We start from the raw sequence: 225,746 nt of genomic DNA, 5'->3' as shown, positions 1-225,746 counted from the left end.
CCGCCATCGGCCATCCATGGCCGGGGGCGGCTAACCCGGCATCCATGCCGGGTTGCCCACTGCGCAGAACCTCCACTCGGCCTCTCGAGGGGGCGTGCACCGCAAAAGCACCGCGAGGCGGCCTACCGGCCTGTCTCTTCAAGTGTACGCATTCCCCTTTGGGAGCGAGCCTGCTCGCGAAAGACGTGAACGATAACGCGTGCTGTCTGAATGAACGCGGTGTCCGGACGTTTTTCGCGAGCAGGCTCGCACAGATACCGCGCTAGGCTTTGGCTTTGGCTTTGGCTTTGGCTTTGGCTTTGGCTTTGGCTTTGGCTTTGGCTTTTGATCTTGATCTGCCTGCCCCTTTCCCAGAGGCCGAACGCAGGCGTTGCGTAGGGGGCACCGCGGCAAGGATGCCGCGGTAGCCGCCCCCGGCCATGGATGGCCGATGGCGGCGGGCCCCCGGAGCAATGCCGGAGTGAGGGCATGCCGAGCCTAGGCGAGGCACCGAATGGAGGGGCAAAAGCGCTTTGGTTACTTTCGCGCTTTTCGAAAGTGACTCGCTGTAAAAGCGAAACCGTAATCAGCCATCACCGCAGAAACGGATATGTACCCACCAACCCAATCCCAACCTCAACCCCAATCCCAATCCCAATCCCAAACTTTCTCAGGCGAACAGCATTCCCATCGCCGTCCGCTTGTAAGAACCGCTTTACAGCGGCACTCTCTAACTCAAGAGCATGGACACCAAGTCACCCGGATTTTCGCTGGAGAACTGCTGATGACCGATATTGATGCACGCTTGCGCGAGGATGTTCACCTGTTGGGTGAACTGTTGGGCAACACCATTCGTGAACAGTACGGGGACGGTTTTCTCGACAAGATCGAGCAGATCCGCAAAGGAGCCAAGGCCGACCGTCGCGGTTCAATGGACGCTGAACTGAGCGCCAGCCTCAACCAATTGAGCGAAGCAGAGTTGCTGCCGGTGGCGCGGGCGTTCAACCAGTTTCTCAACCTGGCCAATATCGCCGAGCAATATCAGCTGATTCACCGTCGCGAAGAGTCACAGCCAGAGCCGTTCGAAGCGCGGGTGCTGCCGGAACTGCTCGCCCGCCTGAGTGCTGAAGGCCATGGCGCCGAATCCCTGGCCCGGCAACTGGGACGGCTGGAGATTGAGTTGGTCCTCACCGCGCACCCGACCGAAGTCGCGCGCCGCACGCTCATCCAGAAATACGACGCCATTGCTGCGCAACTGGCCGCCCAGGACCATCGCGACCTGACCACTGCCGAGCGCGAGCAGATCCAGACGAAGTTGCAGCGCCTGATCGCCGAAGCCTGGCACACCGAAGAAATCCGCCGTACTCGCCCGACGCCGGTGGATGAAGCCAAGTGGGGCTTTGCGGTGATCGAGCATTCGCTGTGGCAGGCGATTCCCAACTATTTGCGCAAGGCCGATAAAGCCCTGCATGACGCCACGGGCCTGCACCTCCCACTGGAAGCCGCGCCGATTCGCTTTGCCTCGTGGATGGGCGGTGACCGCGATGGCAACCCCAACGTGACCGCCGCCGTGACCCGTGAAGTCTTGCTGCTTGCGCGGTGGATGGCCGCGGACTTGTACTTGCGCGATGTCGATCACCTGGCGGCCGAGTTGTCGATGCAGCAGGCCAGCGATGACTTGAAGGCCAAGGCCGGGGACAGCGCCGAACCTTACCGTGCGGTGCTTAAACAGCTGCGTGAACGCCTGCGCGCGACGCGTAACTGGGCTCACGCCTCTTTAACGCAGACCACACCGGCACCCGCCGATGTTTTGCAAAACAACCGCGAGCTGCTTGATCCGCTGGAGCTGTGCTTCCACTCGCTGCATGAGTGCGGCATGGGCGTGATCGCTGATGGGCCGCTGCTCGATTGCCTGCGCCGGGCGGTGACGTTCGGGCTGTTCCTGGTACGGCTCGATGTGCGTCAGGACTCGACGCGACATACCGCGGCCATGACCGAGATCACCGATTACCTGGGCCTGGGACGCTACGAGGACTGGAGCGAGGAAGAGCGCATCGCTTTCCTGATGCGCGAACTGAACAACCGCCGGCCGTTGTTGCCGGCGTACTTCAAGCCATCGGCCGACACCGCTGAGGTGCTGGCGACCTGCCGGGAAATTGCTGCAGCGCCGGGTGCTTCGCTCGGTTCGTATGTGATCTCCATGGCCGGCGCCGCTTCCGACGTGTTAGCCGTGCAGCTGCTGCTCAAAGAGTCTGGTGTGTTGCGGCCGATGCGCGTGGTGCCGCTGTTCGAGACCCTGGCCGACCTCGACAACGCCGGCCCGGTGATCGAAAAACTGTTGCTGTTGCCCGGTTATCGCTCGCGCCTGCAAGGGCCGCAGGAAGTGATGATTGGCTACTCCGACTCGGCCAAGGACGCCGGCACGACAGCGGCTGCCTGGGCGCAGTATCGGGCGCAGGAGCGCTTGGTCGACATCTGCCGCGAGCAACAAGTGGAACTGCTGTTGTTCCACGGTCGCGGTGGCACTGTGGGGCGCGGCGGTGGCCCGGCACACGCGGCGATTCTGTCGCAGCCACCGGGTTCGGTGGCAGGGCGTTTCCGTACCACCGAGCAGGGGGAAATGATTCGTTTCAAATTCGGCCTGCCGGACATTGCCGAGCAGAACCTCAATCTGTACCTGGCAGCGGTACTGGAAGCGACCTTGCTGCCGCCACCGCCACCAGAGCCAGCCTGGCGCAATCTGATGGACGAATTGGCCGCTGACGGTGTCAGCGCTTATCGCGCCGTGGTGCGGGAAAATCCGCAGTTCGTTGAGTATTTCCGCCAGTCCACTCCAGAGCAGGAACTGGGACGCTTGCCGCTGGGCAGTCGCCCGGCCAAGCGCCGCGCCGGCGGGATTGAAAGCCTGCGGGCGATCCCGTGGATCTTCGGCTGGACCCAGACGCGTCTGATGTTGCCGGCGTGGCTCGGCTGGGAAGCGGCGTTGAGCAAGGCGCTGGAGCGCGGCGAAGGCGAGCTGCTGGGGCAGATGCGCGAGCAGTGGCCGTTCTTCCGCACGCGCATCGATATGCTGGAAATGGTGTTGGCCAAGGCCGATGCCGATATCGCCCGGTCCTACGATGAGCGCTTGGTCGAGCCGGATCTGCTCCCTTTGGGTGCGCATTTACGCGACCTATTGTCGCAGGCCTGCTCGGTGGTCCTGGGGCTGACCGGTCAGTCCCAGCTACTGGCACATAGCCCAGCCACGCTTGAATTCATCCGCTTGCGCAACACTTACCTCGACCCTCTTCATCTATTGCAGGCTGAGTTGTTGGCGCGTTCGCGACAACAGGAAGTGGCGCAGGGCAGCCCGGTAGAACAAGCGCTGCTGGTGTCTGTGGCGGGGATTGCCGCCGGTTTGCGTAATACCGGCTAAGGTTTTCGTCGTGGGTCAAGGCGCTCGGCGCGAGCGTCGAGTTGCCTGTGGGCGAGGGGTTGAAATGTGCTGCCAGGCGACAGTTAGTGATGGGGTTGCGACTAGGGTTACCCCGACGAAAGGCCACATCAGGCGCGGGTTTCTCCGACTTTCGGCGGCTTGTGTGGTCCGGGCCTGCTGTGTATCTTGATCAGCCTTTGACCGTTTGGGCGGTCACGACCCTTTTTTTGAGATTGGCCCCACGAGGCGAATCTGACGTTATCTATATAAAAAATTGAGGAGCACATCGATGCGCGTCATTCTGCTGGGAGCTCCCGGGGCCGGTAAAGGTACTCAGGCAAAGTTCATCACCGAAAAATTCGGCATTCCGCAAATCTCCACTGGCGACATGTTGCGTGCGGCGGTCAAGGCCGGCACCGAGCTGGGCCTGATCGCCAAGAGCGTCATGGACAGCGGTGGTCTGGTTTCCGATGACCTGATCATCAACCTGGTCAAGGAACGCATCAGCCAGTCTGATTGCGCCAACGGTTTCCTGTTCGACGGTTTCCCGCGCACCATTCCTCAGGCTGAAGCCCTGGTGAAAGCCGGCGTCGAGCTGGACCACGTGTTGGAAATCGACGTTAAAGACGAAGACATCGTTCAGCGAATCGCTGGCCGTCGTGTTCACGAGGCCAGCGGCCGCGTGTACCACATCGTCTACAACCCGCCAAAAATTGCCGGTAAAGACGACATCACCGGCGACGAGCTGGTGCAGCGCAAAGACGACACTGAAGAAACCGTGCGTCATCGCCTGTCGGTCTACCACGCCCAGACCGAGCCTCTGGTGAAGTTTTACCAGGAGCTGTCCGTCGCTCAAGGCAAACCGAAGTACAGCCACGTCGAAGGTGTTGGCTCGGTTGAAGCGATCACCGGCAAAGTGCTTGAAGCACTGAGCTAAAAAAACGCTTCATCTTCTACGGCCCGCTTGCGGGCCGTAGTTGTTTATACTGGCGCACTTTTTCTGACCTCTCTTACGGAAACATCGATGAGCACCTTGCTGGCCCTGGACACCGCGACTGAAGCTTGCTCCGTTGCCTTGCTGCATGACGGCAAAGTCACGAGCCATTACGAGGTGATCCCGCGCCTGCACGCCCAGAAGCTGCTGCCGATGATTCAGCAGTTGCTGGCGGAGGCCGGGACCACCCTGCAAGCGGTCGATGCAATTGCTTTCGGACGGGGTCCGGGGGCGTTCACCGGCGTGCGGATCGCCATCGGCGTGGTACAGGGGCTGGCGTTTGCGCTGGATCGCCCGGTGTTGCCGGTGTCGAACTTGGCCGTGCTGGCGCAGCGGGCCTATCGCGAACATGGCGTGAGCCAGGTCGCGGCCGCCATTGATGCGCGCATGGACGAAGTGTATTGGGGTTGCTACCGCGAAACGGCGGGGGAGATGCGGCTGGTCGGCAATGAAGCGGTGCTGCCGCCGGAAGTGGCCGCGTTGCCGGCTGACGCCAGTGGTGAGTGGTTTGGCGCTGGCACTGGCTGGGGTTATGCCGAGCGAATCGCCGTCAGCCTGACCGGGCAGGATGCGGGCATGTTGCCTCACGCTGAAGATCTGCTGACCCTGGCACGTTTTGCCTGGGCGCGGGGTGAGGCGATTGTGGCTGATGAGGCTCAGCCGGTGTACTTGCGCGATAAAGTGGCGACGCCGAAAGCACGTTAAATCTTGATACCGAGTTGCCCCCTTCGCGAGCAAGCCCGCTCCCACATGGTCTCCGCTGACCCCTGTGGGAGCGGGCTTGCTCGCGAAGGCAATTTACGAAACGCAGCCAATCGTCGTTTTATATCCCCAGCTTTTAAACCTTTTCCATTTTCTGTGTTCTAGTTATCACTCGGCGGTTTGCGAAGTGGGCTATGCGCCACTAAACTGCCATCATTGATACCGGACATGTACTCATGCGTATAGACGGCGTTCCTTCTCAGTCCTACCCCATCAAGCGCAAGCCTCGCAAAGGCCCTGTGGCGGATGACGACTACGTCGATATCGACGGTGAGCAGGAAATTCCATCCGAAGAGCAAATGGCCGCCCGCGCTGCCAAAGCCTCTGCGCAACGCTTGAGTAATCTCCCCGCCCGCCAACAAGACATGCTTTATCACCGCGCCATGAGCAGCAGTGTCGCGAAGGCCCTGGCCAGCTACCTGAGCACCGCCGGTTTTGTCGATTGGGATTCGGATGTGCTGGGCCTCGATCTGTACATCTGATGCCGTTGCCTTACTACCTGGGCTGTCCGTCCTGGAGTGAAAACGCCTGGCGCGACTACCTGTATCCGCAAGACGCAAAACCCACCGAATTTCTGAATCTCTATTCCCAAGTATTTAATGCTGTGGAAGGCAATACGACCTTCTACGCGAGCCCGGCTGCGACCACCGTGCAGCGTTGGGTCGAGACCATGCCCGAACACTTTCGCTTCACTGCCAAGTTCCCCGGCGACATCAGCCACAGCGGTGACCTGCGCGAACAATTGACCGCTGCCGACACCTTCCTGCAATTGCTCAGCCCCCTCGGTGAACGGGTTTCACCGCTGTGGCTGCAACTGTCCAAAAGTTTTACGCCGCAGCGACTGTCGGAGCTTGCCGGTTTTATTGATGCTGTGGACCGGCCTCTGGCGGTTGAAGTGCGGCATGACGAGTTCTTCGCCAAGGGCGATGCCGAGAGAATGCTCAATCGCCTGCTACTGGATCGCGGTGTCGAGCGTATCTGCCTCGATCCCCGCGCGCTGTTCAGCTGCACATCGACTGATCCTTCTGTCCTTCACGCCCAATCGAAAAAGCCCCGGGTGCCGCCCCGTCCGGCGGCCTTCACGCAATGTCCGCAGGTGCGCTTCATCGGCCATCCGCAGCTTGAGGCCAACGACCCGTTCCTGGTGCCATGGGTCGAGAAAATCGCCGTGTGGATCGAAGAGGGCCGTACGCCCTATATCTTCCTGCACACCGCCGATAACCTGCTGGCCGCCAAACTGGCGCAACGTTTTCACGCAAAACTGATGCTGCGTTTGCCTGGCCTGCCGCCGCTGCCTGAGCTATACAGAGAGCCCGCTGCCGAGCAACTTGACCTGCTCTGAAGCGGATTCCCTGCCCTTTTCAGGAGCCTGCCAAATGGATGCGCAAACCCTTCGAGCCCAAGCGTTCAAAGCACTGCACGAACGCGCGGGGGCTTTTGTCATTCCCAACCCGTGGGATGCCGGCTCGGCGAAGATGCTCGCCAGCCTTGGTTTCGAAGCGCTGGCGACCACCAGTGCCGGATACGCCTTTTCCAACGCCCGCCCCGATGGCGCACTGACGCTGGATGACACCCTGGCAAACGTTCGGGCGATTGTTGCGGCAACTGATCTGCCCGTCGCCGTCGATCTGGAAAACGGCTTCGCTGACGATCCAGCCGAATGCGCACAGAGTATTTTGCGTGCGGCAGAGGCCGGTGCGGTCGGCGGCTCTATCGAAGATGCCACCGGCCGTGAAGAAGCGCCGATCTACTGCTTCGAGCACGCCGTCGCGCGCATCGAGGCTGCCGTGGCAGCCGCTCGCAGCTTGCCGTTTCCCTTTATGTTGACCGCTCGCGCGGAGAACTTTCTGCACGGCAATCCTGATCTCGCCGATACCATTCGCCGCTTGCAGGCGTTTGCCGAGGCGGGTGCCGACGTGCTTTATGCGCCAGGGCTGCGCAGCGCTGAAGACGTGTTGGCGGTGGTCCGTGCCGTGGCGCCGAAACCGGTCAATGTGTTGATGTCCGGCGGACTGAAATTGACGGTCGAGCAGTTGAGCGAAATGGGCGTCAAACGCATCAGCGTCGGTTCGGCGCTGGCCTTGGCCGCCTATGGCGAGTTTTTCCGTGCTGCCGAAGAGATCAAGACGTCGGGCACCTTCGGATTCACGTCGCGTTCCATGCCGTACGCCCAGGCCAATCAAATGTTCAAAGGCTGACGATGCATTGAAGGTCAGGCGGCGATGCGCAGGTTTTGCAGGACGATCGGGCGAGCCCAGCCGTTATCGAAATCGAGTTGTTTCTGTTGCTCTACCAGCTCTTCGGGCGAGAACGGCGGGAAAGGCTTGTCCAGCAGATCGAGTTCGAATTCGGCGATTGGCAGGTGCAGCGGACGCGGTTGTGGCGCTGGGCCTGCTTGCGGTACAGGCTGACCTGCGGTGAGCACGATCGGGCGGACCCAACGGCTTTCGAAGTCCTGTTGCTTCTGTTGAGCGACGATTTCTTGTGGTGGGAACGGTGGGAAAGGTTTGTCGGCCAGCTCCATTTCGAACTCGGCAATCGGCAGGAACAGTGGCTCGGGCGGGCGGACCTCGGTTTCTTTCACATCGCATTCGCGCTGGGAAATGATGTGTGCCAGCAGTTCGCTGCCAACGGTGGGTTCGACCGGGCTGTCGAGATCGACCGGTGGAAAGTTGAGAGAAGCTGGTACGACATCGCCCGACTGATCGGCCAGGGCCTGGGCAAAGAAATCCTGCCACAGGTGACTGACGCCGCTCAGTGCTTGGGAGTTTCGTAGACCAAAATCGCCGTGTCGCGAAATGTAGCCTATCGATGTGCGTTGAATGTCTGACATTTCTCTCGGTCGACGCTCAGCTCTGGCAAAATGCTCGATAGTTTTGTTATCGGCCGTTTTTGCCGATCATTAATTTTTTGAGCGTGTTTTCTCATGATTGAGCAACCTGCGGCCTGCCGCATCCACGTCGAGGCCCTGGCCGCGACTTTTCAGCCACAGGCCGAGCAATGGGCCGAGCGCCTGGGTTTGCCGATGCAGGTGGATGACGGTGAGTTCGCCTTGCAGGTCGGCGACCAGGGTTTGCAGCTGCAGCAACTGGGCCCGGACGCACCGGGGCCGGTGCGGGTGGACTTTGTCGAGGGCGGTGCGGCCCATCGTCGCTTGTACGGCGGCGGCAGCGGTCAGATGATCGCCAAGGCTGTCGGGGTTGCCCAAGGCGTGCGTCCGCGCGTGTTGGATGCCACGGCGGGGCTGGGCAAAGATGCGTTCGTGCTGGCGAGCCTGGGCTGCGAAATGAGCCTGATCGAGCGTCAGCCGTTGATTGGCGCGTTGCTTGAAGATGGTCTGGCACGCGGCGCGGAAGACTTTGAGGTGGCGCCGATCGTGGCGCGGATGCGCTTGCTCAAGGGCAATTCGATCGAGGTGATGCGCAATTGGGAAGGCGAGCCGCCGCAGGTAATCTACCTCGACCCGATGTTTCCCCATCGTGAGAAAACGGCCTTGGTGAAGAAGGAAATGCGCCTGTTCCGGCCGCTGGTAGGCGATGACCCGGATGCGCCTGCACTGCTCGAAGCGGCGTTGGCGTTGGCCAGCCACCGGGTGGTGGTCAAGCGCCCGCGCAAGGCGCCCTGCATCGAAGGGCCGAAGCCGAGTCATGCGCTGGACGGTAAATCCAGCCGGTATGACATTTATCCGAAGAAAGCGCTGAAGCCTTAAGACCGCGTCGCGCCGTTCGCGAGCAAGCCCGCTCCCACATTTGACCGAGTCTTCTCAAGGGAACGCAGTCAAATGTGGGAGCGGGCTTGCTCGCGAAGGCGTCCGCCCAAACACTGCAAAATGATCAGGCTGACTCTGGCCGATACGCCCGCATAAACAACTCCACCACTTCCTGCACATGGCTCTCGGCCGCATCCCCGGTCAGTGGCTCGCCGCAGCCATAAAGCAGCCTGAAATTCCCCGCCCCCTTGAGCAGGCAGAAGAAATGCTCGGCCGCATTGCGCGGTTTGTCGATGCTCAACGCGCCGCTGTGATCAACCTTGGTCAGCAGCCGCTCCATGCCCTGCAGCATGCGCTCAGGCCCGGCCTCGAAGAAGATCAGCGAGAGTTTCGGGTCCTGGCTGCCCAGCGTCATCATCAGCCGGTGCAGGTTGACCGATTCGTCGCTGTTGATCAGCAGATGAAAACCGCGCGCGATGTTCAACAGCACCGTCTCTATGGCAATGCCGTCTGGCAATTCGAAAAACAGCGTCGGCAATTGCTCTTCGCACTTGGCCATCACGGCGGCGGAGAACAGTGTCTCCTTGTCGTTGAAATGGCTGTAGACCGTCAGCTTCGACACACCGGCCTCGGCCGCGACGGCGTCCATGCTGGTACTCGCATAACCCTTGCTCAAAAACAGAATTTTCGCCGCCTCGAGGATCGCCTGGCGCTTGGCCAGATCCTTGGGACGGCCAGGGCCGTTGGGTACTGAAAGATTGTTAGGCATATGCGCTTTTAATACTGGACTGGTGAGTTTGCTATTAATAACATACCGCCCAGTATAATTATTCCAAGCACCATTAGCGAAAGGTCCTTCACCATGTTCCGCTATGCCTTGCCCCTCGCGTTGCCAGTCAGTCTGGCGTTTTTATTGTCTGCGTGCGGTCACGAAGAGGCGCCCCAAGTCACCGTTCGCCCGGCCATGGTCGTGCAGCCAGAGCCTTCGGCCCAGGCGATAGAAAGTTTTCCCGGTGAAGTCCGCGCACGGTATGAGCCGGACCTGGCGTTTCGCATTGGCGGTAAAGTCAGTCGACGACTGGTCGAAGAGGGGCAGCGGGTCAAGGCCGACCAACCTTTGGCGGAGCTCGATCCTCAGGACGTGCGCCTGCAACTGGAAGCCACCCGTGCCCAGGTCGCTGCTGCCGAGGCCAACCTGAGCCTGGTCCGCGCCGAACGTGATCGCTACAAGACCCTGATGGACCGTCAGATGGTCAGCCGTTCGCAGTACGACAATGCCGAAAACCTTTACCGATCCGGTGAAGCACGCCTCAAGCAAATCAAAGCCGAATTCAACGTCTCGACCAATCAGGCCAGTTACGCCGTGCTGCGTGCGCCGCAGGATGGGGTGGTGGCTAAACGCGCGGTTGAAGTCGGGCAAGTGGTGGCGGCGGGGCAAACCGTATTTACCCTCGCCACCGATGGCGAACGCGAAGTGTTGATCAGCTTGCCGGAGCAAAGCTTTGGCCGCTTCAAGGTTGGTCAGCCAGTGTCGGTGGAACTCTGGACCCAACCCGACCAACGTTTCGCCGGGCGCATCCGTGAGCTGTCGCCCGCTGCCGATCCAAAATCGCGCACCTTTGCCGCCCGAATCGCCTTCACCGCCGGCAAGGTTCCCGCTGAACTCGGCCAGAGTGCCCGGGTGTTCGTTCAGACCTCCGATGTGGTGCCGCTGTCGGTGCCGCTTTCCGCGCTGACCGCGGAAAACGGCGCGACCTACGTCTGGGTCGTCAATGCCAACAACACCCTGAAGAAAACCCCGGTGCGGGTCGGTGCCTTCGGCGAGAAAACCGTACCGGTCCTCGAAGGACTGAACGCCAGCGATTGGGTGGTGGCCGCTGGCGTCCATGTGCTGCTTGAAGGGCAGCAGGTGCGTCCGGTGGATCGCTCCAATCGCGTGGTCAATCTGGCGGGCAAGGAGTAATCCCCGATGGGTTTCAATCTTTCCGAATGGGCGCTGCGTAATCGCCAGATCGTACTGTTCCTGATGCTCTTGCTGGCCATTGTCGGTGCACTGTCCTACACCAAGCTCGGCCAAAGTGAAGACCCGCCGTTCACCTTCAAGGCCATGGTGATTCGGACCAACTGGCCGGGGGCCACGGCGCAGGAAGTGTCGCGCCAGGTCACCGAGCGGATTGAAAAGAAACTGATGGAAACCGGCGAGTACGAACGCATCGTTTCGTTCTCCCGTCCGGGCGAATCCCAAGTGACGTTCGTTGCCCGTGATTCCATGCACTCGGTGGAAATCCCGGACCTCTGGTACCAGGTTCGCAAGAAGATCAGCGACATTCGTCAAACCCTGCCACCGGGTATCCAGGGGCCATTTTTCAATGATGAGTTCGGCACGACGTTTGGCAATATCTACGCCCTGACTGGCGAAGGTTTTGATTACGCGGTGCTCAAGGACTACGCCGACCGCGTGCAGATTCAGCTGCAACGGGTCAAGGATGTGGGCAAGGTCGATTTGCTCGGGTTACAGGACGAGAAGATCTGGATCGAACTCTCCAACGTCAAACTCGCCACCCTCGGCCTGCCTTTGTCGGCGGTGCAGCAGGCCCTTGAAGAGCAGAACGCGGTGTCCACCGCCGGGTTCTTCGAGACCTCCAGCGAGCGATTGCAGCTACGCGTCTCGGGGAATTTTCAGACGGTCGAAGAGATCAAGAACTTCCCGATCCGCGTCGGTGATCGCACCTTCCGGATCGCCGATGTGGCGGATGTGCGTCGGGGTTTCAACGATCCGCCAGCGCCGAGCATGCGCTTCATGGCAGAAAACGCCATCGGTCTGGCCGTGGCCATGAAGGACGGTGGCGACATTCTGGTGCTGGGCAAGGCGCTGGAAATCGAGTTCGACCGGATCCAGAAAAACCTTCCTGCCGGTATGCAGTTGCGCAAGGTCTCCGATCAGCCCGCCGCCGTGAAAAGCAGTGTCGGTGAATTTGTTCAGGTGCTGGTGGAAGCGCTGGCAATCGTCCTGCTGGTGAGTTTCTTCTCCCTCGGCGTGCGCACCGGCATGGTGGTCGCGCTGGCGATTCCTTTGGTATTGGCGATGACATTCGCCTGCATGTATTACCTGGGAATCGGCCTGCACAAGATTTCCCTCGGGGCATTGGTACTGGCGCTGGGTTTGTTGGTGGACGACGCAATCATCGCCGTGGAAATGATGGCGATCAAAATGGAGCAAGGCTTCGACCGGATCAAGGCGGCCAGTTTCGCCTGGACCAGCACCGCATTCCCGATGCTCACCGGCACGCTGATCACCGCTGCCGGCTTCCTGCCGATTGCCACTGCGCAATCGGGTACCGGCGAATACACGCGCTCGATCTTCCAGGTGGTGACCATCGCGTTGCTGGCCTCGTGGGTGGCCGCTGTGGTGTTTGTGCCTTATCTGGGGGAAAAACTCTTGCCGGATCTGGCGAAGATTCATGCCGCCAAACATGGCGCCGGCGGCGGCCAGCCCGACCCTTACGGCACGCCTTTCTATCAGCGCGTCAGACGCCTGGTGGAATGGTGCGTACGGAGACGCAAGACGGTCATTGTCCTGACGGTCGTGTTGTTTATCGGTTCTGTCATCCTGTTTCGCTTCGTGCCGCAACAGTTCTTCCCGGCATCGGGTCGTCTGGAATTGATGGTCGATCTGAAACTGGCCGAAGGCGCCTCGTTGAGCAACACCCGCGATGAGGTCAAACGCCTCGAAGCACTGCTCAAGGATCACGCCGGTATCGACAACTACGTCGCGTACGTCGGCACCGGTTCGCCACGTTTTTACCTGCCGCTGGATCAACAACTTCCTGCCGCGAGCTTCGCGCAGTTTGTCGTTCTGGCCAAAACCATCGAAGAGCGCGAAACCCTGCGCACCTGGCTGATCGAAGCCCTCAAGGAACAATTCCCGGCCCTGCGTGCGCGGGTGACACGTCTGGAGAACGGGCCACCGGTGGGTTATCCGATGCAGTTCCGGGTCACCGGTGAGCACATCGAGGAAGTCCGCGCGCTGGCCCGTAAAGTGGCCGCCAAGGTTCGCGAGAACCCGCACGTGGTCAACGTCCATCTGGATTGGGAAGAACCGAGCAAAGTCGTGTATCTGAACGTCGATCAGGACCGCGCCCGGGCGCTTGGCGTGAGCACTGCGAACCTGTCGAAGTTCCTGCAAAGCTCGCTGACCGGTTCGAGCGTCAGCCAGTACCGTGAAGACAACGAGTTGATTGAGATTCTGTTGCGCGGCACGTTGCACGAACGCACCGAACTGTCATTGCTGCCAAGCCTGGCGGTGCCGACTGACAACGGTCGCAGCGTAGCGTTGTCGCAAATCGCAACCCTGGAATACGGCTTCGAAGAAGGCATCATCTGGCACCGCAACCGCTTGCCGAACGTAACGGTCCGCGCTGACATCTACGGCAAGGAACAACCGGCGACACTGGTACAGCAGATCATGCCGACCCTCGATCCGATTCGCGCCGAACTGCCGGACGGGTATTTGCTGGAGGTCGGTGGCACGGTGGAAGACTCAGCTCGCGGGCAGAATTCGGTGAAGGCCGGTGTGCCGCTTTTCATCGTGGTGGTGCTGACGTTACTGATGCTGCAACTGCGCAGTTTCTCACGCACGGTGATGGTGTTTCTGACGGCGCCTTTGGGGTTGATCGGTGTGACCTTGTTTCTGATGGTGTTCCGTCAGCCGTTCGGCTTCGTCGCCATGCTCGGCACCATCGCGCTGTCCGGGATGATCATGCGTAACTCGGTAATTCTGGTGGACCAGATCGAGCAGGACATCGCCGCGGGGCTCAAGCCTTGGCAGGCGATTATTGAAGCCACGGTGCGGCGCTTCCGGCCGATTGTGTTGACCGCACTTGCGGCGGTGCTGGCAATGATTCCGCTATCACGCAGTGTGTTTTTCGGTCCGATGGCGGTGGCGATCATGGGCGGGTTGATTGTGGCGACGGCGTTGACGTTGCTGTTTTTGCCGGCGCTGTATGCGGCGTGGTTCCGAATCAAAAAGGACCCAGCCTGACCTCTGTAGGAGCAAAGCTTGCTCGCGATGCAGGCGCCTCGGTCCAAATGGCAGACCGAGGTGCAGCCATCGCGAGCAAGCTTTGCTCCTACGGAAGAATGTCAGAGGGTACCAAACACCTTCTTCGCCAAACTGGTAGCTGCCGCCGCAGGATTCTGGCGAATGGTTTCTTCCTGTTTACCAATCATTTCGAACAACCCGTTCAACGCCTGCTCGGTCACGTAGCTTTCGATGTTGGCGCTCTTCGCATCCACCACACCCATCGTCGCGGCTTGCCCGGCGAACGAGTTGTACTGTTTGGCCAGGCCGACCTGGTCGGTGGCTTGCTTGACGATTGGCAGGAACTTGACGCGGATCTGTTCGCGGCTGGTTTTGCTCAGGTACTGAGTGGCCGAGTCCTTGCCGCCGCTGAGAATACCCTTGGCGTCCTCCACGCTCATCTTCTTCACCGCGTCCACCAGGATCGGCTGGGCTTGCGTCACGGCGGTTTCAGCCGCTTTGTTCATGCTGGTTTCCAGCTGGTCGACCTGGTCGCCCATGCCGAACTGCTTCATCTTGCTGGCGACTTTGCCCAGTTTGCCCGGCAATTCGATTTTCATGTCCGGGTTGTTGCTGAAGCCGCCCGGCGTGCCCAGTTGTTTCACAGCCAGTTGCGCACTTTGAGTCAGGGCATCCTTGAGGCCGCCGGTGGCGTCATTTTGCGACAGGTCGTTGAGCGACAGCGCCAAAGCGTTGGCAGAGATCATCAAGCCTGCGCACAGGCTGGCGAAGCGAAGGGTAGGGCGGAACATGGCGGCTTCCTTGTTCAAAATAGAGAATTAGCGGGCGGCGTCGACGCGGATTTTCAGTGGCTGCGGATCGCTGCCATCCAGTTGCACGGCGTGATGTTCGGTGGTGATGAACATCAGTTCGCCATTCATTTCGATCCGTGCGCTGACCGAATAACGATGGCCCGGTTTGACCTGCGCTGGATCGTAACTCAGATGAAAGGGTAGCGGCACCTGGCCTTTGACCGGGCCTTTCTGTTCGTCGAGGATCACGGCGGGTGCGTCGGCGAGGGACACGTCCTGCAGGCTGACGCTCAATATGGCGCTTGGCGGCAGGGCGATGCGTTGCAGGTAGAAAACTTCGCCATTGAGGCTGGTTTTAGCGGTGGGTTGTATAGATTGGCATGCAGCGAGTAAAGCCGTAAGCCCTAGAAGCGAGAGTTTTTTCATGAGTTGAATCCCTGTCGTTGGCGCCCGAAGTAGACGAACGCCAACAGCAATTTAACGGATTTTTCCGGTGGTTTCTCCCTATGAATCTTTTGATGGGCGCTTTTTTCAGGTTCTACCAAAGGGTTTCAATACAACGGATCCTGGATATACCGTAATTGCATTGTGGTATTCATTTTCAGTGGCTGCCAGCGTATAGCGTTTACCAGGTACGACAGTGTCCGGATCGTATTCCAGGTAAAACGCCTCCGCCATTTTTTCGCTGATATGTATTTGCGTCAGTTGTGCAGCCGTATCGTCGTGCTCGTGGGCGACAACGGTTACAGCGTGTTCAGGTTGTACCGCCCGAGGCTCCTGTGCCTGGAGATAGAGGCGACCGATGGGGCTAAGGTGTAGGGTTTGCCGGTGCGGTGCACGGTGGACGATCACGAAGTAGTCCAGGTCAATCAGCAGTGGAACGCCGTTGTGGGTCATGCTGACGGTGACCAGGTATTTAACGCTGACATCGGAATAGTTGTGTGCAAAGTAAAAATTCCAGCGCCCACTGCGCAGTACGGGTTCACGGGATTGCGCCACTTTGATAGGGGTGGAAGAGTTTGCGGTATGAACGCTTATATAAGTTTCGCCTTCGCCACCGCTGGGCGGAAGATAGTCTTCAGGCAAACTAAAGGTGAGGGTGACGTATGGGGTGGTGTTTTCTAATGGGTTCATCGCGATATCCGTATCGGGATTAGTTGTAGAGGGCCTCTATTAATTCATAACTGGGTGATTATAAGAACATCCTTGTTCTTATAATCGTTGTCAGAAAGTTACCGCTAATCGCAACTAAACTTGATCCGCCGCATCTTCACTGCGATGCAACGCGACCTGACGGATCGACAAGCGAATCTCCGCCGGCAACACTCGCTTGGCCGCACCTTCGGCCAGTTCGCCGAGCAGTTCGTGATAGCTCAGCTTGCCGGCCTCGTCGCGCTTGAGCACGTCGAGGTCGAGCAGGGTCTGGATGAAGTGGCGGAACAGGCTCTTGTCGAAAAACTCCGGGGCGTTGAGGCCATGGAGGATCGACAGGCGCTGGGCCATGACCGTGCACAAGTCTTCCAGCTCCTCGGCGCTGATGCTGTTCTGACCGCTATTGAGCAGCAGCGAGACCGTCATGTAGAAACGTTGCAGGGTCTGGGCGATGCTCTTCGATAGCAGCGTCAGCAGTACGAAATGCCGCGAGCTCGGCGCTGGCCGCAGGTAGACGTCGTTCTCGAAACGCAGTAGACCTTGCTCGACGAAGGCTTCGAGCCATTGATCGATCACCGCATCCAGTTCGTCCAGCGACCAGCGAATGAACAGCTCCGATTGCAAGTACGGATAGAGCGCACGGGTGTAGCGCAGGATCTGTTCACGGCTCATGCGCGAGGCGCTCTGGAAGAAGCTCGCCAGCAGCGCCGGCAAGGCGAAGATGTGCAAAACGTTGTTGCGGTAGTAGGTCATCAGGACGGCGTTCTGCTCGTCCAGGTACAAAATCTTGCCCAGGGCATCGCTCTGCTCGGACAGCAGGTCCATGTCCTTCACATGCTCGATCAGCGCCCGGCCGTCACCTTCCGGCAACGTGGTGTGCGGCGAGTACGGGACCTTGCGCAACAGCGCCAGGTACAAATCGAGTACCCGCGCCATGGCGCGATCATCCAGCGCGAGACGGCTGGTGGACAGCAGCGCCAGCGCCACGAGGTTGACCGGGTTGATCGCCGCGGCTTCGTTCAGGTGCTGCGCGACTTTCTCGCCGAGGCGGTTGGTGGTTTCGTTGAGCCATGCCGGTTTGAACTGCGGACCGAGTTCCTGTTGACGCCAGTCCGGCTGCTCGCTGTCGAGGAATTCCGCCAGTTTGATCGGCTCGCCGAAGTTCACCGCGACCTGGCCAAAACGCTGCTTGAGGGCGCCGATGACTTTGAAGATGTCGAAGATCGATTCTTTCTTCTTGGTCGCCCCCCGCAGTTCGCCAAGGTAGGTCCGGCCTTCCAGCACACGCTCATAGCCGATGTAGACCGGGATGAAAACGATCGGCATCCGCGATGAACGCAAGAAGCTGCGCAGGGTGATCGCCAGCATCCCGGTTTTCGGTTGCAGCATGCGCCCGGTGCGCGAACGGCCACCCTCGACGAAGTACTCCACCGGGAAGCCTTTGGTGAACAGGGTGTGCAAGTACTCGTTGAACACCGAGGTGTAGAGCGGGTTGCCCTTGAAGGTGCGGCGCATGAAGAACGCACCGCCGCGTCGCAGCAGGCCGCCGATTCCCGGCATGTTGAGGTTGATCCCGGCGGCGATGTGCGGTGGGGTCAGGCCATTGCGGAACAGCAGATAGGACAGCAGCAGGTAGTCGATGTGGCTACGGTGGCACGGTACATAAATCACTTCGTAACCCGGTGCGACCTTTTGCACGCCTTCGATGTTGTTGACCTTGATACCGTCGTAGATCTTGTTCCAGAACCAGCTCAACACCACTTCCATGAAGCGGATTGCGGTGTAGGTGTAGTCGGAGGCGATCTCGTTGCCATAGCGCAGGGCCTGGGCCTTGGCTTTCTCCGGGGAGATGTTTTCACGCTCGGCTTCGTCGAGGATCGCTTGCTTGACCAAGGGCTGATTGAGCAGGCCTTTGACCAGGTTGCGACGGTGGGAAATGTCCGGGCCGATCACCGCGGCTTTCAAGTTGCGGAAGTGCACCCGCAGAATTCGCTGGGCCATGCGCACGGTGCGCTCGTGGCCCTTGTTGTGGTCGATCAGCTCGCGCAAATGGATCGGCGCGGAGAACTGAACGCGGGTTTTGCGCCCCAGCACAATGATGCTCAGCAACCGACGCAGGCGTCCGGTGACCGCCCAGCTGTCGGCGAAGAGCAGTTTCCACGGGCTCGACTCGCTGTCCGGCGACTGGCCCCAGAACACGCTGACCGGAATGATCTGCGCGTCTTCGGCGGCGCTCTGGCTCAAGGCGCTGACCAGGCGAGTCAGGGTCGGCGGCGCGCCGCGTTTGTCCTGGCGGCCAAGCCAATCGGGTTCTGGCGTCAGGTAAAAGAACGCGGCGGGTTCCTCAAGCGTACCTACCGAGACCGGCAACACCGGGCGCGGCAGGCCGGCCTTGCTGCATTCGGTATCGACCACGGCCAGGTCGGTCAGCGAAGGGTTTTGCAGGACGTAGAACACCGGGCGGCTGCGGTCGAGGTTGAGGGTGAACGACGACTGATTGATCGTCTCCGAGCGAACCCAGAGGTACAACAGTCGACGCAGGGTGCCAAACACAAGACGGCGGAACGGGGAGCGGGTCATACGGCTTCTGCATGAGTGGAAAAAACCGAGCAAATGCTCGGGCGGTCGTAGGGGGCGTTCTCAATGAGTTTTCACGCCGCGTTGTCGCCTTAAAGCGGGCCAGGCAAGGCGCAGGCCGCTGGGAATGGTTGTTCCCTTTCCAAGGCCTGCAACGCAGCCTGGCCCGCTTTAAGGCACAACCCGAAGGGCCGGGCCTGCTGTTGTGCAGGGCTGCGTTGCTCGAAGCTTATTTGGAATGACCAAACCACGCTTCTCGCGCCTTGCCCTGCACAACAGCAGACCCGGCGCGGCGTGAAAACTCATTGAGAACGCCCCCTAGTGTGCCGTATTCGCCGAAAATCGGCAAAAAAGCGGCTAAGTAAAGTGAGTTGAGAGTTTTGGCGGCTGTCATATACTCGGCCGTTCAAAATAAAAACAAGGGGGGGACTGACATGGCTACGCGCGAAACCGGCAATGTGAAGTGGTTCAACGACGCCAAAGGTTATGGCTTCATTCAGCGCGAGGACGGGGTGGACGTGTTCGTGCACTACCGCGCGATCCGCGGCGAGGGGCACCGCTCGCTGGCTGAAGGTCAGCAGGTGGAATACGGCGTGGTGACTGGCGAGAAGGGTTTGCAGGCTGAAGACGTTGTAGGTCTGTAAATCCAATTTTCAGATCACACAAAACCAATGTGGGAGCGGGCTTGCTCGCGAATGCGGTGTGTCAGTCAGCATAAATGTTGATTGTTACACCGCATTCGCGAGCAAGCCCGCTCCCACATTTGATCGGCATCGCTCACGGTTTTGTGATCGACTCCGTTCTGCTGTTAAACAGTTTTCCAGGTGATCTCTTCTTCACCATCCGCGCTGATGCGCATCCAGCGATCGGCGGTCTCCTCACCTTCTTCCTCGACCCAGCTACCCGGTGCGCAACGCACTTCGACATTCAGCGCGGCAAACGCTGCGCGGGCGCAGGCGATGTCGTCTTCCCACGGGGTCTGGTCGCTGTCCAGGAACAGGCTGTTCCATTTGCCCACGGCTTTCGGCAGCCAGGTGACCGACACGTTGCCGGCCTTGCACTTGTAGGTCTGGCCTTTCTGGACCCAGTCGGTGCATGGGCCCAAAGCAGTGCCGAGCCAGGCCGCGACGGCCTTGTAGTCGACGTCGGCGTCTTTCAGGTAAATCTCGATATCGGGTTGGCGCATGGATGTCCTCACTGCGGGTCTGAAAAATCCATTCGCGGATTTAGCCGGTCTACGGCAAATGCCGAAGACCAAAAAATTAAAAATTATTGAAGTACGAAGTAATCGTAGCGCATTGAAACAGTGACCTCGAACGGCTCGACCTGTTCGATGACCGCCGCCCGGCGTTCGGCACTGGCGCGCCAGCCGTGGGGTGTCATGGCCAACAGGTTTGCACGGTCCTGTCCCTTTTCCAGCGTCAGTTTGAATTCCAGGGTTTCACTGTGTTGCAGCGTCATGCCTTCAGGCACAAGGGCCAGATGCTTGTCGTCGGTGTATTCACGGACTTCGTCGTACAGACGCTCACGCAATTCCATCAGATGGCCGCTGGTCGGCCCGACTTTCATCAAGCCGCCGCCGGGGCTGAGCAGGCGCTTGGCTTCTTCCCAGTCCAGCGGGCTGAAGACGCTGGCGAGAAACTGGCAGCTGCCGGAAGCCAACGGCACCCGCGCCATGCTGGCGATCAACCAGGTCAGTTGCGGGTTGCGTTTGCAGGCGCGTTTGACGGCTTCCCGGGAGATGTCCAGCGCGTAACCGTCGGCGTTTGGCAAAGCCTCGGCGATTTGCGCGGTGTAGTAACCCTCGCCACAACCGATGTCCAGCCAGCGCTGCGGCGCGTACTGAGCGGCCAGTTCTGCCAGTCGCTTGGCCACCGGCGCGTAATGGCCGGCGTTCAAGAAATCGCGGCGGGCTTCGACCATCGCCAGGTTATCCCCAGGGTCGCGGCTGTTCTTGTGCTGCACCGGCAACAGGTTCAGGTAACCCTGACGCGCACGGTCGAAACGATGCCCGGCGGGGCAGGCCACGCCGTTGTCCACCGCGTTCAGCGGTTCACTGCAGATCGGGCAGGCGAGCATCAGGCGAGCAACTTGATCAGGGTCTGGTAGTAGATTTCGGTCAGCACATCGAGGTCGGCAGCCAGTACACGCTCGTTGACCTGGTGGATCGTTGCGTTGACCGGGCCCAGTTCAACCACCTGAGTCCCCATGGTCGCAATGAAGCGCCCGTCGGAGGTGCCGCCGCTGGTGGACGCTTTGGTTTCACGACCGGTGATGTCCTTGATGCTCGACGCAACGGCATCCAGCAATGCACCCGGTTCGGTGAGGAACGGCAGGCCGGACAGCGCCCAGTCGATGTGCCAGTCCAGGCCATGCTTGTCGAGGATGTCAGCGACGCGCTTTTGCAGGCCTTCCACGGTGGATTCGGTGGAGAAGCGGAAGTTGAACACCGCCACCAGATCACCCGGAATCACGTTGGTCGCGCCAGTGCCGGAGTTCACGTTGGAGATCTGGAAGCTGGTCGGCGGGAAGAAATCGTTGCCGTGGTCCCAGTGCTCGGCGGCCAGTTCGGCCAGTGCCGGGGCGGCGAGGTGGATCGGGTTTTTCGCCAGGTGCGGATACGCCACGTGGCCTTGCACGCCGCGCACGGTCAGTTTGGCACCGAGGGAGCCGCGACGGCCGTTCTTGACCACGTCGCCCACCAGGGTAGTGCTCGACGGTTCGCCGACGATGCACCAGTCCAGACGCTCCTTACGGGCGGCAAGGCGTTCGATCACAGCTTTGGTGCCGTGGTGCGCCGGGCCTTCTTCGTCGCTGGTGATCAGGAAAGCGACCTTGCCCTTGTGATCCGGGTAGTCGGCGACGAAACGCTCGGCCGCCACGGTCATGGAGGCGAGGCTGCCTTTCATGTCTGCCGCGCCACGGCCGCAGAGCATGCCGTGTTCATCGATCACCGCGTTGAACGGATCGATCTGCCAGGCGGTCACCGGGCCGGTCGGCACCACGTCGGTGTGGCCGGCGAAGCACAGTACCGGGCCGTCGTGTTTACCGTGGGTCGCCCAGAAGTTATCCACATCTTCGATGCGCATTGGCTCGAGCGCAAAACCGGCATCGCCCAGGCGCTGCATCATCTGCTTCTGGCAATCGGCGTCGACCGGCGTCACGGACGGACGGCGGATCAGGTCGATGGCGAGTTGAAGGGTCGGCGAAAGGTCGGCGTGGGCCGTCATGGGAAACTCCGAAAACATGAAATATGGGCGCGGGCTAAATGTGGGAGCGGGCTTGCTCGCGAAGGGGCCATCACTGACGCCAAAAGCTTCGCGAGCAAGCCCGCTCCCACAGGTATGGCGTTCGGCCGTTGATACGTGCCCGGCCAAGCCCTGCAAAATGGCGGTTATCTTAAAGCAAAACGGCGGCCATTGGCCGCCGTTTAGTGCATCTGGAACGATTTAGACCGCCGGAGCCGTCTCGCCCTCGACCGCCGGTTTCGGCAGCGAAGACAAGAACGCCATGATCAGCGCCGCCAGGTACGGCAGCGACTGCACGAGCAACATGGTCACCCAGAAGCGCATGTCGTTGCTCGGCATGCCGTTCACCACGAAAATCCCCAGCGCCGCGCTCCACAACAGCAGCATGATGAACATTTCTTCGCGAGCTTCCGAAATCGCCACCCAGAAGCCGTGGTTATCGGCGTTTTTCGGGGTGCGGAAGAACGGAATGCTGCTGGTGAAGAAACCGTACAGCACCGCTTTGGCGATGGTGTGCGACAACGCCAGACCGGCCAGTGCCGCGCAGAATGCATCCTTCAGGTTGACCCCGACCGCACGGCGGTACAGGAAGATGATCTTGCCAACCTTGAACACGAACAGTGCCAATGGCGGGATCGCGAAAATCAACAACGGTGGATCGACCCGTTGCGGCACGATGATCATCGCCGCCGACCACAACAGGGCGCCCACGGTGAAGAAGATGTTCATGCCATCCGCCACCCACGGCAACCAGCCCGCGAGGAAGTGGTAACGCTGGCCACGGGTCAGCTCAGTGTCCTTGCCGCGCAGCAAACTGGCGGTGTGACGCTTGATGATCTGAATCGCACCGTAAGCCCAGCGGAAACGCTGTTTCTTGAAGTCGATAAAGGTATCGGGCATCAGGCCTTTGCCGTAGCTGGTGTGGTAATACGCCGCTGACAAGCCTTTCTCGAACACGCGCAAACCCAACTCGGCGTCTTCACAGATGCACCAGTCGGCCCAGCCCAGTTCCTCGAGCACCGAGCGCCGGGTCATGGTCATGGTGCCGTGCTGAATGATCGCGTCACGGTCGTTACGGGTAACCATGCCGATGTGGAAGAAGCCTTTGTATTCCGCGTAGCAGAGCTTCTTGAAGGTGCTTTCGTTCTGGTCGCGGTAATCCTGTGGCGACTGCACCACGGCGATTTTCGGGTCGGCGAAGTGCGGCACCATGTGCTTGAGCCAATTCGGGTCGACGCAGTAGTCCGAGTCGATCACCGCAATGACTTCGGCATCCTTGGCGGTGTGCGGAATCAGGTAATTCAGCGCGCCACCCTTGAAGCCGGCCAATGGCGCGACGTGGAAGAACTTGAAGCGCGGGCCGAGGGTTTCGCAATAATCGCGCACCGGTTCCCAGACCGCCGGGTCCTTGGTGTTGTTGTCGATGATCAGGACTTCGAAGTCCGGATAGTCGAGGTTGGCCAGGGCGTTGAGGGTCTGTTTGACCATCTCCGGTGGCTCGTTGTAGCAAGGTACGTGAATCGAGACTTTCGGTCGGTAGTCCGAATCGCCCACCACCGGCAGGAATTCACGCCGGCGTTTGTGGGTCCAGACCGCTTCCGCCAGCTCATGCGCCTCGGTCAGCAACACGATAAACACCCCGAGTGCGCCGAGGGCAAGCAAGAAGCCCACCGTCAGGCTGAACCAGGTGCTGTATTGCTGACTGTAGTCGTAACCGATCCATACCAGCACCGAACCGCAGAGGAACGCGATGAAGGTCAGGAAGGTGCGGCCACGTTGACGCAAGGCCGAGCCGTCGATCATCAGCAGGGTCAGGGACAGCAGAGCCAACACCACCGAACCGATGGCCAGCACGCGCCATTGCGGGATCGCGACGACCGGGCCTTCAAAGTTGAATTTCTGCTGGCGCGCGGCGTTGAAAACGCCCCAGTAAGCGCCCACGGAACCTTCGTCACTGGCCTTCCACGGTTGGTCAAAGGCTTCGATCACGAAGTAGTTGAAGCCCTGGCGATTGAGCTTGTTGACCAAGGTCCGCAGATAAATCGCCTGGTCTGCCGGCGACGCGTCGGCGCCACCGCGCATACGGCCGTTGCTCGGCCAGCCGACTTCCGACAGCAGCAGCGGTTTTTTCGGGAACATCTTTTTCAGGTCACGGGCCCGGTCGAGTACGAACTGCCCGGACTGTTCCATCGGAACATGTTCCCAGTACGGCAGGATGTGGGCGGCGATCAGGTCGACGTGCTTGGCCAGGCTCGGGTTTTCTTCCCAGACGTGCCATTGCTCGGAGGTCGTCACCGGTACTTTCACTGCCGCGCGGACGCGATCAAGGATCACGCTCAGTTCGGCGGCGGTAATTTCCTTACGGAAGATCGCCTCGTTACCCACTACCACGCGAACCACGCTGCGGGAGGTATTGGCCAGGTCGATGGCGCGCAGGATTTCACGCTCGTTGCGCTCACGGTCCGGGCTGATCCAGATACCCAGCGTTACGCGCAGACCGAATTCTTCGGCGAGCCTGGGAATATCACCCAGGCTGCCATCGACCGAGTAAGTACGGATGTTGTCCGTCAGCTTGCTCATGATCTCCAGATCGCGACGCATTTCATCGTCGGTCGGGTATTGCTCTTTTTGTGGGTACTGCCCTTGCTGGAACGGCGAGTACGAAAAGCCGGAGATCTGTTCAGGCCAGTTGGGGGCGGTGACCGGGCGATTGATCAGCGCCCAGAAGCCGGTAAACAAGGCTGCGATGGCGAGCACCACGACCAGGTTGAGTCCAAATTTACGCGATGACATAGCTATTTCAGGTTCCAGGGGCTGCTGAACGAAGGAACGGTCGGCGGCCGATTGCCAAGAGGCTGGGGGCGCGCATCCTACACCGGGCGTTCACTGACCGTACAGCGGACAGGGAAATGCCGGACGTTGGGCACTCCAACTCGGTTTAAGTTCTTCAGTTGGACCTTGTAGGTTAAATCTTGGTTCTGTGTAGGCTGATTAAAGAGGTAAAGACGCCCGTTCATAGCCCAAAGATGCTCTTGGCCGCTGACGGCCCTATAATGCGCGCCGGTTTTTGGGGTAATGGTCATGAGTACAGAAGATCCGCGGTTTGCAGGCATCGCCCGTTTGTATGGCATCGACGGCCTGGAGCGTTTGCGCGCGGCCCACGTGGCGATCGTCGGCGTCGGTGGCGTCGGTTCCTGGGCGGCGGAAGCCGTCGCCCGTTGTGGCGTGGGCGAGATTTCGCTGTTTGACCTGGACGACGTCTGCGTCAGCAACGCCAACCGTCAGTTGCACGCGCTGGACAGCACCGTCGGCAAACCCAAGGTTGACGTGATGGCCGAGCGCCTGCGCGGGATCAACCCGGACTGCACCGTGCACGCGGTGGCGGACTTCGTCACCCGCGAGACCATGGCCGAATACATCACGCCGAACATCGACTGCGTCATTGATTGCATCGACAGCGTGAATGCCAAGGCGGCGCTGATTGCCTGGTGCAAGCGCCGCAAGATCCAGATCATCACCACCGGCGGTGCGGGCGGACAGATTGATCCGACGTTGATTCAGGTGTGCGATTTGAACCGGACCTTCAATGATCCGTTGGCTTCGAAAGTGCGCTCGACCTTGCGCCGGGATTACAACTTCTCACGCACCGTGACCCGCCATTACAGCGTGCCGTGCGTGTTTTCCACCGAACAACTGCGCTACCCGAAACCGGATGGCAGCATTTGCTTGCAGAAGAGTTTTGTCGGTGATGGTGTAAAGCTCGACTGCGCCGGAGGGTTTGGTGCGGTGATGATGGTGACGGCGACGTTTGGCATGGTCGCGGCGACCAAGGCTGTGGATAAGATTGTGGCCGGGGTGCGGCGACCGGCGGATCGGGTCAAGCCTGAGGTTTAAGTTGTTGCTGATGGCGCCTTCGCGAGCAAGCCCGCTCCCACATTCGACCGAGTTCTCTCAGGGGAACACAATTAAATGTGGGAGCGGGCTTGCTCGCGAAGGCGATTAACCAGCCAACTCATTCATCCGCTGGAGCACGGCATTGAGACCATTGCTGCGTGAAGGGGAGAGCTGACGACTCAGTCCAAGCTGATTAAACCAATCCGGCAAATCCACCTGCTGCAACTCAACCGCCGACAACCCGTTCACCCGCGCCAGCAACAACGCCACCAACCCGCGAATCAATCGTGCATCGCTGCTCGCGGCAAACTGCCAGTGACCGTCATCCAGCGCACCCACCAACCACACCTGGCTTTCACAGCCGTGCACCCGGTTGGCTTCGACTTTATCGACATCGCTCAAAGCAGGAAGACGGTCGCCCCATTGCATCAACAGCCGCGCCCGTTGTTCCCAACCGGCAGCATTCTGAAAAACCTCCAGCGCCGCAACCGCATCGGCAGGCAAGTTCATCGCAACAACTCCAGCGCCTGATCCAGCGCTTCAAAGAACCGTTCCAAATCTTCGGAATCGTTGTACAGCGCCAACGACACCCGAATCGCCCCGGCCAATTCAAAGCTTTTCAGCAACGGCATGGCGCAGTGATGACCGGCGCGCACCGCAATCCCTTGTTCGGTCAGCAAATGCGCCAAATCAGAGTTATGCACACCCTCGACGACAAAACTGGCCAGCGCCAGTTGCGGCTTGCCCAGCAACCGAATGCCGCTGCGCGCTTCAAGGCCTTTGAGCAAATAGTCATGCAACGCTGCTTCATGGGCGCAAACCGCGTCCTGATCGAGCCCCGCAAGATAATCCAGCGTCGCCCCCAGACCAATCACACCGGCAATCGGCGGCGTACCCGCCTCAAAACCCAGCGGCGCCGGGCGGAACCGTGCGCTGTGGTAATCCGCATCCAGCACCATTTCGCCGCCGAATTGCCAGTGGCGCAGTTGCTCAAGCGCTTCATTGCGACCGAACAGCACGCCCAGTCCATCGGGGCCGTAGAGCTTGTGGCTGGAAAACACATAGAAGTCGCAACCCAGCCCCTGCACGTCGTGCCGGCCATGCACCACGCCTTGGGCGCCATCGACCACGGTCAGCGCGTTATGCGCCTTGGCCATCGACAAGAGGGCGGGCAACGGCTGCCAGGCGCCGAGCACGTTGGACAGCTGACTGACCGCCAGCAAGCGGGTTCGCGGACCGATCAACTGCGTGGCAGCATCAAGGTCGATCAAACCGTCGGCGTCCAGTGGCAGGATCACCAGCTTCAGGTCGCGACGGTGGGCCAGTTGCTGCCATGGCAACAGGTTGGCGTGATGCTCCAGGGCGCTGATGACAACTTCATCGCCCGGATTGAAAAGATGTTCCAGGCCGTAAGCCAGGAGGTTCAGCGCAGATGTTGCGCCGTGGGTAAAGATGATCTGCCCGCAATCGCCGGCATTGAGCCAATGGGCGACTTTGCTGCGGCTGGCCTCGAACGCCTGGGTGGCGTGGGCGCCGGGCAGGTGTTGCGCCCGATGCACGTTAGCCGCGCCGTTGGCGTAGTAATGCGCCAGGGCATCCAGCAGGGCTTGAGGTTTTTGCGTGGTGGCGGCGTTGTCCAGATACGTCTGGTCTTGCCGTTGCAATGCGGCGATGGCCGGAAAATCGGCGCGCCAGGGAGAGGCAATCATCATGCTATCGAGCCCTGTTAAACATGGGCGGGTGTACGCCTGACCCTGTGGGAGCGAGCTTGCTCGCGAAGGCGTCCTTGAGGTCGCCAAAAGCTTCGCGAGCAAGCCCGCTCCCACAGTTGATCGGTTGGGTTGCTGCAACAATCAGTTGTGAGCGTGCAGCGCTTCGTTCAGTTCGATCGCCGATTTGTGGGTTTTGCATTCCACGGCACCGGTCTCCGAATTGCGACGGAACAGCAGGTCGGGTTGACCGGCCAGTTCACGGGCCTTCACAACTTTGACCAGTTTGTTGTTTTCGTCCAGCAGTGCCACTTTGGTACCCGCGGTCACGTACAGGCCCGACTCAACGGTGTTGCGATCGCCCAATGGAATGCCGATACCGGCGTTCGCGCCAATCAGGCAGCCTTCGCCAACCTTGATCACGATGTTGCCGCCGCCCGACAGGGTGCCCATGGTCGAGCAACCGCCGCCCAGGTCCGAACCCTTGCCGACGAATACGCCAGCGGAAACGCGGCCTTCGATCATGCCCGGGCCTTCGGTGCCAGCGTTGAAGTTGACGAAACCCTCGTGCATCACGGTGGTGCCTTCGCCGACGTAGGCGCCCAGACGAATACGTGCCGCGTCAGCGATACGCACGCCGGCCGGAACCACGTAGTCGGTCATTTTCGGGAACTTGTCCACCGAGAACACTTCCAGCAGCTCGCCACGCAGACGGGCTTCCAGTTGATGCTCGGCCAGTTCGGCCAGGTCGATTGCGCCCTGGCTGGTCCATGCCACGTTCGGCAGCAACGGGAATACACCCGCCAGGTTCAGGCCGTGCGGCTTGACCAGGCGATGGGACAGCAGGTGCAGCTTGAGGTAGGCCTCAGGGGTGGAGGTCAACTGAGCGTCTTCGGCCAGAATGGTCGCGACCAGCGGCTTGTGACTCTCGGCCAGACGGGTCAGCAAGGCAGCCTGGGCAGCGTCGACGCTTTTCAGGGCCTCAGCCAGTTGCGAGGCCTGAGCGGTAGTGAACGTGATGGCCTGATTGCCTTCGGTGTAGCCCAGAACCGGTGCGATGGTCGCGACGAGTTCGGCCGAAGGGTTGAGCAGCGGCTGAGCGTAAAACACTTCCAGCCATGCGCCTTGACGGTTTTGAGTGCCGACACCAAAGGCCAGGCTGAACAGGGTAGTGGACATGTTGATACCTCTAACAAAATGGAACGGGCTGCCTTACTTGAGCGCTGCCGCGTAGATATCTGGCTTGAAGCCAATCAGGGTTCGGTCACCGAGATCAAGCACCGGGCGCTTGATCATCGAGGGTTGTGCGAGCATCAGTTCGATGGCTTTCGGCTGGTCGAGATCGGTTTTGCGTTCGTCGTCGAGCTTGCGAAAGGTCGTGCCTGCACGGTTCAACACCACTTGCCAACCGTGCTCGTTGCACCATTGGGTCAGGTGTTCACGGTCGATTCCGACCGCTTTGTAATCATGGAAGTCATAGCTGACAGCGTGTTCATCGAGCCAGGTGCGCGCCTTTTTCATGGTGTCGCAGGCTTTGATGCCGAAAAGGTGCAACGTTTTGCTTGAAACGGTCAAGGAATTGCCCCCTTTGCAGGTGCTGAAAATAAAAGGTGACGGATTATGCCATGACCGGACGGTTTCGCGTCGGTCGTGGTCGGGTTTGTCTGTGGGTCATGGCGATCAGCTATTGCGTGCGACATTGGAGCAACGGCCCGCCCGCAGTCTAAGCGGCTAATGTGGCATTCAATGCTGTCGATTGTCTGGGAACCGCACTTTATGCAAATCGCCTGCATGGCCTTGCCGCAGTTGCTGCGCGGCATCGTCGGAGCCGTCTATAGACGCGGTCTTGAGGTGCGTCCGTTTGCCCACAGCCAATATAAGAGTGCCCGCACTGCGTTGCACAGTGCGGGCAGGGATATTTACTTGTTTCGGATAATAAATTCGCGAATTCTCTTGGCTGCTTCTACACATTCGGCCAGCGGCGCGACCAGTGCCAATCGCACGCGTCCGGCTCCCGGATTGAAGCCATCAACTTCGCGAGACAGATAAGATCCGGGCACCACGGTCACGTGTTCTTCAACGAACAGATCACGGCAGAACGCCTCATCATCGCCTTCAACATTCGGCCACAAATAGAAACCGCCGTCCGGACGCTGCACATCCATCACCGGGCTGAGGATTTCCAGCACCGCATCGTACTTCTCGCGATACAGCGCACGGTTGGCGCGCACGTGCACTTCGTCATCCCATGCAGCAACGCTGGCCAGTTGGGTCTGAACCGGCATCGCGCAGCCGTGGTAGGTGCGGTACAGCAGGAAGCCCTTGAGGATGTCGGCGTCACCGGCAACAAAACCGGAGCGCAGACCTGGCAGGTTGGAACGCTTGGACAGGCTATGGAACACCACGCAGCGCTTGAAGTCCTTGCGGCCCAGTTCCACGCAGGCGCTGAGCAGGCCGGCCGGCGGGGTTTGTTCGTCGAAGTACAGTTCGCTGTAGCACTCGTCGGCGGCGATCACGAAGTCGTATTCGTCGGCGAGGGCGATCAGTTTTTTCAGGGTTTCAACCGGGATCAATGCGCCGGTCGGGTTGCCTGGCGAGCACAGGAACAGGATCTGGCAGCGTTTCCAGATGTCTGGGGAAACCGCGTCGAAATCCGGGTTGAAGCCGTTTTCGTCCAGGCACGGCAGGTAATGCGGCTTGGCTCCGGCGAGGAACGCGGCGCCTTCGTAGATTTGATAGAACGGGTTTGGGCTGACCACCAGGGCATCGTCGCCACGATTGACCACGGTCTGGGTGAAGGCGAACAGCGCTTCACGAGTGCCGTTGACCGGCAGCACATTGCGCGCCGGGTCGAGCCAGCCGTGCGGAACGCTGAAACGACGTTCGCACCACGCGACGATGGCTTCACGCAGGGCCGGAATGCCGAGGGTGGTCGGGTACACGGCCATCTTATCCAGATTGCTTGCCAGGGCTTCGGCGACAAAGCTCGGCGAACGGTGTTTCGGCTCACCAATGGACAGCGCAATGGCGCGCTTGTCCGGGTTTGGCGTGACGCTGCCGAGCAGGGCGCGGAGCTTCTCGAACGGGTAGGGCTGCAACTGGTTCAGAGCGTTGTTCATGGGGGCCTCATCTAATGTGGGGGCGAGCCCGTGTGGCGAGGGGATTTATCCCCGTTCGGCTGCGAAGCAGTCGTAAACCTGCTTTAACTTTGAAATGCCGGGGCCGCTCCGCAGCCCAGCGGGGATAAATCCCCTCACCACATGGTTCGCTCCCACAGGGGGAAAATTTGTTAATTCAGATGCTGATGCGCGACAGTTTGATGTCGGGTTCGTTACTGACGGTCAGCTGTTCGACGATTGCATCCTGCAAGCGGCTGCACAGCAATGGGTCGGACAACGGCTGGTTGTTCGCGTCGGTGATGAAGAACACGTCTTCCACGCGCTCGCCCAAGGTGGCGATCTTGGCGTTCTGCAGCGACAAGTCGAACTCCAGGAAAATCGTGCCGATGCGTGCCAGCAGGCCCGGGCGATCGGGTGCGCTGAGCTCCAGCACCGTTACCGGTCGTTGGGCGTCGTTGTGGATCGTCACCTGTGGCGCAAACGCAAAATGCTTGAGCTGGCGCGGTACCCGACGCTGAATGATGGTCGGGTAGTCGTCCGGGTTGCGCAGGGCCTCGGTCAGGCCTTCGCGAATCTGTTTGACCCGCGCCGGGTTATCACCAATCGAGTCGCCGTCGGTGTCGAGCACGATGTAGGTGTCGAGGGTGAACTGGCTGCTGGAGGTGATGACCCGGGCGTCGTGAATGTTCAGGTTGAGCTGGTCCATCGCGGCCACGGTCACGGCGAAGAAGTCGTGCTGATCCGGCGCATAGATAAAGATCTGCGTGCCGCCTTCGAACTCGCGCTGGGTGGTTTCCTTGATCAGCACCAACGGCCCCCCGTCGGCCGGCTGCTGGAGGATCGCGTCGCTGTGCCAGGCCACGTCGCCGGCGGTGTGGCGCAGGAAGTAGTCATCACCCAATTGTGCCCACAATTGCTCGACATCGTCCGGATCGGTGCCGCCGCGTACCAGAATGTCCAGCGCTGCGCTCTGGGTCTGGCGAATCTGCTCTTCGCGGTCCACCGGGTTTTCCAGGCCGCGACGCAAGGCGCGCTTGGTCTCGGTGTAGAGCTGACGCAACAGGCTGGCGCGCCAGGAATTCCACAGCGTCGGGTTGGTGGCGTTGATGTCGGCGACCGTCAGCACGTACAGATAATCGAGGTGGGTTTCGTCGCCGACGATCTGCGCGAAATCGTGGATGACCTGCGGGTCGGACAAGTCCTTGCGCTGGGCGGTGGTGGACATCAGCAAGTGGTTCTGCACCAGCCAGACGATCAGGCGGCTGTCCCACACCGGCAATTGGTGGCGCTGGCAAAAGGCTTCGGCATCCACGGCGCCGATTTCCGAGTGATCGCCATGCCGGCCCTTGCCGATGTCGTGGTACAGGCCAGCCAGGTAGATCAGCTCGGGTTTGGGCAGCTTGCCCATGAGCTTGCTGGCCAGCGGGAATTTTTCCGACACCTGGGTGTACTGCAACTTACGCAGATGTTTGATCAGGTTCAGGGTGTGAGCATCGACCGTATAGATGTGAAACAGGTCGTGCTGCATCTGCCCGACGATGAAGCCGAACTCCGGCAAGTAGCGCCCGAGGATGCCGTAACGGTTCATCCGTCGCAGGTTTCGGTGGATGCCGATCTTGCACTTGAACAGCTCGATAAACAGGCTGGTATTGCGGATGTCGTTGCGGAAATCATCGTCGATCAGGTGACGGTTTTCTCGCAGCAGACGAATGGTGTCGGCGCGCACGCCTTTGATTTCCGGCTGCTGAGCCATCAGTACGAAGATTTCCAGCATGGCGAACGGTGTGCGGCGGAACACGTTGTCGTTGCGCGCCTCGATGTAACCGTCGTGCAGCTGGAAGCGCGAGTTGATCGGTTGCGGCGGTGCTTCGTCTTCCGGTGCGAGGATGACTTCCTCGAAGTGCTGGATGATCAGGTCGCTGAGCTGGGCAATGCTCATGACCACCCGGTAATACTGCTGCATGAAGTTTTCGATGGCTTGCTTGGCGTCATCGCCTTTGAAACCCAGCAGCCCGGCAATGGTGCGCTGGTGATCAAACAGCAAGCGGTCTTCGGAACGGCCGGCGAGCATGTGCAGGGCGTAACGAACCTTCCACAGGAATTCCTGGGAGGAGGCCAGCAGCGCGTTTTCGCTCTCGACCAGGAAACCTTCGCCGGCCAGGGCCCGCAGGTTCAGGGTGCCGTATTCACGACGGGCCACCCACAGAATTGTCTGAATATCCCGTAGGCCGCCGGGCGAGCCTTTGACGTTGGGTTCCAGGTTGTATTCGGTGTCGTTGTACTTGTGGTGACGGGCCTTCTGCTCGGCGCGTTTGGCCAGGAAGAAGTCCTTGCTCGGCCACATGTGCGCGGTGCTGGTGACGTCCAGCATGCGCTGGCGCAAGCGCTCGGGGCCGCAGATGGTACGGCTTTCCATCAGGTTGGTGACAACCGTCAGGTCGGCGCGGGCCTCTTGGACGCATTCGTCCACGGAGCGAACGCTCTGGCCCACTTCAAGGCCGATGTCCCACAACAGCGTCAGAAAACGCTCGATGGAATCTCGGAAAACTTCGTGATCGGCGCTGTCCAGCAGGATCAGCAAATCGATGTCGGAATAAGGGTGCAACTCCCCGCGACCGTAGCCGCCGACCGCGACCAGCGCGATGTCGGCGTCTTCGCTCCAATCGAACTGCTCCCAGGCCTTTTGCAGGATGTTATCGACGAACCAGGCGCGATCCTCGATCAACCGGCGAATGTCGCGGCCACTGCGAAAGCGCTCGTCGAGCACCTCGCGGGCCTGGCGAATTGCCTTCTTGAAGGCCGCGATCGGGCTTGCCTTCAGGGCCAGTTCAGCCTGGAACTGGCCACGGTCGAAGAGTTCGGGATCCACCTGCGGCATCGATTGGCTTTCCTGTCTATAAGGCTGAGGAGCTGCGCGCCCGGATCAGGCCGAAACGCGCGGGATGGTGTCGTCGGCGCGCAGGGTGAAGATCTCGTAACCGGTTTCGGTTACCAGAAGGGTGTGTTCCCACTGTGCCGACAGCTTGCGGTCCTTGGTGATTGCGGTCCAGCCGTCGCCCAAAACCTTGGTGTCGGCCTTGCCCTGGTTGATCATCGGCTCGATGGTGAACGTCATGCCGGCTTTCAGCTCCATGCCGGTGCCAGCGCGGCCGTAGTGCAGGATCTGCGGCTCTTCGTGAAATACCTTGCCGATGCCGTGACCGCAGAACTCGCGAACCACGGAAAAACCGTTCTTTTCAGCGTGCTTCTGGATCACTTCACCGATGTCGCCCAGGCGGCAGCCGGGTTTGACGATTTCGATGGCCTTGTACATGCATTCCTGGGTGACCTGCGACAGGCGCTCGGCCCAGACCGGCACGGTACCGACGTGGAACATGCGGCTGGTGTCGCCGTGGTAACCGTCCTTGATGACGGTGACGTCGATGTTCAGCGTGTCGCCATCTTTCAGCGGCTTCTCGTTCGGGATGCCGTGGCAGACCACATGGTTGATCGAGGTGCAGATCGACTTCGGGAAGCCCTTGTAGTTGAGCGGGGCAGGGATGGCTTTCTGCTCATTGACGATATAGTCGTGGCAGATGCGGTCCAGTTCTTCAGTGGTAATGCCCGGCTTGACATGTTCGGCAATCATTTCCAGCACATCGGCGGCCAGTTTACCGGCGATGCGCATTTTTGCGATGTCCTCTGGGGTTTTGAGGGTGACGGTCATACAGGCTCTCTCTGCGCTCGATGGCGCCTTCTAAAACGAAATGGGCGTTGCGCGATGGATCTTCGCGGCCCTTAAAAACGCGATTCTAACAGACGAGCAGCGCAAATCTGAGCCTCTGTGCATCGCTTCTCCTTATAGAATGGCGCATTCTTGGAGGATTCCAAGGGCTGGAACCAAAGTACGCGCCTGGATTTAACAATCCGGGTTCCGTTTTTTTCTGCCTTGTGATATAAAATGCGCCGCTTTCCGGGGATCCCCTGAAAAGCCTAAATCCACACACGTGTCGACACGATGACCTGGGTGCCTTCAGCTGATGCTGCTGGTTGGTCATTGGGATACGTGGAGGCCAAACCCGACTTATTAAGGAACTATCATGTCCCAAGTCAACATGCGCGATATGCTGAAGGCCGGTGTGCACTTCGGTCACCAGACCCGTTACTGGAACCCGAAAATGGGTAAGTACATTTTCGGCGCGCGTAACAAGATCCACATCATCAACCTTGAAAAAACCCTGCCAATGTTCAACGAAGCTCTGACTTTCGTAGAGCGTCTGGCCCAGGGCAAAAACAAGATTCTGTTCGTCGGCACCAAGCGTTCCGCTGGCAAGATCGTTGCTGAAGAAGCAGCACGTTGCGGTTCGCCGTACGTCGATCACCGCTGGTTGGGCGGCATGCTGACCAACTTCAAAACCATCCGTGCTTCCATCAAGCGTCTGCGTGACCTTGAAGTGCAAGCCGAAGACGGTACTTTCGCCAAGCTGACCAAGAAAGAAGCGCTGATGCGCACTCGCGATCTTGAGAAGCTCGATCGTTCCCTGGGTGGTATCAAGGACATGGGCGGTCTGCCAGACGCACTGTTCGTTATCGACGTTGATCACGAGCGCATCGCGATCACCGAAGCCAACAAGCTGGGCATCCCGGTTATCGGCGTAGTCGATACCAACAGCAGCCCGGAAGGCGTTGACTACATCATCCCAGGTAACGATGACGCAATCCGCGCTATCCAGCTGTACATGGGTTCGATGGCTGACGCTGTTATCCGCGGTCGCAACCACGTTGCTGGCGGCACCGAGCAGTTCGTTGAAGAAGCTCCGGTAGCAGCAGCTGAGTAATTGACGCCCAGGCGTTGACTCAGTAAGCAAAAAGGGGGCTTGGCCCCCTTTTTGCCACCTCGAAAACCGTTTGTCGGCAGCGCAGTTACAGCCTTTGTAACCTGCTGCAGCCAGCAAGGGTGGTTCGGGAAGAATTGATCGCCCGTTCGATCGGGTGGAATGGTTGAAAACCTATCCAAGAGGAATTTTGAAATGGCAGAGATTACTGCAGCGTTGGTCAAAGAACTGCGCGAGCGTACTGGCGAAGGCATGATGGACTGCAAAAAGGCCTTGACCAAGGCTGGCGGCGACATCGAAAAAGCCATTGATGACATGCGTGCTTCGGGCGCCATCAAGGCTGCCAAGAAAGCTGGCAACGTTGCCGCTGAAGGCGCGATCGCTCTGAAGGAAGACGGTAAAACCGCCGTTCTGCTGGAAGTGAACTCGCAGACCGACTTCCTGGCTCTGCAGGACGACTTCAAGGCATTTGTTGCTGGCAGCGTTGAAAAAGCGTTCGCTGACAAACTGACTGACGTCGCTCCGCTGATCGAAGCTCAAGAAGCTGATCGCCTGGTTCTGGTCGGCAAGGTTGGCGAAAACGTCAACATCCGTCGCCTGGCTCGCGTTGAAGGTGATGTTGTTGGTGGTTACCTGCACGGCAACAAGATCGGTGTTGCGGTTGTTCTCAAAGGCGGCACCGTTGAGCTGGCCAAAGACATCGCTATGCACGTAGCGGCCACCAACCCTGAATTCCTGCTGCCATCGGAAGTTTCCGCTGAAGCGGTCGAGCGCGAGAAAGGCGTGTTCCTGACCCTCAACGCTGACAAGATCGCTGGCAAGCCAGAAAACATCGTTGAAAACATGGTCAAAGGTCGTATCAGCAAGTTCCTGGCTGAAGCGAGCCTGGTTGAGCAGGCGTTCGTCAAGAACCCTGAAATCAAGGTTGGCGAACTGGCCAAGAAAGCCGGTGCTGAAATCGTTTCTTTCACCTACTTCAAAGTAGGCGAAGGCATCGAGAAGCCGGTCGACAACTTCGCTGAAGAAGTTGCTGCCCAGCTGGCTGCCGCCAAGCAATAAGACGGTTTTTTAACTGTCGCCCTGAAGAGGCTGCCCGCTCACGCGCGCAGCCTCTTTTCAGATGGGGCACCAATTTTTAATTGGTTTCCTTTTGGAACTGGCTTACAAAGCCATGTTCCGATGGCGCTGAAGCAGTGCCAAGTTAGAGTGAACGCCAGCTGTAAACAGCTCGCAAAGAATTTTTAAAATACGCCGCAGGAGAGATTCGCAATGGCTCAGCAGGGCAGTGGTTATCAGGCTCGCTATAAACGCATTCTACTCAAGCTTAGCGGCGAGGCCCTGATGGGCTCGGAAGAGTTCGGGATCGATCCGAAAGTTCTGGATCGCATGGCGCTGGAAGTCGGTCAACTGGTCGGCATCGGTGTTCAGGTCGGTCTGGTGATCGGCGGCGGCAACCTGTTTCGTGGTGCAGCGCTGAGCGCGGCCGGCATGGATCGGGTTACCGGCGACCACATGGGCATGCTGGCCACTGTGATGAACGCCCTGGCCATGCGCGATGCGCTGGAACGTGCCAATATCTCGGCCATCGTGATGTCGGCCATTTCCATGGTTGGCGTAACCGATCACTATGATCGCCGCAAAGCCATGCGCCACTTGAACGCCAAGGACGTCGTGATTTTCGCGGCCGGTACCGGCAATCCGTTCTTCACCACGGATTCGGCAGCGTGCTTGCGCGCAATCGAAATCGATGCCGATGTCGTGCTCAAGGCGACCAAGGTCGATGGCGTCTACACCGCTGACCCATTCAAAGACCCGCATGCCGAGAAGTTCGATCATCTGACGTACGATGAAGTGCTGGATCGCAAGCTGGGCGTGATGGATCTGACCGCTATTTGCCTGTGCCGCGACCACAAGATGCCGTTGCGCGTATTTAACATGAACAAGCCCGGCGCCCTGCTGAATATCGTGCACGGCGGCGCTGAAGGGACCCTGATCGAGGAAGGCCAACAATGATCAACGAAATCAAGAAAGACGCTAAAGAGCGTATGCAGAAATCCGTCGAGTCGCTGATGCACAACTTCGGCCGTATTCGTACTGGCCAGGCGCATCCAAGCATTCTTGAAGGCGTGATGGTGCCGTATTACGGTTCCGACACTCCGATCAAGCAGGTGGCGAACATCACCGTCAAAGACGCCCGTACCCTGCAAGTCGTTGCCTTTGAGCGCAACATGCTCGGTGCTGTCGACAAGGCCATCGGTAGCGCGGGTCTGAACCTCAACCCGACCAACCTGGGTGAGTTGCTGCTGATCTCCATGCCGGCCCTGACCGAAGAAACCCGTAAGGGCTTCACCAAGCAGGCTCGCGATGTCGCTGAAGATGCCCGTGTTGCAGTGCGCAACATCCGTCGTGATGCGAACAGCCAGCTGAAGGATCTGGTCAAGGAAAAAGAAATCAGTGAAGACGAAGAACGTCGCGCCACTGGCGAGATTGATGATCTGACCAAAAAATACGTGGCTGAAATCGACGCGAATTTGGCGCAGAAAGAAAAAGACCTGATGGCCGTATAAGGGTCACGTTTTAATGGATAAGACAAAGCAGACTGCACCGGCCGCGGTGCCGCGCCATGTCGCGATCATCATGGATGGTAATAATCGCTGGGCGAAAAAACGCTTTATGCCGGGTGTCGCCGGGCATAAAGCGGGCGTGGATGCAGTGCGGGCGGTGATTGAGGTGTGTGCCGAGGCCAAGGTCGAAGTACTGACCCTGTTCGCGTTCTCCAGCGAGAACTGGCAGCGCCCGGCCGATGAAGTCAGTGCCTTGATGGATCTGTTCTTCAAGGCGTTGCGTCGCGAGGCCAAACGCCTCAACGACAACAACATCAGTTTGCGCATCATTGGCGACCGTTCACGTTTTCATCCGGAGCTTCAGGCTGCCATGCGTGAAGCCGAGGCAATGACGGCGGGCACCAATCGCTTCATTCTGCAGATCGCTGCCAACTATGGCGGACAGTGGGATATCGCGCAGGCCGCACAGCGTCTGGCTCGGGAAGTCCAGGCCGGGCACCTGCGTCCGGAAGACATTACCCCGGAACTGTTGCAAACCTGTCTGGCGACCGGCGATTTGCCGTTGCCGGACTTGTGCATCCGTACCGGTGGCGAGCACCGCATCAGTAACTTCCTGCTGTGGCAACTGGCTTACGCCGAGTTGTACTTCTCCGACCTGTTCTGGCCGGACTTCAAACACGATGCCATGCGTACCGCGCTGGCCGATTTTGCTTCTCGGCAGCGCCGTTTCGGTAAAACGAGCGAGCAGGTCGAGGCTGGAGCCCGGGTTTAATGCTTAAACAACGAATCATCACTGCGCTGATCCTGCTGCCGATTGCCTTGTGCGGGTTTTTCCTGCTCGAGGGCACCGGTTTTGCGCTGTTCATCGGGCTGGTCGTGACTCTTGGTGCATGGGAGTGGGCTCGCCTGGCGGGCTTCACTGAGCAACCGATCCGCCTTGCCTATGCGGCTGTGGTCGCGCTGATGCTGTTTGTCATGCATATCGTGCCTGGGCTCGCGCCTTGGGTGTTGGGCGCTTCGGTGCTTTGGTGGGGTGTTGCAACCTATCTGGTGCTGACGTATCCGCGCTCCAGCGAACTTTGGTCCAGCGCTGCCTGCAAGCTGATGATCGGTCTGCTGATCCTGCTGCCTGCCTGGCAAGGTCTGATTCAGATCAAACAGGAGCCTTTGGGCAACTGGCTGATCATGGCGGTGATGGTGCTGGTCTGGGGCGCTGATATCGGTGCTTATTTCTCGGGCCGGGCTTTTGGCAAGCGCAAGCTGGCGCCACAGGTCAGTCCCGGCAAAAGCTGGGAGGGCGTCTACGGCGGCCTCGTGGCGAGTCTGGTCATTACTGTCATTGTCGGTCTGGTTCGAGACTGGACAGTGGCGCAGCTGTTCAAAGGTCTGATGGGTGCAGCCATCATCGTATTTATCTCGGTGGTAGGCGATCTCACCGAAAGCATGTTCAAGCGTCAGTCCGGGATCAAGGACAGCAGTAATCTGCTTCCGGGGCACGGCGGCGTGCTGGACCGTATCGACAGCCTGACGGCGGCGATTCCGGTGTTTGCCGTGCTCCTGTGGATGGCGGCACCGTGAGCCGCCCGCAGCAGATTACCGTCCTGGGGGCGACCGGTTCGATTGGTCTGAGCACGCTTGACGTCATCGCTCGCCATCCTGAGCGTTATCAGGTTTTCGCCTTGAGCGGTTTCACCCGTTTGAGCGAGCTGTTGGCGCTGTGCGTTCGTCATACGCCGCGCTTCGCCGTGGTACCCGAGGCGGTTGCTGCCCGAGGCTTGCAGGACGACTTGCGCGCCGCAGGTCTGTCGACTCGCGTGCTGGTGGGTGAGGAAGGCCTGTGTCAGGTTGCTTCCGATCCTGAGGTCGATGCGGTCATGGCGGCCATCGTTGGCGCTGCGGGCTTGCGACCAACTCTGGCGGCGGTCGAAGCCGGCAAGAAAATCCTCCTGGCCAACAAAGAAGCATTGGTGATGTCCGGTGCGCTGTTCATGCAGGCGGTGCACAAGAGTGGTTCGGTGTTGCTGCCCATCGACAGCGAACACAATGCGATTTTCCAGTGCATGCCACAGGATTTCGCTCGTGGACTGGGTGCCGTCGGGGTGCGTCGGATTTTACTCACGGCCTCTGGTGGTCCGTTCCGACAGACACCTATGGCTGAACTGGTGCATGTTTCCCCTGAGCAAGCGTGTGCCCATCCGAACTGGTCCATGGGACGCAAGATTTCGGTGGACTCGGCCAGCATGATGAACAAGGGGCTTGAGCTGATCGAAGCCTGCTGGCTGTTTAATGCCAAGCCGTCCCAGGTCGAAGTGGTGATTCATCCTCAAAGCGTGATTCATTCGCTGGTCGATTACATCGACGGTTCGGTATTGGCCCAGTTAGGTAACCCTGACATGCGCACGCCGATCGCCAACGCGCTGGCTTGGCCTGAGCGAATCGACTCGGGTGTTGCGCCGCTGGATCTGTTTGCAATTGCGCGGCTGGACTTCCAGGCGCCTGATGAAGAGCGATTCCCATGTCTGCGCCTCGCGCGTCAGGCGGCCGAATCCGGCAACAGTGCGCCGGCCATGCTCAATGCAGCGAATGAAGTGGCGGTCGCAGCCTTTCTCGACGGGCGGGTTCGCTACCCGGAAATCGCGAGTATCATCGAAGAAGTGTTGAATCTCGAGCCCGTGGTTGCGGTTGATGATCTCGAGGCAGTGTTTACGGCCGACGCGAAAGCGCGAGTACTGGCCGAACAATGGTTGAGTCGTCACGGGCGGTAAGTGCTGCAATGCGTTGACCCATGCGGCACTGGACAGGATTGCGGAGAAAGTAGATGAGCGCGCTCTATATGATTGTCGGCACCCTGGTGGCTTTGGGTGTGCTGGTCACCTTTCACGAATTCGGCCATTTTTGGGTCGCACGTCGCTGCGGGGTCAAAGTGCTGCGTTTCTCCGTGGGCTTCGGTATGCCGTTGCTGCGCTGGCACGACAAGAAGGGCACTGAGTTCGTCGTCGCCGCGATCCCGCTGGGCGGTTACGTGAAAATGCTCGATGAGCGCGAAGGCGAAGTGCCGGCTGATCAGCTCGATCAAACCTTCAATCGCAAATCCGTCCGCCAGCGTATCGCTATCGTATCGGCGGGTCCGATTGCCAACTTTTTATTGGCGATGATTTTTTTCTGGGTGCTCGCCATACTCGGCAGCGAGCAGGTGCGCCCGGTCATTGGTGCGGTCGAATCCGGCAGTATCGCTGCCAAGGCTGGTTTGAGCGCGGGCCAGGAAATCATTGCCATCGATGGCGAGCCAACTTCCGGCTGGGCTGCGGTGAACCTGCAGTTGGTTCGTCGTCTTGGAGAGAGCGGTTCCCTGCAGTTGCTGGTCCGTGATCAGGGTTCCACAGTGGATTCGCCTCGTGAACTGATGCTGGATAAATGGCTCAAGGGGGCCGATGAGCCGGATCCGATTCGTTCGCTGGGCTTGCGCCCTTGGCGTCCGGCGCTGCCACCGGTCCTGGCCGAACTTGACCCGAAAGGCCCGGCACAGGCTGCTGGCCTGAAGACCGGTGACCGACTGTTGGCTCTGGACGGCAAGTCGCTTGATGACTGGCAGCAGGTGGTGGACACGGTCCGTATGCACCCTGATACCAAAATCATGCTGCGCGTCGAGCGTGATGGTGCTCAAATCGACGTCCCTGTGACGCTGGCCGCTCGCGGCGAGAAGAAGGCACCCAGTGGTTATCTGGGGGCAGGGGTGAAGGCAGTTGATTGGCCGCCGGAGATGATCCGCGAAGTTAGTTATGGTCCTGTGGCAGCGATTGGGGAGGGTGCTCGACGCACCTGGACCATGAGCGTACTGACCCTCGATTCGCTCAAGAAAATGTTGTTCGGTGAGCTCTCGGTAAAAAACTTGAGTGGACCGATAACCATTGCTAAAGTGGCGGGCGCTTCTGCCCAGTCGGGTGTCGCTGATTTCCTGAATTTCCTTGCTTATCTGAGTATTAGCTTGGGGGTTCTGAATTTGTTGCCCATTCCTGTACTGGATGGGGGACATTTGTTGTTTTATCTGATCGAGTGGGCGCGTGGTCGCCCCTTGTCAGATCGGGTGCAGGGTTGGGGGATACAGATCGGTATCAGTTTGGTGATCGGGGTGATGTTGCTTGCTCTTGTCAATGATCTGGGTCGACTGTAACGCTTCGCTGAATTGCGAATCTGCCGCATTTTGCGGCAGTTTGTTTATTGCCAGTTGGAATAAGAAAGGACTTCATGAAACGTCTGCTGCTAACTGCGGTTCTCACCGTATTGATGATCGCCGAAGTTCACGCCGAGTCCTTCACTATCTCTGATATTCGCGTCAATGGCCTCCAGCGGGTCTCCGCGGGTAGCGTCTTTGGTGCTTTGCCGTTGAACGTGGGTGAACAGGCGGATGATCGTCGCCTGGTGGAATCCACTCGTGCGTTGTTCAAAACCGGTTTCTTTCAAGATATCCAGCTGGGCCGCGAAGGCAACGTCCTGGTCATCACTGTAGTCGAGCGCCCGTCGGTCGCCAGTATCGAGATCGAGGGTAACAAGGCGATCTCCACTGAAGACCTGATGAAAGGCCTCAAACAATCCGGTCTGGCCGAAGGCGAGATCTTCCAGCGCGCCACCCTCGAAGGTGTGCGTAACGAGCTGCAGCGTCAATACGTCGCTCAGGGTCGCTACTCGGCCACCGTCGACACCGAAGTGGTGCCGCAGCCACGCAACCGCGTTGCGTTGAAGGTCAACATCAACGAAGGCACCGTTGCTGCTATCCAGCACATCAACGTGGTGGGTAACACCGTCTTCCCTGAAGAAGACCTGACCGACCTGTTTGAACTCAAGACCACCAACTGGCTGTCGTTCTTCAAGAACGATGACAAGTACGCTCGTGAAAAACTGTCCGGTGACCTGGAGCGTCTGCGCTCCTACTACCTGGACCGTGGCTATATCAACATGGATATCGCTTCGACCCAGGTGTCCATCACCCCGGACAAGAAGCACGTCTATATCACCGTCAACGTCAATGAAGGCGAGAAGTACACCGTCCGTGACGTCAAGCTGAGCGGCGACCTGAAAGTCCCTGAAGACCAGGTCAAGTCTCTGCTGCTGGTCCAGAAAGGCCAGGTGTTCTCGCGCAAGCTGATGACCACCACGTCCGAACTGATCACCCGCCGTCTGGGTAACGAGGGTTACACCTTCGCCAACGTCAATGGCGTGCCTCAGCCTCACGATGAAGACCACACCGTCGATATCACGTTCGCCGTCGATCCGGGCAAGCGTGCTTACGTGAACCGCATCAACTTCCGTGGCAACACCAAGTCCGAAGACGAAGTGCTGCGCCGTGAAATGCGTCAGATGGAAGGTGGCTGGGCTTCGACTTACCTGATCGACCAATCCAAGACTCGTCTAGAACGTCTGGGCTTCTTCAAGGAAGTCAACGTCGAAACACCGGCCGTGCCGGGCGTCGACGACCAGGTAGACGTGAACTACAGCGTTGAAGAACAGGCTTCCGGTTCGATTACCGCCAGCGTTGGTTTTGCCCAGAGCGCCGGTCTGATCCTCGGTGGTTCGATCACCCAGAACAACTTCCTGGGTACAGGTAACAAGGTCAGCATCGGCTTGACCCGCAGTCAGTACCAGAGCCGCTATAACTTCGGTTATGTTGACCCGTACTGGACTGCTGATGGCGTGAGCCTGGGTTACAACGCGTTTTATCGCACCACCGACTATAAAGACCTCGATGTCAACGTAGCCAGCTACGCCGTCGACAGCCTGGGTGCAGGCGTCAGCGTCGGTTACCCGATCAGCGAGACTTCGCGCCTGACCTTCGGTCTGTCTGCACAGGAAGACAAGATCAAGACTGGTCAGTACACCGTTGACGAGATTTTCGCCTTCGTTAACAAGGAAGGCGATCAGTACCTCAACTTCAAGGCATCGGCTGGTTGGTCAGAGTCCACTTTGAACAAAGGTGTACTGGCAACCCGTGGTCACTCCCAGAGCTTGACCGCGGAAGCCACGACGCCGGGCAGCGACTTGTCGTTCTTCAAGCTCGATTACCGCGGTCAATTGTTCCAGCCGCTGTCTGAAAATTACACCATGCGCCTTCACACCGAGCTGGGTTATGGCGATGGTTATGGTTCGACCGATGGCTTGCCGTTCTATGAAAACTACTATGCTGGTGGTTTCAACTCGGTACGTGGCTTCAAGGACAGCACTCTGGGGCCTCGTAGTACTCCGAGCCGTGGCGTGAACCCTGGGACCACAGCCGACCCGGATCAGGATCCACTACCGTTTGGTGGTAACGTCCTGATTCAGGGTGGTGTAGAAGTTCTGTTCCCTCTGCCTTTCGTGAAAGATCAGCGTTCCTTGCGCACTTCAGTATTCTGGGACGTGGGTAATGTGTTCGATTCGACTTGCAAGCAGAGCACTAACGCCGATGGTTCGCAGTCCAACACTCAGTGTAACGATGTCAGCCTGAGCAATATGGCCAGTTCGGTAGGTGTCGGTGTGACATGGGTTACCGCCCTGGGTCCGTTGAGCTTCGCCTTGGCGATGCCAGTCAAAAAACCGGACAGCAATGCCGAGACTCAAGTGTTCCAATTCTCCCTCGGCCAGACGTTCTAAGCGTCTGACCCAAGATAACGACAATGGATTTTGTAGGAGTGCATCGTGCGTAAGTTGACTCAATTGGTTCTCCTGGCGACCGTACTGGTTGCAGGTCCGGCTTTTGCCGACATGAAAATCGCCGTGCTGAACTATCAGATGGCTCTGCTGGAATCGGATGCGGCCAAGAAGTACGCCGTTGATGCCGAGAAGAAGTTCGGCCCACAGCTGACCAAGCTCAAGACTCTGGAAAGCAGTGCCAAAGGTATCCAGGACCGTCTGATGGCTGGCGGCGACAAGATGCAGCAAGGTGAGCGTGAACGCCTGGAACTCGAGTTCAAGCAAAAGGCCCGCGACTTCCAGTTCCAGTCCAAGGAACTGAACGAAGCCAAAGCCGTTGCCGACCGTGAAATGCTGAAGCAGCTCAAGCCGAAACTGGACAGCGCTGTGGAAGAAGTCATCAAGAAAGGTGCTTTTGACCTGGTCTTCGAGCGTGGCGCAGTGATTGATGTCAAACCTCAGTACGACATCACTCGCCAGGTTATCGAGCGCATGAATCAGCTGAAGTAACCATGACAGCGACTATAAAGCTCGGCCAATTGGCCGAGTTCCTCGGCGCCACACTGCGTGGCGACCCGGAGAAAGAAATTACTGGGCTAGCCACTTTGCAAGAGGCTGGCCCAGCTCAGTTGAGCTTTCTCGCAAACCCCCAATACCGTAAATACCTGGCGGACAGCCGGGCCGCAGCGTTGTTGCTGAAGGCCGCTGATGCTGAAGGTTTTGCAGGTAATGCGTTGGTTGTGCCTGATCCGTATCTGGCCTACGCGCGGATTTCCCATCTGTTCGATCCCAAGCCAAAGGCCGCTGTCGGTATTCATCCGACAGCCGTTGTGGCAGTGGATGCAGTGGTCGATCCGGCGGCGAGCATTGGCGCCTTTGCGGTGATCGAAAGCTGCGCGCGTATTGCTGCGGGTGTGACCATCGGCGCGCACTGCTTCATCGGTGCTCGCTGCGAGATTGGCGAGGGCGGTTGGTTGGCCCCGCGAGTCACGCTGTATCACGACGTGCGCATCGGTAAGCGGGTGGTGATTCAATCCGGCGCGGTGCTCGGTGGCGAGGGCTTCGGTTTTGCCAACGAGAAAGGTGTCTGGCAGAAGATCGCCCAGATCGGTGGTGTGCTGGTCGGTGACGACGTGGAGATTGGCGTGAATACCGCTATCGATCGCGGTGCACTTGCCGATACCGTTCTGGGTAACGGTGTGAAGCTCGACAACCAGATTCAGATCGCCCACAACGTGCAGGTCGGTGATCACACCGCCATGGCAGCGTGTGTGGGAATCTCCGGCAGCACCAAAATCGGCAAGCATTGCATGCTCGCCGGTGGCGTAGGGCTGGTGGGGCATATCGAAATTTGCGACAACGTTTTCATCACCGGGATGACCATGGTGACCCATTCGATTACCGAAAAGGGTTCCTATTCTTCCGGTACAGCCATGCAACCGGCAGCCGAATGGCGCAAAAGCGCGGCACGCATCCGTCAGCTCGATGACATCGCGCGGCGGTTGCGACAGCTGGAAAAGCGAGTAGGGGACGTGACCCCTGACGGTAATGCTTCATCAGATGGCTGATACCATTTCCATATCAAGTGTGCACAGCCGCTAGACTGCCTCCTTGATTTGCTAGAGGGGTGCGCGTCAGTCGCGCCTCCCAATCTTTACATAGGCTTCCCCCCGAAATGATGGACATCAACGAGATTCGCGAATACCTGCCTCACCGTTACCCGTTCCTGCTGGTGGACCGGGTCGTGGATCTGGATGTGGAAGGCAAGCGCATTCGCGCCTACAAGAATGTCAGCATCAACGAACCGTTCTTCAATGGTCACTTCCCCGCGCATCCAATCATGCCGGGCGTATTGATCATCGAAGCGATGGCTCAGGCTGCCGGTATCCTTGGCTTCAAAATGCTTGACGTGAAGCCAGCTGACGGCACGCTCTACTACTTTGTTGGCTCCGACAAGCTGCGTTTTCGCCAGCCCGTCACCCCAGGCGATCAGTTGATCCTCGAAGCCCGCTTCATCAGCTGCAAGCGTCAGATCTGGAAGTTCGAGTGCCAGGCTTCGGTCGATGGCAAGCCTGTCTGCTCTGCTGAAATCATCTGCGCGGAACGCAAACTATGAGTTTGATTGACCCTCGCGCAATCATCGATCCGACGGCTATCCTGGCCGACGGCGTCGAGGTCGGCCCTTGGTCGATCATCGGTGCAGGTGTGGAAATCGGCGAGGGGACAGTGATCGGGCCGCATGTGATTCTCAAAGGCCCGACCCGAATCGGAAAGCACAACCGCATCTACCAGTTTTCTTCGGTAGGTGAGGACACGCCCGACCTGAAATACAAGGGTGAAGAAACTCGCCTGGTCATCGGTGACCACAACGTCATCCGTGAAGGCGTGACGATTCACCGTGGGACCGTTCAGGACCGTTCTGAAACGACCCTGGGCGATCACAATCTGATCATGGCCTATGCCCACATTGGCCACGACAGCGTCATCGGCAACCACTGCATCCTGGTCAACAACACCGCGTTGGCGGGCCATGTGCACGTTGAAGACTGGGCGATCCTGTCCGGTTTTACCCTGGTTCACCAGTATTGCCACATCGGCGCCCACAGCTTTTCCGGTATGGGCACCGCCATCGGCAAGGACGTTCCGGCCTACGTCACGGTGTTCGGCAACCCGGCAGAAGCCCGCAGCATGAACTTCGAAGGCATGCGCCGTCGCGGTTTCAGCGAAGATGCGATTCACGCGCTGCGGCGTGCCTACAAGGTGGTTTATCGCCAGGGACTGACGGTCGAACAGGCACTCGCCGAACTGGCCGAGCCTTCGGATCAGTTCCCGGAAGTCGCGGTATTCCGTGATTCCATCCAGTCTTCGAACCGCGGCATCACTCGTTAATCATGGCTAATCTGCGTATTGCGCTGGTGGCGGGTGAGGCTTCCGGCGACATTCTTGGCGCGGGTCTCATGCGCGCACTCAAGGCACAGCATCCGGCAGTCGAGTTCATCGGTGTCGGTGGTCCGCTGATGCAGGCCGAAGGCCTGACTTCGTATTTCCCGATGGAACGTCTTTCGGTCATGGGCCTGGTGGAAGTGCTGGGCCGCTTGCGCGAGTTGCTGGCACGCCGCAAGAAACTGGTTGCCGACCTGATCGCCGAGAAGCCGGACGTGTTCATCGGTATCGATGCCCCGGACTTCAACCTCAATATCGAACTCAAGCTGCGTCAGGCCGGGATCAAGACCGTGCATTACGTGAGCCCGTCGGTTTGGGCGTGGCGGCAGAAACGGGTGCTGAAGATTCGCGAAGGCTGCGATCTGATGCTGACGCTGTTCCCGTTCGAAGCGAAATTCTATGAAGAGAAGGGCGTGCCGGTGCGGTTTGTCGGGCACTCCCTGGCCGATGCGATTCCGCTTGAGGCTGATCGCGCCGCAGCGCGTGCCGAACTTGGCTTGCCGGATGGGCCGCTGGTTGCCCTGATGCCGGGCAGCCGTGGCGGTGAGGTTGGGCGTCTTGGTGCGCTGTTCCTCGATACCGCCCAGCGCTTGCGGGCCCTGCGTCCGGGCGTACGCTTCGTCATGCCATGCGCGAGCCCGCAGCGCCGGGCCCAGCTTGAAGAGCTGCTGGCCGGTCGCGATCTGCCGCTGACATTGCTTGATGGCAAATCCCATCTGGCCCTGGCGGCCTGCGACGCGGTACTGATTGCCTCCGGAACGGCGACGCTTGAAGCGTTGTTGTACAAACGGCCGATGGTGGTCGCATACCGCTTGGCACCGCTGACGTTCTGGATTCTCAAGCGCATGGTGAAAAGTCCCTACATCTCCTTGCCGAACTTGCTGGCCCAGCGCCTGTTGGTGCCCGAGTTGTTGCAGGACGATGCGACGGTTGAAGCCTTGGCCCAGACGCTGTCGCCACTGATCGAAGGCGGTGAAGAACAGACTCGCGGCTTCGACGAAATCCACCGGACCCTTCGTCTGGATGCCTCCAACCAGGCTGCAGATGCAGTGCTGAACCTGATCGGCCAAGTACAATGAGTAAAACAAGCATGCAAATGGGGCTGGATTTCACCTTGGTCGCTGAAGTTGAAGAATTGGTTGCCGGTGTTGACGAAGTCGGTCGCGGCCCACTCTGTGGCGCCGTGGTAACGGCTGCCGTGATCCTTGATCCGAGCCGTCCGATCCTGGGTCTGAACGACTCGAAGAAGCTCACCGAAGCCCGCCGCGAAAAACTCTATGACGAAATCTGCGAAAAGGCCCTGAGCTGGTGCATCGCCCGGGCTGAAGTCGAAGAAATCGACGAGCTGAACATCTTGCACGCCACCATGCTGGCCATGCAGCGCGCCATCGAAGGTCTGCACATTCAGCCGAAACTGGCGATGATCGACGGCAACCGCTGCCCGAAACTGTCCATGCGCGCCGAAGCGGTGGTGCAGGGCGACGGCAAGGTACCGGCCATCGCTGCAGCGTCGATTCTGGCCAAGGTCAGCCGCGACCGCGAGATGGCAGCGTTCGAATTGATTTACCCGGGTTACGGCATTGGCGGCCACAAAGGCTACCCGACGCCCGTTCACCTGGAGGCGCTGGCCCGCTTGGGGCCAACGCCGATTCACCGCCGCTCGTTCGCCCCGGTTCGCCTGGCGTACGAGGCGCGGGAAAACCTGATCGAGAGTTAGTCGCAAGGCTGATGTTTTTGCCAAGGCCCGGTACAATCCGGGCCTTGTTGTCTTCACGTTTCTAGACAGGATCACTATGCCGGCTTCATTCGTTCATCTACGCCTGCACACTGAGTATTCCCTGGTCGACGGTCTGGTGCGGATCAAACCGCTGGTCAAGACCCTGGTCGGCATGAACATGCCTGCCGTAGCGGTCACCGACCAGAACAACATGTGTTCCCTGGTCAAATTCTACAAAGCCGCCATGGGCGCCGGGATCAAGCCGATCTGTGGCGCCGACCTGTGGCTGTCGAACAAGGATCCGGATAACGCTCTGAGCCGGATCAGCCTGCTGGCGATGAACGCCGTGGGTTATCGCAACCTCACCGAACTGATTTCCCGCGGCTTCATCGACGGCCAGCGCAATGGCTCGGTCATCATCGAACGCGAATGGGTGGCCGAAGCCAGCGAAGGCTTGATCATGCTGTCGGCGGCGAAAGAAGGCGAGATCGGCCTGGCGATGCTCAGTGGCAACCCGGCCGAAGCGGAAAACCTGGCACGTGAATGGATGGCCGTGTTCCCGGATCGCTTCTACCTGGAAATCCAGCGCACCAACCGCCCCAACGACGAAGAACAGTTGCACGGTGCCGTGGCCCTGGCTGAAAAAATCGGTGCGCCGCTGGTCGCAACCAACGACGTGCGCTTCATCAAGCAGGAAGACTTCGCCGCCCACGAAACCCGCGTTTGCATCGGTGAGGGCCGTGCCCTCGACGATCCGCGGCGTTCGAAAAATTACAGCGATCAGCAATACCTCAAAAGCGCCGAGGAAATGGCCGAGCTGTTCAGCGACATTCCTGAAGCGCTGGAAAACACCGTCGAGATTGCCAAGCGCTGCAACATCGAAGTGAAGCTGGGCACTCACTTCCTGCCCAACTTCCCGATCCCCGATGGCATGACCATCGACGAGTATTTCCGCAAGGTTTCCTTCGACGGTCTGGAAGATCGCCTCAGCGTTCTGCTGCCCAGGGACACCACCGAAGACTACGAAACCAAGCGTCAGGTCTACGTCGACCGGCTGAATTTCGAGCTGGATATCATCATCCAGATGGGTTTCCCCGGTTACTTCCTGATCGTTATGGACTTTATCCAGTGGGCCAAGAGCAACGGTGTGCCGGTGGGGCCGGGCCGTGGATCGGGTGCCGGGTCGCTGGTGGCCTACGTGCAGAAGATCACCGACCTTGACCCGCTGGAATATGACCTGCTGTTCGAACGTTTCCTTAACCCGGAACGGGTATCGATGCCCGACTTCGACGTCGACTTCTGCATGGACGGTCGTGACCGTGTAATCGATTACGTGGCCGAAAAATACGGCCGCAACGCGGTAAGCCAGATCATCACTTTCGGTTCCATGGCGGCCAAGGCTGTGGTCCGTGACGTGGCGCGGGTGCAGGGCAAGTCTTACGGCCTGGCGGATCGCCTGTCGAAGATGATCCCGTTCGAAGTCGGCATGACCCTGGAAAAGGCCTACGAACAGGAAGAAATCCTGCGTGACTTCATCAAGGTTGATGAAGAGGCCGCGGAAATCTGGGAAATGGCCCGCAAGCTTGAAGGCATTGTGCGTAACGTCGGCAAGCACGCCGGTGGTGTGGTTATTGCCCCGACCAAACTGACTGACTTCTCGCCGATTTATTGCGATGAGGCCGGTGATGGCCTGGTCACCCAGTTCGACAAGGACGACGTTGAAGCTGCTGGCCTGGTGAAGTTCGACTTCCTCGGTCTGCGGACCCTGACGGTCATCGACTGGGCGCTGAAAACCATCAACCGCGATCGCGCCAAGGTTGATGAGCCGCCGCTGGATATCGCGTTCATCCCGCTGGATGACAAGCCGACTTACCAGTTGCTGCAAAAAGCTGAAACCACTGCGGTGTTCCAGCTCGAGTCGCGCGGCATGAAAGAGCTGATCAAAAAGCTCAAGCCCGACTGCCTGGAAGACTTGATCGCATTGGTGGCCCTGTTCCGTCCGGGCCCGTTGCAATCGGGCATGGTGGACGACTTTATCAACCGTAAGCACGGTCGCGCCGAACTCGCGTACCCGCACTCGGACTACCAGTACGAAGGCCTCAAACCGGTTCTGGCACCGACTTACGGCATCATCCTGTATCAGGAACAGGTGATGCAGATTGCTCAGGTCATGGCCGGTTACACCCTCGGCGGCGCGGACATGCTGCGTCGAGCCATGGGTAAGAAAAAACCCGAAGAAATGGCCAAGCAGCGCGGCGGTTTCATTGACGGTTGCAAGACCAACAATATCGACGCCGACCTGGCCGGTAACATTTTTGACCTGGTAGAGAAATTCGCCGGTTACGGCTTCAACAAATCCCACTCCGCCGCGTATGGCCTGGTGTCATACCAGACCGCCTGGCTGAAAACGCATTACCCGGCGCCATTTATGGCCGCGGTACTGTCGGCGGATATGCACAACACCGACAAGGTCGTGACCTTGATCGAAGAAATTCGCACCATGAAGCTGCGTCTCGACGCGCCGGATGTGAATACTTCGGAGTTCAAGTTCACGGTGAATGACGAAGGCCGGATTATTTACGGCCTCGGCGCGATCAAAGGTGTGGGCGAAGGTCCGGTGGAAGCCATCACCGAGGCGCGTCAGGAAGGTCCGTTCAAGGATCTGTTCGATTTCTGCGCCCGTGTCGATCTCAAACGTATCAACAAGCGCACCCTGGACGGTTTGATCCGCAGCGGTGCGCTGGATCGTCTGGGCCCTTACTTCCATGACGAGCAGAAAGCCTATCAGGCCAATATCGACCGCAACCGAGCGGTCTTGCTGAATGCCATGGAAGGGGCGATCAAGGCGGCCGAACAAACCGCGCGTACCCACGACAGCGGTCATGTCGACCTGTTTGGCGGTTTGTTCGTCGAAGAAGATGCCGACGTCTATGCCAATCACCGCAAAGCCAAGGAACTGACCCTCAAGGAACGCCTGAAAGGGGAGAAAGACACCCTGGGCCTGTACCTGACCGGTCACCCGATCGACGAATACGAAGGTGAGATCCGCCGTTTCGCCCGTCAGCGCATCATTGACCTGAAACCGGCCCGTGATACCCAGACCGTTGCGGGCATGATCATCGCCCTGCGAGTCATGAAGAACAAAAAGGGCGACAAGATGGGTTTTATCACCCTCGACGACCGCTCGGGCCGGATCGAAGCGTCGCTGTTCGCCGAAGCATTCCATTCGGCGCAGTCGCTGTTGCAGACCGACGCGATGGTGGTGGTCGAAGGCGAAGTCAGCAATGACGATTTCTCCGGTGGCTTGCGGCTGCGGGTCAAGCGGGTGATGAGCATGGAAGATGCACGCACCAACCTGGCCGAAAGCCTGCGCTTGAAGCTGCAGACCCAGGATTTGAAAGGCGATCAGCTACGCTGGCTCGGTGAGTTGTTCAAGCGTCACCGTGGCGCGTGCCCGATCACCATGGAGTACACCAGTCCCGATGCGAAGGCCTTGCTGCAGTTCGGCGAGACCTGGCGGATCGACCCGGCGGATGCCTTGATTCAAGCCCTGCGTGACCAGTTCGGGCGAGACAACGTCTTCCTCCAATACCGTTGACGGTCAGGTGCTATAGAAGCGCCTGATCTCGACCTGAATTTTTAATCTCGACCTGAACGCGCCTCTCCCTTAAGGTAGGGCGCGAATAGACAACCGGCCGGCCCAAGCTCTCTTGGATGTCGACCCAAGACGGACGCCTATGAACCCGAATTTTCTAGATTTCGAACAGCCGATCGCCGACCTGCAAGCCAAGATCGAAGAGTTGCGCTTGGTCGGTAATGACAATTCGCTGAATATCGGCGATGAGATCTCCCGCCTGCAGGACAAAAGCAGCACGCTGACCGAAGACATCTTCGGCAAGCTGACCAGCTGGCAGATCGCGCGTCTGGCGCGTCACCCGAAACGTCCGTACACCCTGGACTACATCGAACACATCTTCACCGAGTTCGACGAGCTGCACGGCGACCGTCACTTCTCCGACGACGCTGCGATCGTGGGCGGCATTGCCCGTCTGGACGACCAGCCGGTAATGATCATCGGTCACCAGAAAGGCCGTGAAGTGCGCGAGAAAGTTCGCCGCAACTTCGGCATGCCGCGTCCGGAAGGCTACCGCAAGGCGTGCCGCCTGATGGAAATGGCCGAACGTTTCAAAATGCCGATCCTGACCTTCATCGACACCCCGGGCGCCTACCCTGGTATCGACGCTGAAGAGCGCAACCAGAGCGAAGCGATTGCCTGGAACCTGCGCGTCATGGCACGCCTGAAAACCCCAATCATCGCCACCGTGATCGGTGAAGGTGGTTCCGGTGGTGCTTTGGCGATCGGCGTTTGCGATCAGCTGAACATGCTGCAGTACTCGACTTACGCGGTGATTTCGCCGGAAGGTTGCGCCTCGATTCTGTGGAAGACCGCCGAAAAAGCGCCGGACGCTGCAGAAGCCATGGGCATCACTGCCGAGCGCCTGAAACACCTGGGTATTGTGGATAAAGTAATCGGCGAGCCTTTGGGTGGCGCACACCGTAATCCGGCCGCTGCGGCTGCATCGATCCGTGCCGAGCTGAGCTCGCAGCTGGCGATGTTGAAGAAGTTCGATAACGAAGCGCTGTTGGCTCGTCGTTACGAGCGTCTGATGAGCTACGGTCTCTGATCTGACCTCGCTTTACCTATGTGGGAGCGAGCCTGCTCGCGATGGCGGTTTAACATTCAACTAATCTGTTGGCTGTTATGCCGCTATCGCGAGAAGGCTCGCTCCCACATTTGTTTTGTGTAAAGGGAACGCTATGAGTCGGCCAATGATTGATTTGCCTGCCAGGCTTTTGCTGAATCTGAAACCGTGGCGCAACGCTACGGCCTGGTGCATCGCCTTCTCCGGTGGTCTCGACTCCACCGTTCTGCTGCACCTTCTCGTACACCTCGCGAAAACCGAATCCTTGCCGGCGCTAAGCGCCATCCATGTTCATCACGGCCTTCAGGCTGTGGCTGATGCGTGGCCGGATCATTGTCAGTCGGTCTGTGATGCGCTGGGTGTGCCGCTGCAGGTTGTTCGTGTGCAGGTTCAACCCGGCGCCAGCCTTGAGCGTGCCGCCCGGGATGCGCGATATGCCGCGTTCATCGAGGCGACTCAGGCCAATGAGGTGTTGATGACCGCCCAGCACTGTGACGATCAGGCGGAAACGTTGTTGTTTCGGCTGTTGCGTGGGGCAGGGGTGAGGGGATTGTCGGGGATGCCACGCCAGCGCCCGCTCGGTAAAGGGCTGCTGCTGCGGCCATTGCTCGATGTCACGCGGGCTGAACTTGAAGCCTATGCGGCGGAGCATAGGCTGAGCTGGATCGAAGACCCATCGAACCAGGATCGGCAATTCTCGCGAAATTACCTGCGCCATCAGGTGTTCCCGGGATTGACCAAGCGCTGGCCGCAAGCGGTAACGACCATGGCGCGAAGCGCTGCGCACCTGAGCGAAGCGCAGGGATTGCTCGATGAGCTTGCGCAAATCGACCTGGCCGGTGCCAGCACGGCCAATGATTTTGATTGGCTGGGATTGCCGTCCCTTGAGCTGGGGCCATTGGCAACGCTGTCCGCTGCTCGTCAGCGTAATGCCTTAAGTCACTGGCTCGAACCGCTGACGCGACTGCCGGACAGTGACCATTGGTCGGGTTGGGAGAATTTACGTGATGCCACCGGCGATGCCTGCCCGATCTGGCGGCTGGCGGATGGCGAATTGCATCGGGCGGGTGGGCGTATCTGGTGGTTGTCCGGCAGTTGGTTGCGCCCGTCGCCCGCCGTCGGAAATTGGCCTGAACCCTCGCTATCGCTGGCGTTGCCGGATAACGGCGTGCTCACACTTACCGGCCAAATCCCCGATGGCTTGCTGCATATCCGCTATCGTGAGGGAGGTGAGGTGATGAATCTGCCCGGTCGCGGCCATCGCGATCTGAAGCGATTGCTCAATGAAAGCGGCGTGCCGGGTTTCGTCCGTGGCAGATTGCCGCTGCTCTACCGAGACGAGCAATTGCTGGCGGTGGCCAACCTGCGGGGCTTGGATGGCAGTGCAAAGGACCGTTGGAATTTGCATTGGCAGCCACCGCACGAAGATCTAGGTTTGAGCTGAAAGGGGCTTTCCGGTAGACTACGCTCCCTTCTTGATACAACTTCTGTGGATTCGCCTGAATTGCAGGAGTTGCCGATTACCAAGCAGTCTTTGCTGGGCGATTCCAAAAAATGTGTAGCGAGCAACGTACCGGTGTTTCATCTTCCGGTCTGTCCCAACGCGGCGGTTTTTTTGAAAGGTGCACTGTGATTAATGCAGGTGATCGGGGGCTTCGGCCTTCCTTCGCTTTCCCCGGCGGCTCGGACCGCTTTAACGCAGACTTCTAGGGTTTTTCATGACGCGCTACATATTCGTCACGGGCGGTGTTGTTTCTTCATTGGGGAAAGGCATTGCATCGGCTTCATTGGCGGCCATCCTGGAGGCGCGGGGACTTAAGGTCACCATGCTGAAGCTGGACCCGTACATCAACGTTGACCCGGGCACCATGAGCCCGTTCCAGCACGGTGAAGTGTTCGTCACCCACGACGGCGCCGAGACCGACCTGGACCTTGGCCACTACGAGCGGTTCATCCGCACGACCATGACCCAGAACAACAACTTCACCACCGGCCGTGTCTACGAACACGTCCTGCGCAAAGAGCGCCGTGGTGATTACCTGGGCGCCACCATTCAGGTGATCCCGCACATCACCGACGAAATCAAGCGCCGGATCATCAAGGGCGCCGGCGATGCCGACGTAGCCATGGTCGAGATCGGTGGCACCGTGGGTGACATCGAGTCCCAGCCGTTCCTCGAAGCGATCCGTCAATTGCGTTTCGAAGTCGGCGCCAAGCGCGCGATGCTGATGCACCTGACACTGGTGCCGTACATCGCCACTGCCGGCGAAACCAAAACCAAGCCAACCCAGCACTCGGTCAAGGAACTGCGTTCCATCGGCCTGCAGCCTGACGTGCTGGTCTGCCGTTCCGATCACCCGATCGACATCTCCTCGCGTCGCAAGATCGCTCAGTTCACTAACGTTGAAGAACGTGCGGTGATTGCGCTGGAAGACGCCGACACCATCTACAAGATCCCGGGCATTCTGCACTCCCAGGGCCTGGATGATTTCGTTGTCGAGCGTTTCGGCCTGCAATGTGGCGGCGCCGATCTGTCCGAGTGGGAAGCCGTGGTCGACGCCAAGCTCAACCCTGAGCATGAAGTCACCATCGCGATGGTCGGCAAGTACATGGAACTGCTGGACGCCTACAAGTCGCTGATCGAAGCGATGAGTCACGCCGGCATCAGCAACCGCACCAAGGTCAACCTGCGCTACATCGACTCCGAAGACATCGAAAACCAGGGCACTGCGCTGCTCGAAGGTGTCGACGCGATTCTGGTACCTGGTGGCTTCGGTCTGCGAGGCGTGGAAGGCAAGATCACTGCCGTTCAATTCGCTCGCGAAAACAAGGTTCCGTACCTGGGCATCTGCCTGGGCATGCAAGTGGCCGTGATCGAGTTCGCTCGTAACGTGCTGGGCTGGAAAGACGCCAACTCCACCGAGTTCGATCGTGCCAGCGGTCATCCGGTCGTGGGTCTGATCACCGAGTGGGAAGATGCCACCGGCGCCGTCGAAACCCGTACCGAATCGTCCGATCTGGGCGGCACCATGCGCCTTGGCGCTCAGGATTGCCTGCTGGAATCGGGTTCCCTGGTGCACGATTGCTACGCCAAGGACGTGATTGTCGAGCGTCACCGTCACCGCTACGAAGTGAACAACAACCTGCTGCCGCAAATCATGGAAGCCGGTCTGAAAGTCACTGGTCGTTCCGGTGATGGCGCCTTGGTAGAAGTGGTTGAAGCCCCGGATCATCCATGGTTCGTCGCTTGCCAGTTCCACCCTGAGTTCACCTCGACACCACGCGACGGTCACCCGTTGTTCAGCGGTTTCGTTAAAGCAGCTTTGGTTCAACACCAGAAGAAGGCGTAAATCCGATGGCCCAGAAGATCATCCGCGTAGGCGATATCGAGATTGCCAACGACAAGCCAATGGTGCTTTTCGGTGGCATGAACGTGCTGGAAAGCCGCGACATGGCGATGCAGGTCTGCGAAGAATACGTAAAGGTCACCCAGAAACTCGGTATCCCTTACGTGTTCAAGGCCAGCTTCGACAAGGCCAACCGTTCCTCCGTGACCTCTTACCGTGGCCCCGGCCTGGAAGAGGGCATGCGGATTTTCCAGGACATCAAGCAAGCGTTCGGCGTGCCGATCATCACCGACGTCCACGAGCCTGATCAGGCCGCGGTCGTCGCTGAAGTCTGCGATATCATCCAGCTGCCGGCCTTCTTGTCGCGCCAGACCGACCTGGTGGTCGCGATGGCCAAGACCGGTGCGGTGATCAACATCAAGAAAGCCCAGTTTCTCGCGCCTCAGGAAATGAAACATATCCTGAGCAAATGCGTGGAAGCGGGTAACGATCAGTTGATCCTCTGCGAACGCGGTTCGAGCTTCGGCTACAACAACCTGGTCGTCGACATGCTCGGCTTCGGCATCATGAAGCAGTTCGAATACCCGGTGTTCTTCGACGTGACCCACGCGCTGCAAATGCCCGGTGGTCGTTCCGATTCCGCTGGCGGTCGCCGTGCTCAGGTCCTCGATCTGGCCAAGGCTGGCATGAGCCAGTCGCTGGCCGGTCTGTTCCTCGAAGCGCATCCGGACCCGGACAACGCCAAATGCGACGGCCCTTGCGCCCTGCGTCTGGACAAACTGGAGCCATTCCTGGCCCAGCTCAAAGCTTTGGACGAACTGGTGAAGAGTTTTCCGACGGTAGAAACCGCGTAATCCTCATTTCTCCGGTAAAGTACCGCACGAATTAATGCTCAGGCCCTCGGGTCTGAGCCTTATCGTCCGCAAGTCTGCCCGCTGCACATTACTTGCCGGCGATACAAGATTTCCTTCAGCTGCGTCGTTTTCGTCAACTTTGGAGTGTTTACAACAATGGCAAAAATCGTCGACATCAAAGGTCGTGAAGTTCTCGACTCCCGTGGCAACCCCACCGTGGAAGCGGACGTGCTTCTCGATAACGGCATCATCGGCAGTGCTTGCGCGCCGTCCGGTGCTTCCACTGGCTCGCGTGAAGCGCTCGAGCTGCGTGATGGCGACAAGAGCCGTTACCTGGGCAAGGGCGTACTCAAAGCCGTCGCCAACATCAACGGTCCGATCCGCGACCTGTTGCTGGGTACAGACCCAAGCGACCAGAAAGCGCTGGATCACGCGATGATCAAGCTCGACGGTACTGAAAACAAAGGTTCCCTGGGCGCCAATGCGATCCTCGCCGTTTCCCTGGCAGCCGCCAAGGCCGCCGCGCAGGACCAGGACCTGCCGCTGTACGCTCACATCGCCAACCTGAACGGCACCCCGGGTATTTACTCGATGCCGGTTCCGATGATGAACATCATCAACGGTGGCGAGCACGCCGATAACAACGTCGACATCCAGGAGTTCATGGTTCAGCCAGTAGGCGCCAAGTCTTTCTCGGAAGGTCTGCGCATGGGCACCGAGATTTTCCATCACCTGAAAGCTGTGTTGAAGGCCCGTGGTCTGAGCACTGCAGTGGGTGATGAAGGTGGTTTCGCACCGAACCTGGCCTCCAACGAAGATGCTTTGAAAGTGATCTCCGAAGCCGTGGCCAACGCCGGTTACAAGCTGGGCACCGACGTGACCCTGGCGCTGGACTGCGCTGCCAGCGAATTCTACGAAGACGGTAAATACAACCTGTCCGGAGAAGGCCAGGTGTTCACCGCTGAAGGTTTCGCTGACTACCTGAAAGGCTTGACCGAGCGTTATCCGATCATCTCGATCGAAGACGGTCTGGACGAGTCCGACTGGGCTGGCTGGAAAATCCTCACCGACAAGATCGGCGAGAAAACTCAGCTGGTGGGCGACGACCTGTTCGTGACCAACACCAAGATCCTGAAAGAAGGCATCGATAAAAAGATCGCCAACTCGATCCTGATCAAGTTCAACCAGATCGGCACCCTGACCGAAACCCTGGAAGCCATCCAGATGGCCAAGGCCGCTGGTTACACCGCCGTGATCTCGCACCGCTCCGGCGAAACCGAAGATTCGACCATTGCCGACCTGGCTGTGGGCACCGCGGCTGGCCAGATCAAGACCGGCTCCCTGTGCCGTTCGGACCGTGTTTCCAAGTACAACCAACTGCTGCGTATCGAAGAGCAGTTGAATGGCAAAGCCAAGTACAACGGTCGCAGCGAATTCCGCGGTTAATCGTTAATTGGTAAAAAGACACCGGATTGTGTCGGAAAAATCGCTACAGCGATGGATTTGCCACTAATCTGATGCCTTATAAGCACAAGCCTGGGTCTTCCAGGCTTCGTGCTATCAGAAGCTTCAAAGTTTTGGCATGGCTGTCTTTTTTCACTGGATACCTGATATTCGATGCGCAGTCCCAATTGGTTGTTCCTCGTCTTGCTCCTGCTGCTGGCTGGCCTGCAGTACCGCCTGTGGGTGGGTAATGGCAGTCTGGCGCAAGTGGCCGAACTGACTCAGCAGATCGCAGATCAACACGCTGAGAACGAGGGGCTGCTTGAGCGTAATCGAGTGATGGACGCTGAAGTCAGTGAATTGAAAAAGGGCATGGAGACCGTTGAAGAGCGGGCTCGTCATGAGTTGGGCATGGTCAAGGACGGTGAAACCCTTTACCAGTTGGCTCAATGAACCCCTCGTTACCAGCCTTCTGGGCTGTAATTCCTGCCGCGGGCGTCGGTGCCCGTATGGCCGCGGACCGTCCCAAGCAATACTTGCAACTGGGCGGGCGCACTATTCTCGAACACAGCCTCGGCTGTTTCCTTGATCATCCTTCCCTGAAAGGGTTGGTGGTCAGTCTTGCTGTTGATGATCCTTATTGGCCGAACCTGGCGTGTGCTTGCGATCCGCGAATTCAGCGGGTTGAAGGTGGCTCCGAGCGTTCCGGGTCGGTACTCAATGCGTTACTGCATTTGCATGCGCAAGGCGCCGACGATGAGGATTGGGTGTTGGTTCACGATGCCGCGCGGCCGAATCTGAGCCGTGATGATCTGGACAAGTTGCTGGGTGAACTCGCAGATGATCCGGTTGGCGGACTGCTGGCGGTTCCGGCACGCGATACCCTCAAGCGGGTCGACAAGCACGGTCGCGTGGTCGAAACCGTGGATCGCAGTGTGATCTGGCAAGCCTATACGCCGCAGATGTTTCGCCTAGGGGCGTTGCATCGGGCGTTGGCCGACAGTCTGGTGGCCGATGCGGTCATCACTGACGAAGCTTCGGCGATGGAGTGGGCGGGTCTGGCGCCGCGCCTGATCGAAGGCCGGTCCGACAACCTCAAGGTTACGCGCCCCGAAGATCTGGAATGGTTGCGCCAGCGTTGGGCTAATCGCCGCTGATTGATTCGTTGACTGTTCTGCCGCCATCGCGAGCAGGCTCGCTCCCACAGTGTTTTGCGTTGCCCGGCTTTTCGGTGTTCGCCAGCGACCCCTGTGGGAGCGGGCTTGCTCGCGAAAGCGGTATCTCAGCCAATAAAACTGGCACTGAAAACATACTTTAGCTCCGATACTCCGGCCGCTCAGCCAATCCTTCCTTCAAATAATCCACCAGCTTGCGGACCTTCGGCGACAAATGTCGCTGCTGTGGATAAAGCGCCCACACGGCGGTGTTCGGCGGTTGGTGAGCTTCCAGCAGCGAAATCAATTCGCCGTTTTTCAGATGCTCCAGCACGTAGTAGTCCGGCAGCTGACACAAGCCCACTCCCTGTAACGCCGCATCCAGCACCGCTTGCCCACTGTTGCAGCGCCAGTTTCCCTGTACTCGCTGGGAAAATTCCCGCCCGTTCTGTTCCAGTTGCCAGATGTCCGAGCTACCGATGAGGCAGTTGTGGCGGCTCAGTTCCGACAAGCTATGCGGGCGGCCGTAGCGCTCCAGATAGGACGGCGATGCGCACAGGTACATGCGTCGTGGCGCCAGGCGTGTCGCTACCAGCCGCGAGTCCTGCAGGCGACCGAGACGGATCGCCAGGTCCAGCCCTTCGTGCACGAGGTCGAGTTGACGATTGCTCAGTTCGATGTCGATGCGCAGTTGCGGATAGAGCCCCATGAAACGGGTTACCAGCGGCACGATGAATCGTTCGCCGTACGCCACGGCGCAGGTCATGCGCAGCATGCCTTTGGGTTCACTGGTCAGGTCACCCACCGCTCGCAGTGCTTCTTCGCGTCCATCCTGCAGGCGCTGGCAATGTTGCAGAAAGGTTTGCCCTGCCTCGGTCAGAGTGACCCGGCGGGTGCTGCGATAAAGCAGTCGCGTCTGAAGGCGCTCTTCGAGGCGTACTATTTGTCGACTGATGTGGGAGGAAGAAACCCCGAGGCGTTCCGCGGCAGCCGTGAACTGACTGCACTCGGCCACGGCGACGAACTCGTCAATACCTTCCCAGCGGTTTTCGGACATCAAGGATTATCCCTGTATGGCAATAATGTTTTGCTTTTGTCCGGATTATTCACCGTCAGGCGGTGTATTACACTCACTGTCTCGTTTTAATTCACTGGAGAATCCACATGATCAAGTCGCGCGCTGCCGTTGCCTTCGAGGCCAAGAAACCCCTCGAGATCGTTGAAGTCGATGTCGCCATGCCCAAGGCCGGCGAAGTCCTGCTGCGTGTGGTTGCCTCCGGTGTCTGCCATACCGACGCCTACACGCTGTCGGGTGCGGACCCGGAAGGTATCTTCCCGTCGATTCTCGGTCACGAAGGTGGCGCGGTGGTCGAGGCTATCGGTGAGGGCGTGACCTCCGTCGCAGTCGGTGATCATGTGATCCCGCTGTACACCCCGGAATGTCGCCAGTGCAAATTCTGTCTGTCGGGTAAAACCAACCTGTGTCAGGCGATTCGCGCGACTCAGGGTAAAGGCCTGATGCCGGATGGCACTTCGCGTTTTTCCTACAAAGGCCAACCCATTTTCCACTACATGGGGACGTCGACGTTCTCCGAGTACACCGTGCTGCCGGAAATTTCCGTCGCCAAAATTCAAAAAGAAGCGCCACTGGAAAAAGTCTGCCTGCTGGGCTGCGGTGTCACCACCGGCATCGGTGCCGTTCTTAATACCGCCAAGGTAAAACCAGGTGATACCGTCGCCATTTTCGGCCTCGGCGGCATCGGTCTTTCGGCAGTCATCGGCGCCGTCAAAGCCAAGGCTGCGCGGATCATCGCCATCGACATCAACCCGGCCAAGTTCGAGATCGCCAAGCAGTTGGGTGCAACCGATTGTGTGAACCCGAAAGATTTCGATCGTCCGATCCAGGAAGTCATCGTCGACATGACCGATGGCGGCGTCGACTTTTCCTTTGAATGCATCGGTAATGTGCAATTGATGCGCGCTGCACTCGAGTGCTGCCACAAAGGTTGGGGCGAGTCGGTAATCATCGGTGTCGCCGGTGCAGGCCAGGAAATCTCCACGCGTCCATTCCAGCTGGTGACCGGTCGCGTCTGGCGCGGTTCGGCGTTCGGCGGTGTGCGTGGCCGTACCGAGTTGCCAAGCTATGTCGAGATGGCTGAAACCGGCGAAATCCCGCTGGATACGTTCATCACCCACACCATGGGCCTGGAAGATATCAACAAGGCGTTCGACCTGATGCATGAAGGCAAGAGCATCCGTTCCGTCATCCATTTCTGAGGTCGGTCATGAGCCTGGAAAATATCTCCTGTCAGAAAAGCTTCGGCGGCTGGCACAAACGCTATCGGCACCGCTCCGATGTGCTCGGCTGCGACATGGTGTTTGCCGTGTACCTGCCGCCGCAAGCGGAGCAGGGCGGCAAGCTGCCGGTGCTGTACTGGTTATCCGGCCTGACCTGCACCGACGAAAACTTCATGCAAAAGGCCGGCGCCATGCGCATGGCCGCCGAGCTGGGGCTGATCATCGTTGCCCCGGACACCAGCCCTCGCGGTCCTGATGTGCCGGGTGATCCGGATGGCGCCTGGGACTTCGGTCTCGGTGCCGGGTTTTATCTGAATGCCACGCAGGAACCCTGGTCGCGGCATTATCGGATGCATGACTATGTCGTGCAGGAATTGCCCGCATTGGTCGAAGCCCATTTCCCGGCCTCGGGCAAGCGCGGCATCAGCGGTCATTCCATGGGCGGCCACGGCGCGCTGGTCTGCGCGTTGCGTAATCCGGGACGCTATCAGTCGGTATCGGCGTTCTCGCCGATCAACAATCCGATGGACTGCCCTTGGGGGCAAAAAGCCTTTTCCCGCTACCTGGGGGAAGACCGATCGAAATGGCGCGAGTGGGATGCCTGCGTCCTGATTGCCGAGGCGAACGAGAAGCTGCAGCTGCTGGTTGACCAAGGTGATCGCGACGATTTCCTGGCCACCCAGCTCAAGCCTGAAGCCTTGCAACAGGCCGCCAAACTGGCCGGTCATCCGCTGACGTTGCGCCTGCAACCCGGCTACGACCACAGCTATTTCTTCATCGCCAGCTTCATAGACGATCACTTACAGCATCACGCGCGCGCCCTAGGCGTGTAATGCAGGTAGAATCACGCCCTGACAAAAATCGGGGCGTTTTTTTATGCGTATTGGCCACGGCTATGATGTGCACCGTTTCGCTGAAGGCGATTTCATTACTCTGGGCGGCGTGCGCATTGCACATGGCTTCGGGCTGCTCGCTCATTCCGACGGTGACGTCCTGCTGCACGCCTTGAGCGATGCCTTGCTCGGCGCCGCTGCGTTGGGTGATATCGGCAAACATTTTCCGGACACCGACCCGACATACAAGGGCGCCGACAGCCGAGTGCTGTTGCGTCACGTCGTTGCACTGATCCACGCCAAGGGTTGGAAAGTCGGCAACGTCGATAACACCATCGTCGCCCAAGCGCCGAAAATGGCCCCGCATATCGAATCGATGCGCGCGCTGATTGCCGCGGATCTTCAAGTTGAGTTGGATCAAGTGAACGTGAAAGCTACCACCACCGAAAAGCTCGGCTTTGTCGGTCGCGAAGAGGGCATAGCCGTGCACTCCGTTGCCTTGTTGCTGCGCGCATGAACGAACTGCAATTGCTCGGCCCGCGGGCCTATGGCGAAGCCCTCGGCACCGCAGTACTGAAAGCCACGGCGGAAGATTTTCAGGTCGATGAAGTCCTCAACATTCCCCTCAGTGGCGACGGCGAGCACTTGTGGATCTGGGTGGAAAAACGCGGTCTGAATACCGAAGAAGCGGCACGACGGATCGCCAAGGCGGCGGGCGTGCCATTGCGCACCGTCAGTTACGCGGGCCTCAAGGATCGTCAGGCGCTGACTCGCCAGTGGTTCAGCGTGCAGCTGCCGGGCAAGGCTGATCCTGATCTGTCGGCGGCGGAAAACGATACGCTGAAGATCCTCAAGACCGGCCGGCACAAACGCAAGCTGCAACGCGGTGCTCACTCGGCCAATGGCTTCACGTTGCGACTGACGCAATTCGCTGGCGACAAAGCGGCGATCGACGAGCGTCTACTACTGATCGCCAAGCAAGGTATTCCCAATTATTTCGGCGCCCAGCGTTTTGGGTTTGACGGCGGTAACGTGGTCGATGCCCGTGCCTGGGCGGCGCGTAAAGCGTTGCCGGAGCAGCGCAACGTGCGTTCGCGTCTGCTCTCTACGGCGCGCAGTTTTCTGTTTAATCAGGTGTTGGCGGCACGTGTCGCCGATGGCAGCTGGCAGCGTGCCCAGGTTGGCGATCTGCTGGCCTTCACCGACAGTCGCAGCTTCTTTCCGGCAGGTGAGGCCGAGTGCAGCGACCCGCGTCTGGCGATTCTCGATCTGCACCCGACCGGTCCGCAGTGGGGCGAAGGTGACTCGCCGACCACTGGCGCTGTCCATGAACTGGAGCAGGCAATCGCCACTCGCGAAGCGGACTTGCGTGATTGGTTGATTAACGCCGGTATGAGCCACGAACGTCGCATCCTGCGGCTGCCCATTAGTGGGTTGACGTGGCATTATCCCGAGCCTGACATTCTGCAACTGGAATTCGTCCTCCCGGCCGGATGCTTCGCCACCGTATTGGTGCGCGAGCTTGTTGATCTGGTGCCGGTGGGGCAGACGGACAGCCCATGCGTATTCTGATTTCTAACGACGATGGGGTAACCGCACCCGGTCTCGCCGCGCTTTATGCTGCGCTGGCGGATTACACCGAGTGCGTGGTTATCGCCCCGGACCAAGACAAAAGCGGCGCCAGCAGCTCGCTGACGCTCGACCGTCCGTTACACCCGCAAACCCTGGCCAACGGCTTTATCAGCCTCAATGGCACACCGACCGATTGCGTGCACCTGGGCCTCAATGGCTTGCTGGAACGCGAGGCGGACATGGTGGTTTCAGGCATCAACCTGGGCGCCAACCTGGGTGATGACGTGTTGTATTCCGGCACCGTGGCGGCGGCCCTTGAGGGACGTTTCCTGGCACGGCCTTCGTTTGCCTTTTCGTTGGTCTCACGGCAAGTGGAGAACCTTCCCACAGCCGCGTACTTTGCGCGCAAACTGGTAGAGGCTCACGCGGACCTTGAACTGCCACCGCGTACGGTACTGAACGTGAACATTCCCAATTTGCCGCTGGACCACATCCGCGGTATTCAACTGACCCGCCTCGGACATCGCGCACGTGCTGCGGCGCCGATGAAAGTGGTCGATCCGCGCGGTAAATCCGGTTACTGGATTGCGGCGGCGGGGGATGCCGAAGACGGCGGCCCGGGCACCGATTTTCATGCGGTGATGCAAGGCTATGTTTCAATCACCCCACTGCAACTGGATCGCACCTTTAATGATGCCTTCAGAAGTCTCGATGGCTGGCTGGAGGGGCTGAACTAATGGCTCGTGAACAAGACGATATTCTGCGTCGTGGCATCGGGATGACCTCACAACGGACCCGTGAGCGCCTTATTCAGCGCCTGTATGAAGAGGGAATTTGCAACGCCAAGGTGCTGGAAGTCATTCGCCGTACACCGCGACATCTGTTCGTCGACGAGGCGCTGGCTCACCGCGCCTACGAAGACACGGCGTTGCCGATCGGCAATAACCAGACCATCTCGCAGCCTTATATGGTGGCTCGCATGAGCGAGTTGCTGCTGGAGGCAGGTCCTCTCGACAAGGTGATGGAAATCGGCACCGGCTCGGGCTATCAGACGGCGGTGTTGTCGCAACTGGTCGAGCGGGTATTTTCCGTCGAACGCATCAAGGTTCTGCAAGACCGGGCCAAGGAACGCCTGGTGGAACTGAACCTGCGCAACGTGGTGTTCCGCTGGGGCGATGGTTGGGAAGGCTGGCCGGCGCTGGCACCTTACAACGGCATTATCGTGACCGCGGTGGCGACCGATGTACCTCAGGCGCTGCTTGATCAATTGGCACCGGGAGGGCGGCTGGTGATCCCGGTCGGATCGGGTGAGGTTCAACAATTGATGCTGATCATCCGGGAAGAGCAGGGCTTTTCCAGGCGTGTTCTGGGGGCTGTACGCTTCGTCCCGTTACTCAATGGGCCACTTGCCTGAGCATTTGTTTCAGGGCGCTGAATTCTCTTTGATCGCTCCTGTCTTACAGCGGCATCGATCAGTTAAACGGGATTCATCGTCAGGCAGCAAACGTGTGCGCGAAGCCGTTTCGCTTCATTAAAGGTAAAGGCTGCACGGCCCGTTATACTTGCGACATTTCATGCCGGAACACGGCAATCCACATTTTCAGCCACCACAAAGGGAGCGGCGGGTGAGTCTCACAGTCATTGCGCAGCGAATGGGTAAAACGAGCTTTCAGCGCCTGGTGACTGGCCTTGTCTTGAGCACCTTGCTGGTCGGTTGCTCCAGCAACAAGTCGAGTGATGCACGCGTCGTCGATCGCAGCAACGCCGTCGCCCAGCGTCCGGCAGTGACCACGGGTCAATACGTCGTCCGACCTAAAGACACCTTGTTTTCCATTGCCTTTCGCTACGGTTGGGACTACAAAGCCCTCGCGGCACGCAACAACATTCCTACGCCTTATACGATCCATCCGGGTCAGACGATTCGCTTTGACGGTCGCACCGGTTCAACGCCGACGCCGGTGGCCAGCACCACCGATTCAACGCCTTCTTCGTCGCTGAAAACCACGGTTATCCGGCGTCAGGCGAATGGCGCAACCACCAGCACAGCGGTGGTTACACCGTCCGTCGGCAGCAAGCCGACCCCTGCTCCGATGCCTCCTGCCGGTCCGGCCCCGACCGGCTGGGGGTGGCCATCTAATGGCATTCTTATTGGAAAATTCTCTTCAAACGGGAGTTTGAATAAAGGAATTGATATCGCCGGGGATTTGGGACAGCCTGTTTTAGCTGCGTCTGATGGGACGGTGGTATACGCCGGGAGTGGCTTAAGGGGCTACGGCGAATTAGTCATCATCAAACACAGCGATACCTACGTTAGCGCCTACGGACATAACCGCAGGCTGTTGGTTCGGGAGGGGCAGCAGGTCAAGGTCGGACAGACAATTGCCGAAATGGGGTCAACGGGTACAGACCGGGTGAAGCTGCATTTTGAGATTCGCCGACAAGGTAAACCAGTAGATCCGCTGCAATTCCTGCCGCGTCGTTGATCGCTTTCCAGCCTGTTCCGTCGCGTAGAGGGAACAGGTTCCAGCGTTGCCAAGGATAAAGGCGCCGCTTGAGCCTGAGGTCGAACTCACCAAAGGACTATAACAATGGCTCTCAGTAAAGAAGTGCCGGAGTTTGACATCGACGATGAGGTTCTCCTTATGGAGACCGGCATCGGTACGGATTCGATGTCGAATGATGAAGGGGCTGCTCCACCTTCCGTTCGTGCCAAATCCAAACACTCCGCCTCGTTAAAGCAACACAAGTACATTGACTACACGCGTGCGCTCGATGCCACGCAGCTGTACCTCAATGAGATTGGTTTTTCCCCTCTGCTATCCCCCGAAGAAGAAGTTCATTTTGCGCGCTTGTCGCAAAGTGGAGATCCGGCCGGGCGCAAACGCATGATTGAAAGTAACCTGCGGCTGGTGGTGAAAATCGCCCGGCGTTACGTCAATCGTGGTCTGTCGCTACTTGACCTGATCGAAGAGGGCAACCTCGGTCTTATCCGGGCGGTAGAGAAGTTCGACCCCGAACGCGGCTTCCGCTTTTCGACCTACGCGACCTGGTGGATTCGTCAGACCATCGAGCGCGCGATCATGAATCAGACCCGGACCATCCGGTTGCCGATTCATGTGGTCAAAGAGCTCAACGTGTACCTGCGGGCTGCACGGGAGCTGACGCAAAAACTCGATCACGAACCCTCACCCGAAGAAATTGCCAACCTGCTGGAAAAACCAGTAGGCGAGGTCAAGCGCATGCTCGGCCTGAACGAGCGGGTTTCTTCGGTCGACGTCTCGCTGGGTCCGGATTCGGATAAAACCCTGCTGGACACCCTTACCGATGACCGTCCAACCGATCCATGTGAACTGTTGCAGGATGACGACCTGTCCCAGAGCATCGATCAATGGCTCTCGGAGCTGACCGACAAGCAACGCGAAGTGGTGATACGCCGCTTCGGCCTGCGCGGTCACGAGAGCAGCACGCTTGAAGATGTAGGCCTGGAGATTGGCCTGACCCGGGAGCGGGTCAGACAGATTCAGGTTGAAGGCCTGAAGCGTCTTCGGGAAATTCTCGAGAAGAATGGCCTGTCGAGCGAGTCGCTGTTTCAATAAGTAATTTGCTGGCTGGCATAAAAACCCCCGACTGGTTCGGGGTTTTTTATTGCCCGGGAAACAGGCTGGGAGTTCCCTCCGTCATCCCTCTGGTTTGTAGTCTCTCGCTGTAAGTGTTTGCTTACTCTTTCGTAAGTGTTCGCTAATTGAATGGGTAGCAGTCGTACATATTCTTACGTGAGATATGGTTAACTAGTTGATTTATATGATTATTTTTTAAGATTAATAACTTGTGACAGGTCATTTCAGCTATCGGGGGCGATTGCTCTTGGTAAGGAATTCTCTAGTATCTGAACTGTGTCGACGGACAGACACACCCTTCAAGGATGAGGGGGAAGGACATCGCAGGAAGCGATTCATCAGGACGATGAAAAGGAACACAGGGAATAGGGAAAAATGTGGGCGGGTCAAACCGCCCCTTTTTTTGCCTGCAGAAAAGCAAAAAGGCCCGCGAGGGGCCTTTTTGAGAACGCGGGGTAATCAGCGTTCGAGGTCTTTGATCTTGCCTTTGACGCCATCCCACTCTTCGGCATCGGGCAACGATTCTTTCTTCTCGGTGATGTTGGGCCAGATTTCCGCCAGCTCAACGTTCAGCTGAATGAATTGCTGCATGTCTTCCGGGACTTCATCTTCGGAGAAGATGGCCACGGCAGGGCATTCTGGTTCGCACAGTGCGCAGTCGATGCACTCATCCGGGTGAATCACCAGGAAGTTCGGGCCTTCGTAAAAGCAGTCCACCGGACACACTTCTACGCAGTCGGTGTACTTGCACTTGATGCAGTTGTCGGTGACGACGAAGGTCATTTCTATTTTTCTCCTCAGGCGGCGGCAGCGGAGCCCCTTCACGTTGGGGTCGCCAGGTTTGGGAGCGATAGTCTGCTGGTCAGGCTATAAGCCAGCAGCATCCCAAACCGCGCGAGATTCTAACAGCTTGCAGGCAAGTGCGTTAGATCCGTGTCTTTAGTGTATAGAGCATTTCGAGCGCACGACGCGGTGTCATGTCGTCCAGATCAAGTTTTGCCAGATCATCCAACACCGGATGCGGCAGGCTGGCGAACATGTCGCTTTGCTGCGGCGCGGCCGGTTTGCCTTTGGCGGTCTTGGGAACTTCATGAGGCAGGGCGGTCGCTTCCAGCCGGCCCAGGTGTTCGCGAGCGCGCACGATCACTTCGCTCGGCACACCGGCCAACTGCGCAACCGCAAGGCCGTAGCTCTGGCTGGCAGGCCCTGGCAGCACGTGGTGCAGGAACACGATGCGTTCGTTGTGCTCGGTGGCGTTAAGGTGAACGTTGGCCACCAGCGGCTGGGCTTCCGGCAACACAGTCAGCTCAAAGTAGTGGGTGGCGAACAGCGTATAAGCCCGCAGATATGCCAGGCGTTCGGCCGCAGCCCACGCCAGGGACAGACCGTCAAAGGTGCTGGTGCCGCGACCGACTTCGTCCATCAGTACCAGGCTGCGCTCGGTGGCGTTGTGCAGAATATTCGCGGTTTCGCTCATTTCGACCATGAAGGTCGAACGCCCGCCGGCCAGGTCATCGCTGGAGCCGATCCGGGTAAAGATCCGGTCCACTAGAGACAACTCGCAACTGGCTGCCGGCACGAAGCTGCCGATGTGTGCCAGTAGCACGATCAGAGCGGTCTGACGCATGTAGGTGGATTTACCGCCCATGTTCGGACCGGTGATCACCAGCATGCGGGTGTTGTCGTCGAGGCTCAGGTCGTTGGCCACGAACGGCGTGGTCAGTACTTGCTCGACCACCGGGTGACGACCCTGGCTGATGCGCATGCACGGCTCACTGACGAAGCGCGGGCAGTTCAGATCGAGGTTCAGCGCGCGTTCGGCAAGGTTGCTCAGCACGTCCAGTTCGGCCAGTGCCGCGGCGGTGTCTTGCAGCGGTGGCAACTGGGAAATCAAATCTTCGAGCAGTGCTTCGTAGAGCATCTTCTCGCGCGCCAGGGCGCGGCTCTTCGCCGACAGGGCCTTGTCTTCGAACGCCTTCAGTTCCGGCGTAATGAAGCGCTCGGCACCTTTTAACGTCTGGCGACGGATATAGTCTGCCGGCGCCGATTCGGCCTGCTTGCTTGGCAACTCGATGAAGTAGCCATGAATGCGGTTGTAACCGACTTTCAGGTGCGACAGACCGGTACGGGCTTTCTCGCGTGCTTCGAGGTCGATCAGGAACTGCCCGGCGTTTTCGCTGAGCGATTGCAAATCGTCCAACTCGGCGTCGTAACCGGTTTTCAACACGCCGCCGTCACGGATCACGGCGGGCGGGTTGTCGATGATAGCTTTTGCCAGCAGCGCCGCCAGTTCCGGGTAGGTGCTGGTGGTCTTCGCCAGTTGAATGATGTGCGGAGCTTCCAGCTCAGTCATCGCCACTTGCAACTCAGGCAATGCACCAAGCGCATCGCGCAGGCGAGCCAGGTCACGAGGGCGGGCATTGCGCAGGCCGATCCGCGCCAGGATTCGCTCGATGTCGCCGATTTCCTTGAGTTGCGGTTGCAGCTTTTCGAAACGGTAACCGTCGAGCAGGCAGGTAATCGAGGTCTGGCGCGCCAGCAATACGGTCAGATCCCGCAGCGGACGGTTCAGCCAACGGGTCAGCAGGCGGCTGCCCATGGCGGTTTGGCAGCGATCGACCACTGATTGCAACGTGTTGTCGCGGCCGCCGGCCAGGTTGGTATCCAGTTCCAGGTTGCGACGGCTCGCGCCGTCCAGCACCACGGTGTCGTCCAGGCGTTCGTGGCGCAGGCTGCGCAAATGGGGCAGGGCGGTGCGCTGGGTTTCCTTGGCGTAGCTGAGCAGGCAACCGGCGGCGCCGATGGCCAGGGTCAGGTTCTCGCAGCCGAAACCTTTCAGGTCCTGGGTGGAAAACTGCTGGCAAAGACTTTTCAGCGCCGAATCACGTTCGAAATCCCACGGCGCACGGCGACGAACCCCACGACGTTTTTCCGCCGGCAGGTCTTTCGGCCAATCATCCGGGATCATCAGCTCCACCGGATTGACGCGCTCCAGTTCTGCCAGCAGGTTTTCCCAGCCCTTGATCTCCAGTACGGTGAAGTTGCCGCTGGTGATATCCAGCACCGCCAGGCCAAACAGACGTTCGTCACCCAGCACCGCTGCGATCAGGTTATCCCGGCGCTCATCCAGCAGCGCTTCATCGCTGACCGTACCCGGTGTGATGATCCGCACCACCTGACGATCCACCGGCCCTTTGCTGGTCGCCGGGTCGCCGACCTGCTCGCAGATCACCACCGACTCGCCGAGCTTGACCAGTTTCGCCAGGTAACCTTCCGCGGCGTGGTAAGGAATCCCACACATCGGAATCGCCTGACCCGCCGACTGCCCGCGGGCGGTCAGGGTGATGTCCAGCAATTTGGCGGCCTTCTTCGCGTCTTCATAGAAGATCTCGTAGAAGTCGCCCATGCGGTAGAACATCAGCTGGTCAGGGTGCTGGTTTTTCAGGCGCCAGTACTGCTGCATCATTGGCGTGTGGGAGGATAAATCTGAAATTGCTTTATTCATCAGTGGCTTATGGATAAATGTCAAAGTCTTTGGGTGAAATGGGGCATTCGATTCGAAAATCCCGAACCTATAGCCTCGCTTGATCAGCACATGCCAAGGTTAACATGCTTGGCCCCAGGCTTACTGACAGGCTGCACGACCATTGGCAGCGGCCATGCTCCGCGCGATGAATTCACCGTCGAGATCTAAAGATTCGGTCTCGTAAATCAACTTCTAATTGGGTGCTGAAAGCTTCTTGATCTTAGGTTGAAAGATATACTTGAGGCATGCGGAGGACGGTAGTTCAACGTACTTGTAGCTTACATAAGAGCAAAGCAGGACGGCAGCGCAAATCGTTACTAATGCCATCGTTGAGTCTAAATTGGTTTTTTTCTGGAAGGCGAGTACAAAAAATATAATTATCGGGTGTGATAAGTAGGTTGAGTAGGACCAATCCCCAAGCTTGTTTATTTTACTTTCCTTGGAAAAGCGGTGTTCTTGAGAGATCAGTGCAAGCATTATGGCAGCACAGGGCAATCCGATGCGTAGGGGGTTGTGGTCGACGAACCTCGACATAGCAATTACGATGGTCGATATTGCGAAAATCAATATTGCGATGGTTATGGATATCGAGCGGTGGTAGCCACGTTTATAGATTTCCGCAATAAAAACGCCAAACAAGAAATTGTAAATTATTGGTGTTTCGTAGAATGCGAATGAGCCTCCTAGCTTGGGTGCGAAAGTTTGTATGAGTACGATTCCAATAAAAAGCCCAGCAGTAAGTAGATACTTCGGAATGAGCAGGGATAAAGCAAAAATCAAATAGAAAACAGCTTCAAAATTTAACGTCCAACCTACAGATAACACTGGAAATAGGCCGAGCCCTGAGGGGTTCTGTGCTGGCAAAAACAACATGCTTTTTAAGAAGAAATCCAAGCTGATTCCAAGGGCTGGCATTATGCTTGGTGCCACAATTATTGTGAGCGCGGTGATCAGGGTGTATAGCCAGTAGGCTGGCACTATTCGAGCTATTCGGTGAATGGCAAATTCTTTTGGGGAGATTGTTTTTTTAGAGGTCGATGCGTAAATAACGAAGCCGCTGATGATAAAGAAAATATCTACGCCTATCGATCCATAGTTGTAGAGTAATGCAGTAATCATGTTGCTTTCTTTATTTCCAGAAAGTTGTACGTAGTGATGCAGTACCACGATCCATGCAGCGAAGGCCCTAAGAAACTGTATGGAATTCAGCATTTAGTTATGTCTTGAAATGTACAAGTGTACCAGTGTTGATAGGGGCGTGTAGCCCTATATCAGGTTTCAAGAGGTATGAAATCCGGCTTCAACGATTCTCATCTCTTCCCGCCATCGATTTTTTTGTCTGAAGGAGGATAATCGCCACCGCAAAGCCGAGTGACATCTTGCCCGTACAGTTTGGGGCGAGGCTCGCGGTGAAAATTTCATCAGTCAGGCCGCTGTGGCCTGGCAGCAGTGTGGGCGGTGACGGAATAAGGCTGGAGGAAGGGGTGTTGCGCCCGGGGAAATTGAAGTGACAGCCGCAGAATCTGCATGGCTAAGCGCGGAACCAGATACCGTGCGCGCAGGATGTTCCCACGGTGTTGATTTGATTTTTAACTTTAGGGACTCTGATACCTTAGAGCGCGGATGCTAGACGCTGGTTTTCTTGGCGTTTAGTCAATATAGAGGGAGTGGCAGTGATCAATGAAGAAGAAAATTCTGGTTTATGGGTCGACAGAGTTTGGAGCCGTCGTGCGCGAGCTGGTACGGCACTGCGGGGCGCATTTCGCCGGTTTCGTCGATGACTGGCACGCCGGCGAGGGTATTATTGGGACGCTGGCGGACGTTATCCAGACGTGTCCGCCTGAAGAGTATGACTTTGCCATTGCCATCGGGTACAAACACCTTGAGGCGCGTCGATGCAAGTTCGACGAGCTGCTAGCTCATGGGTACTGCCTGCCATCTTTCATTCATCCACAGGCATACGTGAGTGACAGCACCACGATTGGTGCTGGCGCCTTGGTTATGGCGCGTGCTGTTCTGGACATCAGAGCGCAGGTGGGGGATCTTGCCGTTGTATGGCCTGGGGCTGTGATCAATCACGACTGCGTGGTCGATGGAAACACCTTTATTTCCCCGAATGCCACTCTCTGCGGACACTCCAGGGTCGGCATCGATACTTTCATTGGTGCCGGTGGGGTGGTGGTAGATCATACGTCTGTGCCAAGTGGCTCATTCATAAAGGCCGGATCGGTCTTTGTTCGAAAGAAGGCCAGCAACTAGACATCCTGGGGCATCCAGGCAAAAAATAGTGTTGCCGGCAGATGGATTTAGTTGCAGTGCCGAGAGGTTCGCTGCAACGACGTGCTTCACCCTCCGGTCAGCTGATGTTAGCTTGCGCACCTCTTTTGTCTGTCGACTTGGCGTTTAACCATGAGTAATGCTTTACCAAAAAAAATCCTACTGCTGATACCCATGGTGCTGATCTGTGCACTGCTCAGCGGAGTGTTTCTTCCGGTCTATTCTGATGAGGTTGTGACGAAATTCAACAATGCACGCTTTTTCATGGAAAGCGGGCAGATGCTCTCGTTTTATCCGCAATGCACCACCACTGTCGGCCATTGGGTAGCTTGGGTTTTTTATCCTGCTGCGATATTGATTTCCTCGGTTTACGCCTATCTGGAACCTTTCGGCTTGCGGGTGAGTGGCGTTGTACTAGCGTCGGTTTGGTTCGGGTTGTTGGCTTACTGGTGCTATCGGCAAACAGCAGAGGGATGGGTGAGGCGTTTCACCTTACTGGCTGCCTTTGCATCCCTAGGTGTCATGCCATATCTCTGGGTACTGTCGCGCCCCGAGCAGTTCATGTTATTGCCGGTTCTGCTCATTTGCATTTTGGCACTGTTCGCCCCCGTATCGAGCAGCAGCAGACGTCAACTGATCTTAATGGGCGGGTTAGTGCTGTTGCTTTCGGTATTTTTCTACGCTCATCCCAAGAGTCTTTTTTTTACGCCGTTCTTTCTTGCTGCCGTATGGATAGCCACGCGAGGTTTCAGGTTGCTGATTCGCGCCGGCCTGTTGATGTATGTACTTGCTTTAAGTACGCAAGTGTTACGAGATGCCAGTTTCCTCGGTGGCTGTCTGGATGCACCTGCTATCCAAAGCTTACTGGCTGCGAACAGTCTGATGCCCGGAATGTTGTTGAGCGACCCTCTTGCGTTCTTTGGAGCGGCTTGGCAAAACCTCGGCCTGTTTTCCGAGCGGATGCTTGCTCACCTGACCTTTAACCCTACCTTTCAATCGGGTTGGTTGCCGCCCTTGACGGACAAACCCGGTCTGTTGCTCTGGCTGAACCCGCTTATTCATTACACCCTGCTAGTTTTGGTGGTGGGAAGCCATTTGTTGGCGGTAGGCGTGGCAGTCGTCTCCCTGGCAAGACGGCGGATGCCGGCGGCACTCTTCCTGGCGTCACTGCTGGCCGCAGGCGATTTGATCAATATCGCGCTGTATAACCTCCAGAACTTTTACGCCGGCATCCAGTACGTTCCCCTATCTATTGTTATCGTAGTCTTACTGTTCCAGTGCCTGCCGGTTGTCCGGCCATGGTTTGCGGCCAGGATTGCGGGGTATCTGACTCTAGCGTTTGTGGCCGGTCTCGCACTCATGTCGTTAGTTACACTGTTTTATCTGGTAACGCCGAATCTGCTGCGCAATGCTGACTATGCCAACGCCAGTATTCCTGGTCAGCCGCTGTCTGTACCGGTAATGGGCGTCAAGGCACACCTGGATTCGATCCGGGAGCTGGGCGAGTCCTGTCATATTCCGGCGGACAACGCTGAGCATGTAGTGGTCGATCACATGACCTATTTCGCCTACCTGAGAGATCGCAGTCCTATACACGTCCTGTATGTTTCGGAGTTCGGTTACGGCGGGGATCTGCTCAACGGCAAATTGCTACCTTTTCTGAAGGAAAGAAATAGCCCTGGCCTGATTACCCGGTGTGAGTGGGTGCCCAGCGAGTTTCGCGACATTCAGCGACAGAATGACCGTGGTTATTGCTGCGTCGATTTTGGTAGCAGGTAGGGAGGATACCCGCTCCTACCGCGAAGGCGCGTAGTGAGCGGGACTGCTGAGAGGGTTCAGCGAAGTGCTGTCTCGAGTACGGCGATGACGCGATCTTGTTGTTCATGCGTCAATCCGACCCACAGCGGTAGCCGGATCAGCCGTTCTGACTGCCGGTCGGTCACGGCCATTGATCCATGGACCCGGCCATAGCGTTGACCGGCTGGCGATGAGTGAAGTGGAACATAGTGGAACACTGAATTAACGCCCGCGCTTTTCAGCGCTTCGAGTACCATCTGGCGGTCAATCTGCGAGTCCAGAAGTACATAGTACATGTGGGCATTGTGGGTGCAGTAGGCGGGTATGATCGGTCGCCTGAGCAAACCTTTCTGCTCAAGGGGGCTCAAGGCATCATGATAGTGCTGCCAGCACGCCAACCGTTGCTCGGTAATGCCTGTGGCTTCCTCCAGTTGTGCCCACAGGAATGCCGCGATCAACTCCCCAGGCAGGAATGACGAACCCACTTCTTGCCAAGTGTACTTGTCCACTTCACCCCGGAAGAAGCTGCTGCGGTCCGTGCCTTTTTCACGAATGATCTCGGCGCGTCGGACCAGCGCCGGATCGTTGACCAGCAGCGCGCCCCCTTCTCCAGATATGACGTTCTTGGTTTCATGGAAGCTCAATGCACCAAGGCTACCAATGCTCCCCAGTGGACGACCCTTGTAGCAGGCCATGATGCCCTGTGCGGCATCTTCGACGACGTGCAAGCCGTGACGTTGGGCAATTGCCAGAATGTTGTCCATCTCACAGGCCACGCCCGCATAGTGCACGGGAACGATAGCCCGGGTGCGCGGGGTGATGGCTGCCTCGATCAAGCGTTCGTCGAGGTTAAGCGTGTCTTCGCGAATATCCACAAACACCGGCACGCCGCCACGCAGCACGAATGCGTTGGCGGTGGAGACAAAAGTGTAGGACGGCATGATGATCTCATCACCCGGCTGAATATCCAGCAACAAGGCCGCCATTTCCAGTGCTGCGGTGCAAGAATGAGTCAGCAAGGCCTTGTTGCAGCCACTGGCGTTCTCCAGCCACTGGTGACAGCGCTTGGAGAACGGCCCATCGCCCGCCAGCATATTGCCGAACTTGGCTTCGGCGATGTAATACAATTCCTTGCCGGTCATGTGAGGGCGATTAAATTGAATTTTTTCGCTAGTCATCGCAGTGTTCCGATTAGGGTTGAGTGGCAATCAGCAACAGTGAACCGCATCATTGAGCTGTTTTGAATACGAAGAATTTGAGGGTTACAAACAGATAGCCAGCTACCACAAAGATTGCCGCTGCCTGTATCCACTGGTGGGCGTATCCGAAGTGATCGACGAATAACGCCAGCAGGAAGAGGTTGATGCCATAACCACCCATGTGGGCAATGACAAAGCGAATACCTGAACCTAAAGTCCCTCCCTCGTAAGAAAAGGTCAGGTGCCGGTTTCCAAAGAAACTGATAAGTGCGCCGGCTACATAGAGAGCTGTCATGGTCTGCTTCGGTGGGCTTCCCAGTTCGGTCAAAAAAAGGTAAACGGCAAGGCCGCAGGCGTTGCTGAGTAAACCGATCAAGCCATACTTGATCAATTGCGCAGCAGGTATCCGTCGTTTCAGTCGAGCGGTCAGGCTGTTCATTCAGCTTCTACGTCCAGCAATTGTCGCACCTCGAGCCAGGCGTGTTTTTCCGTCATGAGCGGCCATAAATGTTCCTGACTATGGTGTAGGGGCGGCGCTTGCTTTCGGAGAATACTTTGGAAAGGTAGATGCCGATGATGCCCATGCATGAGAGGACCAGGCCGCCAAGCAACCAGATCGAGACCATCACTGAAGTCCAGCCCGCCATGATATATGAGAAGAACAGCCAGTTGATCAGCAGGTAAGCGGAATAGCAGCAGGCGAATGAGAAAATGATAAGGCCGATGTAGAAAATGGCGACCAGCGGTAGGACGCTGAAAGATGTGACGGAATTCACCACCAACGACAATTTGCGCCTGAAGGTGTAGGTTGATTGACTTGTGCTGAGTTTTTGAATGGTGACAGCCTTTTGTACGAAGCCGGTGATGTGAAACAAACCGGCCATGAACACCTCTCGTTCCTCATGGCACAGTAGCGCATCTACATAGCGCCGAGTCATCAAACGAGCCGTGACAACATTGGCGGGGAGCGACAAACCGGACAACCGGTTGATCAACGTCCAGAAGAGACCACCACTCAATCGTTCGAACCAACTGCCCTTACGCTGCTCTTGCACTCCGAAGACCACGTCACAGTTCTCGCCGTGCATCTGCTCGGAAAAAGTCAGCAGACACTCCGGCGGTTCCTCCAAGTCGCTGTCGATCAAGAACACCTCATCACCCCTGGCATGGGCGAGGCCGGTCATCATCGCCTTGTGATGACCGAAGTTCCGTGAAAGGTCGACCAGCACCACATGCGGGTCAGTTTCCGTCAGGCGAATGGCCCGTCCCAGGCTGTCATCAGGCGAGCCGTCGTTGACCAGAACGATCTCATAGTCATCACCTGCATGTGCTTGCGCAACACTGCTGCAGCGTGCATGAAACTCCTGGAGATGGTTTGCGGATTGATACAGGGTGGCGACGATCGACAGTCTCATAGCGTGACGTACTTCATGTATGTGTGAGATCCAGTGCCGCAGTTGAAAAGCAGGTCAAGAATACTGACCCCGTGGACGAACGAGCCCCACAGCTGTGGATATTCGCGGTAGTCACTGTAGTCGAACCAGTGCAAATCGATGCCTTGCGCCTGGAATTGTTCAGGCTGCAAGTAATCTTTGGCTGATGGTCCGGAAATATAATCACTGGCACCCGACTGTCGGCACAAGTCGACCAGACGCTCAGTCTTGCCTTCCCCCAGTTGGTAATCCCAAGAGCAGGATATCCGCGTATTGATACCCAAATAGGCGCAGATAACTTTTATCAGGGTGCTGTTCAATTGGGTCAGATGGCTATAGGACGCGTCTAAGTAAAGAGGGCGAAGCCAGCTAGCGATAGCATCGAAATGTGCTGCTCGTCGGTAATTGCTTTCCAAAGTTTTCCAGTGCTTTACCTGCCAGCCGTCGACCAGAGGCACATCACGGATGCGCCGACGAATATCCTGGCCCACCGGCACTGTCAGCCACTGCACACCTTGAGGTGTCTTGATCTGATTACGATTGCGCCAGTCGTTTTTAGTGAATTGCATATCATCGTAAAGGATGAATTCATCCACCGCCGCGATGAGGTCAAAGTAACCTTTCCAGGGGATATAGTTGGACTGCAGGATGGCAACTTTCTTCACATTGAAATCCGTTCGCGAGCAAGCGCACTGCCTATTTTGGAATCAGTGCTGTTGCCTGTGTATATTCTGAGGCTGTTCCATATGCTAACAGCAATAAGCGCAGCGAGTTACCCAAGGTATCTGCTAGCATCTTGGACTAGGGTGTATGCCCGGCGCAGATATGAATGCTCGGCAGTGCGTATATGATATTTATGCACGATCTATGCGAATCAGCATTTGTTTTTCGCGAAAAGATCAAGCACTATGCGCTTTATGCAAAAACGCAATGTTTCTACCGTCTTAAGAGCGCTGCTCGATCAGCACGGGATCTCCCCCACGGAGCTTCACCGTCGCACCGGCGTGCCTCAATCCACTCTCTCGCGGATCCTCAGCGGGAAGATCGTCGATCCCTCGGATAAACACATCTCGAAGATTGCCGAGTACTTCGCCGTGAGCACCGACCAGTTGCGGGGCCGCGCGGATGTCGCGCCGGCAGCCAGCACCGGGCGCGATCAATTGCATTCGGAACTCAAGGACATAAGTCTGTGGGACGACGATACGCCCGTCGATGACGACGAGGTATCGGTCCCCTTTCTTCGCGAGGTTGAATTGGCTGCAGGATCAGGCAGGTTCGTCATCGAAGAGAGCGAGCGCTCTAGCCTGCGCTTTGGCAAGCGGAGTCTGCGCCACAACGGCGTTCAGTTCGATCAGGCCAAATGCGTGACGGTGCGCGGCAACAGTATGTTGCCGGTACTGCGCGACGGCGCCACCGTCGGCGTTAATGCCGGCAAGTGCGGGATCGGCGATATCGTGGATGGCGACCTTTATGCCATCAACCATAACGGCCAGTTGCGAGTGAAACAGCTTTATCGCCTGCCTACCGGGATACGCCTGCGCAGCTTCAATCGCGATGAACATCCGGACGAGGACTACACCTTCCAGGAAATCCAGGAAGAGCAGATTGTCATCCTCGGTCACGTCTTCTGGTGGGGCATGTACGCCCGTTAACCTCACCGCTGTCAGATAAAACCCGCCATCGAGCGGGTTTTTTTTCGCCTGCCAAAAACCACCAGCGCCTTTGTCTGCGGCGCTTTCATGCGTCTGCGCATTTTAACGTACAAATAAATGCATCAATGCATTGACTGTATATGCATACATGCATATTCTTTGTCTCAAGCAGCTCAAAAGCAGCTCAAAAGCAGCTCGAAGCAAAGCTCTTTAGTTCCACCACAAAGGCAGCGATGAACCGGCCTCAACGGTTCAGAGGGTTGGCAACTGACCCGGGTGTGCAGCGTAAAGCACCACAAGCAGTTATCCGGCGGGCAGGGACCGCGGTCGGAAAAACAATTTGAATCGATCCGTACCGCGCCAGTAGCGCCGAAAGGTCAATGCGAAGGACCGCATTCTGAAAAGCCCGGTTAGCGCCGGGCTTTTTGGAATGCCTACCTACCGTCAGGCAACTCAAGAGACACCGTTTGAAAGACACACACACATCACTCATCAATCACCCGCAGGAGGCGTGACATGACAAACGAGCAACAAGCGTTGCTGGACATGCCGATCTGGCTCGTCATCGTCCTCGCCCTGGTGGGCGGGGTGTCCGGCGAAATGTGGCGCGCCGACAAGGAGGGCGCCCGCGGCTGGTCATTGCTGCGGCGCCTGGCCTTGCGATCCGGGGCCTGCATGGTCTGCGGGGTCTCGGCCATCATGCTGCTGTATGCCGCCGGCGTGTCGATCTGGACGGCATGCGCGTTCGGTTGCCTGACGGCGATGGCCGGGGCAGACGTTGCCATTGGCCTTTATGAGCGCTGGGCGGCCAAGCGGATTGGCGTTTGCGAAGTGCCTCCGCGAGATCCTCGCCAGGATGACTGATCACAAAGCCCAATGGAATGGCGAGCAGCGGTGCCGACCGGCATCCGACCCGCAAGGACGCGGGTTTTCCAAGGCCAGTACCTTTCACTCAAACCCGCCAACAAGCGGGTTTTTTATTGCCCGGTGAAAACACCATGAAGCTCACTCTACTGATCGACCAAGTGCGTGATCACTGCCCACGTCTTGTAGATCGAGTCGCCGCCGGCATTCTGGAGGCAATATGACCGTTACGCAGCAACAACTACAGATCGTTATGCCCAACGCCTGCTCCCAAGCAGGCGTTTTCATTTCTGCGCTCAACACCGCCATGACCCACCGCAACATCAATACCCCGAAACGCATCGCTGCGTTCCTTGCGCAAGTCGGTCACGAGTCGGGGCAGTTGCAGTACGTGCGTGAGTTGGGCAGCGCTCAATACTTGAGCAAGTACGACACTGGCGCATTGGCTGTGCGCCTGGGTAATACGCCAGAGTCCGACGGCGACGGTCAAAAATACCGTGGTCGAGGCCTGATTCAGATTACGGGTCGTGACAATTACCGTCAGTGCAGTCTCGGACTCTTCGGTGATGATCGTTTGCTATTTTTGCCAGGACTTCTGGAAAAGCCCCGGTGGGCAGCTGAATCGGCTGCCTGGTTCTGGGAGCAAAATGGCTTCAATGAACTGGCCGACCGCGACCAGTTCAACAGCATCACCCGTCGCATCAACGGCGGCCTGAACGGTTTGCAGGATCGCTTGCAACTCTGGGCTCGGGCGAGGGCGGTGTTATGCCAGCCTTCGGTTTGATCCCGGTGCCTTACCGCATCATTGGCGTTGTTGTGTTTCTGGCTGTGTTGGCCGGCGGCTCGGCGGCGCTGGCCTGGCGCTTTCAGGATTGGCGTTATGGCCGGCAACTGGCGGAACAGGCCACGCTGCACGCCGAGGTACTGAATCAACTGACTCTGGCAGCCGCAACGCAGCAACAGGCCGAACAGGACAAGCGTCTAGCACTGGAGCAGCGTCTTTCGATCAGCGAACAAACCCATTACCGAGCGCTTAGCGATGCCCAACGTGATCAAGGTCGCCTGCGCGATCGTCTTGCCACTGCTGATGTGCGCCTGTCAGTCCTCCTCGATGCCCGTGACGCGGCCTCTGTCTGTGCAGTGCCAACCGCCTCCGGAGCCAGCCGCGTGGATCATGGAATCGCGCGCGCCCGACTTGACCCTGCGCATGCTCAGCGAATTATCGCCATCACCGACGCCGGCGACCGCGGACTGATTGCCTTGCAGGCCTGTCAGGCTTATATCAGAGCCCTCGCTCGTTAACATTTTGATCGATCCTGCGCCTTGCAAGCGCGTTACGCTCGTGTACGGTAGTTCTCATTCCGCTTGCTCAGGAGATGACCGTGAAAGAAATCACCCAACTGGCCGCTGAACTTGGCAGGCGTTTGCAGGTTCTCAATGCCCACGTCACCGCCGCAGAGTCCTGCACCGGCGGCGGGATCAGCGAGGCGATCACCCGGGTTCCGGGGAGTTCGGCGTGGTTTGAGGCCGGTTATGTCACCTATTCCAATCGCCAGAAAACCGAGCAATTGAATGTCCCGGTCGAGTTGTTTTCGACGGTGGGGGCGGTCAGTCGCGAGGTGGTCGAGGCCATGGTCCGAGGCGCGCAGGAGAAAAGTCATGCGCGTTTTGCCGTCGCGGTCAGCGGTGTTGCGGGGCCGGACGGCGGTTCCGCGAGCAAACCGGTGGGCACCGTCTGGCTAGCCTGGGGCGTCGGGGAGGCGGTGTTCAGCGAGGTCCGGCACTTCCCCGGAAACCGCGACGAGGTCCGCCGACAAACGGTCAAGGCCGCGCTAGAGGGGCTGCTGCGCCATACCACTGGAGAAATCTCAAATCAGGGGTAGGCGATCCTGAAACGCTGTGGAATAATACTGGCTACTTATACAGGTGTTGGCCGTCAGGCCTTATTGATTACGTGAGGACTTTAATGGACGACAACAAGAAGAAAGCCTTGGCTGCGGCCCTGGGTCAGATCGAACGTCAATTCGGCAAGGGTGCCGTAATGCGTATGGGCGATCAGGACCGTCAGGCGATCCCGGCTATCTCCACTGGCTCTCTGGGTCTGGACATCGCGCTCGGCATTGGCGGTCTGCCAAAAGGTCGTATCGTTGAAATCTACGGTCCTGAATCCTCCGGTAAAACCACGCTGACACTGTCGGTGATCGCCCAGGCTCAAAAAGCCGGCGCGACCTGTGCCTTCGTCGATGCTGAACACGCCCTTGACCCTGAATACGCCGGCAAACTGGGCGTCAATGTCGACGACCTGCTGGTTTCGCAGCCGGACACCGGCGAGCAAGCCCTGGAAATCACCGACATGCTGGTGCGTTCCAACGCGGTTGACGTGATCATCGTCGACTCCGTGGCAGCTCTGGTTCCAAAGGCTGAAATCGAAGGCGAAATGGGTGACATGCACGTGGGCCTGCAAGCCCGTCTGATGTCCCAGGCGCTGCGTAAAATCACCGGTAACATCAAGAACGCCAACTGCCTGGTTATCTTCATCAACCAGATCCGTATGAAAATCGGTGTGATGTTCGGCAGCCCGGAAACCACCACCGGTGGTAACGCGTTGAAGTTCTACGCTTCGGTTCGTCTGGACATCCGCCGGACTGGCGCGGTGAAAGAAGGTGATGAAGTCGTCGGTAGCGAAACCCGCGTCAAAGTCGTTAAGAACAAGGTGGCTTCGCCGTTCCGTCAGGCTGAGTTCCAGATTCTTTACGGCAAGGGCATCTACCTCAACGGTGAGATGATCGACCTGGGCGTGCTGCACGGTTTCGTTGAGAAGTCCGGCGCCTGGTATGCCTATGAAGGCACCAAGATCGGTCAGGGCAAGGCTAACTCGGCCAAGTTCCTGGCAGACAATCCGGAAATTGCCGCCAAGCTCGAGAAGCAACTGCGCGACAAGTTGCTGACTCCAGCGCCGGACGTTAAAGCGTCGCCAGTCAAAGAGACTGCTGATGACCTGGCTGACGCTGATATCTGATTGATCCGATGACCGCCGTACTCGATACACTCGTCGCGGTGCGGCGAACCGCAATGGACCTGCTCGCGCGACGCGAGCACGGTCGAGTCGAGTTGACGCGTAAACTGCGTCAACGCGGCGCCCTCCCTGAAATGATCGACACGGCACTCGACCGCTTGACGGAAGAAGGCCTGCTGTCCGAATCCCGTTATCTCGAAAGCTTTGTTTCCTACCGTTCCCGTTCCGGTTATGGCCCTTTGCGTATTCGCGAAGAGTTGAGCCAGCGCGGCCTGCAACGTACCGACATCGAACTTGCTTTACGCGAGAGCGGTATCAACTGGCAGGAGCAACTGGAAGACACCTGGCGGCGAAAGTTTTCCGGGCATTTACCGATAGACGCCCGGGAACGTGCCAAACAAGGCAGGTTCCTGAGTTATCGGGGATATTCCATGGAAATGATCAGCCGCTTGTTCAGCGGTCGAGGGATGGACGATTGACTGAAACGGCTCGCTATTTCGATAGCGGGCCGTTTTTTTTTGCTTACGTAACCTTGGACGGTTCCCGCGAGCGCTGTTGCGCCTGGGGTTGGGATTGCGCCAGGTTTTCTGGCAGGTTGATGTAGTCCACCAGTTCCCGCAGGCGTCCATGATCACGGGCGTTGAAGGTGAAAGCGAGTCGCGCCAGGTGGCTGAACTGCGGTTCGTCGTGTTCCTCTCCGCTGTAAGCATGTTGATGGAAATGATCGCTCAGACACAGGTCGGCAAATGCCTCCTGCATGTGTTCGAGCGCCTGGTCGCTGAGCTTGTGATTCATGCGGATCACGAATTGATGCTTGAGCCAACGGCTGGAGTGGAAGTTGCTGTAGAACTGGTTGATCTGCTCCACAGCTTCTTCCACGCTGTAGACCAGACTGACGAGTTTCATATCGGTCGGCAGGATGTAGCGATTTTCCTCCAGTTGATGGTGGATGAAGTCCAATGCGCCTTGCCAGAACTTGCCGCCGGGAGCGTCCAGCAATATCACGGGCACCAGCGGGCTTTTGCCAGTCTGGATCAATGTCAGCACTTCCAGCGCTTCATCCAGGGTGCCGAAACCGCCAGGGCACAGGACCAGCGCATCGGCTTCCTTGACGAAGAACAGCTTGCGTGTGAAGAAGAAGTGGAAAGGCAGCAGGTTGGTGGTGCCATTCACGGTGGGATTGGCATGCTGCTCGAAGGGCAGGGTGATATTGAATCCCAAACTGTGTGCCAGGCCAGCACCTTCGTGGGCCGCCGCCATGATGCCACCACCGGCACCGGTGATGACCATCAGGTCTGAGCGCGCCAGCGCCGCGCCTAGCTCTCGGGCCAGACCGTACAGCGGATGTTCTATCGGCGTTCGGGCAGAGCCGAAAACGGTGACTTTGCGCCGCCCCTTGAACTGTTCCAGCACACGGAAAGCATGTTCCAGTTCGCGTAGGGTTTGCAGGGTGATCTTGGCATTCCAGCGGTTGTGATCTTCCTGGGCCATGCGTAGCACGGTCAGGATCATGTCGCGGTAGATCGGGATGTTCGGGCTGTTGGGTGAAACCAGGTTGAGTTGCTCTTCGACCTTGCTGATGAGGTCGTGGCCGCTTTCTTCAAAATGACGGCTCAGGAGGTCATTCGGTTGGTAAGGCATCAACTTCTCCTTCCATACAGGCTCTGTTTTTCCCTTGGATGAAGGAAACATTCGCACAACAAGACGCGCAATGGGCAGCCCCTTTCCTGCCCTGAAAAGTAAACGTGAACACTATGAATCTAGACCGTCATAGCGTTTTTCGCTGACTTGATCATTGCGCTGCAAAGTCTTTCCTGGCAACCGCTTATTGTCGATTTGCAAGGTGCTTTCACCGCTCGTCTGAACGCAAGGCGAGAGTCCGACAGTCTGATTTACTAAATTACAGGCACGACACGACAACTTTGCGTCAAAGGCAGGACGCACGTTACAAGCGGTTCAAGGAATTTATCGCTCAAGCAAGGGCGAGGTGCAGGGAGGCGGGAAGGTATGACCAGAGTTATTCTGGAGATCGATACGCAACTGTATCGATTATTGAAATCATCCGCCGAGGCCAATCATTTGAGTCTCGAAGAAGAGTGCTGCCGACGTTTGGAGGGTGCCGACCGACGCTCGCGTTATTTGCAAGCGCTGTTGGCAGAACTGCGCGCCGAGGATGAACAGCGGCGCGCCAATTCCCGTTGATTACTTCTTCTTGGTCGGAGCCGCTTTCGGGCAGTCCGATTCCTGATAACTGGCGGAGCCGACTGAGCGGTTGGTCTTCACCTCAGTGAAGTCGTAACGCATGACCGCGCCCTTGGCCATCAGTTTGCGGAACGATGGGTTGTTGCATACAGAGGCGCCAAGCTGGAAATACACGGCTTTCGGGTCGGCACGCATCTTGTTGGCGTGGCTGCTTTGCACGCTCAAATGGTTGATCAGCGTGTTGCCTTCGACGGTGTAGCCCTGATCAAGAATGTCTTCGTTGATCGCCCGTGGAGTACCAACACTGCTTTGTATGGCGACGTTTCGCAGCTCTCTGTTGAGATTCTGCTCACTCAAGGAAGCAGCCTGAGCGCTGAAGGACGACGCCAGCAAAATGGCAGCGGTGGGAACGATAAGGCGCAGCATGAAACTCTCCTGGTTCAGTGACTGGTGGTTCGACCCGTCACATGACTGTGCGTTCAGTGGCGGCGAATTATAGGGGACGAGGCCTGGACGGTACAGGCTTGCACCGCCTGCTCTGATAAACTGCCGCCACTTTCTGCCCTGCCGAGTGTTTTTCGTGTCGATTTTCTTCCCCTGCCGGCGTTGCCTGCGATGAACCCTGCAATCCCACGCTTTGCTGCAAACGCAGTAGCCCGCTTGCGCGATGAGCGAGAGGAAGAGGGCATCAAGCCGATTCAGGCCCGAGGCTGGAGGGCGCCGCGTTGCCGAGCCTGCCGTGTGATCGAGAGCCACTGCCTGTGCGCCTGGCGCCCGCAGGTGGAGGCCCGCTCTGGCGTGTGCCTGATCATGACCAACAAGGAAGTGTTCAAACCGAGCAACACCGGTTGGCTGATCGCCGATGTGGTGCGCGACAACCATGCGTTCATCTGGTCGCGTACGGAAGTTGATGAGCAACTGCTGGCGCTGCTGGCCGATCCGCAATGGCAGCCGTACCTGGTGTTTCCGGGTGAGTACGTCGAACCCGAGCGTGTCACAAACAGCGTCGATGCCGATAGTTCGAAGCGTCCGCTGTTCATTCTGCTGGATGCCACCTGGACAGAAGCCCGGAAGATTTTCCGCAAAAGCCCCTACTTTGACCGGCTGCCGATCCTGAGCCTGTTGCCCGAGAAATTGTCGCGGTACCGGTTGCGTCGATCGACCCGTAGCGAGCATTTATGCACAGCCGAAGTGGCGGCGCTGTGTCTCGATCTGGCGGGTGATACCGAGGCAGCGTCGGCACTGGACGCTTATTTTGACGTGTTCAGCCAACATTACCTTGATGCCAAACATCAGCTTGAAATGGATGTTTCAACACCGGCACACGCCGAACTGATGCCTTTTGTGTAAAACGGCGCACCTGTCACGCGCTGATTGTCGCCCATACTGCAAAGATCTGTACTGGCCATGCACCTTGACCACCCCGGCTTCGCTGGGCATGCTTGGCGCCGATTAGGGCGCGGCCAAAGTTTGATACGCCGTATTCTTTACGTGGATAGCCACGTGATTGGCGTTGAACGTGCCCTGTTGGTACAGCTCCGTGGCTGTACCTCGAGTTGTTTGAAAAACAGGATCATTTGAAAAATGGCCACATACGAAATCCTGATTGCCGATGACCACCCTCTTTTTCGTAGCGCCCTGCATCAAGCGTTGACCCTGGGCCTGGGCCCGGAAGTCCGTCTGGTGGAAGTGGCAAGCATTGCCGAGCTGGAAACCCGTCTGGACGAGAAGTCCGACTGGGATCTGGTGCTGCTGGACCTGAACATGCCGGGGGCCTACGGTTTTTCAGGGCTAGTGCTGTTGCGCGGTCAGTATCCGCAGATTCCGGTGGTCATGGTATCGGCCCAGGAAGAAGCCTCGATCATGGTGAAGTCCCGTGAATTCGGCGCCAGCGGCTTCATCCCAAAATCCAGTGATCTGAGCGTCATCCAGAAAGCCGTACGCGCGGTGCTCGATGGTGATGTGTTCTGGCCGCCCCAGGCGTTTGAGGCGGTCAGCGTTTCCGCCGAAGCCAAGGCCGCCAGCGAAGGCCTTGCGAGCCTGACACCGCAGCAGTTTCGTGTTCTGACCATGGTCTGTGAAGGCTTGTTGAACAAGCAGATTGCCTACGAGCTGAGCGTATCCGAAGCGACGATCAAGGCCCACGTGACGGCGATTTTTCGCAAGCTGAATGTGCGGACCCGGACCCAGGCGGCGTTGCTTCTGCAACAACTTGAGTCAATTTCGAACTAACCAGGCGCGACGCGTTCACGCTTTTTTGACTGTGCTTAATCTAGCTTTCCCACTTCCTTTTTGGTCAGTTGCCTACTTTATGTCACCTTTCAAAGGCCAAACCGGCCTCAAACGCATCCTCAACGCTTCCGGTTATTCGCTGGACGGTCTGCGCGCAGCCTTCACCGGCGAAGCGGCCTTTCGGCAACTGGTGCTGCTCAACGTCATATTGATCCCGCTGTCGTTCTTTCTGAACGTCAGTCGCGTCGAGCAGGCGTTGCTGATTGCAGTCTGCCTGTTGGCGTTGATTGTCGAATTGCTCAATTCGGCAGTGGAAGCGGCCATCGACCGTATTTCCCTTGAATTGCACCCATTGTCCAAGAACGCCAAGGACATGGGCAGCGCCGCTCAGCTCGTAGCCTTGAGCATGATCGCGCTGGTCTGGGCGGTCATCCTGCTCTAAGCGATGGTGGGCAGAACGATCTCGTCGCTGCGCTGAACCCCGGCGGTGAAAGCGCGGCACAGGTCGAGGAATTCACGCATCGCCGACGTCTGATATTTCTGTTTGTGCCAGATGAAATAGAACTGCCGCGCCAGGTCCAGATCTGGCGTCTCCACCGGCACCAGGCTGCCGCGCCGGAATGCATCGCGCAGTGCCAGGCGAGAAATGCAGCCAATCCCCAACCCGGACTCCACCGCACGCTTGATCGCTTCGGTGTGTTCCAGTTCCAGCCGGATATTCAGCGAGCTGCGATGGTGACGCATGGCCTGGTCAAAGGTCAGTCGCGTGCCGGAGCCCTGTTCCCGCAGAATCCAGGCCTCGTGGGTCAGCTCTTCCATGGTCGCCGTGCCGCGCTTGGCCAGTGGATGCTGGGGCGCACAGAACACCACCAATTCATCCTCGACCCAGCTCTGCACTTCGATGTCCGGATGACTGCAGTCGCCTTCGATTAGACCCAGATCAATTTCATAGTGAGCAACTTGCTGCACAATGTTGGCAGTGTTCTGTACGTGCAGCTTCACCTGGCTTTCCGGATGGCGCTGCATGAAGCTGCCGATCAGCAAGGTGGCCAGGTAATTGCCGATGGTCAGGGTCGCGCCGACCGCCAGAGAACCGAATCCCGACTTGCCATTGAGCAAGTCTTCGATTTCTTTGGATTGGTCAAGCAGCGCCACCGCTTGCGGCAACAGCTGTTTACCGAGGGCGTTGAGGCTCAGTCGTTTGCCGGCGCGGTCGAACAGCTGACAGCTGGACTGACGCTCTAGCTCGGTGATCGAGGTGCTCGCCGCCGATTGCGAGAGGTTGAGCAGACCCGCAGCACGGGATACGCTTTCCTGCTGGGCGACGGCGACGAATACTTGAAGTTGACGGAGAGTAAATCGCATATCGATATAACCGATAACCCTTATCTTAATAATCCAGTTAACAGATATTGTCGCTGCCATTAGAATGCGATGCAATTGCGCACAGCAGCTCATTTTTTGCAGAGCAGGCGCAGAGCACGCGCAGACCAAATCTCCAGGAGTCCCACGTACATGAGCAACATGAACCACGAGCGTGTCCTCAGTGTTCATCACTGGAACGACACTCTGTTCAGCTTCAAGTGCACCCGCGATCCGGGTCTGCGCTTCGAGAACGGTCAGTTCGTGATGATCGGCCTGCAACAGCCCAACGGCCGGCCGCTCATGCGCGCTTACTCGATTGCCAGCCCGAACTGGGAAGAGCATCTCGAGTTCTTCAGCATCAAGGTGCCTGATGGCCCGCTGACTTCCCAGCTGCAGCATCTGAAGGAAGGCGACGAGATCATCATCAGCAAGAAGCCTACCGGCACGCTGGTGCTGGATGACTTGAAGCCTGGCAAACATTTGTACCTGCTCAGCACCGGTACCGGTCTGGCGCCGTTCATGAGCGTCATCCAGGACCCGGAAACCTACGAGCGTTTCGAAAAAGTGATCCTGTGCCACGGCGTACGCTACGTCAACGAAGTCGCTTACCGCGAGTTCATTACCGAGCACTTGCCGCAGAACGAGTTCTTCGGCGAGGCCCTGCGTGACAAGTTGATCTACTACCCGACCGTGACCCGCGAGCCGTTCGAGAACGAAGGTCGCCTGACCGACCTGATGCGCAGCGGCAAGCTGTTCAGCGACATCGGTCTGCCACCGATCAACCCGCAAGACGACCGCGCCATGCTGTGCGGCAGCCCGAGCATGCTCGACGAGACCAGCGAAGTGTTGAACAGCTTCGGCCTGAAAGTGTCGCCGCGGATGCGCGAGCCGGGTGATTACCTGATCGAGCGAGCGTTCGTCGAGAAGTAATAAGCCGCTGCACTGCTCTGCCTGTGGGAGCGAGCCTGCTCGCGATAGCGGACCGTCAGTCAACGTCATCGTTGAATGTTACGCCGCCATTGCGAGCAGGCTCGCTCCCACATTGGTTTGGTGGTGACCAAAAAAAGCCCGCGTTGCCTGTAAAGGCAGCGCGGGCTTTTTCGTTTTTGGCGTTCAGACGTTCGCGGGAATGACTTCGAGAACGCGGATCAAGTCAGGCGTGGGGTAATGCCAGCGCACATCCAGATCCCAGAACTGCGCGCCGTATTCCCGTTCGGGTGTAGGAATCTGGTACGCCGGACGTGGGTCTTGTGCCAGACATTGCTCGATCAGCTCCACTAACGGTTCTTCCAGGCGCTGAGCATGGCCGTGAGCCTGTTGTAGCGCTGAATCCGTCCACTGCACGGGAATCAACTGCGGCGCGGCGCTGGCGATGCGGTTGGAGGCCGTATCGATGATGTCGGCGTAAGGCACGTAGGGTTTGATGTCGAGAATCGGCGTGCCGTCCAGCAGGTCAATGCCGGATATCCACAGGCGATTGGCTTCAACCTTGTCCAGCTTCACCACGGATTGGCCGATGCCATTGGGTCGATGCGTCGCGCGGGTGGCGAACACACCCATGGATTTGTTACCGCCGAGACGAGGAGGGCGCACTTTCAGTCGTGGCTTTTCTTCCAGGGCCTGGTGAAACAGGAACAGCAGCCACACGTGGCTGACCTGTTCCAGACCTTGCACCGCATCGCCCTGATCGAACGGCGCCACCAGTTCCAGCACGCCGCGAGCGGCCGGGGCCAGTTGTGGCTGGCGCGGGATGGCGAACTTCTCCTTGAAACAGGAGCGCACGAAGCCGATGGGGGAAACGCTGTAGGTCATGGTCTGGGGTCGAGGCGGGGTGAGGGTGGGCATGATACCCGATTGATCCTCGGGTCTGCGGTGACTGACAGGTCGCCTTCGCGAGCAAGCCCGCTCCCACACTGGATTGATGCTGGCCACAAATGGCGCGGCCACAGGAGATCCCGTGTGGGAGCGGGCTTGCTCGCGAAGGCCGCACCACGGATTAAAGGCTGAACCCACCATCCAAAGGAATAACATTCCCAGTCATATACGCCCCAGCCGTACTCGCCAGACTGATCGCCAGCGCCGCCATCTCTTCCTCCCGGCCCCAGCGTTTCATTGGAATCAACGCCGTGTCGTCGGCCAGCGCCTGCTCATCATTGCCGATGTGCTGAGTCATCTTGCTCGGAAAACGCCCCGGCGCGATGACGTTGACGTTGATGTGCTGGCTCACCAGCTCCCGCGCGAGAATCCGTGACAGTTGATGCAGGGCCGCTTTACTCGGCCCGTAGGCATAAGCCTGCTCGCCGAAGGACGAAATGCCCGCCACTGAACCGATATTGATAATTCGTGCCGGATTCGCTGCCGAACCGGCCTTGCGCAGCAGTGGCAAAAACTGCTGAATGCAGTTGAACACCGAGGTCACGTTGAGCTGCATGACCTTTTCCCAGCCCTTGACTGGGTAGCTCTCCAGCGGCGCGCCCCACGTGGTGCCGGCATTGTTCACCAGAATATCCAGATGAGTGATCTGCTCGCCCAGTCGCGTCGCCAGTTGAAGCACGCCTTCTTCGGTGGCCAGGTTGGCCGCCACTGCGTGGCAACGACCGAATGCGCTCAATTCATCAGCCGTTTGCTGACAGGCTTCGGCATCCCGGGCGCAGACGTATACGGTGGCGCCGGCCTCGACATAGGCCTTGGCGATCATTTTGCCGATACCACGGGTGCTGCCGGTCACCAGGGCGGTGCGGCCTTGCAGGGAAAAGTACGGGTGCATGGCGAATCCTGAGAGCTGAGGGTCAATACACCCTAGTCGTCAGCCGCCGGAAGCGGAGCCACTATTTTTGCGAGGAATGAAGCGCTATACAGCTTTGCGACGCCGTCCCTTGTAGGAGCACAGCTTGCTGGCGATGGCGATCTCGAAAACGCTATCGCGAGCAAGCTTTGCTCCTACAGAGGGTGGGGCGATTTACTGTGGACGAACGCGCAGGGTCAGGCCCTTGAGGAAGTTGCGCAGCAACTGGTCGCCGCACGGGCGATAGTTAGTGTGGCCGAACTTGCGAAACAGCGCGCTCAGCTCAGGCTTGGACACCGGGAACTCGGAGGCCTTGAGGATGGCGTGCATGTCGTCTTCTTTCAGTTCGAAAGCCACACGCAGTTTCTTCAGGATGATGTTGTTGGTCACCGGCACTTCGATCGGCTGTGGTGGACGGCTTTCGTCCTTGCCACGCTTGAAGATCACCAGGCCATCGAGGAAATGCGCAATGACTTCATCCGGGCAGCGTACGAAGCCTTCCTCGTCTTCCTCTTTCTTGTCGAGGTACGTCACCAGGTCTTCCAGGGCCACGTCCATGCCGCCGAGCTTGATGATCTCGATGACTTTCTTGTCGCTGATGTCGAGCATGTAGCGCACGCTGCGCAGTACGTCGTTATGAATCATGGTGTGCAGTCCTGATATTCAGCAGTGGGCGCCGCGTAAACAGCGGCGCCAAAATGTGTGGCGGCGTGAAAAGTCTTAGAACTTCTCTTTGCCGGACAGGTAACGCCATTGCCCCAACGGCACTTTGCCAATGGACACGCCGCCAATGCGGATGCGGCGGATGGCGACAACCTTCAGGCCGACGGCCTGGCAGAACAGGGCGATGACGCCCGGTTGTGGGTTCTTCATCGCAAAACGCAGGCGGTTTTCGTTCTGCCAGCTGGCTTTGACCGGCGGCAGTTCCTTGCCCTTGTAGGTCAGGCCGTGGTTCAGGCGGTTGAGGCCGTGAGCCACCATGTCGCCTTCAACTTCGACCACATACTCTTGCTCGATCTTGGCGGAGTCGGCAGTGAGTTTGCGCAGGATCTTCCAGTCCTGGGTGAACACCAAAAGACCGCTGGCGTTGGCCTGCAGGTCGGTGCTGGCGGTCAGGCGCAGGAAGTGGCCCTTGAGCGGACGTTTGCTGAAGCGGTGTTCTTCGCTCAAGGTCTCGGCGCTGATCGTTGCCATGGCCGTTTCCGCATCCATGCCCACGGGCACGTTCAGCAGGATGGTCACCGGTTCCGGCGCAGTGGCCTTGGCTTCGGGATCAAGCTCGACTTTCTGGTTCTCGACCTTGAACTGCGGCTCGTCGATGACTTCACCGTCCACGGTGACCCAGCCTCCCTCGATGAACAGCTCAGCCTCCCGACGGGAACAGCCGACGAGTTCGATGAGGCGTTTGGAGAGACGAATCGGGTCAGTCATGACAGGGCCGTAACAAAAAAGGGGTGGGCATTGTACCTGCCTGGCGCCGGTTAATCCCGGCTCCATTTGCCGCATGTGCTTTTAATGTGGGAGGGAGCCTGCTCGCGATAGCGGTAGTTCAGTCAATTGATCTGTTGAATGACACACCGCTATCGCGAGCAGGCTCACTCCCACAGTTGTTCTGTGCTGTGTCAGCCATGCCGCGAATGTTGCTGGTTTTGACGCAAGCGCATATGCAGCAACGGATAAGGCTGCCCCATGCCATCGACTTCCGACCGGCCAATCACCTCGAAGCCCTGTTTGAAATAAAAACCCAAGGCTTGCGGGTTCTGTTCGTTGACGTCCAGTTCATCGGCATTCAGGTGTTCCATCGCATAGCGTAGCAACTGCTTGCCCAGGCCCTGGCCGCGGTGAGCCGGGTCGATGAAGAGCATTTCGATCTTGCCCGCCGCAACCCCGGCGAACCCGGTGATGCGCTGGCGCGGGTCTTTGGTGCAGATCAGCATCACCGCATCGAGGTAGCGCGTCAGCACCAGGTTCTTCAACAATTCGATGTAGCTGTCCGGCAGAAAGTCATGGGTGGCGCGCACCGAGGCTTCCCAGACCTGAGTGAGCTCTTCGTAGTCGCTCTGTTTCGGCGTGTGGATGACCGAATGTTGGCGCATGGCCGGCTGCCCCTTTTCCTGTGAATGTCGAGAATCCTTTCCTCACAAAACGATAGACGTAAAAAAGCCCCGCATCTCGTCAAGAGAGCGGGGCTTTTCGTATTTTTTGCGTTTAGATCTGTTCAGCCCACAGGTCGTATTCGTCGGCGTCGGTCACTTTGCACCAGACTTTATCGCCTGGCTTGAGGTTGCTGCCGTTGTCGATGAACACGTTGCCGTCGATTTCCGGAGCATCGAAGAAGCAGCGGCCAACCGCGCCTTGCTCGTCGACTTCATCGACCAGCACTTCGATTTCACGGCCGACGCGCATTTGCAGGCGTGCCGAGCTGATGGCTTGCTGGTGCGCCATGAAGCGGTCCCAGCGGTCTTGCTTGACGTCGTCCGGCACGATGGCGGCGTCCAGCAGGTTGGCCGGTGCGCCTTCGACCGGCGAATACTGGAAGCAGCCGACGCGATCGAGCTGCGCTTCGGTCAGCCAGTTCAGCAGGTACTGGAAGTCTTCTTCGGTTTCGCCGGGGAAGCCGACGATGAAGGTCGAACGGATGATCAGGTCCGGGCAGATTTCGCGCCAGTTCTTGATGCGCGCCAGGGTCTTGTCTTCGAAGGCTGGGCGTTTCATCGCTTTCAGGATTTTCGGGCTGGCGTGCTGGAACGGGATGTCCAGGTACGGCAGGATTTTCCCGGCGGCCATCAGCGGAATCAGCTCGTCGACGTGCGGGTACGGGTAAACGTAGTGCAGACGAACCCAGACGCCGAGGGTGCTCAAGGCTTCACAGAGTTCGGTCATGCGGGTTTTCACCGGCGCGCCGTTCCAGAAACCGGTGCGGTATTTCACGTCGACGCCGTAAGCGCTGGTGTCTTGCGAAATCACCAGCAGCTCTTTGACGCCGGCCTTGACCAGGCGCTGAGCCTCGTCCAGTACATCACCGACCGGGCGGCTGACCAGTTTGCCGCGCATCGACGGGATGATGCAGAAGCTGCAGCTGTGGTTGCAGCCTTCGGAAATCTTCAGGTAGGCGTAGTGGCGCGGGGTCAGCTTGATGCCTTGCGGCGGCACCAGGTCGATCAGTGGGTTGTGATCCTGGCGCGGCGGCACGGCGTCGTGCACGGCGTTGACCACCTGCTCGTACTGCTGCGGACCGGTCACGGCCAACACGCTTGGGTGCACCTTGCGAATGTTGCCTTCTTCGACGCCCATGCAGCCGGTCACGATGACCTTGCCGTTTTCCTTGATGGCTTCGCCGATCACTTCCAAAGACTCAGCCTTGGCCGAGTCGATGAAGCCGCAGGTGTTGACCACCACGACATCGGCGTCCTCGTAAGTGGACACAACGTCATAGCCTTCCATGCGCAGCTGGGTAAGGATGCGCTCGGAGTCGACCAGTGCTTTGGGGCAACCCAGGGATACGAAGCCAACCTTTGGATTGGCCGGCGCAGGAGTGGTGGACATGTCTAACCTCGGTATTTGTGACGCCTCCAGCCGAAGACGGCAAGGCGACAGACGGGCGCTATGTCGCGCCTCTGGTCAAAAAGTGCGCAATTCTAGCGATGAGAGGCGCACTTGACCAGCTTTATGCAGGGAAATACGACGAGTGCTGCGCTATGCTTCGCGCCTTTACGCTTTACCGAATTTTTACAGTCAATGAAACGTCTGTAACCTTAAGTAAAACGGTGCATGCTGCACGGCAAAGCATAGTGCTTCTTATAAGAAGTCCGGATTTGGGTAGTAGGAGTTTTGGATGGGGCAGGCAAGTAGTCAGGCGGCGGGCGCTGAGCATTCGGCGGCAAAACCGATCGGCATGCTGGTCGCGGCGGTCGGGGTGGTTTATGGCGATATCGGCACGAGCCCGCTGTACACCCTCAAAGAAGTGTTCTCCGGTGGCTATGGCGTGCCGGTCAACCATGACGGCGTGTTGGGCATCCTGGCGCTTATCTTCTGGTCGCTGATCTGGGTCGTTTCGATCAAGTACATGATGTTCGTGCTGCGCGCCGACAACCAGGGCGAAGGCGGGATCATGGCCTTGACCGCTTTGGCTCGACGGGCCGCAGCGGGGTATCCGAAGTTGCGTAGTTTGCTGGTGGTCTGTGGGCTGATCGGCGCGGCGCTGTTTTATGGCGACAGCATGATCACTCCGGCGATCTCAGTGCTCTCGGCGATTGAAGGCCTGGGACTGGCTTTCGAGGGTATCGACCATTGGGTCGTCCCGTTGTCGTTGGTCGTGCTGGTGGCGCTGTTCCTGATTCAGAGTCACGGTACCGCGCGGATCGGCATCCTGTTCGGCCCAATCATGGTCACCTGGTTCTTGGTGCTGGGGGCGCTTGGCGCCTACGGCATCATGCAGCACCCGGAAGTGTTGAAAGCGATGAACCCGGTGTGGGGCGTGCGCTTCTTCATCGTGCACCCGGGCATGGGCGTGGCGATTCTCGGCGCGGTAGTGCTGGCATTGACCGGTGCCGAAGCGCTGTACGCCGACATGGGCCACTTCGGTCGCAAGCCGATCGCTCGCGCATGGTTCATCCTCGTGCTGCCGGCCCTGGTGCTGAACTACTTCGGCCAAGGCGCGTTGCTGCTCGGTGACCCGGAAGCCGCTCGTAACCCCTTCTACCTGTTGGCACCGAGCTGGGCGCTGATTCCATTGGTAGGATTGTCGACCCTTGCCACCGTGATCGCGTCCCAGGCGGTGATTTCCGGTGCGTTCTCCCTGACCCGTCAGGCGATCCAGCTCGGTTACATTCCACGTATGCACATTCGCCACACCTCCAGTGCCGAACAAGGCCAGATCTACATCGGCGCGGTGAACTGGGCGCTGATGGTCGGCGTCATCCTGTTGGTGCTGGGCTTCGAGTCCTCCGGCGCGCTGGCCTCGGCCTATGGTGTGGCGGTGACGGGCACGATGCTGATGACCACCATCCTGGTGTCGGCGGTGATATTGCTGCTGTGGAAATGGCCACCGGTCCTGGCGGTTCCGCTGTTGCTCGGATTCCTCTTGGTGGACGGTCTGTACTTCGCTGCCAACGTGCCGAAAATCATTCAGGGCGGGGCGTTCCCGGTGATTGCCGGTATCGTGCTGTTTGTGCTGATGACCACGTGGAAACGCGGCAAGCAACTGCTGGTCGATCGTCTCGATGAGGGTGGCTTGCCGCTGCCGATCTTCATCAGCAGCATCGCCGTGCAACCGCCGCATCGCGTTCAGGGCACCGCCGTGTTTCTGACCGCGCGCCCGGACGCTGTACCCCACGCGCTGTTGCACAACCTGCTGCATAACCAGGTGCTGCACGAGCAAGTGGTGCTGCTGACGGTGGTGTACGAAGACATCCCGCGGGTGCCGGCATCCCGGCGTTTCGAGGTCGATTCCTACGGCGAAGGTTTCTTCCGGGTGATCCTGCACTTTGGCTTCGTCGACGAGCCGGATGTGCCTCAAGCGTTGAAACTGTGTCATCTCGAAGACCTGGATTTCAGCCCGATGCGCACCACCTACTTCCTCAGCCGCGAGACGGTGATCGCTTCCAAACTCGAAGGCATGGCCCGCTGGCGTGAGGGGTTATTCGCCTTCATGTTGCAGAACGCCAACGGCAATTTGCGCTTCTTCAATCTGCCGCTGAACCGGGTGATTGAACTGGGGACGCAGGTAGAAATGTAAGCCACAACAAAAAGCCCCCGTTGCCTTTGCGGTAGCGGGGGCTTTTTTGTGGGCGGCGCATTTCCCTGAAGGCAATGAAGATCCCTTGTGGGAGCGGGCTTGCTCGCGAAGGCGGTCTGACATTCAACATTAATGTCGACTGACAGTCCGTCTTCGCGAGCAAGCCCGCTCCCACAGGGGATGTGCGGTCGTCTCTGCTCCTTTACTTTTGATCGGTTCGTGTTTTTTGCAGCTTGCTGTATGTCTAATTCGACGCAATACTCTGCGTAGAACTGTGTGTTCAAATTTGCATGATTGTGTAGAGAGGTGAGTATGACGGCATTACTAGAGCGTGCTGACCAAGCAATATCGGTGACTGCAATGGTCAGGGGGTTCAGCGCAAGGCTCAAAGAGATTTCCAGCCGAGCCACCGAGCGGCTGGTCATTTTCAAGGACAATCAGCCCGCAGCGGTCATTATCAATGTTGATGCGTATCAGGAAATGCTCGATGAGCTTGAAGATCTGAGGATTGAAGCAGCCGCTCGGGAGCGACTGATCGGTTTTGATCAGAGCAAGGCAGTTAGTCATGACGATATGCGGACGCGGTACGCCAGGAAAGACTAAAGGAGCTGTGGATGGTTTGGGGCGTTATCTATCATCCAGAGGTTCAGAAGGATCTGGATCTGCTGGGCGCTGTAGCGGCGAACCGCATTCTTGACGTTATCGAAGAGCGGATTATCAATGGTGAGCCGGACAAGAGCGGCAAGCCCCTAAGAGCCAGTCTTGCAGGCTGTAGACGGATCCGAACAGGCGACACGCGAATTGTTTATCGAGTCGATGGCAAGGCGATTCAGGTATTGATCGTTGCCGTTGGTGCTCGACGTGATGAAGAGGTCTACGGCGCGGCAGAGCGTCGTCTATAACCAAAAAGCCCCCGCAACTTTACGGCTGCGGGGGCTTTTTTGTGGACGCATTTCCCTGAAGGCAATGCGCGTTCAGGCCGCTATTTTTTAGATTCAGCTTTTGTCCGGGCAGGTGGCGGTGGCGGCGTCAGTACCTTCACCGCATCATCAATCACGGCCTTGCAATTGCCGTCAGGTAATGCGCGGCCCAGGCATGTCGGTCGGTGTCTCGGGCGTAGGCAGCATCTTTAGTCAGCTCCTTGGCAAGGAACAGAAAATCAGAGGCCATGGCTAGCGCATCGCCGAGGGGAACGCCGTGACTGACATGGAACAGCGCTTTGTTGGAGCAGTAGATGAGGGGGGTGAAGCCGATGGTTTTCAGTTCGTCAGGTTCTGACGGATTTGTTTTGGTCATGGTTTTTCTCCTGGGTTCGAGGAGCTGCCATTTTCGTTACCACACGAAAGGGAGGCAGCTGTACGCAGGGTGGTAAACCGGGAACCAAGGAAACCGGCACGCCCGAGGGCGTCCCACGCACAGCTGCCATAACTCGAAATCGCAGACATAAAAATGCCTGTGTTCGGGATGAAGGCGCTGTTGCGCTGGTTTCGCCGGGTTACCACACCCGATCGCTGAATGGTCAGCGACGTCCGGAGAGTATCCCGTCGAAGAAAAGCGCAACAAGGCATCAAAGTGCCCAAACGCGAGATTCGGAGTTTGCCTACAAGGTCCGCGGGCGTCATCTGATATTGCGAGATCTTTTAGTAAACGAAACTAAACATTGATCAGGCCAAGGCAGTTAGTCACGACGATATGCGGGCACGGTACGCCAGGAAAGACTAAGAGCTCGCGGGCGGTAGACGCATCCGCACAGGCGATACGTAGATCCTGTGGGAGCGGGCTTGCCCGCGATGACGGCGGCAGATCCAACATTGATGTGGCAGACATACCGCCATCGCGGGCAAGCCCGCTCCCACAGGGACCTGCGGTGCGGGTTAAATTGCGTACCTATGAAAAAGCCCCCGCAACCCTAAGGCTGCGGGGGCTTTTTCGTAGGCGGGGCTCAGATCACTCCTGAGCCGCCGTTTCCTTCGCTTGGCGCTTCTCAATGATGTCCACCAACCGCTGCGCCAGTTTCGGGTAGTTCTCGTCGAAGTGGTGACCGCCAGGCAGTTTCATCGCCTCTCCAACCGCAGTCTTGTCGGTACAGCCGCTCTCGTCGACTTCCTCTTCACCGTAGATGCACACCACTTTCTCCGGCGGCAGCTTGGCCATTTCCGGGCCGGTGGCGGCTTCTTTGCCGGCGTTGCCGAGCCAGCCTTCGACTTCGATTTCGAAGCTGCCGGTGCGGGCGAAGGCCAGCAGGATAATTGCGTCGACGCGTTGCTGCTCCGATGGCTCCAGGCGGTTGTAGATCGCCGGCAGGACGTCGGCGCCGAACGAGTAACCGGTCAGGATGAAGCGCTTGGTGCCCCATTTCTGCCGGTAGTGCTGCATCAGTTCGGCGAGGTCCAGGGCGCTTTGCTCCGGGCTCTTGTGTTGCCAGTAGTAGCGCAGGGTGTCGATGCCGACGACCGGGTAGCCGATCTTCGCCATCTCGCCCGCTACGTCGCGGTCAAGGTCGCGCCATCCGCCGTCACCGGACAGGAACAGGGTCACGGTGTCCTTGGCTTGGCCGGCGGGCACTTCGACTACCGGGATCTGCAGGCCGCCAGCGGCTTTATCGCCGCCAACGAGGATCTTGCGCAGTTCGTTGTTCAGCACTTGCGGCAGGTTGATGTCGTAGTCGCTGATGCTGGTTTCGGCGTTGGGTTGGTCGCGCACGAAGCCGGCGCTGGTGTCGTCCGGGTTGTCGTTCCAGGCCACCAGCCAGTGCCCGTGAGCGGCGCTTTTCGGTAGTAGGTGGGTGCAGCCTGGTTTTTCCAGGGCCAGGTCCACCGAGACGGCTTGAGCCTTGTCGTTCTTCTGCTCGGACAACCAGCGCCACGCCAGCACGGCGCCAGGGCCGATGCCGCTGACCAGGGTCGCCGGGCCTTTGAGTTCTCTGAGGGCCGATTGCAGGGCGCGACTTTGCAGCAGGCAGTCTTTGGGCAGGATCACCTGAACAATCTGCGCCGAACCGGTGCGGCTCAAGGTCATCAACTGTTTGTTGCTGAGCTTCTGGTCTTCATTGACCGCCACCAGCACCTGGGCGCGTGGCGTGTTGCCGGGGATGACACGGGTCATCGCGGCGCCATCGGCAGGCGTCAGCTGTTCGAGGGTCGGTTCGGGTGCCGGGCGTTTCAGGTACCAGTAACCGCCACCGAGAATCAGGGCCAGCACTACCAGTGTGGCCAGTACGTACCGCAAGGAGCGTTGAATCATCAGCGTTTCACCAATCCAGTCAAGCCGCCCGCAATCAGGGCAGCAGTGTCGGCCAGGGCAACCAGCGGATCGAGTCCGGCGGGCACGGCCATATAACGGGGTTCCCAGTCAGGCTGGAATTTGTCTTTGAAACGGCGCAAGCCTTGAAAGTTGTAAAGCTGCTCACCACGGCGGAAAACCATCGAACCCAGACGCTGGGTCAGTGGGGCGCCACGACGGGGTTGCAACCCCGACAACGGCACCATGCCCAGGCTAAAGCGCGCGTATCCATGATTTTTATAATGTTGAATCAGGCCGACCATCATGAACTCCATGGTCAGCTTGGGGGCCTCCGGGTGCGCGCGCATCAGGTCGAGGCTGGCCAGGTCATGACCATAAGTCTCGAGCAGGTTGGCGAACGCCACTGGGCGTCCTTCGAAACGAATCACCGCGACGCGGAAGTGTTTGAGGTAATCATCGCTGAAACGACCGAGGGAGAAGCCTTTCTCGCGCACGTTCTTGCCGGTCAGCCAGGCATCTGAAATTACCTTGAGTTCTTCCATCGGTGCTTGCCCTGGATCAAAGATCTCCAGCGACAGGCCATCGCGAGTGCCGCGGTTCCAGGTGTAGCGCAGGTCTTTCATCTCTTTGCCTTTGGCCTCGAGATCAAAGCGATGCAGATCGACCCGGGCTTCTTCGCCGAGTTTGATCGCGGTCAGGCCGATGTCCATGTAGTACGGCAGGTTCTCGGCGCGCACTTGATAGAACACAGGGCGGGCGTGGTGGATGTCGCAGAGGTCGCGGAACTGCCAGATCATTTCCGCCCGTTGCTGGGTCGGGCCGATCGGGTCATACAAGGCCACCAGGCTGCGACCACGGCGGGCGTACATCAGGAACGCCTCGTCATTGGGATGAAACAGCAACGCCTTGTCACCGGTCAGGGCGAGGCCTCCATCCGGTTGTGCGGAGGCCATCAGGATCTTTACCGCGCGGTCCAGCTCATCGGGCGTTGGCAGATGGATCACCGGGCGCGCGGTGCGCAGCAGCCAAGTCAGGGACACCACCACCAGCAGCACGGCGGCGCCGAGCAGCGAGCGCAAGCCACGCGGGGCATCGGCGTCGAGGGTGAATTGCCACCAGAGCTGATGACTGTACGGGACGTCCTGATAGGCGAACAGCAACAGCCAGATCGACGCACCGAGTACGCACAGGCTCGCCACCAGATACAGCGGCGAGAACGGCACCTCGGTCAGGCGGCTGGGGCGATAGAACGAGCTGCGGAAAACCCCCAGCAAGCTCGCAGTTAGCGTCAGCAAGCAGGCTTCTTCCCAATCGAAACCCTTGAGCAGAGAGAGCAGGGCAGCGACCAGCAACAAAATGGTGGTCAGCATCCAGGCGGCCGACAGTCGGCGGCGCAGCCCTTGAGCCAACAGCAAGCAAAGCACGCCGATCAGGCTGGCACCGAAGTGCGAAGCGTCGACCAGTCGATGCGGGATCAGAAAGCCGATGTGTTCCAGGCGTGTGTCGATTTCCGGGGTGGCGCCGGAGAACAGCAGCACCACGCCGGACAGAAACACCAGCACCGCCAGAATCGGCGCGGCCAGGCCGGATGCAACCCTTAAGGACTGACGCGATTGAAACAGGCGCTGCCCTTCGTTGATCAGCAGGAATACGCAGGCCACCAGCAATGGCAGCACCACGTAGATCAGGCGATAGAGCAGCAGGGCGGCAGCGAGTGGCGCAGCGCCTAGGGTGTTGGAGAAGGCGGCCAGCAGAATCGCTTCGAATACCCCGACGCCGCCGGGAACGTGACTGAGCACTCCGGCGGCCAGGGCCAGCAGGTACACCAGCAGGAATGCGCCGAAGGGTGGCGCTTCTGGCAGTAACAGATAGAGCACGGTTGCCGCGGCGGCAACGTCCAGGGCCGTGATGATCAGTTGCAGGAACGTCAGGCGTCGGCCCGGTAGGCGCAAGGTGCGGCGTCCGACCTTGACCAGCAGGTTGTCCGGGTAAGGTTGCTCTGGCAGGCGGCGTCGGTAGATGCCGATGGCCAGTACGCTGAAGAGCAGCAAAACGGCCAGGGCGATGACACCCAGCAACATCTCGGACAGACCCAGGGCGGCAGAGGCGCCAGGCAGGTTGCTGAGGGTGGCGAGGGCGGCCAGTGGGGGCAGGGCGCAGCCGAGCGAGAGGCTGGCGAACAGCGTCATGTGAGCGACTTCAGAAGCGCCCAGGCCATGGCGTGCATATAAACGGTAACGAACCGACCCCCCCGAGAGCATCGAGAGGCCGATGGCATTGCCGATGGCGAAGGCGGTGAACCCGCCGAGGGCCAGGATTCGTGGCGCCAGTGCCACGCCCGCGTAGCGGCTGGCCGACCATTCGTAGCCCAGCAGGATAATGAAGCCGACCACGGTCGCGCCCAGCGCACCCAATAATGCCGGTTTCGGAACGTCGAGAATCGAGTCGTGCAGAGCGTACAGATCGAGTTCGCTCAGCAGGTGGCGACAGGCAATCAGCGCGATAGCGAACAACAGCAAAGTGACGGCCAGGCCGATGGGCTGACGGTATTTGCTGATTCGATCAAGCAAGCGCAGACGCTCGGCCTTGATCGGTTGTGTCACTGTGACGGTGTCTTGTGAATCAGACGAGTTGGCGCGCATCAATCACCTCTTGGATTGTGCGCGACAGGATGGGGGTATCCAGCCAAGTTACCAATCCCTGTAGAAAAAAATAATCACAAATATTAACGCCTCTCACCGGCTATCGGCGATGGTACGTCATCAGTCGTAGAGGGTTCTGTCTGTGGCTCAGCATAGTCTGGACTCAGAGCATGGGTGAACCCGAACGGCTCGCTACACAGTGGCAGATCATTGTTGCGAAAGGACTTTTTCAGCGGATACAAAAAAGGCCACTCTTTCGAGTAGCCTTTTTTGATGTTTGGTTGCGGGAGCCGGATTTGAACCGACGACCTTCGGGTTATGAGCCCGACGAGCTACCAGACTGCTCCATCCCGCGTCTGTGTGGCGGCATTCTACAGGCGAACGCTGGAGTGTCAACCGTTAATCCTGAATAGGGTCAAATAAGCGTAAATGAGCGGCGAACGGTCGTGGGGGAGACTTAAGTTTCGGAATCAGAACGATTTCTCATGCCGCGCCGTCAGCCGTTACCCGCTCGTATCCATGCTCAGATTTACAAAAGAGACGCGCACAAAAAAGGCCACTCTTTCGAGTAGCCTTTTTTGATGTTTGGTTGCGGGAGCCGGATTTGAACCGACGACCTTCGGGTTATGAGCCCGACGAGCTACCAGACTGCTCCATCCCGCGTCTGTGTGGCGGCATTCTACAGACGAACGCCGGAGTGTCTACCGTTAATCCTGAATAGGGTCAAATTAGCGTAAATGAGTGGCGAACGGTCATGGGGGGAGACTTAAGTTTCGGAATCAGAACGATTTTTCAATCCAGCAACGTCAGCCGTTGCCCGCTCTTGCTATCTCGCATTTACAAAAGAGACGCGCACAAAAAAGGCCACTCTTTCGAGTAGCCTTTCTTGATGTTTGGTTGCGGGAGCCGGATTTGAACCGACGACCTTCGGGTTATGAGCCCGACGAGCTACCAGACTGCTCCATCCCGCGTCTGTGTGTCGGCATTCTACAGAGGATCGGCAGGCTGTCAACCTTCAATGCAGAAAAAACCTCTTCCCGTTCAATCGCTTAGCTCAAAAATAGGGCTGAGTGATTGGCTGTAAGGTCGGTGTGGCAAGGCTTTCAGCTCTATCGGGCGAAGCTTTTCGATTAAGAAAATAAATTCATCGGCACTTTTCCTACAAGTAGAAAAGAACATTCAGAGTACTGGTGCTATATACAGGTGTCAGTGAGATACTGCCAATCTGACTCGCCAGTACGCCATTTCTTCACCATGAACACTGCTTTTATATGACGCAGCGAAAAATCATCCACGTCGATTGTGACTGCTTCTACGCCGCCATCGAGATGCGTGACGACCCGCGCCTGGCCGGGAAGCCTCTGGCAGTGGGCGGTTCTGCGGATCGACGTGGAGTGATCGCCACCTGCAATTATGAGGCGCGGGCTTATGGGGTGCGCTCGGCCATGTCTTCCGGACATGCCTTGAAGCTGTGCCCGGACCTGACCATCGTCAAGCCACGCATGGATGCCTATAGAGAAGCCTCTAAGGAAATTCATACGATCTTTCGCGATTACACCGACTTGATCGAGCCGCTTTCCCTGGATGAGGCCTACCTCGACGTGTCTGACAGCGCGCATTTCGGTGGCAGCGCCACGCGGATCGCCCAAGACATTCGCCGTCGCGTCTCTAATCAACTGCACATCACCGTTTCGGCGGGCGTTGCGCCGAACAAGTTTCTGGCCAAGATCGCCAGCGACTGGAAGAAGCCCAACGGCTTGTTCGTCATTACGCCGGATCAGGTCGAGGATTTTGTCAGTGGTTTGCCGGTGAGCAAGCTGCACGGCGTTGGCAAAGTGACCGCAGATAAATTAGGCAGGCTTGGCATCGTCGATTGCTCGCATCTGCGTGAATGGGACAAGTTGGCGCTTGTGCGCGAATTCGGCAGCTTCGGCGAGCGACTCTGGAGCCTCGCCCGTGGGATCGATGACCGATTGGTGCACAACGACAGTCGTCGGCAGTCAATCAGTGTCGAAAACACCTACGACGTGGACTTGCCGGATCTGGTGAGCTGCCTCGATAAATTACCCGAGTTACTGGAAACCCTGGCTGGCCGCATGGCGCGAATCGACAGCAGCTATCGACCGGGGAAGCCGTTCGTCAAAGTGAAATTCCATGACTTCACCCAGACCACTCTGGAGCAGGCCGGGGCAGGGCGGGATTTGGGGAGCTATCAGTTGTTGCTGACCCAGGCGTTCAATCGCGGCGGGAAGCCGGTGCGGTTGCTGGGGATCGGGGTGCGGCTGGAGGATTTGCGGGGTGGGTTTGAGCAGATGGAGTTGTTTGAACGGTAGTGGCAGGGTTTTGGTGCTGTTGTGAATGTCAGGCCGCTTTCGCGAGCAAGCCCGCTCCCACAGTTGACCGCGTTGTTCAGACGAATGCGGTCAACTGTGGGAGCGGGATTGCTCGCGAAAGCGGTTTGACGAAGCTTTTTGGCTTTTAGTTCGGTCCCGGATCCGCGACCAGTCGCCCGGCATCCTTGGTCAATGACTTGAGGAATTCGGTCTGCAACTCGGGATCGTTGCGCGTCAGTTCGATCAGGCTTTGTTCCAGCTCGGTGGCTTCTTCTTCCAGGCCCAGTTCCGACAAACGTTTGACCCGGTGTACCCACTGGCTCACTTCGTCGTCTTCGAGGTCGTCGTAAATCAGCCCGTGAGCTTCGAGCAGCTTACCGCGCAAGGAGCTACTGACCGCCAGGGACGAATTGGTGTGCACCTCGTCCTGAGCATCCTGGACACTGATCAGCAGCCGGCTCAGATGATTGATGTCGTGTTCGGCGAACGGGCTGTCCAGCAGGTTTACGCGCAATACACCGTTTTTGTCGGTGCTCATCTCGAACGTTTCCTTGCCGGCCTTGACCTCAACCGGACGCTCGCTCCACGGCAGGCTTGAGTATTCGGTGCGCTTGTCGAGCTGGACCTCGTCGATTCCCGCCAGGTTCTGTTGCGCGCGACCATGAGACTGCACGTTCATGAACGGGTTGAGCCCGGCGAAACCGTAGCTCAACCAGTCTTTCGTCACGCTGTCCGGCAGGTTGCCGAGGGCGAACACGTTGACCACGTTCGCACCGACACCGGCCACCACGGCCACCGCACCCAGCGGGATCTCGTAAGCCTCCCGCCAGGGTTGGTAAGGCGTGTAGCGGTCGTAGTGGCGTGTGACTTCGAATTCGGTGACTTCGAAAGTCTTCTGCTCCTGGATCTTCACCCGACGTTGCGGCAGCTCAAGCACCTTTGGCTCGCCGACATCGATCTGCAGGCTGTGGTCGAGCAATTTACGCTCGACACGTTCCTCGTGCTCGCTGCGTTGTGACATGTGATTGGCACAGCCGCTGACCAGCAGGGTGCCGCACAGGGCGGCACCACCGAGGCCTAAGGTGTTTCGCTTGAACATGACTTCTCTATCTGGTGTCAGCGGCGGATACGGGACTGAAGGAAGGCCAGCACGTCTGCGACCGGCAGCGCTTGCGCTTCGGGCTCGGTGCGGCTCTTGTATTCAAGATTGCCTTCGGCGAGGCCGCGGTCACTGACCACGATCCGGTGAGGAATGCCGATCAGCTCCATGTCCGCGAACTTGATGCCCGGGCTGGTTTTCTTGTCGCGGTCGTCCAGCAGTACTTCGAAGCCGGCGGCCGTCAATTCTGCATACAGCTTGTCGGTGGCTTCGCGAACCTGTTCGGTTTCGTAGCGCAGCGGTACCAGAGCGATCTGGAACGGGGCCAGCGTGTCGCTCCAGATGATCCCGTTGGCGTCGTTGTTCTGCTCGATGGCTGCAGCCACCACGCGGGAAACGCCGATGCCGTAGCAACCCATTTCCAGGGTGACTGGCTTGCCATTCTCGCCCAGCACTTCGCACTTCATCGCTTTGCTGTACTTGTTGCCCAGCTGGAAGATGTGCCCGACTTCGATGCCGCGCTTGATTTCCAGGGTGCCCTTGCCATCCGGGCTCGGGTCTCCAGCGACCACGTTGCGCAGGTCGGCAACGGTCGGAACCGGCAGATCACGCTCCCAGTTCACGCCGAAGTAGTGTTTGTCGTCGATGTTGGCGCCGATGCCAAAGTCGCTCATCAATTCGACGGAACGGTCGATGATGATTGGCAGCGGCAGGTTCAGCGGGCCCAGGGAGCCGGCGCCGGCACCAATGGCGTCGCGCAGTTCGGCTTCGGAGGCCATGACCAGCGGGCTGGCAACGCCAGGCTGGTTGCCGGCCTTGATTTCGTTCAGCTCGTGGTCGCCACGGATGATCAGGGCAATCAGCTTGCCTTTCTCTTCAGCGTGAACCACCAGGGTCTTGATGGTCTTTTCAATCGGCAGGTTGAAGCCTTCGACCAGTTGCGCGATGGTCTTGGCGTTCGGCGTGTCGACCAGGCGCAGCTCTTCGGCAGGTGCGGCGCGGGAAGTTTCGCGTGGCACGGCTTCGGCTTTCTCGATGTTCGCCGCATAGTCGGAACCGTTGCTGAAGACGATATCGTCTTCGCCGGATTCGGCCAGTACGTGGAACTCGTGGGAGCCTGCACCACCGATCGAGCCGTTGTCGGCTTCAACCGGGCGGAATTTCAGGCCCAGGCGGGTAAACACGTTGCAATACGCCTGGTGCATACGGTCGTAGGTGACCTGCAGCGATGGCTGGTCAGCGTGGAAGGAGTAGGCGTCCTTCATGATGAATTCGCGACCGCGCATCAAGCCGAAGCGTGGACGGATTTCGTCACGGAATTTGGTCTGGATCTGATACAGGTTGATCGGCAGCTGTTTGTAGCTGCTCAACTCGTTGCGCATCAGGTCGGTGATGACTTCTTCGTGAGTCGGGCCGGCGCAGAAATCGCGACCGTGGCGATCCTTGAAGCGCAACAATTCAGGGCCGTATTCTTCCCAGCGACCGGATTCCTGCCACAGCTCAGCCGGTTGGGTGCTCGGCATCAACACTTCGAGAGAGCCCGCGGCGTTCATTTCTTCACGAACGATGGCTTCGACCTTGCGCATTACTCGCAAGCCCATCGGCAGCCAGGTGTACAGGCCCGAGGCGAGTTTGCGGATCATGCCGGCGCGCAGCATCAGCTGATGGCTGATCACGACCGCGTCGGAAGGCGTTTCTTTCTGTGTGGCGAGCAAAAATTGACTGGTGCGCATGGTTGGCCGTTGTCGGTTGCTGATGACGAGAAATGACGGAGCATTGTACGGGCGAGATCTGCTGGCGTACAGGCGTGCGGTCGGCGGGGTGTGGCGGGAGGGCGGGAATCCCCCCGCCCTCTGCGCTGCTTCCTGCTGAAGAACCTACGATTCTTCCGCGACCTGGGTCGGAACCGGTTCGGGTGTCGGCGTTGGCGTCGGGCCTTCGCGGCGGCTTTCCTGGAACCAGTGCAGCGCGATCAACAGTAGCGTCGGAACGCCCAGCAGGGCAGTGATCAGGAAGAAATTGTGATAACCGAATTTCTCCACCATGACCCCGGAGTAGCCGCCGATCAGGCGTGGCAGCAAAAGCATGATCGAGCTGAGCAGGGCGTACTGGGTCGCCGAGAACTTCAAGTTGGTCAGGCTCGACAGGTAGGCGACAAACGCCGAGGTCGCCAGGCCCGAACTAAAGTTATCCAGGGAAATAGTGAGGATCAGCATGTTCAGGTTGGCGCCCATGTCGGCGAGCATCAGGAACAGCAGGTTGGTGCCGGCTGATGCAATGCCGCCGATGAGCAGAATCGGCAAGATGCCGAAGCGCACAATCAGCAGGCCGCCCATGCCGGCACCGACCAGGGTCATGATCAGGCCGAAGATCTTGCTGACGCTGGCAATCTGATCCTTGGTGAAGCCCTGGTCGATGTAGAACACGTTAGCCATCACGCCCATGACCGTATCGGACATCCGATAAGTGGCGATCAGCCCAAGCAGCAGGAACGCTTGCCAACGGTAGCGCAGAATAAAGTCGTTGATCGGCGTCAGCACCGGCGCCAGGCCGCGGCGGCCAATGGCCGACAGGCATATAGCGGTGAGGGTGGTGTAGAGGATCGCCCGCAGGAACGCGCGGTCTTCGAGCAGCAGGTCGAGCACGCTCACGCCTTCGAACAGCACGCTGGCGAAATCGGTGTTGTACAACTGAGTGAACATGGCCGGCACGGAAACCAGCAGCACGATCAGCACAAACACCGATGCCAGTTGATGCACAAAGCTGTAGCGCCCGGCCTGAAGCTGCGTGCGTAGCGGCACCGGCGGTTCCCGCATGAAAAAGGAGGTCAGCAGCGCTGGAACCATCAAGGCGCCGAACAGGATGTAGGTGCCGGCCCATGCCGAATGCTTATAGTTGAAACCGGTGGAGCCGAAGCCTTCAGCGAAGAACAGGGCGCCGGCGGTGGCCAGCAGCGCGGCGATCCGATAACCAGACATGTAACTGGCGGCGAGCGCGGCCTGGCGGGTGTCGTCGGCGATTTCCAGGCGATAGGCGTCGACCGCGATGTCTTGCGTCGCCGAGGCGAAAGCAACGACCACGGCAATGGCGATCAGCCAGGACAAATGCTTTTGCGGGTCGCAGAAACCCATCCCGATCAGGCCGAGAATGACCAGTGCCTGGGAGAGCACCAGCCAGGAACGTCGGCGACCGAGCTTGCCGAGCAATGGCAGGCGCCATTGGTCGAGCAGCGGTGACCAGACCCATTTAAAGGCGTAGGCCAGGCCTATGAGGCTTGCATAGCCAATGGTTTCGCGCGCTACGCCAGCTTCGCGCAGCCAGACCGAAAGTGTCGAAAACACCAGCATGTAGGGCAGGCCGGCGGCGAAACCAAGCAGCAGCAGTACAAGCGTCGAGGGGCTGGCATAGGCGGCGAGCGCGGCGCGCCAGGTTTTACGGGGCATGGGCTGGAGTCTGCCTCAAGAAATACGGAAACAAAGCGCGCACTCTAACCGCTGTGCTCTACCGGGCGCCAGCCATGGCGCTGAATATCAACACGATTGTTCAGGATACTGATGCCCTCCATGCGCAAACGCGCGCGTTGTTCATCCCCCGAAGGGCTGCCTGCAGGCAGGCTGATACGCCCGCCGGCGCCGAGCACGCGGTGCCAGGGTAATTTGCTGTCGCCCGGCAGTTGGCTCAGTGTCCGCCCGACGAAGCGGGCGGCGCGACCCAGTCCCGCCAACTCGGCGAGCTGACCATAACTCACGACTTTGCCCTCTGGGACCTGCGCCAGAGTCAGGTACAGCGCCGTGCGTCGGATTTGCGCCGGACTATCGGTTTCAGTGGTGGAGTCGGTCACGTCGGCAGTTCCTGAAAAAAAGTTCGCATTACCGTCTGTAGAGTAAATCCTGGATCAGCTATTGAGAAATGAACTCATTAGAAATAGTCGGGTCAGTCCTTGCTAGGGTCTTATTCGTATGGGTAATGCCGACTTTTTTTCGCAAACTTGAGCCTGTATTTGCTTATGTTGTCCAGATCCCTGCTGTGCCTTGCTGTCGTCAGTGCCTCCACGCCCTTGCTCGCCGATACCGTCTGGTTGAAGAACGGTGACAAGCTGAGCGGCAAGATCACCGTTTTCGATGGCGGCAAGCTGTTGATCCAGACCGAATACGCCGGTGCCGTCCCGATCGACTGGAAGCAGGTCAAAACCCTGGAAAGCGATCAGCAGTTGCTGGTCAAGCAGGACGCCTACACCGGTGAAAAGGCCAAGGCGCTGCATGCGGCAGAAGACGGCAAGGTCACCCTGGCCAACGGCGACGCTCCCAAGACTGTAGAGCTGGCCAGCATTCAGCAGATTCTGAAGCCAAAGCCTGTCATCGAGGATTTGGTGTGGAAGGGTAATGTCGATGCAGCGCTGGATTATCAGCGGGCCGAAAAAGACACCGATGATTACGATATCGACTTCAAGACCACTGCGCGTCATGGCAGATGGCGACACACCGCAGAAGGCGAGTACAACCGCGAATTTCAGGATGATGTGGTCACTACCGACAACTGGCGGGGCGAATACTCGCTCGACCGCTTCCTGACCGAGAAGTGGTTCTGGCAGGGCCGCGCAGTCTATAAGCGCGACAAGGTCGAAGAGCTCTCTCGTCAGCGCACCGTCGGTACTGGCCCCGGTTACCAATTCTGGGACGACGAGCTGGGCGCGTTCTCGCTGGGGTCGCTGGTCAACCGCACGGACTATGAGTTCGCTGACGGCAGCAAGGAAAACTTCTATTCCGTGGCAATGAAGTGGGATTACAACCGCTACCTGATCGGCAAGAAGGTGGAATTCTTCACCAATGGCGAAGTGGGCAAGCCGTTGTCGGGCGTAGCGGATTACGCGCTCGATGCTGAAATGGGCTTGCGCTACAAAGTGACCGAATGGGCATCGCTTAACCTGAAGGCCGAACGAGACATCATCAGCGGCACCGATGAGGCTGATCTGGACAAGACTCGGTACACCGCCGGGTTTGGTGTGGCCTGGTAAAACGCAAAAAATCGCAGCCATGGGCTGCGATTTTTTTTGCCTGCAAAACAGACAGGCACAAAAAAGCCCCGCTTTTGAGGGCGGGGCTTTTTACTAAAGCAAGTACAAGTTAGATAACTTGAACTTCTTCAGCTTGCATGCCTTTCTGACCGCGGGTAGCGATGAAAGAAACCTGTTGGCCTTCTTTCAGGCTTTTGAAGCCGTCGGATTGGATAGCTTTGAAGTGAACGAACAGGTCGTCACCGGATTGTGGAGTGATGAAGCCGAAGCCTTTTTCATCGTTGAACCACTTAACGGTACCAGTTTGGCGATTAGACATGGTGTAACTCCTTGAACAAAGATAACTGCGACTCAGGAAGAACCCTGGCCGAGACTGAGTGCAAAGAGCAGGAAAAATTCTTGTAGATGGTTGGATCGAAATTCAACATATCGTGTAGAGATTCTCAGTGACACAAGCAGCACAGTGGCGCCACCTTAACCCTTTTTCAGGAACGTGCCAATGCTTGCGGTGAAGGTTTCTCTGTTTTCATGACTGACGGTCCGCTGGTTTTCCCCCAAGGGCCGGAAATTACGGGGGATCGCCAAGATTTGTGACCCGGACTTTGAACCCGAAGCGCGCGCCCGGTAAGATGCCGGACAGATTTTTTCCACCTCGCTATTCAGGACACCCGCCATGAGCATCAAATCGGACAAGTGGATTCGCCGCATGGCGCAAGAGCACGGCATGATCGAGCCCTTCGTAGAGCGCCAGGTGCGCGGCAGCGACGATAGCCGTGTGATCTCCTACGGCGTGTCAAGCTACGGCTACGATGTGCGTTGCACAAATCATTTCAAGGTGTTCACCAACATCAATTCGGCAATCGTCGACCCGAAAAACTTCGATGCCGGCAGCTTCGTCGACATCCACAGCGACGTGTGCATCATTCCGCCGAACTCCTTCGCCCTAGCCAGCACCGTCGAATATTTCCGCATTCCGCGTAATGTATTGACCATTTGCTTGGGTAAAAGCACCTATGCGCGCTGCGGTATTATCGTCAACGTCACGCCGCTTGAGCCTGAGTGGGAGGGTCATGTGACCCTGGAGTTCTCCAACACCACCAATCTGCCGGCGAAAATCTACGCGAACGAAGGCGTGGCACAGATGCTGTTCCTTGAATCCGACGAAGAGTGCGAAGTGTCCTACAAGGACCGTGGCGGCAAGTATCAGGGCCAGCGCGGCGTCACCCTGCCACGCACCTGATCCGTTCGTCCGGGAAGTCGTGGGAATTCTTGAGCGGGTAGACACTCTATTGGGTGTACTGCCCGGTTCGCGCAACGCGGACGGGCCATCGCTCAGGAGTGCCCTATGAAGATCGATCCGCGAATAAGTGCCGAACTGGCAAGGCTTGAGCCCAATCAGGTTGGCGTTTTGGCCTGGTCCTTGTTGGCACATCCACCTATCAACATGGCAGGGGGCATCCCCGGTCAGCCTGATCCCGATACCCCCAACGAACAACCCACCGAGCCCGGTGAGCCTACCTTGCCGGATGAGCCGCCTCCCGCGCCTGTAGCCTGATACCAAAACGCACGTAGGAGCAAAGCTTGCTCGCGATGAATGCGACGCGGTCCATTAACGACCGAGTTATCGTTCATCGCGAGCAAGCTTTGCTCCTACAGGGTTTTAGGGTTACTTGAGGTTGCCGCTCAGGAACTGCTTCAGCCGCTCACTCTTCGGATTGCCCAACACGTCTTCCGGTGCGCCTTCTTCCTCCACCAATCCCTGGTGCAGGAACAACACCTGATTCGAGACCTTACGGGCGAAGCTCATTTCGTGGGTCACCATGATCATGGTTCGGCCTTCCTCGGCCAGACCCTGAATCACCCTGAGCACCTCACCCACCAGTTCGGGATCGAGGGCCGAGGTGGGTTCGTCGAACAGCATCACTTCTGGCTCCATGGCGAGTGCCCGGGCAATCGCCACGCGTTGCTGTTGACCACCGGAAAGAAACGCCGGGTATTGATCCGCTACGCGCGAGGCCAGGCCGACCTTGTCGAGATAGCGTCGGGCACGGTCTTCGGCTTCCTGCTTGCTGCACCCCAGCACCCGACGCGGGGCCATGGTGATGTTTTCCAGCACCGTCATGTGGCTCCACAGGTTGAAGTGTTGGAACACCATGGCCAGGCGAGTGCGGATCCGTTGCAGTTCATTGGCATCGGCCACATGCATGCCGTGGCGATCCTTGATCATGCGGATATTCTTGCCGTCCAGGCTCATGGCGCCGTCGTTGGGCTGTTCGAGAAAGTTGATGCAACGCAGGAAGGTACTTTTGCCCGAGCCGCTGGCGCCGATCAGGCTGATGACGTCGCCGGTGTTGGCCTTGAGCGAAACGCCTTTGAGTACTTCATGTTCGCCATAGCTTTTATGCAGGCCTTCAATGGTCAGTTTGTACATGGGGCATGCATCCTCAAGGCGAAAGTAGGTAGCCGCTGCGATAGGCTTCGGTGCCCGCAATGTGGGCGATCACCATGCCGGCAGTGGCCATGCGCCGTAGCGAGCGGGCGTACATCAACCCGGCGACGGTGCAATGAACGGGGGTGACGCGGTCAAGGATCGGGTCGATGATTTCAGCAATCAGTTGCCCGGCTTCGAGGTATTCCCCTGGTAGCGCGGTAAACACCAGCAGCCCGCCGACCGGTGTCGCTACCGGTTCAACACCGGCCAGCGGCGTAGCCGGATAGGGCAGTTCAGGCAGCGACGCCGGTTCGCCGGCAATGGCGCCGAAGTGAGTCAGGTAATTGATCAGCGCCTGGCAATCAAGGCTGGCCAGCGGGTGATTGACGTCACCCTGACCGCGCAATTCGACGGTGACCGAAAAACTGCCCAGCGGAATATCAAAGTGTTCGCCGAAGCGTTCCTTCAACTGCCACCAGAGCAGGGTGAAGCATTCATCGAACGACTGACCGCCGGAGTCGGTCGCCAGCAGGCTGGCTTCGGCACCGATGTACCGCGCCAGCGGCTCGACCTGCGGCCAGGCCTCGGGCGTGGTGTAAAGGTGGGTGACCGCTTCGAAATCGCAATGCAGGTCCAGCACCATGTCGGCATCGCAGGCCAGCCGTTGCAGAGCCAGGCGCTGGGATTGCAGTTGCGTGCTGGCCGTCTGTTGGGCGAGGGCATTGCGCAGGCTGCTGCGAATCAGTTCGAGGTTGTGCTGCGGATCGTCGCCGAGCAGGCCTTCGATCTCGTTGCCAACGGCTTCGCTCAGATCGACGAACCAGCGATTGAAGTTCTGCCCGCTTTCGAGGTCGTAACGGCCCAGCGGCACATCCATCAGCACTTGTTCGAGGCCGGCCGGATTGGCCACCGGCACCAGCACGATTTCGCTGCGCAAACGGCCGGCGGCTTCGAGTTCCGCCAGACGTTGCTTGAGGTGCCAGGCAACCAGCATGCCGGGCATTTCGTCGGCATGCAGGGATGACTGGATGTAAATCTTGCCTTTGGCCGATGAGGGGCCGAAGTGAAAGCTGTGAATCTGTCGCGCGGTCCCCGGCAGCGGGGCCAGCAGGTCATGAATCTGGTGGCGCATGTCTCTTTATCCCTAAAGCGGGTCCTAGTGGGTCGGCCCGAGGAAGGCCAGCCATCGGCGTTCGGCGAGGCGGAACAGGCCGACCAGCGCAAAGGTAACGGTCAGGTAGATCAGCGCGGCGATGCCGAACGACTGGAAGGTCAGGAAGGTCGCCGAGTTGGCGTCCCGCGCGACTTTCAAGATGTCCGGGATGGTCGCGGTGAAGGCCACGGTGGTTGAGTGCAGCATCAAAATCACTTCGTTGCTGTAATAAGGCAACGAACGACGAAGGGCCGAAGGCATGATCACGTAGGCATAAAGCTTCCAGCCTGTCAGGCCGTAAGCCTTGGCCGCTTCGACTTCACCGTGCGCCATGCTGCGAATCGCCCCGGCGAAAATCTCCGTGGTGTAGGCGCAGGTGTTCAGGGCGAAGGCCAGGATCGTGCAGTTCATCGCATCGCGAAAGAACGCATCCAGCACCGGTTGGGCGCGCACGGCGGCCAGGCTGTAGATGCCGGTGTAGCAAATCAGCAGCTGGATATACAACGGCGTACCGCGGAACAGGTAGGTGTAGAACTGCACCGGCCAGCGGATGTAGAAGTGTGGTGAAACCCGGGCGATGGACAGCGGAATCGACACCAGGAAGCCGATGAAGATCGACGCACTGAGCAGCCACAGGGTCATGGCCAGGCCGGTGATGTTGTTGCCGTCGCTATAAAGGAAGGGTTTCCAGTATTCCTGCAGGAGTTCGATCATCGTACGGCCTCCCGGGAACCGGCGGCGTAACGACGTTCGAGCCAGCGCAGGACGAAGTTGGAGGCGCTGGTGATCAGCAGGTAAATCAGCGCTGCAAGCACCAGGAAGTAGAACAGTTGATAAGTGCTTTTGCCGGCATCCTGCGCAGCCTTGACCAGGTCGGCGAGGCCGATGATCGAGACCAGTGCGGTGGCCTTGAGCATCACCATCCAGTTGTTACCGATACCCGGCAGGGCAAAACGCATCATCTGCGGGAACACTACGATCCAGAAACGCTGGCCGCGCTTGAGGCCATACGCGGTTGCCGCTTCGACCTGGCCCCGTGGGACCGCGAGAATCGCGCCACGAAAGGTTTCGGTGAAGTACGCGCCATAAATAAAGCCCAGGGTGATGACCCCGGCGCTGAACGGGTTGATCTCGATGTATTCCCATTCCATGAAGTCGGTAAACGACGTCAGCCAGGTTTGCAGGCTGTAGAAGATCAACAGCATCAGCACCAGGTCCGGCACACCGCGAATCAGCGTGGTGTAGACCTGCGCCGGTACGCGCACCAGTTTGACTTTTGACAGTTTTGCACTGGCGCCGAGCAGGCCGAGCAACACGGCTACCAGCAGCGACAACGCCGATAATTTGATGGTCATCCAGGTGCCTTCCATCAGCAACGGACCGAAGCCCTTGAGGCTGAAGGCGGAGAGCCCCAGGTTTTGTAAGAGGTTTTCGAACATAAATCAGCAACCTGATCGGATAAAAAAAGCGCCCATCGCGAGATGGGCGCCGGGCATTATTTGCCGCTGTACAGATTCAGATCGCCAAAGTGTTTCTTCTGAATGGTGGCGTAGGTGCCGTCGTCGTGTAACGCTTTGATACCTTTATCAAGAAGTGCCTTGAGGTCTTTGTTACCTTTCGAGATACCGACAGCTGTTTTGGCTGGCAGCAATTCGTTGTCGACCGGCTTGCTGACTTCGTAATTGGCACCTTGTGGCGACTTCAAAAAGCCCAGTTCGGCCTGCAGCATGTCCTGGATGCCGGCGTCGAGACGACCGGAAGTCAGGTCGGAATACACCTGATCCTGGTTGGCGTAGGCCTGGGTTTTCACGCCCGCCTTGTCCAGAACGGCTTTGGCATAGGCTTCCTGGATGGTGCCTTGTTCGTAGCCGACGGTTTTGCCCTTGAGCGAAGCGACGTCTGCGGTTATGCCAGAACCTTTCTTGGACACGTAAGCGGTTGGGCCGGAGAACAGCTCGCTGGAGAAATCGATGACTTTTTCGCGGGCCGGGGTGACGGTCATCGAAGAGATCACGCCGTCGAATTTATTGGCTTTCAGGCCCGGAATCATGCCGTCGAAATCGCTTTCGACCCATTTGCACTTGACCTTCAGCTCGGCGCAGATCGCGTTGCCCAGATCGATGTCGAAGCCTACCAGGCTACCGTCAGCCGCTTTTGACTCAAACGGCGCGTAGGAAGGATCAACGCCAAAACGCAATTCCTTGTATTCCTTGGCCAGCGCGGAACCGGCTGCCATGCACAACGCCAGTGCAGAAAGGGTCAGCAATGCTTTTTTCATTATTCAATCCCTAAAAACCAATATGAGCGCTTGTGGCGCAGAATTATTGTTACTGGAAAGCGTAAGACCCTATGAAAGTAGCAATTTCCGAACCAGAGTCCCGAACAAGTGTTTTAAAAGGTGATTCAAGAAATGGCAAGGAGGGATTTGTGCACGAAAACGGGCGCCTGGAAACAGCTGCACCAACTTGGTTCGGAATGGCACAAATCCATGTGGGAGCGGGCTTGCTCGCGAAGAGGGAGTGTCAGTCGATATGAATGTGCCTGACATACCGCTTTCGTCGGAACGCCGCCCGGAGCCAGCCCGCTCCCACAGGGGATCGGTTTAGCCGAGCAGATCCTGAAGCGTCGCCAGATTGTCAGCTTCCTCAACCGACTTATCCTGCCGCCAGCGCAGCATCCTCGGAAACCGCACTGCAATCCCGCTCTTGTGGCGCCTGGACAGGGCGATGCCCTCAAATCCCAGTTCAAACACCAGGCTCGGCGTCACGCTGCTCACCGGCCCGAATTTCTCTACGGTGGTCTTGCGCACGATGATGTCGACCTGGCGCATTTCTTCGTCGGTCAGCCCTGAATAGGCTTTGGCGAACGGCACCAGTGCGCGTTTGCTCGCGTCAGGCGGTCCGTCCCATACGGCGAAGGTGTAATCGCTGTAGAGACTGGCGCGGCGACCATGGCCGCGTTGCGCATAAATCAGCACCGCATCGACGCTGAACGGGTCGACTTTCCATTTCCACCAGACGCCCATGTCCTTGGTCCGCCCGACGCCATAAAGCGCATCCCGGGCCTTGAGCATCATGCCTTCGACACCGAGCTTGCGGGAGGCTTGCCGTTGTCGGGCGAGGTCGAACCAGTCTTCGCCAGTGAGTACCGGTGAGGCGAGTAACACCGGGTTGTTGCCGCTGGCGACGACATGCTCCAGTTGAGTGCGACGCTCGGACTGAGGCTGGTTGCGCCAGTCTTCACCCTGCCATTCCAGCAGGTCGTAGGCGAGGATCACCACCGGCACTTCTTCGAGGATTTTTTTGTCCAGGGTTTTACGACCGATCCGCTGTTGCAGCAGCGCGAATGGCTTTACTGCAGGTGCAGCCGGGGAATGAGGGTTGAAGGCGTCTTCGGTGGTGGGTTGTCCGGTTTTCCAGGCGACGATTTCACCGTCGATCACCGTACCGTCGGGCAAGCAGTGAACCAGGCTATCGAGTTCGGGGAAGCGCTCGGTGACCAGTTCTTCACCTCGCGACCAGATCCACAGTCGCCCGTCGCGTTTGACCACCTGGGCGCGAATGCCATCCCACTTCCATTCCACTTGCCAATGGCTGGCCGGGCCGAGCAGGGATTCGAATTGTTCAACGGGTTGAGATAACGCGTGAGCGAGGAAAAACGGGTAGGGCTGACCGCCCCGTTGGGCATGTTCGTCAGCCGATTCGGCGGCGATCAACTTCAAATAACCGCACGCGTTCGGGCGGTTGGACAGGTCGGTGTAACCCACCAGACGCTGGGCGACGCGTTTGCTGTCGAGCCCGGCCATGGCCGCCAGGGCGCGGGTGACCAGCAACTTGGAAACGCCGACGCGGAAACTGCCGGTGATCAGTTTGATGCAGAGCATCAGGCTCTGGCGGTCCAGTTGCGACCACAGGGCAGGCAGTCGCTCGGCAAGGACTTGCGGGGTTTCACCGCGCAGCGGCAGCAGTTTGTGTTCAATCCAGACCGCCAATCCATCGTTGGAGCTGTGAAGCGCTTCGGGCAGCACCAGCGAAATGGTCTCCGCCAAATCGCCGACCGCCTGATAACTCTCTTCGAACAGCCACGGCGCGAGGCCGGAGATCTCAACCGCCAACTCTCGCAGGATGCGCACGGGCACCAGTTGCCGAGGTCGCCCGCCGGACAAAAAATAAACAGCCCATGCGGCATCTTCCGGCGCTGCCTCGGCGAAGTAGTGTTGCATCGCCACCAGTTTGGCGTTGCTCGACGTCGTGGCATCGAGTTCGGCATACAAATCGGCGAACGCCTTCATGGCAGCACCTCGGCGCTCTCGGGTTCGACGGCTGCGTTTTCTTGCTCATCGTCGCCGTACTCGGTGCTGAAACTCATGGCATCGAGACCCTGTTCGCGCAGATGGCGCACCAGTACCCCGACCGAGCCGTGGGTCACTATCACCCGCTCAGCACCGGTCTGTTCGATGGCCCAGAGCAGGCCCGGCCAGTCGGCGTGGTCGGACAGTACAAAGCCACGATCCACGCCACGTCGCCGCCGTGTGCCACGCAAACGCATCCAGCCGCTGGCGAAACCATCGTTGTAGTCGCCGAAGCGCCGCATCCAGGTGCTGCCGCCAGCCGAAGGCGGGGCCAGGACTAGCGCCTTGCGCATCATGGGGTCGCTCTTTTTTACTTCGCCGGCATAGATCGTGGGCGGTAAATAAATGCCACCTTCGCGATAAACCTGATTGAGCGGCTTAACCGCGCCATGCACCAGAATGGGGCCGAGGCTGGCGTCAATGCCGTGGAGAATTCGCTGAGCCTTGCCGAAGGCGTAGCAGAACAACACGCTGGTTTTGTCGGTGGCGGCGTTGGCTTGCCACCACTGATTGATCTCGGCAAAGACATGCGCCTGGGGTTGCCAGCGATAAATAGGCAGACCGAAGGTCGATTCAGTGATGAAGGTATCGCAGCGCACGGGTTCGAACGGCGCACAGGTGCCGTCGGGTTCGATTTTGTAGTCGCCCGAGGCGACCCAGACTTCGCCGCGATATTCCAGGCGCACCTGTGCCGAACCGAGGACGTGGCCGGCGGGGTGAAAACTCAGGGTGACGCCATTGTGGGTCAGGGGTTGACCGTAGGGCAGGGTTTGCAGGTTGATGTCTTGACCCAGTCGCGCACGCAAAATCCCTTCGCCGGGAGCGGCCGCCAGATAATGCCGGTTGCCGGTGCGGGCATGGTCGCCGTGGGCGTGGGTGATGACTGAACGTTCGACCGGCCGCCACGGGTCGATGTAGAAATCCCCGGCCGGGCAGTACAAACCTTCAGGACGCGCGATAACAAGATCCATATTGTTACCAAAATCGAGGGACTTGTTTGCTATGAGGTTTGCGCGAGACGAGAAGTTCTATTTATTTTTCATCGGCAATTGATATACCCATGTGGGAGCGGGCTTGCTCGCGAAGGTGGTGTGTCAGTTGACGATAATATTGACTGACACACCGCCTTCGTCGGAACGCCGCCCGGAGCAAGCCCGCTCCCACATTGGGTCGATGGTGACCTTACTTGCCAGGGGTTAGAGTCAACCGCTTGTTGCCATACACCTTGTCAAAGTTCTGCGGCTGCATCGGCAGACTCATGTATTGCCCCTTCAGCCACGGATCAATGCTGTCGAGGTAGTTCGGGCTCGCCGGATTACCGGATTGCCCCGTACCGTTCTGCCCCATCAGCGGTTCCGCCTGGCCGAAGTCGACGATAAAGCGCATGGCTGGCGCCAGGGTGGTGTTGAAATCCTGACCCCAGGCGAATGCTGCGGTATTCAGCGTGGTGTGGTCGCCACCGGCCGCCAGTGGACCGCGCACCGTCTGGCCGCTGGCGTTTTTCCACTCGTAGCGGTGCAGTTTGCCCCATTGCCAGGCTTTGTGATCGCCACCCAACTGGCTGTCGCCCGCGCTGATCGCTGCCGCCAGACTGCGGGCGAGGATCGCCGGTTTATCTTCTTTCTGCGGCGTGCGAGCGTCATCCCAGAACGGACTGTCCTCACGCCCCAACAGGTGATCAGCCTGGGCCGCATAGGACAACTTGCCGTTGGCGATAAAGGCTTTCCACGCCGGGCTGCTTTCCGGGCCCAGTTCGTCGAGGAAGATTTGCTGGGTGCTTTGCTGCAGGAACAACTCGTAAATAGCGGCATCGGCGGAGGTCGGGCTGAGTTTGCCGTCGAAGGCCATCAGGCGGGTATACGCCTCGCGAGCCTTGCCACGATCCGCCTCAGGCAACGCTTCAATGGCCTGCTTGAGTGGCTTGGCCATGCCCGGTGCTTCGAACATCTTCTTCAGCTTGGCAGCGAAAGTGGTGGTCTGGTCGTATTGCATGGCGATCAGGCTGCGCGTGTCGTGTTTGCCCACGCCTGCCAGTTCGGCCAGGCGTTCACCACGCTCCGGTGCCGACCAGGAATTGGACAACTGCATGCCGTAGCCATGCGCAATGACTCGCTGGTTGGCGGTGCCGAGCCAGCCTTGGGCTGGATCCTGGTCATAGGGGTGGAGCATCGGGTCGGCATAACCATCCCAATCGTAACGACCTTCCCAGCCCGGCGACGGCAGCAGGCCTTCGCCTTCGCGACGGTTCGGGAAGCGACCGGTGACTTGCCAGCCGATGTTGCTGGCATCGGCAAATACCAGGTTTAGCGCAATGGCGCGGATTTCGCGGCTGGCGTCCGAGGCTTTCTCGACGGTCTGGGCGCGGGACAGGTCGAAAAACGCGTCCAGGCTCTTGTCATCGGTGAAGTTCGGCGTCTGCAAGGCCAGGCCGAAACCATTAGCCAGCGTCGTGCCTTGGGCACTGTTGAGCAGCGGGCCATGGCGGGTTTCGTACACCACTTCGCGAATAGGCCGCTGGCCTTTGACGAAGTAAGTTTCGTTGCGCACGATCGCCGGCTGCCATTTGCCACCCACCTCGTAGGAAAGACCATTACCCTGGCGTTTGATTTTTTCCAGGAACAGGTCCTGGTTGTCGCCCATGACGGCGGTCATGCTCCAGGCCACTTTGCCGTTGAAACCGCCGAGCACCATCGGCAAACCGGCAATCGTCACACCAGAAGCCTGGTACTTCGGCGTGCGAATCTGCACGTAGCTGAACAACGATGGCACGCCCAGTGGGCCATGGCTGTCGCTGGCCAACAGGCTTTTGCCGCTGCGGCTGCGTTGCGGGCCGATCGCCCAGTTGTTCGACGAGGTGGCGCCCAGCAGGTTCAGGTCGGACAGTTGGCTCGTGGCTTTGCTGATCTCGGCCAGGCCCGGGACTTGCCCGTTGAGCTTGATGCCCTGAAGTTTTTCAGCTTCGGCCAGCGGCAGTTTTTCATCGGGAGCGGATGGGGTCAGCCACGGGAGTTTGTCGGTGCTGACGGTCTGGGCCAGCATCAGCGAGGCAATCTCTTCCGGCAGGTTGGCCGATTGGCTGAAGTTCAGCAGGCAGAAAATCAGCGCCGAGTCTTCCGGCTTCCAGTATTCAGGCTTGTAGCCGGTGGCCGCGAGGTCTGCCGGCAGTTTGTCGCGATAGCGGAACAGGTAGGCGTTGACGCCGCGGGCATAGACTTCGAAGAAGCGTTTGAGGCGCGGCGAAGATGCCTTGTACAGCTCGTCGGCGCTTTTCTTCAGATTGACGGCGCGCATATATCGGTCAGCGTCGAGCAGGTCCGAACCGGACATCTCTGACAAACGGCCCTGAGCCAACAGGCGCAGGGTGACCATTTGCGTGATGCGGTCGGTGGCGTGGACGTAACCCAGGGTGAACAGCGCGTCGTGGAAGGTGTTGCTTTCGATCAACGGCATGCCCATGGCATTGCGGCGTACCGAAACGTTCTGCGCCAAGCCCTTGAGCGGCTGCACGCCGGTGGTCGGCGGGAGGGTGTCCTGGGTGTTCCAGGTCTGACAACCGCTCAGGCTCAAAACACCGGCCACTGCTGCGGCAACGCCGAACCGGGGAAGAAAATGTGTAAGGGCTGGCGAGGCCATGGCAAAGCTCCTGCGGGGGGGTAGCGTCATTAAAGGCGCTACGTTAGTGAGCAGGAGGTGCCCGCGCAAGCGGGGGTATAGGGTTATTTCAAGATTTGTCCGATAAATACAATTTCTTGGGCAATGCATCCCTGTGGCGAGGGGACTTGTCCCCGTTCGGCTGCGTAGCAGTCGTCAACTTTCAATGTGGTTTGTCTGAAAGAATGCCGGGGGCGCTTCGCGACCCAACGGGGACAAGTCCCCTCGCCACATTGAAAGCATCACAAGGAAAGTGCGTCGTTTTTCAGGATTTAGGCGGATTGACCTTGGCCACCAGCGCATACGCCTTCACCGTCGCCGGACGGCTCTGGATGTGGTTGAACCAGCGCAGCACGTTGGGGAAGTCTTCCAGGTTCTGACTCTGCCACTTGTGGGAAACGATCCACGGGTAGATCGCCATGTCGGCAATGCTGTATTCGCTGCCGGCGACGAAGTCTTTATCGGCCAGCTGCTTGTCGAGTACCCCGTAGAGGCGGGCGGTTTCGTCGATGTAGCGCTTGATTGCGTAGGGGATTTTCTCCGGCGCGAATTGGCTGAAGTGATGATTCTGCCCGGCCATCGGCCCCAGGCCACCCATCTGCCAGAACAACCATTGCAACGCTTGTTGGCGACCGCGCAGGTCTTTGGGCAAAAACTTGCCGGTTTTCTCTGCCAGGTACAACAAAATCGCCCCGGACTCGAACAGTGCCAACGGCTCACCGCCATCGGCCGGTTCGGGATCAACGATGGCCGGAATTTTGTTGTTCGGGGAGATTTTCAGGAAATCGGGTTTGAACTGGTCGTTCTGGCTGATGTTGATCGGGTGCACGTTGTAGGGCAGGCCGGCTTCTTCCAGGAATATCGAGATTTTGTGGCCGTTGGGGGTGGTCCAGTAATACAGGTCGATCATGGAGTACTCCAAATCAAAAGATGTCGTTACTTGCGGACAGCAAACGCCGGCATCAGGTCGTCCTGTTTGCGTTCGATAGCTTGCCTGTAGGAACAGGTGATGCTGAAGTGCGGGAAATTCAATGACCCCGCATGAGAAAAACCGGCATGGAGCTCAAAACAAACGCGGCGCTGATCATCATCGACCAACAAAAAGGCATCCTGCATCCCAAACTTGGTTGCCGAAATAATCTTCAGGCCGAGCAGCGAATACTCGATTTGCTAGGGCATTGGCGTCGAACCGGGCGACCGGTCATTCATGTGCAGCACTTGTCCCGGTCGCCGGAATCGGTGTTCTGGCCGGAGCAGTCGGGGGTGGAATTTCAGGAACGGTTTCAGCCACAGACCGGTGAGCAGCTTGTTCAAAAGCAGGTGCCGGATGCGTTTTGTGCGACGGGGCTTGAGAAAAGTTTGCGAACGGCGGGGATCGATCAGTTGGTCATTGTCGGCGTAGCGACCAACAACTCAGTGGAATCCACGGCGCGAACGGCCGGGAATCTGGGGTTTGAAACGTGGGTCGTGGAGGATGCGTGTTTTACCTTCGACAAGGCTGACTACTTTGGTAAAGCCCATACAGCCGAGGAAGTGCATGCGATGTCGTTGGGGAATTTGCACGGGGAATATGCGACGGTCGTGAGCGCTGCGCAGATCCTGAAGTGAGGGTGACTTTGAGGGCCTCTTCGCGAGCAAGCCCGCTCCCACATTGGATCTGCTGTGTTCACACAATGTATGGCTGGCGCAGTTCAAATGTGGGAGCGGGCTTGCTCGCGAAGGCGATTCAACAGGCGAAGAAGTTCTTCGCCCGAAGCATCAAGCGCCGTGGCACTTCTTGAATTTCTTGCCGTTGCCGCAGGGGCAAGGGTCGTTGCGGCCGACGTCTTTCAGGGCGTTGCGCACCGGTTCCTGGTGGGCGTGGCCGCAGTTCGGGCCGTGGACATGGCCATGGTCGTGATCATGGTGGTCGTGATGGTCATGATCGTGGTTGCAGTCAGGGCCATGGACATGGGGTTGCTGGGTCATCGGTTTTGCTCCGGAATTAAATCGGCGGGGATTATCACGCCATTGCGCGCCAGGTGCACGTAGTGCGCGATGAATAAACCGGTTTCCAGTTCACCTTCCAGACGATAGGGAATGGGTTGGTCGGGTTTTTTCAGCAGTTTCACCAGATCCCGTACCTTGGGCCACAGGTTGGTGCGGATCGGTACTTTAAAGTAGGCACTGCGTTTGGGGCCGACCGTAAACCAATGTTCGTGCTCGCCTTCGGTCAGCAGCATGTCGCCCAAGTGAATGCGGTACTCGATGCCTCGCACCGTCAGGTCACTGTCGTTGGGGTTGTCGACGCGAAAGTGCAGCAGGAATTTTTGCTGCATCAATTTGGCCTGGACCACTTCGACCTTGACCAAATGCACCTGCGGTTCCGGTTCATCATCGCTGAACCAGGACGCACAACCGCCAAGTCCCAGAAAAAGGAACAAGGTGAGCATCTGTAAGACGCGCCGCTGACTGAGCATGGAGTGACTCCCTTTGATGCCCAGTCTAGTCTCTTGCGATTACCTCAACTGCTGAAATAACCCGCACAACACTTCTTGAACTTTTGTCCGCTGGCGCAAGGGCACGCATCATTGCGCCCGGCCTTGAGTTGTACGGTGGGGTCGATGAAGTACCAGTGGCCGGCGTTCTGCACGAACGACGAGCGTTCGCGGTGGCTGTGTTCACCGCTGCCGTCGTGCCAGCGCGCGGTAAATGTCACGAAGGCATGTTCCGGCTGACCGCCCAAGACCTCGGAGCTTTCTACTTCAAGGCCCAGCCAGGTGCTTTGGGTGCTCCAGTCGCGGATGGACTGCCGATCCAGGCCTGCCTGTTGTGCGGGCAGGGTGGTCGCCACCAAATAATCGATCAGCCCCATTACGTAGGCGCTGTAGCGCGAACGCATCAAGGCTTCGGCACACGGCGCCGGATGGCCGGCATGGTAATGGCCGCAGCAGGCATCAAGCGGGATGCCGCTACCGCAGGGGCAAATGGATGTACTCATCGCGTTACCACCAATATTTCCCGAAGTTTTCCGGATTGGCCCAGAACCGTGAGTTGAGCCAGTCGGGGACTTGTTTGTAGTCAAGCAGATCATAGGTGAACAGGGTCAGCACTTGATCGTCGCGCTGGAAGCGTTCGCTGGCTTGCAGGGCCAGGGAGAAAAAATCGGTTTCCTGCCAGCCGCTGGCCGGCAAGTCCGCCAGCACCGCGATGCGACTGGCGTTGAGGTTACGGATCCCGCCCAGCAGGTTCAGGCCCTCGCGTTTGGGCAAGTGTTCGAGGCAATCGACCACCAGCGCCAGGTCAAACCGGCGCGCCGCCAGTTCGGCCGGCAACACCCCGGGTGCCGCATGGGCCACACATGTTTCCGGGTGCGCCAGCTTGAAGGCCTCGAGCGCGGGGAACTCGCTGGCGCCAATCAGCAACAGGCGCGCGGGGGCGTAACGATCAAGCAAAGCGGCCAACGCCTGCTGGGGCGTGCGCGAAGAAATACCTGCAATCATCGAAGATCCTCAATCAGAGCTGCCAAGACTAGCCTGCTCAAAGGGCCGGGCCTAGAGGTGGTTTGTCGCAAAAGCGTCGATCTACCGTGAACACAGGACAAAACTGCAATGGCCTATTGCTGGCGGAGATTAAAACTCGGGTCTTTACTACCTGAAATCGGTTTTAAGCCGATCCCCTCAGGAGAAAACTAGATGAGCATAGTTCGCACAGCATTACCCTTGGTTCTGCTAACCAGTGTGTTGACTGGTTGCGCAGGTTTGCAGAAAACCGACTGGCCGACCTGTGCGGCGGTCGGTGGCGTCGTGGGTGCCGGTCTCGGCGCGACCGAGAGCTCGGCATGGGCGGGGTATGGCGCGCTGCTCGTCGGCGGCACGGCTGCGGCCTATTGCTGGGTTCACGGTGATGGCGACGAAGACGGCGATGGCGTGCCGGATAGCCGCGACAAGTGCCCGGGAACTCCTCGAGGCGTGCGGGTCGATGCCGACGGTTGCCCTCCACCGGTGCCTGCGCCAGTGGTCGAAGAAAAGGCCGTGGTTAAAGAAGAAGTCATCGTCATTCGCGATGTTCACTTCCAGTTTGACAAGGCCATACTGACCCCTTCCGATAAAGAGGTACTCAACACAATCGCCACTCGCCTGAAGCAGGAATCGAGCACCGCCCAACTGACTGTAACCGGTTACACCGACAGTGTTGGCAGCGATACCTATAACCAGAAACTGTCGGATCGTCGTGCGCACGCGGTGGTTGAATACCTGATTTCCCAAGGCGTACCCCGCAGCGAATTCGTGTCTGTGACCGGTGCCGGGGAAAGCCAGCCGGTTGCCGATAACAAAACCGCTGACGGCCGCGCGTTGAACCGTCGCACGGAAATCAAAATCAACCGCTAACCTCTCGTACTCCGCGGCTTGTGCAGTCGCGGATGCGCGTCTTTACTCCTGTGTGACCGGCATTGGCCGGTAACACAGGAGCTTTCACCATGAGTGTTCTCACACGGACCGTCTTGCCGGTTGTGCTGCTGGGCAGCCTGTTGACCGGTTGCGCTACACACAGCGATGGCACCGCCCCCCTCAATCAACGAACCTGGCCAATCTGCAGCGTTATCGGCGGCCTGGTCGGTGGCGGTCTGGGTGCTCTCCAAAATGGCGGTTGGGCGGCTGGTGGCGCGGCGCTTGGTATCTTGACCGGTGGCTTGATCTGTTATGCCCAGGATGGCGACGAAGACGATGATGGAGTCTTCGATCGACGTGATCGCTGCCCTGATACGCCCGCCAATACTCCCGTCGAACATCATGGTTGCCCATTGCCGCAGTACCCGGCCAGCGTGAAACCTGAACCTGCGCAATCGGAGGTCATCACCCTGAACGACGCGGGCGACGTGCTGTTTGCCTTCAATCAATCCGAACTGACCCCGGCCGCGCGGAGCAAGCTGGATTCGCTGATGCCCAAACTGCAAAGCGCCGATGTGGTGAGCGTCAAGGTGGTCGGTCATACCGACAACGTCGGCTCGGACAGCTATAACCAGGCACTCTCGGAACGTCGCGCCAGTAGCGTGGCGGCCTACCTGTTGAGCCAGGGCCTGGCGCCGAACAAGCTCACCAGCGAGGGCAAGGGCCAAAGTCAGCCGGTGGCCGATAACGAAACGGAAGAGGGACGGGCGAAAAACCGTCGGGTGGAGTTGCACATCAATCGCTGAGCCCCGTGATAGAGCCGTCGGGCCACAATTGAAGTCGGTCCGGCGGCCATTCGGCGGCCTTCATGAAGAATTTTCCGTTGCCCTCTGGCTTAACCCGCGTGTAAGCCGGTACTGTGCGCGCAAAGAATAATTATCAGCGGGGGAGCGTATGAACGTGTTTTGGGGGCTGGGGAAGTTGTTGACCCTGCTGTTCTGGCTGGTGGTGCTGGCCAATCAGCTCATGCCGTTTGTCAAACCTCTGCATCTGCTGGTCGATCTGGCCGGCGGCCTGCTGGCCTGCCTTCATCTTCTTGAGGCGGTGTTCTGTTTCCGCAGCCTCAGAGGTCGCGCTCACCCTTGGCTTGATCGCCTGAAGATCCTCTTTTTCGGCGTTTTCCACCTGCAAACCCTCCCGGCTCCGACCGCGCCTAAGGCTTCCCATGCGTAAACTCTGTCTTCTCGCTGCACTCATCAGCCCGTTGGCCTGCGCCCAGGTGGTGAGCGTCGAAACCAACTCGCTGATGCGTTTGCCCAACACCGCCAGCACCCTGCAGCTGGAACGTCTGGACGTGGCCGACTACGGCACGTTGTTGATTCCCTCGAATGTGACGGAGGTATCTGTCGGTGAATTGCGTCTGGGTCGTGAAGCGCGGATCGCCATCGTACCCGGCGAACAGCCGCTTGAGCTGAAGGTCAGTCGTGCGCAGTTGTCGGAAGGCAGCCAGATCACGGCTCGCGGTGCGCCGGGGACTTACCTCAAGGCCGCCCGCTCCGGGCGTAACCTGAACTTGCAGATCAAGGCACTGAGTGCGCCGCAATTGTGGGTGGACGCTCGCGGCGGTGCGGGCGCACCGGGTTTCGTCGGTCTCGATGGGGCCAACGGTCAGGCACCGGGTTGTACCTGGGGCCAGGCCGGTCGTGGTGCCGATGGTAGTGATGGTAGCGACGGTCAGCCCGGCGCGCCGGGTGCAATGGTTCGTCTGGAAGTGCCACGCGATTACCCGGCGGAGCTGATCAAGGTTCAGGTGGCCGGGGGTGACGGCGGTGTGGCCGGGCCTGGTGGTAAACCGGGCGCAGGTGGCAAGGCCAAGGGCTGTTTCGTTTACAAGGCCGATGGCGGCAAGAACGGCCGCCCTGGCGCTGACGGTCAGCCGGGGCCTGCCGGTGCGGCAGGTTCGGTGACCGTGCAGCGTCTGTAAGAACGACTGAGCTCCCCTGTGGTGAGGAAGCTTTGTGGCGAGGGGATTTATCCCCGTTCGGCTGCGAAGCAGTCGTAAAACCTGTGTGTGCGGTGTATCTGTAGGAATGCAGGGGACCGCTGCGCGGTCCAACGGGGACAAGTCCCCTCGCCACAAAGTCCACTCGCCACAGGGGCCGTGTATTTCTCAAAACATCGGTCGTGCCGCTGCAATCGCCACCAGCACCAACCCGACAATCAGATTAATCCCCACCAACTTGCGAATTTTCCCAAGCGTCGCCGCCCCGGTCGGCCAGTCCTGCGCCGCCACTGCCGTGCGCAACTCTGGCAACAACAACGCCTGAATCCGGATAAACAGCGCCGTCATCACCACGTACAACCCCATCATCACCTGCACATACCGCGGTGCCGCTTCAAAACCGCTGAACTGCAAATGAATCATGCCCACACCGCTGATCGGCAACAGCACCACCGCGACCCAGACCCAGCGGAAAAAACCTTGAAACACTTCTACCCACAGCTTCAAGCGGGCAGGGCCTTCAAGTGCCTTCATCGCCGCGGGCCGCAAGACCATCCACGCGAAAAACATGCCGCCAACCCACACCAGGGCTGACAGTACATGCAGGGTATAAACAAGGCCAAAAGGTGTCATTGGGGTACTCCGTTCTGCGCGGGATTAATTAGCGGGGTATGATAGCGGCCGATCCGAATCACTGAAAATTTATCCAGCGTTTTTTGCGCCCGACAATCCATGATCAGCACTGAACTCAAAACCACGATCCAGGGCGCCTACTCGCGTTTTCTCGAAGCCAAGAGCCTCAAGCCGCGCTACGGCCAACGCCTGATGATCGCCGAAATTGCCAAGGTCCTCGGTGACATCGACACCGACGACGAAGGCCGGCGCAGTGGCGATCCCGCGATCGTCGCGGTGGAAGCCGGCACCGGTACCGGCAAAACCGTGGCCTACAGCCTGGCCGCCATCCCCACGGCCAAGGCCGCCGGCAAACGCCTGGTGATTGCCACGGCCACCGTGGCCCTGCAAGAGCAGATCGTCTACAAGGATTTGCCCGACCTGATGCGCAACAGCGGGCTGAATTTCAGCTTTGCCCTGGCCAAGGGGCGCGGGCGCTACATGTGCCTGTCCAAGCTCGACATGTTGCTCCAGGAAGGTCACGCACAAACCGCCACGGCGCAGCTGTTTGAAGAAGAAGGTTTCAAGATCGAGGTCGACGAGGCCAGTCAGAAGCTGTTCACCAGCATGATCGAGAAACTCGCCGGCAATAAGTGGGATGGCGACCGTGACAGCTGGTCCACTGCCCTGGAAGACGCCGACTGGGCGCGACTGACCACCGATCACAGCCAGTGCACCAACCGCCATTGCCCTAACTTCGGCCAGTGCGCCTTTTACAAGGCCCGCGAAGGCATGGGCAAGGTCGACGTCATCGTCACCAACCACGACATGGTACTGGCCGATCTGGCACTGGGCGGCGGCGCCGTGTTGCCGGACCCGCGCGACACCATCTACGTGTTCGACGAAGGCCACCACCTGCCGGACAAGGCCATCGGCCATTTCGCTCATTACACGCGTCTGCGTTCCACCGCCGACTGGCTGGAAACCACCGCCAAGAACCTCACCAAATTGCTGGCCCAACATCCGCTGCCGGGCGACCTGGGCAAGTTGATCGAGCAGGTGCCGGAACTCGCGCGGGAGATCAAGACCCAGCAGCAATTCATGTTCAGCGCCTGCGAGCAGGTCGCCGACTTTAAACCGGGTGAAGACGTCGAAGGTCGCGAGCGGCCGCGTCATCGCTTCGTCGGTGGGGTGATTCCCGAGCACATGCGCGAAATGGGCGTCGAGCTGAAGAAGGGTTTTGCCCGTCTGACCGATCTGTTTACCCGTCTCACCGAACTGCTCAAGGAAGGCATGGACGGCGAGGTCAACATCGGCATCGCCAGCAACCAGGCCGAAGAGTGGTATCCGCTGTTCGGCAGCCTGTTGTCCCGTTCTTCGGGCAACTGGGAGTTGTGGGTCGCGTTCACCGCTGAAGACCCGGGAGACAACCCGCCGATGGCCCGTTGGCTGACCCTGGCCGAAAGCGGCTCGCTGTTCGACATCGAGGTCAACGCCAGCCCGATCCTCGCGGCGGAAATGCTCCGTCGCAATTTGTGGAACGTGGCTTACGGCGCTCTGGTGACCTCCGCGACCCTGACCGCGCTCGGCACTTTCGATCGCTTCCGCATGCGCGCCGGTCTGCCGAAAAAAGCCGTGACCGCGGTGGTTCCGAGCCCGTTTCATCACGCCGACGCTGGTGTGCTGCGGGTGCCGGACCTGAAGGCCGATCCGCGTGATGCGCCGGCCCATACCGCAGCGATCATTCGCGACTTGCCGGCCTTGGTGGAAGGTTCGCGCGGCACCCTGGTGCTGTTCTCCTCGCGCAAACAGATGCAGGACGTGTTCGACGGCCTCGACCGCGACTGGCGCAAGCAAGTGTTCATTCAAGGCAACCTGTCGAAACAGGAAACCCTGAACAAGCACAAGGCGCGGGTCGATGGCGGCGATTCCAGTGTGTTGTTCGGCCTGGCGAGTTTTGCCGAAGGGGTGGATTTGCCGGGTGCGTACTGCGAGCACGTGGTGATCGCGAAGATTCCATTCTCGGTGCCCGATGATCCCGTCGAAGCGGCCCTGGCCGAGTGGATCGAGGCTCGGGGTGGCAATCCGTTCATGGAAATCTCCGTGCCGGATGCTTCGCTGAAGCTGGTCCAGGCCTGCGGTCGCTTGCTGCGTACCGAAGAAGACCGCGGCACCATCACCTTGCTCGATCGACGCCTGGTCACCCAGCGTTACGGCAAGGCAATCCTCAATGCGTTGCCACCCTTCCGACGTGAAATTTCCTGATACAGGGCTGGGCAATTTTGCCCAACCCGTTGTCTATCTCTCTACCATCGCTTTTCCACTGGCCATTGTTGGTCGTTAGGGAGAATTTCGTTCTCATGATTCGCCGTTCGTTGCCCGCTGTATTCGCTCTGATGTTCGCAGCCCCTTTGCTGGCGGCTCCTGCCGGCCAACAGACGCTGTTCAACTTTGTGCGCCCCGCCGATGTGGTCCAGGTGGCGACTCAGGACGCCAGCCTGCCGCAATCCAACGCCGAGCAAACGGCCGAAGGCGAAGTGCTGCGTCGGGTGACGTTCAACCCTGTGGCACAACCGACCTTGCGTCTGACCCCGCAGACGGGCGCCTGGGACTGGTCGCAGTCGGGCTTCATGAGCTTGCGGATTCAGAGCGCAATGGACTGGGCCGTGACCCTGTACGTGAAAATCCAGAGCAACGATGGCAAGACGCTGGTCAGCCGCGTCGACTTGCCGGCCGGCCCTGCGCAAACCTTGTTGGTGCCGCTGCAGCCCTTTACGCCATTGAGTCTTGGCCTGAAAGCCGGCCCGCCAATGCCGATGACGTTCGATGGCCAACGCGTATTGCTGGCCAGCAGCGCCGGTGAGCTGGAGCGCAGCCAGGTAGTGTCGGTGACCTTGTCGATGGATCAGCCGAAAGTCGCCCAGAGCATCCTGCTGGAACGCTTTGGCGTGCAGGACGGCGATGCGGTTACCCAAGCGGCTTTTGGCGGCCTTGTAGATGCTTACGGTCAGTCGACCCGAACCAAATGGCCAGAGAAAGTCAGCAGCGACGAACAACTGAAAAGCGCGGCCGCCAAGGAACATCAGCAACTGAAAACCTGGCTGGCCGAGCGCGAGAAGTCGTCCCTGGACAAGTTTGGTGGCTGGAACAAAGGCCCGTCATTCAAGGCCAGCGGTTTTTTTCGCACGGAGAAGCGCGACGGTCGCTGGTACCTGGTGACCCCGGAAGGCCATCCGTTCTATTCGCTCGGGGTCAACACCATCACCCCGGATGTCGACCAGACCTACGTCGCCGGCCGCGAGTGGATGTTCGAGTCCCTGCCCAAACCGGACGAGCCGCTGGCCAGCCATTATGGCGAAGGCGATAACCGTGGCGGCAACGGCGTCGATCAGGGCCGAGGCTACAATGCCGGTCGCTGGTACGACTTCTATGGCGCCAACTTGCAGCGTCTGTATGGTCCGCCGTGTGTGGTGACCAGCGACACCAAGGCCGGTGTCGCGGAAGCGGCCAAGGCTGACGCGGTTGCGGCAACGGTGGAGAAGGCTGCTGAGCAACCGGTCGTTCCTTCGACGGCCGAATCCGGTGTCGCCGAAGCCGCCAAGACCGGCGCCGTTGAAGCGACCGCCGCGAACGCAGCTGAGCAAATTCCTGCCGAACCCTGCAAAGCGGTAGTTGATGAACAGCGCTGGGCCAGCCACACCCTTGATCGCCTGCAAGCCTGGGGCTTCAACACTATCGGCAACTGGAGCGCCCCGGCGCTGGCCAACGCTGATCGCGTGCCGTACACGTTGCCGCTGTCGATCGTCGGCGATTACGCCAGCATCAGCACCGGCAACGACTGGTGGGGCGGCATGCCCGACCCGTTCGACCCGCGTTTCGCCATGGCCACCGAACGTGCCGTGGCCATCGCCGCGCGCGACCATCGCGATGATCCATGGCTGATCGGTTACTTCGCCGACAACGAACTGGCCTGGGCCGGTCCCGGCGACGACCCGAAAGCCCGTTACGCCCTGGCCTACGGCACCTTGAAAATGACCACCGACGTGCCGGCCAAACGCGCGTTCCTCAAGCAATTGCGCGACAAGTACCGCAACCAGGCAGGCCTGTCGAAAGCCTGGGGCATTGACCTGCCAGCCTGGGAATTAATGGAAGATCCGGGCTTCGACGCGCCGCTGCCAAGTGCCGAACACCCGGAAATCGAAGCCGACTTCAAATACTTCCAGAAGGTCTTCGCCGACACTTACTTCAAGACCATTTCCGACTCGCTCAAGTGGCACGCGCCGAATCAGCTGTTGCTGGGCGGCCGGTTTGCCATCAGCACCCCCGAAGCGGTTGAGTCCTGCGCCCAGTATTGCGACGTGCTGAGCTTCAACATGTACACCCTGCAACCGCAGGACGGTTACGACTTCGCCAAGCTGCGCAGCCTGGACAAACCGGTGCTGATCACCGAGTTCAACTTCGGCTCGGCCGATCGTGGCCCGTTCTGGGGCGGTGTGACGCAATTGGCCAAGGAAGAAGACCGTGGGCCCGCTTACGCCAATTTCCTCAAACAGGCGATGAGCGAACCGTCGATCGTCGGCGTTCACTGGTTCCAATACCTTGACCAACCGGTTAGCGGTCGTCTGCTGGATGGCGAGAACGGTCACTTCGGGCTGGTGGGCATTACCGATCTGCCGTTCCAGGGTTTCGTCGATACCGTGCGCAAGAGCAATTTGCAGACCGTCGATCAGCTCGGTAAAGAGGCCGAGAAGGCCAAGACTGAGGCGGATAAAGCCGGGCAAGCAGCTCAGGGCGGCAGAAAAGGCGAGGCTGGCAAAGGCGCAGGGCAGGGCGCTGGCCATGCGGGTGGGCATTCCGGTAATGGCCACTGAGTCCTGTTAGACCGCGTTATCGTTCTTCGCGAGCAGGCTCGCTCCCACAGTGGTCCAGCGTGAACCCTGTGGGAGTGAGCCTGCTCGCGATGGCGCCCGCCAAGGCACCATAAAATTCTGATCCAATCCATGGGCAACCGACCGCCCAGCCTGCAACAGTTCCCAAAACCCTCTAGGGCTGGAACAATGCGGGCCACTTTGTAGAGCTTTATATCCGGGGAGTTGCGGGTGCAGATTCAGGGTTTTTACGAGCTGAAGTTCGAAACGGTGCGTGAAGCTTTCGCGGCGCTGTTCGACGATCCTCAGGAACGGGGTGCAGCGTTGTGCATCAAGATCGGCGGTGAAACCGTGGTCGACCTTTGGGCCGGCAGCGCGGACAAGGACGGCACCGAAGCCTGGCACAGCGACACCATCGCCAATCTGTTCTCCTGCACCAAGACCTTTACCGCGGTGACCGCCCTGCAACTGGTAGCCGAAGGCAAGCTGCAACTGGATGCCCCGGTTGCCCGCTACTGGCCCGAGTTCGCCGCCGCCGGCAAAGAGTCCGTGACCTTGCGTCAATTGCTCTGCCATCAGGCCGGTCTGCCGGCGCTGCGTGAGCTATTGGCCCCGGAAGCCCTTTACGACTGGCAAACCATGGTTGACGCCCTGGCCGCCGAAGAACCGTGGTGGACGCCGGGAAATGGTCACGGTTATGCGGCTATCACCTACGGCTGGCTGATCGGTGAGTTGCTGCGGCGTGCCGACGGTCGTGGGCCGGGTGAGGCCATCGTGGCGCGAGTCGCGAAGCCTTTGGGCCTGGACTTTCACATCGGCCTGGCGGACCAGGAGTTCCATCGCGTGGCGCACATCGCCCGTGGCAAGGGCAATGTCGGCGATGCCGCCGCCCAGCGCTTGCTGCAAGTGACCCTGCGCGAGCCGACGGCCATGACCACGAGGGCGTTCACTAACCCGCCGTCGATCATGACCAGCACCAACAAACCCGAGTGGCGACGCATGCAGCAGCCGGCCGCCAATGGCCACGGCAATGCCCGCAGCCTGGCCGGGTTCTATGCCGGTCTGCTCGATGGCAGCTTGCTGGAAAGCGAAATGCTCGAGGAACTGACCCGCGAGCACAGCCTCGGCGAGGACAAGACTTTACTGACCCGGACCCGTTTCGGCCTGGGTTGCATGCTCGATCAACCGGACGTCCCCAACGCCACCTACGGCCTCGGCCCTCGTGCGTTCGGTCATCCGGGTGCGGGCGGTTCCACCGGCTTTGCTGACCCGGAACACGATGTGGCCTTCGGCTTTGTGACAAATACCTTGGGACCGTACGTCTTGATGGATCCGCGCGCACAAAAGCTTGTGCGAGCACTGGCCACTTGTCTGTAAAACGCGCTCAGGGGTTCCAGGGCCGGAACCCCAAGGCCTTTTTGATTTCCAAGCGTCTGTTTATCCGGGTCAATCCGGCCTGATAGTTAATTACTTCATTTTGTGGATATCCAATGTCTTCCAATAAAACCCTCGCTTTGGCTCTGTGCTTCGCTATTACCGGTTGCGCACAAACTCCACAAAGTGACTCGGATGGCAGCAGCTGGTGGCCGTTCGGCTCTTCCGACAAAGTCGCCGCTAAAGGCCCGGCTCCGGCTACGACCCCAGCCCCGGCACCTTTGAAGCCTGCCGCGACCGCTCCGGTGACCAAGGCTGAAAGCTCCAACCCTTGGTACTGGCCATTCGGTTCCGATGAAGTTCTCGACAAGAAGCCAGAGGTGAAAGCTGAAGCCAAGCCCGAAGCCAAACCGGTCGAGGTGGCCAAGGCCAAGGCTGAGGCCGATGCAGGTGGCAATTGGTGGTGGCCGTTCGGCGGCAAAGAGCAAAGCACTGCCAAAGCCGTGCCGATGCCTGATCCTAAAGTTACCCAAGCCTGGCTCGACGACTACGAGCCGCGCTTGCGCGAAGCGGTCAAGGGCAGCAACCTGCAACTCGAACGCCGTGAAAACGTATTGGTGGTGACTGCGCCGGTAGAAGGCTCGTTCAACCCTGACCGTCCGGCCATGCTGCTGCCGGTGACCCTCGGCCCGTTCACCCGCGTCGCGAAAATTCTTGAAGTCGATCCGAAAACTGCCGTGCTGATTCTGGGCCACAGTGATACGTCGGGTGCCGCACCGGCCAACGTGAAACTGAGCCAGGAGCGTGCCCAGGCCGTGGCAGCGATTTTCCGCCTCAGCGGTCTGCAGCGTGATCGCCTGATGCTGCGCGGTATGGGTGGCGAAGCCCCGCGTGCTGCCAACGACAGCAATGAAGGCCGTGCCTTGAACCGTCGCGTCGAACTGCTGGTGACCCCGCAAAACACCATGGTCGCGTTGCTGAGCAAGTACAACATGCCGGCCCCGGCGCCAGTGAAATTGGTCGCTGCCCAGGACGTCAAGCCAGTAGTCAAGCCGGTCACCCCGGCGCCAGCCGCGAAGAAAGCCGATGTGCCTGCGGCGAAAAAAGCCCCGGCCAAGAAAGCCGCCGCCAAGAAGGCACCGGCTAAAACTGCAACGCCGGCGAAAAAGACTGCCCCGGCCAAAGCCGCTGCCGACACGAAAAAAGTCGCCGACGCCGCCGATACTGTAAAAAAGTAATTCGTTAACCAAAAGGAATGCGCCATGACCCAGGGCCTGGCTGATATGCGTCGCGACTACACCCGTGATGGCCTGACCGAGGCGCAAGCCCCGGCCGAGCCGTTCGCGCTGTTCCATCAGTGGTTCGCCGACGCGGTGAAAACCGAGCAGGCGCCGGTGGAAGCCAACGCCATGACCCTGGCCACCGTCGATCAGGACGGTCGGCCGCATTGCCGCATTCTGCTGCTCAAGGGGCTGGACGAGCAGGGTTTCACCTTCTTCACCAACTACGACAGCGCCAAGGGCCAGCATCTGGCCGCGAACCCATTCGCGGCCATGACCTTTTTCTGGCCGGCCCTGGAGCGCCAGGTGCGCATCGAAGGGCGGGTGGTGAAGGTTACGCCTGAAGAGTCCGACGCCTACTTCCAGGTTCGGCCGCTGGGCAGTCGTCTCGGTGCCTGGGCTTCGCCCCAGAGCCGGGTGATCGCCGATCGTGCCGAGCTGGAAGCGCTGCTCAAGAACACCGAGCAACGTTTCAGCGACACACAACCTCATTGCCCTGAGCACTGGGGTGGTTACCGTTTGTTACCGGAGCGCATCGAGTTCTGGCAAGGCCGTCCGAGCCGCCTGCACGATCGCCTCAACTACCGCTTTCAGGGCGCCGACTGGACTCTTGAACGTCTGGCACCTTAAGCCGTCTACCGATCGGGATAGCCTGCCGCCGCGGCTTCAAGCCACTGCGGCAGGTCTCGGCGCTTGATCCTCTGCGCTTGAGCGTTCGCCAGTTGCTGGAGCATGAACGCCTTTTTCTGCTCGTCTTTACCCGCCAGTGACAACGCCAGATCGCGGTCCATCCAGCGTTTGATCCGCACGTATAGCCACCAGTGGAAATACAATCCGGCAACGGTAGTGACGACAATGATGAAGTAATCCATGACAATCCTTGGGGCAGCGGCGCAGATTCCGGAATTTGCCGCTACTGTGTGGTGAGTTCGTGGAGGTGCCTGTACCGGGCCTGAATCAAACCAATTTTATCCGGGCGAGGCCGTGACAGGCGTCAAGCTGCGGAGTTTAATGAATACTTGTCCTTTGGAGTTGATGCTATGCGTAAGTCTGTTCTGCTGGTTGCTTCCTTTTCCACGATGGCGATGTTGCTCACTGGCTGCCAATCGAGCCTGACCGGTGACTCCTACTCCCGTGACGAAGCGCGTCGCGTGCAGACCGTTCGCATGGGCACCATCGAATCCCTGCGTCCGGTCAAAATCGAAGGCACCAAAACCCCAATCGGCGGCGCAGCTGGCGCCGTCGTGGGCGGTGTCGGCGGTAGCGCCATCGGTGGCGGTCGCGGCAGCATCGTTGCTGCCGTTATCGGCGCAGTCGCCGGTGGCCTGGCAGGTTCTGCAGCCGAAGAAGGCCTGACCCGCACTCAGGGCGTGGAAATCACCGTGCGTGAAGACGACGGCAGCATGCGCGCCTACGTGCAACAGGTTCAGGAGAACGAAGTGTTCCGTGTTGGCGAGCGTGTGCGGATTGCCACTGTTGATGGGACGAGCCGCGTTTCGCACTAAGCGAGAATACGGGTAAAAGAAAACCCCGATCAGGTGACTGGTCGGGGTTTTGTTTGTTAAGGATTGTCACTGCGCGGTGCGGGGGCCTATAAAATATTCCAGCCCCTCGGGGAAGTCGATTTCTAATAGTTCTGCAACCTGTAGGATTTGAGCAACTGTCAGTTCCAGTTCTCCAGGCTCTATTTCTTCCAGTTTTTTTGACTCGGTCAATTGAGCCAATGCCTGGTTCATCTCATAGTCTTTGATGGTCAGTTGGAACTGCAATGAATCATCTTGTTTTTCATCAGGGTAAAAACCGGTGATGGATAGATAGCGCATAGTTTTCTCTTCAGTTTCTTGAGGTTTTTCTACCAGGCTTTGCCTTTTTAGTTCGCTCGCCAGTTACGTGATTGAATTCGCCCAAATGCACTCCGAATTTATCGTAAAGCTCTACAGCACCGCTTTTGGAATCCCATTCATATATACGGCCTCTGCGGTCCAGCCATCGCGCTCGTTTTTTACATCCACCTCGAACTGAAACCTTCGGTTTTACGGGGAGTGCATCAGGGAAGCCTGGGAGGGTTTCTGGATCATCGTAGTACTTATGATCCCCCGGCATGCTCATCACTACATAAACCGGATTTACCCCTGAACCCAGCGGAAACACAAGAATAAAATCCTTGTACTCCGGCGGGTAAACCGGATTCACGATGATGCTATCCGCCGCTTTCGTCGGCGGATAAACCCAAATGTGCGGCGCTTGTGGGGCGGCTTCCAGTTTGGGGATACCGAGGATATCGGAGCCATCCTCAGCTGGAGTCCAGATCAGCTCAACACCATCCCCCAGATCCGCCACCTGCTGATTGCCGCGCAATGTGAACTGCACGACATCGACCATTTCCCAATCACGGTTCTTGCCGGTGTAGAAACCGTATCCCTTGAGACTGCCGTCAGCTTGTTGCTCGACCCTTAGCCGAACACGAGTTCGAGCCTGTTTCAGGGCGCGTAACTGATCTTCGGTATAGAGCGCGCTATCGCCGAGACTCGGCGTCCAGAAGAACGCGACCAGGCCGGCCAATAGGGTGGTTCCAGCAGCACCGAGTGCTGCGGTGGGAACAGCGATAGCCGGGGCGCGAAGAGCCATTCGGCCGATACCGAGCGAGACGGTACTGCCGCTGATGATTTCAAGATTCAGCAGCCCGGCATCGTCTGCCTCGCGAGCACCGAGCCAGGCGACTTCTCCGTAGTCCTTGAGGTTGTCGGTGGGCACCATCCCCGAAGGATTCGAGTAATCGATGATGGCGTCGGGAAGCTTGCAGGACTTGGCGAATACGCATCCTGCGCGAACGGGTTCGTGCTTTTTCGCGACGACCTCACGACTCCGTTCGAAGGCGTGTTGCCTCGCGAGCATCGCGTCGTAAGCGTTTTGTCTGGCCTCCCGCGCGGCCAGTTCGGTGGCCGTCATAAAGCGGTAAGTGACGTGATGACCGTCGCCTGACGGAGGGTTCTTGACCCGGGGAATGTCCTTATTGCCAGCCACTGATCTTCCTTGCGTTCGAACATCGACAGCCCCCAACAAAGGGGCTGTGCGACGTTAACGAACGAGGCTGATCGTGGCTGTAGGACGAGTCTTGAATGGCGCTAAGAGTTGTCTCTGTTTATCAGGATTGCAGCGCGGCGCTCTTGCGACTTGCCGCCGCCGTCACCGCATAACCCATCAATGCCGCCAGTATCGAACCGGTCAAAATCCCCATCCGGTCCATCCCTGCGTATTCACTGGCACCCGGCACAAACGCCAGGGAGCCGACAAACAGGCTCATGGTGAAGCCGATGCCGCAGAGGATTGCCACGCCCATTACCTGGCCCCAGTTAGCGCCTTGGGGCAGGGCGGCGATGCCGATTTTCACGGCCAGCCAGGTCAGGCCGAAGACGCCGAGGGTTTTGCCCAGCAGCAGACCGACTGCGATGCCCATCGGTACGTGGTGGGTGAAGCTTTCGACGGTCACGCCACTCAGGGACAGGCCGGCGTTGGCGAAGGCGAACAGTGGCAGGATGCCGTAGGCCACCCATGGATGCAGGGCATGTTCGAGGGTCAGCAGCGGCGAAGGTTCGGCGTTTTTCGTGCGCAGGGGAATGCAGAAGGCCAGGGTCACACCGGCCAGTGTCGCGTGGACACCGCTCTTGAGCACGCAAACCCAAAGAATCAGGCCGATGATCATGTACGGCCCGAGCTTGACCACCCCGAGCCGGTTCATCGCGATCAGTGCCACGATGCACGTCGCGGCCAGGGACAGCGAAAGGGTCGAGAGCGTACCCGAGTAGAAGATCGCAATGACGATGATTGCGCCGAGGTCGTCAATAATCGCCAGCGTCATCAGGAAAAGCTTCAGCGACACCGGTACCCGCTTACCCAGCAGGGCCAGTACGCCGAGGGCGAAGGCGATGTCGGTGGCCATCGGGATGGCCCAACCACCCAGGGCTGCCGGGTCATCGCGGTTCAGAAACCAGTAGATCAACGCCGGAACCACCATGCCGCCAATCGCCGCCGCGCCGGGCAGGACGATTTGCGACGGTTTCGACAGTTGACCGTCGAGGACTTCGCGCTTCACTTCCAGACCGATCAGCAGGAAAAACAGGGCCATCAGGCCGTCGTTGATCCACAGCAGCGCCGGTTTGGCGATTTGCAACGCACCGACCTGCGCCACGACCGGAGTGTCGAGAAAACTGCTGTAAAGCCACGACAGCGGGGAATTGTTGATGATCAGCGCCAGGGCAGCAGCGGCGATCAATAACAGTCCGCTGGCAGCTTCCAACTGGAAGAAACGCGTGAAAGTGCTACGCAGAGGCAAGGTCGCTCTCCATCGATGAATTCAAAAGGTGGCACACCCTAACCCGTACCGTTAGTTGTTAAAACAAAAGTTATATTCTTTTTTGTTATATGTCGTTACAACGTAAACGATCAGCAGGGAGCTGAGCCTAGCAGTTGTCGGGCGTATTGAACCTCAGCTGTACCTGTGCGTGATGTAGGTTTTTTCCTAAGCTTGTTAGCTGAGCCTTGCAACAAGGCCGACTCAACGAGAAAACCACCATGAGCGACAACCGACAGTGGGCCCGCGAAGCCATCCGGATCATCGAGGCCGACTTCCAGCGCAGCGCCGACACCCACCTGATTCCCTTGCCGCTGCCGGGTTTTCCGGGCATCGAGTTGTATTTCAAGGATGAGTCCAGTCATCCCACCGGCAGCCTGAAGCACCGCTTGGCGCGCTCGCTGTTTCTGTATGCGCTGTGTAACGGCTGGCTCAAGCCCGGGGCGCCGGTGATTGAAGCGTCCAGCGGTTCGACGGCGATTTCCGAGGCGTACTTCGCCAGTTTGCTGGGCTTGCCGTTCATTGCGGTGATGCCGGCGAGCACATCCAAAGAGAAAATCGCGCAGATCGCTTTCTACGGCGGCAAGAGTCATTTGGTCGACGATCCGACGCAGATCTACGCCGAATCCGAGCGCCTGGCCCGGGAACACGATGGGCATTTCATCGACCAGTTCACCTATGCCGAGCGCGCTACCGACTGGCGGGCGAACAACAACATCGCCGAGTCGATCTTCCAGCAAATGCGCTTTGAACTGCACCCCGAGCCGAGCTGGCTGATCTCCAGCCCCGGCACCGGCGGCACCACCGCGACGCTGGGCCGTTACGTGCGTTACCGCCAGCATTGCACCCGCGTGCTTTGCGCCGATGCCGAGCGCTCGGTGTTCTTCGATTACTACCAGACCGGCGACGCCAGCCTGCGCCTGGATTGTGGTTCGCGGATTGAAGGCATTGGCCGGCCTCGGGTCGAAGCGTCGTTCTTGCCCAAAGTGATCGATGCGATGGTCAAAGTGCCGGACGCGTTGTCTCTGGCGGCCATGCATTACCTGGCGCAGCGTTTGGGACGTCGAGTCGGCGGGTCGAGCGGGACCAACCTGATCGGCGCGTTGATGGCGGCCCAGCAGATGGCGGCGGCGGGGGAGTCGGGGTCAATCGTGGCGATTCTGTGTGATGGCGGCGAACGCTATGCCACCACTTATTACGATCAGGCTTGGCTCAAGGGCCAGGGGTATGAGTTGAGCGGTTTGATGGATGCCGTGGCAGCAAGCGTTGAGCGCGGTGAGCCGCTGCCGGCCAGCGTGCTGCGCGCCAATATCTGACGCACCGAAGATCAAATGTGGGAGCGGGCTTGCTCGCGAATACGGTTTCACATTCAACAGTGATGTTGGCTGATCCACCGCTTTCGCGAGCAAGCCCGCTCCCACATTTAAATTGGGTCAGGCCTCGAGGCCGAGAATGTCGCGGGCCACGGCTTCTGCAATCCGAATCCCGTCGACACCCGCCGACAAAATCCCGCCCGCATAACCCGCGCCTTCACCCGCCGGGAACAGACCTTTCACGTTCAGGCTCTGCATCGACTCGTTACGGGTAATCCGCAGCGGCGACGACGTACGGGTCTCGATCCCGGTCAACACCGCGTCGTGCAGCGAGTAACCGCGAATTTGCTTCTCGAACGCCGGCAAGGCTTCGCGAATGGCTTCGATGGCAAACGCCGGCAAAGCCAGCGCCAGATCGCCCAAGGCAACCCCCGGTTTGTAGGACGGCTCGACGCTGCCCAACTCGGTGGACGGCTTGCCGGCAATGAAGTCGCCGACCAGTTGCGCCGGCGCTTCGTAGTTGCTGCCGCCCAGCACAAAGGCGTGGGATTCCAGGCGTTCCTGCAACTCAATACCCGCCAGCGGGCCGCCCGGATAGTCAACTTCCGGGGTGATCCCGACGACGATCCCGGAGTTGGCGTTACGTTCGTTACGCGAGTACTGGCTCATGCCGTTGGTGACCACGCGGCCCGGCTCGGACGTCGCCGCCACCACGGTGCCGCCCGGGCACATGCAGAAGCTGTAGACCGAACGTCCGTTGCTGGCGTGGTGCACCAGTTTGTAGTCGGCGGCCCCGAGTTTCGGGTGGCCGGCGTACTTGCCCAAGCGTGCACGGTCGATCAGCGATTGCGGGTGTTCGATGCGGAAACCTACCGAAAACGGCTTGGCTTCCATGAACACGCCACGGCCATGCAGCATGCGGAAGGTGTCCCGAGCACTGTGGCCGAGGGCCAGAATCACGTGTTTCGAGAGGATCTGCTCGCCGCCATTGAGCTCGACGCCGACCAGTTGGCCATCCTCGATCAACACATCGGTCACCCGCTGCTGGAAGCGTACTTCGCCACCCAACGCGCGAATCTGCTCACGCATGTTTTCCACAACACCGGTCAGACGGAACGTACCGATGTGCGGTTTGCTGACGTAGAGAATTTCTTCCGGAGCCCCTGCTTTGACGAACTCGTGCAGGACTTTACGACCGATGAATTTCGGGTCCTTGATCTGGCTGTAAAGCTTGCCGTCAGAGAACGTCCCCGCGCCACCTTCACCGAATTGCACGTTGGATTCCGGGTTAAGCACGCTTTTACGCCACAGACCCCAAGTGTCCTTGGTGCGCTGACGCACTTCGGTGCCGCGCTCGAGGATGATCGGCTTGAAGCCCATTTGCGCCAGCAGCAGCCCGGCGAAAATCCCGCACGGACCGAAGCCCACGACGACAGGACGTTGCTCAAGATCAACCGGCGCCTGGCCGACCGCTTTGTAGCTGACATCCGGCGCCACGTTGACGTTACGGTCATCGGCGAACGTGCGCAGCACCGCCGCCTCATCGCGAACGTTGAGGTCGATGGTGTAGATGAAGCACAGTTCAGAGGACTTTTTGCGCGCATCGTAGCTGCGCTTGAACAAGGTGAAATCGAGCAGATCATCACTGCTGATGTTCAGGCGCTGCACGATGGCAGGGCGCAGGTCTTCTTCGGGATGGTCGATCGGCAGCTTGAGTTCGGTGATTCGTAACATGACAGGATCCGGTTCGCGGGGCGCACAACTGCGCCAAGGCGTTTGAAGCCCGCGATTATAAGCCTCAACGAATGATTCCCGTGAGGCTAAAACGATCAGTCGTTACGCGATCCGCCGAAATATCCGCAGCCACGCTGAACCTGACCGTCGATGCGCAGTTCGGCGCTCATGTGCTGGACACTGCCGGTGCTGCTGTCGACGCAACGTTGCGGCGCGACCCACAGTTCGATGTGCTGGTTATTGGCTTCGGTGCTGAGGTTGAAGCGGCCATCGCCCAGTTGCTCTTCAACGTAGGGTACGGCCAATGGCGGCTGACCGGCGCGCTCGATGACCATCCCTTTGCCGCTGACTTTCACGTTCCACTCAGGCCCATGGCCGGCAGCGCGCAGAATCAGCACTTTGAAATTCGGATCGTTGCATGCAGTGCCCGAGCGCTCGACGCGGTACAGCTGCGCAAGGTCGAGACGGCTGTCGACGACCCGCCCGCGTACGTCAGCAAACAGCTTGCCCTGAGCATCGGCCAGGGTCGCGGCCTCTTGCAGGAGGCTGGTGCCGCCGGTGTCGTTGACCACATAACTGCGCTGTTCATTGCACGGCTGGAACAACAGTTTGCCGTCGGCCGCCGCCAACTGGCCCTGCATGCGGGTCTGGCCCACGTGGGAGGCACTTTCACGCGGGCCGTCGAGCAACTGGCAAGCGGCAAACAACGGAAGCAGGGCAACAAGGACTAAGGAACGGGCAACACGCATCTTTGAGTCTCCAGACAAGTGCCGCCACGTTACTCAGCCTGACCGTTCATCACAACCCCACGATTTTTGAATTCGATTCGCCCATCACTTGTAGGAGCACGGCTTGCCGGCGATGGCGTCTTCGATATCGCCATCGCCGGCAAGCCGTGCTCCTACAGGTCGCGGCGGCTTAGCCCACGTGAAAGGTCTGACCTGTTTGCAGGCCCTCGACGCTTTTGGCGTAGGCCAATGCCACGTCCGCTGCCAGAACCGGTTTGTAGCCGCGGAAATACGGTGCGTATTTGCCCATGGCTTCGACCAGTACGTTCGGGCTCACCGAATTGACGCGCAGGCCGCGAGGCAGTTCGATCGCTGCGGCGCGGACGAAGCTGTCCAGGGCGCCATTGACCAGCGCTGCCGAGGCGCCGCTGCGGATCGGGTCGTGGCTGAGCACGCCCGTGGTGAAGGTGAACGAGGCGCCGTCGTTGGCGTACTCGCGGCCGATCAGCAGCAGATTGACCTGACCCATCAACTTGTCTTTCAGGCCCAGTGCGAAGCTTTCTCCGGTCATTTCACCGAGGGGGGCGAAGGTCACGTTGCCGGCGGCGCAGACCAGTGCATCGAACTTGCCGGTTTGCTCGAACAGCTTGCGAATCGATGCGCTGTCGCTGATATCCACATGGAAATTACCGCTGTTGCGGCCAATGCGGATGATCTCGTGACGCTCGGACAGCTCCTTGTCGACCGCCGAACCGATGGTGCCGCCTGCGCCTATCAAAAGAATTTTCATGCTGCTGTTCCTTGAGTGGTTGAAAGTGGCTTCAGTCTAGAGTGGTTTTTTCCATCGATAAGCGTGCTAATAGGCAACCTTTGGTTTTCAAATGGAAACAATCCATGAGCGAAATGGATGATCTGGCGGCGTTCGCGATATTGATTGAAGCAGGCAGTTTCACACTGGCGGCGCAGCAGCTGGGGTGCAGCAAAGGTCAGTTATCCAAGCGCATCAGCCAACTGGAATCGCGGTTTTCAGTGGTGCTGCTGCAACGCACCACCCGCCGTTTGAGCCTGACGGCCGCGGGCGCGGCGCTGTTGCCGCAAGCCCAGGCGCTCGTAGTCCAAGTCGAGAGGGCGCGTCAGGCATTGGCGCGGCTGAAGGACGACATGGCCGGGCCGGTGCGTATGACGGTTCCGGTATCGCTGGGGGAAACCTTCTTCGATGGCTTGTTGCTGGAGTTCTCTGGCAAGTACCCCGAGGTGCAGATCGAGCTGGACCTGAGCAACAACTACCGTGATTTGTCCCGCGACGGATTTGATCTCGCGGTTCGCTCCGAGGTGGGCAATGACGAGCGCCTGGTGGCCCGACCGCTATTGGCCTGGCACGAAATGACCTGCGCCAGCCCGGCTTACCTTGAGCAATACGGCGAACCGCTGACGCCGCAGGCCCTCGCTGAACATCGCTGTCTGCTCAACAGTCACTACAGCGGTCGCGAAGAGTGGCTCTATCACCAGCAACACGAGTTGTTGCGGGTTCGCGTCTCGGGACCGTTCGCCAGCAACCATTACAGCCTGCTGAAAAAAGCGGCGCTGGCCGGCGCCGGCATTGCGCGGTTGCCGTCCTACCTGCTGCAAGCGGAATTGGCTGACGGCCGTTTGCGCTGGCTCCTGCGCGACTATCAGACCCGCAGAATGCCGATGTACCTGGTTCACCCGTATCAGGGAGGGTTGCCGAAACGCACACAGGTGTTGGCGGATTACCTGATCGGATGGTTCAAGCGCAGCGGTGAAGCGCTGGATCGACTCCAACGATAGCAGCTCACCACCCGACACTGTGGGAGCGGGCTTGCTCGCGAAAGCGGAGTGTCAGTCAGCATTAATACTGAATGTCACACCGATTTCGCGAGCAAGCCCGCTCCCACAGGGTGATCTTGGTGATCAGGATTCTTGTTGGTCAATTTGATCCAGCGCCCGATTCACCGCCAGTTCGCCCAGCATGATGCTTTGCTGGATGCCGAGCAGCATGTTGCGGTGCGAACCTTCCAGGAAAGCGGCGAAATTGCTGGCCATCACACTCGCCGACGCAAGTGATTCACAGGCATGGCCCAGCAGGGTTTGCATATCGATACCGGGCGCGACGACAAACATCGGGCTGGGATTGTGCGGGGGATTGGGTGAATTCTTGAACATTTACGGGTTCTCTCTATATGAGGCTGCAACCCGCTCGCGACTAAACGAAAAGGTGGCGGCTGTGCACAGGTTAGTCGACCGATCGAGAACCCCGGATATCGGCGCGCCCGAGGGCGCCCTGCACACAGCCACCGTCAAGTGCAGGGATGGAATACCTGACTTTTTGGAACTTATGCGATCCGGGAGAACTACCGAGCGACTAAACCCGACCACTGATGGGCAGTGGCAGGGAAACGATAGAGGCAGGCCCCAAGACGCACAAGCCGGCGGATTCTGGCGTAGCTGTAGGCAACGACGCAAGGTGATGTAGCTTGCAGGAAGTAACACGGACACTGATTAAACACACTCTCCAGAACACCAAAAATCCCCTGTAGGAGCTGCCGAAGGCTGCGATCTTTTGATCTTGATCTTCGGTGGTCCTGGCGAAAACCAAGATCAAAAGATCGCAGCCTTCGGCAGCTCCTACGGGGGAGATTTCCATTATGACAAGCATAAAAAAACGGCCCGAAGGCCGTTTTTTGTTTACCGCAAAGACTCAACCACCCAGGTACGCTTCACGCACTTTCGGGTCAGTCAGCAATGCTTCCCCAGTACCTGTCATCACCACCCGGCCGTTCTCCAGAACGTACGCACGGTCGGCAATTTTCAACGCCTGGTTGGCGTTCTGCTCCACCAAAAACACCGTCACGCCATCCTTGCGCAGCTGTTCGATGATGTCGAAGATCTGCTGGATGATGATCGGTGCCAGGCCCAATGAAGGTTCATCGAGCAGCAACAGCTTGGGTTTGCTCATCAGCGCACGGCCGATAGCGAGCATTTGCTGTTCGCCGCCGGACATGGTGCCGCCGCGTTGGGCGAAGCGTTCTTTCAGACGTGGGAAAAGTCCGAGGACCTTGTCCATCTGTTCCTGATAATCACCCTTGTCGGTGAAGAACCCGCCCATGGCGAGGTTTTCTTCCACGGTCAGACGGGCAAACACCCGACGACCTTCCGGCACGACGGCGATGCTCTTGCGCATGATCTGTGAGGAACTCTGACCGACCAATTCCTCACCCATGTAGCGGATGCTGCCACTGTGGGCTTGCGGCGAACCGCAGAGCGTCATCAGCAGGGTCGATTTGCCGGCACCGTTGGCGCCGATCAGGGTCACGATCTCGCCCTGGCGGACTTCGACGTTGACGCTGTGCAGGGCCTGGATCTTGCCGTAGAAGGTGGAAACGTTTTCGAATTGCAGCATTTACGCTTCCCCCAGGTAGGCTTTGATCACTTCGGGATTGTCGCGGATCTGTTCCGGCGTGCCGTCGGCCAGAGGTGTGCCCTGGTTGATCACGACGATGTGGTCGGAAATGCTCATGACCAGTTTCATGTCGTGTTCGATCAGCAGCACGGTGACATTGTGCTCTTCACGCAACATGCTGATCAGCGCCTTCAGGTCTTCGGTTTCTTTCGGGTTCAGGCCGGCGGCCGGTTCGTCGAGCATGAGGATCCGCGGACGGGTCATCATGCAGCGAGCGATTTCCAGACGACGTTGCTGACCGTAGGCCAGGGTGCCGGCCGGACGGTTGGCGAATGCCTTGAGGTTGACCTTGTCCAGCCAGAACTCGGCGAACTCCATGGCCTCGCGCTCGCTCTTGCGGAACGACGGGGTCTTGAACAGACCGGCCAGGAAGTTGGTGTTCAGGTGACGGTGCTGGGCGATCAAGAGGTTTTCGACCGCCGTCATGTCCTTGAACAGCCGCACGTTCTGGAAGGTGCGCACCACGCCTTTGAGGGCGATCTTGTGGCCGGGCAGGCCCTGGATCGGCTCGCCGTCCAGCAGGATGCTGCCGCCACTCGGCTGGTAGAAACCGGTCAGGCAGTTGAACACGGTGGTCTTGCCGGCGCCGTTGGGGCCGATCAGTGCCACGACCTGTTTTTCCTTCACGCTCAGGGCTACGCCGTTGACCGCCAGCAAGCCGCCGAAGCGCATGCTCAGATTTTCGACTTTAAGGATCTCGCGGCTCATTTGCGCAGCTCCATGTGAGGACGTTGCATGGGCAGCAGTCCTTGAGGACGCCAGATCATCATCAGCACCATCAAGGCGCCGAACATCAACATGCGGTATTCACTGAACTCACGCATCATTTCCGGCAACAGGATCATCACCGTGGCGGCGAGTACGACGCCCAGTTGCGAGCCCATGCCACCCAGCACCACGATGGCGAGGATGGTCGCCGATTCGATGAAGGTGAACGACTCCGGTGTCACCAGGCCCTGACGCGCGGCGAAGAAGCTGCCGGCAAAACCGGCGAAGCACGCACCGAGGGTGAAGGCCGAGAGCTTGATGACCGTAGGATTGAGACCCAGCGCACGGCAGGCGATTTCGTCTTCACGCAACGCTTCCCAGGCACGGCCCAGCGGCATGCGCAGCAAGCGGTTGATCACGAACAGGGCAAACAGCGCCAGCAACAGCGCAACGAGGTAAAGGAAGATCACCTTGTTGATCGAGTTGTATTCCAGGCCGAAGTACTCGTGGAACGTCTGCAGGCCTTCAGCGGCTTTGCGTTCGAAGGTCAGGCCGAAGAACGTCGGTTTCTCGATGTTACTGATGCCGTTCGGACCCCCCGTGAGGCCGGTCAGGTTACGCAGGAACAGACGGATGATTTCACCGAACCCCAGGGTCACGATCGCCAGATAGTCACCGCGCAGACGCAGCACTGGGAAACCAAGCAGGAAGCCGAAGGTGGCCGCCATCATCCCGGCGATCGGCAGGCAGATCCAGAAGCTCAGACCGTAGTAGTGCGACAGCAGCGCATAGCTATAGGCGCCGACGGCATAGAAGCCGACGTAACCGAGGTCGAGCAGACCGGCCAGACCGACCACGATGTTCAGGCCCAGGCCGAGCATCACGTAGATCAGCACCAGCGTGGCGATATCCACCGCACCGCGGGAACCGAAGAACGGCCAGACCAGCGCACCGATAATCAACGCGATGATGATCCAGCGCTGAGTGGTCGGCAGGGTCAGGAACGTACTGGCCTTGGCCGGCATCACCGGCAGGTTCGGCGAGGATTTCCAGGCCGAACTGATCTGCTGGTCGAACAACACCCGCAGGAACATCAGCACCGAGCACACGGCGATGGTGATCAGCGTTGTAGTGCTGGTGCCGTGGACTTCGAGGTTGATGCCGACGATGGTCAGTTTCAGACCGAGTACCGGGTAGGCAACGGCCCATACCAGCAAGGCGCTGAACAACGCCTGTTTAAGATTCCTAGTCATACTTTTTCAACCTCCGGACGGCCCAACAGGCCGGTAGGCCGGAACAACAACACCAGAACCAATAGACCGAACGCCACAACGTCCTTGTACTGGTCGCCGAAGATATCGGCACCAAAGGCTTCCGCCACCCCCAGCACAATCCCGCCGAGCATGGCGCCGGGGATGCTGCCGATACCGCCCAGTACCGCTGCGGTGAAGGCTTTGAGGCCGACCAGGAAACCGGCGTTCGGGTTGATCACGCCGTATTGCATGCTCAGCAATACAGCCGCGATGGCTGCCAGTGCGGCACCGATGACGAAGGTCAGGGCGATGATGTTGTTGGTGTTGATACCCAAGAGGTTGGCCATCTTGATGTCTTCGGCACAGGCGCGGCAGGCGCGACCCAGGCGAGAGCGGGAGATGAACAGCGTCAGGCCGAGCATGGCGACAAAGGTCACCACGAACACCACGATTTGCATGTAGGAAATCAGCACTTCATGTGCGCCACCTGGCCCGATGGAGAAGTTACCGGGGATCAGGTTGGGGATGGATTTGTCCTTGGAGTCTTGCGCCAGCAGAACCGTGTTCTGCAGGAAGATCGACATGCCGATGGCGGAAATCAGCGGGATCAGACGGTTGCTGCCGCGCAGAGGGCGGTAGGCGATCCGTTCGATGCTGTAACCGTAGGCACTGGTCACGACTATGGTCGCGAGAAAAGCGGCGGTCATCAACAGCGGAACACTGTCGAGTCCCATCATGGACAGGCCCGCAATGGCGATGAACGCCACGTAGGAACCAATCATGTACACCTCGCCGTGGGCGAAGTTGATCATTCCAATGATGCCGTAAACCATCGTATAGCCGATGGCGATCAGGGCATACGTGCTGCCAATGGTCAAACCATTAACCAGCTGTTGGAAAAAGTGATAGATGTCAGGCATTACAGCGCTCCTAAAAACCTGATACGCATTTCACTGGTGGAGTCATTTTCCCGCTCGAGCCCCGTGGATCTGCATCCACTTCGAACGCGAGGTTTGCCAGCGAACCGCTGATGACGGTTTTGAGATTTTCAGGTGGGGAGACTGGCGGATCACGCCAGCGCGGCCCAATACGTTCGTAAAACAAAGCCCACGGCACGCCGTGGGCTTTATTGGCAGTCAGTCAGGCAACGCCTTACTGAGGCTTGGCTTCAGTTTTAGGTTTGCCGAAGTGCCACTCGTAAACCACAAATTTGAAGTCTTTCAGGTCGCCCTTGGCGTCGAAGCTCAGGTCGCCAGTCGGGGTCTTGAAGGTGCCTGCGTGGATGGCTTCAGCCACTTTGGCAGCGTCTTCGCTCTTGGCAGCCTTGATACCGTCGGCAATCACGGTCACAGCCGAGTAGGCCGGGAACACGAACGGACCGCTCGGGTCTTCTTTCTTGGCTTTGAACGCATCAGCCAGGGCGATGTTGGCCGGATCCTGGTCGAAGGATTTCGGCAGGGTTACCAGCAGACCTTCGGAAGCGTCTTTGGCGATCTGCGAAATGGAGTCGTTACCCACGCCTTCCGGACCCATGAACTTGGCTTTCAGGCCTTTTTCCTGGGCTTGACGCAGGATCAGGCCCAGCTCCGGGTGGTAGCCGCCGTAGTAGACGAAGTCGACGTTGGCTTGCTTGAGCTTGGAGATCATCGAAGAGAAGTCTTTGTCGCCGGCGTTGATGCCTTCGAACACGGCAACCTTGACGTTTTTGCCTTCCAGGGTTTTCTTCACGGCGGTGGCGATGCCTTCACCGTATTGCTGTTTGTCGTGCAGAACAGCAACGATCTTCGGTTTTACGAAGTCGGCAATGTAGTTACCGGCGGCAGGGCCCTGGGCGCTGTCCAGACCGATAGTACGGAAGATCATTTTGTAACCGCGATTGGTGATGTCCGGGCTGGTGGCAGCCGGGGTGATCATGATCACGCCTTCGTCTTCGTAAATGTCCGAAGCCGGTTGAGTGGAGCTGGAGCACAGGTGACCGACCACGAACTTGACGCCGTCGTTGACGACTTTGTTCGCGACCGCTACCGCTTGTTTTGGATCACAGGCGTCATCGTATTCAACGGCTTCGAGTTTCTTGCCGTCTACGCCGCCTTTGGCGTTGATCTGTTCGATGGCCATTTTGGCGCCACTGAACTGCATGTCGCCGTATTGGGCTACAGGGCCGGTTTTAGGGCCGGCGATGCCGATCTTGATGGTGTCAGCTGCGAACGAATGGCTGGCAACCCCGGCCAGAACCATAGCGGCAAACAGTTTGGAAATCTGCTTAGTAGCCTTAGTCATAGTGCTCCACTCTTACTGTTGTAGTTTTTATAGTCCTGGCGCCGTAGCAGCAGAACCGGGTCAGATATCTTCGATATCCCCCGGAAAATGCCCCCGGCAACTGTACCGGTACAGTGTAGAGCGCCAATTGTTAGCCTGGGAAGCTGGCGCCAGGGGGCAAAACCTGAGGGTGTCGCTTTTTTGAAAGAAAAAGACAGAATGGCGGCGGGGGTTATAGCTGAAATATCAGCAATCCTTGGCTTTCCTGCTGTTTTCAATCGGTCACTCAATTGCATCCGGGTTTTTCTGCCAGACCACCAACGTTATGATTACGTCGATTTCTTTTCCGGACAGGACCCATGACTCAAGAACCTAGCACCCTCTATGCCAAGCTGCTTGGTGAAACCGCATCTATTACCTGGAAGGAGCTGGAGCCGTTCTTCGCCAGGGGTGCCCTATTGTGGGTCGATCCCGGTCTGGATTTGATTGCTGCAGCGGAGGCAGTCGCGACCGACGAAGGCGAGAAAGTGGCTGCCTGGTTGGCCGCCGACAAGGTCGCCAAGCTGTCTGAAACGCGGGCGCTGGATCTTTTCGAACGCGATCCGGAGCTGTGGGCAGTGGTCGTTTCGCCGTGGATTATGATCCAGGAAAGGGCGACGAGCTGAAGATTCGCACTCTATTGGTGCGCTACCTTGTCGGGCAAAAGTGTGTAGCCGAGTAGCGTGATGGCACGTTGCCGTAGAGAAAGGCCACAGGCGGGCCAGCATCACGGTGACGTAAACGTAACGGGAACAGTTTATCGAGCAGCCGATTGGCTGCTTAATTGTTTCTGGATGTTGGGATTTGTGGAGAATGTAAGTCCGCCTTCGCGAGCAAGCCCGCTCCCACATTTAGGAATGCGGTCAAAGGTGGGAGCGGGCTTGCTCGCGAAGAGGTCATCACTGACTAAGCCGTCTTGCCCGTATGGTTATTCAAAGAAATAACCTTAGTCTTGCCAATCCGGTGACGATAAATCTCGCGCAAGTACTTGATCGCCTTCTTCACGCAATCCCGGGACAGACGAATGTCATTGATCGAGACGAACTTGTCTTTGTCGTTGATCAGCTCGCGGTACTTCTTCTCGTACATCGGTTTGATCGCGTACCAATTGGTGTCGAGGATCTTCGCCGGGTTCTCGAACTCATTCAGCAGTTCGTCGATACGGTCCTCGTCGAACTCTTCATTAATGATGAAGTCCAGGATCGAGTTATCCAGAGTCTCGTCAAAGCGGTACGGGTTTTTCGCGAAGCAACGCTTGATGAAGGCCACGATCAGCGTCAAGAAATCGTCCGACAGGCATGGGCTCTTGGCGATCAGGGTGGTCAGCGACAAGTTGGCCGAGGCGCCGATGACCAGCGCATAACGCTTGAGCGTGGTGTTCGGGAACAGGCTGTTGAGGTGGGTCTTCAACCGGTTCAAGTCCATGTAGGACAGCTTGTAGTCCTTTGGCAGCGAAACAATCGAGACCACCGACGAGCAGTTCTTGAAGAAGTGCAAGTCGTGCAACGCGGCCGCGTCGTAACCCGAATTCTTGTACTGCTCCAGTGAGGCGCGATAGCGCTTGGATTCGATGGGCAACAGGCTGATGCCTTCGATCGCCTGGGTCACTTTGTTGAAGTGCGGCAAGTCGATGGAGCGGAAGAACAAATCGTCGATGTTCAGGCGTTGCGGTTCTTTCTCGAACACTTTGAACTTGTCGTTGCTCGGCGGAGGCGTTTCCGGCACCACGGACTCGGCGTAGGCAATCGCTACGGGGCCGGCCAGGCTCATGAACAGGTCGTTGGCGTCGAGGCGAATGGTTTCGCCAATGTCGATGCCAGCCCGACGGAAATAGTTCTGGTCGTAGTCGGTGGTCACCGCTTGCGCCGTCAGAATGTTGAAGATCTGCTGTGAGATGTATTGGTTAGCGTGCTTTTCCATCGCGTTGACGTCGATGTTCTGGATGTTGCCGTCATCGCTTTCTTCGGCATAACGCATGATGTCGTTGGAGATCAGCATCATGGCGTTCCATGGGCGGATACGACCCATGACACTGGCTTCGCTGCTGTCTTCGTTGGCGAAGTTGTAGGAGAAGTCCCACTCTTCAGACAGGTATTTACACAGCAGACGACCGGCGTTGATGTGCAGCGCCTCGGACATTTCGCTGCGGTGATCGGAAATGTTCGGCAGCACGCAGATGCCGCTGGTGAAGATCGGCTCGAAGACGAAGGAATGACCGCTCTTGCCGTCGTGCTCGTCCATCGGCTTGGTGTCGAACGTCTTGTTCATGTACGAGTGCTGCTGGGCCAGGCCGAATTCCGAGGCCATGCCCGAACCGGTACCGCCACCGGCGCTGAAAATCGAGAAATACAGGCGCGATTGGTTGGCCTTGATCCCGCAGCTGTCGATCAGGTACGAGTGAATCATCTTCCAGTCAGGGCTGGAGAAACGCTGGGTGTCCTTGTTCAGGATGATCTTGGCCAGGTACTGACCGAGGATCGGCGCGTTACCGGCGCCACCGGCGTGGACTTCCGACAAGTCCATGATTTTCATTTTGCTGTAGTCGCGCAGGAAGCCGCTTTTTTCGCCCTTGCGCGAGAAACGGATGCGGCCGGCGATGTCTTTGTCCAGGTCGCCGAGCATGACCAGGGGTTCTACCAGAAACACCGGTTTGGTGGCCTTGTTCGGCCCCAGACGCAGGTTGTTGCGAATCCACTGTGCCGGGCTGTAGCCCTTTTCGGCGAAACGTTTGTCCGGCGACAGGCGATCTTCGTTATTGAATTCGTTGAGGTAGAACTTACGGGCGTTGTACACCAGCTCTGCCACGTCCAGCGCGATGTTCGAACCGCAACGGCCCAGGCCGATCAGGCACACCGACGGGAATTCCTGATCGCTGTGATGTTCGCTGTCGCCTTCCAGATGCGGTGGGCGCGGGAACACCATGTCACGCAGACCGTCGAGGTTATCGAGGATACGATCGGTGTTGGTTTCGGTGAAGTACAGGTATTGCTGAGTCGCCAACGGGCGCGATGGCGTCAATGGCTTCGACGGTGCGGAGCTGTTCGCCGCGGGGCTCAACGTCAGATCGGGTATCGCAGTGGCCGGATTGTTTTTAGAAGTCATTGTGCGCCATGTACCTGGGCTGGTTGGTTGAGCGACACGGTGTCGTCGAACCATCACGGATGGGATCTCGCGTTTTTTTTCAGCGCGTATTTGGCCCAAGCGTCAGGGCCTTGGCCTGAGCATCGCTCGGGGGAATCCTTTCCTAAGTCATGATGAATCGGCCAATATTCGATGATCTTTAATCAAAAGGAGGCCAAATGATGGCAGCGTTACCTTCACTCGGGTTTGCCGGGGTCGGCCTGATGGGCTTGCCAATGTGTCAGCGCCTGTTGGCAGCGGGTTACCCGCTGACGGTGTGGAACCGCAATCCAGCCAAGTGCGCGCCGCTGGTCGAGGCCGGTGCACGACAGGTCGCCACGCCGGCTGAGCTGTGTCAGCACGCCGACGTGGTGATGTTGTGCCTGGCGGACACGTCGGTGGTTCGTGAGGTGGTGTTTGGCGCGGCAGGAATTGCGCAAGGTGCGAAAAGCGGTCAATTGCTGGTGGATTTTTCCAGCCTGGAACCTACCGCGACGCGGGAAATGGCGACAGCGCTAGTCGGCCAGGCCTGCATGAGCTGGCTGGATGCACCGGTGTCAGGCGGAGTGGTCGGCGCCGAGGCTGGCAGCCTGGCGATCATGGTGGGCGGTGAAACGGCGGATCTTGAGCGCGTCAGGCCTGTGCTGTTGAGCCTCGGGCAGCGCGTGACCCACATGGGCGCCGTCGGAGCGGGGCAGGTGACCAAGGCTTGCAATCAGATGATCGTCGCCTGCAACGCGCTGGTGATCGCCGAAGTCGTGGCGTTGGCCGAGCGTTCCGGGGTCCAGGCCAGTCTGATCGCCGAGGCGCTGGCAGGCGGGTTTGCCGATTCAAAGCCCTTGCAGATCCTCGGTCCGCAAATGGCCGAAAGCCGTTTCGAACCGGTGAAATGGCATGTGCGCACGCTGCTCAAGGACCTCGATACCGCGGTGAAGTTTTCCCGTGAGCAAGGCTCGGCCACGCCGATCAGTGGATTGGCCGCACAATTGATGCGACTGCATGGGGGCCAGGGATTCCTGGAAAAAGATCCGTCGACGCTTGTGCAGATGTACCGCGAGCCAGACTCAAAGGGCTGACCGTGTGCGAGTGCTTGCGCTGGTTGATTTCGCTCAGCACGGGACGCAATTGCGCCAGCGGTACCGGACGACTGAGCAGGTAGCCCTGCACGAAGTCGCAGCCGTTACGTTCCAGAAATTCGTATTGCTCAAGGGTTTCGACGCCTTCGGTCACCACCTGCAAATGCAGCGTGTGGGCCATGACGAGGATCGCTTGCACGATTTCCATGTCCTGGGTGGCCTTGGGAATGTCCTGGATGAACGAGCGGTCGATCTTCAGCGTATTGAGTGGCAGCCGTTTGAGATAGGCCAGTGATGAATAACCGGTGCCGAAGTCATCAATCGACAGCGACACGCCGAGGGCACGAATCTGGCGTAGCAATACCAGCGTATTGGCGATGTTGCCCATCAGCGCATTTTCCGTCACTTCCAGTTCCAGCCGCTGCGGCGCCACTCCGGCGACCCGTAGCGCGTGTTCGATTTCATTGGCCAGTTCTTCGCGCGCCAGGTTCAAGGGCGAGCAATTCACGGCGATGTGCAGTTCTTCGCAGCCCTGAAGGGACAACTCGCCCAGATCCTCACAGGCCTTGCGCAGGACCCAGTTGTCCAGTTCGGCGATCAGGCCGTTGGCCTCGGCGATGGCAATGAACCGGTCCGGTGTCAGCAGTCCGTGAACCGGATGTTGCCAGCGGATCAGCGCTTCAAGCTTGCTGACCTGAGCATTTTTCAGGTCGTAGATCGGTTGGTAATAGAGCATCAGGCCGGTGTTTTCGCGCAGGGCGTGGCGCAGTTCTTCTTCCAGTTGCAGTTCCAGCGTCGCCCGTGTCTTCAGGTTTTCGCTGAAGAAATTCAGGCCATTGCGCCCGCTGTCCTTGGACTGATACAGCGCCAGGTCCGCGTTTTTCAGCAACTCTTCGCAAGTCTTGCCATCTTCCGGAAACACGCTGATGCCGATACTGGTGGTCATGACCATGCGCCGCCCGGACAGCTCGATGGGTTCCTTCATTTTCGCCATGATGCGCTGGGCCATGTGCCGTGCTTCTTCACGATCATGCAGGCCGATGAGGATGCAAAACTCGTCGCCTCCGAAGCGCGCGACGACATCGTCGTGGCTGCGCACTGAAACTTTTATGTGGTTGGCCAGGACTTTGAGCAATTCGTCGCCGGCGTCATGGCCCAGGCTGTCATTGATTCGCTTGAAATGGTCGATGTCCAGAAACATGACCGCCAGCATGCCGCCTTCATTGGTTTTCTCCATGAGCTTCTCGGCGAAGATCTGGTTGAAACCCCGGCGGTTGATCAGGTTGGTCAGAGCGTCATAGTGCGCCACCTGTTGTAACGACATCCGCGCCTGGTCCAGTTGACTGAGCAGGGCGTTGACCCGTTGCAGATCGTGCTCCTTGTTTTGCAGCTTCTTGTCCGCCAGCGCCGCGCTGATGCTGCTGCCGATGATCAGCAGCGTCATGATCGCCACCGTCAGACCCAGTTGCAGATGATTGTTTGCGCCGGGCAGCGGCAGGAGGCTGTCAGCGGGCAGCACCAGATTAAAGGCGGCCATCGCGGTGACGTGCATGCTGATAATGCCTGCGCCGAGCACCAGGCTGGCGCTGTATTTGAGCAGTTGATGGAACAGACCGGTGCCGTCGCGCAGATGACTTGATATCAGCAGGGCTGCAAGGCTGGCACCGATGGCGATCACAATGGAGAGGGCGAACAGCGTGGGTTGGTAATAGGCCATCGCACTCGAACGCATGGCGGTCATGCCCACGTAATGCATGGTGGCGATGCCCAGGCCAATGCAGATCGACGCCTGGAGATATTGCCAAAAACTCAGGCGGGGATGGCTGAGAGCATGCATGGCCAGCCACGAGGCGAGCAGGGCGATCAACAGAGAAAGGAGAGTGATAGGCAAGTCATATTGAATGTCGATCGGCGCCTTGAATGCCAGCATGCCAATAAAGTGCATGGCCCAGATCCCGCCTGCCAGGCAACCGGCGCCGACCCAGCGCCAGAGCCGCTGCGAGGCGGGTTTTTCCGCGTGACCGACCCGTTCGGCCATGTCCAATGTGGCAAAGCTACCGACACCGGCGACCAGATAGGCCAGCAGTACCAGAATAGGGTCAAGTGTGCCGTTGAGTATTACCTGGCCGCTCGCCGTCAGCTCGGTGATGAAATGCAAGCCAAGCCACTCCATAGCATGCCCCGTCGTTGTCATCCTGGCTTACGCCATGAACGCTGGCGAATGCTTTGGAGTATAGAAGGCATGTTTAGAGTGCAAACGATAGTGGCAAATTGGCCCTAACCATTTTGGAATGAGCGTTAGAGCGTTTGGACATAAATGGTAGATCAGCTGCGACATCTTCCATGGGCGGATATCAGCTTTACAAATAATGACAGACAGCTCTGGCGGGCCTGACTAGATTGCAGGTTCCGGGCTCGGATGCGCTGGCAGTGAAGCCCCAATAACAATAAAAGAGACGGACCCATGCAGAACTCGACCCAAGCGGCGAATGCCTGGCGCATTCTGTTCCTGCTGTTCCTGGCCAACCTGTTCAACTTCTTCGATCGCACCATTCCGGCCATCATCATCGAACCGATCCGTATGGAATGGCACCTCAGCGACTTTCAGCTGGGGATCATCGGCACCGCATTCACCCTCGTTTATGCCATTGCCGGCCTGCCTCTGGGACGGATGGCCGATACCGGTTCGCGCAGCAAATTGATGGGCTGGGGCCTGGCGGCGTGGAGCGGGCTGACGGCGGTCAACGGACTGGTGGGGAGTTTCTGGGCGTTCCTGATCGTGCGCATGGGCATCGGCATCGGTGAAGCCAGTTACGCACCGGCCGCCAACTCGCTGATCGGCGACCTGTTCCCGGCCCACCGCCGGGCGCGGGCGATGGGTATCTTCATGCTGGGGCTGCCGTTGGGACTGCTGCTAGCGTTCTTCACCATCGGCGCGATGGTCAAGGCGTTCGACAGCTGGCGCGCGCCGTTCTTTATCGCGGCAGTGCCGGGGCTGATCCTGGCGATCTTCATGTTCTTTATCAAAGAGCCGAAACGCGGCGCCGCAGAGAGTGTGCAGGTTTCTCAGGAGCGCGTAGACCGGCCAATCCGTCGGGTGTTGGCGGTGCCGACTTTCCTGTGGCTGGTGATGGCGGGGCTGTGCTTCAACTTCGCCACGTATGCCTGCAACTCATTTCTGGTGCCGATGCTGCAGCGCTATTTCCTGATGCCATTACAGGAAGCGGCGGTGGCGACCGGGGTGATCGTCGGCGTGACCGGTTTGTTCGGCCTGACACTGGGCGGTTGGGTCGCGGACAAGATTCACCAGCGGGTGGCCAATGGGCGACTGCTGTTTGCCGCGTTCAGCTTGATCATCTCGACGGTGTGCACGGCGTGGGCGCTGCATTCCGGGCGGATCGAGATCGGTGTGTTTGTGGCGGTGTTCAGTGTGGGCTGGTTGTTTGCCTACAACTTCTACACCTGCGTTTATACCGCCATTCAGGACGTAGTCGAGCCGCGCTTGCGGGCTACGGCCATGGCGCTGTTCTTTGCCGGGTTGTATTTGCTGGGGGGTGGTTTGGGGCCAGTGGTGGTGGGGGCATTGTCCGACCACTTTGCGCATACGGCGATGCTCTCGGCCGGAGCTGAACAGATGACCGAAGCGTTCAAGGCTGTCGGCTTGCACGACGCGATGTATTTGATCCCGGTGGCGCTATTTTTCACCATGATGTTTCTGTTCCTGGCTTCGCGGTGTTTTGTGCGCGATGCCAAGCGGATGAAGGAAGGGTTGGTGGCGGTGGTTGAGCCTGTGGGGACTGCGGTGACTGCATGATCGCCTTCGCGAGCAAGCCCGCTCCCACAGGGGATTTGTGAACGCCACAGTACCCATGTGGGAGCGGGCTTGCTCGCGAAGAGGCCATCAGCAACACCTTAACGATCAGCAGACAAAAAAAGGCCCGCATCGCTGCGGGCCTTTTGTTTTAGCGGTGGGGCAGGGGAGTTAACCCGCCACCAACACCCGAATCGCTTCCAGTCGCAGCGCAGCCTTGTCGAGCATGGCCAGGCCTTGCTCGCGTTGCTTGCGCAGGGCAACCAGTTCGCTGTCGCGCACGGTCGGGTTGACCGCTTGCAACGCGGTCAGGCGCGCCAGTTCTTCGTCGGTGTCGGCGGCCAGGCGACGCTGCGCCTCAGCCACGCGCTCGGCGTGACGCGGGAAGATCTTCTCTTCACCGGCGTTGATCCGTGGCGTCAGCTGATCGCGCTGGGCCTGGATGAACTTGTTGGCGCTGGCACGCGGCACGCTTTCCAGCTGATCGTTAAGGGTTTCGAACGACACACGGGCCGACAGGTCGTTGCCATTGGCATCGAGCAGGCAGCGCAGGGCGGCCGGCGGCAGGTAACGGCCCAGTTGCAGCGAGCGCGGGGCAACCACTTCGCTGACGTAGAGCAATTCCAGCAACACGGTGCCGGGCTTCAATGCCTTGTTCTTGATCAGCGCCACGGCGGTGTTGCCCATGGAACCGGACAAGACCAGGTCCATGCCGCCTTGAACCATCGGGTGCTCCCAGGTAATGAACTGCATGTCTTCGCGAGACAGCGCCTGGTTGCGGTCGTAAGTGATGGTCACGCCTTCGTCGTCGCCCAGCGGGAAGCTGGCGTCGAGCATTTTTTCGCTCGGCTTGAGGATCAGCGCGTTTTCCGAATGGTCTTCGCTGTCGATGCCGAAGGCATCGAACAAAGTTTCCATGTAGATCGGCAGGGCGAACTGGTCGTCTTGCTCAAGGATGTCCTCGACCAGTGCATCACCTTCGCCAGCGCCGCCGGAATTGAGTTCCAGCAAGCGGTCACGGCCGGTGTGCAGTTCGGCTTCCATGCGTTCACGCTCGGCGCGGGCTTCGTCGATCAGCGCTTGCCACTCGCCGTCGTCGGCATTTTCCAGCAGCGGCAGCAGGCGCGGGCCGAACTGATGCTGCAGGGCGTTGCCGGTCGGGCAAGTATTGAGGAACGCGTTCAGCGCTTCGTGGTACCACTGGAACAGGCGCTGTTGCGGGCTGGTTTCCAGGTACGGCACGTGCAGTTCGATGATGTGCTTCTGGCCGATCCGGTCCAGACGACCGATACGCTGCTCCAGCAGGTCCGGGTGCGAGGGCAGATCGAACAGCACCAAGTGGTGCGAGAACTGGAAGTTACGACCTTCACTACCGATTTCCGAGCAGATCAGCACTTGTGCGCCAAATTCTTCGTCGGCGAAGTAGGCGGCGGCGCGGTCACGCTCGAGGATGTTCATGCCTTCGTGGAAGACCGTGGCCGGGATGCCGGAGCGCACGCGCAGGGCGTCTTCCAGGTCCATGGCAGTTTCGGCGTGGGCGCAGATCACCAGCACTTTGGTGCGCTTGAGCATCTTCAGCGTGTCGATCAGCCACTCGACGCGCGGGTCGAATTTCCACCAGCGTTCTTCTTCGTTGGCGTCCGGCTGGGCCTGGAAGCTGACTTCCGGGTACAGCTCGGCGTGATCACCCAATGGCAATTCGAGGTATTCGTCGGGGCATGGCAGCGGGTACGGATGCAGTTTGCGCTCCGGGAAACCCTGCACGGCGGCGCGGGTGTTGCGGAACAGCACGCGGCCGGTGCCGTGGCGGTCGAGCAGTTCGCGGACCAGACGGGCGCAGGCTTCGGTGTCGCCATCGTTGACGGCGGTCAGCAGCGCTTCGCCTTCGTTGCCGAGGAAACCGTGAATGGTCTTGTGCGCTTCAGGCGACAGGCGCCCCTTGTCCAGCAGCTCCTGGACGGCTTCGGCCACCGGGCGATAGTTTTCGCTTTCGGCGCGGAAGGCGTGCAGGTCATGGAAACGGTTCGGATCGAGCAGGCGCAGACGCGCAAAGTGGCTGTCCTGACCCAGTTGTTCCGGGGTTGCGGTCAGCAGTAAAACGCCGGGAATGACTTCGGCCAGTTGTTCAACCAGCGAGTATTCCGGGCTGGCCTTGTCTTCATGCCACACCAAGTGGTGCGCTTCGTCGACGACCATCAGGTCCCAACCGGCGGCAAACAGCGCGTCCTGGGCCTTCTCGTCTTCTACCAGCCACTCGAGTGCAACCAGCGCGAGCTGGGTGTCTTCGAACGGGTTGGCGGCATCGCTTTCGATGAAGCGTTCTTCGTCAAACAGCGCAACTTGCAGGTTGAAGCGGCGGCGCATCTCGACCAGCCACTGGTGCTGAAGGTTCTCCGGAACCAGGATCAGCACGCGGTTGGCGCGGCCCGAGAGCAGTTGGCGATGGATCACCAGGCCGGCTTCGATGGTTTTACCCAGACCCACTTCGTCCGCCAGCAGAACCCGCGGCGCAATGCGGTCGGCGACTTCACGGGCGATGTGCAGCTGGTGCGCGATCGGTTGCGCACGTACGCCACCGAGGCCCCAAAGCGCGGACTGCAACTGGCGGCTGGTGTGTTCCAGGGTGTTGTATCGCAGGGAGAACCAGGCCAGCGGGTCGATCTGCCCGGCGAACAAACGATCGCTGGCCAGACGGAACTGAATGAAGTTCGACAGTTGGGTTTCCGGCAGGGTAACCACTTCGTTGTGCCCGTTGAGGCCGTGGTAAACCAGCAGGCCGTCGATGTCGTCGACTTCCTGTACGGTCAGTTTCCAGCCTTCGAAGTGAGTGATCGAGTCACCCGGCGAAAACCGCACGCGGGTGAGGGGCGCATTCCGTAGCGCGTACTGGCGAGTCTCGCCAGTGGCCGGGTAGAGCACGGTCAACAAGCGGCCGTCCTGTGCCAGAACGGTGCCTAAACCCAGCTCGGCTTCGCTGTCACTGATCCAGCGTTGCCCCGGTTGATACTGCTGCGCCATGCTGCCTGACTCCCACCTTGAAAAAGCGGGCTATCTTAACGGAATGAGGGCTTCAGGGCCAAAGGACTCTCATAAAAACTCGCAGTCTTCCGTTAGTCCAATGATGCAGCGCCTGCAGGTCGGGGCACCTATTCGTGCCAAACGGGTCACAGTTTGCGACCGATGGCTCAAGTCGGCATCCCCGCAGCCGACAGCCTGCTGACAGGAGACCAATAATTATGCTGCTACCGATGCTCCCCTTGAGTGCCGTGCCAATCACCTCACAGCAGGATCCGATTCGCCAGCGGCCGGATATTCCACCCGTGGTCCCGGTGCAGGAAAGCTCCAACGAAAGCACCATCGACCTGCAGCAGCGCGATCCGGAAGAGGCGGGGTTTCAGCTGCGCGAGGAACAGCGCCGCAAGCAGGAGCAGCAAAGGCGCCGCCGTGAAGCAGATGAAGATCCTGAAGAACACCTGGCGATTCCTGGTGACGAGCTCAACGCCGACAATACCGTGCCAGTGGCGCCATTGATGGAAGATCAGCCACGGCAGGGTTTGTGGGTCGATATCCAGATTTGAGCTCATGGCTGGTCAGCGCTGCCATCAGACCGCATTATTGGCACATCCTTGCCTGCACACGCGGCAACTGAATTTCACTCCAAGCGATGCACTGAGCACCATGAGCCAAGACGACAAGCTGATCGACCTCAACGCCGAACGCGCCAAGCGGGTTCATGACCTTAATGAAAAGCGCCTGAACGAAGTGCGTCAGGCGTTCGAGCACGCCATGCCGTTGGGTAAAGCGAAGAAAAAGCCGAAGAACAAACCGAAAAAGCGTTGAAACACCCTGCATCGATTGATGCAGGTCAGTTATTTCCCCTCCTTTACGCCCAGTCTCGGGCGATATTGATCCCGGTCAATTTCTTCTCCTGCCTGATTGGTTAACTTAGCCCCATCGCAACAAAGCAACCGCAGGAGGCCAGTCATGTTTTTCGACAACGTGGTGATCGCCGGAGTGCTGACAGTCGGCCTCATGGTTCTGTTTTTTGCAGGGTTTGGATTTTTTATCTGGAAAGATTCGCACAAGCGCAAACCGTAGGTCTTTCTGGAAGCAATGAGCACGCAAGGCATTTTGGGCAACTTCGGTTGCCCTTTTTTTTGCCTACGAAAATCTGTCGGATGTACATAGAACTACTGTGGGAGCGGCGGTGTAGCGAAGATTGCGGCATAAAAAAGGCGCGAACCTCACGGAACGCGCCTTTTTCGTTGCAGCGATGTATCAGCTGCCCAGTGCCTTCGACGCCAGCCAGAACAGGCCGGCCGACAGGGCCACTGTGGCTGGCAGGGTCAGGATCCAGGCCAGCAGGATGGTTTTGACGGTGCCACCCTGGAGGCCGCTTTTATTGGCGACCATGGTGCCGGCCACGCCCGAGGACAGGACGTGGGTGGTGGAAACCGGCAGGCTGAAGATGTTGGCCAGGCCGATCATGCCCGCGGTGGTGATCTGTGCAGACATGCCTTGAGCGTAGGTCATGCCTTGCTTGCCGATCTTCTCGCCGATGGTCAGAACCACACGCTTCCAGCCAACCATGGTACCCAGGCCGAGTGCCAGAGCGACCGCCAGAATCACCCAGAACGGGGCATATTCGGTGGTGGTGGTCAGGTCTTTGCGTAACTTGTCCAGGTCAGCCTTTTCACGGGCAGCGAGACCAGGAAGCTTGCTGACTTTCTTCGCCGTGTCGTCCAGGCAGAGCAAGTAGCGACGCACTTCGATGCGGCTTTCCGCCGGCAGCGAGTGGTAGTCCGCTACACCTTTAAGGGTGCCGAGCAGGGCGGTGATGGTCGGTTCGGTCTGTTGCGGATTGCAACGGAATTTCTCCGGCAGGTCGCCTTCCACGCTTTTGCCCAAGGCCAGGAATTCACCCAGCGTATCGGCATTGCGCTTGTAGAACTGGCTCAGGTGCAGGGTCGCGTCGCGAGTCCGTTCGATCTGGTAGGTTGTGCTGCCCAGGTCGAGTACGAACTGCGCCGGCACGATACCGATCAGCACCAGCATGATCAGGCCGATACCTTTCTGGCCATCGTTGGAGCCGTGCACGAAGCTCACGGCCATGGCCGAGATCACCAGTACCAGACGGTTCCAGAACGGCGGGTGCTTCTTGTCATCGAGCTTGCGGCGCTGGTCCGGTGTCTTGTGCATCTTCGACAGCGGACGCCACCATTTCAGTCCGATGAGGACCAAGGCGGCAACGAGGAAACCGGCCATTGGCGAGAACACCAGGGACGCACCGATATCGATCGCTTTCTGCCAGTTCACGCCATCAGCCAACGGAATGTCGTTGATCAAGGCGTTGGCAAGGCCGACACCGAGGATCGACCCGATCAGCGTATGGGAGCTGGAAGCCGGGATACCGAAGTACCAGGTGCCCAAGTTCCAGGTGATAGCGGCGGCGAGCAGCGAGAACACCATGGCCAGCCCGTGACCGGTGTTCACATTGATCAGCAGCTCTACCGGCAGCAGGTGGACGATGGCATACGCCACGCCGACACCGCCCAGCAGCACGCCAAGGAAGTTGAACACACCGGAAAAAAACACCGCCAGATGGGGCGGCATGGCTTTGGTGTAGATAACAGTGGCCACCGCGTTAGCGGTGTCATGAAAGCCGTTGATGAACTCGAAGGCGAGGACAAAGGCCAGGGCGAGCAAGAGGCTCACAAGCACCCAAGCATCTAGTCCGCTGAATAAATCGATCATGAAGGTTTTCTGACCCGGTCGTAAGGGGGCGCGATTATGCCAGAAAAGACTGCTAATCAATGCACTTGCTGCTCATCGGTAACATTCTTCAACGAATTAATTTTCGGCAACGGCCCAAGCCCCAGGTTTTTACTGGGTTTTGCAAGTCATTGAATTTCTTTGAAAAGGCCGCAGACACAAGGCGTTCTCTCGTAGGAGCAAGAGGTTTTAACGCTTGTGTGAAATATCTGAAAAGAGGGCCAGAGATGCGCCATTTACCTCATCCGGTGGGTGAGGTGGCCGCTGCCCGCTGGTAGCGGGCGCGAAAGGCATCATCGATACATCCCGTTTTTTACGGGTGCAGACGCAGACCCTTGAAAGGATTCAGGCCGAGGGCTTATGGCTCTTCGGCTTTGAGTTCCTTTTCCATTTTCTGCAATTCTTGAGTGAAAGCCTGATCCTGAACGGTGGCGCGTTTACGCCAGGGTTTGCGTTCCGGTTCGGGCTGAGCGGCGTAGGTGGTGACTTCCCCGCCGTAAACTTCCTTGTAACGTTGTTCCTGGCGCTCAAGTTCCGCGCGCAGTTCGTCTTTCGTCACAGTGCTACCTGATTGAGTTGAGATAAATTCTGGTGAAACGACTGCATCAAATGTATTTGACCACGCTCGTCGAATGGAACAAGGCCCGCAAAGGCATCATTTTTTACGGCGTTGCGATCAATTACTTCCATGTTGCAGGCGGCCACGGCACCAGAGATAAACAGCTGACGTAGCATCAGTTTCCTGTTTCAGCGAACACCTTGGCGAAGCATATGAAATGAGTGTCAGGCGTTTGCTGCGGGTAACGGCGATGGAACATCGCGCTACCGGGCGGCGGAATCGGCAATTAAAAACCGGTCACCACTGAATTTCATTATAGCGGTCGATTCGAAGAACACTATCGCCAAAGAGTTAAAAGTGGGTCTTGATGTGTGATTGTTTTGTTACTCGCAACTTTATACGGCTAATAGGTGGTTCTGCGGCACGACGTTACAGTGATGCCTTTCTGACGCCATGAAGTCGAACAAGTTAGGACATTACATCGAACCTTCTAGTTTGCGTCAGAGCCAGTGTAAAAAACTGGTGCGGGCAAGCCCGTTCAATAAAATCGAATCGGCGGGTCCGATTGCGATAATCGGTCGATGGTTCGATAATCGCACAATCTTGGCTGGCCGGGGTTGTGTGAGGGACCGGCTGCCGCTTGTAATAGCCGCTGAACCGTGTGGGAAAAGGACCTTTTATGAACGATCAAATGCGCAATTCCTTCGCTTCAGTGGCGCCGCCGATCGTTGCCTCGCCCGCCAAGCGGATCCAGGCACTGACCGGCGACCCGGATTTCATGACGTCCTTGGCCCGAGGCCTGGCTGTGGTGCAGGCGTTCCAGGAACGCAAACGTCACCTCACCATCGCCCAGATCAGTCATCGCACGGAAATCCCCCGCGCCGCTGTGCGACGTTGCCTGCACACGCTGATCAAACTCGGCTACGCCACCACCGACGGCCGAACCTATTCGCTGTTGCCAAAAGTACTGACGCTTGGCCATGCCTATGTGTCCTCGACGCCGCTGGCTGTTTCCGCTCAGCCCTACCTGGACCGGATGAGCGAGCAACTTCATGAAGCTTGCAACATGGCCACTCTGGAAGGCGATGACATCTTGTACATCGCGCGTTCGGCCACCACCCAGCGACTGATTTCCGTCGACCTGTCGGTCGGTGGACGTCTGCCTGCCTATTGCACTTCGATGGGGCGGATTCTTCTCGCGGCGCTGGACGATACGTCACTGCGCGAGTACCTCGACCATGCCGAGCTGCAAGCCAAGACCAGCCGAACCCTGCACACCCCCGAGGCGTTGCTCGAATGCCTGCAAGAGGTGCGGCAGCAAGGCTGGTGCATCGTCGATCAGGAACTGGAGCAAGGTCTGCGCTCGATTGCCGTTCCGGTGTACGACGCTTCCGGCCAAGTGGTGGCGGCGCTAAACGTCAGTACCCACGCCGGCCGAGTCAGCCGCAACGAGCTGGAACAACGTTTCCTGCCTGGCCTTTTGAGCGCGAGTCGCGACCTCAGCGCGCAACTCTTCGCCTAAGCTGTTCGATAAACGCACAGAGTCGCGTTTATCGAATTGACGCTCTTTCCCTTGGATCATTAATGTCGCGGCAGCGTCATCCGGCGCTGCTGTTCTCGCTCCATTGCCGGGCGACGACCCCAATAATAATGAGAAGAGGCACCTCCCATGCGTACGTTTCCCGACTGTCGCTGTTCCCATCGGTTTCCCTGCCGGAACCGCATCGCCTGATTCCGATCCCCCTTTCTTGTGACAGCGTCAGCCTTGGCTGACACCCGTTCGACTGCGTTCTTTGCGTGGAATAAAAATAATGAACCAGCCCCAGTCTGCTGTAGGAAACTGCCTCGACGTGCAGTCATTCATCAATGCTCAACCCATTTCGCGCTACCAATGGCGAGTGGTGATCCTGTGTTTCCTGATTGTTTTCCTCGATGGCCTCGACACGGCGGCCATGGGTTTTATCGCGCCCGCCCTGTCTCAGGATTGGGGCATCGACCGCGCCAGTCTCGGCCCGGTGATGAGCGCGGCGCTGATCGGAATGGTCTTCGGTGCACTGGGTTCTGGCCCATTGGCTGACCGCTTCGGGCGAAAAATCGTACTGGTGGGCGCGGTGCTGTTGTTCGGCGCGTTCAGCCTGGCTTCGGCTTACAGCACCAACGTCGATCAGTTGCTGGTGCTGCGATTCCTCACCGGCCTGGGCCTTGGTGCCGGTATGCCGAACGCCACGACGCTGCTGTCCGAGTACACCCCGGAGCGCAAGAAGTCCCTGCTGGTGACCAGCATGTTCTGCGGCTTCAACCTCGGCATGGCGGGCGGCGGTTTCATTTCCGCCAAACTGATTCCGGCCTTTGGCTGGCACAGTCTGCTGATGATCGGCGGGATTTTGCCGCTGATCCTCGCCGTCGTATTGCTGTTCTGGCTGCCGGAATCCGCACGTTACCTCGTCGTCCGCAATCGCGGCACTGACAAAGTGCGCAAGACCCTGGCGCCCATCGATCCAACCGTCGTCGCCCAGGCTTCCAGCTTCAGCGTGCCGGAACAGAAAACCGTGAAGGCCCGCAATGTGTTCGCGGTGATCTTCTCCGGCACCTACAGCACCGGCACTTTGTTGCTGTGGCTAACCTATTTCATGGGGTTGGTGATCGTTTATCTGCTGACCAGTTGGCTGCCGACGCTGATGCGTGACAGTGGCGCGAGCATGGAGCAGGCGGCATTCATCGGCGCGTTGTTCCAGTTTGGCGGGGTGTTGAGCGCGGTGGGCGTGGGCTGGGCGATGGACCGGTTCAATCCGCACAAGGTTATCGGCATTTTCTATCTATTCGCCGGGGTGTTTGCCTACGCGGTAGGGCAGAGCCTGGGCAACATCACGCTATTGGCGACGTTGGTGCTCGTGGCCGGGATGTGCGTCAACGGCGCGCAATCGGCGATGCCTTCTTTGGCGGCGCGTTTTTATCCGACGCAGGGGCGGGCGACCGGGGTGTCGTGGATGCTCGGGATTGGCCGCTTTGGCGCGATTCTCGGCGCATGGATGGGTGCAACGCTACTGGGGCTGGGCTGGAACTTTGAACAAGTGCTGACAGCGCTGGTGATTCCAGCGGCATTGGCGACCACTGCGGTGGTGATCAAGGGCATGGTCAGCCATGCGGATGCGACCTGAGGGCAGTTTCCGGAATTGTTATTGAATTGACGGGCCTCTTCGCGAGCAAGCCCGCTCCCACAGTTGTTCGCATTCCCCTGTGGGAGCGGGCTTGCTCGCGAAGCATTTGAACTTATCGATAGGCAGGCAACAATGTGTTCGATAAACGAACACTCAGTCGATTATCGGATTGTTTGGCGTTTTTCAGGGGCTTACTCTTCAGTCATTCCGGCGCTGCGCATCGCGCCTTTTTCTTCCACTGTCGGTTCATAACAAAACGGGAGCCTGCCCCATGGCTGAAATCCTTTCGCTGCACGACGCGGTAAAGCAATTCGTCAACGACGGCGATACCGTCGCGCTCGAAGGCTTCACTCACCTGATCCCTACGGCGGCGGGTCACGAAATCATTCGTCAGGGCAAGAAAGACCTGACCCTGGTGCGGATGACGCCTGACCTGATCTACGACCAGTTGATCGGTGCCGGTTGTGCTCGCAAGCTGATTTTCTCCTGGGGCGGAAACCCGGGTGTCGGTTCGCTGCATCGCCTGCGTGACGCCGTAGAGAAACAGTGGCCGCACGCGCTGGAAATCGAAGAGCACAGCCACGCCGACCTGGCAAACGCCTACGTCGCTGGCGCCTCCGGCCTACCATTCGCGGTGCTGCGTGCCTACGCCGGCTCCGACCTGCCGAAGGTCAACCCGCTGATCAAAACCGTCACCTGCCCATTCACCGGTGAAGTATTGGCGGCCGTGCCTTCGGTGCGCCCGGACATCACCGTGATTCACGCGCAGAAGGCTGACCGCAAAGGCAACGTGTTGCTGTGGGGCATTCTCGGCGTGCAGAAAGAAGCGGCACTGGCTGCCAAACGCTGCATCGTTACCGTCGAAGAAATCGTCGACGACCTCAATGCACCGATGAACTCCTGCGTTCTGCCGACCTGGGCCTTGAGCGCGGTCTGCCACGTTCCCGGCGGCGCGCATCCGTCCTACGCGCATGGCTACAACGAGCGCGATAACCGTTTCTACCAGGCTTGGGACCCGATTGCCCGCGACCGTGACACCTTCACCGCGTGGATCAACGAGTACATCCACGGCTGCGCTGACTTCAGCGAGTTCCAGGCCAAACTGGCCGCTGCTTCGGAGGCCAAGTAATGACTTACACCACCAATGAAATGATGACCGTCGCCGCTGCCCGCCGTCTGAAAAACGGTTCGGTGTGTTTCGTCGGCATCGGCCTGCCGTCGAAAGCCGCCAACCTGGCGCGTCTGACTTCCTCGCCGGATGTAGTCCTTATCTACGAATCAGGTCCGATCGGTGCCAAGCCGAGCGTACTGCCGCTGTCGATCGGTGACGGTGAGCTGGCGGAAACCGCTGACACCGTCGTCCCGACCGGTGAGATTTTTCGCTATTGGTTGCAGGGCGGGCGCATCGACGTCGGTTTCCTCGGCGCCGCGCAAGTCGACCGCTTCGGCAACATCAACACCACCGTGGTCGGCGATTACCATCAGCCGAAAGTCCGCCTGCCGGGTGCCGGTGGCGCGCCGGAGATCGCTGGCTCGGCGAAAAGCGTGCTGATCATCCTCAAGCAGTCGGCGCGTTCCTTTGTCGACAAACTCGACTTTATTACCTCGGTCGGTCATGGCGAGGGCGGTGATTCGCGCAAGCGTCTCGGCCTGCCGGGCGCCGGTCCGGTCGGCATCATTACCGACCTGTGCATCATGGAACCGGAAGCCGGCACCCATGAATTCGTGGTCACCGCACTGCACCCGGGCGTGACCCGCGAGCAAGTGACCGCGGCCACCGGTTGGGCTGTTCGTTTTGCCGAGCACGTTGAAAACACCGCCGAGCCGACCGAAGTCGAACTGAAGGCGCTGCGTGATCTGGAAGCCCGCACTGCCGCGGCCCACGGTCAAGCACCGGGAGAAGCCTGATGCGCGACGTTTATATCTGCGACGCGATTCGCACCCCCATCGGCCGTTTCGGCGGTGGCCTGTCGGCGGTTCGCGCCGACGACCTGGCCGCCGTGCCGATCAAGGCATTGATGGAGCGCAACCCGTCGGTGGACTGGAACGCAGTGGACGAGGTGTTCCTCGGTTGCGCCAACCAGGCCGGCGAAGACAACCGCAACGTGGCACGCATGGCGTTGTTGCTGGCGGGCCTGCCGGAAACCATTCCGGGCGTGACCCTCAATCGCCTCTGCGCCTCGGGTATGGACGCGATCGGCACTGCCTTTCGCGCCATCGCCAGTGGCGAGATGGAGTTGGCAATTGCCGGCGGCGTCGAGTCGATGTCCCGCGCACCGTTCGTGATGGGCAAGGCCGATGCGGCGTTCTCGCGCAACATGAAGCTGGAAGACACCACCATCGGCTGGCGTTTCATCAACCCGTTGATGAAAGCCCAATACGGCGTGGATGCGATGCCGCAGACCGCCGACAACGTGGCTGACGATTACGAAATTTCCCGCGAGGATCAGGACGCTTTCGCACTGCGCAGTCAGCAGCGGACAGCCGCCGCGCAAGCCGCAGGATTTTTCGCCGAAGAAATCGTTGAAGTGCGGATTGCCCACAAGAAAGGGGAAAGTGTCGTCAGCCAGGATGAGCATCCTCGCGCCGACACCACCCTGGAAACCCTGGCCAAACTCAAACCGGTCAACGGTCCTGACAAAACCGTCACCGCCGGCAATGCTTCCGGGGTGAACGACGGTGCCGCGGCGTTGATTCTGGCCTCGGCCGACGCCGTGAAAAAGCACGGCCTGACCGCCCGCGCCAAAGTACTGGGCATGTCGAGCGCCGGTGTCGCACCCCGGGTGATGGGCATTGGCCCGGTGCCGGCGGTGCGCAAGCTGACCGAACGTCTCGGCCTGGCAGTCAGCGATTTCGACGTGATCGAACTCAACGAAGCGTTCGCCAGCCAAGGCTTGGCCGTGCTGCGTGAACTGGGGCTGGCGGACGATGCGGCCCAGGTCAATCCGAACGGTGGCGCCATTGCCTTGGGCCATCCGTTGGGCATGAGCGGCGCCCGCCTGGTACTGACCGCGCTGCATCAGCTGGAAAAGACCGGTGGCAAGAAAGGTCTGGCGACCATGTGCGTCGGCGTTGGCCAAGGTCTGGCTTTGGCAATCGAACGGGTCTGACACGCGGCGTAACTAATAAGAACTGAGGAAATGCTCCATGACTGACAAGCCTGGTTACCGCCGCCCGCAAGAGGGCACCCAGCCGGACTACCTGCACCCGGCCTATCAATCCACCAATCGTCGCTCGCCGTCCAAGCCGTTGGTGTTTTTGCCCCATTCGCTGTCGGAAATTACCGGTCCGACCATCGGTGCCGAGCGCATTCAAGCGCAGGACAACGACCTGACCGCCCAGCACAAGGGCGAGCCACTGGGCGAGCGCATCATCATTCACGGCCGCGTGTTGGATGAAGACGGTTTGCCGGTGCCAGGGATTCTGGTGGAGATCTGGCAGGCCAACGCCGCCGGTCGCTACAACCATGATCGCGACCTGCACGATGCACCGCTGGACCCGAATTTCACCGGTACCGGCCGCACCGTGACCGACGCCGATGGCTGGTATCAATTCCAGACCATCAAACCCGGCGCCTATCCATGGGGCAACCACCACAACGCATGGCGCCCGGCGCACATCCATTTCTCACTATTCGGGCCGAGCATTCTGACGCGCCTGGTCACTCAGATGTATTTTCCGGGGGATCCGCTGCTGGCGTATGACCCAATCTACAATTGCGTACCCGACACCAGCGCCAAAGAGCGTTTGATCGCCAGTTTCGACCTGGAAAAAACCATTCCTTCCTATGCCCTCGGTTATCGCTGGGACATCGTCTTGCGCGGCCGCGAAGCCACGCCGATGGAGAAATAAGATGACGCTGAACGCGACCACATCCCACACCGTCGGGCCGTATTACCACATCGGTTTAACCTGGCTGAACCGCGAAGACCTGACTGTCGAACAAACCCTCGGCGAGCGCGTGGCGATCACCGGGCAAGTGATTGATGGCAACGGCGACATCGTCAACGACGCGATGCTGGAAGTCTGGCAGGCCAACGCCGCCGGCAAGTATGACCACCCCGAAGACGATCAGGACAAACCCCTGGACCCGAACTTCGAAGGGTTTGGCCGGGTGCCGGTGGATGCCGAAGGGCGCTTTCGTTTCACCACGATCAAGCCGGGCACGGTGGAAGGTTTGAACGGTACGACTCAGGCGCCACACTTGGTTGTGCTGGTATTTGCTCGCGGGTTGGTGAAGCACTTGCTGACGCGGATTTACTTTGACGGCGAACCGGCCAACGTGGCGGATCCGCTGCTGGAATGTGTGCCGGCTGAACGTCGCGGCACCTTGCTGGCGAAGCAGGATGCGTGCGGTGTGTACCAGTGGAATGTGATCCTGCAAGGCACCGAGGCCGAGACGGTATTCTTCGATTACTGAGTGAACACACAACACCTGTGGGAGCGGGCTTGCTCGCGAAAGCGGTGGGTCAGGCAACATTGATATCGACTGACACGACGCCTTCGCGAGCAAGCCCGCTCCCACAGGGATCGACATCGCTAATGCATCTGTGGAACGGGGCTGTTGCAAAGTGTGTCTAGACTCTCACAGTCCCCATTGAGTAAAAAACAATGACAACTGATACCGCTACTACAGCGCACTACACCGGCGAAGAGCGCAGTAAAAGGATCTTCGCGATTGTCGGCGCCTCGTCCGGCAACCTCGTCGAATGGTTCGACTTCTACGTCTACGCCTTCTGTGCGATCTATTTCGCCCCTGCCTTTTTCCCGTCCGATAACCCGACTGTGCAGCTGGTGAATACGGCTGGTGTATTCGCCGCCGGGTTCCTGATGCGGCCCATCGGCGGCTGGATCTTCGGCCGGCTGGCGGACAAGCATGGGCGCAAGAATTCGATGTTGATCTCGATTCTGATGATGTGCTTCGGTTCGTTACTCATCGCTTGCCTGCCGACCTACAAGGACATCGGCGTCTGGGCGCCGATTATGCTGCTGTTCGCCCGCCTGATTCAGGGGTTGTCGGTGGGCGGTGAGTACGGCACCACCGCGACCTACATGAGTGAAGTGGCCCTCAAGGGCCAGCGCGGTTTCTTCGCCTCGTTCCAGTACGTGACGCTGATTGGCGGGCAGTTGCTGGCGGTGTCGCTGGTGGTAATCCTGCAGCAGTTCCTCACTGAGGATGATTTGCGCGCCTATGGCTGGCGGATCCCGTTTGTCGTCGGTGCGTTGGCGGCGTTGATTTCGCTGTTCCTGCGTCGTTCGCTCAAGGAAACCACCAGCAAGGAAATGCGCGCAAACAAGGACGCCGGCAGCATCCGTGCGCTGTTCCGCGAGCATAAAGCGGCGTTCATCACTGTGCTCGGTTACACCGCTGGTGGCTCGCTGATTTTTTACACCTTCACCACGTACATGCAGAAATATCTGGTGAACACCGCCGGCATGCAGGCCAAGACCGCCAGCTACATCATGACCGGCGCGCTGTTCCTTTATATGTGCATGCAGCCGCTGTTCGGCATGCTCGCGGACAAGATCGGCCGACGTAACTCGATGCTGTGGTTCGGCGCCCTCGGTACGCTGTTCACCGTGCCGATTCTGTTGAGTCTGAAAAGCGTCAGCAGTCCGTTCCTGGCGTTTGTGCTGATTACCGTGGCACTGGCGATCGTCAGTTTTTACACCTCCATCAGCGGCCTGGTAAAAGCCGAAATGTTCCCGCCGGAAGTACGCGCCTTGGGCGTCGGCCTGGCGTATGCGGTGGCGAATGCAATCTTCGGCGGTTCGGCGGAATACGTGGCCCTGAGCCTCAAAGCCGGGGGCATGGAAAACTCCTTCTACTGGTACGTGACGGTGATGATGGCGGTGGCGTTCCTGTTCAGCCTGCGCTTGCCGAAACAGGCGAAGTATTTGGAAAACGACCTTTGATCTTTACCCGTGGGCCTGACCGGCCCACGCCTCCAGGGACTGTTTATGAACGAGCGACCGGGCAATCAATTGTTCGATGCCTATTTCACTGCCCGCGACATGCGTGAGGTGTTCTGCGATCAGGGTCGGGTTCAAGCGATGCTTGATTTTGAAGCGGCGCTGGCTCGGGCCGAGGCGCGAGTCGGGCTGATTCCGCAAACGGCTGTCGCGCCGATCGAAGCGGCCTGTCACGCCGGGCATTACGACTTCGCGGCGCTCGGCGAGGCGATTGCCACGGCCGGCAATTCGGCCATTCCGTTGGTCAAGGCGTTGGGTAAACAGATCGCGGCCAACCATGTCGAAGCCGAGCGCTATGTGCATCTGGGCGCGACCAGCCAGGACGTGATGGACACCGGTCTGGTGTTGCAACTGCGTGGGGCACTGGAGCTGATCGAAAACGATCTGGCGCAACTGGGCGAAACGCTGGCGACCCAGGCGTTGCGCTACGTCGCCACACCGCTGGCCGGGCGCACCTGGTTGCAGCACGCGACACCCGTCACCCTCGGCATGAAAATCGCCGGTTGGCTGGGCGCTGTCACTCGCAGCCGGCAACGTCTGCAACAACTCAAACCGCGACTGCTGGTGCTGCAATTCGGCGGCGCCTCTGGAACCCTCGCGGCCCTCGGCGAGCAGGCGATGCCGATTGCCCACGCGCTGGCTGAAGAATTGAAACTGACACTGCCGGATCAACCTTGGCACACCCAGCGAGACCGCTTGGTGGAGTTCGGCTCGGTACTGGGATTGATCGCCGGCAGCCTCGGCAAACTGGGCCGTGACATCAGCCTGTTGATGCAGACCGAAGCCGCTGAAGCGTTCGAACCTTCCGCGCCGGGCAAGGGCGGCTCTTCAACCATGCCGCACAAACGCAACCCGGTGGGCGCGGCGGTACTGATCGGTGCTGCGACGCGCGTTCCGGGTTTGCTCTCGACGCTGTTCAGCGCCATGCCTCAAGAACACGAGCGCAGCCTGGGCCTGTGGCATGCCGAGTGGGAAACCCTGCCGGAGATTTGCTGCCTGGTGTCCGGCAGCTTGAAACAAGCGATGCTGGTGGCGGACGGACTGGAAGTGGACGCCGAACGCATGGCCCGCAACCTCGATCTGACCCAAGGCCTGGTGCTCGCCGAAGCGGTGAGCATCGTCCTCGCTCAACGAGTGGGGCGCGACACTGCGCACCATTTGCTGGAGCAATGCTGCAAGCGTGCAGTAGCTGAACAACGTCATCTGCGAGCGGTACTCGGCGACGAGCCGCAAGTGAGCGCCGAACTGTCGGATGCTGAACTCGATCATTTGCTGGACCCTGCCCATTACCTCGGTCAGGCCCATACCTGGGTCGAGCGAGCGGTGGCTGAACATTCTGCGTTGACTGCCTGAAGGAGATTGCTGTGGCTTTCGTACAACTCGCCGAGGGCGAACTACATTACCAACTTGATGGCCCGGCGGATGCGCCGGTGCTGGTGCTGTCCAACTCGCTGGGCACCGACCTGCACATGTGGGACGCGCAGATTGCGGCGTTCACCGAGCATTTTCGTGTGCTGCGTTTCGACACCCGGGGCCATGGCCAATCGCTGGTCACGCCCGGGCCGTACAACATCGAGCAACTGGGCCATGACGTGCTGGCGCTGCTGGATGCGTTGCACATCGAACGCGCGCATTTCTGCGGTCTGTCCATGGGCGGGCTGATTGGCCAGTGGCTGGGGATCAACGCGGGTGATCGCCTGAACAAACTGGTGGTGTGCAACACCGCGGCGAAAATCGGCGATCCGTCGGTGTGGAACCCGCGCATTGAAACCGTGCTGCGTGACGGTCCGGCCGCCATGGTCGCGCTGCGTGATGCGTCGATTGCGCGCTGGTTCACCGCGGATTTTGCTGAAGCCAATCCTGCTGCCGCGAAAAAAATTACGGACATGCTCGCGGCCACCTCGCCTGAAGGCTATGCCGCGAATTGTGCCGCCGTGCGCGATGCCGATTTTCGCGATCAGCTGTCCTCGATCAAGGTGCCGCTGCTGGTCATCGCCGGCACCGAAGACCCGGTTACCCCGCCGTCCGGCGGACACTTCATTCAGGAACACGTGCAGGGCGCCGAGTACGCCGAGTTCTACGCCGCGCACCTGTCCAACGTTCAGGCCGGTGCTGCGTTCAGCGAGCGCGTGTTGGCGTTTTTGTCAGCTCATTAAGGGGATTGTTGTGGACGAGAAACAACGCTACGACGAGGGCCTGAAAGTCCGTCGCGCGGTACTCGGCGACGCCCACGTCGACCGCAGCCTGAACGCGCTGACCGAGTTCAACTCGGAGTTTCAGGAGATGATCACCCGCCATGCCTGGGGCGACATCTGGACCCGTCCGGGACTGCCGCGCCACACCCGCAGTCTGATCACCATCGCTATGCTGATCGGCATGAACCGCAATGAAGAACTCAAACTGCACCTGCGTGCCGCCGCCAACAACGGCGTGACCCGCGGCGAGATCAAGGAAGTGATCATGCAGAGCGCAATCTACTGCGGCATTCCGGCAGCGAATGCGACGTTCCATCTGGCGGAGTCGGTGTGGGATGAGTTGGGGGTTGAATCGCGGGAGTGATCCTGGCGATTTGCGGTGTCTGAGCTGACGCCATCGCGAGCAGGCTCACTCCCACACTAATCCGGTTGTAACGCAATTCTTGTGTTCACCGAAAATCCCCTGTGGGAGCGGGCTTGCTCGCGAAAGCGGTGGGTCAGCTTGCATCGATGCTGAAGGTTAAACCGCCTTCGCGAGCAAGCCCGCTCCCACAGTGATCCGGTTTGAACGCAATTCTTGTGTTCACCGAAAATCCCCTGTGGGAGCGGGCTTGCTCGCGAAAGCGGTGGGTCAGCTTGCATCGATGTTGAAGGTTAAACCGCTTTCGTCGGAATGCCGCCCAGACCAAGCCCGCTCCCACAGGTTTAAACCGTGGCCACAATGAAAATCCGCTTGAACGGAAACAACGTGTGCCCGTCACTCTCCGGCGGGTAGTGCGCATGCACGCGCATCAGGTAGTGGTAGATGAACCGCGCCTGTTCATCATTCTTCAGGCCCTGCATCACCGGCCGCAGCGCCGAGACTTTGACCCAGTCATAGATCGGTGACTTGCCGTCGACAACCTGTAGCTGTTCGGTCTCCCAGATATCCAGTGTCCGGGTGATCGGCGAAAGCAACCGATAGTAACTTTCCAAAGACAACAGCGGCCGCGCCGCCATGGCCTCGCGCAACTGCGGGGTGCCGAGTGGTTTGCCACCGGGGCCTGCCTCTTCAAGGGTGCCGAGCATCAATTGATACCACAGCGCATCCCGCCAGTCGGGCATGTGCGCGGCCAGGCATCCACCCGGATTGAGCTGGCCGAGCAGTCGCGGCAACAACTGTTCGTGACCACTGACGAAGTGCAGTACGGCGGCGGCGAACAGCAGGTCCGCCGGTTGTTCGGGTTGCCAGTCGAGTAGATTGCAGTGTTTCCACGACGCCTTGATCGGCAGACAACGGGCTTCGTCCAGCATTTGCTGCGAACTGTCGATGCCCTGCAACTGTGCTCGAGGCCAGCGCTTGGCCAAGAGTTGAGTCGCAATGCCGGTGCCGCATCCCAGGTCGTAAATGCGTTTGGGTTGTTTGAGATCAACGTGATCAAGCAGTTCGCTCACCGGTCGTTGTCGAAGACGCGAGAATTGTTGGTAAGCCTTGGCGTCCCAGTCGGTAGAGACGGGTGCGGATTTGAGTCGAGCGATCATGAGGTGGTCCTCTGGTGATCAGTGGTGTCTTCCGATGACAGCCTGGCTCAAGTCTTGGGGACCAACATCAACAGATAACGGAAGTGGGGGAGGGCTGAATTTCGCCTGAGTCCTGTCAGGTTTTTTCACTGTAATTGAAGCTCGGCAAAGCGCCAGCCAGCCTGACAGGTGGCTGGCTGACTGATCGCCTTACAACAAGCTGATCGGATAGCTGACGATCAACCGGTTCTCATCGAACTCGTTGTTGCTGAAGTCCCGGCGAATGGTCGAGTTGCGCCATTTGAGGTTGAGGTCTTTGAGTGCGCCGCTTTGTACGGTGTAGCCCAGTTCGCTTTCGCGGCCCCACTCCTTGCCGTCGGTGATGGTGCCGGTGTGCACGTTGTCGCCGCTGATGTAACGGTTCATCAGGGTCAGGCCGGGAATGCCGAGGGCGACGAAGTTGTAGTCATGGCGTACCTGCCAGGATTTTTCTTTCGCATTGTCATAACTGGCGTTGTAACTGTCGTTGGCCAGGGTGCCGCCGCTGGTGCCGTTGACCCGCATCCAGGCGTTGTCGCCGGTGAGTTTTTGCAGGCCGACATAGAAGGTGTTGCCGCCGTATTTGGCCGAGAACAGGCCCGACCAGGTCTTGTTGTCCAACTCGCCGGCCCGGGCGCTGCCGTCATCCTTGCCATAGAAAAAACCAAGGTTGGCGCCCAGGGTCCAGTCGCCGATGGGCTGGCTGTGGATCAGATTCACGTATTGCTGGCTGTAGATGTCCTTGAGTTCGGCGTTCCACACACCGATCTGGGTGCGCTTCTCGTTGAAGGCGTATTCGCCACCCTGAAAGTTGAAACGGTCGGAGGTGAACGCTGGTTTTCCGGTCATCGACATGTCGTTCATGCTGCTGTCGTCGCGCGGACTGTTGGCGCGGAACTGGCCGCCGTAGAGCGTCAGGCCGTTGATTTCCTTCGAGGTGATCTGGCCGCCACGAAAGGTTTGTGGCAGTGAACGACCGTCGTCCGAACGCAGGATCGGCAGCACCGGCATCCATTCGCCCACCTTCACTTCGGTCTGCGACAGCTTGGCCTTCAACGCCACGTTGGTGCGACCGAAGTTGTCCGCCGGGCGACCGTCGTGATCCAGCGGCAACAACTGCGTGCCGCCCGTGCCTTTACCGCCGTCGAGTTTCACCGAGTACAGCCCCAGCACATCCATGCCGAATCCGACGGTGCCCTGGGTGAACCCGGACTTGGCGTCGAGGATGAAGCTTTGTGTCCACTCTTCTGCCTTGCCCTGGGTTTTGGTCGGGTTGGTGAAATTGCGATTGATGTAGAAGTTGCGCAGGTTCAGGTTGACCTTGGCACCTTCGACAAAGCCTGACTCCTCGGCCATGGCGGGCAGAGCCGTACTGGCCAGTGCAATGGCGATGAGGCTGGGGAACCAGTATTGCGTGTTGGAAGGTGTCATGTGTGCGGGTCTCTCTAGTTTTTAGGTGTGAAACGGGGCGCTGCCGCAACTGGGGGGTTGCAGACAAAAATTCTGAATTTGGGATAAAAACGAACGGGGTCAGCCGGACAGGGCAGGGCGCGGGGGCATGTGTCGAACCTGTTGTTATTGGTCTTGTGCGACGAATGGTGCGGGGGATGGGCGGGAGGGTTCAATCGGGGAAAGCGGGTTTTGGGCGATTATCGAACATAAGATTGGCCGGGGATTTGTATTGTTTGGGCGGGCCTCTTCGCGAGCAAGCCCGCTCCCACAGGGGATCTAAGGTGAACACAATATTGATGACCAGCAGAGATCAACTGTGGGAGCGGGCTTGCTCGCGAAAGCGTCGGCATTGCCACTACACCTTTCCCCCGCAGACAACAAAAAGCCCACCAAGCGGTGGGCTTCTTGTTTTACAGCGTTATCAGAACAACTTCAGCTTCGGCGCTTCTTCTTTCAACGGTTCGTTCTTCGCGGTCTGCTCGTTCCAGCCACCGCCCAGTGCCTTGTACAGATTGACGGCACTGACCAGTTGCGCCAGACGGTCGGTGATCAGTACTTGTTCAGCACTGAACAGCTGACGCTGGGCATCGAGGAAGGTCAGGTTGCTGTCGACACCAATGCGATAACGACGCTCGGCCAGACGGTAGTAGTCCTGGTTGGCGTTGACGAAATCACGCTGGGCCTGCAACTGATCGGTGTAGGTCTGGCGCGCGGCCAGGCCGTCGGCGACTTCCTGGAAGGCCGTTTGAATGGACTTCTCGTAGTTCGCCACGCCGATGTCTTTCTGGATTTTTGAATAATCCAGGCTGGCGCGCAGACTGCCGGCGTTGAAGATCGGCAGGTTGATCTGCGGCTGGAACAACCAGGTGCCCGAACCGCCCTTGAACAGGCCGGAGAGGTCCGGGCTCAGGGTCCCGGCGTTGGCCGTGAGGCTGATGCTCGGGAAGAACGCAGCCCGCGCCGCGCCGATGTTGGCGTTGGCGGCTTTCAGGTTGTATTCGGCCTGAAGGATGTCCGGACGGCGTTGCAGCAAGTCCGATGGCAGACCGGCCGGCACTTCGCTCAGCAGGTCGTCAGCCAATGGCTTGGCCGCTTGCAGATTGGCCGGGATGCCAGTGCCGAGCAGCAACGCCAGGCTGTTTTCATCCTGGGCGACTTGACGGGTGTACTTGGCTTTTTGCGCGCGGGCGTTTTCCACCGAGGTACGCGACTGGGCCAGGTCCAGGGCCGAGGCCACCCCCACTTCGTTGCTGCGGGCGGTGAGCTTGTAGCTCTCCTCGAACGCTCCCAGGGTGTCCTGGGTCAGTTTCAGCAGTTCCTTGTCGGCCTGCCAGGTCAGGTAGGCGTTGGCCACACTGGCCACCAGGCTGATCTGGGTGCTGCGTCGTGCTTCTTCGGTGGCGAAGTACTTCTGCAGGGCTTCTTCGCTCAGGCTGCGAACCCGACCGAACAGGTCAAGTTCATAGGCGCTGATGCCGACCGTGGCCGAGTAGGAACTGTTGATGTCCGTTTGGCCGGTCTGCGAGGCCCGGGCCGGGACCCGCTGACGGCTGCCGGTACCGTTGGCCGACACGGCCGGGAACAGATCGGCACGCTGGATGCGGTATTGAGCCGCAAAGGCGTCGATGTTCAACGCCGCGACACGCAGGTCACGGTTGTTTTCCAGGGCGACCTGGATCAGTTGTTGCAGCGCCGGGTCATGGAAAAACTGCTTCCAGCCCTGTTCGGCGGCAGCCTGGGCAGGCGCCTGGGCCGGTGAATACGCCGGGCCTTGCGGGTACTGACCCGCTACCGGTGCTTCAGGCTGCTGATAATCGGGTATCAGCGAGCAGCCACCGAGCACGAAGGCGGCAACAGCCAGGGAAAGTAGCGACTTGCTCATAAGCCAGCCTCTTTAGAAGGTTCTAGAGCGTCGTCCTGGTCAGCAATTTTGCGCTGCCCCATGGCCGACACGGTGACGAAAAACAGCGGGACCCAGAATATCGCCAAAACGGTGGCGGTGATCATACCGCCAATCACCACGGTACCGATGGCGTGTTGGCTACCCGAGCCGGCGCCAGTGGAAATGGCCAGCGGCACGACGCCCAGGACAAACGCCAGGGACGTCATGATGATCGGACGCAAACGCATGCGGCAAGCCTCGATGGCGGCCTCCTGCAAGCTCTTGCCCTGTTCATGCAGGTCTTTGGCGAACTCGACGATCAGAATGGCGTTTTTCGCCGCCAGACCAATGGTGGTCAACAGACCCACCAGGAAGTACACGTCGTTGGACAGACCGCGCAAGCTGGTTGCCATCAAGGCACCGATAATCCCCAGCGGCACCACGAGCACCACCGCAATCGGAATCGACCAGCTTTCATACAACGCGGCCAGACACAGGAACACCATCAGGATCGACAACGCGAACAGCGCCGGCGCCTGCGAGCCCGCCAGTCGTTCTTCGTACGACAGGCCGGTCCAGGAAATACCGACACCGGCCGGCAGTTTCTGGGCCAGGGCTTCGACTTCGGCCATGGCTTCACCGGTGGAATAGCCGGGTGCCGGGGCACCGAGGATTTCCATCGCTTCTACACCGTTGTAACGCGACAGCTTCGGCGCACCGTAAATCCACTCACCCTTGGCGAACGCGGAGAATGGAACCATGGTGCCGGAGCTGTTGCGTACGTACCATTTCTTCACGTCTTCAGGACTCATGCGCGCGCCCGGCTGGCCTTGTACGTAAACCTTCTTCACCCGACCGCGGTCGATGAAGTCGTTGACGTAGCTACTGCCCAGCGCAATCGACAGGGTGCTGTTGATGTCGGCGATGGTAATGCCCAAGGCACTGGCCTTCTCGTCATCGATTTCCAGTTGGTATTGCGGTTCGTCGTTCAAACCGTTCGGGCGGACCTGCGACAGCACCTTGCTCTGCGCCGCCATACCGAGGAACTGGTTGCGCGCAGCCATCAGTGCGTCGTGACCGATACCGGCACGGTCTTGCAGGAACACGTCGAAACCGGTGGCGTTACCCAGTTCCAGCACCGCCGGAGGTGCGAACGCAAACACCATGGCGTCACGGAAGGTGAAGAAATGCTGTTGGGCACGGGCCGCGACTTTGAACACGCTGTTGTCGGCGTTACGTTCGTCCCACGGTCTGAGCATGATGAACGCCATACCCGAACTCTGACCACGGCCGGCGAAGTTGAAGCCGGTCACGGTAAACACCGAGGCCACCGCGTCACCTTCACCGCCGTCCTTGCCCGGACGCAGCAGGAACTCACGCATCTCGTCCACGACCACTTGCGTGCGCTGGGAACTGGAGCCGGCCGGGGTTTGCACCTGGGCAAACAGTACACCTTGGTCTTCTTCCGGCAGGAACGCGGATGGAATACGCAGGAACAACCAGATCATGCCGACGACGATGATCACGTACACCAGCAGATACGGCACCTTGTTGCGCAGAATGTTGCCAACGCCGCGCTCGTAGCTTTTCACGCTACGGTCGAAGTTGCGGTTGAACCAGCCGAAAAATCCGCGTTTCGGGACGCCGTGCTCACCCTTGGGAATCGCTTTGAGCATGGTGGCGCAGAGCGCCGGGGTAAAGATCAGTGCGACCAGTACCGACAGGGCCATGGCCGAGACGATGGTGATCGAGAACTGCTTGTAGATCACGCCGGTGGAACCGCCGAAGAATGCCATCGGCAACAGTACCGCCGAGAGCACCAGGGCAATACCGACCAGTGCACCCTGGATCTGCCCCATGGATTTCTTGGTGGCCTCCTTGGGTGACAGGCCTTCTTCGCTCATGACCCGTTCGACGTTCTCCACCACGACGATGGCGTCGTCCACCAGCAAACCGATGGCCAGCACCATACCGAACATGGTCAGGGTATTGATGCTGAAACCGAACGCCGCGAGGATCCCGAAGGTCCCCAGCAGTACCACGGGCACGGTCATCGTGGTGATGACGGTGGCGCGGAAGTTTTGCAGGAACAGGAACATCACCAGGAACACCAGCACGATCGCTTCGACCAGGGTTTCAACCACACCCTTGATCGACTCGGTCACCACCGGCGTGGTGTCGTACGGGAATACCACTTCCATCCCTTGCGGGAAGAACGGCTTGAGGGATTCGATGGTCTTGCGCAGCGCTTTTGCCGTGTCGAGGGCGTTGGCACCGTTGGCCAGTTTCACCGCCAGACCGGAGGCCGGGCTGCCGTTGAACTGGGCGCTGATCGAGTAGTTTTCACCGCCCAGACCGACATCCGCCACGTCGCCGACACGCACTTGCGAGCCATCCTTGTTGACCTTCAGCAGGATGGCCTTGAACTGCTCAGCCGTTTGCAGACGGGTCTTGCCGATGATCGTCGCGTTCAGTTGCTGACCGGCCACGGCAGGCAAGCCACCGAGTTGACCGGACGACACCTGGACGTTTTGCGCGGCGATGGCGGTTTTCACGTCGCCCGGGGTCAGGTTGAAGTTGTTCAACTTGGCCGGGTCGAGCCAGATCCGCATTGCGTACTGGGCACCGAAGACCTGGAAGTCACCCACACCGGCGGTCCGCGAGATCGGGTCCTGCATGTTCGACACGATGTAGTTGGACAGGTCGTCCTTGGTCATGCTGCCGTCGCGCGACACCACGCCGATCACCATCAGGAAGTTTTTCACTGCCTTGGTCACGCGGATACCCTGTTGCTGCACTTCTTGCGGCAGCAGCGGGGTGGCCAGGTTCAGCTTGTTCTGGACCTGAACCTGCGCGGTATCGGAGTTGGTGCCCTGCTCGAAGGTCGCGGTAATGGTCATGCTGCCGTCGGAGTTACTTTCCGAGGAGACATAACGCAGGTTATCGATACCGTTGAGCTGTTGCTCGATCACCTGGACCACGGTGTCCTGCACGGTTTGTGCGGACGCGCCCGGGTAAGTCACCTGGATCGCAATGGCCGGAGGCGCAATGCTCGGGTATTGGTTGATCGGCAGTTTGAGGATCGAGAGTGCCCCGACCAGCATGATGACCAGGGCAATTACCCAGGCAAAAATCGGACGGTCGATAAAAAATCTGGACATGGTTTACTCCCCTTTGCCGCTGGAAGCCTTGTCAGCTACCTGTGCGGGGGCCGGGTTCTTTGCGCCAACGTTAGTCGCTTCACTGGCCTTTACTTCGACGCCAGGTTTAACGAATTGCAGTCCTTCGGTGATCAGGCGATCGCCGGCTTTCAGACCGTCTTCGATCAGCCACTGGTTGCCGACGGTGCGGCTGGCCTTGAGGTGACGCAGTTCGACCTTGTTATCCGGGCCGACGACCAGCGCGGTCGGGGTGCCTTTGAGATCACGGGTCACGCCTTGTTGCGGAGCGAGGATCGCCGCGCTGTTCACACCGGCCTGCAGTTGGGCGTGTACAAACATGCCGGGCAGCAGGGTGTGGTCAGGGTTCGGGAATACCGCACGCAAGGTCACGGAACCGGTGGTCTGGTCTACCGAGACTTCCGAGAACTCGAGCTTGCCTTCCTGTTTGTACTGGCTGCCGTCTTCGAGGGTCAGCTTGACCGCGGCCGCGTTGTCGCCGGATTTTTGCAGACGACCGCTTTCCAGTTCGCGGCGCAGTTCCAGCAGCTCTACCGAAGACTGGGTCACGTCGACATAGATCGGGTCCAGTTGCTGAATCACCGCCATCGCTTCGACCTGGCCGCTGGTGACCAGCGCGCCTTCAGTCACGGTCGAGCGGCCGATGCGGCCGGAGAGTGGCGCGTAAACCTTGGTGTAACGCACATTGATCTGGGCGCTTTGCAGGGCGGCTTCCGATTGCAACCGGTTGGCCAGGGCCGTGTCGTATTCCTGACGGCTCACCGCCTGTTCGCTGACCAACTGCTTGTAGCGGTCGGAAATCGATTTGGTCTGTTGCAGGTTGGCTTCGGCGCTTTTCAGAGTGGCTTCATAAACCGCCGGATCGATCTGATACAGCTGTTGGCCGGCCTTGACGTCGCCGCCTTCCTTGAACAGGCGCTTGAGAATGATGCCGTTGACCTGAGGGCGAACTTCGGCGATGCGGTACGCGCTGGTACGGCCCGGAAGCTCGGAGGTCAGGGTAAAGGCTTGAGGTTGCAGAGTAACGACGCCGACCTGAGGGGGTGGTGCGGCAGGTGCCGCCTCTTCCTTTTTGCATCCGCTGAGCAGCGATGCCAAGGCGAGGGCGGTGACCAGAGCGGTAACAGCTGGCTTGAATTGCATGAAAATCCTCGGGTCAGGCGCGCAAATTGCGCACTCGAAAGGTGGAAAGGTAAAAAATGTGCGCTGAGTGGATAAGTAGCTTGCTAAGGAATATACTTACGTTCATGGTTGTTTGTAAATACCTTGGCCGCGTATCCACACCGTTACAAAAGCCGTTCAAGGGTTCGAATTGTAGGCCGGGGACGACGTCTGAGAGCGATCGCCCCACTTTTATTCAGCTGATGTTCAGACATCGCTGAAGCATCCTGATTGAGGTTGTACTGCCATGGTCCGTCGCACCAAAGAGGAAGCTCAAGAAACCCGCAGCCAGATACTGGAAGCGGCAGAAAAGGCCTTTTACGAAAGGGGCGTGGCGCGCACGACACTGGCGGATATCGCTACCCTGGCCGGGGTCACTCGCGGGGCCATCTATTGGCATTTCAGCAACAAGGCGGATCTGGTGCAGGCCATGCTTGATACCTTGCATGAGCCGCTGGATGAAATGGCCAAGGCCAGTGAAAGCGAAGATGAACTCGACCCCTTGGGCTGCATGCGCAAACTGCTGATTCATTTGTTTCATCAAGTTGCCATGGATCCGAAAACCCGACGCATCAATGAGATTCTGTTTCATAAGTGCGAATTCACCGATGAAATGTGCGACCTGCGCCAGCAGCGCCGAGCGGTCAGCCTTGATTGCAATGTGCGAATCGCCCTGGCCCTGAGTAATGCGGTCAATCGGGGACAGTTACCGGAAAGCCTCGATACGGCCCGCGCGGCCATCAGCCTGCATGCATACATCGACGGCATCCTGTATCAGTGGCTGTTGGCGCCCGACAGCTTTGAACTGCATATCGACGCCGAGTGTTTGGTTGATACAGGGTTGGATATGCTGCGCTTGAGCCCCAGCCTGCGCAAATGAAACAAAATACCTAATGGGGGCTTTTATATACGTACGCTCGCCAGGTTGATAGGTAGTGAGCTACCTGATTTGTAGGGATTTTGTGAGTAACCCGGTTGCCAAAAAGCCCCGGCTCTTTCGAGTCGGGGCTTTTGCGTTTCAAGGGGAGACGCTTACAACACCGGGTAGTCGATGTAGCCGACCGGGCCCTTGGCGTAGAACAGTTCAGGACGCGCCTCGTTCAGCGGCGCATCGGCCTTCAACCGTGCCGGCAAGTCCGGGTTGGCAATGAATGGCACGCCGAAGGCCACCGCATCGGCCTTGCCGCTGGCGAGCCAGGCGTTGGCGCTGTCTTTGGTGAAGCGTTCGTTGACGATGTACGGGCCGCCGAATGCTTCTTTCAATTGTGGACCCAGGCTGTCGCCATCTTCTTTCTCGCGGGAGCAGATGAAGGCGATGCCACGTTTGCCCAGTTCGCGAGCGACGTAAGTGAACGTCTCGGACAGGTTGTCGTCGCCCATGTCATGGAGGTCGGCACGGGGTGACAGGTGCACACCTACGCGGCCTGCGCCCCAGACTTCGATTGCGGCATCGGTCACTTCCAGCAACAGGCGAGCACGATTTTCCACGGAACCGCCGTAGTTGTCGGTGCGCTGGTTGGTGCTGCTTTGCAGGAACTGGTCGAGCAGGTAACCGTTGGCGCCATGGATTTCCACACCGTCGAAACCGGCCGCCTTGGCGTTCTCGGCACCGACGCGGTAGGCGTCGACGATGTCGGCGATTTCAGCGGTTTCCAGGGCGCGTGGGGTTGGGAAGTCAGCCAGTGGGCGAACCAGGCTGACATGGCCTTTTGGCTGAATGGCGCTGGGTGCGACCGGCACTTCACCGCCCAGGTACGACCCGTGGGAAATACGGCCGACGTGCCACAGTTGCAGGAAAATCTTGCCGCCCGCGCCGTGGATAGCCTTGGTCACATTGGCCCAGCCACGCACTTGATCGTTGGACCAGATGCCCGGGGTGTCCGGGTAGCCGACGCCCATTGGCGTGACCGAAGTGGCCTCGCTGAGGATCAGGCCGGCCGAGGCGCGCTGTACGTAGTACTCGGCCATCAGCGCGTTTGGCACGCGGCCTTCGTCGGCGCGGCAGCGGGTCAGCGGCGCCATGATGATGCGGTTGGCCAACTCGAGGTCGCCCAGTTTGATCGGATCGAAAATAGTCGTCATGAAATAGCTCTCTTGTAGAGATCAGTTGGTAGCAGGGGCCAGTTCGGGATTGCCGCTCTGACGGAAGGTAATCAGGGTCACCAGCAGGGCGAGTACCGCCAGTGCGGCTGCCGCGAGAGGAACGCTGGTCAGGCCGAAACCGTGGGCGATGACACTGCCACCGACCCAGGCACCCAGTGCGTTGCCGATATTGAAAGCGCCGATGTTCAGGGTCGACACCAGGTTCGGTGCGGCCTTGCCGTAGGTCACCACGTTCACTTGCAGGGCGGGCACGGCGGCAAAGCACGCGGTGGCCCAGAGGAACAGGGTGATTTCGGTCGGAATCAGCGCAACGCTGGTCCAGGTCAGCACGGTCGAGATCACGGCCATCGAGATAAAGACGCCAATCAACGTGGCGGCCATGCCTTTGTCAGCCAGTTTGCCGCCGATGATGTTGCCGACTGTCAGGCCCAGACCGATGAGCATCAGGGTCCAGGTCACGCCTTTGGGCGAGACGCCGGTGACATCGCCGAGCAGCGGGGCGACGTAGGTGAACAGGGTGAATACGGAAGCTGCGAACAACGCGGTCATGCTCAATGACAGCCAGATTCCGGCGCCTTTGAGGGCGCGCAGTTCGGCGCGCATGTCGAGTTTCTCTTCATCGCGCTTGGCCGGCAGGAAGCGGATCAGGCCGATCAACGCGATAACACCAATCACGGTCACCGCCCAGAAGGTCGAACGCCAGCCTGCTTCCTGACCGAGCGCAGTGCCCAGCGGAACGCCGAGCACGTTGGCCAGGGTCAGGCCGGTGAACATCAAGGCCACGGCCGAAGCGCGCTTGTTCGCCGGCACCAGACCGGCCGCCACCACCGAACCGATACCGAAGAACGCACCATGGCAAAGGGCGGTGACCACGCGGGCAAACATCAGCACGTTGTAGTCGGTGGCCATTGCACAGAGCAGGTTGCCGACGATGAAGATGCCCATCAACACTACCAGCGCAGCCTTGCGCGGCAATCTGGAGGTGGCCAGTGCCATGAACGGCGCACCGATGGCCACGCCCAGGGCGTAACCGGTCACCAGCCAGCCGGCGCCGGGAATCGACACACCGAGGTCGGCCGCCACATCGGGCAGCAAGCCCATGATGACGAACTCGGTGGTGCCGATGGCGAAGGCGCTCAAGGCCAGAATGAGTAGCGAGAGGGGCATTGTTGATTCCTTGTCGGCTTGCTGACGTTAAGGGTCAGAGCTCTTTGCTGAAGGTCTTGAGGAATTCCTGAATGGTTTCCTCATTGCGTTTGAAAAAATGCCACTGGCCGACTTTGCGGCTGCTGATCAGGCCGGCGCGTTGCAGGGTTGCCAGGTGTGCAGACACCGTGGACTGCGACAAACCGCAACGTTGATCGATCTGCCCGGCGCAGACGCCGTGCTCGTTGCTGTGAGACTGATCGGGGAATTCGACGGTCGGGTCTTTGAGCCAGTGCAGGATTTCTCGCCGTACTGGGTGTGCCAGGGCTTTTATTATTTCGTCGAGATTGAGGGTCATGGTGTTGGGCTCGTGATGAGTAAAACGCTATATCGCGATGAGGCGAACTTTAAATCGGTATTTCGCGATATACAAATATGATTTTGGTCTGACGACCGCATAATTCGGTATATCGAGTTATAACGATATGTTGAGTGTAACGATACCAAGGCGCAGTGCTAAGCTGCGCCCATGAACTATCTCGCACATCTGCACCTCGGTGGCCAGCGCCCCGGTCAATTGCTCGGCAGTCTGTATGGCGATTTTGTCAAAGGGCGGCTGCAAGGGCAGTTCGATCCGGAGATCGAAGCGGCCATCCAGCTGCATCGCAGCATCGATGTCTTTACCGACCGCCATCCGTTGGTGGACGTTTCATTGTCACGGTTTTCCCTGACCCGCCGGCGTTACGCCGGGATTGTGCTCGACGTGTTTTTCGACCATTGCCTGGCCCGGGACTGGACGCTGTACGCCGACCAGCCGCTGGAGCAATTCACTTCGGGTGTGTACCGGGTGCTGTCCGCCGAGGCGCAATTGCCGGAACGCCTGGCGCAGATCGCGCCGCATATGGTCGCCAATGACTGGTTGGGTTCTTATCAAGAATTTGCGGTGTTGGAGCAGGTGCTGCGGGGGATTTCACGGAGGCTGACGCGGCCGGAGGAGCTGGCCGCAGCGATGCAGGAATTGCGGGTGTTGTATGAACCGTTGAGCGATGACTTTCGGTTGTTCTATCCGCAGCTTCAGGACTTCGCCAAAAGCTATCCAACAACATAAACCCCCTGTGGGAGCGGGCTTGCTCGCGATTGCGGTGTGTCAGTCGACATCGATGTTGAATGACAGACAGCAATCGCGAGCAGGCTCGCTCCCACAGGGGATGTGTGTTTAAGCAGCGATGGCGGGGCGCATTGGCGCTTGCTGTTTTTCCGGAATCGCCCCAAACAACGCCTTCTGCACCGCCTGCTGTGCCTCGAACGCCAGTGCCGCACGCTCGCGACCTTCGCACGCGATCGGCTTGAGCAAATGAATCTCCACGTCCCCCCGATCATTTGCAAACAAGCGCATCAAGTGCGAGAGCAAATCATCATCGCCAATGAACGGCGCCAGCGAATCGAGCTTCCCGTCGCGCAGATAACGAATCGCCACCGGCTGCAACTTCACTTCGGAGTCGATTGCCGCAGAGAGCAATCGACCGTGGAAAGTACGCAACGAGCGGCCATCGGTGGTGGTGCCTTCCGGGAACATCAGCAGCGGATGTTCCTGCTCCAGATGACGGGTCATCTGTTTGCGGATCAACTGGCTATCGCCCGACCCTCGGCGAATGAACAAGCTGCCAGCCTTGGCCGCCAACCAGCCCGCTACCGGCCAGGTGCGCACTTCGGCCTTGGACAGGAACGACAGCGGCGTGAGCATGCCCAGCAGCGGAATGTCGGTCCAGGACACATGATTGCTGACCCAGAGCATCGGCGCCTTCGGCAATTCACCGTGCACGGTCACGCGAAAGGGCAGGGCATTGCTCAGGCGTGCCATGAAAAATCGCGACCAGCGCTGGCGACGGACCATCGAATGAGCAATCCCCAGGCGTTCGAACAACCCGAATACACCGGCCATGCTCAACCCCAGCGCCACCACCACTAACACTCGCGCAATCCGCGCGTACACCCGTAACCGACTCATCACACGGCCGCCTTGAAGTGTTTGGCATAACGCGGGCAGAGCTCGTCGCGCTTGAGCAGGATGAACACGTCGGCGACCTGGAAATCTTCGTCCCAGCAGGGCTCGCCGCAGATCTTCGCGCCAAGACGCATGTAGGCCTTGAGCAGCGGTGGCATTTCGGCGATGACGTTGGACGGGATGTCGAGGCTCGGCAGCGGTTTTTTCGGTTCGGCCCGCAGGTGTTCAGTGCACAGGTAACGTTCGCGCAAGCGCTGCATGATCGCGTGGGCTTGAATGCCGCCGTCCTGCATCGGGATGCTCGCGCAACCCATCAAATAGCTGTAGCCGCCCTGGTTCAGCACTTCGGCCAGTTCGCCCCAGAGTACGGCGATGGTGCCGCCATTACGGTAGGCCGGGTCGACGCAGGTGCGACCGATTTCCAGGATCGGGCCTTTGAGATGGACCAGGCCGTGCAGGCTGAATTCTTCTTCGCTGTAGAACTTGCCCAGGCTGCTGGCGGCGGTGTGGTCGAGTAAACGGGTAGTCGCCACCAGTCGCCCGGTGTTCAAGTCACGTACGCCGATGTGGGCGCAGTGAACATCATAGTCATCCATGTCCAGACCCAGCTCCGCGCCTTTGAGCTTGGCGTTGAATTCGCCGCTGAACACGTTGAAGCGCAGGGCCTGGGCTTCCTGCAGGGCCTCGGCGCCCACCAGGCGTTCGGCTTGCAGGCGGCGTTCATTGCCGGTGTCGCTGATGCGGGCGATCTGAGTCATTGCGAATCTCCGTACGGGCCGGTCACCCGTCTTGGGTTGCAGCCGATCGACTTTCTTTATGCAGCCGTGTTGTGCAAAGTCAGGCTATGTAGCCCCGGTGTCATCGCCATGAAGCTTTGGTGATGCTTATATGACAGCCTTTGAGGAGCCTCCTTATGCTCTGGCAAAACCTGCTGCGCCGCTGTGAACGTCTGCCCGCCAACCCGGACCTGAGCGAGGGTTTCGCGACCTTGTTGCATCAGTTGGGCAACGTCACGCCGTTCGAACTGGCGGTGGCTGGCGGGCGTTTGATGTCGACGCCGGGGCTGGCGTTTCTGGTGGGCTATCAGGCGGCGTTGCGCATGCTCTGGCCGAGCGCGCCGCTGAGCCTCGGCGCGTTGTGCGCGACCGAACAGCGCAGCCTGCGGGTGGCGGACATGCAGACCCGTCTGCACGATTTGCGCCTGAGCGGGCGCAAGGATTTTGTCACCGCAGGCGATGCCGCCGATTGGCTGCTGATCGCTGCTCGCAGTGAAGCCCCCGACGAAAAACCGCGCCTGAGTCTGGCGGTGGTTTATCCCGGTGAACCGGGCGTGCGTCTGGAGAAGCTACCGGCGATCCCGTTGATGCCAGACATCAGCCATGGTCGGCTGTTTCTCGATAACGCTCAGTGCGAACTGTTGGCGGGGGATGGCTGGGAGGCCTACATCAAACCGTTTCGCACCCTTGAAGACATTTACGTTCTGAGCGCCATGACCGCCTGGCTGTACGGCATCGGTCAGGACAGCGACTGGCCGCAAGCCTTGCAACTGCGTTTGCTGGCGCTGCTGGCGGGGTGCGCGGAAGTCAGCCGGCAGGCGCCGAATAATCCGTCCGGGCATGTGTTGCTCGGTGGCTTGTTTGTGCAGTTCGATGGGCTCAAGGCTGAGGTGACTCAGGCACTGGCCGATGGCCCGCCGCAGTGGGCGGCGATGTGGCAGCGTGATCAGGGCGTGATGGATTTGGCGGCGGGGGCGCGGGGGAAGCGGTTGGCCAAGGCACTCGCGGGATCTTCGCTGGATTGACGGGCCCCATCGCGAGCAGGCTCGCTCCCACAAGGGGAATGCATTTCAAATGTGGGAGCGAGCCTGCTCGCGATGGCGGCCGCATTGATAACACCAATCCCGGAACTGTCATCAACCTCTACTAGGCTCAGCAGGCCAATCCCTCCGAGCCCCCACCATGTCCAAAGGCTTGTCCCTGATCTTTATGCTTCTGCTCAGCCTCACGGCCCATGCCGAATACTGGCCTGCCGAGCAATGGTCAACCGGTCCGACAGTCAGCGGGCCGGCGCTTCAAGCCTTGGAGGCATACGCCTTCCCACCCCGTGATGAGGCCACCCGAAAAGGCATCCGCACCGACGCCTTGCTGGTGATCCGCGACGGTCAACTGATCTACGAACGCTACGCCGGCCCGACCACCGCCGACACCCCGCACCTGACCTGGTCCATCAGCAAAAGCCTGATGGCCACGGTCCTCGGCGTGGCCTATGGCGAAGGTCTGTTCAAGCTCCAGGACCCGGTGCAGACATTTTATCCACCGCTGGAAAAACACCCGACGATGACCATGGCCGACCTGCTGCACTGGGCCTCGGGTCTGGATTGGCAGGAAGACTATGAGTACGCGCCCTTGAAATCCTCGGTGGTCGCGATGCTCTACACCCGCGGCCACCCGGACATGGCCGCGTTCACCGCCGATCACGGTGAATACGCCAAACCCGGTCAGGCATTCCGTTACTCCAGCGGTGACAGCAATTTGTTATCCGCTGCGCTGAAAACCATCGTCGGCCCGACCCGCTATCCGGACTATCCATGGACGGCTCTGTTCGAGCCCTTGGGGATTCGCCACGCCGTCTGGGAAAGCGATGCCACGGGAACCTTCGTCGCTTCGTCCTACGCCTACCTCACCGCCCGAGACCTTGCGCGAGTTGGTCTGCTGATGGCCCGCGACGGCCGTTGGGGCGAGCGGCAATTGCTGCCCAAGGACTGGGTCATTTTTAACCGCGAACCTTTCGCCCACTATCAAGCCAATCAAGACGACGCCGTGCCCGGCGGTCATTGGTGGCTCAATCGAGCAGCGGATGGCGCAGCAAAACCCTGGCCCGATGCGCCCGCCGACACCTTCGCCGCGCTGGGTCATTGGGGGCAGGCGATGTACGTGATTCCCGGCGAAAACCTGGTGATCGTGCGTTACGGCGATGACCGCGACGGCAGCTATCGGCACAACGAATTGCTCAAGCTCGCGCTCCAGGCATTTGCCGCGAAGGTGCTGCCATGAAACGTCGCAGCTTCGTTCGTCGCCGACCGCTCGGCACGCTGTTGTTGATCCTGTCGATCGCCTTGCTCGGCTGGATCTGGCAAGAGCGCGTGGCGCTGTGGGCCTTCCCGGAGATCATCAGCGGCTATACCGCCAAGGAATATTGTTCGTGCCGTTACGTGATGAACAACCCGGCCGAGTACTGCCACAGCTATGTGAAGCAGTGGCTGCCGACCAGCGGCTTTACTGATGACCCCGCCAGCAAGCGCGTCACCGTCAGCGGCATGGGCCGCAACAACAGCGCGCAATGGATCAGCGAACGCCAAGGTTGCCGTCTGTCGCCCTGACTTCGGCGAGTTGGGCTTTTGTAGGGAATGTGTTTGACCCAAGATCCGTGGCATTAGAGTTTGCAACCTGCCTCAGGCCAGTTAAGGTTCAGCTCACGTTTATCTGCCCCACGAGTCTCTATGTTCAACCGCGTCCTCTGCAAAACCCTCGCCTTTCTGCTGCTGGCCAGCGCCACGCTGTCGGCCCACGCCGATTGGTATCTGGATGGCGAGTCCTCGCGGCTGTCGTTCATCAGCACCAAAAACACCAGTATCTCCGAGGTGCAGCGCTTTCTGGTGCTGCACGGCAAGGTCGATCCCAAAGGCCTGGCCGAGGTGGAAGTCGAGCTGGACTCGGTCAACAGTGGCATCCCGCTGCGCGATGAGCGCATGCGCAAGGACCTGTTTGAGATCCAGACTTTCCCCCAAGCGCTGATCACCACGCAGATCGATCTGCGGCCAATCAACGATCTGGCGCCCGGCGCGCAACTTGAATTGCGCCTGCCGCTGACCGTCAACCTGCATGGCAAACAACACGAATACAACGCCGAACTGCTGGCGACTCGTCTCGATGACCGGCGCTTCCAGGTGGTGACCCTCGAACCGCTGATCATCAATGCCGCGGATTTCGACCTGGCCCCCGGTCTGGAAAGTTTGCGCAAGGTCGCCGGTTTGTCGGCCATCAGTCTGTCGGTGCCGGTGGGTGCGGTACTGATTTTCACGGCGCGCTGACATGGCCGGCGCAATTTTCCCCTGGCGTGAAGGCAACCGTTTTGAACTGTTGATCGACGGTCCGCAGTTTTTTCCACGGATGTTGGTCGCGATTGCCCGCGCCGAAGAGCAGGTCGAGCTGGAGCTGTACCTGGTGGAGGCGGGTGCCTGTGCCGAGGCGATGGTTCAGGCGTTGGTCCAGGCAGCCGAACGTGGCGTGCGCGTGCGCTGCCTGTTCGATGATTACGGCAGTCTCGCGTTCACCCTGACCTTGCGCCGGCGATTGATGGCGGCGGGCGTGGAACTGCGTTTCTACAATCGCCTGAGCTGGCGGCGCTGGGTGGGTAACTTCTACCGCGATCACCGTAAGTTGTTGCTGGTCGATCAGAGCATGGCCGTGGTGGGCGGCACCGGGGTGACCGATGAATTCTGGACGCCGGGCGAAGACACCAGCGAATGGCACGAAGTGATGGTGGAAATCACCGGTCCTTTGGTCATCGACTGGCAGTTGCTGTTCGACCGTCAATGGATTGCCAACCGCCATCGGCGCGCCTGGAAACCCGCTTCGCATTTCGGCCTGCCGCGTCTGCCACGCGTGCCGTCCGTGGGCGAAGGTATGGGCCGGGTTGCCTATGCCGACGCCCGACAGCACCGGGACATCCTGCAATCATTGACTCGCGCGCTGAACAGCGGCCAGCGGCGGATCTGGCTGGCGACGCCGTATTTCCTGCCGACCTGGAAAGTCCGCCGCTCACTGCGTCGAGCAGCGGGCCGCGGTGTTGACGTGCGTCTGCTGCTGACCGGGCCACGCACCGATCACCCGTCGGTGCGCTACGCCGGGCATCGCTACTACCCGCGATTGCTCAAGGCCGGGGTGACGATCTTCGAATACCAGCCGTGTTTCCTGCACTTGAAAATGGTCCTGATCGACGACTGGGTGAGCATCGGCTCGTGCAATTTCGATCACTGGAATTTGCGCTTCAACCTGGAAGCCAACCTGGAAGCGCTGGACCCGGGGCTGACGCGTGCGGTGGCGGCAAGTTTCGAGAGGGACTTTGCGCAGAGCCAGGTAGTCAGCCTGGAAGCATGGCAACGCCGGCCGTTGTGGCGGCGGGTGAAGCAAAGGATTTGGGGATGGGTGGATCGGCTGGTGGTGAATCTGCTGGATCGACGGGGGTAGTCGTCACACCAAAAAACACTGTGGGAGCGGGCTTGCTCGCGAAAGCGGACTGTCAGTCAGCGATGATGTCGACTGAAAGTCCGCTTTCGCGAGCAAGCCCGCTCCCACAGTTTTATTGCGGTGTTTCAGGGGTTACAGCAATTCGAAGCTCTGCTGCGTCACGTCCTGAGAATCCAGGCCGATCTCCACATTGAACTTGCCCGGTTCTGCCGCGTACTTGAGCTGGGTGTTGTAGAACTTCAGGTCATCTTCGGTGATGGTGAAGTGCACGACTTTCTGTTCGCCGGCCTTGAGCGTGATTTTCTGGAAGTTCTTCAGTTCCTTGAGCGGGCGGATCATCGAGCCGGTCACGTCCTGGATGTACAACTGCACCACGGTTTCGCCGTCACGCTTGCCGGTGTTTTTCACCATGACGCTGGCGTCCAGCTTGCCGGTTTTGTTCAGTGTGGTCGACGACAGCGCCATGTCGCTCAGGCTGAAATCGGTGTAGCTCAGACCGAAGCCGAACGGGAACAGAGGACCTGTGGTGTCATCGAAATACTGCGAGGTGTAGTTGCCCGGTTTGCCCGGCGTGAACGGCCGGCCAATGCTCAGGTGGTTGTAGTAGGTCGGAATCTGGCCTACCGAACGCGGGAAAGTGATCGGCAATTTGCCCGACGGGTTGTAGTCGCCGAACAGCACGTCGGCGATGGCGTTGCCGCCTTCGGTACCGGTGAACCAGGTTTCCAGGATTGCGTCGGCCTGTTCCTTCTCTTCGAGAATCGTCAGCGGACGGCCGTTCATCAATACCAGCACCAGCGGTTTGCCGGTGGCCTTCAGGGCCTTGATCAAATCGCGCTGGTTGGCCGGGATGTTCAGGTCGGTGCGGCTCGACGATTCGTGGGACATGCCACGGGACTCGCCCACTGCTGCCACCACCACATCGGCATCCTTGGCGGCTTTCACCGCTTCGTCGATCAGCACTTGGGCCGAGCGCGGATCGTCCACCACTTCCGGTGCGTCGAAGTTGAGGAAGTTCAGGTAATCCAGGACCTTCTTGTCGCTGGTGATGTTGGCGCCACGGGCGTAGATCAGCGTCGATTGCGCGCCCAGTGCCGTGGTCATGCCGTCGAACAGGGTCACCGATTGCGCGGGCTTACCGGCGGCGGCCCAGCTGCCCATCATGTCGATCGGTGCCTTGGCCAGCGGGCCGACCAGGGCGATTTTCGCGGTTTTCTTCAGCGGCAGGGTTTCGCCCTGGTTCTTCAGCAACACCATGCTGCGACGCGCGACATCACGGGCCTCGGCGCGGTGCAAGCGGCTTTCGGCGTACGTGTCGGCCGGATCATCCTCAGCCTTGCCGATGCGCAGGTACGGGTCCTTGAACAGGCCCATGTCGTACTTGGCGGCGAGCACTTCACGCACGGCGTTGTCGATGTCGCTTTGCTGGATCTCACCCGCCTTCAACAGCCCCGGCAGCTCTTTGCCGTAGAGGGTGTCGTTCATGCTCATGTCGATGCCGGCCTTGATCGCCAGCTTCGCGGCTTCGCGACCGTCACGGGCAACGCCGTGTTTGATCAGCTCGAAAATCGCCCCATGGTCGCTGACGGCCAGGCCTTTGAAACCCCATTGCTTGCGCAACAGGTCGTTCATCAGCCAGGTGTTGGCGGTGGCCGGCACGCCGTTGATCGAGTTCAGCGCGACCATTACCCCGCCAGCACCGGCGTCGATAGCCGCACGGTACGGTGGCAGGTAGTCCTGGAACATCTTGACCGGGCTCATGTCGACGACGTTGTAGTCGCGACCGCCCTCGACCGCGCCATACAGGGCAAAGTGCTTGACGCTGGCCATGATGCTGTCGGCCGCGTTCGCGCCCGTGCCCTGGAAGGCTTTGACCATCACGCCGGCAATGCGCGACACCAGGTACGTGTCTTCACCGAAGCCTTCGGAAGTCCGGCCCCAGCGCGGGTCGCGGGAGATGTCGACCATCGGCGCGAAGGTGATGTCGAGGCTGTCCGCCGCGGCTTCCTTGGCGGCGATGCGCCCGGACAGGCCGATGGCGTCCATGTCCCAACTCGAGGCCAGGGCTATCGGAATCGGGAAAATGGTGCGATGGCCGTGGATCACGTCATAGGCGAAGAACATCGGGATCTTCAGCCGGCTGCGCATGGCCGCGTCCTGCATCGGACGGTTTTCCGGGCGGGTGATCGAGTTGAACGTGCCACCGATATTGCCGGCAGCGATTTCCTTGCGGATCAGCTCCCGAGGCATTTCCGGGCCGATGCTGATCAGGCGCAACTGACCGATCTTTTCATCGAGGGTCATTTGCTTCATCAGGTTGCTGATGAACGCGTCCTTGTTTTCCAGAGGAGCGGGCGTCGTGGCGGCCAATACGTTATGACTGGCCAGGCTGACGAACAGGCCCAGCAAACACAGCTTCTTCATGAATAGTTTTCTCAAAAGCCTAAACGGCAGTGAATACGCGCCGGTCAGCCAAAATTTAGGGAGCGACTATTGTTGTTCAGGTAAATGCAGCACACTTCCGCGTGTTTTCGCGCTGGGGCATCTTTTAGCCCATTGGCTCGATGCAATCCAGTGGCGGCGGCAGATTATGCCCCAAGAGCCGGGTTCAAAGTTCGAAGGTTGTTTTTCAACGGAATGTGCAAGGGAGCATTAACCAGATGAATGTACGACACCACTATCGGTCGAGCCTGCAAGTTGCAGCCTTGATGTTGCTGACCACACTGCTGGCCGGCTGCGGCATCAACACGATTCCTACCCTCGACGAACAAGCCAAGGCCGCCTGGGGCCAGGTGCAGAACCAGTACCAGCGCCGCGCCGACCTGATTCCCAACCTGGTGGAAACCGTCAAGGGCTACGCCAAGCACGAAGAAGAAACCCTGACCGCGGTGGTTGAAGCCCGAGCCAAGGCCACTTCGATCCAGGTCGATGCCAAAACCCTGGATAACCCGGAAAAACTCAAACAGTTCCAGCAGGCCCAGGATCAACTGACCGGTGCCTTGAGCCGTTTGATGGTGGTGTCCGAGCGTTACCCGGACCTCAAGGCCAACCAGAACTTCCTGGCGTTGCAATCGCAACTTGAAGGCACCGAGAACCGCATTGCCGTGGCGCGCCGGGACTTCATCCTCGCCGTGCAGAAATACAACACGGAACTGCGGACCTTCCCCGGTCGCCTGTGGCACTCGGTGATGTACAGCGATTTGCCAATCCGCGAAACTTTCGAGGCCACCAGCCCCGATGCGGAAAAAGCGCCTCAAGTGAAGTTCCAGTAAGCGCCGGTATGGGCTTGAAGCGTCACCAAGGATGAGGTTGCCAATGCGTGTGTTGAAAGTTGGCCTGGTGCTGTTGCTCTGGGTGTTTGCCCTGACGGCCCAGGCTGCGTTGAAGTTTCCGGAACTGACCGGGCGGGTGGTCGATAACGCCCAGATGATCGAGCCTGCGGTGCGTGAGCAGCTGACGCAACAGCTTCAGGCCCATGAAAAAGCCACCGGTGAGCAGCTGGTGGTGGTCACGCTGCCGGATTTGCAGGGTACCGACATTGCGGACTTCGGTTATCAACTGGGGCGCTACTGGGGTATTGGCCAGAAGGACAAGAACAACGGTGCATTGCTGATCGTCGCGCGCGATGATCGCAAGCTGCGGATTGAAGTCGGTTATGGCCTGGAAGATCGGCTGACCGATGCGCAGAGCTCGGTGATCATCAATCAGGTGATCACCCCGGCGTTCAAGACCGGTAATTTCAGCAAGGGCATCAGCGACGGGGTCGCGGCGATGCTCGTGGTGCTGGGCGGCAATCCACTGGATGAGCCGTCCACGGTGTATGACTCCGGCGGCAATCAGGAAAGCGACTTCGTCTCACGGCATCCGGGGATCTTCGTGTTTCTGGTGATGCTGTTCATCCTGACGGTATTTGTCTGCCAGATGCTCGGGATCCTGCCCAGCGGCGGCGGTCGAGGCGGTTCTAGCGGCGGATTCGGCGGTGGAGGTTTTGGTGGTGGCGGTGGAGGCGGGGGCTTCAGCGGCGGCGGGGGCAGTTTCGGGGGAGGCGGTTCCTCGGGCGGCTGGTGATCACACAACAATAGCGAGTGGGCATTCTTAAACATGGCATTACTGACTGAACACGAACAACGCAAAGTTGCCGAGGCGATTGCCCGGGTCGAGCGCGACACCGACGCCGAACTGGTGACCGTGCTCGCGGCCCGCGCCGACGACTATGCATACATCCCGCTGCTCTGGGCCAGCCTGCTGGCGCTGGTCGTGCCGGGTATCGTGCATTACCTCACGGGCTGGCTGACCCTGCACAGTTTGCTGCTGGTGCAATGGATCAGTTTCATCGTGCTGTGCCTGGTGTTCAGGATTCCAAAAATCACCACGCACCTGGTCCCGCGCTCGGTGCGTCACTGGCGCGCCTCGAACCTGGCGCGCCGGCAGTTTCTGGAGCAGAACCTGCACCACACAGTGGGCGGCACCGGGATGCTGATTTTTGTCTGCGAGGCTGAACGCTATGTGGAAATTCTGGTGGATGAAGGGATTTCCAAACGGCTGGACAACAAGAACTGGGAGGGAATTGTTGCGGCGTTCACTCAGCAGGTGAAGCAGGGGCAGACGTTGCAGGGATTTGTGACGTGTGTGGAGGCGTGTGGCGAGTTGCTCAAGGTGCATGTGCCGGTGACGCATGTGAGGAATGAGTTGCCGAATCGGTTGGTGGTGTTGGGGTAGGCTTCTGGATTCTTGTTCGACTTAGATCCCGCTCCTCACCCCAGCCCTCCCGAAACGTCGGACCGCCCCAAAGGGGAGAGGGAGCCGACCGAGTGGTACTTTCGAGCTGCATCGACCTGAAATTTCGAGTCGAACTCAGGTGTTGAAAAGCACGGAGATCAGCTCCCTTTCCCCCTCTCCCCTCTGGGGAGAGGGCTGGGGTGAGGGGTGGTTTTCAAGCCGTTCGGTAAATAACTGCGTGTCCCGAACGGCCATCCCCCCTAAAATACCCGCCATTCCCCGATCCGCACCGCCCGAGGCTGTTTTTCCCATGTCTGTCACCGCCACTCCCGCCAGCCTCGCGCCGGATCACCACGCCCAGTTCATCGACCTGCTGCAATCCAGCCTCGACGATAACGCCTTCATCAAACTGGTGCTAGCCAAGTACGTCGGCACTGAAGTGGACTTGCAGCGGCTGATCATCAAGCAGCTGACGGTCAAGGATCAGCCCTGCCTCTCCTTCGTCTACCGCTACAAAACCCGCGACATCACCAAGAATTTGCCGATTGCCGAGGGCGTAGCGACCATCGCCGCACTCTTGCCGGCATCGTTCAAAAATGCGCATTTGCTGTCGTTAACGGATGAAGCTCAGCTGGAATACAGCAAAAAGGGCAAGTCTTCGCTGTTCAAGAGCAAACCTCAGCAATTGCGTGAAGTGCCGTCCGCTGAGCATAACCGCGAGAAGAACCGCTTTCTCGACCTGAGCCGGCCGTTCCTCGCCGACCTTGGTGTGACGAACAGCAAGCACGAGCTGATCCCGGCGATGTCGCGCAAGTGGAAGCAGATCAACAAGTTCATCGAAGTCTTCAGCCATGCGCTGACCACCTCACCGCTGGCGCTGGACAAGCCGGTTCAGGTGGCGGATTTCGGCTCGGGCAAGGGTTACCTGACGTTCGCGATCCATGACTATCTGCGCAACACCTTGAAGGCCGAAGGCGTGGTGACCGGCGTCGAGTTGCGCGAAGAGATGGTGGATTTGTGCAACGCCGCGGCCGCAAAGCTCGAGCATCCAGGGCTGGTGTTCAAGTGCGGCGATGTGCGCAGCGTGGCGCCGAGCGAGCTGGACGTGATGATCGCGCTGCATGCCTGCGACATCGCCACCGACTACGCGATCCACACCGGCATCCGTTCCGGCGCCTCGATCATCATGTGCTCGCCGTGCTGCCACAAGCAGATCCGCCTGCAGATCCAGAGCCCGGCGCTGCTCAAGCCAATGCTGCAATACGGTCTGCATTTGGGCCAGCAAGCGGAAATGGTCACCGACAGTTTGCGCGCGTTGTTCCTGGAAGCCTGCGGTTACGAGACCAAGGTGTTCGAGTTCATCTCACTGGACCACACCAACAAGAACAAAATGATCCTGGCGGTCAAACGTGCCGAGCCGGTTGATCCGGCCCAGCTGTTGGTGAAGATTCAGGAGCTGAAGGATTTCTACCAGATCAGCGAACATTGCCTGGAAACCCTGCTGCGGGCTGACGGCTACCTCTGATCCCTGTGGGAGCGGGCTTGCTCGCGAAGGGGCCGTAACATTCAACATCTGCGTTGGCTGTTAGTCCGCCTTCGCGAGCAAGCCCGCTCCCACAGGGGGCTTGACCGCGGTTTTGCGTCCCAGCATCACGGTCACGATCACCCCGGCGGCAAACAGCCAGGTGATCGGCTCGATGTGTTCGCCGAAGAACAGCGCCGAAAAAGCGATGGTGAAGAAGATCTGCAACAGCTGGATCTGACTGACCCGGGCAATCCCCCCCATCGCCAACCCGGCGTACCAGGCGAAGAAACCGATGAACTGCGAGAACAGCGAGACGTAACCGAAGGCCCACCAGGTCTTGGCCGAAATCTCGCCCTGATGTTGCAGCGCCAGGTACACCACCGGCCCGATCAGCAACGGCGTCGACAGCACCAATGCCCAACAGATCACCTGCCAACCGCCCATCTCCTTGGCCAATCGGCCGCCCTCTGCATAACCCAGGCCGCCAACGGCAATCGCGCCGAGCATCAGCAAATCACCGGCCTGAATGCTGCCGGCCCCGCTGATCAGCGCATAACCCAGCACCAGCGCGCTGCCCAGCGCAGCGCAGGCCCAGAAGGCTTTCGACGGTCGTTCGTGGGACAACCACGCGGCGTACAGCGCCACGCACAACGGCTGTAAGCCGTTGACCAGCGCACCGTGAGACGCCGGCAAGGTTTGCATGGCCCAGGCCGACAATACCGGGAAGCCGAGGATCACCCCGGCAATCACCAGGGTCAGGCCTTTGACCTGTTTCCAGGTCGGCCATTTTTCCCGACGCCAGAGCAACAGCAACGCCGCCGGAACCGCCGCGAACAGCGCACGGCCCAGGCCGTTGAGCAGCGGATGGAGTTCCTGCACGACGATCCGTGTGAAGGGCAGGGTGAGACTGAAGATCACAACGCCGAGCAGGCCGAGGGCCATGCCGGTGTTTTCGCGCGAGGACATGATGGCAACCAGAATCGAGGGTGGCGGGAAGACCTTCATCTAGCCATAAACCCGGCGTTTGCTGCTGTTACAGCTAGGCGCAGAGTTATCCGTACAGTTTGAGGGCCCCTTCGACTTGCTCGCGAAGAACGATGACGCGGTAGTAGCTGGTTATTACCCGACCCTGCAGATAAGGACTACTTTGAATACTCCTACGTATTTTCCAGAGGAGTCCTCCCCATGGCCGCTAAAAAAATTCTGATGCTGGTCGGCGATTACGTCGAAGACTACGAAGTGATGGTGCCGTTTCAGGCGCTGCTGATGGTCGGCCACACGGTGCACGCCGTTTGCCCGGACAAAACCGCCGGTCAGACCGTACGCACGGCAATCCATGACTTCGAAGGCGACCAGACCTACAGCGAAAAACCCGGTCACCTGTTTGCCCTGAACTTCGACTTCGCTAAGGTCAAGTCCGAGGACTATGACGCCCTGCTGGTGCCGGGTGGTCGTGCGCCGGAGTACCTGCGCCTGAACGAAAAAGTCCTGGAGCTGGTGCGCGCGTTCGACAAGGCCGGCAAACCGATCGCCGCCGTGTGTCACGGTGCTCAATTGCTCGCGGCCGCGGGGATTCTCGAAGGTCGTGAGTGCAGCGCCTACCCGGCCTGTGCTCCGGAAGTGCGCCTGGCGGGCGGTACGTTCATCGATATCCCGGTGACGGAAGGTCATGTTCAGGGCAATCTGGCCACTGCTCCGGCCTGGCCGGCGCACCCGAGCTGGCTCGCCGGTTTCCTCGGGTTGCTGGGCACCAAAATCACGCTGTAACGAGGGACCTTTCCATGTGCGAGCTCTACGTCAAAGCCGATCCGATTCTCTACGAGTCGCGCTCCCGCTCGCTGCGCATCTGCGGGGTGGTCACCACCCTGCGGCTGGAGAATCAGTTCTGGGACATCCTCAGCGAAATCGCCGAGGTCGACGGCATGACCACCAACCAGTTGATCGCCAAGCTGTATGAAGAGGTGATGGACTACCGCGGCGAGGTGGTGAATTTCGCCTCGTTTTTGCGGGTCAGTTGTACCCGTTATCTGAGTCAGCGACGGGTGCAGGCGCCGGAGCTATCGGTGGTGCGTGCGGTGGTGAAATAGCGCAGACCGTGTCGACCCCTTCGCGGGCAAGCCCGCTCCCACAATGGATCGATGTACACAATTCCCCTGTGGGAGCGGGCTTGCTCGCGAAGGGGCCGGTACAGGCGACAAAAATCCTCGCCTGGTCTTTACTCTGAAGCGCAAAACCTCTCAATTGCCAAGGAGAAAGAGCATGTCTGGATGGTATGAAGTGAGCAAAAGCAGCAATGGTCAGTTCAAATTTGTACTGAAGGCCGCTAACGCGGAAACCATTCTGACCAGCGAGCTGTACACCACCCGCGCTGCCGCTGACAAAGGCATCGTGTCGGTTCAGAGCAACAGCCCGAAGGATGAACGCTACGAGAAGAAAACCACCAAGGATGGCCATCCTTACTTCAACCTCAAGGCTGCTAACCACGAGATCATCGGTAGCAGCGAGGCTTACACCTCCGCTGCCGCGCTGGAGAAAGGCATCGCCAGCGTCAAAGCCAACGGACCGACCACGGTGATCAAGGACAAGACCCTGCCAGTGCTTTGAATCCCGATACAAATTTCCTGTTGCTTTTAATGATCGTTCCCACGCTCCGCGTTGGAATGCCTCTGGGGACGCTCCGCGTCCAGTGACGCGGAGCGTCACGGGCTGCATTCCCACGCAGAGCGTGGGAACGATCTTATGGCCTTCAGACCTCGACTGGGACTGTGAGCTTAGGACTCCCCAACGCATGCGTCTTCGAATCAAAAAACCGCAACTCACTCCCGGTGCCTTCAAACACCTTCGCGTAATGCCGCTTCTGGTGCTGAATGAACGCCTTGCTGCGCGGATAAATCGAGATCGCCACCCTTTGCGGTTTCGCCTGGCGCAAGGCGTGAATGATGTGGCTGTCCTGCTCACCCAGGGCATGGCCAAACAGGCATAACCCGTCGCCATGGCCAAGTAACTGGTCGTAGCAGAACGACAGATAGTCCGAGCTGCGAATGGTCTTGAGCTTGTCCTGCGCCGGACCTTCATTGACGAACAGCGGCACGTCGTCGAGGGTCTTGATCGTGTTGTTGATCGCGAAACTGCCGAGCAACGTACCCTCGGTCGACATCAGTTTGCGCGCCGTGCCGTCCTGATTTCGCACCAGATGCAACCCGCCATGCAGGTAAAGTAGCCGGGTTTTATCGGTCGCCGTGGCGCTTAGATCGAAGCTTGATTCTGCCCCCTGAAACAGGTCGCTGATCGCATCAGGCTGGTGCTGGGTCGCCCAGTAATTGAGCAGATCGTAGTTGGTGGTGAACACGGTCCGGTAGCGGCCCAGTTCCTGATTGATCGTCGCCAGCGACGAAGGCACCACCAGCCGCCACGGGATGTGCACCGCGTGCACGGTGTTGATCAGCGCTTCCTTGATCGCGTAGTAACGATTGCGCGGCGCGGCGGAACTCACGGCCAGGGCCTTGTTGACCCGGCTGGTGGTTTTCAGCGCGCTGAGCACCTGCTCGAAGCTGCGCGTCTGCATGGCGTCGAACACGCTCAGCTCGGACTGGCTCAGGGGTTTTTCTTCGACGGTACGGGCGTTTTCGAACAGCGAGTCGTAGCCGAAATCGTCCCACACGGCGCGACTGGCGCCGTTGCCCACCAGCAGGCCGCTGAACGAGGCGGTGGCGCGCAAGGCGTTCCAGTCTTCAAGTTGGGCATCAACATCCTGGAAATCGGTCATTGCGTTCAAAGTCTCAAAGCAGAAGGTCTGATGGGGGGCGACTTTATCACGACCAAGACTTGAGCCAGATCAAGTTACTTCATGACCGATAGGTCGATCCTGTGGGTCCCCGCTGGATCGGCGCTAACGATTCGGCCTCAGCCAGGAGACTCGCTCATGAGCAGCACGTTTTTCATCCCCGCCGTGAACATCATGGGCATCGGTTGCCTCGACGAAGCCATGGACGCCATTCGCAAGTACGGTTTTCGCAAGGCGCTGATCGTCACCGACGTCGGGCTGGCCAAGGCGGGCGTAGCGAAGATGATTGCCGAGAAGTTGGCGATGCAGGACATCGATTCGGTGATTTTCGACGGCGCCAAGCCTAACCCGAGCATCGCCAACGTCGAGATCGGTCTGGGTCTGCTGAAGGAAACCCGCTGTGATTTCGTGGTGTCCCTGGGCGGCGGTTCGCCCCATGACTGCGCCAAAGGCATCGCGTTGTGCGCAACCAACGGCGGGCAGATTGGCGATTACGAAGGCGTCGATCAATCCACCCAGCCGCAACTGCCGCTGATCGCCATCAACACCACCGCCGGCACCGCCAGCGAGATGACCCGTTTCTGTATCATCACCGACGAGTCCCGTCACGTGAAAATGGCCATTGTCGATCGCAACGTCACGCCGCTGCTGTCGGTCAACGACCCGGCGCTGATGGTCGCCATGCCCAAGGGCCTGACGGCTGCCACTGGCATGGACGCACTGACCCACGCCATCGAAGCCTACGTTTCCACGGCGGCCAATCCGATCACCGATGCCTGCGCACTGAAGGCGATCACGTTGATCAGCAACAACCTGCGCCTGGCCGTCCGCGACGGCAGTGACATGGCCGCGCGGGAAAACATGGCCTACGCGCAGTTCCTCGCTGGCATGGCGTTCAATAACGCATCCCTGGGTTTTGTCCACGCCATGGCCCACCAGTTGGGCGGGTTCTACGACTTGCCTCATGGTGTGTGCAACGCGGTCTTGCTGCCCCACGTACAAAGCTTTAACGCGCTGGTTTGCGCCGATCGCCTTACCGATGTCGCCCTTGCGATGGGCGTCGATGTTCGCGGTTTTACCCCGGAAGCGGGCGCCCAAGCGGCCATCGTGGCGATCCGCAGCCTGTCCAAAGACGTGGAAATCCCCGCCGGTTTGCGTGAGCTCGGCGCCAAGCTCAACGACATCCCGATGCTCGCCAGCAATGCCTTGAAAGATGCGTGTGGCCTGACCAATCCTCGCGTGGCGGATCAGCGTCAGATCGAGGAGATTTTCCGCAGCGCGTTTTAGGAAGTATTGCGTTGGGCGCGAGCATCGCGCCCAACGCCATCGCCCAGGTACCGCCGACCGGCGAACGGTTATTGGCCAGAAACAGGCTGATCCGATAACTCAAAGACTGGCCAAACACCGCGACGCAATAGGGCGGCCAGAACTGCCTGTGGGCTAATCGCTTTGCCGAATCGCGTAAAAACCGGGCTATCCTGCCGACTCTGTCGAACAGAAGTCATCGAGCCCTCCATGCTGCAAAAAAGCCTGATCCGCCGCCTCGACCTGATCACTCTCCAGCTGTTTGTCGCCGTTCATGAGGAAGGCACGCTGACCCGTGCCGCTGCGCGTGAAGCCATCGCCGTGTCGGCGGCCAGCAAGCGGCTGATGGAGTTGGAAGAAGCGCTGGGTATCAGCCTGTTCGTGCGCCAGGCCAAGGGCATGACCCTGACACCGGCCGGTGAAACCTTGTTGCACCATGCTCGGCAGATGCTGTTCAACGTGGAGAAAATGGGGCTCGAACTGGGCGAACACAGCCACGGTATTCGCGGCTATGTGCGGATGCTCGCCAACCTGTCGGCGATCATTCAGTTCCTGCCCGAAGACCTGCGGGACTTCTCCGCGCGTCATCCTCAAGTCAAGACCGACCTCGAAGAACGCCCCAGCAGCGGGGTGATTCAGGGGGTGCTGGATGGCGTGGCGGACCTTGGGATCTGCTCCAGTGACAGCGACGTCAAAGGTCTGCACAGCGTGCTTTATCGACAGGACAAACTGATGGTGTTGATGCTGCCCGATCATCCGTTGGCGAGTCGTTCCAGCTTGGCCTTCGCCGATACGCTGGGCAGCGATTACGTCGGTCTGCATTCCGCCAGTTCAATCAATATGCGTACCCACGCAGCCGCGCGCGAGGCGGGCAAAGTGCTGCGGTTGCGGATTCATGTACCGGGTTTCGACGCCATGTGCCGGATGGTCCAGGCCAACATGGGCATCGGCATCCTGCCGCAAAAAGCCTATGAGCTGTTTGGCCGGGCGTTGGGCTTGCACGCGGTGCCGTTGACGGATGACTGGTCGGATCGCGCGTTGGTTCTGGTGGTACGCGATGAAGCGGCGCTGTCGCCGGTGAGCCGGATGTTGTTCGAGCATTTGCGTGGGGTGGTCTGACAGTTCTCGATTGCTAGGCCGGCCCCTTCGCGAGCAAGCCCGCTCCCACAGTTGGTCTGCGGGTGTACCTCCCTGTGGGAGCGGGCTTGCTCGCGAAGGCTGACCTGAGGTCGCGGTAATTCCAGGGCGTTCGCGTTTCGCGAACGCTCGTTGCCAACTGAAGGTTGGATTCCAGCCCCCGTGGTCCTCTAGCCTTGGCTCATATTCCAAGAACAACATGAGGTACCCCGCGATGACTGCCCCCTTGAGTGCAATCAAAGTGATCGAGATCGGCACGCTGATCGCCGCGCCGTTCGCCGCGCGCATGCTTGCCGAGTTCGGCGCCGACGTGATCAAGATCGAAGCCATGGGTCAGGGCGACCCGCTGCGCAAATGGCGCAAGCTGCACGAAGGCACGTCGCTGTGGTGGTACCTGCAATCGCGAAACAAGAAGTCCCTCGCACTGAATCTCAAATCACCCGAAGGCATTGAACTGGTCAAACTACTGGCGACCAGCGCCGACGTGCTGATCGAAAACCTGCGTCCCGGCGCCCTGGAGAAACTCGGTCTGGGCTGGGACGTATTGCACGCCCTCAACCCTGACCTGACGCTGGTGCGTATATCCGGTTATGGCCAGACCGGCCCTTACCGTGATCGTCCAGGTTTTGGCGCCATCGGCGAGGCCATGGGCGGGATCCGCTACACCACCGGCACCCCCGGTTCACCGCCGGCGCGGGTGGGCGTCAGCCTCGGCGATTCCCTGGCTTCGTTACACGCGGTGATCGGTGCCTTGATGTCGCTGCTGCGGGTCAAGACCGGGCAGGGCGGTGGGCAAGTCGTCGATGTGTCGCTGGCTGAAAGTGTGTTCAACGTCATGGAAAGCCTGGTGCCGGAATACGACATGCTCGGCCATGTTCGTGAGCGCAGCGGCGGGGCCTTGCCGGGCATCGCGCCGTCAAACACTTATCTGACGGCCGATGGCGCCTACGTGGTGATCGCCGGCAACAGCGACCCGATCTACAAGCGCTTGATGGACGTCATCGGTCGCCGTGACCTGGCCGATGCGCCGGAGTTCGCCCATAACGACGGGCGTGCCGCCAAGAGCAACGTGCTCGACGCGGCGATCACTCACTGGACCAGCAGCCTGCCGATCGACGAAGTGTTGTCGGCACTGGAAGCGGCCGAAGTCCCGGCCGGGCGCATCTATTCAGTCGCCGACATCGTCGCCGATCCGCACTATCAGGCGCGGGACATGCTGCTCAACGCCGACCTGCCCGGCGGTGCCACGGTGAAGATGCCCGGCATCGTGCCGAAAATGTCCGAGACGCCCGGTGGCGTGAACTGGTCCGGACCTACGTTGGGCCAGCACACCGACGGCATCCTCGCGGGGCTGGGCCTTACGGATTCGGACATCGAACGGCTGAAAGCGGAAGGGGTGGTGCAATGATCACTGATTTTTCCGAGACCCTGATTGTTCAGGAAGTCTCCCCCCGCGACGGCTTGCAGATCGAGCCGACCTGGGTCGAAACCGTCGACAAGATTGCCTTGATCGATCAGCTGTCGCTGGCCGGTTTCAGCCGCATCGAAGCAGGTTCGTTCGTTTCGCCCAAGGCGATTCCGGCGCTGCGCGATGGTGAGCTGGTGTTCAAGGGCATCACCCGGCAACCGGGGGTGATTTACGTCGCGTTGATCCCCAACCTCAAAGGCGCGCAACGGGCGCTGGCGACCAGGGCCGACGAGTTGAACCTGGTGATGTCCGCCAGCCAGACCCACAACCTGGCCAACATGCGCATGCGTTGCGAAGCCTCATTGGCCGCGTTCGGCGAGATCGTGCAATACGTTCGCGGGACGACGGTGCGACTCAACGCCAGCATCGCCACCACCTTCGGCTGTCCGTTTGAAGGCAAGATCGACGAGGATCGCGTGCTGCAAATCGTCGAGGCGTATCAGGAGCTCGGGATCCAGGGCATTACCCTGGCCGACACCACCGGCATGGCCAATCCGCGGCAGGTTGATCGTCTGGTGCGGCGGGTCTTGCAGCGGGTTTCGCCGGCTGATCTGACCCTGCATTTCCACAACACTCGCGGGCTCGGTCTGTGCAACGTGCTGGCCGCCTACGAAGCCGGTGCCCGTCGCTTCGACGCGGCACTGGGCGGGCTCGGCGGATGCCCGTTCGCGCCGGGTGCCTCGGGCAATATTTGCACCGAAGATTTGGTCAACCTGTGCGATGAGATCGGCATTCACACCGGCATCGATCTGCCGCTGTTGCTGCAATTGTCACGAGGATTACCCGCACTGCTGGGCCACGAAGTGCCCGGACAGCTGGCCAAGGCCGGACGCAATTGCGATTTGCACCCGTCCCCGTCCTGACAACCCCTAATCCGTGTGGGAGCGGGCTTGCTCGCGAATGCGGTCTGACATTTAACAAAGATGTCGACTGACAATCCGCCTTCGCGAGCAAGCCCGCTCCCACAATAAAGCTCCCTACAGACCTTTCAACCAGACAACAAAAACAATCGGACACCCACGGGCAGTCCACCTGGAGAACCATCATGAGCCTTAATGTACTGGAGGCGGGCGCGAGCCCGTCCGTTAGCCACGACGAAGAAAAAGCCCTGGTCAGCAAAGTCGCCTGGCGCCTGATGCCGTTGATCATGGTCTGCTACCTGTTCGCGTTTTTCGATCGCATCAACATCAGCTTCGCCAAGTTCCAGCTGCAGACCGACCTGAGCCTGAGCGACACCGCTTACGGCCTCGGCGCCGGCTTGTTCGTGGTCGGTTACGTGATCTTCGAAGTGCCGAGCAACATGATGCTGTACAAGGTCGGCGCCCGGCGCTGGATCGCCCGGATCATGATGTCCTGGGGGCTCGCTACTGCGGCCATGGTCTTCGTCAACAGCGAATGGCAGTTCTACGTGCTGCGCTTTGTGATTGGTGCGATGGAAGCCGGTTTTGCGCCGGGAGTCCTGTATTACCTGACGCTGTGGTTCCCGCAGCATTATCGTGGGCGCATCACGTCGATGTTGTTTCTGGCGTCGGCGTTTGCCGGTCTGGTCGGCGCACCGTTCTCCGGGCTGGTGCTTCAACACCTCGACGGCTTCCTCGATATGCGCGGCTGGCACTGGCTGTTTCTGCTGGGCGGCGTGCCTTGCATCGGCCTCGGCTTGCTGGTGCTGACATTGCTCAAGGACCGCATCGAAGACGCCCATTGGCTGACGCCCTCAGAGAAAACGCTGCTGGCCAGCCGTATTGCGCACCATGAACCGCACAAGAGTGGCGGCTCGTTGCTCGCCGCACTGCGGATTCCGGGTTTCCTGACACTCGGGCTGATCTACTTCCTGATTCAGGTGGCGTCCTACGGCTTGAACTTCTGGGCCCCGCAACTGATTCGCAGCGCCGGCACCGAAAGCCCGGTGATGATCGGTTTGCTGACCGCCATCCCTTACATCTGCGGCGCCATCAGCATGGTGGTGATCGGGCGGTTGTCTGACTCGACTGGCGAGCGACGCAAGTTTGTCGCAGGTCTGGTTGCGGTGGGCGCGGTGGGGTTCTTCTGTGCGGGGATCTTCGCAAACCACACGACCTTCCTGATTGTCGCGCTGGGCTTGCTCGGTGCCGGAATCATCGCGTCTATCCCGAGTTTCTGGACCCTGCCGCCCAAACTGCTGGCCGGTGCGGGCGCAGGGGCTGCTGGCGGGATTGCAGTCATCAACACCCTCGGCCAGTTCGGCGGCATCGTCAGCCCGGTGATGGTGGGGCGGATCAAAGACCTGACGGGCAGTACCACGCCGGCGCTGTATGTCATCGGCGTCGCTGCGCTGATCGCCGTCGCGCTGCTGCTCTGGGGGTTGCCGCAGAAGCTGCGCACGCTCGACAAGTTTTAAAAGTTTCGCAGGCTACGCCGGTTCCTGCATCGACCACGCATCACTGCAGGAGCTGGCGAAGGCTGCGATCGCAAGAAGATGATCGTTCCCACGCTCTGCGTGGGAATGCTTCAAGGGACACTCTGCGTCCAGTGACGCGGAGCGTCACGGGCTACATTCCCACGCAGAGCGTGGGAACGATCAAGACGTTGCTGTTATCGCTTTTTCCAATGTGCCTCCGAACTGAATCAACACCACTCCAGCCATTAACAACACCGCCCCAGACACCCGAGGCACTGTCATCTCCCGCTCCACCAACCCAAACCACCCGAAGTGATCCAGCACTAGCGACGCAACCACTTGTCCCGCCAGCACCAACGCCATAAACCCCGAGGCTCCGAGTTTGGGCAATAGCATCAGCGCCAGCGAAATAAAGCACACCCCAAACGCGCCACCAGCCCACATCCACAGCGGCGCCTTGCTGATGAACGCCAGCGACGGCAACGGCAAACGCAGCGCCAACATAACGGGCAACAACACCACAATACTGACCAGCAACGACGCGAGGGTTGCCCACAACGGATGACCCAAGCCGCGCCCGAGGTTGGCGTTGATTGCACTTTGAAAAGGCACCACCGCCCCGGCTATCACGGCCAGCAGCAACAGCCCGGCCCAATGCAACGTACTCATGATGAATCTCCAACAGGTTTTGCTGGACTCTAGAGTATTCGTCGCGCAGATTTAAATTCCAAATAACTATTCAGAACATGCATCCGATGAATGATCTACGGCGCGTCGACCTCAATTTGCTGGTGATCCTCGACGCCTTGCTCAGCGAGCAACACGTGACCCGTGCTGCCGAGCGCCTCCACCTGAGTCAGCCGGCCGTCAGTCATGCGTTGGCGCGGTTGCGTGATCTGCTCGGCGATCCCTTGCTAGTGCGGGCGGGCGCCAGCCTCGTGCCAACCCCGCGAGCTCTGGAGCTGACAGCTCCTTTGGCCGAAGCCCTGGCTCAGGTGCAATCGCTGCTGGCACCGAATACCTTCGATCCGGCCACCGCCAAGCGCACGTTTCGACTGGCGATGTCCGACTATGGCGCTGCAATCGTCCTGCCGGGGTTGATCCGGACCTTGCGCCGCGAAGCACCGGGCATCGATCTGCAAATCAGGCATGCCAGCCGCGAAGGCATGCTCGAGGGGGTGCTCAATGGCGACATAGATGTGGCGGCAGGCGTCTTTCCAGAGTTGCCGAACGAGTTGCGCAGCACCCCGCTGTTCGAAGAGCACTACGCCTGTCTGGTCGACCGCAACAGCCTGCCCGCCGATGGCGTGCTCGACCTGCCGACCTACCTCGCCCGACCCCACGTCCTGCTGGAAATGCGCGGCAGCGGCACCCCGGAAATCGAACGAGCCCTGACAGCCCTGCGTGAACGCCGTCGCGTGGCGATCAGCCTGCCGCACTGGAGCGTCGCCCCGCAATTCATCAGCGGTACTGACCTGATCCTCACTGTCGCTTCCCGAGGGTTGCTCAATATCGATGAGCAGTCGTTGATCGTGGTCCCGCCGCCGTTTCACATTCCGTCGTTTACGTTTGTGTTGGTTTGGCACAAACGGCGGGGCGGGGATCAGGCGTTGAACTGGTTGAATGGGCGGATTGCGGAGGGGATCAAGCACGGATGACGTTCTATCCAGCAAGGTGATCGACGCCGGCAAGGATGGCTTGGACGAAATCCGCTGCGGCCGGGGGTTAGGCCACCCCCCGTTCGTCTACCGTAACAAATGATTGAACAGACCTACCGAGCCGGGGATAGTGCGCGGCTGAAATCGTCTGGTTTTTTGAAGTAGACAAGGAGCAGGGCATGACATTGAAGTCTGGGTTGATGGGAAGTCTGGCTGCGTGCAGCCTGATAATGACGGCCCGGGTGTTCGCTGAATGTGCGTCACCGTCGTTGAGTGACGATTTCGGTTTTTCCGTTTGCAAGGACTGGCCCGCTTACCCTGGCCTTACTCTGACTGCCACTTCGCAGCACGAAACAAACCCGTCTTTCGACAGTTCGGGTCGTGACGGGATCTACGACCTCAGTCTTGCGGTGGTGTCGGGTAGTGAATCGAGACCCCAGGCATCCTTCCATCAAGCGTCTGCCTTCGTGTCTGACGCGTTTGGCATGGAAGACCTGCAACTGGATACCGCCCGCTACACACTCACTCCAGAACTGCGAGCCTTTGGCATACGTATCAGATTCAGCGGTTCCTCTCGCGCAAACCCCATGGCTGAAACCTGGCTGTCGCTCTATGTAAAAGAAGGCAATCAGTTGCGTCCAGTCCTGGACAGGCTCATCACGGAGGCGGAAAGCGGCGAATGGGATACCAACTGTGCCGGTGAGCGCTACAACACCGTTCGAACCGTCGAGATCGGCAAAACCAGCTCACATGGATTTGCGGATCTGATCGTCAAATCGGTGACCACCAGTATCATCGGCAAAGGCGAGGGGGAGGCTTGTGAGTCAACATCAATCACCGCCAAACCCGCGCTGACGACACTCCGATACAACGGAAAAGCCTATGTCCTTCCACAAGGTTTCAAGGGCGTTTAAGTACTGCGAGCGATTCGAGACGATCAGGGAAGACAATGACTACTACCAAGAAACTGCTGAGTTCAATCGCCATACTCGGCCTCATCATTGCTGCCGGCCAGGCTCAAGCGGGTTGCGAAGATGAGGCGCCATTCGGCCAGCGTTCATTCACGCTATGCAAGGTTTGGCCGGCTTATGACGACCTGACTATTGTTGCCACGTCTACGTTTACCCCGGACTTCGTAGATGCAGGCAATGATGGCGGGAATGTCGATCTGGAGTTGTCGCTGATCCAATCATCCAATTCGAAGCGCCTGGCCAACTACCGAAAAAAAGACGCCTATTATTCGGACGCTGTGGCGTATGAAGGGCTGGCCATTGATACAGCAAGGTACAAGCTGAACACTGACGAGCGTGCGTTTGGCATTCGTTCGAAATTTGCCCATGAGTCCAGCGTCAGTCCCTATACGAAAACAGAATTGGAACTGTATCTCAAGGATGGCAGTGTTCTACGTCCCGTGCTGGAAGGGCTGGTGGTCGACAGCAGCAATGGCGAGTGGGACGGCAATTGCGCAGGAGAGGGGACGCGGACGCAGCGAACGGTCGGTATCGCTCAGTCGATGCAAAACGGGTTCGCAGACCTCATTGTCAGCTCCACTGTGACGCTGACGAAAAGCTTCAAGGTCGGCGAACTGTGCGATGGCGAATCCCAGAAATTGAAGACGACCCAAGTCACTCTCCGTTATGACGGCAAGCAATACGTCGTACCAGAAGCACTTAGAGGTTAATCCATCGGTAGCAGCCCGATGCGGGAATGAAAGTCTTCGACGATCTGTAAGTCGGGTTCCGGGAACCTGAGATAGACTTGCGTGCATTCGCTCCGGCTCAACAGGACATCCAATGACCCCATCGCTGCTAATGGCTGTTCTCGCCTCTGGCTTTATCTACGGCATCACGCCGGGGCCGGGTGTGTTGGCGGTGTTCGGCATCGGTGCGGCGCGTGGTCGGAGGGCCGGGGCGGGGTTTCTCTGCGGGCATTTGCTGGGGGATGTGGTCTGGTGCAGCACTGCGCTGATCGCGATTGTCGGTGCGCGGGAAATCGGCAGTACCGCATTCGATGTGCTGGGAGTACTCAGTGGGCTGTACCTGTTTTGGCTCGGTCTGCGCGCGGTTCGCGCTCGTCGCAGCAGTGACGAAGCACCTCAAGGCCCGGCGCGGCAGCCGTTCTGGCACGGCATTCTGTTTGGCCTGACCAATCCGAAGGCTTACCCGGTGGCGGTAGCGACTTTTACGGCGCTGCTGTCCAGCCGTGCCGAATTGCTGCACTGGTCGATGCTGCCGTGGCTGATTGTCCTGAGTTTCGTCGGTGGCCTCATGGCCTACGCTATTCTCATTGGCATTGTCGGTGCGCGGCAGGTGCGCATGTTGTACCAGCGCCATGAGCTGCTGATCACCCGGTTGTGTGGGGTGATGTTTATCGGATTCGCCATCAATGCCCTGGCGCATGCATTGCCGGGGCTGGTGACGAACAAGGCGTGAGGCTGATTGCAAGGAGGCGTCAGCTGTACTGATGGGGCAGGGAAGGTTCTTTATTGCTGCATTGGCCGGACACGCTCACCGCACTATGGCAACCAGAAATTCCGCGCCGTTGGCGAGTTACATTGATCTCTTGCTGGACGCCGTCTGTGCGGTCGACAAACAAGGTCGCTTCGTTTTTGTCAGCGCGGCCTGCGAGCGTATTTTCGGTTATACCCCTGACGAGCTGATCGGCCAGCCGATGATCGATCTGGTGCATCCCGCCGATCGTCAGCGCACCCTCGATGCCGCACGGGAGATCATGGGCGGCGAGCCCAAGCTCAATTTCGAAAACCGCTACCTGCGCAAAGATGGCCGAGTGGCGCACATCCTCTGGTCGGCACGCTGGTCGGAGGTCGACCAACTGCGCATCGCCGTGGCACGCGACATCACTGAGCGCAAACAGGCCGAATCCCGGCAAGCGGCGTTGTATGCAATCTCCGAAGCGGCCCACGCGGCGGAAGACTTGCTCGCGCTGTTCAAACGCATCCATTTGATCATCGGTGAATGGCTGCCGGCGCTGAATTTCTCCGTGGCGCTGTATGACGAGCACTGTGCACAGCTGAATTTCCCTTATCACGTGGACGACCTGGAGCTGCAACCCGAGCAGCCCGGAACGATCACCGGACGCCTCTGTGCCGAGGTGATTCGCAGTGGCCAGCCGATTCTGCTGACCCCGGATCAAGACAATCCACTGGCGGGGTTCGAGGCGCTGGTCGCGGGCCAGCATTCACCTTGCTGGCTGGGTGTGCCGTTGAGTTCACAAAACGGCACCATCGGTGCGCTGATCGTTAAAAGCGTGCCCGGTGGTGAGCGTTACACCGAACAGGACAAGGAGCTGCTGCAATACGTTTGCGCACAGGTCGCCACCGCGATTGAGCGCAAGCAATTGCTTGCCCGACTGCAGCGCATGGCCCAGTACGACCAGCTGACTCAGCTGCCCAACCGAGAGTTACTCCGTGACCGGCTTAAAGATTCACTGGCGCTGGCGCGGGCGGACTCCGGCCGAATGGCACTGCTGTACGTCGACCTCGACCGCTTCAAGCAAGTCAACGACACCCACGGTCATGCGGTCGGCGACATGCTGCTGCAAGCGGTCGCCAATCGGCTCAAAGGCTGCGTGCGAGAAACCGACACGGTAGCGCGCATCGGCGGTGATGAGTTTGTAGTGTTGTTGCACAGTATCCACGCCTCGGCAGACGCCGACAGCGTGGCGGGAAAAATCCGGCAGGTTTTGGCTCACCCCCTGCGTCTGGACGGCCACAGCCTGATCATCCAGACGAGCATCGGCGTTGCGCGATACCCCGACGACGGCACTGAAGAAAAGCAATTGTTCCGGCATGCCGATGAGGCCATGTACGCCGCCAAGCGCCAACATCACCGACGCCTCGGGGTCTGAAAAATCTGCCACCGTTCGTCGTGGCGTTTTCAACTTTTCTAAACCTTTGCGGTGAACGAAATTCTGATTCTATGCGGGCTCCTGCTCGCCGCGATCATCACCAAGAGGTAGAGAATCATGCCTAATTCAAGAAACTCGAACTCGGGAAACTTCGCCAACGATCGAACGAAGGCGTCTGAAGCCGGTCGCAAAGGTGGGAAAACTACCACCACGACTGTCGATAAAGACCCTTCGAAACCCGATATGGGCCGCAAAGGTGGTCAGAAATCGAAGTAGCGGTGAAGGTAGTTTTAATTGAGAGGCGGGAGCGTAAGCTCCCGTTTGAATTTTTTACGAGGAGGGCGCGACCATGAGCCGGATGGCCACCCGTTTACGCAATGCCAGTTTTGCCACGTTGCTGGGCCTGTTCGCCAGCAGTGCCTTTGCCCAGTCCCCCGCCGAATTCATCAACGATGCGTCGGCCAAAGGCATGGCCGATATCGAAGCCAGCCGCCTGGCGCACCAGAAAACCGAATCCAAAGAGGTCAAGGATTACACCATCGTCGTCATCAACGACCGCACCACCGCCAACCAGCACCTGGCGAAAATCGCCAAACAACTGGATTTGCCGGTGGCTCCGCGTGAAGAGGTCGTCGATAAAGCCAAAGCCTTGATGCCGCAAGTGCAGGACGGCGCGAGCTTCGACCAGGCCTACGCGGCCAGTCAGGTGAAAACCACCCAGGAAGCCATCGAACAGCTTCAACAGGCGGCGCAGACCACCGACGTGCCTGAAATCAAAGCCTTCGCCGAAGAAACGCTGCCCAAATTGCAGAACCACCTGCAAATGGCCAAGGCGCTGCAAGCCAGTCGCTAACCCACGAAGTACGCGGGTGACCTTGAGCCACCCGCGATGAGCCCGATCAGCATTCATCCAAATCCTGCTTATCTTTTTCCTGGACGACGGTGCCGTCCAGGGAAATCGTTTCGCCCTCGCCAAGTTGCCGATACTTCTTTCGTAGCGCTTCCAACTGCTTGAGGTCCAGCGCCTCAAGCCCCAGCATCGCGTTCTGCGCCTCCTTCGTCACCCGCAGCAACTCATCGACCTTCAAGTGCAAAATGTCCGTGTCGCGGTTCTGGGTGTTCTGGATCAGGAACACCATCAGGAAGGTGATGATGGTGGTCGACGTATTGATGATCAGCTGCCAGGTGTCGTTGAAGTGAAAAATCGGCCCACTCAGACCCCACAGAAAAATCAGAATGATCGCCCCCATGAACGTCTTGGGGCTACCCGCCCACAGGGCAAGTTTCTGAGCGACTTTTGCGAATTTCATAGCCGTGTTCCTTATAGGGATGCGCCTGATTTTCAGACAGCATGGGCATGATGAAAATTCTGATTAAATTCCGGGTTCAATGAAAAGCTGGTGGCTCGTATCTCGGTAGATCGGAGGAGCTGCCGAGACTGCGATCTGGCGAACTTGTCGGGCGAATTGACCCAGACGTGGATGGAAGAAATTTCTGTTGTTCCCAATTTCTGGCTGGATTCTTTCTTTGTGCCGGTTTGTGTCTAGTATCAAAGGCAGTCAATTTGCCAGCATGCAAACACACGGATCGAACCAGATAAGAGGCCACTCATGGAATTTTTCGAAAAGTTAGCAAGCTTAGCCGCCAAAGTTCGTTTGCAAGGCGCTGCCATTAAGACGGAAGAAGCGACCAAGAACGCGTTTGTCATGCCATTTATCAGCACGGTGCTGGGCTACGATGTCTTCGATCCGACGGAGGTAACTCCCGAATTCGTTTGCGACATTGGAACGAAAAAGGGAGAAAAAATTGATTACGCAATCATGAAGGGGGGAGAGGTTCAAATCCTCATCGAGTGCAAAAAAATAGGCGAGCCGTTGCACATCAATCATGCCTCCCAGTTGTTTCGCTACTTCCACGTCACCAGCGCCCGTATCTCTATCCTTACCAACGGTCAGGTCTACAAATTTTTCACCGACCTCGATGCGCCTAACAAGATGGATGAGAAGCCATTTCTTGAGCTCGACCTTCTGGATATCGATGAGTATTCCGTCCCCGAATTGGTCAAGCTCACCAAGTCAGCCTTCGATGTGGATTCGATCATCAGCGCCGCAGGTGAGCTGAAGTACGTCAGCCAAATCAAAAAGGTCATTGCTTCGCAGGTCAGCAAGCCTGATGACGATTTCGTGAAAGTGTTCGCGTCGCGTGTATACGACGGGGTGATTACTCAGAAGGTCCGTGAGCAGTTCCATGAGCTAACGAGAAAGGCCGTGGTGCAGTTTCTCAACGACCAAATCAACGACAGGCTCAAGTCGGCCATGAGCGGCGCCATTCAACCCGCGTTGGCCTCTTTGCCGGTTTCTGCCAGTGGTGCTGAGCAGCCGGATGTGCGGGACGAGTCAGAGGACAAGGTTCTAACAACGCTGGAAGAACTGGAGGGATATCACATCGTCCGTGCCGTCGTTCGGTCTGTTGTCGATGCTAAGCGGATTGTTCAGCGCGACACCCAGAGTTACTTCGGCATTCTGCTCGACGACAACAACCGCAAACCTATCTGTCGTCTGCACTTCAATCGTTCACAGAAGTACATCGGGATTTTTGACGAAGAGAAAAATGAAACCCGGCACGCAATTAACTCGATAGACGATATCTACGAATACTCGGATCACTTGAAGAAGACTGTTGGGTATTACGACTAACCGAGCTTTCTCTGCGCGAAAAAAACCGGCCATCACGGCCGGTTTTTTTTGGGGTTTCTATTCACTCCACCAACTTAACGTCCACCGACCAGCTGAAGTATCCCAATGCCTCGCAACTTTTATTGATCAGCATGAATTTCAGTTCGCACGCCGCCACCCCAGCCGCCAATTGCGTGCAATGCCAGTAATGATCATCGGCCGCGTGGCTGCCCGGTTGGGTCGGGCTTTCGGGGTTGGGGGCGGGGACTGTCAGGTTGGTGTGAACGACCAATTCAGGCGGTGAAAGTACCCCGGCATTACCTACTGACATCTCGTAGAACACCACGCTGTGTTCGGCGAGCAAGCTGACGGTCCTGCCACGGATATGGAAGTCCTTTCCGTTGCTGGCGAGAAAGGTCATAAGGCTGTCATTTGTTGTACTTTGTGGTGTTTGGGTGCCGCTGACGGCGAAGATGAAACCTTCTTCAATCCTGGTCGCGTTTTGCGGATCAGGACTGGGTTGCGGATAGCGTGAAAGCAGTGATTCAGCATCGACGATCAGCAG

General features: G+C 59.0%; 210 protein-coding genes, 3 tRNA genes and 1 pseudogene (1 of these 214 running past the window's edge). 120 read left to right on the top strand and 94 right to left on the bottom strand.

All coding sequences use genetic code 11. The features are described from left to right. Positions 1 to 763 precede the first annotated feature (763 nt). The 6 genes from ppc (at position 764) to DFS28_RS19000 (ending at position 7,348) form a co-directional block, all read left to right on the top strand. Entirely contained in the window at positions 764 to 3,394 is a 2,631-nt protein-coding gene (gene ppc, locus DFS28_RS19025; RefSeq protein WP_111451034.1) for a phosphoenolpyruvate carboxylase, read from the top strand. Between the two features lie 289 nt (positions 3,395 to 3,683). Beyond that, positions 3,684 to 4,331, top strand: coding sequence for an adenylate kinase (adk, locus tag DFS28_RS19020; protein ID WP_111451033.1), 648 nt, complete (start codon positions 3,684 to 3,686; stop codon positions 4,329 to 4,331). Positions 4,332 to 4,418: 87 nt separating this feature from the next. Beyond that, positions 4,419 to 5,093 carry a tRNA (adenosine(37)-N6)-threonylcarbamoyltransferase complex dimerization subunit type 1 TsaB gene (gene tsaB / locus DFS28_RS19015; protein WP_111451032.1) on the top strand — a complete coding sequence of 225 codons (675 nt, stop codon included), beginning with the start codon at positions 4,419 to 4,421 and terminating at the stop codon, positions 5,091 to 5,093. A 233-nt stretch (positions 5,094 to 5,326) separates the two neighbouring features. Then, positions 5,327 to 5,632 carry a hypothetical protein gene (locus DFS28_RS19010; RefSeq protein WP_076029904.1) on the top strand — a complete coding sequence of 102 codons (306 nt, stop codon included), beginning with the start codon at positions 5,327 to 5,329 and terminating at the stop codon, positions 5,630 to 5,632. Next, complete coding sequence (locus tag DFS28_RS19005) at positions 5,632 to 6,492, top strand: DUF72 domain-containing protein (RefSeq protein WP_111451031.1); 861 nt, start codon at positions 5,632 to 5,634, stop codon at positions 6,490 to 6,492. The genes DFS28_RS19010 and DFS28_RS19005 overlap by 1 nt, the downstream gene beginning before the upstream one ends. Positions 6,493 to 6,526: 34 nt before the next feature. Continuing rightward, positions 6,527 to 7,348: an isocitrate lyase/phosphoenolpyruvate mutase family protein gene (locus tag DFS28_RS19000; protein WP_024164587.1), complete on the top strand. Its 822-nt coding sequence runs from the start codon at positions 6,527 to 6,529 to the stop codon at positions 7,346 to 7,348. Positions 7,349 to 7,362: 14 nt separating this feature from the next. On the opposite strand, the gene DFS28_RS18995 is transcribed toward DFS28_RS19000, so the two are convergent. After that, positions 7,363 to 7,983, bottom strand: a complete 621-nt coding sequence (locus tag DFS28_RS18995; RefSeq protein WP_111451030.1) for an energy transducer TonB — start codon at positions 7,981 to 7,983, stop codon at positions 7,363 to 7,365. A 93-nt stretch (positions 7,984 to 8,076) separates the two neighbouring features. Here DFS28_RS18995 and DFS28_RS18990 point away from each other — a divergent pair, with 93 nt between their 5' ends. Further along, entirely contained in the window at positions 8,077 to 8,859 is a 783-nt protein-coding gene (locus DFS28_RS18990) for a class I SAM-dependent methyltransferase (protein WP_008146717.1), read from the top strand. A gap of 124 nt (positions 8,860 to 8,983) precedes the next feature. Here the strand turns inward: DFS28_RS18990 and DFS28_RS18985 are convergent, their stop codons facing one another. Continuing rightward, positions 8,984 to 9,628 carry a TetR/AcrR family transcriptional regulator gene (locus tag DFS28_RS18985; RefSeq protein ID WP_111451029.1) on the bottom strand — a complete coding sequence of 215 codons (645 nt, stop codon included), beginning with the start codon at positions 9,626 to 9,628 and terminating at the stop codon, positions 8,984 to 8,986. A gap of 93 nt (positions 9,629 to 9,721) precedes the next feature. Between DFS28_RS18985 and DFS28_RS18980 the strand changes: the two genes are divergently transcribed. Both DFS28_RS18980 and DFS28_RS18975 read left to right on the top strand, forming a co-directional pair. After that, positions 9,722 to 10,822 (top strand): efflux RND transporter periplasmic adaptor subunit, encoded by a 1,101-nt coding sequence (locus DFS28_RS18980; protein ID WP_111451028.1) that lies wholly within the window; start codon positions 9,722 to 9,724, stop codon positions 10,820 to 10,822. Between the two features lie 6 nt (positions 10,823 to 10,828). Beyond that, complete coding sequence (locus DFS28_RS18975; RefSeq protein ID WP_111451027.1) at positions 10,829 to 13,900, top strand: efflux RND transporter permease subunit; 3,072 nt, start codon at positions 10,829 to 10,831, stop codon at positions 13,898 to 13,900. Between the two features lie 101 nt (positions 13,901 to 14,001). On the opposite strand, the gene DFS28_RS18970 is transcribed toward DFS28_RS18975, so the two are convergent. The 4 genes from DFS28_RS18970 to plsB form a co-directional block, all read right to left on the bottom strand. Continuing rightward, complete coding sequence (locus tag DFS28_RS18970) at positions 14,002 to 14,691, bottom strand: DUF4197 domain-containing protein (RefSeq protein WP_111451026.1); 690 nt, start codon at positions 14,689 to 14,691, stop codon at positions 14,002 to 14,004. A gap of 27 nt (positions 14,692 to 14,718) precedes the next feature. Next, positions 14,719 to 15,117 (bottom strand): YbaY family lipoprotein, encoded by a 399-nt coding sequence (locus DFS28_RS18965; RefSeq protein ID WP_111451025.1) that lies wholly within the window; start codon positions 15,115 to 15,117, stop codon positions 14,719 to 14,721. A 105-nt stretch (positions 15,118 to 15,222) separates the two neighbouring features. Next, positions 15,223 to 15,825, bottom strand: coding sequence for a hypothetical protein (locus DFS28_RS18960; RefSeq protein WP_111451024.1), 603 nt, complete (start codon positions 15,823 to 15,825; stop codon positions 15,223 to 15,225). A gap of 114 nt (positions 15,826 to 15,939) precedes the next feature. Continuing rightward, positions 15,940 to 18,423, bottom strand: coding sequence for a glycerol-3-phosphate 1-O-acyltransferase PlsB (plsB, locus tag DFS28_RS18955; RefSeq protein ID WP_111451023.1), 2,484 nt, complete (start codon positions 18,421 to 18,423; stop codon positions 15,940 to 15,942). Between the two features lie 431 nt (positions 18,424 to 18,854). Here plsB and DFS28_RS18950 point away from each other — a divergent pair, with 431 nt between their 5' ends. Further along, a complete protein-coding gene (locus tag DFS28_RS18950; RefSeq protein ID WP_008146705.1) occupies positions 18,855 to 19,064 on the top strand; it encodes a cold-shock protein in 210 nt (69 codons plus the stop codon). A 164-nt stretch (positions 19,065 to 19,228) separates the two neighbouring features. Here the strand turns inward: DFS28_RS18950 and DFS28_RS18945 are convergent, their stop codons facing one another. The 4 genes from DFS28_RS18945 to DFS28_RS18930 form a co-directional block, all read right to left on the bottom strand. Beyond that, a complete protein-coding gene (locus tag DFS28_RS18945) occupies positions 19,229 to 19,606 on the bottom strand; it encodes a hypothetical protein (RefSeq protein WP_008146702.1) in 378 nt (125 codons plus the stop codon). 83 nt (positions 19,607 to 19,689) lie between these two features. Continuing rightward, the gene (locus DFS28_RS18940; protein WP_056739139.1) at positions 19,690 to 20,499 is read right to left on the bottom strand and encodes a putative RNA methyltransferase; all 810 of its coding nucleotides are present in this window, start codon (positions 20,497 to 20,499) and stop codon (positions 19,690 to 19,692) included. Next, positions 20,499 to 21,650: a succinyl-diaminopimelate desuccinylase gene (gene dapE, locus DFS28_RS18935; RefSeq protein WP_111451022.1), complete on the bottom strand. Its 1,152-nt coding sequence runs from the start codon at positions 21,648 to 21,650 to the stop codon at positions 20,499 to 20,501. Before dapE ends, DFS28_RS18940 begins: the two co-directional genes overlap by 1 nt. A gap of 219 nt (positions 21,651 to 21,869) precedes the next feature. Further along, positions 21,870 to 24,461 (bottom strand): glycosyltransferase, encoded by a 2,592-nt coding sequence (locus DFS28_RS18930; protein WP_111451021.1) that lies wholly within the window; start codon positions 24,459 to 24,461, stop codon positions 21,870 to 21,872. Between the two features lie 288 nt (positions 24,462 to 24,749). Between DFS28_RS18930 and tcdA the strand changes: the two genes are divergently transcribed. After that, a complete protein-coding gene (tcdA, locus tag DFS28_RS18925; RefSeq protein ID WP_371918014.1) occupies positions 24,750 to 25,562 on the top strand; it encodes a tRNA cyclic N6-threonylcarbamoyladenosine(37) synthase TcdA in 813 nt (270 codons plus the stop codon). A 105-nt stretch (positions 25,563 to 25,667) separates the two neighbouring features. Here tcdA and DFS28_RS18920 read toward each other — a convergent pair whose 3' ends face one another. The 7 genes from DFS28_RS18920 to map form a co-directional block, all read right to left on the bottom strand. Then, on the bottom strand, positions 25,668 to 26,072 hold the full coding sequence (locus DFS28_RS18920; protein WP_111451020.1) for a SufE family protein: 405 nt from the start codon (positions 26,070 to 26,072) through the stop codon (positions 25,668 to 25,670). After that, positions 26,069 to 27,274 (bottom strand): aminotransferase class V-fold PLP-dependent enzyme, encoded by a 1,206-nt coding sequence (locus tag DFS28_RS18915; RefSeq protein ID WP_111451019.1) that lies wholly within the window; start codon positions 27,272 to 27,274, stop codon positions 26,069 to 26,071. Before DFS28_RS18915 ends, DFS28_RS18920 begins: the two co-directional genes overlap by 4 nt. 141 nt (positions 27,275 to 27,415) lie before the next feature. Further along, positions 27,416 to 28,450 (bottom strand): 2,3,4,5-tetrahydropyridine-2,6-dicarboxylate N-succinyltransferase, encoded by a 1,035-nt coding sequence (gene dapD / locus DFS28_RS18910; protein WP_111451018.1) that lies wholly within the window; start codon positions 28,448 to 28,450, stop codon positions 27,416 to 27,418. Positions 28,451 to 28,483: 33 nt separating this feature from the next. Next, a complete protein-coding gene (locus DFS28_RS18905) occupies positions 28,484 to 28,846 on the bottom strand; it encodes an ArsC family reductase (protein ID WP_134101773.1) in 363 nt (120 codons plus the stop codon). Positions 28,847 to 29,190: 344 nt separating this feature from the next. Then, the gene (dapC, locus tag DFS28_RS18900) at positions 29,191 to 30,390 is read right to left on the bottom strand and encodes a succinyldiaminopimelate transaminase (RefSeq protein ID WP_111451016.1); all 1,200 of its coding nucleotides are present in this window, start codon (positions 30,388 to 30,390) and stop codon (positions 29,191 to 29,193) included. 175 nt (positions 30,391 to 30,565) lie between these two features. Beyond that, complete coding sequence (locus tag DFS28_RS18895; RefSeq protein ID WP_111451015.1) at positions 30,566 to 33,268, bottom strand: [protein-PII] uridylyltransferase; 2,703 nt, start codon at positions 33,266 to 33,268, stop codon at positions 30,566 to 30,568. A gap of 45 nt (positions 33,269 to 33,313) precedes the next feature. Continuing rightward, positions 33,314 to 34,096, bottom strand: a complete 783-nt coding sequence (map, locus tag DFS28_RS18890) for a type I methionyl aminopeptidase (RefSeq protein ID WP_008146676.1) — start codon at positions 34,094 to 34,096, stop codon at positions 33,314 to 33,316. 373 nt (positions 34,097 to 34,469) lie between these two features. Here map and rpsB point away from each other — a divergent pair, with 373 nt between their 5' ends. From rpsB to ispD, 23 genes are all read left to right on the top strand, one after another. Then, entirely contained in the window at positions 34,470 to 35,207 is a 738-nt protein-coding gene (rpsB, locus tag DFS28_RS18885) for a 30S ribosomal protein S2 (protein ID WP_003219330.1), read from the top strand. Between the two features lie 192 nt (positions 35,208 to 35,399). Then, complete coding sequence (gene tsf, locus DFS28_RS18880) at positions 35,400 to 36,263, top strand: translation elongation factor Ts (protein WP_111451014.1); 864 nt, start codon at positions 35,400 to 35,402, stop codon at positions 36,261 to 36,263. Between the two features lie 210 nt (positions 36,264 to 36,473). Then, positions 36,474 to 37,217, top strand: a complete 744-nt coding sequence (gene pyrH / locus DFS28_RS18875) for a UMP kinase (RefSeq protein ID WP_003440426.1) — start codon at positions 36,474 to 36,476, stop codon at positions 37,215 to 37,217. After that, positions 37,214 to 37,771 carry a ribosome recycling factor gene (gene frr, locus DFS28_RS18870; protein ID WP_008028968.1) on the top strand — a complete coding sequence of 186 codons (558 nt, stop codon included), beginning with the start codon at positions 37,214 to 37,216 and terminating at the stop codon, positions 37,769 to 37,771. Before pyrH ends, frr begins: the two co-directional genes overlap by 4 nt. Positions 37,772 to 37,784: 13 nt before the next feature. Beyond that, positions 37,785 to 38,540, top strand: a complete 756-nt coding sequence (uppS, locus tag DFS28_RS18865; RefSeq protein ID WP_111451013.1) for a polyprenyl diphosphate synthase — start codon at positions 37,785 to 37,787, stop codon at positions 38,538 to 38,540. Then, positions 38,540 to 39,346 carry a phosphatidate cytidylyltransferase gene (locus tag DFS28_RS18860; protein WP_111451012.1) on the top strand — a complete coding sequence of 269 codons (807 nt, stop codon included), beginning with the start codon at positions 38,540 to 38,542 and terminating at the stop codon, positions 39,344 to 39,346. The genes uppS and DFS28_RS18860 overlap by 1 nt, the downstream gene beginning before the upstream one ends. Further along, on the top strand, positions 39,343 to 40,533 hold the full coding sequence (gene ispC / locus DFS28_RS18855) for a 1-deoxy-D-xylulose-5-phosphate reductoisomerase (RefSeq protein WP_111451040.1): 1,191 nt from the start codon (positions 39,343 to 39,345) through the stop codon (positions 40,531 to 40,533). The genes DFS28_RS18860 and ispC overlap by 4 nt, the downstream gene beginning before the upstream one ends. Before the next feature lie 53 nt (positions 40,534 to 40,586). After that, complete coding sequence (gene rseP, locus DFS28_RS18850; protein ID WP_111451011.1) at positions 40,587 to 41,939, top strand: sigma E protease regulator RseP; 1,353 nt, start codon at positions 40,587 to 40,589, stop codon at positions 41,937 to 41,939. Between the two features lie 74 nt (positions 41,940 to 42,013). Continuing rightward, complete coding sequence (gene bamA, locus DFS28_RS18845; protein ID WP_111451010.1) at positions 42,014 to 44,392, top strand: outer membrane protein assembly factor BamA; 2,379 nt, start codon at positions 42,014 to 42,016, stop codon at positions 44,390 to 44,392. Between the two features lie 45 nt (positions 44,393 to 44,437). Further along, positions 44,438 to 44,941 (top strand): OmpH family outer membrane protein, encoded by a 504-nt coding sequence (locus tag DFS28_RS18840; protein ID WP_008028980.1) that lies wholly within the window; start codon positions 44,438 to 44,440, stop codon positions 44,939 to 44,941. Positions 44,942 to 44,943: 2 nt separating this feature from the next. After that, positions 44,944 to 45,999: a UDP-3-O-(3-hydroxymyristoyl)glucosamine N-acyltransferase gene (gene lpxD / locus DFS28_RS18835; protein ID WP_111451009.1), complete on the top strand. Its 1,056-nt coding sequence runs from the start codon at positions 44,944 to 44,946 to the stop codon at positions 45,997 to 45,999. 107 nt (positions 46,000 to 46,106) lie between these two features. Next, complete coding sequence (gene fabZ, locus DFS28_RS18830) at positions 46,107 to 46,547, top strand: 3-hydroxyacyl-ACP dehydratase FabZ (protein ID WP_008154051.1); 441 nt, start codon at positions 46,107 to 46,109, stop codon at positions 46,545 to 46,547. After that, positions 46,544 to 47,320 (top strand): acyl-ACP--UDP-N-acetylglucosamine O-acyltransferase, encoded by a 777-nt coding sequence (gene lpxA, locus DFS28_RS18825; protein WP_111451008.1) that lies wholly within the window; start codon positions 46,544 to 46,546, stop codon positions 47,318 to 47,320. Before fabZ ends, lpxA begins: the two co-directional genes overlap by 4 nt. A 2-nt stretch (positions 47,321 to 47,322) precedes the next feature. Continuing rightward, positions 47,323 to 48,453, top strand: coding sequence for a lipid-A-disaccharide synthase (lpxB, locus tag DFS28_RS18820; protein WP_111451007.1), 1,131 nt, complete (start codon positions 47,323 to 47,325; stop codon positions 48,451 to 48,453). An 11-nt stretch (positions 48,454 to 48,464) separates the two neighbouring features. Then, complete coding sequence (rnhB, locus tag DFS28_RS18815; RefSeq protein WP_008154045.1) at positions 48,465 to 49,091, top strand: ribonuclease HII; 627 nt, start codon at positions 48,465 to 48,467, stop codon at positions 49,089 to 49,091. A 76-nt stretch (positions 49,092 to 49,167) separates the two neighbouring features. Beyond that, positions 49,168 to 52,689, top strand: coding sequence for a DNA polymerase III subunit alpha (dnaE, locus tag DFS28_RS18810; RefSeq protein ID WP_111451006.1), 3,522 nt, complete (start codon positions 49,168 to 49,170; stop codon positions 52,687 to 52,689). 139 nt (positions 52,690 to 52,828) lie between these two features. Then, a complete protein-coding gene (locus DFS28_RS18805; RefSeq protein ID WP_111451005.1) occupies positions 52,829 to 53,776 on the top strand; it encodes an acetyl-CoA carboxylase carboxyltransferase subunit alpha in 948 nt (315 codons plus the stop codon). A gap of 133 nt (positions 53,777 to 53,909) precedes the next feature. Continuing rightward, a complete protein-coding gene (gene tilS / locus DFS28_RS18800) occupies positions 53,910 to 55,238 on the top strand; it encodes a tRNA lysidine(34) synthetase TilS (protein WP_111451004.1) in 1,329 nt (442 codons plus the stop codon). A gap of 274 nt (positions 55,239 to 55,512) precedes the next feature. Continuing rightward, the gene (locus tag DFS28_RS18795; RefSeq protein ID WP_111451003.1) at positions 55,513 to 57,144 is read left to right on the top strand and encodes a CTP synthase; all 1,632 of its coding nucleotides are present in this window, start codon (positions 55,513 to 55,515) and stop codon (positions 57,142 to 57,144) included. Positions 57,145 to 57,149: 5 nt separating this feature from the next. Next, entirely contained in the window at positions 57,150 to 57,995 is an 846-nt protein-coding gene (gene kdsA, locus DFS28_RS18790; RefSeq protein ID WP_111451002.1) for a 3-deoxy-8-phosphooctulonate synthase, read from the top strand. A 156-nt stretch (positions 57,996 to 58,151) separates the two neighbouring features. Beyond that, positions 58,152 to 59,441 (top strand): phosphopyruvate hydratase, encoded by a 1,290-nt coding sequence (gene eno, locus DFS28_RS18785; protein ID WP_111451001.1) that lies wholly within the window; start codon positions 58,152 to 58,154, stop codon positions 59,439 to 59,441. A 171-nt stretch (positions 59,442 to 59,612) separates the two neighbouring features. Further along, positions 59,613 to 59,891 (top strand): cell division protein FtsB, encoded by a 279-nt coding sequence (ftsB, locus tag DFS28_RS18780; protein WP_008028992.1) that lies wholly within the window; start codon positions 59,613 to 59,615, stop codon positions 59,889 to 59,891. Next, positions 59,888 to 60,595 carry a 2-C-methyl-D-erythritol 4-phosphate cytidylyltransferase gene (gene ispD, locus DFS28_RS18775; RefSeq protein WP_111451000.1) on the top strand — a complete coding sequence of 236 codons (708 nt, stop codon included), beginning with the start codon at positions 59,888 to 59,890 and terminating at the stop codon, positions 60,593 to 60,595. The genes ftsB and ispD overlap by 4 nt, the downstream gene beginning before the upstream one ends. Before the next feature lie 157 nt (positions 60,596 to 60,752). Here the strand turns inward: ispD and DFS28_RS18770 are convergent, their stop codons facing one another. After that, positions 60,753 to 61,649 (bottom strand): LysR substrate-binding domain-containing protein, encoded by an 897-nt coding sequence (locus tag DFS28_RS18770; protein ID WP_111450999.1) that lies wholly within the window; start codon positions 61,647 to 61,649, stop codon positions 60,753 to 60,755. 107 nt (positions 61,650 to 61,756) lie between these two features. On the opposite strand from DFS28_RS18770, the gene DFS28_RS18765 reads away from it, so the two are divergent. The 8 genes from DFS28_RS18765 (at position 61,757) to rpoS (ending at position 68,891) form a co-directional block, all read left to right on the top strand. Further along, positions 61,757 to 62,869 (top strand): S-(hydroxymethyl)glutathione dehydrogenase/class III alcohol dehydrogenase, encoded by a 1,113-nt coding sequence (locus DFS28_RS18765; RefSeq protein WP_008154027.1) that lies wholly within the window; start codon positions 61,757 to 61,759, stop codon positions 62,867 to 62,869. Between the two features lie 8 nt (positions 62,870 to 62,877). Further along, positions 62,878 to 63,723: an S-formylglutathione hydrolase gene (fghA, locus tag DFS28_RS18760; RefSeq protein ID WP_111450998.1), complete on the top strand. Its 846-nt coding sequence runs from the start codon at positions 62,878 to 62,880 to the stop codon at positions 63,721 to 63,723. Positions 63,724 to 63,766: 43 nt separating this feature from the next. Then, a complete protein-coding gene (ispF, locus tag DFS28_RS18755; protein ID WP_008154023.1) occupies positions 63,767 to 64,240 on the top strand; it encodes a 2-C-methyl-D-erythritol 2,4-cyclodiphosphate synthase in 474 nt (157 codons plus the stop codon). Beyond that, complete coding sequence (truD, locus tag DFS28_RS18750; protein WP_111450997.1) at positions 64,237 to 65,295, top strand: tRNA pseudouridine(13) synthase TruD; 1,059 nt, start codon at positions 64,237 to 64,239, stop codon at positions 65,293 to 65,295. The genes ispF and truD overlap by 4 nt, the downstream gene beginning before the upstream one ends. Then, the gene (gene surE / locus DFS28_RS18745; protein WP_008154019.1) at positions 65,283 to 66,032 is read left to right on the top strand and encodes a 5'/3'-nucleotidase SurE; all 750 of its coding nucleotides are present in this window, start codon (positions 65,283 to 65,285) and stop codon (positions 66,030 to 66,032) included. Before truD ends, surE begins: the two co-directional genes overlap by 13 nt. Positions 66,033 to 66,073: 41 nt before the next feature. Continuing rightward, complete coding sequence (locus DFS28_RS18740; protein ID WP_177327881.1) at positions 66,074 to 66,709, top strand: protein-L-isoaspartate(D-aspartate) O-methyltransferase; 636 nt, start codon at positions 66,074 to 66,076, stop codon at positions 66,707 to 66,709. A 211-nt stretch (positions 66,710 to 66,920) separates the two neighbouring features. Further along, entirely contained in the window at positions 66,921 to 67,778 is an 858-nt protein-coding gene (locus DFS28_RS18735; RefSeq protein WP_111450996.1) for a peptidoglycan DD-metalloendopeptidase family protein, read from the top strand. A 105-nt stretch (positions 67,779 to 67,883) separates the two neighbouring features. Continuing rightward, positions 67,884 to 68,891, top strand: a complete 1,008-nt coding sequence (rpoS, locus tag DFS28_RS18730) for an RNA polymerase sigma factor RpoS (protein WP_008154012.1) — start codon at positions 67,884 to 67,886, stop codon at positions 68,889 to 68,891. A gap of 480 nt (positions 68,892 to 69,371) precedes the next feature. On the opposite strand, the gene fdxA is transcribed toward rpoS, so the two are convergent. From fdxA to DFS28_RS18715, 3 genes are all read right to left on the bottom strand, one after another. Next, positions 69,372 to 69,695, bottom strand: a complete 324-nt coding sequence (gene fdxA / locus DFS28_RS18725) for a ferredoxin FdxA (protein ID WP_008154011.1) — start codon at positions 69,693 to 69,695, stop codon at positions 69,372 to 69,374. A 142-nt stretch (positions 69,696 to 69,837) separates the two neighbouring features. Further along, positions 69,838 to 72,405: a DNA mismatch repair protein MutS gene (gene mutS / locus DFS28_RS18720; RefSeq protein ID WP_178082217.1), complete on the bottom strand. Its 2,568-nt coding sequence runs from the start codon at positions 72,403 to 72,405 to the stop codon at positions 69,838 to 69,840. Between the two features lie 225 nt (positions 72,406 to 72,630). Beyond that, positions 72,631 to 73,650, bottom strand: coding sequence for an acyltransferase (locus DFS28_RS18715; protein WP_111450994.1), 1,020 nt, complete (start codon positions 73,648 to 73,650; stop codon positions 72,631 to 72,633). 468 nt (positions 73,651 to 74,118) lie between these two features. Between DFS28_RS18715 and DFS28_RS18710 the strand changes: the two genes are divergently transcribed. After that, a complete protein-coding gene (locus tag DFS28_RS18710; RefSeq protein WP_111450993.1) occupies positions 74,119 to 74,697 on the top strand; it encodes a hypothetical protein in 579 nt (192 codons plus the stop codon). A gap of 150 nt (positions 74,698 to 74,847) precedes the next feature. Then, complete coding sequence (locus DFS28_RS18705) at positions 74,848 to 76,494, top strand: hypothetical protein (RefSeq protein WP_111450992.1); 1,647 nt, start codon at positions 74,848 to 74,850, stop codon at positions 76,492 to 76,494. Between the two features lie 56 nt (positions 76,495 to 76,550). On the opposite strand, the gene rffA is transcribed toward DFS28_RS18705, so the two are convergent. From rffA to DFS28_RS18685, 4 genes are read right to left on the bottom strand one after another with little or no spacing between them, the layout of a single operon-like run. After that, entirely contained in the window at positions 76,551 to 77,690 is a 1,140-nt protein-coding gene (rffA, locus tag DFS28_RS18700) for a dTDP-4-amino-4,6-dideoxygalactose transaminase (protein ID WP_111450991.1), read from the bottom strand. 49 nt (positions 77,691 to 77,739) lie between these two features. Next, positions 77,740 to 78,150 (bottom strand): GtrA family protein, encoded by a 411-nt coding sequence (locus DFS28_RS18695; RefSeq protein ID WP_111450990.1) that lies wholly within the window; start codon positions 78,148 to 78,150, stop codon positions 77,740 to 77,742. Between the two features lie 52 nt (positions 78,151 to 78,202). Further along, complete coding sequence (locus DFS28_RS18690) at positions 78,203 to 79,126, bottom strand: glycosyltransferase family 2 protein (RefSeq protein ID WP_111450989.1); 924 nt, start codon at positions 79,124 to 79,126, stop codon at positions 78,203 to 78,205. Continuing rightward, positions 79,123 to 79,809, bottom strand: a complete 687-nt coding sequence (locus tag DFS28_RS18685) for a WbqC family protein (protein ID WP_111450988.1) — start codon at positions 79,807 to 79,809, stop codon at positions 79,123 to 79,125. The genes DFS28_RS18690 and DFS28_RS18685 overlap by 4 nt, the downstream gene beginning before the upstream one ends. 252 nt (positions 79,810 to 80,061) lie before the next feature. Between DFS28_RS18685 and DFS28_RS18680 the strand changes: the two genes are divergently transcribed. The 7 genes from DFS28_RS18680 (at position 80,062) to recX (ending at position 85,155) form a co-directional block, all read left to right on the top strand. Beyond that, a complete protein-coding gene (locus DFS28_RS18680; protein ID WP_033053549.1) occupies positions 80,062 to 80,796 on the top strand; it encodes an XRE family transcriptional regulator in 735 nt (244 codons plus the stop codon). Positions 80,797 to 81,312: 516 nt separating this feature from the next. Beyond that, positions 81,313 to 81,660, top strand: coding sequence for a phage holin family protein (locus tag DFS28_RS18675; RefSeq protein ID WP_111450987.1), 348 nt, complete (start codon positions 81,313 to 81,315; stop codon positions 81,658 to 81,660). A gap of 220 nt (positions 81,661 to 81,880) precedes the next feature. After that, positions 81,881 to 82,444, top strand: a complete 564-nt coding sequence (locus DFS28_RS18670) for a glycoside hydrolase family 19 protein (protein WP_111450986.1) — start codon at positions 81,881 to 81,883, stop codon at positions 82,442 to 82,444. After that, entirely contained in the window at positions 82,426 to 82,962 is a 537-nt protein-coding gene (locus DFS28_RS18665) for a lysis system i-spanin subunit Rz (protein WP_111450985.1), read from the top strand. The genes DFS28_RS18670 and DFS28_RS18665 overlap by 19 nt, the downstream gene beginning before the upstream one ends. Before the next feature lie 80 nt (positions 82,963 to 83,042). After that, entirely contained in the window at positions 83,043 to 83,543 is a 501-nt protein-coding gene (locus DFS28_RS18660; protein ID WP_111451039.1) for a CinA family protein, read from the top strand. An 83-nt stretch (positions 83,544 to 83,626) separates the two neighbouring features. Then, positions 83,627 to 84,679 (top strand): recombinase RecA, encoded by a 1,053-nt coding sequence (recA, locus tag DFS28_RS18655; RefSeq protein ID WP_007907270.1) that lies wholly within the window; start codon positions 83,627 to 83,629, stop codon positions 84,677 to 84,679. Between the two features lie 8 nt (positions 84,680 to 84,687). Continuing rightward, positions 84,688 to 85,155 (top strand): recombination regulator RecX, encoded by a 468-nt coding sequence (gene recX / locus DFS28_RS18650; protein WP_046046277.1) that lies wholly within the window; start codon positions 84,688 to 84,690, stop codon positions 85,153 to 85,155. 43 nt (positions 85,156 to 85,198) lie between these two features. Here recX and DFS28_RS18645 read toward each other — a convergent pair whose 3' ends face one another. Beyond that, complete coding sequence (locus DFS28_RS18645) at positions 85,199 to 86,317, bottom strand: TIGR00730 family Rossman fold protein (protein ID WP_111450984.1); 1,119 nt, start codon at positions 86,315 to 86,317, stop codon at positions 85,199 to 85,201. A gap of 366 nt (positions 86,318 to 86,683) precedes the next feature. Between DFS28_RS18645 and DFS28_RS18640 the strand changes: the two genes are divergently transcribed. Next, positions 86,684 to 86,878: a hypothetical protein gene (locus tag DFS28_RS18640; RefSeq protein WP_111450983.1), complete on the top strand. Its 195-nt coding sequence runs from the start codon at positions 86,684 to 86,686 to the stop codon at positions 86,876 to 86,878. On the opposite strand, the gene DFS28_RS18635 is transcribed toward DFS28_RS18640, so the two are convergent. Then, positions 86,879 to 87,304 (bottom strand): PA3611 family quorum-sensing-regulated virulence factor, encoded by a 426-nt coding sequence (locus tag DFS28_RS18635; RefSeq protein WP_111450982.1) that lies wholly within the window; start codon positions 87,302 to 87,304, stop codon positions 86,879 to 86,881. Positions 87,305 to 87,493: 189 nt separating this feature from the next. Between DFS28_RS18635 and DFS28_RS18630 the strand changes: the two genes are divergently transcribed. The 3 genes from DFS28_RS18630 to DFS28_RS18620 all read left to right on the top strand — a co-directional run bounded on the left by DFS28_RS18630 (position 87,494) and on the right by DFS28_RS18620 (position 89,552). After that, the gene (locus tag DFS28_RS18630) at positions 87,494 to 88,228 is read left to right on the top strand and encodes a tRNA-uridine aminocarboxypropyltransferase (protein ID WP_111450981.1); all 735 of its coding nucleotides are present in this window, start codon (positions 87,494 to 87,496) and stop codon (positions 88,226 to 88,228) included. Between the two features lie 234 nt (positions 88,229 to 88,462). Further along, positions 88,463 to 89,110 carry a response regulator transcription factor ErdR gene (erdR, locus tag DFS28_RS18625; RefSeq protein WP_033053926.1) on the top strand — a complete coding sequence of 216 codons (648 nt, stop codon included), beginning with the start codon at positions 88,463 to 88,465 and terminating at the stop codon, positions 89,108 to 89,110. 79 nt (positions 89,111 to 89,189) lie between these two features. Then, positions 89,190 to 89,552, top strand: coding sequence for a diacylglycerol kinase (locus DFS28_RS18620; protein ID WP_008153979.1), 363 nt, complete (start codon positions 89,190 to 89,192; stop codon positions 89,550 to 89,552). Here the strand turns inward: DFS28_RS18620 and DFS28_RS18615 are convergent. Then, positions 89,549 to 90,475: a LysR family transcriptional regulator gene (locus DFS28_RS18615; RefSeq protein ID WP_008153977.1), complete on the bottom strand. Its 927-nt coding sequence runs from the start codon at positions 90,473 to 90,475 to the stop codon at positions 89,549 to 89,551. The two genes, DFS28_RS18620 and DFS28_RS18615, sit on opposite strands and share 4 nt — an antisense overlap. Before the next feature lie 150 nt (positions 90,476 to 90,625). Here DFS28_RS18615 and fpr point away from each other — a divergent pair, with 150 nt between their 5' ends. Next, on the top strand, positions 90,626 to 91,405 hold the full coding sequence (fpr, locus tag DFS28_RS18610; RefSeq protein ID WP_003443014.1) for a ferredoxin-NADP reductase: 780 nt from the start codon (positions 90,626 to 90,628) through the stop codon (positions 91,403 to 91,405). Positions 91,406 to 91,588: 183 nt separating this feature from the next. Here the strand turns inward: fpr and tsaA are convergent, their stop codons facing one another. The 6 genes from tsaA to rimO all read right to left on the bottom strand — a co-directional run bounded on the left by tsaA (position 91,589) and on the right by rimO (position 96,806). Beyond that, on the bottom strand, positions 91,589 to 92,287 hold the full coding sequence (gene tsaA / locus DFS28_RS18600; protein ID WP_111450979.1) for a tRNA (N6-threonylcarbamoyladenosine(37)-N6)-methyltransferase TrmO: 699 nt from the start codon (positions 92,285 to 92,287) through the stop codon (positions 91,589 to 91,591). A gap of 184 nt (positions 92,288 to 92,471) precedes the next feature. Then, on the bottom strand, positions 92,472 to 93,242 hold the full coding sequence (locus tag DFS28_RS18595) for an SDR family oxidoreductase (protein ID WP_111450978.1): 771 nt from the start codon (positions 93,240 to 93,242) through the stop codon (positions 92,472 to 92,474). A gap of 192 nt (positions 93,243 to 93,434) precedes the next feature. After that, positions 93,435 to 93,905 (bottom strand): DUF1456 family protein, encoded by a 471-nt coding sequence (locus DFS28_RS18590; protein ID WP_008153972.1) that lies wholly within the window; start codon positions 93,903 to 93,905, stop codon positions 93,435 to 93,437. Between the two features lie 75 nt (positions 93,906 to 93,980). Further along, a complete protein-coding gene (locus DFS28_RS18585) occupies positions 93,981 to 94,691 on the bottom strand; it encodes an rRNA pseudouridine synthase (protein WP_008153970.1) in 711 nt (236 codons plus the stop codon). Positions 94,692 to 94,882: 191 nt separating this feature from the next. After that, entirely contained in the window at positions 94,883 to 95,356 is a 474-nt protein-coding gene (locus tag DFS28_RS18580) for a GNAT family N-acetyltransferase (protein ID WP_008153969.1), read from the bottom strand. A gap of 112 nt (positions 95,357 to 95,468) precedes the next feature. Further along, the gene (gene rimO / locus DFS28_RS18575; protein ID WP_008153968.1) at positions 95,469 to 96,806 is read right to left on the bottom strand and encodes a 30S ribosomal protein S12 methylthiotransferase RimO; all 1,338 of its coding nucleotides are present in this window, start codon (positions 96,804 to 96,806) and stop codon (positions 95,469 to 95,471) included. 289 nt (positions 96,807 to 97,095) lie between these two features. On the opposite strand from rimO, the gene DFS28_RS18570 reads away from it, so the two are divergent. The 3 genes from DFS28_RS18570 to DFS28_RS18555 all read left to right on the top strand — a co-directional run bounded on the left by DFS28_RS18570 (position 97,096) and on the right by DFS28_RS18555 (position 99,899). Next, positions 97,096 to 98,997, top strand: a complete 1,902-nt coding sequence (locus tag DFS28_RS18570; RefSeq protein WP_111450977.1) for a potassium transporter Kup — start codon at positions 97,096 to 97,098, stop codon at positions 98,995 to 98,997. A 312-nt stretch (positions 98,998 to 99,309) separates the two neighbouring features. Next, positions 99,310 to 99,600, top strand: coding sequence for a type II toxin-antitoxin system Phd/YefM family antitoxin (locus tag DFS28_RS18560; RefSeq protein WP_111450976.1), 291 nt, complete (start codon positions 99,310 to 99,312; stop codon positions 99,598 to 99,600). Between the two features lie 11 nt (positions 99,601 to 99,611). After that, positions 99,612 to 99,899, top strand: a complete 288-nt coding sequence (locus DFS28_RS18555) for a type II toxin-antitoxin system RelE/ParE family toxin (RefSeq protein ID WP_111450975.1) — start codon at positions 99,612 to 99,614, stop codon at positions 99,897 to 99,899. Between the two features lie 80 nt (positions 99,900 to 99,979). Here the strand turns inward: DFS28_RS18555 and DFS28_RS18550 are convergent. The 6 genes and pseudogenes from DFS28_RS18550 to DFS28_RS18520 form a co-directional block, all read right to left on the bottom strand. After that, positions 99,980 to 100,293 (bottom strand): annotated as a pseudogene (locus DFS28_RS18550) (DUF3077 domain-containing protein). A gap of 651 nt (positions 100,294 to 100,944) precedes the next feature. Then, on the bottom strand, positions 100,945 to 102,240 hold the full coding sequence (locus DFS28_RS18540) for a virulence factor family protein (protein ID WP_111450973.1): 1,296 nt from the start codon (positions 102,238 to 102,240) through the stop codon (positions 100,945 to 100,947). Continuing rightward, positions 102,240 to 104,882 carry a bifunctional lysylphosphatidylglycerol flippase/synthetase MprF gene (gene mprF / locus DFS28_RS18535; protein ID WP_111450972.1) on the bottom strand — a complete coding sequence of 881 codons (2,643 nt, stop codon included), beginning with the start codon at positions 104,880 to 104,882 and terminating at the stop codon, positions 102,240 to 102,242. The genes DFS28_RS18540 and mprF overlap by 1 nt, the downstream gene beginning before the upstream one ends. A 278-nt stretch (positions 104,883 to 105,160) precedes the next feature. After that, positions 105,161 to 105,237: transfer RNA gene (locus DFS28_RS18530), tRNA-Met, on the bottom strand. A gap of 231 nt (positions 105,238 to 105,468) precedes the next feature. Continuing rightward, positions 105,469 to 105,545: transfer RNA gene (locus tag DFS28_RS18525), tRNA-Met, on the bottom strand. A gap of 231 nt (positions 105,546 to 105,776) precedes the next feature. After that, a tRNA-Met gene (locus DFS28_RS18520) sits at positions 105,777 to 105,853 on the bottom strand. Between the two features lie 300 nt (positions 105,854 to 106,153). Between DFS28_RS18520 and dinB the strand changes: the two genes are divergently transcribed. Then, positions 106,154 to 107,215 carry a DNA polymerase IV gene (dinB, locus tag DFS28_RS18515; RefSeq protein ID WP_008153950.1) on the top strand — a complete coding sequence of 354 codons (1,062 nt, stop codon included), beginning with the start codon at positions 106,154 to 106,156 and terminating at the stop codon, positions 107,213 to 107,215. Positions 107,216 to 107,360: 145 nt separating this feature from the next. Here the strand turns inward: dinB and DFS28_RS18510 are convergent, their stop codons facing one another. The 4 genes from DFS28_RS18510 to DFS28_RS18495 all read right to left on the bottom strand — a co-directional run bounded on the left by DFS28_RS18510 (position 107,361) and on the right by DFS28_RS18495 (position 112,155). Next, the gene (locus DFS28_RS18510) at positions 107,361 to 108,314 is read right to left on the bottom strand and encodes a hypothetical protein (RefSeq protein ID WP_111450971.1); all 954 of its coding nucleotides are present in this window, start codon (positions 108,312 to 108,314) and stop codon (positions 107,361 to 107,363) included. 17 nt (positions 108,315 to 108,331) lie between these two features. Continuing rightward, a complete protein-coding gene (locus DFS28_RS18505; protein WP_111450970.1) occupies positions 108,332 to 110,047 on the bottom strand; it encodes a proline--tRNA ligase in 1,716 nt (571 codons plus the stop codon). A gap of 144 nt (positions 110,048 to 110,191) precedes the next feature. Beyond that, positions 110,192 to 111,757: an AmpG family muropeptide MFS transporter gene (locus tag DFS28_RS18500; protein ID WP_008153940.1), complete on the bottom strand. Its 1,566-nt coding sequence runs from the start codon at positions 111,755 to 111,757 to the stop codon at positions 110,192 to 110,194. Between the two features lie 44 nt (positions 111,758 to 111,801). After that, the gene (locus tag DFS28_RS18495) at positions 111,802 to 112,155 is read right to left on the bottom strand and encodes an MGMT family protein (protein ID WP_008153938.1); all 354 of its coding nucleotides are present in this window, start codon (positions 112,153 to 112,155) and stop codon (positions 111,802 to 111,804) included. 165 nt (positions 112,156 to 112,320) lie between these two features. Here DFS28_RS18495 and DFS28_RS18490 point away from each other — a divergent pair, with 165 nt between their 5' ends. Next, entirely contained in the window at positions 112,321 to 113,328 is a 1,008-nt protein-coding gene (locus DFS28_RS18490) for a DUF481 domain-containing protein (protein WP_111450969.1), read from the top strand. A 109-nt stretch (positions 113,329 to 113,437) separates the two neighbouring features. On the opposite strand, the gene DFS28_RS18485 is transcribed toward DFS28_RS18490, so the two are convergent. Beyond that, a complete protein-coding gene (locus DFS28_RS18485) occupies positions 113,438 to 113,647 on the bottom strand; it encodes a cold-shock protein (protein WP_002554837.1) in 210 nt (69 codons plus the stop codon). A 354-nt stretch (positions 113,648 to 114,001) separates the two neighbouring features. Between DFS28_RS18485 and dcd the strand changes: the two genes are divergently transcribed. Both dcd and DFS28_RS18475 read left to right on the top strand, forming a co-directional pair. Then, complete coding sequence (dcd, locus tag DFS28_RS18480; RefSeq protein ID WP_007904652.1) at positions 114,002 to 114,568, top strand: dCTP deaminase; 567 nt, start codon at positions 114,002 to 114,004, stop codon at positions 114,566 to 114,568. Positions 114,569 to 114,673: 105 nt separating this feature from the next. Next, positions 114,674 to 114,883, top strand: a complete 210-nt coding sequence (locus tag DFS28_RS18475; RefSeq protein WP_008153934.1) for a hypothetical protein — start codon at positions 114,674 to 114,676, stop codon at positions 114,881 to 114,883. 111 nt (positions 114,884 to 114,994) lie between these two features. Here the strand turns inward: DFS28_RS18475 and DFS28_RS18470 are convergent, their stop codons facing one another. From DFS28_RS18470 to DFS28_RS18430, 9 genes are all read right to left on the bottom strand, one after another. After that, a complete protein-coding gene (locus tag DFS28_RS18470; protein ID WP_111450968.1) occupies positions 114,995 to 115,759 on the bottom strand; it encodes an ABC transporter ATP-binding protein in 765 nt (254 codons plus the stop codon). A gap of 13 nt (positions 115,760 to 115,772) precedes the next feature. Then, positions 115,773 to 116,891: a succinylglutamate desuccinylase/aspartoacylase family protein gene (locus DFS28_RS18465; RefSeq protein WP_111450967.1), complete on the bottom strand. Its 1,119-nt coding sequence runs from the start codon at positions 116,889 to 116,891 to the stop codon at positions 115,773 to 115,775. Positions 116,892 to 116,915: 24 nt separating this feature from the next. After that, a complete protein-coding gene (locus tag DFS28_RS18460) occupies positions 116,916 to 117,626 on the bottom strand; it encodes an ABC transporter permease (RefSeq protein WP_046046256.1) in 711 nt (236 codons plus the stop codon). Then, complete coding sequence (locus DFS28_RS18455; protein ID WP_111450966.1) at positions 117,623 to 118,351, bottom strand: ABC transporter permease; 729 nt, start codon at positions 118,349 to 118,351, stop codon at positions 117,623 to 117,625. Before DFS28_RS18455 ends, DFS28_RS18460 begins: the two co-directional genes overlap by 4 nt. 56 nt (positions 118,352 to 118,407) lie before the next feature. Beyond that, positions 118,408 to 119,190, bottom strand: a complete 783-nt coding sequence (locus tag DFS28_RS18450) for a transporter substrate-binding domain-containing protein (RefSeq protein WP_111450965.1) — start codon at positions 119,188 to 119,190, stop codon at positions 118,408 to 118,410. Positions 119,191 to 119,514: 324 nt separating this feature from the next. After that, positions 119,515 to 121,203, bottom strand: coding sequence for an ATP-dependent DNA ligase (locus tag DFS28_RS18445; protein ID WP_111450964.1), 1,689 nt, complete (start codon positions 121,201 to 121,203; stop codon positions 119,515 to 119,517). Continuing rightward, positions 121,200 to 122,234 carry a ligase-associated DNA damage response exonuclease gene (locus tag DFS28_RS18440; protein ID WP_111450963.1) on the bottom strand — a complete coding sequence of 345 codons (1,035 nt, stop codon included), beginning with the start codon at positions 122,232 to 122,234 and terminating at the stop codon, positions 121,200 to 121,202. Before DFS28_RS18440 ends, DFS28_RS18445 begins: the two co-directional genes overlap by 4 nt. Before the next feature lie 211 nt (positions 122,235 to 122,445). Continuing rightward, on the bottom strand, positions 122,446 to 124,896 hold the full coding sequence (locus DFS28_RS18435) for a penicillin acylase family protein (RefSeq protein ID WP_111450962.1): 2,451 nt from the start codon (positions 124,894 to 124,896) through the stop codon (positions 122,446 to 122,448). 283 nt (positions 124,897 to 125,179) lie between these two features. Then, a complete protein-coding gene (locus DFS28_RS18430) occupies positions 125,180 to 125,824 on the bottom strand; it encodes a glutathione binding-like protein (protein WP_008153917.1) in 645 nt (214 codons plus the stop codon). A 146-nt stretch (positions 125,825 to 125,970) separates the two neighbouring features. Between DFS28_RS18430 and DFS28_RS18425 the strand changes: the two genes are divergently transcribed. Then, positions 125,971 to 126,522, top strand: a complete 552-nt coding sequence (locus tag DFS28_RS18425) for a cysteine hydrolase family protein (protein WP_111450961.1) — start codon at positions 125,971 to 125,973, stop codon at positions 126,520 to 126,522. Between the two features lie 150 nt (positions 126,523 to 126,672). On the opposite strand, the gene DFS28_RS18420 is transcribed toward DFS28_RS18425, so the two are convergent. From DFS28_RS18420 to DFS28_RS18405, 4 genes are read right to left on the bottom strand one after another with little or no spacing between them, the layout of a single operon-like run. Continuing rightward, positions 126,673 to 126,882: an SEC-C metal-binding domain-containing protein gene (locus DFS28_RS18420; protein WP_007906737.1), complete on the bottom strand. Its 210-nt coding sequence runs from the start codon at positions 126,880 to 126,882 to the stop codon at positions 126,673 to 126,675. Next, a complete protein-coding gene (locus DFS28_RS18415) occupies positions 126,879 to 127,373 on the bottom strand; it encodes an LEA type 2 family protein (protein WP_111450960.1) in 495 nt (164 codons plus the stop codon). The genes DFS28_RS18420 and DFS28_RS18415 overlap by 4 nt, the downstream gene beginning before the upstream one ends. A 44-nt stretch (positions 127,374 to 127,417) precedes the next feature. Next, positions 127,418 to 127,894 carry a YchJ family protein gene (locus tag DFS28_RS18410; RefSeq protein WP_111450959.1) on the bottom strand — a complete coding sequence of 159 codons (477 nt, stop codon included), beginning with the start codon at positions 127,892 to 127,894 and terminating at the stop codon, positions 127,418 to 127,420. Between the two features lie 4 nt (positions 127,895 to 127,898). Beyond that, positions 127,899 to 128,396 carry a DUF6231 family protein gene (locus DFS28_RS18405; protein WP_111450958.1) on the bottom strand — a complete coding sequence of 166 codons (498 nt, stop codon included), beginning with the start codon at positions 128,394 to 128,396 and terminating at the stop codon, positions 127,899 to 127,901. Positions 128,397 to 128,588: 192 nt separating this feature from the next. Here DFS28_RS18405 and DFS28_RS18400 point away from each other — a divergent pair, with 192 nt between their 5' ends. From DFS28_RS18400 to DFS28_RS18385, 4 genes are all read left to right on the top strand, one after another. After that, positions 128,589 to 129,284, top strand: a complete 696-nt coding sequence (locus DFS28_RS18400; RefSeq protein ID WP_111450957.1) for an OmpA family protein — start codon at positions 128,589 to 128,591, stop codon at positions 129,282 to 129,284. Positions 129,285 to 129,373: 89 nt separating this feature from the next. Beyond that, positions 129,374 to 130,090: an OmpA family protein gene (locus tag DFS28_RS18395; RefSeq protein WP_111450956.1), complete on the top strand. Its 717-nt coding sequence runs from the start codon at positions 129,374 to 129,376 to the stop codon at positions 130,088 to 130,090. A 148-nt stretch (positions 130,091 to 130,238) separates the two neighbouring features. Then, a complete protein-coding gene (locus DFS28_RS18390) occupies positions 130,239 to 130,517 on the top strand; it encodes a DUF1145 domain-containing protein (protein ID WP_111450955.1) in 279 nt (92 codons plus the stop codon). Further along, a complete protein-coding gene (locus tag DFS28_RS18385) occupies positions 130,510 to 131,268 on the top strand; it encodes a collagen-like protein (RefSeq protein WP_111450954.1) in 759 nt (252 codons plus the stop codon). Before DFS28_RS18390 ends, DFS28_RS18385 begins: the two co-directional genes overlap by 8 nt. A gap of 186 nt (positions 131,269 to 131,454) precedes the next feature. On the opposite strand, the gene DFS28_RS18380 is transcribed toward DFS28_RS18385, so the two are convergent. Next, positions 131,455 to 131,919 (bottom strand): CopD family protein, encoded by a 465-nt coding sequence (locus tag DFS28_RS18380; protein WP_111450953.1) that lies wholly within the window; start codon positions 131,917 to 131,919, stop codon positions 131,455 to 131,457. 99 nt (positions 131,920 to 132,018) lie between these two features. Here DFS28_RS18380 and dinG point away from each other — a divergent pair, with 99 nt between their 5' ends. From dinG to pdxH, 5 genes are all read left to right on the top strand, one after another. Next, a complete protein-coding gene (gene dinG / locus DFS28_RS18375; RefSeq protein WP_111450952.1) occupies positions 132,019 to 134,163 on the top strand; it encodes an ATP-dependent DNA helicase DinG in 2,145 nt (714 codons plus the stop codon). A gap of 95 nt (positions 134,164 to 134,258) precedes the next feature. Continuing rightward, entirely contained in the window at positions 134,259 to 136,769 is a 2,511-nt protein-coding gene (locus tag DFS28_RS18370; RefSeq protein WP_111450951.1) for a beta-galactosidase, read from the top strand. A gap of 228 nt (positions 136,770 to 136,997) precedes the next feature. Continuing rightward, on the top strand, positions 136,998 to 138,143 hold the full coding sequence (locus DFS28_RS18365; protein WP_111450950.1) for a serine hydrolase domain-containing protein: 1,146 nt from the start codon (positions 136,998 to 137,000) through the stop codon (positions 138,141 to 138,143). A gap of 113 nt (positions 138,144 to 138,256) precedes the next feature. Further along, entirely contained in the window at positions 138,257 to 139,378 is a 1,122-nt protein-coding gene (locus DFS28_RS18360; RefSeq protein WP_111450949.1) for an OmpA family protein, read from the top strand. 24 nt (positions 139,379 to 139,402) lie between these two features. After that, positions 139,403 to 140,050: a pyridoxamine 5'-phosphate oxidase gene (gene pdxH / locus DFS28_RS18355; protein WP_111450948.1), complete on the top strand. Its 648-nt coding sequence runs from the start codon at positions 139,403 to 139,405 to the stop codon at positions 140,048 to 140,050. Positions 140,051 to 140,055: 5 nt separating this feature from the next. Here pdxH and DFS28_RS18350 read toward each other — a convergent pair whose 3' ends face one another. Continuing rightward, the gene (locus tag DFS28_RS18350; RefSeq protein ID WP_111450947.1) at positions 140,056 to 140,292 is read right to left on the bottom strand and encodes a hypothetical protein; all 237 of its coding nucleotides are present in this window, start codon (positions 140,290 to 140,292) and stop codon (positions 140,056 to 140,058) included. 168 nt (positions 140,293 to 140,460) lie between these two features. On the opposite strand from DFS28_RS18350, the gene DFS28_RS18345 reads away from it, so the two are divergent. Next, positions 140,461 to 140,925: a glycine zipper 2TM domain-containing protein gene (locus DFS28_RS18345; RefSeq protein WP_056739294.1), complete on the top strand. Its 465-nt coding sequence runs from the start codon at positions 140,461 to 140,463 to the stop codon at positions 140,923 to 140,925. A gap of 66 nt (positions 140,926 to 140,991) precedes the next feature. Here DFS28_RS18345 and DFS28_RS18340 read toward each other — a convergent pair whose 3' ends face one another. From DFS28_RS18340 to nhaA, 3 genes are all read right to left on the bottom strand, one after another. Beyond that, the gene (locus DFS28_RS18340; protein WP_111450946.1) at positions 140,992 to 141,243 is read right to left on the bottom strand and encodes a pyocin S6 family toxin immunity protein; all 252 of its coding nucleotides are present in this window, start codon (positions 141,241 to 141,243) and stop codon (positions 140,992 to 140,994) included. A 10-nt stretch (positions 141,244 to 141,253) separates the two neighbouring features. After that, entirely contained in the window at positions 141,254 to 142,444 is a 1,191-nt protein-coding gene (locus tag DFS28_RS18335) for an S-type pyocin domain-containing protein (protein WP_111450945.1), read from the bottom strand. Positions 142,445 to 142,565: 121 nt separating this feature from the next. Next, positions 142,566 to 143,753: a Na+/H+ antiporter NhaA gene (nhaA, locus tag DFS28_RS18330; RefSeq protein WP_111450944.1), complete on the bottom strand. Its 1,188-nt coding sequence runs from the start codon at positions 143,751 to 143,753 to the stop codon at positions 142,566 to 142,568. Positions 143,754 to 143,992: 239 nt separating this feature from the next. Between nhaA and DFS28_RS18325 the strand changes: the two genes are divergently transcribed. Beyond that, entirely contained in the window at positions 143,993 to 145,087 is a 1,095-nt protein-coding gene (locus DFS28_RS18325; RefSeq protein WP_111450943.1) for a PLP-dependent cysteine synthase family protein, read from the top strand. Positions 145,088 to 145,204: 117 nt separating this feature from the next. On the opposite strand, the gene DFS28_RS18315 is transcribed toward DFS28_RS18325, so the two are convergent. The 3 genes from DFS28_RS18315 to DFS28_RS18305 form a co-directional block, all read right to left on the bottom strand. After that, complete coding sequence (locus DFS28_RS18315; RefSeq protein WP_111450942.1) at positions 145,205 to 146,818, bottom strand: NAD(P)/FAD-dependent oxidoreductase; 1,614 nt, start codon at positions 146,816 to 146,818, stop codon at positions 145,205 to 145,207. A gap of 95 nt (positions 146,819 to 146,913) precedes the next feature. Next, positions 146,914 to 147,567, bottom strand: a complete 654-nt coding sequence (locus tag DFS28_RS18310; RefSeq protein ID WP_111450941.1) for a COG3650 family protein — start codon at positions 147,565 to 147,567, stop codon at positions 146,914 to 146,916. A gap of 169 nt (positions 147,568 to 147,736) precedes the next feature. Beyond that, positions 147,737 to 148,336 (bottom strand): short chain dehydrogenase, encoded by a 600-nt coding sequence (locus DFS28_RS18305; RefSeq protein ID WP_111450940.1) that lies wholly within the window; start codon positions 148,334 to 148,336, stop codon positions 147,737 to 147,739. A 104-nt stretch (positions 148,337 to 148,440) separates the two neighbouring features. Here DFS28_RS18305 and DFS28_RS18300 point away from each other — a divergent pair, with 104 nt between their 5' ends. Next, entirely contained in the window at positions 148,441 to 149,355 is a 915-nt protein-coding gene (locus DFS28_RS18300; protein ID WP_111450939.1) for a LysR family transcriptional regulator, read from the top strand. A 123-nt stretch (positions 149,356 to 149,478) separates the two neighbouring features. Here the strand turns inward: DFS28_RS18300 and DFS28_RS18295 are convergent, their stop codons facing one another. From DFS28_RS18295 to DFS28_RS18270, 6 genes are all read right to left on the bottom strand, one after another. Beyond that, a complete protein-coding gene (locus DFS28_RS18295; RefSeq protein ID WP_111450938.1) occupies positions 149,479 to 149,730 on the bottom strand; it encodes a DUF6124 family protein in 252 nt (83 codons plus the stop codon). Positions 149,731 to 150,265: 535 nt separating this feature from the next. After that, the gene (locus DFS28_RS18290) at positions 150,266 to 150,967 is read right to left on the bottom strand and encodes an ABC transporter ATP-binding protein (protein ID WP_008147292.1); all 702 of its coding nucleotides are present in this window, start codon (positions 150,965 to 150,967) and stop codon (positions 150,266 to 150,268) included. Next, on the bottom strand, positions 150,968 to 151,735 hold the full coding sequence (gene livG / locus DFS28_RS18285) for a high-affinity branched-chain amino acid ABC transporter ATP-binding protein LivG (protein WP_008147293.1): 768 nt from the start codon (positions 151,733 to 151,735) through the stop codon (positions 150,968 to 150,970). It lies immediately after the preceding gene. Further along, complete coding sequence (locus tag DFS28_RS18280) at positions 151,732 to 152,988, bottom strand: high-affinity branched-chain amino acid ABC transporter permease LivM (RefSeq protein WP_111450937.1); 1,257 nt, start codon at positions 152,986 to 152,988, stop codon at positions 151,732 to 151,734. The genes livG and DFS28_RS18280 overlap by 4 nt, the downstream gene beginning before the upstream one ends. Next, a complete protein-coding gene (gene livH, locus DFS28_RS18275; RefSeq protein ID WP_008147295.1) occupies positions 152,985 to 153,908 on the bottom strand; it encodes a high-affinity branched-chain amino acid ABC transporter permease LivH in 924 nt (307 codons plus the stop codon). Before livH ends, DFS28_RS18280 begins: the two co-directional genes overlap by 4 nt. A gap of 232 nt (positions 153,909 to 154,140) precedes the next feature. Next, positions 154,141 to 155,268 carry a branched-chain amino acid ABC transporter substrate-binding protein gene (locus DFS28_RS18270; RefSeq protein WP_046046219.1) on the bottom strand — a complete coding sequence of 376 codons (1,128 nt, stop codon included), beginning with the start codon at positions 155,266 to 155,268 and terminating at the stop codon, positions 154,141 to 154,143. Between the two features lie 338 nt (positions 155,269 to 155,606). On the opposite strand from DFS28_RS18270, the gene DFS28_RS18265 reads away from it, so the two are divergent. After that, positions 155,607 to 155,912 (top strand): DUF2288 domain-containing protein, encoded by a 306-nt coding sequence (locus DFS28_RS18265; RefSeq protein ID WP_111450936.1) that lies wholly within the window; start codon positions 155,607 to 155,609, stop codon positions 155,910 to 155,912. A gap of 280 nt (positions 155,913 to 156,192) precedes the next feature. Here DFS28_RS18265 and DFS28_RS18260 read toward each other — a convergent pair whose 3' ends face one another. After that, positions 156,193 to 158,388, bottom strand: a complete 2,196-nt coding sequence (locus DFS28_RS18260; protein WP_111450935.1) for a hypothetical protein — start codon at positions 158,386 to 158,388, stop codon at positions 156,193 to 156,195. A 197-nt stretch (positions 158,389 to 158,585) separates the two neighbouring features. Here DFS28_RS18260 and DFS28_RS18255 point away from each other — a divergent pair, with 197 nt between their 5' ends. Next, on the top strand, positions 158,586 to 159,482 hold the full coding sequence (locus tag DFS28_RS18255; RefSeq protein ID WP_111450934.1) for an NAD(P)-dependent oxidoreductase: 897 nt from the start codon (positions 158,586 to 158,588) through the stop codon (positions 159,480 to 159,482). Here the strand turns inward: DFS28_RS18255 and DFS28_RS18250 are convergent. Further along, positions 159,373 to 161,655 carry a bifunctional diguanylate cyclase/phosphodiesterase gene (locus DFS28_RS18250; RefSeq protein ID WP_111450933.1) on the bottom strand — a complete coding sequence of 761 codons (2,283 nt, stop codon included), beginning with the start codon at positions 161,653 to 161,655 and terminating at the stop codon, positions 159,373 to 159,375. The two genes, DFS28_RS18255 and DFS28_RS18250, sit on opposite strands and share 110 nt — an antisense overlap. Positions 161,656 to 161,946: 291 nt before the next feature. Between DFS28_RS18250 and DFS28_RS18245 the strand changes: the two genes are divergently transcribed. Continuing rightward, entirely contained in the window at positions 161,947 to 163,296 is a 1,350-nt protein-coding gene (locus DFS28_RS18245) for an MFS transporter (RefSeq protein WP_111450932.1), read from the top strand. Between the two features lie 168 nt (positions 163,297 to 163,464). On the opposite strand, the gene rapA is transcribed toward DFS28_RS18245, so the two are convergent. Continuing rightward, a complete protein-coding gene (gene rapA, locus DFS28_RS18240; RefSeq protein ID WP_111450931.1) occupies positions 163,465 to 166,311 on the bottom strand; it encodes an RNA polymerase-associated protein RapA in 2,847 nt (948 codons plus the stop codon). 218 nt (positions 166,312 to 166,529) lie between these two features. Here rapA and DFS28_RS18235 point away from each other — a divergent pair, with 218 nt between their 5' ends. The 3 genes from DFS28_RS18235 (at position 166,530) to ccoM (ending at position 167,391) form a co-directional block, all read left to right on the top strand. After that, on the top strand, positions 166,530 to 166,871 hold the full coding sequence (locus DFS28_RS18235; RefSeq protein WP_056739321.1) for a hypothetical protein: 342 nt from the start codon (positions 166,530 to 166,532) through the stop codon (positions 166,869 to 166,871). A gap of 100 nt (positions 166,872 to 166,971) precedes the next feature. After that, positions 166,972 to 167,133: a hypothetical protein gene (locus tag DFS28_RS30625; RefSeq protein WP_095128014.1), complete on the top strand. Its 162-nt coding sequence runs from the start codon at positions 166,972 to 166,974 to the stop codon at positions 167,131 to 167,133. A gap of 144 nt (positions 167,134 to 167,277) precedes the next feature. Next, entirely contained in the window at positions 167,278 to 167,391 is a 114-nt protein-coding gene (gene ccoM, locus DFS28_RS31030; RefSeq protein WP_010462558.1) for a cytochrome c oxidase subunit CcoM, read from the top strand. A gap of 180 nt (positions 167,392 to 167,571) precedes the next feature. Here the strand turns inward: ccoM and DFS28_RS18225 are convergent, their stop codons facing one another. The 3 genes from DFS28_RS18225 to DFS28_RS30445 form a co-directional block, all read right to left on the bottom strand. Then, positions 167,572 to 169,047, bottom strand: a complete 1,476-nt coding sequence (locus DFS28_RS18225) for an inorganic phosphate transporter (RefSeq protein ID WP_111450929.1) — start codon at positions 169,045 to 169,047, stop codon at positions 167,572 to 167,574. A gap of 376 nt (positions 169,048 to 169,423) precedes the next feature. Further along, positions 169,424 to 169,624 (bottom strand): hypothetical protein, encoded by a 201-nt coding sequence (locus DFS28_RS18220; protein ID WP_007935837.1) that lies wholly within the window; start codon positions 169,622 to 169,624, stop codon positions 169,424 to 169,426. Beyond that, positions 169,621 to 169,800: a hypothetical protein gene (locus tag DFS28_RS30445; protein ID WP_132834329.1), complete on the bottom strand. Its 180-nt coding sequence runs from the start codon at positions 169,798 to 169,800 to the stop codon at positions 169,621 to 169,623. Before DFS28_RS30445 ends, DFS28_RS18220 begins: the two co-directional genes overlap by 4 nt. A 503-nt stretch (positions 169,801 to 170,303) precedes the next feature. On the opposite strand from DFS28_RS30445, the gene pcaR reads away from it, so the two are divergent. From pcaR to pcaC, 11 genes are all read left to right on the top strand, one after another. After that, entirely contained in the window at positions 170,304 to 171,146 is an 843-nt protein-coding gene (gene pcaR, locus DFS28_RS18215) for a pca regulon transcriptional regulator PcaR (protein WP_008147316.1), read from the top strand. A 289-nt stretch (positions 171,147 to 171,435) separates the two neighbouring features. Then, positions 171,436 to 172,782 (top strand): MFS transporter, encoded by a 1,347-nt coding sequence (locus tag DFS28_RS18210; protein WP_111450928.1) that lies wholly within the window; start codon positions 171,436 to 171,438, stop codon positions 172,780 to 172,782. A 271-nt stretch (positions 172,783 to 173,053) separates the two neighbouring features. After that, complete coding sequence (locus DFS28_RS18205; RefSeq protein ID WP_059407998.1) at positions 173,054 to 173,911, top strand: CoA transferase subunit A; 858 nt, start codon at positions 173,054 to 173,056, stop codon at positions 173,909 to 173,911. Next, positions 173,911 to 174,690 (top strand): CoA-transferase subunit beta, encoded by a 780-nt coding sequence (locus DFS28_RS18200; protein ID WP_095632377.1) that lies wholly within the window; start codon positions 173,911 to 173,913, stop codon positions 174,688 to 174,690. Before DFS28_RS18205 ends, DFS28_RS18200 begins: the two co-directional genes overlap by 1 nt. Further along, positions 174,687 to 175,892 (top strand): 3-oxoadipyl-CoA thiolase, encoded by a 1,206-nt coding sequence (pcaF, locus tag DFS28_RS18195; protein ID WP_178082216.1) that lies wholly within the window; start codon positions 174,687 to 174,689, stop codon positions 175,890 to 175,892. The genes DFS28_RS18200 and pcaF overlap by 4 nt, the downstream gene beginning before the upstream one ends. A 37-nt stretch (positions 175,893 to 175,929) precedes the next feature. After that, complete coding sequence (pcaH, locus tag DFS28_RS18190) at positions 175,930 to 176,634, top strand: protocatechuate 3,4-dioxygenase subunit beta (RefSeq protein WP_111450926.1); 705 nt, start codon at positions 175,930 to 175,932, stop codon at positions 176,632 to 176,634. Position 176,635: 1 nt separating this feature from the next. Further along, entirely contained in the window at positions 176,636 to 177,202 is a 567-nt protein-coding gene (pcaG, locus tag DFS28_RS18185; RefSeq protein ID WP_111450925.1) for a protocatechuate 3,4-dioxygenase subunit alpha, read from the top strand. A 191-nt stretch (positions 177,203 to 177,393) separates the two neighbouring features. Then, positions 177,394 to 178,698 (top strand): MFS family transporter, encoded by a 1,305-nt coding sequence (locus DFS28_RS18175; RefSeq protein WP_111450924.1) that lies wholly within the window; start codon positions 177,394 to 177,396, stop codon positions 178,696 to 178,698. 45 nt (positions 178,699 to 178,743) lie between these two features. After that, complete coding sequence (locus DFS28_RS18170) at positions 178,744 to 180,108, top strand: 3-carboxy-cis,cis-muconate cycloisomerase (protein WP_111450923.1); 1,365 nt, start codon at positions 178,744 to 178,746, stop codon at positions 180,106 to 180,108. An 11-nt stretch (positions 180,109 to 180,119) separates the two neighbouring features. Then, positions 180,120 to 180,911: a 3-oxoadipate enol-lactonase gene (gene pcaD / locus DFS28_RS18165; protein ID WP_111450922.1), complete on the top strand. Its 792-nt coding sequence runs from the start codon at positions 180,120 to 180,122 to the stop codon at positions 180,909 to 180,911. 10 nt (positions 180,912 to 180,921) lie between these two features. Next, positions 180,922 to 181,314: a 4-carboxymuconolactone decarboxylase gene (gene pcaC / locus DFS28_RS18160; protein WP_008147336.1), complete on the top strand. Its 393-nt coding sequence runs from the start codon at positions 180,922 to 180,924 to the stop codon at positions 181,312 to 181,314. A gap of 341 nt (positions 181,315 to 181,655) precedes the next feature. Here pcaC and DFS28_RS18155 read toward each other — a convergent pair whose 3' ends face one another. The 5 genes from DFS28_RS18155 to emhA form a co-directional block, all read right to left on the bottom strand. Beyond that, positions 181,656 to 182,471: a methyltransferase domain-containing protein gene (locus DFS28_RS18155; RefSeq protein WP_111450921.1), complete on the bottom strand. Its 816-nt coding sequence runs from the start codon at positions 182,469 to 182,471 to the stop codon at positions 181,656 to 181,658. 189 nt (positions 182,472 to 182,660) lie between these two features. After that, complete coding sequence (locus tag DFS28_RS18150; protein WP_111450920.1) at positions 182,661 to 183,920, bottom strand: OprD family porin; 1,260 nt, start codon at positions 183,918 to 183,920, stop codon at positions 182,661 to 182,663. A 442-nt stretch (positions 183,921 to 184,362) separates the two neighbouring features. Beyond that, positions 184,363 to 185,823: an efflux RND transporter outer membrane subunit EmhC gene (gene emhC, locus DFS28_RS18145; protein ID WP_111450919.1), complete on the bottom strand. Its 1,461-nt coding sequence runs from the start codon at positions 185,821 to 185,823 to the stop codon at positions 184,363 to 184,365. Further along, complete coding sequence (gene emhB, locus DFS28_RS18140) at positions 185,820 to 188,984, bottom strand: efflux RND transporter permease subunit EmhB (protein ID WP_111450918.1); 3,165 nt, start codon at positions 188,982 to 188,984, stop codon at positions 185,820 to 185,822. Before emhB ends, emhC begins: the two co-directional genes overlap by 4 nt. 3 nt (positions 188,985 to 188,987) lie before the next feature. Further along, on the bottom strand, positions 188,988 to 190,145 hold the full coding sequence (gene emhA, locus DFS28_RS18135; protein ID WP_111450917.1) for an efflux RND transporter periplasmic adaptor subunit EmhA: 1,158 nt from the start codon (positions 190,143 to 190,145) through the stop codon (positions 188,988 to 188,990). Between the two features lie 265 nt (positions 190,146 to 190,410). Between emhA and emhR the strand changes: the two genes are divergently transcribed. Then, positions 190,411 to 191,043 (top strand): efflux system transcriptional repressor EmhR, encoded by a 633-nt coding sequence (gene emhR, locus DFS28_RS18130; RefSeq protein ID WP_111450916.1) that lies wholly within the window; start codon positions 190,411 to 190,413, stop codon positions 191,041 to 191,043. A 152-nt stretch (positions 191,044 to 191,195) separates the two neighbouring features. Here the strand turns inward: emhR and DFS28_RS18125 are convergent, their stop codons facing one another. The 3 genes from DFS28_RS18125 to DFS28_RS18115 are packed head-to-tail and all read right to left on the bottom strand — an operon-like array spanning position 191,196 to position 193,770. Next, entirely contained in the window at positions 191,196 to 192,245 is a 1,050-nt protein-coding gene (locus tag DFS28_RS18125) for an alkene reductase (protein WP_111450915.1), read from the bottom strand. 21 nt (positions 192,246 to 192,266) lie between these two features. Beyond that, entirely contained in the window at positions 192,267 to 193,433 is a 1,167-nt protein-coding gene (locus DFS28_RS18120) for an MFS transporter (RefSeq protein ID WP_111450914.1), read from the bottom strand. 34 nt (positions 193,434 to 193,467) lie between these two features. After that, positions 193,468 to 193,770 carry a helix-turn-helix transcriptional regulator gene (locus tag DFS28_RS18115; RefSeq protein ID WP_093225791.1) on the bottom strand — a complete coding sequence of 101 codons (303 nt, stop codon included), beginning with the start codon at positions 193,768 to 193,770 and terminating at the stop codon, positions 193,468 to 193,470. A 171-nt stretch (positions 193,771 to 193,941) separates the two neighbouring features. Between DFS28_RS18115 and DFS28_RS18110 the strand changes: the two genes are divergently transcribed. Beyond that, positions 193,942 to 194,520, top strand: coding sequence for an ACP phosphodiesterase (locus DFS28_RS18110; protein ID WP_111450913.1), 579 nt, complete (start codon positions 193,942 to 193,944; stop codon positions 194,518 to 194,520). A 108-nt stretch (positions 194,521 to 194,628) separates the two neighbouring features. Here DFS28_RS18110 and DFS28_RS18100 read toward each other — a convergent pair whose 3' ends face one another. Further along, positions 194,629 to 195,420, bottom strand: coding sequence for a 1-acyl-sn-glycerol-3-phosphate acyltransferase (locus DFS28_RS18100; protein ID WP_111450911.1), 792 nt, complete (start codon positions 195,418 to 195,420; stop codon positions 194,629 to 194,631). Further along, the gene (gene olsB / locus DFS28_RS18095) at positions 195,420 to 196,175 is read right to left on the bottom strand and encodes an L-ornithine N(alpha)-acyltransferase (protein ID WP_008152922.1); all 756 of its coding nucleotides are present in this window, start codon (positions 196,173 to 196,175) and stop codon (positions 195,420 to 195,422) included. The genes DFS28_RS18100 and olsB overlap by 1 nt, the downstream gene beginning before the upstream one ends. Before the next feature lie 155 nt (positions 196,176 to 196,330). Between olsB and DFS28_RS18090 the strand changes: the two genes are divergently transcribed. The 5 genes from DFS28_RS18090 (at position 196,331) to DFS28_RS18070 (ending at position 200,666) form a co-directional block, all read left to right on the top strand. Further along, positions 196,331 to 197,218 (top strand): acyl-CoA dehydrogenase family protein, encoded by an 888-nt coding sequence (locus DFS28_RS18090; RefSeq protein ID WP_111450910.1) that lies wholly within the window; start codon positions 196,331 to 196,333, stop codon positions 197,216 to 197,218. Positions 197,219 to 197,375: 157 nt separating this feature from the next. After that, on the top strand, positions 197,376 to 198,470 hold the full coding sequence (locus tag DFS28_RS18085; RefSeq protein ID WP_111450909.1) for a serine hydrolase: 1,095 nt from the start codon (positions 197,376 to 197,378) through the stop codon (positions 198,468 to 198,470). Further along, positions 198,467 to 198,796: an amidase gene (locus tag DFS28_RS18080; RefSeq protein ID WP_111450908.1), complete on the top strand. Its 330-nt coding sequence runs from the start codon at positions 198,467 to 198,469 to the stop codon at positions 198,794 to 198,796. The genes DFS28_RS18085 and DFS28_RS18080 overlap by 4 nt, the downstream gene beginning before the upstream one ends. 120 nt (positions 198,797 to 198,916) lie before the next feature. Continuing rightward, positions 198,917 to 199,507, top strand: a complete 591-nt coding sequence (locus DFS28_RS18075; RefSeq protein ID WP_111450907.1) for a YceI family protein — start codon at positions 198,917 to 198,919, stop codon at positions 199,505 to 199,507. A 1-nt stretch (position 199,508) separates the two neighbouring features. Then, complete coding sequence (locus tag DFS28_RS18070; RefSeq protein ID WP_111450906.1) at positions 199,509 to 200,666, top strand: phosphatidylserine/phosphatidylglycerophosphate/cardiolipin synthase family protein; 1,158 nt, start codon at positions 199,509 to 199,511, stop codon at positions 200,664 to 200,666. A 132-nt stretch (positions 200,667 to 200,798) separates the two neighbouring features. Here DFS28_RS18070 and bglX read toward each other — a convergent pair whose 3' ends face one another. Further along, positions 200,799 to 203,090, bottom strand: a complete 2,292-nt coding sequence (gene bglX / locus DFS28_RS18065; RefSeq protein ID WP_111450905.1) for a beta-glucosidase BglX — start codon at positions 203,088 to 203,090, stop codon at positions 200,799 to 200,801. A gap of 236 nt (positions 203,091 to 203,326) precedes the next feature. Between bglX and DFS28_RS18060 the strand changes: the two genes are divergently transcribed. The 4 genes from DFS28_RS18060 (at position 203,327) to DFS28_RS18045 (ending at position 206,910) form a co-directional block, all read left to right on the top strand. Next, the gene (locus DFS28_RS18060) at positions 203,327 to 203,938 is read left to right on the top strand and encodes a LemA family protein (protein WP_111450904.1); all 612 of its coding nucleotides are present in this window, start codon (positions 203,327 to 203,329) and stop codon (positions 203,936 to 203,938) included. Between the two features lie 43 nt (positions 203,939 to 203,981). Then, positions 203,982 to 204,734, top strand: a complete 753-nt coding sequence (locus tag DFS28_RS18055; RefSeq protein WP_111450903.1) for a YgcG family protein — start codon at positions 203,982 to 203,984, stop codon at positions 204,732 to 204,734. Between the two features lie 33 nt (positions 204,735 to 204,767). Beyond that, positions 204,768 to 205,385 carry a TPM domain-containing protein gene (locus tag DFS28_RS18050; RefSeq protein ID WP_111450902.1) on the top strand — a complete coding sequence of 206 codons (618 nt, stop codon included), beginning with the start codon at positions 204,768 to 204,770 and terminating at the stop codon, positions 205,383 to 205,385. Positions 205,386 to 205,695: 310 nt separating this feature from the next. Next, positions 205,696 to 206,910 (top strand): SAM-dependent methyltransferase, encoded by a 1,215-nt coding sequence (locus DFS28_RS18045; RefSeq protein WP_111450901.1) that lies wholly within the window; start codon positions 205,696 to 205,698, stop codon positions 206,908 to 206,910. Positions 206,911 to 206,970: 60 nt separating this feature from the next. Here DFS28_RS18045 and DFS28_RS18040 read toward each other — a convergent pair whose 3' ends face one another. Then, entirely contained in the window at positions 206,971 to 207,876 is a 906-nt protein-coding gene (locus DFS28_RS18040; protein WP_111451038.1) for a DMT family transporter, read from the bottom strand. Between the two features lie 219 nt (positions 207,877 to 208,095). Here DFS28_RS18040 and DFS28_RS18035 point away from each other — a divergent pair, with 219 nt between their 5' ends. From DFS28_RS18035 to DFS28_RS18020, 3 genes are all read left to right on the top strand, one after another. Beyond that, entirely contained in the window at positions 208,096 to 208,677 is a 582-nt protein-coding gene (locus DFS28_RS18035; RefSeq protein ID WP_008152949.1) for a DJ-1/PfpI family protein, read from the top strand. Between the two features lie 14 nt (positions 208,678 to 208,691). After that, positions 208,692 to 208,997 (top strand): ribbon-helix-helix domain-containing protein, encoded by a 306-nt coding sequence (locus DFS28_RS18030; RefSeq protein WP_008025707.1) that lies wholly within the window; start codon positions 208,692 to 208,694, stop codon positions 208,995 to 208,997. A gap of 172 nt (positions 208,998 to 209,169) precedes the next feature. Then, a complete protein-coding gene (locus tag DFS28_RS18020) occupies positions 209,170 to 209,514 on the top strand; it encodes a YegP family protein (RefSeq protein ID WP_008152953.1) in 345 nt (114 codons plus the stop codon). A gap of 142 nt (positions 209,515 to 209,656) precedes the next feature. Here DFS28_RS18020 and DFS28_RS18015 read toward each other — a convergent pair whose 3' ends face one another. Continuing rightward, positions 209,657 to 210,676, bottom strand: coding sequence for a DUF4917 family protein (locus tag DFS28_RS18015; protein ID WP_074874229.1), 1,020 nt, complete (start codon positions 210,674 to 210,676; stop codon positions 209,657 to 209,659). Between the two features lie 156 nt (positions 210,677 to 210,832). On the opposite strand from DFS28_RS18015, the gene yiaY reads away from it, so the two are divergent. The 5 genes from yiaY to DFS28_RS17980 all read left to right on the top strand — a co-directional run bounded on the left by yiaY (position 210,833) and on the right by DFS28_RS17980 (position 216,981). Further along, on the top strand, positions 210,833 to 211,981 hold the full coding sequence (gene yiaY, locus DFS28_RS18010) for an L-threonine dehydrogenase (protein WP_111450899.1): 1,149 nt from the start codon (positions 210,833 to 210,835) through the stop codon (positions 211,979 to 211,981). A gap of 228 nt (positions 211,982 to 212,209) precedes the next feature. Beyond that, entirely contained in the window at positions 212,210 to 213,118 is a 909-nt protein-coding gene (locus tag DFS28_RS18000; RefSeq protein ID WP_111450896.1) for a LysR family transcriptional regulator, read from the top strand. 232 nt (positions 213,119 to 213,350) lie between these two features. Next, on the top strand, positions 213,351 to 214,544 hold the full coding sequence (locus DFS28_RS17995; protein ID WP_111450894.1) for a CaiB/BaiF CoA-transferase family protein: 1,194 nt from the start codon (positions 213,351 to 213,353) through the stop codon (positions 214,542 to 214,544). Beyond that, positions 214,541 to 215,467 (top strand): hydroxymethylglutaryl-CoA lyase, encoded by a 927-nt coding sequence (locus DFS28_RS17990; protein WP_056739399.1) that lies wholly within the window; start codon positions 214,541 to 214,543, stop codon positions 215,465 to 215,467. The genes DFS28_RS17995 and DFS28_RS17990 overlap by 4 nt, the downstream gene beginning before the upstream one ends. Before the next feature lie 182 nt (positions 215,468 to 215,649). Continuing rightward, positions 215,650 to 216,981, top strand: a complete 1,332-nt coding sequence (locus DFS28_RS17980; protein WP_111450892.1) for an MFS transporter — start codon at positions 215,650 to 215,652, stop codon at positions 216,979 to 216,981. A gap of 180 nt (positions 216,982 to 217,161) precedes the next feature. On the opposite strand, the gene DFS28_RS17975 is transcribed toward DFS28_RS17980, so the two are convergent. After that, positions 217,162 to 217,650, bottom strand: coding sequence for a DMT family transporter (locus DFS28_RS17975; RefSeq protein ID WP_111450890.1), 489 nt, complete (start codon positions 217,648 to 217,650; stop codon positions 217,162 to 217,164). Between the two features lie 77 nt (positions 217,651 to 217,727). Between DFS28_RS17975 and DFS28_RS17970 the strand changes: the two genes are divergently transcribed. The 7 genes from DFS28_RS17970 (at position 217,728) to DFS28_RS17940 (ending at position 223,359) form a co-directional block, all read left to right on the top strand. Beyond that, on the top strand, positions 217,728 to 218,639 hold the full coding sequence (locus DFS28_RS17970) for a LysR family transcriptional regulator (protein WP_111450888.1): 912 nt from the start codon (positions 217,728 to 217,730) through the stop codon (positions 218,637 to 218,639). 179 nt (positions 218,640 to 218,818) lie between these two features. Continuing rightward, the gene (locus DFS28_RS17965; protein WP_111450887.1) at positions 218,819 to 219,553 is read left to right on the top strand and encodes a hypothetical protein; all 735 of its coding nucleotides are present in this window, start codon (positions 218,819 to 218,821) and stop codon (positions 219,551 to 219,553) included. Between the two features lie 35 nt (positions 219,554 to 219,588). Continuing rightward, positions 219,589 to 220,320, top strand: a complete 732-nt coding sequence (locus DFS28_RS17960; RefSeq protein WP_111450885.1) for a hypothetical protein — start codon at positions 219,589 to 219,591, stop codon at positions 220,318 to 220,320. Between the two features lie 112 nt (positions 220,321 to 220,432). After that, a complete protein-coding gene (locus DFS28_RS17955) occupies positions 220,433 to 221,071 on the top strand; it encodes a LysE family translocator (protein WP_111450884.1) in 639 nt (212 codons plus the stop codon). A gap of 85 nt (positions 221,072 to 221,156) precedes the next feature. Then, positions 221,157 to 222,506, top strand: a complete 1,350-nt coding sequence (locus DFS28_RS17950) for a sensor domain-containing diguanylate cyclase (protein ID WP_111450882.1) — start codon at positions 221,157 to 221,159, stop codon at positions 222,504 to 222,506. Between the two features lie 117 nt (positions 222,507 to 222,623). Next, positions 222,624 to 222,782 carry a KGG domain-containing protein gene (locus DFS28_RS17945; protein ID WP_008152986.1) on the top strand — a complete coding sequence of 53 codons (159 nt, stop codon included), beginning with the start codon at positions 222,624 to 222,626 and terminating at the stop codon, positions 222,780 to 222,782. 73 nt (positions 222,783 to 222,855) lie between these two features. Continuing rightward, positions 222,856 to 223,359: a DUF4142 domain-containing protein gene (locus tag DFS28_RS17940; protein ID WP_111450880.1), complete on the top strand. Its 504-nt coding sequence runs from the start codon at positions 222,856 to 222,858 to the stop codon at positions 223,357 to 223,359. A 46-nt stretch (positions 223,360 to 223,405) separates the two neighbouring features. On the opposite strand, the gene DFS28_RS17935 is transcribed toward DFS28_RS17940, so the two are convergent. Then, positions 223,406 to 223,816, bottom strand: a complete 411-nt coding sequence (locus tag DFS28_RS17935; RefSeq protein ID WP_111450879.1) for a low affinity iron permease family protein — start codon at positions 223,814 to 223,816, stop codon at positions 223,406 to 223,408. 300 nt (positions 223,817 to 224,116) lie between these two features. Here DFS28_RS17935 and DFS28_RS17930 point away from each other — a divergent pair, with 300 nt between their 5' ends. Further along, positions 224,117 to 225,202, top strand: a complete 1,086-nt coding sequence (locus DFS28_RS17930) for a type I restriction endonuclease (RefSeq protein WP_111450877.1) — start codon at positions 224,117 to 224,119, stop codon at positions 225,200 to 225,202. A 61-nt stretch (positions 225,203 to 225,263) separates the two neighbouring features. Here the strand turns inward: DFS28_RS17930 and DFS28_RS17925 are convergent, their stop codons facing one another. Next, positions 225,264 to 225,746, bottom strand: the 3' portion of a protein-coding gene (locus DFS28_RS17925) for an AidA/PixA family protein (RefSeq protein ID WP_111450875.1). The gene runs 57 nt beyond the window's last position; only the last 483 of its 540 coding nucleotides appear in the window; its start codon lies beyond the right edge, outside the window; the stop codon is at positions 225,264 to 225,266.

The sequence above is a fragment of the Pseudomonas sp. 478 genome, assembly GCF_003254125.1.
Taxonomy (GTDB): domain Bacteria; phylum Pseudomonadota; class Gammaproteobacteria; order Pseudomonadales; family Pseudomonadaceae; genus Aquipseudomonas.
Note: the sequence above shows the minus strand (reverse complement) of the source record. Positions and strands in the feature narration are given on the sequence as shown.

What these genes read in the sequence shown, in the direction of transcription:
- DFS28_RS18445 (WP_111450964.1), bottom strand. Translation starts at nt 121,203, where the DNA reads ATGAAGGCGTTCGCCGATTTGTATGCCGAACTCGATGCCACGACGTCG.
- DFS28_RS18580 (WP_008153969.1), bottom strand. Translation starts at nt 95,356, where the DNA reads ATGCGCCAACATTCGGTCATCCACACGCCGAAACAGAGCGACTACGAA.
- livG (WP_008147293.1), bottom strand. Translation starts at nt 151,735, where the DNA reads ATGAGCCGCGAGATCCTTAAAGTCGAAAATCTGAGCATGCGCTTCGGC.
- DFS28_RS18205 (WP_059407998.1), top strand. Translation starts at nt 173,054, where the DNA reads ATGGCTGAAATCCTTTCGCTGCACGACGCGGTAAAGCAATTCGTCAAC.
- tilS (WP_111451004.1), top strand. Translation starts at nt 53,910, where the DNA reads ATGAGTCGGCCAATGATTGATTTGCCTGCCAGGCTTTTGCTGAATCTG.
- DFS28_RS18560 (WP_111450976.1), top strand. Translation starts at nt 99,310, where the DNA reads ATGACGGCATTACTAGAGCGTGCTGACCAAGCAATATCGGTGACTGCA.
- DFS28_RS18505 (WP_111450970.1), bottom strand. Translation starts at nt 110,047, where the DNA reads ATGCGCACCAGTCAATTTTTGCTCGCCACACAGAAAGAAACGCCTTCC.
- DFS28_RS18125 (WP_111450915.1), bottom strand. Translation starts at nt 192,245, where the DNA reads ATGACGACTATTTTCGATCCGATCAAACTGGGCGACCTCGAGTTGGCC.
- mprF (WP_111450972.1), bottom strand. Translation starts at nt 104,882, where the DNA reads ATGCGCGCCAACTCGTCTGATTCACAAGACACCGTCACAGTGACACAA.
- DFS28_RS17990 (WP_056739399.1), top strand. Translation starts at nt 214,541, where the DNA reads ATGATCACTGATTTTTCCGAGACCCTGATTGTTCAGGAAGTCTCCCCC.
- DFS28_RS18915 (WP_111451019.1), bottom strand. Translation starts at nt 27,274, where the DNA reads ATGATGATTGCCTCTCCCTGGCGCGCCGATTTTCCGGCCATCGCCGCA.
- DFS28_RS17940 (WP_111450880.1), top strand. Translation starts at nt 222,856, where the DNA reads ATGAGCCGGATGGCCACCCGTTTACGCAATGCCAGTTTTGCCACGTTG.
- DFS28_RS18895 (WP_111451015.1), bottom strand. Translation starts at nt 33,268, where the DNA reads ATGCCGCAGGTGGATCCCGAACTCTTCGACCGTGGCCAGTTCCAGGCT.
- bglX (WP_111450905.1), bottom strand. Translation starts at nt 203,090, where the DNA reads ATGAAGAAGCTGTGTTTGCTGGGCCTGTTCGTCAGCCTGGCCAGTCAT.
- DFS28_RS18805 (WP_111451005.1), top strand. Translation starts at nt 52,829, where the DNA reads ATGAACCCGAATTTTCTAGATTTCGAACAGCCGATCGCCGACCTGCAA.
- DFS28_RS18475 (WP_008153934.1), top strand. Translation starts at nt 114,674, where the DNA reads ATGAAGATCGATCCGCGAATAAGTGCCGAACTGGCAAGGCTTGAGCCC.
- emhR (WP_111450916.1), top strand. Translation starts at nt 190,411, where the DNA reads ATGGTCCGTCGCACCAAAGAGGAAGCTCAAGAAACCCGCAGCCAGATA.
- dapD (WP_111451018.1), bottom strand. Translation starts at nt 28,450, where the DNA reads ATGTCCACTACCCTGTTCAGCCTGGCCTTTGGTGTCGGCACTCAAAAC.
- DFS28_RS17945 (WP_008152986.1), top strand. Translation starts at nt 222,624, where the DNA reads ATGCCTAATTCAAGAAACTCGAACTCGGGAAACTTCGCCAACGATCGA.
- DFS28_RS18280 (WP_111450937.1), bottom strand. Translation starts at nt 152,988, where the DNA reads ATGACTAGGAATCTTAAACAGGCGTTGTTCAGCGCCTTGCTGGTATGG.
- surE (WP_008154019.1), top strand. Translation starts at nt 65,283, where the DNA reads ATGCGTATTCTGATTTCTAACGACGATGGGGTAACCGCACCCGGTCTC.
- DFS28_RS18040 (WP_111451038.1), bottom strand. Translation starts at nt 207,876, where the DNA reads ATGTCCTCGCGCGAAAACACCGGCATGGCCCTCGGCCTGCTCGGCGTT.
- DFS28_RS18960 (WP_111451024.1), bottom strand. Translation starts at nt 15,825, where the DNA reads ATGAACCCATTAGAAAACACCACCCCATACGTCACCCTCACCTTTAGT.
- DFS28_RS18315 (WP_111450942.1), bottom strand. Translation starts at nt 146,818, where the DNA reads ATGTTACGAATCACCGAACTCAAGCTGCCGATCGACCATCCCGAAGAA.
- DFS28_RS19000 (WP_024164587.1), top strand. Translation starts at nt 6,527, where the DNA reads ATGGATGCGCAAACCCTTCGAGCCCAAGCGTTCAAAGCACTGCACGAA.
- DFS28_RS18090 (WP_111450910.1), top strand. Translation starts at nt 196,331, where the DNA reads ATGCTCTGGCAAAACCTGCTGCGCCGCTGTGAACGTCTGCCCGCCAAC.
- dinG (WP_111450952.1), top strand. Translation starts at nt 132,019, where the DNA reads ATGATCAGCACTGAACTCAAAACCACGATCCAGGGCGCCTACTCGCGT.
- DFS28_RS18665 (WP_111450985.1), top strand. Translation starts at nt 82,426, where the DNA reads ATGCCAGCCTTCGGTTTGATCCCGGTGCCTTACCGCATCATTGGCGTT.
- DFS28_RS18325 (WP_111450943.1), top strand. Translation starts at nt 143,993, where the DNA reads ATGAGCGACAACCGACAGTGGGCCCGCGAAGCCATCCGGATCATCGAG.
- DFS28_RS18305 (WP_111450940.1), bottom strand. Translation starts at nt 148,336, where the DNA reads ATGAAAATTCTTTTGATAGGCGCAGGCGGCACCATCGGTTCGGCGGTC.
- DFS28_RS18705 (WP_111450992.1), top strand. Translation starts at nt 74,848, where the DNA reads ATGAGTAATGCTTTACCAAAAAAAATCCTACTGCTGATACCCATGGTG.
- fpr (WP_003443014.1), top strand. Translation starts at nt 90,626, where the DNA reads ATGAGCAACATGAACCACGAGCGTGTCCTCAGTGTTCATCACTGGAAC.
- dapC (WP_111451016.1), bottom strand. Translation starts at nt 30,390, where the DNA reads ATGAACAACGCTCTGAACCAGTTGCAGCCCTACCCGTTCGAGAAGCTC.
- DFS28_RS18670 (WP_111450986.1), top strand. Translation starts at nt 81,881, where the DNA reads ATGACCGTTACGCAGCAACAACTACAGATCGTTATGCCCAACGCCTGC.
- DFS28_RS17975 (WP_111450890.1), bottom strand. Translation starts at nt 217,650, where the DNA reads ATGAGTACGTTGCATTGGGCCGGGCTGTTGCTGCTGGCCGTGATAGCC.
- eno (WP_111451001.1), top strand. Translation starts at nt 58,152, where the DNA reads ATGGCAAAAATCGTCGACATCAAAGGTCGTGAAGTTCTCGACTCCCGT.
- DFS28_RS18075 (WP_111450907.1), top strand. Translation starts at nt 198,917, where the DNA reads ATGTTCAACCGCGTCCTCTGCAAAACCCTCGCCTTTCTGCTGCTGGCC.
- DFS28_RS18975 (WP_111451027.1), top strand. Translation starts at nt 10,829, where the DNA reads ATGGGTTTCAATCTTTCCGAATGGGCGCTGCGTAATCGCCAGATCGTA.
- DFS28_RS18290 (WP_008147292.1), bottom strand. Translation starts at nt 150,967, where the DNA reads ATGCTGCAATTCGAAAACGTTTCCACCTTCTACGGCAAGATCCAGGCC.
- DFS28_RS18030 (WP_008025707.1), top strand. Translation starts at nt 208,692, where the DNA reads ATGTGCGAGCTCTACGTCAAAGCCGATCCGATTCTCTACGAGTCGCGC.
- DFS28_RS18380 (WP_111450953.1), bottom strand. Translation starts at nt 131,919, where the DNA reads ATGACACCTTTTGGCCTTGTTTATACCCTGCATGTACTGTCAGCCCTG.
- DFS28_RS18200 (WP_095632377.1), top strand. Translation starts at nt 173,911, where the DNA reads ATGACTTACACCACCAATGAAATGATGACCGTCGCCGCTGCCCGCCGT.
- DFS28_RS18110 (WP_111450913.1), top strand. Translation starts at nt 193,942, where the DNA reads ATGAACTATCTCGCACATCTGCACCTCGGTGGCCAGCGCCCCGGTCAA.
- DFS28_RS18965 (WP_111451025.1), bottom strand. Translation starts at nt 15,117, where the DNA reads ATGAAAAAACTCTCGCTTCTAGGGCTTACGGCTTTACTCGCTGCATGC.
- erdR (WP_033053926.1), top strand. Translation starts at nt 88,463, where the DNA reads ATGGCCACATACGAAATCCTGATTGCCGATGACCACCCTCTTTTTCGT.
- DFS28_RS18300 (WP_111450939.1), top strand. Translation starts at nt 148,441, where the DNA reads ATGAGCGAAATGGATGATCTGGCGGCGTTCGCGATATTGATTGAAGCA.
- DFS28_RS18485 (WP_002554837.1), bottom strand. Translation starts at nt 113,647, where the DNA reads ATGTCTAATCGCCAAACTGGTACCGTTAAGTGGTTCAACGATGAAAAA.
- DFS28_RS18510 (WP_111450971.1), bottom strand. Translation starts at nt 108,314, where the DNA reads ATGTTCAAGCGAAACACCTTAGGCCTCGGTGGTGCCGCCCTGTGCGGC.
- DFS28_RS18260 (WP_111450935.1), bottom strand. Translation starts at nt 158,388, where the DNA reads ATGACTTCTAAAAACAATCCGGCCACTGCGATACCCGATCTGACGTTG.
- DFS28_RS18035 (WP_008152949.1), top strand. Translation starts at nt 208,096, where the DNA reads ATGGCCGCTAAAAAAATTCTGATGCTGGTCGGCGATTACGTCGAAGAC.
- DFS28_RS18020 (WP_008152953.1), top strand. Translation starts at nt 209,170, where the DNA reads ATGTCTGGATGGTATGAAGTGAGCAAAAGCAGCAATGGTCAGTTCAAA.
- fdxA (WP_008154011.1), bottom strand. Translation starts at nt 69,695, where the DNA reads ATGACCTTCGTCGTCACCGACAACTGCATCAAGTGCAAGTACACCGAC.
- DFS28_RS18930 (WP_111451021.1), bottom strand. Translation starts at nt 24,461, where the DNA reads ATGTCATCGCGTAAATTTGGACTCAACCTGGTCGTGGTGCTCGCCATC.
- DFS28_RS18385 (WP_111450954.1), top strand. Translation starts at nt 130,510, where the DNA reads ATGCGTAAACTCTGTCTTCTCGCTGCACTCATCAGCCCGTTGGCCTGC.
- uppS (WP_111451013.1), top strand. Translation starts at nt 37,785, where the DNA reads ATGGATAAGACAAAGCAGACTGCACCGGCCGCGGTGCCGCGCCATGTC.
- pdxH (WP_111450948.1), top strand. Translation starts at nt 139,403, where the DNA reads ATGACCCAGGGCCTGGCTGATATGCGTCGCGACTACACCCGTGATGGC.
- DFS28_RS18060 (WP_111450904.1), top strand. Translation starts at nt 203,327, where the DNA reads ATGAATGTACGACACCACTATCGGTCGAGCCTGCAAGTTGCAGCCTTG.
- DFS28_RS18635 (WP_111450982.1), bottom strand. Translation starts at nt 87,304, where the DNA reads ATGCTGCGCCTTATCGTTCCCACCGCTGCCATTTTGCTGGCGTCGTCC.
- DFS28_RS18395 (WP_111450956.1), top strand. Translation starts at nt 129,374, where the DNA reads ATGAGTGTTCTCACACGGACCGTCTTGCCGGTTGTGCTGCTGGGCAGC.
- fghA (WP_111450998.1), top strand. Translation starts at nt 62,878, where the DNA reads ATGAGCCTGGAAAATATCTCCTGTCAGAAAAGCTTCGGCGGCTGGCAC.
- lpxD (WP_111451009.1), top strand. Translation starts at nt 44,944, where the DNA reads ATGACAGCGACTATAAAGCTCGGCCAATTGGCCGAGTTCCTCGGCGCC.
- DFS28_RS18045 (WP_111450901.1), top strand. Translation starts at nt 205,696, where the DNA reads ATGTCTGTCACCGCCACTCCCGCCAGCCTCGCGCCGGATCACCACGCC.
- rpsB (WP_003219330.1), top strand. Translation starts at nt 34,470, where the DNA reads ATGTCCCAAGTCAACATGCGCGATATGCTGAAGGCCGGTGTGCACTTC.
- plsB (WP_111451023.1), bottom strand. Translation starts at nt 18,423, where the DNA reads ATGACCCGCTCCCCGTTCCGCCGTCTTGTGTTTGGCACCCTGCGTCGA.
- pyrH (WP_003440426.1), top strand. Translation starts at nt 36,474, where the DNA reads ATGGCTCAGCAGGGCAGTGGTTATCAGGCTCGCTATAAACGCATTCTA.
- DFS28_RS18715 (WP_111450994.1), bottom strand. Translation starts at nt 73,650, where the DNA reads ATGCTGAATTCCATACAGTTTCTTAGGGCCTTCGCTGCATGGATCGTG.
- rpoS (WP_008154012.1), top strand. Translation starts at nt 67,884, where the DNA reads ATGGCTCTCAGTAAAGAAGTGCCGGAGTTTGACATCGACGATGAGGTT.
- ppc (WP_111451034.1), top strand. Translation starts at nt 764, where the DNA reads ATGACCGATATTGATGCACGCTTGCGCGAGGATGTTCACCTGTTGGGT.
- DFS28_RS18015 (WP_074874229.1), bottom strand. Translation starts at nt 210,676, where the DNA reads ATGACCGATTTCCAGGATGTTGATGCCCAACTTGAAGACTGGAACGCC.
- adk (WP_111451033.1), top strand. Translation starts at nt 3,684, where the DNA reads ATGCGCGTCATTCTGCTGGGAGCTCCCGGGGCCGGTAAAGGTACTCAG.
- DFS28_RS30625 (WP_095128014.1), top strand. Translation starts at nt 166,972, where the DNA reads ATGAGCCAAGACGACAAGCTGATCGACCTCAACGCCGAACGCGCCAAG.
- DFS28_RS18675 (WP_111450987.1), top strand. Translation starts at nt 81,313, where the DNA reads ATGACAAACGAGCAACAAGCGTTGCTGGACATGCCGATCTGGCTCGTC.
- DFS28_RS18175 (WP_111450924.1), top strand. Translation starts at nt 177,394, where the DNA reads ATGACAACTGATACCGCTACTACAGCGCACTACACCGGCGAAGAGCGC.
- emhC (WP_111450919.1), bottom strand. Translation starts at nt 185,823, where the DNA reads ATGAGCAAGTCGCTACTTTCCCTGGCTGTTGCCGCCTTCGTGCTCGGT.
- DFS28_RS18340 (WP_111450946.1), bottom strand. Translation starts at nt 141,243, where the DNA reads ATGCGCTATCTATCCATCACCGGTTTTTACCCTGATGAAAAACAAGAT.
- DFS28_RS18500 (WP_008153940.1), bottom strand. Translation starts at nt 111,757, where the DNA reads ATGCCCCGTAAAACCTGGCGCGCCGCGCTCGCCGCCTATGCCAGCCCC.
- frr (WP_008028968.1), top strand. Translation starts at nt 37,214, where the DNA reads ATGATCAACGAAATCAAGAAAGACGCTAAAGAGCGTATGCAGAAATCC.
- DFS28_RS18995 (WP_111451030.1), bottom strand. Translation starts at nt 7,983, where the DNA reads ATGTCAGACATTCAACGCACATCGATAGGCTACATTTCGCGACACGGC.
- rapA (WP_111450931.1), bottom strand. Translation starts at nt 166,311, where the DNA reads ATGGCGCAGCAGTATCAACCGGGGCAACGCTGGATCAGTGACAGCGAA.
- DFS28_RS18555 (WP_111450975.1), top strand. Translation starts at nt 99,612, where the DNA reads ATGGTTTGGGGCGTTATCTATCATCCAGAGGTTCAGAAGGATCTGGAT.
- DFS28_RS17965 (WP_111450887.1), top strand. Translation starts at nt 218,819, where the DNA reads ATGACATTGAAGTCTGGGTTGATGGGAAGTCTGGCTGCGTGCAGCCTG.
- DFS28_RS18360 (WP_111450949.1), top strand. Translation starts at nt 138,257, where the DNA reads ATGTCTTCCAATAAAACCCTCGCTTTGGCTCTGTGCTTCGCTATTACC.
- DFS28_RS18270 (WP_046046219.1), bottom strand. Translation starts at nt 155,268, where the DNA reads ATGACTAAGGCTACTAAGCAGATTTCCAAACTGTTTGCCGCTATGGTT.
- DFS28_RS18740 (WP_177327881.1), top strand. Translation starts at nt 66,074, where the DNA reads ATGACCTCACAACGGACCCGTGAGCGCCTTATTCAGCGCCTGTATGAA.
- DFS28_RS18795 (WP_111451003.1), top strand. Translation starts at nt 55,513, where the DNA reads ATGACGCGCTACATATTCGTCACGGGCGGTGTTGTTTCTTCATTGGGG.
- DFS28_RS18765 (WP_008154027.1), top strand. Translation starts at nt 61,757, where the DNA reads ATGATCAAGTCGCGCGCTGCCGTTGCCTTCGAGGCCAAGAAACCCCTC.
- DFS28_RS18050 (WP_111450902.1), top strand. Translation starts at nt 204,768, where the DNA reads ATGGCATTACTGACTGAACACGAACAACGCAAAGTTGCCGAGGCGATT.
- truD (WP_111450997.1), top strand. Translation starts at nt 64,237, where the DNA reads ATGAACGAACTGCAATTGCTCGGCCCGCGGGCCTATGGCGAAGCCCTC.
- tsaB (WP_111451032.1), top strand. Translation starts at nt 4,419, where the DNA reads ATGAGCACCTTGCTGGCCCTGGACACCGCGACTGAAGCTTGCTCCGTT.
- DFS28_RS30445 (WP_132834329.1), bottom strand. Translation starts at nt 169,800, where the DNA reads ATGCTACGTCAGCTGTTTATCTCTGGTGCCGTGGCCGCCTGCAACATG.
- ftsB (WP_008028992.1), top strand. Translation starts at nt 59,613, where the DNA reads ATGCGCAGTCCCAATTGGTTGTTCCTCGTCTTGCTCCTGCTGCTGGCT.
- DFS28_RS18440 (WP_111450963.1), bottom strand. Translation starts at nt 122,234, where the DNA reads ATGGATCTTGTTATCGCGCGTCCTGAAGGTTTGTACTGCCCGGCCGGG.
- DFS28_RS18645 (WP_111450984.1), bottom strand. Translation starts at nt 86,317, where the DNA reads ATGCCTTACCAACCGAATGACCTCCTGAGCCGTCATTTTGAAGAAAGC.
- pcaR (WP_008147316.1), top strand. Translation starts at nt 170,304, where the DNA reads ATGAACGATCAAATGCGCAATTCCTTCGCTTCAGTGGCGCCGCCGATC.
- DFS28_RS18295 (WP_111450938.1), bottom strand. Translation starts at nt 149,730, where the DNA reads ATGTTCAAGAATTCACCCAATCCCCCGCACAATCCCAGCCCGATGTTT.
- DFS28_RS18245 (WP_111450932.1), top strand. Translation starts at nt 161,947, where the DNA reads ATGCAGAACTCGACCCAAGCGGCGAATGCCTGGCGCATTCTGTTCCTG.
- DFS28_RS17970 (WP_111450888.1), top strand. Translation starts at nt 217,728, where the DNA reads ATGCATCCGATGAATGATCTACGGCGCGTCGACCTCAATTTGCTGGTG.
- DFS28_RS17935 (WP_111450879.1), bottom strand. Translation starts at nt 223,816, where the DNA reads ATGAAATTCGCAAAAGTCGCTCAGAAACTTGCCCTGTGGGCGGGTAGC.
- DFS28_RS18345 (WP_056739294.1), top strand. Translation starts at nt 140,461, where the DNA reads ATGCGTAAGTCTGTTCTGCTGGTTGCTTCCTTTTCCACGATGGCGATG.
- DFS28_RS18690 (WP_111450989.1), bottom strand. Translation starts at nt 79,126, where the DNA reads ATGAGACTGTCGATCGTCGCCACCCTGTATCAATCCGCAAACCATCTC.
- DFS28_RS18170 (WP_111450923.1), top strand. Translation starts at nt 178,744, where the DNA reads ATGAACGAGCGACCGGGCAATCAATTGTTCGATGCCTATTTCACTGCC.
- DFS28_RS18920 (WP_111451020.1), bottom strand. Translation starts at nt 26,072, where the DNA reads ATGAACTTGCCTGCCGATGCGGTTGCGGCGCTGGAGGTTTTTCAGAAT.
- DFS28_RS18460 (WP_046046256.1), bottom strand. Translation starts at nt 117,626, where the DNA reads ATGATCGAACTCCTGCAGGAATACTGGAAACCCTTCCTTTATAGCGAC.
- DFS28_RS18430 (WP_008153917.1), bottom strand. Translation starts at nt 125,824, where the DNA reads ATGATCGACCTGTATTACTGGACCACCCCCAACGGCCACAAAATCTCG.
- DFS28_RS18390 (WP_111450955.1), top strand. Translation starts at nt 130,239, where the DNA reads ATGAACGTGTTTTGGGGGCTGGGGAAGTTGTTGACCCTGCTGTTCTGG.
- dcd (WP_007904652.1), top strand. Translation starts at nt 114,002, where the DNA reads ATGAGCATCAAATCGGACAAGTGGATTCGCCGCATGGCGCAAGAGCAC.
- ispF (WP_008154023.1), top strand. Translation starts at nt 63,767, where the DNA reads ATGCGTATTGGCCACGGCTATGATGTGCACCGTTTCGCTGAAGGCGAT.
- DFS28_RS18250 (WP_111450933.1), bottom strand. Translation starts at nt 161,655, where the DNA reads ATGGAGTGGCTTGGCTTGCATTTCATCACCGAGCTGACGGCGAGCGGC.
- map (WP_008146676.1), bottom strand. Translation starts at nt 34,096, where the DNA reads ATGACCGTCACCCTCAAAACCCCAGAGGACATCGCAAAAATGCGCATC.
- pcaH (WP_111450926.1), top strand. Translation starts at nt 175,930, where the DNA reads ATGACTGACAAGCCTGGTTACCGCCGCCCGCAAGAGGGCACCCAGCCG.
- DFS28_RS18235 (WP_056739321.1), top strand. Translation starts at nt 166,530, where the DNA reads ATGCTGCTACCGATGCTCCCCTTGAGTGCCGTGCCAATCACCTCACAG.
- DFS28_RS18615 (WP_008153977.1), bottom strand. Translation starts at nt 90,475, where the DNA reads ATGCGATTTACTCTCCGTCAACTTCAAGTATTCGTCGCCGTCGCCCAG.
- DFS28_RS18120 (WP_111450914.1), bottom strand. Translation starts at nt 193,433, where the DNA reads ATGCCCCTCTCGCTACTCATTCTGGCCTTGAGCGCCTTCGCCATCGGC.
- DFS28_RS18455 (WP_111450966.1), bottom strand. Translation starts at nt 118,351, where the DNA reads ATGTTCGAAAACCTCTTACAAAACCTGGGGCTCTCCGCCTTCAGCCTC.
- dapE (WP_111451022.1), bottom strand. Translation starts at nt 21,650, where the DNA reads ATGACGGCCCACGCCGACCTTTCGCCGACCCTTCAACTCGCCATCGAC.
- DFS28_RS18000 (WP_111450896.1), top strand. Translation starts at nt 212,210, where the DNA reads ATGCTGCAAAAAAGCCTGATCCGCCGCCTCGACCTGATCACTCTCCAG.
- DFS28_RS18310 (WP_111450941.1), bottom strand. Translation starts at nt 147,567, where the DNA reads ATGCGTGTTGCCCGTTCCTTAGTCCTTGTTGCCCTGCTTCCGTTGTTT.
- DFS28_RS17950 (WP_111450882.1), top strand. Translation starts at nt 221,157, where the DNA reads ATGGCAACCAGAAATTCCGCGCCGTTGGCGAGTTACATTGATCTCTTG.
- DFS28_RS18640 (WP_111450983.1), top strand. Translation starts at nt 86,684, where the DNA reads ATGACCAGAGTTATTCTGGAGATCGATACGCAACTGTATCGATTATTG.
- DFS28_RS18585 (WP_008153970.1), bottom strand. Translation starts at nt 94,691, where the DNA reads ATGACTGACCCGATTCGTCTCTCCAAACGCCTCATCGAACTCGTCGGC.
- DFS28_RS18695 (WP_111450990.1), bottom strand. Translation starts at nt 78,150, where the DNA reads ATGAACAGCCTGACCGCTCGACTGAAACGACGGATACCTGCTGCGCAA.
- bamA (WP_111451010.1), top strand. Translation starts at nt 42,014, where the DNA reads ATGAAACGTCTGCTGCTAACTGCGGTTCTCACCGTATTGATGATCGCC.
- tsf (WP_111451014.1), top strand. Translation starts at nt 35,400, where the DNA reads ATGGCAGAGATTACTGCAGCGTTGGTCAAAGAACTGCGCGAGCGTACT.
- DFS28_RS18680 (WP_033053549.1), top strand. Translation starts at nt 80,062, where the DNA reads ATGCAAAAACGCAATGTTTCTACCGTCTTAAGAGCGCTGCTCGATCAG.
- rseP (WP_111451011.1), top strand. Translation starts at nt 40,587, where the DNA reads ATGAGCGCGCTCTATATGATTGTCGGCACCCTGGTGGCTTTGGGTGTG.
- DFS28_RS18405 (WP_111450958.1), bottom strand. Translation starts at nt 128,396, where the DNA reads ATGATTGCAGGTATTTCTTCGCGCACGCCCCAGCAGGCGTTGGCCGCT.
- recX (WP_046046277.1), top strand. Translation starts at nt 84,688, where the DNA reads ATGACCGCCGTACTCGATACACTCGTCGCGGTGCGGCGAACCGCAATG.
- DFS28_RS18255 (WP_111450934.1), top strand. Translation starts at nt 158,586, where the DNA reads ATGATGGCAGCGTTACCTTCACTCGGGTTTGCCGGGGTCGGCCTGATG.
- DFS28_RS18450 (WP_111450965.1), bottom strand. Translation starts at nt 119,190, where the DNA reads ATGAAAAAAGCATTGCTGACCCTTTCTGCACTGGCGTTGTGCATGGCA.
- DFS28_RS18490 (WP_111450969.1), top strand. Translation starts at nt 112,321, where the DNA reads ATGTTGTCCAGATCCCTGCTGTGCCTTGCTGTCGTCAGTGCCTCCACG.
- DFS28_RS18940 (WP_056739139.1), bottom strand. Translation starts at nt 20,499, where the DNA reads ATGCTCGCCTGCCCGATCTGCAGTGAACCGCTGAACGCGGTGGACAAC.
- rffA (WP_111450991.1), bottom strand. Translation starts at nt 77,690, where the DNA reads ATGACTAGCGAAAAAATTCAATTTAATCGCCCTCACATGACCGGCAAG.
- DFS28_RS18400 (WP_111450957.1), top strand. Translation starts at nt 128,589, where the DNA reads ATGAGCATAGTTCGCACAGCATTACCCTTGGTTCTGCTAACCAGTGTG.
- livH (WP_008147295.1), bottom strand. Translation starts at nt 153,908, where the DNA reads ATGCCTGACATCTATCACTTTTTCCAACAGCTGGTTAATGGTTTGACC.
- DFS28_RS18265 (WP_111450936.1), top strand. Translation starts at nt 155,607, where the DNA reads ATGACTCAAGAACCTAGCACCCTCTATGCCAAGCTGCTTGGTGAAACC.
- DFS28_RS18770 (WP_111450999.1), bottom strand. Translation starts at nt 61,649, where the DNA reads ATGTCCGAAAACCGCTGGGAAGGTATTGACGAGTTCGTCGCCGTGGCC.
- DFS28_RS18425 (WP_111450961.1), top strand. Translation starts at nt 125,971, where the DNA reads ATGGAGCTCAAAACAAACGCGGCGCTGATCATCATCGACCAACAAAAA.
- DFS28_RS18370 (WP_111450951.1), top strand. Translation starts at nt 134,259, where the DNA reads ATGATTCGCCGTTCGTTGCCCGCTGTATTCGCTCTGATGTTCGCAGCC.
- DFS28_RS18570 (WP_111450977.1), top strand. Translation starts at nt 97,096, where the DNA reads ATGGGGCAGGCAAGTAGTCAGGCGGCGGGCGCTGAGCATTCGGCGGCA.
- DFS28_RS18590 (WP_008153972.1), bottom strand. Translation starts at nt 93,905, where the DNA reads ATGATTCATAACGACGTACTGCGCAGCGTGCGCTACATGCTCGACATC.
- DFS28_RS18420 (WP_007906737.1), bottom strand. Translation starts at nt 126,882, where the DNA reads ATGACCCAGCAACCCCATGTCCATGGCCCTGACTGCAACCACGATCAT.
- dinB (WP_008153950.1), top strand. Translation starts at nt 106,154, where the DNA reads ATGACGCAGCGAAAAATCATCCACGTCGATTGTGACTGCTTCTACGCC.
- DFS28_RS18210 (WP_111450928.1), top strand. Translation starts at nt 171,436, where the DNA reads ATGAACCAGCCCCAGTCTGCTGTAGGAAACTGCCTCGACGTGCAGTCA.
- DFS28_RS17995 (WP_111450894.1), top strand. Translation starts at nt 213,351, where the DNA reads ATGACTGCCCCCTTGAGTGCAATCAAAGTGATCGAGATCGGCACGCTG.
- fabZ (WP_008154051.1), top strand. Translation starts at nt 46,107, where the DNA reads ATGATGGACATCAACGAGATTCGCGAATACCTGCCTCACCGTTACCCG.
- DFS28_RS18985 (WP_111451029.1), bottom strand. Translation starts at nt 9,628, where the DNA reads ATGCCTAACAATCTTTCAGTACCCAACGGCCCTGGCCGTCCCAAGGAT.
- DFS28_RS18710 (WP_111450993.1), top strand. Translation starts at nt 74,119, where the DNA reads ATGAAGAAGAAAATTCTGGTTTATGGGTCGACAGAGTTTGGAGCCGTC.
- DFS28_RS18945 (WP_008146702.1), bottom strand. Translation starts at nt 19,606, where the DNA reads ATGCGCCAACCCGATATCGAGATTTACCTGAAAGACGCCGACGTCGAC.
- kdsA (WP_111451002.1), top strand. Translation starts at nt 57,150, where the DNA reads ATGGCCCAGAAGATCATCCGCGTAGGCGATATCGAGATTGCCAACGAC.
- pcaG (WP_111450925.1), top strand. Translation starts at nt 176,636, where the DNA reads ATGACGCTGAACGCGACCACATCCCACACCGTCGGGCCGTATTACCAC.
- DFS28_RS18540 (WP_111450973.1), bottom strand. Translation starts at nt 102,240, where the DNA reads ATGATTCAACGCTCCTTGCGGTACGTACTGGCCACACTGGTAGTGCTG.
- lpxB (WP_111451007.1), top strand. Translation starts at nt 47,323, where the DNA reads ATGGCTAATCTGCGTATTGCGCTGGTGGCGGGTGAGGCTTCCGGCGAC.
- tsaA (WP_111450979.1), bottom strand. Translation starts at nt 92,287, where the DNA reads ATGACCTACAGCGTTTCCCCCATCGGCTTCGTGCGCTCCTGTTTCAAG.
- DFS28_RS18055 (WP_111450903.1), top strand. Translation starts at nt 203,982, where the DNA reads ATGCGTGTGTTGAAAGTTGGCCTGGTGCTGTTGCTCTGGGTGTTTGCC.
- DFS28_RS17930 (WP_111450877.1), top strand. Translation starts at nt 224,117, where the DNA reads ATGGAATTTTTCGAAAAGTTAGCAAGCTTAGCCGCCAAAGTTCGTTTG.
- DFS28_RS18465 (WP_111450967.1), bottom strand. Translation starts at nt 116,891, where the DNA reads ATGCGCCACCAGATTCATGACCTGCTGGCCCCGCTGCCGGGGACCGCG.
- DFS28_RS18595 (WP_111450978.1), bottom strand. Translation starts at nt 93,242, where the DNA reads ATGCACCCGTACTTTTCCCTGCAAGGCCGCACCGCCCTGGTGACCGGC.
- DFS28_RS18950 (WP_008146705.1), top strand. Translation starts at nt 18,855, where the DNA reads ATGGCTACGCGCGAAACCGGCAATGTGAAGTGGTTCAACGACGCCAAA.
- DFS28_RS18070 (WP_111450906.1), top strand. Translation starts at nt 199,509, where the DNA reads ATGGCCGGCGCAATTTTCCCCTGGCGTGAAGGCAACCGTTTTGAACTG.
- emhA (WP_111450917.1), bottom strand. Translation starts at nt 190,145, where the DNA reads ATGCAATTCAAGCCAGCTGTTACCGCTCTGGTCACCGCCCTCGCCTTG.
- DFS28_RS19005 (WP_111451031.1), top strand. Translation starts at nt 5,632, where the DNA reads ATGCCGTTGCCTTACTACCTGGGCTGTCCGTCCTGGAGTGAAAACGCC.
- yiaY (WP_111450899.1), top strand. Translation starts at nt 210,833, where the DNA reads ATGAGCAGCACGTTTTTCATCCCCGCCGTGAACATCATGGGCATCGGT.
- dnaE (WP_111451006.1), top strand. Translation starts at nt 49,168, where the DNA reads ATGCCGGCTTCATTCGTTCATCTACGCCTGCACACTGAGTATTCCCTG.
- DFS28_RS18350 (WP_111450947.1), bottom strand. Translation starts at nt 140,292, where the DNA reads ATGGATTACTTCATCATTGTCGTCACTACCGTTGCCGGATTGTATTTC.
- DFS28_RS18970 (WP_111451026.1), bottom strand. Translation starts at nt 14,691, where the DNA reads ATGTTCCGCCCTACCCTTCGCTTCGCCAGCCTGTGCGCAGGCTTGATG.
- lpxA (WP_111451008.1), top strand. Translation starts at nt 46,544, where the DNA reads ATGAGTTTGATTGACCCTCGCGCAATCATCGATCCGACGGCTATCCTG.
- DFS28_RS18115 (WP_093225791.1), bottom strand. Translation starts at nt 193,770, where the DNA reads ATGACCCTCAATCTCGACGAAATAATAAAAGCCCTGGCACACCCAGTA.
- DFS28_RS18620 (WP_008153979.1), top strand. Translation starts at nt 89,190, where the DNA reads ATGTCACCTTTCAAAGGCCAAACCGGCCTCAAACGCATCCTCAACGCT.
- DFS28_RS18860 (WP_111451012.1), top strand. Translation starts at nt 38,540, where the DNA reads ATGCTTAAACAACGAATCATCACTGCGCTGATCCTGCTGCCGATTGCC.
- DFS28_RS18155 (WP_111450921.1), bottom strand. Translation starts at nt 182,471, where the DNA reads ATGATCGCTCGACTCAAATCCGCACCCGTCTCTACCGACTGGGACGCC.
- olsB (WP_008152922.1), bottom strand. Translation starts at nt 196,175, where the DNA reads ATGACTCAGATCGCCCGCATCAGCGACACCGGCAATGAACGCCGCCTG.
- DFS28_RS17955 (WP_111450884.1), top strand. Translation starts at nt 220,433, where the DNA reads ATGACCCCATCGCTGCTAATGGCTGTTCTCGCCTCTGGCTTTATCTAC.
- ccoM (WP_010462558.1), top strand. Translation starts at nt 167,278, where the DNA reads ATGTTTTTCGACAACGTGGTGATCGCCGGAGTGCTGACAGTCGGCCTC.
- DFS28_RS17960 (WP_111450885.1), top strand. Translation starts at nt 219,589, where the DNA reads ATGACTACTACCAAGAAACTGCTGAGTTCAATCGCCATACTCGGCCTC.
- recA (WP_007907270.1), top strand. Translation starts at nt 83,627, where the DNA reads ATGGACGACAACAAGAAGAAAGCCTTGGCTGCGGCCCTGGGTCAGATC.
- ispD (WP_111451000.1), top strand. Translation starts at nt 59,888, where the DNA reads ATGAACCCCTCGTTACCAGCCTTCTGGGCTGTAATTCCTGCCGCGGGC.
- DFS28_RS18980 (WP_111451028.1), top strand. Translation starts at nt 9,722, where the DNA reads ATGTTCCGCTATGCCTTGCCCCTCGCGTTGCCAGTCAGTCTGGCGTTT.
- DFS28_RS18150 (WP_111450920.1), bottom strand. Translation starts at nt 183,920, where the DNA reads ATGACACCTTCCAACACGCAATACTGGTTCCCCAGCCTCATCGCCATT.
- DFS28_RS18470 (WP_111450968.1), bottom strand. Translation starts at nt 115,759, where the DNA reads ATGTACAAACTGACCATTGAAGGCCTGCATAAAAGCTATGGCGAACAT.
- DFS28_RS19010 (WP_076029904.1), top strand. Translation starts at nt 5,327, where the DNA reads ATGCGTATAGACGGCGTTCCTTCTCAGTCCTACCCCATCAAGCGCAAG.
- DFS28_RS17980 (WP_111450892.1), top strand. Translation starts at nt 215,650, where the DNA reads ATGAGCCTTAATGTACTGGAGGCGGGCGCGAGCCCGTCCGTTAGCCAC.
- DFS28_RS18415 (WP_111450960.1), bottom strand. Translation starts at nt 127,373, where the DNA reads ATGCTCAGTCAGCGGCGCGTCTTACAGATGCTCACCTTGTTCCTTTTT.
- DFS28_RS18085 (WP_111450909.1), top strand. Translation starts at nt 197,376, where the DNA reads ATGTCCAAAGGCTTGTCCCTGATCTTTATGCTTCTGCTCAGCCTCACG.
- DFS28_RS18080 (WP_111450908.1), top strand. Translation starts at nt 198,467, where the DNA reads ATGAAACGTCGCAGCTTCGTTCGTCGCCGACCGCTCGGCACGCTGTTG.
- DFS28_RS18630 (WP_111450981.1), top strand. Translation starts at nt 87,494, where the DNA reads ATGAACCCTGCAATCCCACGCTTTGCTGCAAACGCAGTAGCCCGCTTG.
- rimO (WP_008153968.1), bottom strand. Translation starts at nt 96,806, where the DNA reads ATGTCCACCACTCCTGCGCCGGCCAATCCAAAGGTTGGCTTCGTATCC.
- DFS28_RS18225 (WP_111450929.1), bottom strand. Translation starts at nt 169,047, where the DNA reads ATGATCGATTTATTCAGCGGACTAGATGCTTGGGTGCTTGTGAGCCTC.
- DFS28_RS18100 (WP_111450911.1), bottom strand. Translation starts at nt 195,420, where the DNA reads ATGAGTCGGTTACGGGTGTACGCGCGGATTGCGCGAGTGTTAGTGGTG.
- tcdA (WP_371918014.1), top strand. Translation starts at nt 24,750, where the DNA reads ATGAGTACAGAAGATCCGCGGTTTGCAGGCATCGCCCGTTTGTATGGC.
- DFS28_RS18410 (WP_111450959.1), bottom strand. Translation starts at nt 127,894, where the DNA reads ATGAGTACATCCATTTGCCCCTGCGGTAGCGGCATCCCGCTTGATGCC.
- DFS28_RS18990 (WP_008146717.1), top strand. Translation starts at nt 8,077, where the DNA reads ATGATTGAGCAACCTGCGGCCTGCCGCATCCACGTCGAGGCCCTGGCC.
- DFS28_RS18435 (WP_111450962.1), bottom strand. Translation starts at nt 124,896, where the DNA reads ATGGCCTCGCCAGCCCTTACACATTTTCTTCCCCGGTTCGGCGTTGCC.
- emhB (WP_111450918.1), bottom strand. Translation starts at nt 188,984, where the DNA reads ATGTCCAGATTTTTTATCGACCGTCCGATTTTTGCCTGGGTAATTGCC.
- rnhB (WP_008154045.1), top strand. Translation starts at nt 48,465, where the DNA reads ATGCAAATGGGGCTGGATTTCACCTTGGTCGCTGAAGTTGAAGAATTG.